The following is a 230,686-nucleotide window of genomic DNA, read 5'->3' on the forward strand; positions in this document are numbered from 1 at the left end:
CAAGAATTAGGATGGAAACCAAAGTATAACTTTGATACTGGTATAGCTATGACTATTCAATGGTATTTAGATAATAAAGCTTGGTGGGAAAATATACTATCAGGTGAATATGCTGATTATTACGAAAAAATGTATTCAAATAAATAATGAGCCTATTAAAGATGATAAGTATTTTATCATCTTTAATATTTTAAGCGTAAAATTCTAAAATTAAAATTGGAGGGGGTATAGAATGAATTTTAGCGTATCATTAAACCCGTATTATTTATACTCGATAAGTTTATCGTTGATTTTAGTATTGTATAACTTAGGATGGTCTAATTTATATCCAAAGCTTTCAACAGTATCAATGATATTCTTTATAAGTACAATTATTATATCTATAGTATTAGGGTATTTTTATGATAAAAAATTTGTACAAAAAAAGGTTGATAAAAGAAATCCTTTAAATATAGGGATTTTAAGTATTTTAATATTATTAGGTAATGTACTAGAATTTATATATGAAGGAGCAATTCCATTTGTAGAAATTGCTATATTAAAAAATGACTATGTATATATACATTATGCTGGAATTCCAACATTCCATGTTATTTTATTTACATTTAATGCATTTTTAGCAGTATATACATTCCATAGATTACTTGTAGAAAAGAAAAAAATATATATAGTATATTTCTTAATTAACTTACTTCCAAGTTTACTTACATACAACAGAGGTATGTTAATGATGATTGTAATAAGTTGTGTAAGTGTATTTGTATTAGAAATGTGGAAGGGGCTTTTAAGCTTAAAGAATATAGCATTTTTATCTATATTTGCAATAGTATTTTTATATATATTTGGAATAATGGGTAATGTAAGGTCTAACTATAATCATGATACTAAAGGAAATGTAAATGATAGTACTTATATAATGGCAGTAGGAGAAGCAAGTGATAGCTTTAGAAACTCAATAGTTCCTAAGCCTATGTTCTGGGGATATATATATATGACATCTCCATTAGCTAACTTTGAAGAAAATGTAAGATACTATAATAATGTGCCATTAAATTTAGAAAATACATCAAAGTTTTTAAAGACATCTATATTACCTGATTTTATAGGAAAAAGAATTGAGAGTATATCACCACAAGAATATGATGAAGTGAAACAAGTGAGTCCTCATCTTACTGTCTCTTCAATGTTCTCAAGTGCATTTGTAAACTCGGGCTGGGGTGGAGTTATACTTATATATGTATATTTTGCATTACTTGTTTTAGTATATAGATATTTATTAGGTAATGATAGTCAGTTCCTTATAACAGGAATGGCAATTATGAATACTATTACTATGCTAAACTTCTTCTCAAATATGTTCACATTCTCAGGATTAAGTTTCCAATTAGTATATCCTTTATTATTTAGCTTACTATTTAGTAAAAGATGCTTTGATAAAGTAGTAGTATTATTAAGAAAAATTAAAATAGTAAATTAGGAGTGTTAATGATGATAGATATTTTGATGGCAACTTACAATGGAGAAAAGTATGTCTCAGAACAAATCGAATCAATTATAAATCAAACATATTCTGATTGGAAGTTATTTATAAGAGATGATGGTTCTAAAGATAATACGCTAAGCGTAATAAAGGAATACGCAAATAAGTATCCAGAAAAAATAGTTGTAATAGAAGACGGAAAAAGAGGATTAGGAGCAAAGCTTAACTTTGCAGAGTTAATGAAATATTCGAAAAATGATTATTGTATGTTTGCAGACCAAGATGATTTTTGGATTAATGAAAAAATACAATTAACTTTTGATGAGATGAAAAGACTAGAAGAAAAGTATTCTAAAAATACTCCAATATTAGTGCATACAGATTTAAAAGTTGTTGATTCTAACTTAAATATTTTAAATGAATCTTTCTGGGAGTACCAAAAACTTGATGCAAATAAAAGAGCATTAAATAATTTATTAGTACAAAACAACATTACTGGATGTACTATGATGATGAACAGGAAATTAATGGAAATGAGTATTAATATACCACAAGGATGTATAATGCACGATTGGTGGATAGGATTAGTAGCAAGTTGTTTTGGGCAAATAGGTATTGTAAATAAGCAGACTATGTTATATAGACAACATGGTGGAAATGAAGTTGGAGCACATAATTATAAGAGTTTAAAATATTATACAAGTAAGTTAAGTAATGTAAATAAGATAACGAAGAGTATAAATGACACTCTTGTTCAAGCTAAAAGCTTCTATGATGTATATAAAAATGATTTAACTAAAGAGCAAAAAAATACACTAATTGAATTTTATAGCTTAAAAGATAAAGGTTTAATTGGTAGAAAAGCATCTGTAGTTAAAAATAAGTTTTATAAAAATGGATTAGCAAGAAATATAGGATATTTTATATTTATTTAATTTTAATTTGTTTGTAGAATAAAGCCATTATTGTCTTTAGAAAAAGACTCTGATGGCTTTATTTATTGTCTAAATTATATGAATATTTGATAGGTGACTTCTTTTTTCGATATTTTATTATAATATAAGTGCAATTATGATAATATTATATAGAGGTAATATTTACATAAGGAGGAGAAATATTGAATATAAAAGTGACGTCAAAAATTATTACAGCTATATATGTAGCAAACTTAATAGCAACTGATTATTCATTTGCACTTGAAAATAATGCAGATATGACTACAGATGAAACTTCAATTGTGAATCAAAGTGTAGTTAAGTCAAGTAATATAATGTGTATCGACACACAATCAAGTGTAGTAAACAATGAAGACGTAGAAGTAAAGGGATGGTCATTGAATACAAGTGGGGTATTACAAGTAAAAGTATACGTAGATGGAAGGTATCATGGGAATGCAAATATAGGTGGGAGTAGAGCAGACGTAAATGCAGTATATCCAGGATATCCAGGAGGAGAAAATAGTGGATACTCATATACAATAGACAAGAACACTATTAGTAAAGGGGAACATATAATAAAAGTGGAGTCTATTGGTGTGGATGGAAGTGTCGACTATAGAGAAATCTCTATATACATGGAAAAGCCAGAAAATTTAATGTGCATAGATACTCAGTCTAGTGTAGTAAATAATGAGAACATAGAAGTAAGAGGATGGTCATTAAATATAAGTGGAGTATCACAAGTAAAGATATATGTAGATGGAAAATACTACGCAGATGCGAATACAGGTATAAGTCGATTAGATGTGAATGAAGTATATCCAGGATACCCAGGAGGAGAAAACAGTGGATACTCATATATCTTAGATAAAGATAGACTAACTAAAGGTGAGCATATTATAAAAGTAGAATCTATAGGAAATGATGGAAGCATAGATTATAGAGAGATATCTATATACATGGAAAAACCAGAAAATAGAATGTGCATAGATACTCAATCAAGTGTAATAAATAATGAGAATATAGAAGTAAGAGGATGGTCACTAAATACAAGTGGAGTATCACAAGTAAAGATATATGTAGATGGAAACTATTATGCTAATGCAAATATAGGTGGAAGTAGACCAGATGTAGATGCTGCATACCCAGGATATCCTGGAGGGAAAAATAGCGGATACTCATATATTATAGATAAAAATACACTAACTAAAGGTAATCATATAATAAAAGTTGAGTCTATAGGAACAGATGGGAGCGTAGATTCTAGAGAGATATCTATTAACCTGGAAAAGCCAGACCCAATAACGTGTATAGATAGTCCAAATGGAAATTATATTGTAAATAATAATGACTTAACTCTTAGAGGTTGGGCAGTTAATGCAAGTGGTGTAAACCATATAAAGGTATATGTAGATGGAGAATACTGTGGAAATGCAAATATAGGTGGAAGTAGATTAGATGTAAATTCAATTTATCCTCAGTATCCAAATTCAGCAAATAGTGGATTTAGTTATTCGATTGATTATAAAAAGCTTTCGTCAGGAAGCCATACTATAAAAGTTGAAGTTTACGGAAATGATGGAAGTGTAAGTGTAGCAACTACACAGTTAAATGAACTAAAAGTTATTGAAAGCAATATTTTAGATTTTACTTTTGATAAACATGTACAAAAGCAGATTGAAAAGGGAAGTAATAAAATATGGTCAACCAATTCATCAGGAAATTCAGTTTATGTAAATGCAACTGATGAAGAAGTAAGATGGTATATGGATTATAACAGTTTTAAAGATAGTAATAAAGATATGTTCCAATTTTTAAAAATAAATACATTTAGAAATCTTAAGTCGGCAAAAGAGCTTAATGACTTTTTAGATACTGTATTAAAAAATCCTAATACAAATAGCTTATCTGGACAGGGAGAAGCTTTTATAAATGCTGCCCAAAAATATAATATAGACCCATTATATTTAGTAGCACATGCGTTATGGGAAACAGGTTATGGATCTTCAACTTTATCTAAAGGAGTAACTTTAACGACAGACCATAAAGGAAATGTATTAGAAACACCTGTGACTGTATATAATTTCTTTGGAATAGCAGCAGTAGATAATAACGTAATATCAGGTGGAGCATCAAAGGCATACCAAGAAGGTTGGACAACACCACAAAAGGCAATAGAAGGTGGAGCTAAGTGGATATCTGAAAATTATATACATAGAGCTAAGTTTAATCAAAATACATTGTATAAAATGAGATGGTATTATGATACAACAAATGGAAACTGGCATCAGTATGCGACGGATATTAACTGGTCAAGAGGAATTGCAGGGTTAATGTATAGAATGTCAAGTATATATGATATAAATAGCGTACAAATGACTTATGAAGTTCCCAATTATAGTCAAAATTATTTTGTAAAAACAATAAATAAAATATTACAAATCATAGGGGGAGAATAATGCAATTAGTAGCAAAATTATTATCTAGCATTATTATTATAAACACATTATTCGTTAACTATTCATTTGGGGAAGAAAATATTACTACTAATAGTAATGATATAACTCCACCTATAGCTTATGAAGAGCAAATAGGAGAAGATGTTTTAGAAGAAAATATACATATAATAGAAGAAAGTGATACTAGTAATTTAAAGTCTAGCTCTATAATGTGCATAGATAGTCCATCAGGCATAATAAATGATGAGAATATAGAAGTAAGAGGATGGTCATTAAACTCAAGTGGAGTATCTCAAGTTAAAATATATGTAGATGGAGTATACTTTGGAAATGCTAACATAGGTGGATTTAGACCAGATGTAAATGATGCGCATCCAGGATACTTAGGTGGAGAAAATAGTGGATACTCATATACTATAGATAAAAATAAAATATCACCAGGTAATCATAAAATAAGAGTAGAATCTATAGGTACAGATGGAAGTATAGATACTAGAGAAACTATAATTGAAATGAAAAAAGGTACTGGATTAGTCTGTATAGATAGTCCATCAGGAACAATAAATAATGAAGATATAGAAGTAATAGGTTGGTCATTAAATCCAAGTGGAGTATCACAAGTAAAAGTATATGTAGATGGAATATACTATGGAGATGCAGCAATTGGTGGATCGAGACCAGATGTAAATGCGGCATATCCTGGATATCCAGGAGGAGTAAACAGTGGATACTCATATGCTATAGATAAAAGTAAAGTATCACCAGGAACTCATACAATAAAAGTAGAATCTATTGGTGTAGATAAAAGTAAATATTCAAGTGAAGTATCAATTGAAATGAAAAAAGGTACTGGATTAGTCTGTGTAGATAGTCCATCAGGAACAATAAATAATGAAGATATAGAAGTAAGAGGATGGTCACTAAATCCGAGTGGAGTATCACAAGTAAAAGTATATGTAGATGGAGCATACCATGGAAATGCAGCAACTGGTGGATCTAGACCAGACGTAAATGCTGCATATCCAGGATACCCAGGAGGAGCTAACAGTGGATATTCATATATAATAGATAAAAATACAATATCACCAGGAACTCATATTATAAAAGTAGAGTCAATTGGAGTAGATGGAAGTAAATATTTAATTGAAACATCAATTTTAATAAAAAAGCCAAATGCTAAAATACATATAGATACACCAAGCAATAGCTTTAATAAAAAAGAAAGCTCATATATGGAAATAAGAGGATGGGCATTAAATGCAAGTGGTGTTAAAAGTGTAAATATATATATGAATAATAAGTTTATGGGAAGTGCAACAACTGGAGGGAGTAGACCAGATGTAAATGCAGCGTATCCAGGATATACCAATGGAGAAAATAGTGGCTATCAACTAATAGTACCGACTGTAAATTTAATAACTGGGGTATATAACATAAAAGTTGTTGTAACAGGTAATGATGGAAGTGTTAGTTCCATAGAGCAAGTGTGTAGAGTTAATAATGGCGTTATAGTAATTGATCCAGGCCATGGAGGAAAAGACTCTGGAGCAGTTGGTTCAGGATTTAAAGAAAAGGATTTAAATATAGAAATATCACTTGCAACAGCAAATTATTTAGTTGTAAATGGATATGATGTAGTTATGACAAGAACATCAGAAATACCTTCAAATACAAAATTAGAATTAGCTGAGAGATCATCATTATCAAATACTTTAGATGCAAGTCTATTTGTAAGCATACATAATGATACATCTGAAGGAAATGGAAATGGTGCTCATGCAATTTATTCTATAAAAGATAAAAATGGAGGGCCAAGTAAGACCTTAGCTCAAAATATATTAAATAGTATAGCAAGTAATACAGTACAAAATATAGCTACTAGAGGAGCTTGGACAAGAACACTAGATGATGGAAGAGATTACTATCATGTAATTAGAGAAGTAAAAGCAACATCTGTTATAATAGAGTGTTCATATATGAATTTAACAGACATACAAGCAGTAAATACTCCTGCTAAAAGAATTAAAATGGGAGAAGCAATAGCAAAAGGGATAATAAAAACTATAGGATAAAAAAACACCTCTAAATGAGGTGTTTTTTATTTGAAAATTATCCATTATACTCTATATTGTTAAATATAAAATCATGTAATATATCTAATGAATCTTTTTCATATTGAAGAACCCAACCTTTACCATCAACTATACCACCAGTTGAGTTGACATTATCATCAATTGGGAATTCCATTTGTGTTATTCCATTACCTATTAACCCTAAAATATTAGTACCAAGTGATAATATTTTTCCCGCTTTCATATTTGTTTTAATATATGGAAGTATTGTATCTAGTAAAGCAGGATATTTAGATACAGGTAGTTCTTTTAGACTTGTAGCAAGACCTTCTATAAGTTGTCTTTGTCTTTTATCTCTTTCAAATGCAGTATCGTTATATCTTATACGAGCATAAGCAAGAGCTTGATAACCATTTAATTTATGTACTCCAGCAGATTTTATATACTCTATACTTCCTTTATTGCTATTAGTGTTTAAATTATAACAATCACCGATATACCTATTGAACTCTTTGATTACAGAACTATCTACATCAACAGATACTCCACCAACAGTATCAACTATATCCATAAATGAAAAGAAATCAACAACAGCATAATTTTGTATATCTAATTCAAAGTTTTTTTCGATAGTTTCAACTAATAAGTTAATACCACCATAAGCGTAAGCATGAGTTAGCTTCTCTTTACTATGACCTGGAATATCAACATAACTATCACGAGCTAATGATGTAAGCTTTAAGCTTTTATTTTTGTTATCAACTGTAAGTATCATCATAGAATCAGATCTAGTACCATTATCATTAGTACTTCTACCATCTGTACCTACTAATAAAATATTAGTAATTGATTTATCTGATTTATAATCTTCACTATTAAGTATAGATTCATCAGCTGTACTATCGTGCATACTATTAAGTTTATAATATACATATCCAAAAGCTGTAGCCGGTATAGCTATAATTAAAATAACTAATCCAATTACAATTTTCTTTAATTTTGACAAAATAATCCCTTCTTTCGCATATTTTTTAAGTATAACTAATTATATTCCATTGAGGAAATATATTCAATAGTATAAAAATTCAAAAACGAATATAAAGTATATTTTTTCCAAAATATATTTTTGTTCTTTTGTATATTACTTATAATTAGCAGTTATAGCACATTAAATTCAAGTTATAAGAGTTATTAAATTTGAAAAAAATTACAATATAAAATATAATAGCTTTATATATATGAATAAATATAATATATACAAGGAGATTGGATTATGAAAAAGGCTATATGCATTGTATTACTAATATTAGCTATGGGAAGTATGTATTATTTCTCAAGCCAAGAAGGGTATACATCATTTCAACAATCACATAAAGCAGTAGAATTAATAGATAAGGTTAGGGATAAAGTAACCTTAACAGATGAAAGGTTAATAAGTATAAAAGATAAAATATATAATGAGTTAAGAGGTTATGACAAAGAATATATAGTAAGAAAAGCAGCACACTTTTCAATTTATGCATGTATAGGAGCATTTATGTTATTAGTATTATACCTATTTACTAAGAAGGTAATGTTCTCATCTGTATTTAGTTTTATACTAACAGCCATGTATGCAATATACGATGAAAAAAGACAATTACAAGTAAGTGGAAGAGTAAGCAGTATAACTGACGTGTTTATAGACTCTAGTGGAGCGCTTTTAGCAATAATATTTTTATCAATATTACTTGCAACTGGAAAAGGAATAGGATTTATATTAAATTGGAAACGAAAATAATAAAATTAAAAGTTGTATAAAGATGAGTAGTATAATTCATTTTTATACAACTTTTTTATTTTATAAAAGTAGTACCGGTTTGAGTACTATATTATTAATACAAAAGTAGTAGTTTGTTATAAAAAAGTGGAACTATAGTGTAATTTACTCAATATACTACCAATTGATAAAATTATTATAAATAATATATGAAAGAATATAATCTTTAAGGGGGAGAGAGTAATTATATTTGATATACTTTAGCAAGTATAAGTAAAAATAATTGGGTAAAAGTAGGTAATTGGAGAATGAGTAGTTTTTATAAAAAGATAAAGCGTATTATAGATATTACGCTATCCTTAGTAGGACTTATAGTTTTATTTCCGATATTTTTAGTTTTAATAATAGCAATAAAAGTAGACTCCAAAGGACCTATTTTATTTAAGCAGAAAAGAATTGGAATAAATAAATCTGAATTCTATATTTTAAAATTTAGAACTATGAGAATTGATACTCCTAAAGATATGCCAACACACTTATTAGAAAATCCAGATGTGTATATAACAAAAGTAGGTAGATTTTTAAGAATGACGAGTCTAGATGAACTACCCCAAATTATAAATATTTTAAAAGGTGATATGAGTATAGTAGGTCCTAGACCAGCTCTTTGGAATCAATATGATCTTATACAAGAGCGAGATAAATATGGAGCTAATAATGTAACTCCAGGACTAACAGGATGGGCTCAAATAAATGGAAGAGACGAGTTACTTATATCTGTAAAGGCGAAATATGATGGAGAATATGTGCAAAACATGTCTTTATATTTTGATATGAAATGTTTTTTTATGACTTTTATAAAAGTTTTAAAAAGGGATGGAGTAGTAGAAGGAAAGAAAGATAAAGCTATTAATTAGTTATTGGGGTAGGTAAGTACTATGAATAAAAAAGTTTTAATTTTATCAAATCACTTTGTAACAATACATAAGTTTAGGCAAGAATTAGTCATGAATCTGGTTGAAAGAGGTCATGATGTAGTAGTATCTCTGCCTTACTCTAATGAAACCGAGAGAATAGAAGATTTAGGCGTAAGAACTATAAATACTTATGTAGATAGAAAAAGTATAAATCCAATAAAAGATATAAAGTTATTTATAGAATATATAAATCTTATAAGACTAGAAAAACCAGATATAGTTGTTTCTTATACTATAAAGCCAAACGCTTATGGAGGGATAGCATCTAAGCTTTGTAAGTGTGAGTTTATAGCTAATGTTACAGGGTTAGGAAGTGCATATTATAAAGGTGGATTTGTAAAAAAAATAGTAAGTGCATTGTATAAAATGGGATTTAAATCGGCAAAATCGGTGATATTTGAGAATGAAGGAAACGCGCAAGTTTTAATTGATGATAAAACTATAAAACAAGATCAAGCTGTAGTAATGAATGGTGCAGGTGTAAATCTTGATAAATTTAGTTTCTGTCCAATGCCTTCTGGAAATGTTATAAGGTTTTTATTCGTTGGAAGAATTATGGCTGAAAAGGGTATAGAGGAGTTATTTGAAGTAATAAAAAGAATAAGATCAGAGTATAACAATGTAGAGTTTAGCTTTATAGGTTGGTTTGAAGATGATTATAGTGAGATAATTAAGGAGTTTGAGGAGAAAAACTTTATTAAATATTATGGTTATCAAGATGATGTAATTCCTTTTATAAGGAATTCTCACTGTATAGTTCTTCCTTCATATCATGAGGGGATGGCTAATGTTTTACTTGAAGGAGCGGCTATGGGACGAGCTCTTATAGCTAGTGATATTCCTGGGTGTAGAGAAGCAATTGTCGAAGGTAAAAATGGATGGACTTGTAAGGTTAAAGATGTAGATGACCTTTATGGTAAGATTAAGAGGTTTATTGACCTTTCTTATAATGAGAAAGTTAAAATGGGTAAGTTTGGAAGGTGTCATATGGAAGAAATTTTTGATAAGAAAAAGGTTGTTAAGTTGACTGTTGAGGAGATAGAGAGATGATAGAACCTATAAGAATACTTCATATTGTTACATATATGGGGCGTGGTGGTCTTGAAACTATGATAATGAATTATTATAGAAATATTGATAGATCTAAGGTTCAATTTGACTTTCTTGTGCATAGAGAAGATAAAGCTGATTATGATGATGAGATAGAGTCTTTAGGGGGGAGAATATACAGGATTCCAAAATTAAATCCTTTCAGTATTTCATATTTAAAGTCTTTAGATAGTTTTTTTAGAGAACATAATGAGTATAGGATTGTTCATTGTCATCAGGATTGTCTTAGTTCTATACCTCTTAAGTATGCAAAAAAACATGGTGTGACTTTTACTATAGCCCATTCACATAATGTAAATCAAGATAGAAATTTTAAATATTTAATAAAAATGATAGCTAAGAAAAGTATTACAAAATATGCAGATTATTTATTTGCATGCGGAAATGATGCAGGAAAGTGGATGTTTAATACTGAAGATTTTAAGATTTTAAATAATGCGATAGATACAAATTTATATACTTATAATGAAGAAATAGCTAAACAGATAAGAGAAGAGTTAGGAATAAGAGATAAGTTTGTTGTGGGTCATGTTGGAAGATTTAATCCTCAAAAAAATCATAAATTCATAATTGATGTATTTAAGGAAATAAAGAGAATAGAAAATGATAGTGTATTACTTTTAGTCGGTGATGGAGAGCTTAGGCAAGATATAGAATTAATGGTGTCAAATATGAATTTGAGAGATGATATTAAATTTCTTGGTATTAGAGAGGATGTAAATGATTTAATGCAGGCTATGGATGTATTTTTATTTCCATCATTATATGAGGGTTTAGGTATTGCTTTAATAGAGGCTCAATCATCTGGCTTAAAGTGTATAATATCGGATACTATACCTAAAGATGGTATTCTTACCGATAATGTAGAATATTTAAACTTAAATGATGATCCGAAATATTGGGCAAAAAAAGTTTTAGATTTTTCAATTGGATATGAAAGATTTGAATTAAAAGATGAGATAGAGAAAGCTGGATTTGATATAAAATCTAATACAAAATGGTTAGAAGAATTTTATATGAAAAGGTGGAGTGTATAGATGGTAACATTAACAGTTTTTACACCAACTTATAATAGGGGGTATATTCTTCATAGGTGCTATGAGAGTTTAAAAAAACAAACGTGTAAAGATTTTAAGTGGTTGATAGTAGATGATGGATCTATTGATAATACTAAAGAATTAGTTGATAGTTGGATAAAAAATGATAATGGATTCGAGATAAATTATGTATATAAAGAAAATGGTGGCATGCACACGGCACATAACAAGGCATATGAGTTAATTGATACAGAATTAAACGTATGTATAGACTCAGATGATTTTATGCCAGATGATTCGGTAGAAATTATCACTAGTTTTTGGAAGAGGAATGGAAGTAATAAGTACTCTGGAATAGCATCTCTAGATAATTATAAAAATGGTGATATTGTAGGAGATAAATTTCCAAATAAAAAATCGATGAGATTGTGTGATTTTTATATTAATGGTGGGACAGGAGATAAAAATCTTATTTATAGAACAGATATAATGAAAAAGTATCCTCCATATCCGGAGTTTGAAGGTGAAAAATTTGTGCCTTTAGATTATAAATATTTATTAGCTGACCAGGAATATGAGTTGCTTATATTAAATAAGCCAACTTGTACTGTTGAGTATTTAGAAGATGGATCTAGCAGGAATATCTTTAAACAATATTATAAAAATCCTAAAGGGTTTGCATTTATGAGGAAGGTGCATATGAAATATGATAAAAAAATAAAGCATAGGTTCAAGTCATCTATACATTATGTATCTTCAAGTATAATTATGAAAAACAAGGATGCTTTAAATGAATCACCACAAAAAATACTGACAATATTAGCATACCCTTTTGGGGTGTTACTGTATTGGTTAATAAGAATAAAAAATAGAGAGGTAGCTAAATAAATGGAAGTGTATATATTCATGCTGTGCTGGGTTATTGTTTTTGGAATAATGTCACAGATGACTTCTAAATATATTGCTGTTGGAAATGAAGTATATGAAAGTAGAGTAAATATATTTATGGCGTTTGTAACATTTTCAGTAATAATATTCTTTTCAGGACTTAGAAGTGGTATAGCAGATACTTGGACATATATAGATATGTTTAAAGAGTATCCACTACTTTCAAGTGCTAAAGATGTTATTTTTGATAGTGAAGCTAGAGAACCTGGATTTAGATTGTTTTCTATTTTAATAAAAACGTATATATCTGATGATTTTCATATATGGTTGTTTATCATAGCATCAATAACAGGTATATGTATAGTTTATACGTTATATAAATATTCTAGTAATTATGGACTAAGTGTCCTTCTATTTATGTTATCTTGTCAGTTTACATGGATGTTAAATGGAATGAGACAATTCTTAGTAGCAGCTATTATGTTTGCGTGTACAGGTCTCATATTAAATAGGAAATTTTTACTTTATGTAATTATAGTATTATTACTTTCTACATTTCATTTATCTGTACTTATTATGATACCAGCATATTTTATAATTGTTGATGAACCTTGGAGTAAAAGATCAATGATATTCATAGCAGTGATAGTTTTTGCATTAATATTTACTGATAAATTTACAAGTTTACTTGAAGTTGTAATAGAAAATTCTGATTATGCATCTTCAATGAATGAGTTTAAAGATACTGATGATGGAACTAATGTAATAAGAATTTTAGTTGAGTCAGTACCAGTAATATTAGCATTTATATATAGAGATATATTAAAAGATAAGTTAACACCTATAATAAAGATTAGTATAAATATGTCATTGATATCTAGTGGGGTTTATATAATATCTAAGATCGCAAGAAGTGGTATTATGTTAGGCCGATTACCTATTTACTTTTCTTTATACAACTTAATACTACTACCATGGTTAATAAAAAATATATTTGCAAGAGAAGAAAAACGGTTAGTAAACTACTCTATGATTGTGCTATATGGAATATTTTTTTATTACCAAATGGTAGTCGCATGGAACGGTGTAGGTTATTACAGTGATATATTAAATATATTTTTAAGTAGTTAGATAATTAAAAAGTGAGGGATTATGAGAAAAATATTGATATTACCTTATTTTGGAGAGTTTAATGATTATTTTAATCTTTGGATAGAGTCGTGTAAATATAATAGTGATATTGATTGGCTTATTATTACAGATAATAATATAAAATTTGATTTACCAAAGAATATAAAGGTGGTTAATCAGACGTTTGACCAATTAAAGCTATTTTTTCAATCTAAATTTGATTTTAAAATAAATCTTAAAAATCCATATAAACTTTGTGATTATAAATCATATTATGGATATATTTTTGAAGATTATATAAAAGATTATGATTTTTGGGGATATTGTGATTGTGATTTAATATTTGGAGAGATAAATAAGTTTTTGGATGATAGTTTATTTGAGAAATATGATAAATTGCTTAGAACGGGGCATTTATCATTTATACGAAATACTAAGGAAATTAATACAAACTTTATGAAATATGATACATATAAAATGGTGTTAAAGTCTTCAGCAATATATGGATATGATGAATCTATTGATGGATATCATAAAGGATTTGCAGGAGAGTTAATAGATTCTGGGTATAATTTTTTTGATAATAGTGAGTATATAGCTGATATAGATTTTAGGCATCATCCATTTAGGATTATAAATAATAGTCAATATACTAATATATTCACTTTTGAAGAAGGAAAAACATATAGAATTTATAGTGAAAATAATAAGATAAAAAAAGAAGAAGTGATGTATATACATTTTCAAAAGAGAAATATGATAAATAATGTAAGTGAGATATATAATAAGTATCTAGTATATCCAAATAAATTTGATAAGTATGATGATATATTAGTCAATGACTTGTACTTTCATCAAAGTCATGGAATTGAAATAGAAAATTATTTTAATCATAAAAAAGAAAAAATTCAATCATTAAAACGTGACTTTATAAGATTTATATATGAACCTAAGAAAGTAGATTCTATAAAGTATAGATTGAAATTAAATGTGTAACAGTGTTAATTAAATGGGAGATAAAAATGAAAGATATATTGATAGTAGCAAATAATTTAGAAATAGGTGGGGCTGAAAGAGCACTTATAAGCTTATTAAATACTATGGATACGAATAAATTTAATGTAGATTTATTTTTATTAAGACATGATGGTGAGTTTATGAATATGATACCTAAGAACGTAAATGTTCTTCCAGAAAAAAAAGAGTTTACGGCTTTAGGGATACCTATAATTGAAGCTTTGAAAAAGGGATTATTTGTTCAAGTATTTGGGCGTTTAATAGGAAAAACAAAGTCAGCAATATATAAACGAAAAAATAATATAAGTGGACCTACGTCAATAGATATAGAATATAGCTATAAGTACACTAAATCATATATGCCTATGATATCTGATAAAAAATATGACTTAGCAATAGGTTTTTCTACTCCATATTATTTTGTAGATGAAAAAACAATCGCAACTAAAAAATTAGGATGGTTGCACACTGACTATTCTCATTTATTAGGGGATACAGAGTCAGAATTAAAGTTATGGTCTATTTATGATAATATAATTTCTATTTCTGATAAAGTTACTGAATCTTTTATCAAAAAATACCCATCATTAGAATCAAAAATTCTTTTAATTGAAAATATAATATCACCAGATATTGTAAAGATGGAATCAGAAAAAGAAAATGTTTCAAAAGAGATGATAAGTGAGGGCGATGAAATAAAAATACTTTCTATAGGACGATTTGCAGAAGCTAAAAATTTCAAATCAGTTCCTAAAATATGTAAATATATGTGTGATATGGGAGTTAAAGTAAGGTGGTATTTAATAGGGTATGGTAAAGAAGAAAGCGCCATTAGAGAAGAGATTCAAAGATATAATATGCAGAATAACGTAATTATACTAGGTAAAAAACAGAACCCATATCCATATATTAAAGCTTGTGATATTTATGTACAACCTTCTTTATTCGAAGGCAAGTCTGTTGCAGTAATTGAAGCACAGATATTAAATAAACCAGTAGTTATAACTAATTTTACAACAGCTAAAAGTCAACTAAAAGATGGTATTGATGGAGTTATAGTTCCAATGGATAGCTATGGATGTGCAAATGGTATTGCTACATTGATTAAAGATAAGGAATTACAACAAAGATTAATAGACAATACTAAGAAGTCAATTTACAGTAATGAAAGTGAAGTAGAGAAAATATATGCACTTATGGGGGTGTAATATGAAGGATAAATCTATACCGAAGATAATACACTATTGCTGGTTTGGGGGTAATGAGAAACCAAAAAAAATGCAAGAATGTATAAAGAGCTGGCATAAATATTTAGATGATTATGAATTTATTGAATGGAACGAAAATAATTTCAATATAAATTGTAATGATTATGTAAGGCAAGCTTATGAAGAAAAGAAATTTGCATATGTTAGTGACTATGCTAGAATAACTGCATTATATAGATATGGTGGTATATATATGGATACTGATGTAGAGGTATTTAAATCTTTTAATGATTTACTTGGTAATAAATGTATATTAGGATTTGAGCAAGAAGAGTATATTGCTACAAGTTTTATGGCTTCAATTTCTGGACATGAGCTCATAAAAGAATTTATCAATGGGTATGAAAATATAAGTTTCTATAATAAAGATAAGAGTATAGATCTGACAACTAATGTTCAAAAATTGACAGAAATATTGGTAAGTAGAGGCCTAAAAAGAGATGGTAAGTATCAAGAAATAGGAGATATAAGTATTTATCCTAAGGAATACTTTTCACCATATGATTATGGAAATTGTATAAGAGGAAATACCGAAAATACTTATTGCGAGCATCATTTCTTAGTTACTTGGTTACCATGGTCTGTAAAAGTAAAAAAGATAATAAAAAGAATAGCGGTAGTATTATTTGGTAAATCATTTTTGTGTAGGATGAGAGGTATTATTAATGGCAAAAGTTAGTGTTATAATTCCTATATATAATGTTGAAAAATATTTAAATAGATGTATAGATAGTGTGATAAATCAATCATTAAAAGATATCGAGATAATACTAGTAAATGATGGTTCTCCTGATAATTGTCCAAAGATATGTGATGAATATGCTAATAAAGATAGTAGGATAAAAGTAATACATAAGAGTAATGGTGGATTAAGTTCGGCAAGAAATGCAGGCATGAAAATAGCTACAGGCGACTATATAGGATTTGTTGATTCTGATGATTATATTGAAATCAATATGTATGAACAAATGTATAAAGTGGCTTATGAAAACAATGTTGATTTTGTAATGTCTGATTATTATAAGGTTTATAATGATAGTAAAAAGGAAGTTACATTAGATATTGATAGCAGTTTATATTTAAAAGAAGATATTTATAATAAAATATATCCAAGTCTTATTATGAAAGAGAATATAGATTATGGACCATTATTAGCTGTTTGGCATTGTTTATATAAAACAAGTTTTATAAAAGAAAATGATTTATATTTTGATGAACAAGTAAAGTACTCAGAAGATAATCTATTTAGTTCGTTAGTTGGATATAAGTCAAATAGTTTTTATTATATGAAAGGATATTACTTATATAACTATAGATATAATCCGAATTCTATATCTACTACATATAAGTCTGATTCATGGGATGTATATGTAGATATGAATAATAGACTTTATGAATATTTTCATAAAAATAGAGACTTTAATTTCAAAAGACAAATAGATTTACATATGATTTATTATATATTTAATTATACTAACCAACTTGGAAGCTCTAATAAATCTTTTTATCACAAATATAAAGAGATAAAAAAGGTACTAACTTATAAAGAATCAAGAAGAGCTTTAGATAAATTAAAGCTACCAAATGTAAATATTAAATTAAAAATATGCACTTTAATGCTGAAGTACAAGTTAATAATTCCATATATGTTAGTAAGAAAAATAGCTTAAATACCTTTATATATAAGGAGGATAAAATGATAAAAATTAGTGTTATAATGCCTGTATATAATAAAGAAAGGTATTTACATAAAACAATAGAATCAATATTATCTCAAACATATAAGAATTTTGAACTTATAATAATTAATGATGGATCTAATGATAAAAGTGAAGAAATATGTAGAGAATATGAAATAAAAGATAATCGTGTAAAGTTATATACAATAAAGAATAGTGGTGTGTCTAACGCGAGAAATATTGGTATTAGCTATGCTAGTGGAGAATATATTCAATTTATAGATGGTGATGATGTTATAAACACTGGAACTTTTAGTGAATATATATCTATACTTAATATAAAAAAATACGATGTATTATTTTCTAGTTACAATAAAGTGAATCATGATGATGAGATATTAAATTTGGTTGATTTAGGATATAGAAATGATGTAGTTAAGCAAGATATAGTTGATAATTTTGCAAAAGATCAATTTGGAACAGGATACTATGGATGGATTTCAAATAAGTTAATAAAAAGAAGTATTATAGCTGATAATAGAATTAAATTTAATACTAATATAGTACTTGCTGAAGATTTAGACTTTTTTATAGATATATATAAATATTCAAATGATTTTTACTTTACAAACTATATATCATTTAATTATTTACAAGAAGCTGATAATTGTTCTTTATCAAAGAAGGATGAAGATATAGACTACTATGTTCAGCTTAATATAATATTAAAAATAAAGAGATTTATAGCAGAAAATAAAGGATATCATGGGAAAAATAAAGAAATAATAGATGATAGAATTTTTAATTATGTATTTTTTGTAGTATTTTATAGTAAATTAGAAAAAAGTAATATTAAGAACTTAGTAAAAAAAATTATTGATGATGAACATATAATAAATAATTTACATATAAATTTAAAACCAACATTTAGAAATATAATTGTTACTTGTACAATATATGGAAAATTTTATTATGTATATTTACTTTTAAAGATAAGAAGTTCAATGAAAAATATAGCAAAAAGATTAATTAGGGGATAAGAGTATTATGAAAAAGATAGTTTTATATTCGCATAGTGGCAGTAAAAATCATGGATGTGAAGCAATTGTTAGAGGGACCTCAAAGATATTAGATGGAATATGTGAAATGAAATTACTTTCACATGCAGAAGATGAAGATATTAAATATAAAGTTAATGAAATCATAGATGTAAAAGCGGGTAAAAATCCAATTAATAAAAAATCTATGAGCTTTTTTAATGCATATTTATCATTAAAAATAAAAAATGATACTGCTAAAATGGATGTACTTCAATTTACAGATGGAAAAAAATATATAGATGAAAATACAATAGCATTTGCTATAGGTGGGGATACGTATTGTTATTCCGACGTGCAAAATCATGTAGAGCTACATAAGATGTATGGAGAAAAAGCATATAAAACAGTTTTGTGGGGCTGTTCGGTTGAGCCAAAGTTAATGGAAGAACCTAAAATAGCAAAAGATATAGAATCATATTCACTAATAGTTACTAGAGAAAGTATATCTTACGGAGCTTTAAATAAGGTTAATAAAAATACTAAGTTGTATCCAGATCCCGCATTTAATTTAGATAAGTTAGAGTTAGACCTACCATGTGGGTTCAAGGAAAATGATACAATTGGAATTAATTTAAGTCCTTTAATTATAAGAAAAGAAACATACGAAGGTATAACAATGAAAAACTATGAAAATCTAATAAGTTATATTTTAAAAAATACGACTTCAAATATCGCATTAATACCACATGTTATATGGGAGTCGAATGATGATAGAGAACCACTTAGAGCATTATATGATAAATTCAAAAAAACTGATAGAGTTATTATGATAGATGATTGTAATTGTATGGAGTTAAAGGGCTATATAAGTCGCTGTAAATTATTTATTGGAGCGAGAACTCATGCTACAATAGCAGCTTACTCTACATGTGTACCTACATTGGTGATAGGATATTCAGTTAAAGCAAGAGGAATAGCAAAAGATATATTTGGGACATATGAAAACTATGTACTTCCAGTACAAAGTTTAAAAAAAGATAATGATTTAGTAGAGTCATTTAAATGGATTTATGATAGAAAAGATAATATAAGAGATCACTTAAATAAGTTCATGCCAGATTACAAAAAAAGAGGACTTTTAGCAAGAAATGAAATTGAGCAAATAATGAGATAGCTTAGGGGTGATAAAGTTTGAGTAATAAATTAGTTAGTATTATAACTCCATGTTATAACGGAGAAAAAGTAGTATCTCGTTATTTAGATTCGGTATTAAATCAAACTTATAAAAATATAGAGTTGATATTTGTAAATGATGGATCAATAGATAATACAGAAGGTATAGTACTTTCATATGAATATAAGTTTAAAAATGAAGGTATGAAATTAATATATATATATCAAGAAAATAAAGGATTAGGTGGAGCTATAGATACAGGTCTTAAGCATTTTAAAGGTGACTTTCTATGTTGGGCTGATGCAGATGATTTCTTTCATCCTCAATCAGTCGAAAAAAAAGTTGAATTTCTTGAAAAATATAAAGAATATGGATGCGTTACAACTAATGCTAATGTATATAATGAAGATGATTTAAGCACAGTTATATACAAGATAACAGATAAATTTAAACACCATGAAGATGAATATCAGTTTGAGCATCACCTTAAGTCAGAATCTATATTTTGCTGCGGATGCCATATGGTAAGATCAGAAGTTTTTTTAGATGTAAATCCAAAACGAGAGATATATCCAGCAAGACGAGGTCAAAATTGGCAGATGTTACTACCAGTTTACTATAAGTATAAAAGAGGTTTTTTAGATGAACCTTTATATAATTATATTATTTATAAAAATAGTATGTCTACAGGAGATGACAGTAAAGAGAAGAAAATAAAAAGATGTAATGAACATTTAGACATAGTAAAAAATACTTTAGATAGTATTTCTATGACTGATAAAGATAGAAAAATGTACTTTAATATGTTTTATAAAAAATATATAGTTGATAGGTTTGATATATCCATGCAGTATAAAGATATAAAATCAGGTATAAGGCAATATATGCTAATGAGAAAATATAATGTTTTGAGAAAGTATGATACAAAATCCTTGATTAAAGTAGCTATTAATAGAGTTATAAAAATATAAGAAATTGTATAGATGGGAGAAGTTATGAGTAAGACAAAAGTAAGCATTATAGTTCCTATATACAATGCTGAAAGGGATTTGAAGTGCTGTATAGATTCTATATTATCTCAAACCTTTGAAGATATAGAGGTGATACTAGTAAATGATGGCTCAACCGATAAAAGTAGAGAAATATGTGATGAATATGCAATTAAAGATAAAAGGATAATACTTATACATAAGAAAAATCAAGGAGTATCTTCTGCTAGAAATTTAGGAATTAAAGAATCTACAGGAGATTATATAATGTTTTGTGACAGCGACGATTGGATTGAAAGTGATTGTATTGAAAAATTATATAGTAAGATAAAAGATAGTAATGCTGATATTATTTACTCTGGAGTATACAGAGAGGAATATACTAATGGGAAAAAGATACAAGATAAAGTAAGTGGAGTATCTGAAGAGATTTTTATTAAAAAAGAAGATTTTGATAAGTATCTAGATTATATTATAGAGTCTATAAAAAGTCCATTTTTATCTCCTTGCGCAAAGCTATATAACGCTTCAATAATTAGAAATAATAATTTGAAATTCGATATAGATATGGTATGCTTTGAAGATTTTTGCTTTAATTTGAAATTCTTACAGAATACTAAATCTATGTATTTATCTAAAGATATAAAGTATCACTATAGAGGAGAAAGAGGTAAGGGTGGAATACAAAAAAGAAATAAAAATGACTTAGTATATGAGGTATCATCTTCTCATTATGAGATGAACAAGTTACTTCGACTAATAAAATATAATGAAGAACTTAAAGATTATATAGAAATATGGTTTTTAGAACATTATAAAATAGTTTTTGAAAAAATTATATTTGAAGAAAATAATATGAGTAAAATTGAGAGAAATAATATATTAAAGCATCTATGTAGTGACAAAGAATTTTGTGATTTTATTGAATATAATAAAGATAAAATTAGACTTTATAAATATATAAAAATATTGGTTGATAGAAGGTTATACTCATTGGCTTATTTGCTTATAAAAAATCGTATTAAATAAAATTCTAAATATTAAGACAGAGGGTATGGGGATATGAGGATACAAAATTCTATAAAAAATATGTATGTAAGTATAATTACACAAATAGTGATTATTATACTAGGTTTCTTATCTAGGATGGTATTTATTAATAGTTTAGGTACCGAATATTTAGGAGTTAATGGATTACTAACTAGTATATTATCTATGCTAAGTTTAGTAGAGGGAGGAATTGGAACAAGTATAGTATACAATTTATATAAACCGTTAGCTGAAAATGATACCAATAAAGTAATTGCTCTAGTTCAATTATATAAAAAACTATATGGCATTTTAGCAATAGTTATATTTATATTAAGTACTGTAATGTACGTAGCATTGGGTAGATTTATAAAAGGTGGAACTACAGTTCCATTTATAGGAGTTGTATATTTTATATTTGTTGTTAAAAATGTTATTTCATATTTAAATGCACATAAATGGTCATTGATAAATGCAGATCAAAAAGGATATATAATAGCGAAATATAATCTTATATTTAATATAATTACAACACTTACGAAGATAGTAATATTAAAATTAACTAAAAATTATATCTTATACTTACTAATAGATTTAGGCATATTTATGCTTCAAAATATATATAATGGAAAAATTGTAAGTGATAGATATGAATATATTAATACAAAAGATAATTATCATGTAGATGAAGATACTAAGAAAAACTTAGTAACGAATGTAAAGGCTATATTTTTACATAATATAGGAGGATACTGTGTATTTGGAACAGATAATCTATTGATATCTACATTTATTAATATAAACACAGTAGGATTATATTCAAATTATACAATGGTTATATCTCAATTAGCATCGCTATTAACACCATTATTAAATGGTATGGGAAATAGTATAGGTAATTTAATAGCTACTGAATGTAAAGAAAAAATTTATGAAATTTTTAATGTAATGTATTTAATAAATTTTTGGATATATTCATTTTGTGCAATATCTCTATATAATTTATTAGAGCCATTTATAGATTGGTGTTTTGGAAGAGGATTGCTTCTTGATAAATTAACATTAATAGTAATATTGATTAACTTTTATATATCAGGTCTTAGAAATTCTATAGGAACATTTAAACAGAAAGCAGGTATTTATGATAAAGATAAGTATCAACCTCTTATAGAATCAGCAATAAATCTAGTAGCGTCTATAATACTTGTTAAATATTGGGGACTTTCAGGAATATTTATGGGAACTACTATTAGTAGTATACTAATACCTTTAAGAATTCAACCTAAAATAGTTTTTAAAGATGTTTTTAACAAGCCAGTTAAAGCATATTTTAAAAAGTATGTTTATTATATATTTTTGACTATAATTGCGGGGATAGTCACAACTAATATTTGTAACTTAATAGATATAGCTAATGATTTTATGTCTTTAGTTGTAAAGGGAATAGTATGTGTTAGCATTCCTAATATAATATATTTAATTATATTTTATAGATCAAGTGAATTTAAATATATACTTAGTATAATACTAAAAATAGCAAAAGTTACTAAGCCAAAGAGTGTAACATTATAAGTTATTTATATTGATTAAGATATATTATGGAGGAGATGAATGAATCCAATAGTAAGTATTATAATCCCAATGTATAATGTTGAATTATATATTAAAGAATGTTTAGAATCATGTATAAAACAAACCTATAAAAATTTTGAAATTATTATAATTGATGATAACAGTGAAGATAATAGTTTAAGTATTGCTAAAGATATATTAAAAAAATCAAAATGTAATTATAAAATAATTACTAAAAATAAGAGAAAAGGTGTATCAAATAGTAGAAATTTAGGTATTGAATTATCAAAAGGAAAGTACATATATTTCTTAGATTCTGATGATATGATAAAGTCAAATTCTCTTGAAATACTAGTAGATATTGCAGAGCGTAATAATTACAAAATAGTATATGGAGGATATGAAAGAAAAAAGAACTAGTTTTATCAGGAGATAAAGCATGTGATTATACAGTTTATGATATATCATATGATAGCTTGAATAGTTTATTATACTCAGGAACAATATGGGGTGGAATTATAGATTCTGAGATAATTAAAAAAAATAATATCAAGTTCGATGAATCTTTGCAATATGGAGAAGATACCATATTTAAGTTTAATATACTAAGATATATAGGTAAGTTAGTGGTTACATATGAAAAATTATACTACTGGAGAATTGTAAGTGGCTCATTATCATATAAAGCGAGTGATTATGATTTATTACAAAAAGAACTTAAGATGGTAAAATCAATGTATTCAAATATTGATAAATATAAGAATAAAAATTATATCTCTATAGTAATTAAATTTATAAGGGTGAAAAAAATAGCATGTATAGAATTATATTTGATAGTGAGAAAGATATCCAAAATTATAAAATATTAGATAGTATTAGAATACCTTTTAAATATATCTTAAAATCTAATATGAAATACAAAGATAAATTAATAGAAAGTTTATACTCTTTACTTTACTTCATGGATAGATATTATATATGGAAAGTATTGTTTAGAGTTAAAATTTTTATAAATAATGCAATTTAGTTATGATTAACCGATTCGTAGTAATATCCAACTATTATGAATCGGTTTTTTATTATCTTTTATTTTTAAATATAATACTAAAGTAGTATATTTAAAAATAAAAAAGTACAACCTTAGCATAATTTACTTTGGATACATTAGACTGATAAAATTAATCATAGAATTATATAATAAAGGGAAAAAATATAGGGGGATAAAATGCAAGAAAGTATAAATATTAGAGAATATTTGGAAATATTTAAAAGAAGAAAAATAGCAGTAATAATAATCTTACTACTTTGTATAGGAAGAGGAGCATATTTAACATACCAAAGAGATAAATCTTACGTACCAGTATTTAAGTCAACAGTATCAGTAAGAATAAACAACATGAAAGCGTATAAAGAAACTGAAGGCGAAGAATCAAATAATCAGTCAATATTTATGAATTCAATATCAAATTCAAACTTAAATCAAAATATAGCGACATCATATTCTAGCTTAGCAACATCAAAAAGAGCATTGCTTGAAATTATACAAAATCTTGACTTAAACATGACACCTGAATCATTATCAAGAAATATAAGTGTGGTACCACAAGAAAAAATACCTGAATTTATAGACATAACGGTAACTAACACAGATTTTCAAATAGCTCAAAAAGTAGCAAATGCAATACCAGAAGCTTTTAATAATGAATTACAAAGAGTAATAGGCTTAGACTGTGTAGAATTATTATTTGAAGCAACAGAGCCAACTTTAGTAAGTAAAGGACTTGATACAACTTTACCTAAATATACATTAGCAGGTCTTGTAATTGCAATATTTGTAGCTTTACTTATGGAAGTATTAGATAATAAAGTCGTAACTCCTGATGATGTAGAAAAATATTGGGGAGTGCCTATGATAGGAATGATACCTTATGATAGCGGAAAATCAAAAGGTAAAGTAAAATCATCATCTTCGAAAATAAGAACGGCTGAAGAAGTATAAATAAAGAGGGGATTATTATGTTTAATAAAAAGAAAAATGATGTATCTAGATACGATAACGTAGCAAAATATAATGACGGAAACTATGAAATAAATGAAGCTTATAGGGGAATAAGAACATTTTTAACAGTAGATGAAAATATAAAGACAATCTTAATTACAAGTTCAGAGATGAATGAAGGAAAAACTACAACAGTAGCAAATATAGCTAGGTGTTTCTCTGAATTAGACAATAAAAAAACTATAGTAATAGATTGTGACTTTAGAAAACAAAGTATAAACAAGTATTTTAGATTAAGTAAAAATACTAAAGGTCTATCAGATATAATCTATGAGAATAAAGAACTTGAAATATGTGTACAAAAAGATGGTGATTTAGATATATTATGTAGCGGAACTTTTAAAGCCAATCCAGCAGTATTATTACAGTCATCAAAAATGAAAAAATTAATAGAGTACTTAAAAGAAAAATATGACTATATATTAATAGATTCTCCACCTGTAGGTAGAGTAAATGATGCATGTATAATAGCGCAATACGTAGATGGAACTGTTGTTGTTGCAGCATCTAAAGAAACTGAAAAATCACAAGTAAAAGTTACTAAGGATAGGCTTGAAAAAGTTAATGCAAATATAATTGGTGTGGTATTAAATAAATTTAAAACAAATGAGTATAAGAGTTATAGTTATTATGGATATTACGACTATGAAGATGATAGAAAATTTAGGTTATTTAAAAATAAAAGAAGAGCTTAAATAAAGTTGGAATAGTTTGGAGTTGATTAATTTGGAGTTTAAGTTAAAAAATGAAGAGACACATATCCATAATCGTTTAGATATATATAAGGCTAGACAAGTATTATTAGTTATTGTAGATATAATAATTACAATAATTGTATTTTTTTTATCTCAAAGAATAACTAAATCATATGATTATGGGAATTCAATAGTTCCTGTAGTTGTATATATAGTTGCGAATATTTTATCTCTTTTTCAAAGGGGTTGTTATAGCAGCCTTTGGAACTGTGGAGGAGAAAAAGAAATATCTAATATACTAATATCAGGTTTACTTTGCGTGGTATATGTTTCAATAGGAAATATAATATTAGGTTACAACTTTAATTCACTATTTTATACAGTAAATAGCTTAATGTTAGTTGTTATGACAGTGAGCTCAAGAGTTAGCTATAGAGGAATCAGGAGAATGTCTTCTTATATGAGTATGAATAAGTCTCATACGTATACGAGAGTTTTAATTGTCGGAGCTGGAAGCGCAGGAAGATTAATTATTCAAGAACTTTATGAGAATCTAAATTTAAAAAAGTTACCTGTATGCATAGTTGATGATGATGTAAAAAAGATAGGTAAAAATATTTACAATGTTCCTATATTAGGGACATGCCATCAAATAAAAGAGATTGTAGAGAAACATAATATAGAAGAAATAATATTTAGTATAGCGAATATACCAAAACAAGAAAAAGTAAGAATAATCGAATACTGTAAAGATACTAAGTGTAAGATAAAAACAATACCAGGTATTTATGAGATTATAGATGGAAAAGTAGATATAAAGAAAATAAGAGATGTAGATATAGAGGATTTACTTGGTAGAGATCCTGTAAAAATTAATTTAGAAGAAATAAGTGGATATTTAGAGGGAAATACAGTTATGGTGACTGGTGGAGGTGGATCTATAGGATCAGAACTATGTAGGCAAATTTCTAAATTTTCACCTAAAAAGTTAGTAATATTAGATATATATGAAAATAATGCATATGAAATTCAGCAAGAACTTATAACAAAGTATGGTAATAGTTTAAGCTTAGATGTAATTATAGCATCTGTAAGAGATGAGAATAGAATCGATGGAATAATGAGGAATTATAATCCTCAAGTTGTATTTCACGCAGCTGCTCATAAGCATGTTCCTTTAATGGAAAATAGTCCTTGTGAAGCTGTAAAAAATAATATATTTGGAACACTTAATGTTGCGTTAAAATCAAGTAAGTATAATGTAGAAAAATTTGTACTTATATCAACTGATAAGGCTGTTAATCCAACTAACATAATGGGTGCAACTAAAAGATGTTGTGAGATGATAATTCAAAGTTTGAATAAAATAAGTAGTACTGACTTTGTTGCAGTTAGGTTTGGAAATGTACTCGGTAGTAATGGGAGCGTAATACCATTATTTAAAAAGCAAATAGAAGAAGGTGGTCCAGTTAAGGTAACTCATCCAGATATAACGAGATTTTTTATGACAATACCAGAAGCAGTTTCACTAGTTATGCAAGCAGGTGCAATGGCTAAAGGTGGAGAGATTTTTGTACTTGATATGGGTGAACCTGTAAAGATTTTAGATTTAGCTAAGAATCTTATTACTTTAAGTGGGTTTGAACCAGGAATTGATATAAATATTGAATTTACAGGCCTTAGACCGGGCGAAAAACTTTATGAAGAGTTATTAATGGAAGAGGAAGGGCTTAGGAGTACAGATAATAAAAAAATTTATATAGGAAATCCAATTGATATAAATTATAGCATACTAAGTAAAGAATTAAAAAAACTTAAAGTATGTACAGATATTGGAAATGATAAAGAAATATACACAATAATGAGTAAATTAGTAGATACATATAAAATAAGTGAAAATTTAGCAAAGATAATATGAAATAAAAATATATGATAACTAAAATTATGAAAATTTATAATTTAAATAATACTTTGATGTTACTTAAAAGTAGTATATATTACACTCATTATGTATTGAGAAGGGATTATTAAGTTAATATAATAAAAAAATAAATAATTATAAAATATGAGTAAAAGTGGTGGTATAAATTTTATCAAATTTAAACTCGAAGCATATATTTAAAGGAAAAGATATTGTACCAATTATAGAAGCGATTATAGATAATGGAGGAGAATGTATTCTTAGAGTGAGCGGATATAGCATGAATCCATTTTTAAAAAATAATCGTGACTCTGTTATTTTAGAATCTCCCAGAGGATACAAATTAAGAAGAGGGGATATAGTCTTTATTAAGAGAAAATCGGATGAATATGTATTGCATAGAATTTTTAAGATAATAAATGATAAGGCATTTATTATGAATGGTGATGCGCAGGTAAGCCTAGAGCTTGTAGAGTTTACACAGGTTATAGCTGTAGTAAAGAAGTCAATTATAAAAGGAAAAGAAGTTGATAGAAATAATTTAATAAATAGATGTTTAGTATACATATGGACATTATTAAGGCCATTTAGATTTTATATATTTAAATTATATACATCTATAAAGAGATTAAGTGGGAAATTTAGAGTGAGATAATTTAATTTCAAAATACGGAAATTAAATATCTATAAAGAAAAACAAAAGAAGGGGGATTTTATGAGTAAGTACAAAAAAATATTTAGTTTAATGACATCGTTATGCTTGATAAGTACATTTATATTTATTAATCCGGTACAAGCAGATGCATTAAGTCTTGGGGGAGCAATTTCAAAACTAACTAATAAGTTAACATCAAGTAAAAAAAACACATCAAGTAAAAGTAACTCAACTAACGAAACTCAAGTGTTAGAAACAGATTCTAAAGCAAGTGAGTTATCTTATTTCCCAGTAACTATGTATAGGTATGGGACTTCTAATTCTAATGGAACTAGCTATGATAGTAGTGCATTTAATCAGGCTACTAAAAATTTGGAAACTAATAATTTACAAGGTATTTATTTTAATACTGGAAGTAGCACGACATGGATATCAGGTACTAGCATAACGAATAAGTATTGGAATCGTTGGAGTGCGAATGCTAATTCAAACAGTAGTAATCTAAGAGTAAGTGCCATTACAGGTTTAGTTAAAAATGAATTAGATTCATCAACAGGAAAAATACAATTTAATTATCCAGAAGCAGGTATATTTGATCCAGATAATAACACTGCTAAGAGTACATATACAAACGTAAAAATGCCATTTAGATATGATTCCTCAACAGGATATTATGAATTTGATAGCTCAAAAGAGAATGTTTATTTTGCGAATGGAAAAGGAGCTAGCAATACAACTCTAAATTATAATGGAAATGGATTTTCAGTTAGTGGATTTGGAAAAGGATTCTATCCATTTAACACAGGAAATTCAGGCACTGGAAACTATCACTTTGGTATGAATATGTCAGTAAACTTTTTTATGACAGAAGATGGAAAAATAAATGGAACAGATGATATTAAATTTGAATTCTCTGGTGATGATGATGTATGGGTGTTTATAGATGGTAAATTAGTTCTTGATATAGGTGGTATACATGATGCAACATCTGGTTCAATAAACTTTGCAACTGGTGAAGTAATAAATCCAAGAACATTATCAGGAATCAATAGTGATAAAACACAAGGAACACAATCTAGTGCATCAACTAAGACAAATCTATATGAAATATTAGGTGTAGGTTCTTTAGATAAATTTGATAAAACTAAAGCTCATACATTACAAGTATTTTATTTAGAGCGTGGAAGAGCCGCTTCAAATTGTAAGATTAAGTTTAATTTACCACAACAAAATACATTAGAAGTAAGCAAGAAATTTGATGATACAATAAGTGATTTAACTCAAGAGGAAATTGCAGCTGTTAAATCTGAAGTATTTGATTTTACAATAACAAAAGACGGAAGTGCTTTAGCAAATGCAACTTACCAATTATATGAAGGTAATACAGAAATAGATGCAGATAAACAATTAGCTACTGATGCAAATGGTAAATTTACATTAAAAGCTGGACAAACAGTCAGATTCTATAATCCAAGTCAAGGTAAATATGTTGTAACAGAGAATAATGATGACTATGAAAAGAACTGGACGGTAGGGCAAGTAGGTGGAAATACTACAACTGGTAGCAATAATTCAAGTCCAGAATTAAATATAAATACATCAAATCAAGGATATACATATACATTTACTTGTGAAAATGTATTACAACCAGTATTAAATGATGATGCAGTAGTTCTTGATTTTGGTAAGCCAATAGACATAAATGTAACAAACAATGATTTCTTAAGAGGTGGAACATTAGATAGTGTATCAATGTTAGATGATATAACTAACTATGGAACTATTTCTAAAAAAGATAATAACAATGTAACATATACACTTAATAAATTTATGAATGGAATAGATAGAGCTACATATTCTGTAAAATACAATGATGATAAGAATTCAAAAACAGGTAATATTACTATGATACCTGCAACTAGTGTTTATTATGAAGATGATTTTACTAACTCTAATGGAATAGATGGAATTCAATATTCATCAAATTGGAAAGTAACCGGTACAAGTAGTAATGGTAGCCAAGACGATGGAACTATAGGCAAGGATTATCCATATGGATATGATAGCTCATATAGTGAAAATACTACAGATAGTAACGGGTCATCACATTATATTGAGGCTACAACAAATTCTGAAACTGCAACATTTACATTTAAAGGAACTGGGTGTGAAATATACAGTAGAACTTCAAATAAAACAGGAAGAGTTAGAGCTCAAGTATATAAAGGTACAGAATTAATTTCAGCTAATAGGCTGACAAATTCAGTAATTGATACTTTATATAAGGAAGAAGGAAAAGAACTTTACAATATACCTATATTTAATATAACCGATTTAGAATACGGAGAATATACAGTAGTTTTAACTGCCGTTAAGGGCACAAATGCTATACCAAGAAATATTTTCTATTTAGATGGAGTAAGAATATATAATCCATTAGATGAAACACAAAGTGAAGAAGCTAACAATGCTTATCAAACAGATAATGAAGCTAATGCAAAGGTAGTGGAATTAAGAGACAAGTTAATAGTAGATGGAGTAGGATCATCAGATGAAAGTATAAATGGTGTTGTATTTATAGATACAAATGGAGGAGAAACAACATCAGATACTACTAAGTATACAAATGAAGGTCCTAAAAATGAAATATATTTAAAACAAGGTCAAAAAATAACATTTAAACTAAATGAATTACCAGAGGGAGCTAAAGTTCAAATTGGAGCTAAGTCTACAGAAGGTAAAGAATTAAATTTAGATATTAATAGTAGTAAATTATCACTTAAATCAACAGTTGATATGTATTACGATATAACAAGCTCAATTAATTCTGATGGAAGTATAACTATTACTAACAATAGTGAAGGAATGTTGTCACTTACGAAATTAAAGGTAACTAGTATATCAAATGAATATGAAATATTTAATAGTTTTAAATTAGAGGATTATTCTACAATAGTGTCGAATTAATGTCTATTGAGAAGGATTATGAACTGCATGTAGTATAACAAAGGGTGGTGACGATTATGAAAGAAAAATATGAAAAACCAGTTGTAGAGATTGAAGAATTTAGTATGGCAGAGCATATAGCAAAGTGTGAACAGTCTACAAATTTATTTTACTTAGGTTCTTGTCAATCAGATAAACCTATATATGATGAAAATTTAGGGTATGAAATTTTCACATCAAATAATGATGATTGCTTTGCTACACCAGAAGATGAATACTGCTATAACTCAACAGATAGTTCTTTAGCTGCATTTGGATCATAAAATAAAAAGGTTGGCTATTATTTTAGTCAGCCTTTTAGATTACATTAAAATAAAAGGACATTAGATATGATAAAGAAAATATTTAGTATATGTGGTGTAAATTTTAGAGTAGAAACACCGTTTGAATATAACTTAGGAGATAATTTTATAGATTTTGTTATTGATAATAATGAAAATTATGATGTTGTATATAAATTTGAAAAAAAAGATGAATTCTTAAAATATCACACAAATAAAGTATTTACTGAAGAGCAAAATTCTGTGTTTATTGAAAATAATAAAATTTATAAAGAATTTAGAGAATTTAGAAGAGAAAAGCCTCATGGACTAATAGTGCAAGATACAGATAAATTAAATGAGAGCACTTGTTATTATTATATTAATGAAGATAATTATTTTACTAAAGCCATACATGTATTTAAATTTATTCAATTAGAGCAATCACTAAGTTTATTTAATACATTTATATTGCACTCTTCACAGATAAAATACAAAGACAAATGTATTATATTTACTGCACCATCAGGTACTGGAAAATCAACTCAAGCAAGATTATGGGAGAAGTATGAAGATGCTGAAATAATCAATGGAGATCGCTCGGGAATTAGAAATATTGAAAATAAGTGGTTTTCATATGGATTGCCATTTTCGGGGGAAGATAATATATTTAAAAATAATTCTACGGAAATAGGTGCTATTGTAGTTATAAGACAAGGAAATGAAAATAAGGTTAAAAAGTTAAGTTCAAGAGATGCATTTAAATACATTTATAGTGAAACTACTTTAAGTTTTTGGTATGAAAAATTTACTACTCCAGTGGTAGATACTATTTTAAAATTAGTGCAAGAAATACCTGTATATATGCTTGAATGTACACCAGATGAGAATGCAGTTTATACGCTTAAGAATATGTTAGAATGGGGGATGTTAAATGCTAGCGAATAGGAAAGAGATAAATATTAATAATAGATTATTTTATAAGGCATCGAGAGAAAGAACTCCGCTTAATGGTACATTTGAATTAACTCCGTTATGTAATTTAGATTGTAAGATGTGTTATATAAAGATGACTAAGTCAGAGATGGATAATGTAGGTAATCTTAGAAGTAATAATGAATGGCTAGAAATAGCTAAACAAGCAAAAGAAGAAGGTTTACTATATTTATTATTAACTGGTGGAGAAGTATTTTCTATACCTAATTTTAAGGACTTATATTTAGAACTTAAAAATATAGGATTCATTATATCTATAAATTCTAATGGGACACTAATTAATGATTCTACTATAGAATGGCTTTCAAAAAGTCCTCCAAGTAGAATAAATATAACATTATATGGTGCTTCAAATGAGACTTATGAGAAATTATGTGGTGATTCAAGGGGATTTGATAAAGTATCTAAAGCAATAGATATGTTATTAGAAATAGGTGTAGAGATTAAATTAAACTGCAGTTTAACACCGTTTAATATACATGATTTAGAAGAAATACATAAGTTTGCAAATGAAAAAAAATTAGTTTTACAAGTAAGTTCGTATATGTATCCACCTGTAAGACGAGACAATGATTCTATAGGTAGCAATTTAGGTAGATTCACAGCAAAAGAAGCTGGTATAAATTTTGTGAAAAATGACATACTTAGCCTTGGAGTAGACGATTTTAAAGCAAAAGCTAATAGATGTAAAAATGGAGTAGAGTTTTTTGAAAGTAGACATGGATGTACAAATATAAATGGGAATACTATGGCATGTAGGGCTGGAAAAAGTTCATTTTGGATTTCTTGGGATGGGAAGATGCAGTGTTGTGGAATGATGAATTATCCAGCATCATATCCATTTAAAAATATGAATTTTAAAGATGCATGGAAGCAAATTGTAAAAGAAGTAGATTCAATTAGAACATCAATTAAATGCTTAAATTGTTCTAAGAAATTTATGTGTATATCTTGTCCAGCTATGGCTGTAACAGAAACTGGAAAATTAGATGGAACGCCGAATTATGTATGTGAAATGATGAATGAAGTTCTAAAAGAAATGGAAAGAAAAGTTGAAGTAATATAAATTATTTAGGGAGAAGGAGTTTGACATGATAAATAAAAATGAATTTATTACTAGGGATATTTTAGGGGAAACTATATTAGTTCCAGTAGGGAATACTGTAAACAATTTTAATGGATTAATAACTATTAATAAAGTAGGTAGATTTATATGGGATCATGCTGATAAAGTAAAGGATGAAGATGAACTTATAAATTTAATTACAGAAAAATATGATATAGACTATGAAACTGCAAGTAAGGATTGTAGTGAGTTTTTAGATAAACTGAGAAGTTCTAATATAATTAAATAATTTAAGGGGTTATAGAATGAGTAAAAAATACTTTGTGTGTGTTATTTCAGCTATATGTGTTTTATCAGTAGTAATTATAGGCGGAAAGGTATATACCAGTACAAGTAAAAATAAGAACAATCAATTAAACATAAGTAGTTCAAAGTCTAATGAAATAAATATAAATAGTTCTAAATCAAGTAATGAAGAATTAAGTGACACAGAGGAGATTGTAAGTAATATAGATAATATTAGCAATAACGAAGTTGAAATAAAAAGTATGGAATTAGATACAAGTGAAGGTAATAAAATCAAAAGTGATAGTGTAAGTAGTTTCCCATATAAAGTACCTAATGCTAATTTAAGTATAGAAAAGATTATAAAATATGATGGAGACTTTTTAGAGGATGGAAGTGAAAATACATCTAAAAATGTTATAGGTATTATAGTTAAAAATACATCTGATGGATTTATACAATATGGAAATTTAAAGCTTAAGGATAGTAACAATGAAGAATTAGAATTTGAATTTTCATCAGTTCCTTCAAATAGTTCAATTATTGTATTAGAAAAAAGTAATAAGTTATTTAATGAAAATAACTCATATACTTATAGTGATAATATAGTTGCTGAAAGAGAAAGTATATCTTTAATGGAAGATCAAGTAAAGATAGATTCTACAGATGGAATAATAGAATTACAAAACATATCTGGTAAAAATATATCTGTAGCATATGTATACTATAAGCAAAGGATATTTACACAAGATTTACCAGGAGGCATAACTTATAGGATAAGACTAGAAAATATAAAATCAGGTGAATCAGCAGGAGGTATTGCGAATCATTACTCTATTGATGATAGCGACATTATAATGGTTGATTTACAATATTAGTAAAAATGTCAGGATTAATTATTCTGACTTTTTTTGGTAAAAATAATATATATCCTATAGTTTTTTTATAATTTAAGGAGAAAAAGAAGGAAAATAGAGGATAAATGATAAATTATTATAAATAATATAGAAAATTATAGAGATTAAGGGCGAAATAATGTTTAAAAAGTTTAGATATAAAGATAGTAATCATATAATAAATGAAATTCAATTGGAATTAAAATGGATGTATGTATACATTAAAAAGTATAAATTAGATATAGGTATATATATAATACTAGGGATAGTAGCAACGCTAATGAGTTTATCATCAAACGTAGGATCAAAATATCTAATAGATGCGGTAACAGAACAAGATTCTAGTAAAATAGGCATAATAATATTGATAATAATATTAATGGCAATAGGAAATATAATAATAACGGCAATATCAAATAGGATATCAGCAAAAATAAATATAAAGGTAGGAAATGAAATAAAGCAGGATATTTACGATAAGATAATAAACATAGATTGGGAAAGTATGAACACATACCATAGCGGAGACTTATTAAATAGGTTAACAAATGATACAAATACAGTAGCAACAAGTGTACTAGGATGGATACCAAACCTAATAACAAAATCGATTCAATTTATATCAACATTATGTGTAATACTATACTATGACACAACTATGGCAGTAATAGCAATGCTAAGTGCACCAGTATCAATAATAATATCTAAAATATTAATGAAAAAAATGAGAAAATTTAATCAAGAAATTAGACAAGCAAGCAGTGAAGTTATGTCATTTAATGAAGAAACTTTTCAAAATTTACAATCAATAAAAGCATTTAATTTAATAGATATATTCTCGGATAAATTAAGATGTGTTCAAAAGAATTATGCTGATGTAAGTTTGGGATACAATAAATTTTCAATATATACATCATCATTTATGTCATTTATAGGAACATTTGTATCATATGCATGCTTTGGATGGGGTGTATATAGGTTATGGAGTGGTCATATAACATACGGTACAATGACTTTATTTTTACAGCTATCTGGAAAACTTTCTAGTTCATTCTCATCATTAATAAACTTAGTACCATCAGCAATAGGGGCAACAACATCAGCTGGTAGAATAATGGAAGTATCTGAACTACCAAGAGAAATTATAAAAGATGAAAAATTAGTAGACGAATTATATAAAACAATTAATGAAAGTGGATTAGACATAGAAATTAAAAATGTAAACTTTAGTTACTCCAATAAAAACGTATTAGTACTAGAAAATGCAAATATAAGTGCAAATTCAGGTGAAATAGTAGCTTTAGTAGGACCATCAGGTGAAGGAAAAACCACTATGATGAGAATATTATTAGGTCTATTAAATATAAATGATGGAGAAGCAATTATAAAAGATAAAAGTAATAGAAGTTGTAATATATCAGCAAGTACAAGAAAGCTTATGGCATATGTACCACAAGAAAAAACAATGTTTAGTGGAACTATAGCAGAAAATATGAGAATGGTAAAACCAGAAGCTACAGATTTAGAAATAATAGAAGCTCTGAAAATATCATGTGCATACGATTTTATAAAAAAACTTCCAAATGGAATAAATAGTAGAATTGGAGAACGTGGTAATGGTTTTTCAGAAGGTCAAAATCAAAGACTATCTATAGCAAGAGCGTTACTTAGAAATTCTCCTATATTGTTGTTAGATGAGGCAACATCAGCATTAGATGTAGCAACTGAAAGAAAAGTATTAAAAAATATTATGGAAATGAATAATAACAGAACATGTATAGTAACAACACATAGGCCAAGTGTACTTACAATGTGTGATAAAGTATATAAAATATCTCAATGTAAAGTAACTGAAGTAACTTCAAAAGAAGTAGAGAAAATGGTGGTGGATTTTTAATGATTAATAATGATTATAAATACTTATTAGAAGTTTTAAATATAGCAATACATAATGAAAAATATGGTTTGAATAAGTATGATATAAAAGAATTAAGTATAGAGAAAATATATAAATTATCAAAAACTCATAATATACTACCACTAATTTATGAAGGTATAAATTTAATTGATAGTATAGATAAGTCTATTAATGAAATTCAACTATGGAAAAGACAAGCCATGGCTCAAGAAATAAATCAAATACAAAGAAGTGAAAGGTTTTTAGATATATACAAAACTTTTTTAGATAATAATATAAAACCTATAGTAGTAAAAGGTATAACTTGTAGAAATATATACCCTTTTCCAGATAGTAGAATCTCTTCTGATGAAGATATTTTAGTAAAGAAAGAAGATTTTGAACTATGCCATAAAATATTAACTGAAAATAATATGAAGATTATAGATGGTGTTGATATTGAAAATAAAGATGTAGTTGCATATATTTGTACAAGCTCAAGACTTATGATAGAAGTTCATAAAACACTATTTAATGAAAATGAAGAAGAACATGTTAATATATTTAATGCTTTTTATAAAGATTGCTTTAATAAGAGCATACATGTTAATGTACAAGGTAGAGTAGTATATACATTTCCAGAAACAATGAATTTAATGTATTTAATAAATCATACTACCAAACATTTTTTACATGGAGGAGTAGGTATAAGGCAAGTTTGTGACATTGTAAAGTTTATAGAGTGCAATAGCAAAGAAATTGACTGGGATTATCTATGGAAAAACCTAAAAAAGATTAAGTATGATTACTTTGTTTTTAATTTACTTAATATAGGAGAATTATATTTGGGATTAGATAAAATGTTAATACAATATCCAGATTGGTATGATTATAATAATGTTGATTCAAGAGCACTTCTTGAAGACATATTAGATGCTGGGATATTTGGATCTAGTTCTATGGAGAGAAAACAAAGTAGTTTAATAACCTTAGATGCAGTTAATAACAGAGAAATTAAAACTCATAAATCTACATTTAAAGCAGCCTTATTTCCAAGTGTATTGAATTTGAAAGGAAGGTATACATACCTAAATAAGAAACCGTACTTACTTCCAATAGCATGGACACAAAGGGTAATATCTTATATTAATGAAAAAGGGATAGCTCAAAATATAGGTAAATCTGCATATGGTAGTATAAGCATAGGAAGGCAAAGAGTAGAACTATTAAAACAATATAAAATAATATAAATACAATGTATAAATTTAAAGTTAAGAGGATATAATTATAAATGCTGAGAGGTACTTAATACTTAGTCGTTACTTTTGTATAGCCTAGCTAATTCGGAAATCGCTAGGCTTTTTTTATGATTAAGGAAATTATATTGTATAAAATTCTGTGGATAAACTCTATGATGCAGGTGTATCAACATAACTGGTATTGAGCATAAAAAACATTTTGAGCAACGGACAAAGTCGTTGGCGATATGAACGAAGCGAATTTTTTATGCAAATTTTTAACATAAACTAGGAAACTTTGTCAGTAAATCCTTCTATAATATATGTAGGAGGTGAAAAAATGGATAAATTAATAATTATAGATAGTGGTCATAATGAATATGTATCAGGAAAACAATCACCAGATGGTACATTCAAAGAGTGGGGCTTTAATAATCAAATGCAATATAAACTTAAAAAAAGATGCGAAGATCATAATATAAGCGTATACCTAACAAATCCATCACCACAAGGTAAAGATGAAATAGGACTTACAAAAAGAGCAACTCTAGCAAACACATACTGGGCAAATCAAAACAAACCAAAAGCTTTATTCTTATCAATACATGCAAATGCATATCTATCATACTTTAACAGCGCAAGAGGAACAGAAACCTACACAGCAAGTAATGCAAGTACAAATTCAAAGAATGCAGCAAAATACGTTCAAGAAAACTTAGTAGATGCAATAAAGGCAATTGATAGTACTGCGAAAGATAGAGGTTTAAAAACTGCAGATTTTACAGTAATATATAAAGCCAATATGCCATCTATACTAGTAGAATATGCTTTTTATACAAATAAAGAAGATTTAGCAATATTGAATAATAATAAAGATGAAATGATAGAAGGAACTATGAAAGGTTTATGTAAATATTTTGGTATAACCTATAAAGCACCATCTGACTCAAATATAAATGATAACACAGATGATAATAATACTGATAATGGTACAATTTACTATAGGGTAGTTGTAGGAAGTTATACTAATAAAGAAAACGCAGAAGCTATGGTAGCAGAATTGAAGTCAAAAGGATACGATCCGTTTATAGTAGCTTATAAAAAAGAATAGTAAATTGAAAGTAGTCTATGAATTTAGGCTACTTTTAATTTACTTATGATATAATAAAAGTAGATAAATAGTAATTTATGGGAGTGTTACAAGAAAATAGGGGGGTATAATATGAGACATTTTAAGAAAATTGTCATTGGCTTATTAATATTACTATTAGCCATACCAACAATAGGATTTGGAACATTATATTTTAAGTTAAATTCTATATATGACAAAGAAGAAGCTGGTAAAATAGAAGTTGCAGAAGTTAAAGAAGGAATAACAAATATACTTTTAGTAGGAGTAGATGGAGACAATATAGATAGAGGGAATAGATCAGATGCTATGATAATACTTACTATAGATAGTAATAATAATGATATAAGACTTACATCACTAGCAAGAGATACATATGTAAATATTCCAGGGCATAGTACAGAGAAATTAACTCATGCATATGCATATGATGGTCCTAGTTTATTAATTCAAACTATTAAGGAAAATTTTGGTATAAGTATAGATAAATACGCTGCTGTTAATTTTAATTCATTTATAAATATAATTAATGAGTTAGGTGGAGTACAAATAGATATAAGTGAAGCTGAAGTAAGTCAAATAGATGGCATAAATGAAGCTGGAACACAAGCACTTACAGGAGAACAAGCATTAGCTTATAGTAGAATAAGATATATAGATAGTGCTTATCAAAGAGATAATAGACAAAGAACAGTATTACAAGCACTTTATAATAAGTTAACGAATGTAAGTAACGATGAGCTATTAGATATAGCGAATACTTTATTTAGATATACTAAAACAAATATGACTCCAATGGAAATTATAAGTGTTGGTACTCAGGCTATTAAAATTAAAGATACTGATTTTGATCAGTTGGAGTTTCCGCTTGAAGGTCATAGAAATGATACTATGATTAATAATGAAAAAGGATGGGTAATTGAATGGGAAGAAGAGTACAATAAAAAAGCTCTAAATGACTTTATATTTAATTACATTACATATATAAAAGAATACTAAAAATTATGCAGGCTTATTTGAATAGGTCTGCTTTTTAATTGTCGAATTAAACTTGTAATAAAATGGAATTAGATATAGAATAATTATTTATTTTGTAGAAAAAATAAGAATTTTTTATAAAAAAGTATTTTTTTGAAAAACGAAAGTAAGATATTATACCAATTATTTATTGAAAATTATACTAAATATGTATAACATAAACATATAAGTAGTAAAAACTTTAATATTTGAAATGGTGATATATATCCTGTAATTTGGGCATCTCGGATATATGGAGTTAGTGATGCAACCGGCTATATTTGACAAAAACTAGTTTTTGTTAGTATAGCTTTTTTTATTATAAAAAATAATACTAAAGTATAACGGATATATAGTAACAAGTATATGAATTATAAAAAAGTGTAATCAATAACTAAACAAAAGATTTATAGTATATGGTAAATTTGAGTGATTTAATATGTAAAAAATAAGACATATAATTAATACATAGTGAATAAAAGGGACTTTACGGAGGGTGTAATATATGAAGGGGATAATAATTTCAGAATCGTTAGTTATAAGAAAAGGAGTAGCAGAGATACTATCAAGTGAAAGTTGTATAGATATATTAGATGAAGGATATATGTGTACTGATATAAATAAAGATGCATACGATTTAGTTATATTTGACTTAAATAGAAATACTAAACAGTATATAGATTGTATAAAAGATATAAAAGAAAATGGAAATTCAAAAATAATGGTATTAGATTTTTATGAAGATACAAGATTATTCGCAAAGTGTATGAAAATTGGTGTAGATAGCTACATATTAGCAAATATAGAAGGTGAAGGAATAAAATATGCAGTAAGATTATTATCAAAAGGAAAAAAATACTTTGATTCAGACCTCGTAGAAAATTATATGAGAAAAGATAACTTAGAAGAAATAAAAGAGCTTACAAAAAGAGAAAAAGAAATTTTAATATGTATATCAAAAGGTAAAACTAATCATGAGATTGCTAATGAGCTATGTATAACAGAACATACAGTTAAAAAGCATACAAGCAATATTTTTGAAAAATTAAACTTAAGAGATAGAACTCATGCAGCGCTTTATGTGCATGAAAAAGGAATAATATAAAAAATTTAACTTTTGACACGATAAAAAAAATATGATAATATAGTGAAAGTCAATTAAATTAAGTAAGCCAGATGATCGCGGGTAGCATTAGCTACGTGAGGAAAGTCGGAGCTCCATAGAGCAAGGGTGCTAGATAACGTCTAGTGGGAGTGATCCTAAGGAAAGTGCAACAGAAAATAACCGCCAACTAGTTTGGTAAGGATGAAAAGGTGAGGTAAGAGCTCACCGTTGGCTAGGTGACTAGCCAAGCCGTGTAAACCCCACCCGGAGCAAGTCCAAGTTAGGGTAAATAGGGTGCTGCTCGTACCCTCCGGTAGGTAGGACGCTTGAGCCTATTGGTGACAATAGGCCTAGAAAGATGATCATCAAATACAGAACTCCGCTTATAGACTTGCTCAATTTAATGACATACACTAGCATAAGCTGGTGTTTTTTTTTACATAAATTTAAGTAATTAAATTAAAAGGGGAATTGGGGAAAATGAATATATTAGTAACAGGTGGGGCTGGATACATAGGTAGTCATACTGTAGTAGAGCTATTAAACTATAATTATGATGTAGTAGTTGTAGATAATTTTAGTAATAGTAGTCCAATTGTATTAGATAGAATTAGGGAAATATCTAAAAAGGATTTTAAATTTTATGAGGTGGATTTAACTAATAAAGAAGATTTAGAAATTGTATTTAAAGAAAATGAAATAGATGCTATAATACATTTTGCAGCATTAAAAGCTGTTGGAGAATCTGTAAAAAAACCATTAGATTATTACTATAACAATATTTTAAGTACTCTGTATTTATTCGATTTAATGAGAAAATATAGTGTATGTAAATTTGTGTTTAGTTCATCAGCAACTGTATATGGCCAACCTAAAAAGTGTCCTATAGTAGAAGATTTTCCGTTATCAGTAACAAACCCATATGGAAGAAGTAAGCTAATTATAGAAGATATACTTAGAGATATGTGTTTTGCATATTCCTCATTAGATGTAGCTATTCTAAGATATTTTAACCCTATTGGAGCTCATAAAAGTGGTCTAATTGGAGAAGAACCAGATGGAATACCAAATAATATAATGCCATATATAACTAAGGTTGCTGTTGGTAAGCTACCTGTATTAAATATATTTGGAGATGATTATGATACTTTAGATGGAACAGGTATAAGAGATTATATACATGTACTAGACTTAGCAAGAGGACATGTTAAAGCATTAAAAAAACTCGAAGAAAACCCAGGTCTTGTAACTTATAATTTAGGAACGGGTCATGGATATAGTGTACTTCAACTTGTAAATGCATTTTCAAGAGCTAGTGGTAAAAAAATACCTTATACGATTACTGATAGAAGAGCTGGAGATGTAGCAGTATGCTATGCAGATCCAAGTAAAGCAGAAAAAGAACTTGGATGGAAAGCTAATTATGGTATAGATGAAATGTGCCAAGATTCATGGAGATGGCAAAGTAAAAATCCAGATGGATACAGAGAAACTGCAAAAGGTTAATAATGAATATACAAAGATATAACAATTATGATAAAATGTTATATCTTTATTTTTTGAAGGAGGACTAACTTGGGATACTTACATATAATGATTTTATCAATGATACCAGTAACTGAATTAAGAGGAGCAATACCACTTGGTATAGCAATGGATTTAAATCCTATAGGTGTATATTTAGCTAGTGTAGCTGGATCTACTATAGTATCAATACCACTGGTTTTATGTTTTAGAAATATAATGCACTACTTAAGAACAAAGAAAATATTTTTAGGACTAATAAAAAAAGTAGATAATAAAATAGAATCTGGTATGAAAAAGATGAAAAAAGCTTCAATATTAGGAATAATCCTATTTGTAGGTGTGCCTCTTCCGACAACTGGGACATGGACAGCATCAGCAATAGCATCAATATTAAAAATGAGAATGAAAGAAGCTTTAGCTGGAGTATTAATAGGAAATATGATGGCAGGAGTAATAGTTACAATGCTATCACTTCATATAATATAGCAATTTATGACAATAAAACCTTAATATTAAAAGTAAAATATGGAAAATATGGTATAAATATGATACTATATATACTGAATACTTTTAATAAGGGAGATATTTCAAATGAGTTTAAATAACCATACTTTATGTAAAGTAGTAGCTGGAAGTGCTGTTTTAGCAGCGGCTACTTTAGTAGGAGACATAACTATAGCAAATGCAGGCAACAATAGTGGTGTTGTTAATGTTTCTGTATTAAACGTAAGAAGTGGAGCAGGAACAAATAACAGCATAATAGCAAAAATATATAAAAACAATACAGTATCAATACTTGAAAGTAGCAATGGATGGTATAAGATAAAGCTATCAAATGGAACTGTAGGATGGTCAGCATCTGAATATATTACTATTTCAGGGGGAACATCAAGTTCAAGTAAATTAGGAACTGTAACTACATCAGTACTAAATGTAAGAAGTGGAATTGGAACACATTATTCAAAGATAGGTAAATTATCTAAAGGAACACAAGTTAACATTCATGATACTCAAGATGGATGGCATAAGGTTAACTTAGCTAACGGTAGTACAGGTTGGGTTCATGGAGACTATGTATCAGTTTCTGGAGAATCATCAACTCCATCTACAGGTGGAACACAAGAATCTATAAGTAATAAATATGGAACTGTAAATACTTCATCATTAAATGTAAGAAGTGGAGCAGGAACTAATTATTCAAGAATAGGTAGTGTAAAACTTGGACAACAATACAACATTGTAGGAAGTTTAAATGGATGGTATCAAATTGATTTAAAAAATGGTAGTACTGGATGGGTATCAGGCCAATACTTAAATGTAAGTGATGGAACTGTTAGCAATGAAAGTAATTCTAATAATTCAAGTACAACTATAAGCAGTGCAGCAGAAAGAGCTGTTGCTTTAGCAAGACAACAATTAGGTAAGCCATATGGATGGGGAGCAGAAGGTCCTAATTCATTTGACTGTTCAGGACTTACTTACTATGTGTATAAGCAACAAGGTATAACTTTACCAAGATCTTCAAAGTCTCAAGCTACATATGGTACAACTGTAAGCAAGAGTGAGCTTATGCCAGGAGACTTAGTATTCTTTAACACTAATGGAAGTGGAATAAGTCACGTTGGAATATACATAGGTGATGGAAATATGATAAATGCAACAAAACCAGGTGATGTTGTTAAAATATCTAATATAAATTCTAGTTATCATGCAAGTAGATTTGTAACTGCAAAGAGAGTTTATTAATTTGTAGAAAAAGACAATTTCTTAATTTAAAGAAATTGTCTTTTTTTTATATTTTACTTAACAAAAATTTTTTATAGACATATTAATTATTATATAAATAAAAAGAGGAGAATGCATATGTTTATAATTGAAGATAGGTTGTTAGATAAAAGTGAAGACCAAGTAAAATGCCTATTAAACTATCCAGTAATTAAATTAATAAATAATGAAAACGGTTTCGTAGAATATATAAACCGAAAAATTTATGAAGATGTGCTATGTTTTAAAGATGTAGTAGAGCAAATTCTAAAAGAAGAAGATATAAACAGTGTAGTAAACCTAATGACAGAATACACAATATCATTTAACAAAAATAATATAATAAGTATACCAATAGAATTTAGTCAATTTATAGAACTATACAACATAAATTATATAAACTCTTACAACTATGATTTTAATGAAGAAAAAGAAATTAAACTAAGGGACATCTTTGATGAATTAATAGATTATAAAACATTTATAGGAAACATGGTAAAAATTCAATTAGCTATGATGCTAGATAACAATGAAGAAATAGGCATAAATAATTATGACTTAATAAACATGATTTACAACATAGAAATATACGAAGATCAAGCATTTTATCTAGAAGAAGATGGATTAGTAATTTGCTTATCATCATATGAAATGGGAAGCAACATAAGAAAAATTTTAGAATTTAAAATAATGTATGAAGATGCAAAGTATTATTTTAGTGATTATTTTTTAAGGGGGGTTATTAGTGAAAGTACTACAACCTTATAATCGAGAGGCAGCAGCAGCTTATGCTAAAAAATGGGCTTTAGGAAGAAATAAAGAATATAAAGATTATGAAGATTGGGGAGGCGATTGCACTAATTTTATTTCTCAGTGTTTAAAAGCTGGAGATATTCCTTTTGATAATTCTGGAAATAGTGTTCTTAAACAATGGTATTGGTATAGTGATAGTAGTAGAACTCCTACTTGGACTGCGGCAGAACCATTTTATAAGTATATTACTGGAAATAATAATGAAAGCAGTAGTAACTTTGGTATATATGCTAGGGAAGCTGAGTATAATGAGTTGGAACTTGGTGATATTGTTCAATTAGTTTATGAGGGTAGAGCCTATCATAATATGATTGTTACTGAGGTTATTCTTGAAGGTGACTTTTTAATTGATTATTTGATTTGTCAGCATACCTATGATTTGTTGAATTATCCACTAAGTCTAAAAGAAGGAGAGAGAAGATATTTGAAGATATTGGGGTATTATGAGTGGTAGTTTTATAATGTTCGTGAAAGGCCTTGGGTGGGGTGGTGATGTGTAATTTGACACACATGCATCTGGAAAATGATGACAATGGATGTCAAATTACACCTTCACCTTCTACAAAAGGCTGCGAACTTAAAACTTCCACTTATGCCCCAATATTTTATTTTGTTGGGGTAGTTTTGGGGAAGAATTTGTCTTGATTTAGGGTTTGGATGTTACATATTGTTAGTACTTCTTTTATGTTTGGGTTATTTTTTATATAGTCTTCTAAGTTTGATGTGTAATAGCGTGGGTCTATTACGTGTATTTTTTTGTATTCATTTGCTAGTAGTGGTATAAAGTTGTGGGCGAAGGAGTCTTTTAGAATTAGTATTTCTTCTTCTTTGTTTTTGTTTCCTTCTATTAGTGCATGTGCTGGATCTCCGTGAAGGAAGTATTGGTATTTGTTTTTTCCTTCTAATTTTTCGTTATCATATAATGTGTTGTAATTTTTATCAAAGTCTATTTCTATTTTGTGATTGTTGTAGTTTTTATAGGAGTATATGCTGTCTCCTTTTATTGTTGGGAGTATTGCTTTTGAGTAGTAACTCCCTAAAAAGTTGTTTGTTACTTTTTTGTAGTTTGAGTAAAGCTCATCTTCTGTACTTAAGTCTTTGTTGTATAGTTCACTATATGCTAGCATTGCTCCTAATTGAGTCCAGTGATGGTCTGTGTTGAAGTATATATATTTATCTTTATTTTCCTTTAGTATGTTGTATGGTGTATAAAAGTTTTCTGTGGTTTCCTTTATATAGTTTAGTACATCTTGTTGATTATCTGTTATTGCATATGAAGGTAGTTCTTCTTCATAAAATGCTATTGATGTAGGGATAACTATCAGTTTTGATTTTATTTTGTATTCTTTATATAGTTTTTCTGTTAAATTGTTTGCCTGGGAAATATTTTGATACATAATTTCCTTATTAAAAATAAATTTCTCTAGAAGTCTGTTGTTTTTTGTTATATATATATTTCTAAATTCTCTATTTCCTAACATGTAACTTATACTATTTTTAAAAGATATAAATTCTTCTCTATATGGAAATTGGTCTTCTGTGTATTTATCAAAGTTCTCCATAAAATAACCATTTTTAATTTTATCTATTGATAGCTTAGGCAATTGTGTTAGTATTTTATTTTCTAATGTACTTACTGTTTTATCTGGAGTAAGTATATTTATAATTGGAAATATAAATATAAAAATTAAAAATATAGATACTGTTAAAAATTTTAGTATATTATTTTTGCTCATATAATCACCTACTTTTAGAATCTAAAATATAAAAATGGATTGAATGTTGAGTCTACTAAAAATGCAGTAGATATTATTAATCCTAAGATTAAAGCTATAAATTTTATTATAGTATATTTTGAAAGTATGTTTTTAAATATTGGTGTTGATGCTAGTATTCCTATAATTAAAATTGATATGTTAGGTACTAAGTAATATAAAAATGTTTTATCAATTAATACATTATTAAAGTTAAACATTGCTTTATAATATTTAAATACATCGTTAAAGCTTGTTATATCAAATAATACGAAACTAATTAAAATTAAAATTATTACATATAGATGACTAACTATATTAGGTAAGGATTTTAGTTTTTCTAGTAAAAATAGTTTTTCTAAAATTAAAATAAATCCAAAGTAAAGTCCCCATAATATAAAGTTAAAACTAGCTCCATGCCAAAGTCCTGTTAAAAACCATACGACCATAATATTAAATAGCCATCTTGATTTAGCGCATCTATTTCCTCCTAGAGGGATATAAACATAATCTCTAAACCATATTCCTAGTGACATATGCCATCTTCTCCAAAATTCAGTTATAGATTTAGATATATAAGGATAGTTAAAGTTTTCTAAAAAGCTAAATCCAAACATCTTACCTAGTCCAATTGCCATATCAGAGTATCCTGAAAAGTCGAAGTATATTTGTAGTGTAAAGCAGATTATACCAAGCCATGCAGTTGATATAGATAAGTTATTATAATTAGAACTTTTTATATTAAACCAGATTATCCCTAGGTTATTAGCAAGTATTACTTTTTTAGAAAGTCCTATTATAAACCTACAAACACCATCGTAAAGTTTATCAAAATTATGTGTACGATTGTTTAAGTCATTTGCAATGTCAGAGTATCTAACTATAGGTCCAGCAACTAATTGTGGAAATAAAGTTATGTAAGATGCAAGAGAAATTATATTTTTTTGAACTGGGGCTTCATTTCTATAAACATCTATTGAATAAGACATTGTTTGAAAAGTATAAAAGCTAATTCCTATAGGTAAGACAATATTTAATAAAGGAATATTATTATTAGAAATATTGTTATATATTGATATTAAAAAATCACTATATTTAAAAAATGCTAATAGTGACAAGTTTATAATTATGGATGATATTAAAGCTATTTTAGATTTTATATTTCCTCTATTTTTATCTATAATTATTGCATGTATATAATCCGAAAATATAGAGAATATCATTATAAATATATATAAAGGCTCTCCCCAGGCGTAAAAGAATAAGCTGAAGATAAATAAAACTAGATTCCTAAGCCTATAGGGAGATAAGTAATAACAGATTAATACTAAAGGTAAAAAATAAAAAATAAATGCTATGCTACTGAAAACATTCATTTTATATCATCTCCTTATTTTGTGATTGTATCTATTATAAGTTGGTTTATCTTTTCTACATTGTCAGCAGATATAAGATATACATAATTTCCTTTTTTCTCGATTACTGTGTTTGCAGCTCTTGTTGCATTTTCTTCTTTTCCGTATCCATCACCAAAAGGTCTCATGATCATGCCTTCTTTGTAACTTTCTAATGCTTCAAAAGCTTTATTAGCATCATCTTCACTTGAAGTTTTTATAAATAAAATATCTTCAAGTGCAATATTAATAGCAGCTCTTATCATAAATCCTTCTTCAATAGAATCTTTTATATCATTGAAATAGTCAAAATCAGTTATGTTGTAATTCATAGACTGCTCAACTAGTAAACCAGATGATGTAATTGCTTTTTCAACTGTAGATGCAGAAACGTTTTTATATTCGCTACCTTTTGAGCATCCAACTAATCCTAGTGTTAAAACTAGAGATAATATTAAAATTAGTTTTTTCATGTAGTACCTCCAAAATTTGTATTTTTTTGTCGTTATATTTTATAGTTTACTATACTTTTTAACAAAAAAGGTAATAAAATTATTACAGTTTGATTACATTTTAATTACATTTTGAAAACATTTTTAATATTATTATTTACAAAAATATTGAAGGTTATATATTGGAATGATAAAATAAAATTTAAGTAGTATGGTATTTATATACTAAGAAGTAAAAGGATGGGAAACTATGTCATATAAACGTGGTAGAAGTAAAAATAATGTTACGTATTTACATAAAAAAAACAAGAAAAGTGTAAAAAATGTAAAAAGAAAAAAGAATGTAAAAAAAAGAAAAGTTAACTTAAAGAATTTATCTATATTAGTTGTAGGGATTTTAATTTTAAGCTTTGGATTATTTAAAGCTGGACAAGGTGTAACAACTTTAGTAAAAAATATAGCTAGTAAAACTACACAAACTAGTGAAGCTGAAACTATTGAACTTGAAAAGCAATTTGACATGAGCGAAGAGCAAGGTTTATCTACAAAAAAATATACTATCTTTATAGATCCAGGTCATGGTGGTGAGGATAATGGTATGCAAAACAAGGAAACTGAAGTATATGAAAAGGATATAACTTTAGCTATAGGAAAGAAACTTGCTTCAAAGTTATCTAAACATACTGATGTTGATGTAGTAATGTCTAGGAGTGATAGTAGTAAAAATTTAACTACAACTGAGAGAATTGAAGAAGCTAGCAAAGCTAAAGCCGATGTTATGATTTCATTACATATGAATGCTGAATATGGTGGAAATACTGCAAGTGGTGTAGAAGTATATTATAAAAAAGATGATATAAATAAGACTAATGAATTAGCTAGCTTAATACAAGATTCTATAAAGTCTTATGTTGAGATAAGAGACAGAGGTGTTGGAGTAGGTAGATTTGATATATTAGATGAATCTACTGTTTCAGCTATTATGATAAAATGTGGATTTATTACTAACACAGAGGACGTTAAGAACTTAACTGATGATAAATATTTAGATGAGTTTACTGAAGGTATAGCACAAGGAATACTTTCATATATAGATGCTAATAAGTAATTAATGGTCGAAAACGGGCAAAAGTTAATATAAAATCCAAGTCATGCAGCTTAAGGGATGCTGCTAATGGCTTGGATTTTATATTTAACTTCTGCCTTTTTGTTTTGCTACGTTATTAATTATTTTGGGGGTGGGGGAACAATTGGTGTTAAAAAAGATATATTAGAGTAGTAGCATATATTTTTTAGGAGTGAGATGTATGGGTGATTCTACTTTTAATATTGTTAATTTTGATGGTGGTGGTCTTAGAGGGCTTTTGAGTATTAGTTTGTTTGAGAGAATTCAAAGGGAGTTTCCTGATACTTTAAAGAGGACGGATATGATTGGTGGTACATCTACAGGAAGTTTGATTGCTTTAGGGTTGGCTTATGGATTAAGCCCTAGAGAAGTTAGAAATATGTATTCTGATGAGAATGTTAAGTATATATTTGATAAGTCTTATTCTGAAATGTTAAGACCTAAGTATGATAATAAACATCTTAGAGATGTTTTACGTAAAGTTTTTCCTGAAAAGTTAAAGTTGAAAGATCTTAAGAAGTTAGTTGTTATACCTTCTTTATATATTGGGAATGAGACTAGTGAGTGGAAGCCTATATTTTATAATAATTTACCAGATTCTCCAACTGAGAATGCTAGGGTTATAGATGTCGCTATGTGTAGTAGTGCTGCACCTGTATTTTTTCCTACTTATGATTGTCATATAGATGGAGGTATTGTTGCAAGTGATCCTAGTTTAGCGACTATAGTTTATGCCCTAGACCAAAAGTTAGGGAAAAAACCTGAGAATATTAGACTTTTATCTATAGGAACGGGATATCTTTATAATAGTATAAAACATGATACTACAGGTTGGGGTGCTATTGATTGGGTTATAAGTAAAGAGCCTTATTTTCCTATTATATCTGTTACCTTAGAAGGTAATAGTCAAACTAGTCAATTATTTTCAAGTATGCTTTTAGATGAAAATTATCATAGATTAAATCCTAGAATGAATAAAGATATTGGTATGGATGATGTAGAGTCCTTGGATTATTTGAAAAATTTAGGTAAAGACTATAATATAGATGAAACAATTAAGTGGATGAGTACTAAGTGGAATAGACTAGGTTAATATTGTGCTATAATAAATAAAGGAGAAGTTAATATCATATTTTGGAGGAAAATATGAAGCACAATTTAGGGGAAATGGAAATAGAGATAGATAATTTTTATAGTTCAAAAAATTATGAACAAAGCTTGGAAATAGAGTTTAGAAAATCTAAGGGGATTTACTATACTCCAAAAGTTATAGTAAATTATATTATGGAAAAAACACTAAAAAATCATGATATAGTTAATAACCCATGTCCGAGAGTGTTAGATATGTCTTGCGGATGTGGGAATTTTTTATTACAAGCATATGATATTTTATATGATTTACTTGAAGAAAATATTTTTGACTTAAAAGAAAAGTATAAAAGTGATTATTGGTGTTTAGAGAATATCCATAAACATATAGTAGAAAATTGTATTTTTGGAATTGATATAGATAGTAATGCTATAAAAATTTTAAAACAAAGTTTATGGGACAAAGATACAAATATTAATAATATAGTTAATGAAGATTATAATTACAATATTTATAATGATGATGGGTTAAAAAAAGAATGGGAATTTAAGTTTGACTATATAGTTGGCAATCCACCATATGTAGGTCATAAGTCATTAGATAAAGAATATAAAAAATACCTTATAAAAGAATTTAATCAAGTTTATAAAGATAAGTCTGATTTATATTTTTGCTTTTATAAAAGAGCTATAGATTTACTTAATGATAATGGTGTTATGTCTATGATTACACCAAGATATTTTTTAGAAAGTCCATCAGGTAATTCTTTAAGACTTTTTATCAAAGACAATGCCTCTATTAAAGAGATAGTGGACTTTTTAGGAGCTAAAGTTTTTAAAAATGTAGGCATTGCAAGTTGTATAATTACAATGAGTAAAATTTTAAACTCAAATAATTACATAGATGTTTATAAGGCAAAAAATGAAGATATAAAAATTAATGAATTAGAAGATTTAAATAGTTTATTAAATAGTTTTGAATTTGATAAATTTAGCTTAAATCAAAAATTACTAGATAAAAATTGGATTATAACGAATAGTAAAGACAGAGAGTTTTACAATAATATAGAATCAATATGTGAATATTCTTTAGGAGATATTGTAAATAGTTTTCAAGGTGTTATTACAGGTTGTGATAAAGCATTTATTATAGATGGTAACAATAAAAAAGATGTTCCAGATAATATTTTAAAAGTATGGGTAAAAAATAAAAATATTAAAAAATATGTAATAGAAAAAAGTAATTATAATTTAATATACTCTAATGATATAGATAATCAGGATAATTATAAAGAAGTAATAGATAAATTTATAATGCCATATAAGTCAAAATTAGAAAATAGACGTGAATGTAAAAGGAATGTAAGAAAGTGGTATGAGTTACAATGGGGAAGGGAAAAATCATTATTTGAAAGAATAAAAATAATGTATCCATATAAATCTAAATGCAATAGATTTGCTATAGATTATAGTAATTTATATTGTAGTGCAGATGTATATTCTTTTTATATAAAAGATGAGTATATAAATGAATTTTCTAATGAGTATTTAGTTGCTATACTAAATTCTAATATATATGATAGATATTTTAAAATAAATGCTAAAAATATGGGAAAAGAAATTTACGATTATTATCCTAATAAAGTTATGGAAATTAAAATATTTAAGGATGATAATTATGAAGAAATAGAAAGTAAATGCAAACAAATATTGAAAATTTTGTATAATAAAAATTTATATGAAGAATATGAATTTTATCATGAAGAAGTTTGTAAACTAGAATATGAAATAAATGATTTAATAAAAAGTTCTTTGAAATTATAGAGTATATTCACTAATACATAGCTCGTTTCATATAATCTAAAGAATATCTTAATTTAAGGGGGCAAAGAAATGATTATATCTAGGGTGTCAGAAGGCGAAAAAAGAGTATATGTGGATGTTAGTGGGTATATAACAAAGAAAGATGCTAGAGAATTTTTAAATAAATATAAAAGTATGAGTAGAGGAATGAATTTTTCACAATATAACTTGGTAGTTAAACCAGGTGTATTTAAATGTGAAGATAATAGCGATATAAGAACTACTTGTATGACATTTTTAAAGTCAGGATATAGAAAAATTTATATAATTGATGAAGATAATCAGTTTACAAGAACTTTAAACCTTAAACCTATGGAGAAAAAATTGTTTTTTAAGTCCGTAAAGGTTATTCCTGATGAAAGTTTGATTAAATAAATTTATTATGTAAAATTTTCAAATAATATATAAAAATTATGAAAGATATATACTTTTGAATAAAGTTTATGGTAAAATATAATTAAATTTTTAGAAAAGTATATATCTTTCTAAGAATAGATACAGGTGGTAATATGAAGGGTTTAGTTTTAGAAGGTGGAGGCACTAAAGGTGCATACCAAATAGGCGCTTATAAAGCCCTAAAAGAGCTTGGAGTTGAATTTCAAGGCGTATCAGGTACATCTATAGGAGCTTTAAATGGTGCTTTTATAATTCAAAATGATATTGAAATAATGGAAGATATCTGGAGAAATTATGATTATACTAGTTTTATGAATATAGATGAAGAAACATATGAAAAATATAAAGACTTGGATTTTACTGCAAAAAACTTTAATGTTGTAATAGAATTAATAAATAAAGCAAGAAAAAATCAAGGTATAGACATAACACCTTTAAGAGAAATGCTTGAAAAGAATATTAATGAGGAAGCTATTAGAAATTCTAATAAAGATCTTGGTATCGTTACCGTACATTGGGATAAAAAGTTTAAACCTCATCAGCTTTTTCTTGAAGATATACCAGAAGGTAGACTGGTAGACTACTTAATTGCAAGTTCAAGTCTTCCAATATTTAATTTGGAAAAGATGGATGACAAGCTTTATTTAGATGGGATGTTCTCAGATAATATACCAGTAAAGCTTTTAGTTGATCGAGGCTATGATGATATAGTTGTTATTAGATTAGTGGATGATTTTCTTGGCAAAATGAACTTAAATAAGTTTAATGATAAAGATATAAACATAAAAATAATAGTTCCATCAGAACCTTTAGGCGGATCTTTAAATAAAGATAAAGAAATAGTTGAAAAAAATATACTTTTAGGTTATCTTGATACTATGAAGGCTTATGATAGATATGAAGGAGTTAAATATTACTTCAATCTAGATTATAGATATGATGAAGACTATTGTTTCGAAAAATTTAAAAACTTAAAAAAAGAAACTATAGAAGATTTGTGTAAAACACTTGGAATAAAAAGAGAAGCATCTCGTAGAACATTATTTGAAAATGTTATACCAAAAATAGGTGAAGTATTAAATCTTCCCAAAGAATTTTCATATAAGCAATTATTTTATTCAGTGTATGAGCAAAAGCTTCAAGAAAACGGTATTAATCGTGTAAACCTGTATGATTTTTCCAAATTATTAGGTACAGTTCATAAAAACTATAAATCTAATAGTAATAGTGAAGAAATTAACGAAAATAAAGCGATTATACCTGTATCAAAAAGTAAATTACCTAAGGTTGTAACCTATCAAATTATAGGTGACTTTAAAAGCCAAGGATAATTATATAAAGCTAATAAAGTAAATAAATACTTTAATTATAAATATTTTGGAGGTTCAAAAGATGGAAAAGATAGTAAGTATAAAAAATGCAAGTGGGTTACATGCTAGACCAGCAGGAATGTTTGTTAAGAAAGCTGCTGAATTCAAAGCTACAGTAGAAGTTATAGCTAAAGGAAAAACTGTAAATGCTAAATCTATAATGGGAATAATGAGCTTAGGATTAGGTAAAGGTGATGAATTAACAATATCTGCTAAAGGTGAAGATGAAGAAGCTGCTGTTAATACTTTAGTTGAATTAATAGAAGGTGGATTTGGAGAGTAATAATTAGTCTCTTAAAATTAGAGAGTTATATGCTTATTGACAAGTGGGTGACATATAAAATATCGCACATGCAGCTGAAAAGATGCTGCGAATGTACGATATTTTATATGTTCACCCTTTGCTAGTAAATTTATAGCTCTGATAATTTTAATAGATTAAGTTATTACTTTTGTATTTATAGTGAGGAATAACGAAAAGGAATTTATATATAACAACAGGTTATTTTTTAGGAGGAATATTACTATGTTTAGAGGAACAGGGGCGTCTCCAGGGATTGCTATAGGAAAAGTATTAGTTGTAGAACACAGTGAGTTAGAAATAGAAAAAAAGTCTATTACTAATGTTGATGAAGAAGTTGCTAAGCTTGATAAAGCTGTTGAAATATCAAAAGAAGAGTTAACTAAGGTTAAGGAAAAGGCTTTAGTTGAACTTGGAGAACATGAAGCTCAAATATTCGAATCTCATTTATTAGTTTTAGAAGATCCAGAATTAATAGATACTGCTAAAGCTAAGATACAAGATGAGTTAGTTAATGCTGATTTTGCATTAAAAGAAATAAGAGATATGTTCGTAGGTATGTTCGAATCTATGGATAATGAATATATGAGAGAAAGAGCAGCAGATATAAAAGACGTTACTAATAGAATAATAAGACATTTAGTAGGGGCTAAAATAGTTGATTTAGCAGCTTTAGAAGAAGAAGTTATTTTAGTTGCTCATGACTTAACACCATCAGATACAGCTACTATGAATAAATCTAAGGTGTTAGGATTCTTAACTGATATAGGTGGAAGAACTTCTCATACTGCAATAATGGCAAGAACTTTAGAAATAGCTGCAGTAGTAGGTCTTACAGATATGACTACTAAAGCTAAAGATGGAGACTTTATAGTATTTAATGGAGATACAGGGGAAGTAATATTAAATCCTGACGAAGAAACTATAGCTAAATATACTCAATTAAAAAATGAGTTTGAAGAATATAGAAAATCATTAGAATTATTAAAAGGGAAATCTTCAGTAACTTTAGATGGTAGACATGTAGAGTTAGCTGGAAATATAGGAAGTCCAAAGGATGTTGAAGGTCTTATAAAGAATGATGCTGAAGGTGTTGGTCTTTATAGAACAGAGTTCTTATATATGGATAAAGAAGATGCATTCCCAACTGAAGAAGAGCAATACGAAGCTTATAAAGCAGTTTTAGATGGAATGAATAATAAGCCTATAGTAATAAGAACATTAGATATAGGTGGGGATAAAGAATTACCATACTTTGAAATGGAAGAAGAAATGAATCCATTCTTAGGATACAGAGCTATAAGAATATGTTTAGATAGAAAAGATATATTCAAAACTCAATTAAGAGCTTTATATAGAGCTAGTGTACATGGTACTTTAAGAATAATGTTCCCAATGATATCATCTTTAGAAGAACTTTTAGCTGCTAAAGAAGTAGTTGAAGAAGTTAAAGGTGAATTAAAAGCTGAAGGAATAGCTTTTGCTGATAATGTAGAAGTAGGTATGATGATAGAAATACCATCTGCTGCTGTTATATCTGATATATTAGCAAAACACGTTGATTTCTTCTCAATAGGAACTAACGATTTAATACAATACACTTGTGCAGTTGATAGAATGAACCAAAAGATAAGTTATCTTTACAACCAATTCAACCCAGCTGTACTTAGACTTATAAAAACAGTTATAGATAATGCTCATAAAGAAGGTAAATGGGTAGGAATGTGTGGAGAATCTGCAGGAGATCAAAGAATGATACCAATACTTCTTGGATTTGGTCTTGATGAGTTTTCTATGTCACCAATATCTATACTTCCAGCTAGAAAGTTCATAACTTCTGTAAATTATGAAGATATGAAGAAGTTTGCTGATGAAGTATTATCTATGGGGAAAGCTGAAGAAATAAAAGCTCACGTAGAGAAAACTTTTAATATGTAATAGATTCCCTCAACGGCCGGGGGCAAAATCAAAAAATCCTAGACTAGCAGCTGGAAAAATGCTGCGAAAGTCTAGGATTTTTTTGATTTTGCTCCCTTTGCCTAATGTTTGCGAATATATTACTGATATAAATCTCCTGCTAGTTTTTCTAGTTTTTTTATGTTTAGGATTGTTATGTCTTTTCCGTCTTTTTTTATTATTTTTTCACTGCAGAATTTATCTAGTACTCTCAGTAGGTGTCTGTAGCTTGTGCCTAGTTGTTCTGATATTTGGGTTAGGGTATCAGAACTGTTGTCATATCCTTCTTCTGTTGAGTATGTTGCTAGGATGTAACTTGCTAGTCTGTTTTCTAGTGGATATAGCATGTTTATTGAACTTGATAGTGACGCACTTGATAGTTTGAACGCTAGCTGTCTACATGTATATGATAAAAATTTTGCATCGTTTAAAGCTACTTTTTCTATTATTTCCCTTGGTATCGCTAAGCATAGGCAGTCTTTTATTGCTTGTATGTTGCAGTCTATTGTTGTGTTGTTTAGTATTTCTGTATCACCTATTATTTGTATTGGTGAGTAGAATCTAATTAGTAAGGATTTTCCGTTTGGTGCGCTTATATAAACTTTTGCTCTTCCTTTTAAAAAGAAATATAGGTGATTTAACTCTTCACCTGACGAACAAATATGTTCTCCTTTTTTAAAGTGATATAATTCCATGTACTTAGTCATATCTGTATTGAACATTTCATTTATATTGCATTTATTTATATAGTAATTTAATTTAGATTCATTATCTATTTTAAACATTTTTTAATTCTCCTAAAAAAATATTCGATAATATGACAAATGTCATATTATGTCGCTGTCACTATCTGATATTATAACAAAGCGGGATAAATGTAAATAGTATTTACTAGGAGGAATAGTACGTGAAGAAAATATTATGCTTATGTACAACTTTAATGCTAGCTATGTTAGCTTTAGTAGGTTGCTCAAGCTCAAATGAAAGTAATGATGATAAAATAAAAGTAATCATGGTAACAAGTGTTGGTGGAGTAAATGACCAAAGTTTTAACCAATCATCTTGGGAAGGTTTACAACAAATAAAAAAAGATTTCGATAATATAGAAGTAAGTTATATAGAATCAAAGCAAGAAGCTGAATATGCAGCTAATTTAGAAACAGCTGTTGATGATGGTGCTGATTTAATATTAGCAACAGGTTTCCCATTACAAGATGCAGTATTAAAAGCAGCTAAAGATTATCCAGAGCAAAAGTTTGCTATAGTTGATGTTGATTATGGTGATGAGACTCCTGATAATGTTGCTTGTATATCATTTGCAGAAGAACAAGCAGGATATGTTGTTGGTTTAGTAGCAGGTAAGGAAACTAAAACTAATAAAGTTGGATTTATTGGTGGAATGGATAATGTAGTTATAGAGAGGTTTGAAGCTGGATACAAGGCTGGAGTAGCTGAAGCTAACCCAGATTGTGAAGTTAAAGTTCAATATGCAAATACTTATTCAGATCAAGCTAAAGGAAAATCAATAGCTCAACAAATGTATTCTAATGGAATAGATATAATATTCTCTGCAGCAGGTGATACTGGTGTTGGTGCAATAGAAGCAGCTAAAGAGCAAAATTTATTTGCAATAGGTGTTGATAGAGACCAAAGTAGTTTAGCTCCAGAAAACATACTAACTTCAGCAATGAAGAAAGTTAATGAAGGTGTTTACAATGCAGTTAAATTATTAGCTGAAGATAAATTTACAGGTGGAACAACTTTAAGATATGGATTAGAAGATAACAGTATAGGATTAGCTCCAACTACTGATAACTTATCTGAAGAAACATTAAACTATGTAAATGGAAAAATAGAAGAAATAGTAAATGGAAAAATAATAGTTCCAAATAAATAGGAAATTATTTTATATATGTAATAATAATTAAAAAAAGTATATCTGCAAATGCAGGTATACTTTTTTATTTTAATATGGACAATCTGGACATCCGTGCCCACAACACATGCTAAGTTCCATATTTTTAGGTGTAATATGAATGTTATTATTTTCATCTAAGTCTATTTTAATATCACCATATTGCATATATTCATATTGACTTAATAAAAATGTAAGATCATCTATTTTATAAACTAAATCATCATCTTTTGGAGAATCTAAAGTCATATTAAAATTAGGACCTTCAAATCCAACGCCAGAAAAATAAATTCTTATGTTATTTCCAACGCCATTAAGTTCTTTTATCTTATTTTTTATATTAAAAAGAGATTTATCATCTATTGCAATCATTAAATAATCCTTTCTTAATGTCCGCAGCCAGAGCAACCTCCACCGCAACCATCATCGTTAGAATTTTCAGGAGATACTTTAAATCCATAACCAGTGTCTTTTATCATCATATCTCCATATTGCATATAATCAGATTTACTCATTATAAAATGAATATTATCTACAGTATATGTTTCATCATCACTTCTTTGCTCATCCAGAGCAAGGCCAAAAGATGGCCCACCTCAACCAATGCCTGCAAAATAAACTCTTATTTTTGCATCAGGATTTTTATCTTTTAAAACATCTTTTAAAGCTAGAGTAGCTTTTTCATCTAAAGTTACCTTCATTTATTTCATTCCTTTCTAAAAATATATTTATAAGTATTATTCCTAAATCTGCTTATAGATATTTAATAATTTTTGTTTATTTTTATATCCCCACATCCACATTTTACTTTTAATATATTTTTAGGATTTTTACCAATACTATTAGACTTGAAGTCTGTATCAACTTCACCTATATCACAAGAAGTATCTAGTAAAAGTTTATTTTCCTTTTGTATATTAACAGTAATATCACCTATACTTGATGATAATTCTGTATTTCCAGTTAAATTAGAGATACCACATTTTATATCACCAGTAGTAATATTTATATACCCTTGACCTAGTAAAGTTGAAACATCTACAGAACCAGTATTTAATCCTATACCATAACTATTTGCAGATAAGTAGTTTATATTCATATCTCCTGTACTACTTTCAGCTATAAATGATTTACAATTTACATTTTTATCTATATTAACATCTCCAGTAGATAAATAAATTTCAAGATTTTCTAAGTTTAAATCAGATGTAAAATTAATATCACCAATAGAAAGAGTAACATTTAAGTTTTTATTATAAGAAGAAGGTAAGTAAATTAAAAGTTCTCTTTTAAATGACTTAGCAACTGAATTTATATCTAGTTTTGAATTTCTGTAAATATTTATTGAATTATCGCCTTCTTCTATTTTTAATTGCTCCTTTTCAGATAACTCTCTATTGCATTTTTCAACTATTTTAATTTTATCTTCTGTATTTTCAAGGAATGTAACATCATCAACATCTAGGTCTAAATTTATGTCATTTATATTTTTTAAGCTTAATTTACTTTCAGATACAACGTTTAAATCTTTACTATAATTAATATAATTAGATTTTATAGCACTAAAAACTTCTTGCTGGGAATCTTTTGAATTTGTGAAAACACAAACTAAACCAAGTGTTATTGCAGAACAAAAAATCATTTTAAAAATATTAAATCTTCTTCTCATATTCTTTCTCCTCTTTAGTAATAAAAGTAAGCCTTCATAACTTATCCTATTAAGGCTTCTATTAAAAAAATAATCTATGAGTATGACTATATAATTTATAAACAAGTAAAGCACAACAATAGAAATATATATAAATTAAGATATACATTTTCTTATTTTGTATTATTTACTATATTCATATTTATAGTCATATAAATTGTGATGAAAATATTTATTTTTATTGTCTGAAATATAAAGCATAACTGAAATGATGTATTTATTTTTAAGATTTATTTTAGATAAGATTAGAATTTATTAGGTCATTAAAAATTTTTTGAGATTTAAGCTTGTCTATAATAGAATAGTATTTTAATATTAGCTAAATGTCAATTTATTACAGAAACAAATGTAATAAATTTTACTATTTCTTTTATTTATAATAGGAAGTATAACTATATTATATATATTAGGTAAAATATACATGTTGAATAAAACATAATAATAGAAATGATAATTATTTACAATACAATTTTATTATGATATTATATTAAACGTTAGAGTGCTAATGATTAGCCATCTAATTAATTTTAGAAATGGAGTAAAACAAATGAAAAAAAATCATATAAGACCAAATACATTACATTCTACTTTAATGAAATTACATAGAGCTCATAAAAAAAGAGCTAGTCACATGTTTAAAGAAGTAAACTTAACAGAAGGTAAACCAAGGCTTTTAGATTTCTTAGTTAATAATTCAGGTTGTAGTCAAAGAGAATTAGCAAAGTATTGCAAGATAGAACCAGCTACAGCTACAAGTATATTAGCAGGAATGGAAAAAGAAGGACTTATATATAGAGAGAGAAATGCTAATGACAAGCGCATCTTAAATGTATTTCTAACAGAAAAGGGTATAGATGCACAAAAAAAAGTTGAAAAAGTATTTTTAGAGTTAGATGATATTTGCTTTGAAGGTTTTAGTGAAGAAGAAAAGTTAGAAACTATAAAAATATTAAATAAATTACATGACAATTTAATTAAGCACAAAGAGTAAATTTTAATAAGTAAGGAGAGATTGAATTGATAAAATTACTGAAATATCTAAAAGGTTCAGCAGTAGTATGTGCAATTTTAGCACCTTTAGCAATGTGCTTAGAAGTTGCAATGGACTTACTACAACCAACGCTTTTGTCAAATATAATAGATATTGGTGTTGCTAATGGTGATTTAAATTACGTATTAGTAGTAGGTATAAAGATGGTAATTGTTGCAGTAATAGGATTATTTGCAGGAGCAGCATGTTCTTATTTAGCAGCAGTAGCATCGATGAAATTAGGAGAAGGTGTAAGAGAAGGTCTATTTAATAAGATACAAACTTTATCATTCTTAGAATTAGATAAATTAAAAACATCCTCATTAATAACAAGACTTACAAATGATGTAACTCAGCTTCAAATGATGATGAATATGTCACTTAGAATGATGGTAAGAGCGCCACTTACAGCAATAGGTGGTTTAGTTATGGCTATAATTTTAAGTAAACAATTAGCAAGTATTTTCATAGTAGCATTACCAATAATACTTGTTTCAATTTTATTTATAATAAAAAAATCATTGCCACTATTTACATCAGTACAGCAAAGAATAGATAACATAAACACAGTAATGCGTGAGAGTATACTTGGTGTTAAGGTTATAAAAGCATTTGCTATAGAAAAAACACAAGGTGAAAGATTTAATGAAGCTAATGACAACTTAACTAATGAAAGTATAGCTTCACAAAATATGAACTTAATACTTTGGCCAATCGCTACATTAATAATGAACTTAACAGTAGTAGCAGTACTTTGGTTTGGTGGAAATATGGTTAATAATGGAGACCTTGAAATTGGTAAGATAATGGCATTTATAAATTACTTACTTCAAATAATGGGTTCTGTAGTTATGGTAATAAATATAATGCTTACATTTTCAAGAGCAAGTGCATCAGCTACTAGAATAAATGAAGTTTTTGAAACTGAAAGTAGTATAAAAGATAAAGAAGATAATGTTGATGTAGAAAACTTTGATATAGAGTTTAAAAATGTTTACTTTAGATACAATGAGCACAGTGAAAATGTATTAGAAGATATATCATTTAAAGCTAAACAAGGAGAAACTATAGGAATTATAGGTTCAACTGGTTGTGGAAAGAGTTCATTTGTAAACTTAATTCCAAGACTTTATGATGCAACAGAAGGTGAAATCTTAATAGGTGGAACTAATATTAAAAATATAAAATTAAATCATCTTAGAGATAACATAGGTATAGTTCTTCAAGAAAGTATATTATTTGGAGGAACTATAGAAAGTAACTTAAGATTTGGAAAAAATGATGCAAACAACTTAGACATGGAAAGTAGCGCCAAAGATGCTCAAGCTTATGAGTTTATAATGAACAAAGAAAATACTTATAAAAGTGAAGTAGAACAAAGGGGGAAAAACTTATCTGGAGGACAAAAGCAACGTTTATCAATTGCTAGAACTTTAATAAGAGACCCTAAAATATTTATAATGGATGATTCATCAAGTGCATTAGATATGGCAACAGAAGCTAAACTTCAAAATTCTATAAAAAATAGAATGAAAGACTCTACAGTACTTGTAATAGCTCAAAGAATATCTGGAGTTATGGATGCAGATAAGATTATAGTTATGGATGATGGAAGAATTTCAGATATAGGAACACATGATGAATTACTAAGAAGAAATGACATATACAGAAGTATAGCTGTTTCACAATTAGGTGAGGAGGTGCTAAAAGTTGTCTAGTAAAGGAATTTCTTTAGATAGACCTGGAAGAGGTCCAGGAATGCACATGGTAAAAAGTAATGAAAAATTAAATAACCCAAAAGAAGCAATAAACAGGTTATTAAAGTATATAGGAGGTAAAAAAGGTTCTTTAGTATTAATATTTGTATTCTGTGTAATAACAACAATCGTTAGTATATTAGGAACTAAATTAAATGGAGATATAGTAGATAAGTATATAGCAGTAGGAGATATAAGTGGTTTATATAGAATTTGTATTGTGCTTATAGGAATGTATGTTGTAGCAACCGTATCTACATTTATTCAAAATAGATTAATGGTTAGTATAGCTCAAAAAACCTCTGCAGATATAAGAAAAGATTTATATTCAAAAATGCAACACTTACCATTAAGCTACTATGATACTCACTCAAGTGGAGATTTAATGAGTAGACTTACAAATGATATAGACAATATAAATATGACTTTATCTCAAAGTATAACTCAGTTAATATCAGGAGTTATAAATATAGTTGGTATGCTTATAGCAATGCTTATGTTAAGTCCCAGTTTAACAATAATAGGACTACTAACTGTTCCTATAACAATATTTGGAACAAGAAGCATAATGAAATATACTCAACCTTTATTTATAAAAAAGCAAAGAGACTTAGGTAAACTAAATGGATATATAGAAGAAATGGTATCTGGTCAAAAAGCAGTACTTTTATTTGGTCAAGAAGAAAATGTTAAAGAAGAATTTAATAACATAAATCAAAGTATAACTAAAAGTGCAATACTTGCAGATGCACTTTCAGGTTGTATGGGACCATTAAATAACTTTATAAACAACTTAACATACTTAGTACTTGCAGTATGTGGTGGTGTATTTATATTAAAAGGAATGAATATAACAGTTGGTGTAGTATTTTCAATAATACTTTATATGAGAAACTTCAATCAACCAATAAATCAAATTCTTAATATATCAAACTCACTTCAAGGAGCTTTAGCTGGTGCTGAAAGAGTATTTGAAGTTATGGATGAAAATCCAGAAAAAGATAAAGAAGATGCAATACATGTAAATGACTTACAAGGTGAAGTCAAATTAAAAGATGTAGAGTTCTCTTATAATAAAGATAAAAAGATATTAAATAAAATTAGTTTAGATGCTAATAAAGGTCAAACTATAGCAATAGTAGGTCCAACTGGTTCTGGTAAAACTACTGTTATAAACTTATTAAATAAATTCTATAACATTGATAGTGGTACTATAACTATAGATGGAAAAAACATAGATGATTTTAGCATGGAAAGTTTAAGAAAATCAGTAGCAGTTGTATTACAAGATACTTATCTTTTCTCTGTTAGTGTTCGTGAAAACTTAAGATATGGAAACTTAAATGCAAGTGATGAAGAAATAATTAAGGCTGCTAAACTTGCCAATGCACATCATTTTATAATGCAACTTGAAGATGGATATGATACAGTACTTTCTGATAATGGAAGTAACTTATCTCAAGGTCAAAGACAGTTACTTGCAATAGCAAGAGCGATACTTTCAAAATCATCAATACTTATACTTGATGAAGCAACTTCGTCAATAGATACAAGAACTGAAGTTGAAATACAAGAAGCTATGGTTAACTTAATGAAAGGAAAAACTACTTTCATAATTGCTCATAGATTAAGTACTATAAGAAATGCAGATAAGATTCTTGCTCTAAAAGATGGAGAGATAATAGAAGAAGGAAATCATGATAAGTTACTTGAGTCTAATGGATTCTATGCTAACTTATATAATAGTCAATTTAGAAGTGGATTAAGTATATAATTTTATAAAAATAGGTGTAATTAATATTACGCCTATTTTTATTTTTAAAATATTATTTTTTATAATTTAGGAAACTCAAACTTTTTTGAATTTTTATAATTTTGATTAACCATAAATTTCTTTTTTTGATATAATAGAAAATAGTCGTTAAATGTATAATAAAGGGATAAATAAAAATGGAAAAGATAAAAGGTGAAATAATAAAGGTATTATTAGTGTATTTATTTGTATTTCTAAGCAGCACAGATGCTAGTGCAGAAAATAGGCAAAAAGTTTTATATATAAGTTCAGGATCTCCTACATATACAGGTACTCAAAGTCAAATGCATGGGTTTGATGATTTTTTAAGAGATGATTATGAAATATACTATGAGTATATGAATACATTTAAATATCCAAAATTAGAGCGAGAAGAATCATTTTACTCCTTATTAAAATATAAACTTGAGGTGTATCCGGATTTTGATGCAGTTGTATTTGTTGATGATATTGCTAGTTCATTTGGGTTAAAACATAAAGAATTATTTGGGGAAAGTAAGTTATTTTTATCCAGTGTATTAGATGAAAGAATAGTTGAATATTCAAAGAATAATGGGATTGAATGTGTAATTAAAGAGTTTAAGCCTATTGTAGATAATGTAAATCTTATAGGTCAAATATATAGAAATACTAGAAGTATGAAAACTTTGACCTTAATTACAGGACCTGAAGATATATATAAAGAAGAAATTGATGAATTTTATTCATTAAAGGAAAAATTTCCAAGGTTGAAGTTTGAAAATAAAACGCTAGGATTTAAGAGTGAAGAAGAACTACAGGATGCTTTATCAGAATACTCAAAAGGAAAAGACATTATATTATTTTATATGCCAAATAGTTCAGCTTCATCACAGGATGTAAAAAATACAGAAACAAAACTATGGTCAGCTAATCAAATTTTGAATTGTATAAAAAATGTAACCAATGCACCAATATTTACAACTATTCGTGAAGGTATAGAATATGGAATGTTAGGTGGATATACTACAGACTTTTACAAGATGGGTAAGGTTACAGGAGAGGTAGTAAAGGATTCTCTAGAATCTACTGGTAAATATAACAGTTTAGTAGAAGGTAAGGAAACTAGTACTTTAATATTTAATCAAAAACAAATGACTAAAAACTTTATAAGTAAGTTACAATTACCTGACGATGCTGAATATATATATGAAGCAGAAGAATTTATAGACGCTTATACAGAAGAGCTTATTACAGCTATTATTACATTTCTTATACTTTGTTTAATAATAGCATTTTTAATTAATCAACAAAAAATAAATAAAGATATAAATAAAAAGTTACAGGAATCTAAAGAAATAGCTGAAAAGGCCAATGAAGCTAAAAGTAATTTTATAACTAATATAAGTCATGAATTAAGAACACCCGTTAATGTAATATCATCATCATCACAACTTATAAAGAGAAATCTTGAAATTAAAGGAGAAATAAACAAAGAAAGTTTAATTTCTAATATTAATATGATACAACAAAACTCTTCAAGATTAATAAGACTTATAAATAATATTATAGATGTTACAAAATCAGATAAGGGTTCTAGCTGTATAAACCTTCAAAATACAGAAATCATAAGTCTTATAGAAGATACTGTTCTTTCAGTAGTTCCATTTGCTGAAAATAAAAACTTAAACTTAATTTTAGATACTGATGTAGAAGAGCTTATTATGGCAGTAGATATAGATAAGATAGAAAGAATTATACTTAACTTACTTTCAAATGCAATAAAATTTTCTTATGATAAAGGAACAATCTTAACTCATATAGGAATAGAAGAAGATAATTTAATTTTTAGCGTAGAAGACGAAGGTATAGGAATAAAAGAAGAAAGTTTATCGAAAATATTTGAAAAATTTGTACAAATAGATGATAGCCTTACAAGACTAAATGAAGGTAGTGGTATAGGATTAGCTATAGTAAAATCATTTGTAGATTTACATAATGGATCTATAGATGTAAAATCAGAATATCAAAAAGGAAGCAAATTTACTATTAAGTTACCTATAAAGAAAATTGAATCATCAAAAATAATATATAGTTCAAATATAGAAACTAAAAATACAATAGCTGAACTTTCAGATATATATTTTTAATTAGTTAAATTTAATAAGAATGGCATACATAAAATTTATGTATGCCATTCTTATTAGTTTTTTATTTAGCAATTCTTTTGTTGATATAGGCAATTAAATTTGTAATAGTAAAACCTATAAATAGTAAAAATAAAATTAATAAACAAGATATACTTAAAAATAAATTCATTGTCCCAAATACAATATACCATTCAGTGCAGGACAGTTTAAATGTAAAAAACTCTATAAGTGTAGATATAATACTAGAGATAATTATGACTAAGCTTATAATCATAATATATTTACTATAACTTAATCTTATATTTTTAAATTTACCCGTATCTCTACTTGTGTTTAATTTAGATAACACTCTACTAAATAAAAAACCAAGCACTCCAAATAAAAATATTAGAAAATAAATTTCATACATAAATATCCCCCTAAAGTACTGTAGATATACAGTATACAATAGATTGGGGAAATATAGAATATATAATTTAAAATGATAAGTAAAATCTATTGAAAATAAATATCAAAAAATACTTGACGTAGAGAAGATAAATAGCTATTATAAAATTAAGATGATAATGATTATCATTAATAAAAAGGAGGGCAAGATATGAGTAATAGAGTAAATATAATATACTGGAGTGGAACAGGTAATACAGAATTAATGGCTAAGTCAATTTACGATGGAAGTAAGGGTAGCGAAAATGTTAAGCTACTTTCAGTTGAAAATGCTAGTTTAGATGATGTAAAGGAAGCAGATATATTATTTTTAGGATGCCCATCTATGGGAAATGAAGAGTTAGAAGAAACAGAAATGGAACCATTTATGGAAAGTATATCAAATGATATAAGCGGTAAAAAGATTATATTATTTGGTTCATACGGATGGGGCGATGGTGAATGGATGCAAGATTGGGAAGAAAGAGTTAAAAAGTGTGGAGGAATCTTAGTTGAGCAAAGCATAATCTGTAATGAAGGTCCATCAAGTGAAGATATAGAAAACTTTACCAGCTTAGGTAAAAAATATACTTTATCAGTAGAAGCAAAGCAAGTTAATTAAATATAGAGTAGACATATAAATATCCATACTTATAAAATTAATTAATTTTATAAGTATGGATATTTCATTTACACAATAATTAAACTAAGTACTCATTAGAAAGTTATAAAAATTAGTATAATCATTAGTAAATATAGACTCTTTTAAAAAGATAAAATTAAATTCATGAGATAAAGACATATTATTTATATCTAATATTATTAATTCATTTCTTTCAATTTCTTTTTTTGCGGCTTTTTCATACATTATGGAAATGCCTAGGTTGTCTTTAACTAATTCTTTAATTACACTTATATTTCCAATTTCAATAACATGATTAAAGTTTCTATAAGAATAGTTGTTTTCATAAAGATACATTGTAAAAATTTCTCTACTTCCAGAACCTTTTTCTCTTAAAATTAATGTCTCGTTACATAAGTCTTCAAATGTAATTGATTTTTTATAAGATAATTTATTTAAAGGAGAAGCAACTACAACTAAATTCTCCTTACTAATAGGGTAAGTATTATAATCAGATTTATTAAAATGACCTTCAATTATTGCAAAATCTATACTACCTTTATTCAAGCTGTGAAGTAAATACTTTGTATTGTTTACAATCATAGAAATATTATTATTTGGATATAACTTAAGATATTTCTTTAAATAGGGAGTTAAATAAAACTCTCCAATAGTTCGAGTTGCACCAAAAACTAAGGACTTGCTTTTACTTTGATAATCTTTCAAATGGTGTTCTATATTAGTAGACATTGTTTGGAGTTTTTGAATAGAGCATAAAAAATCATATCCTTCTTCTGTTAAACTAAGTTTCTTACTAATATAGTTAAAAAGTTTTAAATTATATTTTTCCTCTAAATACTTTATATGTTGACTAACTGCTGGTTGAGTTATAGACAAGTTTTTAGCTGTTTTTGTATAGCTTTTAGTATCACATAAATCTATAAATGTTTTTAATCTAAAATCAATCATACCACTTCCCCCTATAAGAAAATTGTATATAAGAAGAATTTATAAATCAATAAATATTTATAATTTTACATTATATAAAAACCTAACTACAATTAAAGTAAATAATGATTAAAAAAATCTAAAAGGGTGATAAAAATGGATATTTTAGTTATAGGTGGTGTTGCAGCTGGTACTAAAACTGCTGCAAAATTAAAAAGAGAAAATAGAGATTTTAATGTAACTATTATTACAAACGGAAAAGATATATCATATGCAGGATGTGGCCTTCCATATTATGTAGGTGGAGTAATAGAAAATAAAGAAAGTCTTATAGTTAATACTCCGCAAACTTTCGAAAAACTTACCCAAGTAAAGGTTATTACAAATACACAAGCTCTAAAAATAAATAGAGATAAAAAAACTGTTAATACAAAAAATATTATAACAAATGAAGAAAAGGAATTTTCATATGACAAATTAGTTATAGCAACTGGAGCAAGTCCAATAAAGCCTAATTTGGAGGGGATAGATTTAGAAGGAATTTATTATGTAAGAACTCCAGAAGATGCAATTAACTTAAGAAGTATTATAGAAAAAGAAGATATAAAAAGAGCAGTAGTCGTTGGTGGTGGATTTATAGGTCTTGAAATAGCAGAAAACCTTTTTGAAAATAATATTAAAACTACTATAATAGATGCCAATGAAAACATACCTCCAGGTTTTGATAAAGAGGTATCATCATACATACAAGAAAGATTAATAGATGAAGGAATTATGGTACTTACAGATGAAAAAGTAACTTCTATAATAGGAGAAAAAAGAGTAAGTAAAATTAAAACAGATAAAAGAGTTATGAAAGCTGATTTAGTAGTAATGAGTGTAGGGATAAGACCTAATTCAAAAATAGCTAAAGATTGTGGATTAAGCTTAGAAAAAAATAAAACTATAAGTGTAAACTATAACATGCAAACAGATGATGAGGATATATTTGCAGTAGGTGATTGTGCATGTGTAAAAAATATAATAACTAATGAAAGTACTTGGTCACCAATGGGATCATCAGCTAATAAAGAAGGTAGATGCGTAGCAAGGACTATAGCAGGAAAAGAAAGTAGATTTAAAGGAGTACTTGGAACTTCAATTGTTAAAATATTAGATATAAGTGCAGCAAGAACTGGCCTTACTGAAAAAGATGCAATAGCTTTAGGTCATAATGTTGAAAGTGTAATAGTTCCACTAGATGATAAAGCTCACTATTATCCAGGTGCAGGATTATTATTTATAAAATTAATAGCTGATAAAAATACTGAACAGGTACTTGGAGCTCAAGTATTTGGAAAAGGTAGTGTAGATAAGCAAATAGATACAATTGCAACAGCTATTCACTTTAAAGCTAAGGTAAGTGATTTACAAGATTTAGACTTAGCATACGCACCACCATTCTCAACAGCAATATCTCCAGTAGGTCATGTTGCTAATGTTTTATTAAACAAGATTTATGAAAGTGTAAATATAATAAAATTTGAAGATTTTATAGAAAATCAAGATAGTTATAAAGTTGTTGATGTAAACAAAGCTCCAAGTATAGAAGATGCTATGTATGTAAATTTAACTGATATAGATGGTAAGGTAGATGGACTTGAATATGATGACAAAATATTATTAGTATGCCAAAGAGGGAAAAGAGCATATTTAACTTACAACAGAATGGAATATTACGGATATAAAAACTTAAGTATATTAGAAGGTGGATTATCACTAAACAAAGAAATGGGGGATTTATAAAATGGCAATTAAACCAAAAATAAGTGCAGAACAAAGAAAAGCAGTAAAGAGCCAGGGATTTTTATCAAACAATGATGGAGTACATTTTTCTTGTAGAGTAGTAACTGAAAATGGAGCTTTAAATGTAGACCAATTACAAAATGTATGTGATGTAGCAAGAAAATATGGAAATGGAAATGTATCACTTACGACTAGATTAACATTAGAAGTACCTGGCATAGAATTTGAAAATATAGAAAATGTAAAAGAGCATTTGGCAAAAGATGGTCTTAAATCAGGGGGAACAGGATCAAGAGTAAGACCAGTAGTACCATGCAAAGGTACTGTCTGTACATTTGGACTTTATGATACACAAAAGTTAGGAACAGAATTACATGAACAATTTTATAATAGGTATTATGATGTAAAACTACCACATAAATTTAAAATAGGAATAGGTGGATGTCCAAATAACTGTATAAAACCAAGTTTAAATGATTTTGGACTGATAGGTCAACATGTACCTAAGTACGATGAAGACATGTGCTCAGGATGCAAAAAATGTGCAGTAGAAGCTTCTTGTAAAATAGGAGCTGCGAAAGTAGTCGATGGAAAACTAATTATAGACAAAGATAAATGTAACAACTGCGGTTTATGCATAGATAAATGTCATTTTGATGCAATAGAAGGTGGAAAAGAAGGTTTAAAAGTAATACTGGGAGGAAAATGGGGGAAACTTTCAAGACCAGGAACTCCAATAAAAGGAATATATTCAATAGAAGAAGTAAAAGAAATCCTAGAAAAAACCATATTACTATACAGAGAACAAGGTAAAACAGGTGAAAGATTTGGAGATATGATAGACAGAATAGGATTTGAAAAAATAGAAGATGAAATACTAAACGGAAACATACTAGAAAGAAAAGAAGAAATATTAAACGCAGACCTTCATTTAGTAGGAGGAGCAACATGCTAATAATATTCGGATAGACGGATGAATTAGCTTGGAGGTATATGATTTTAAGTCATGCAGTTGAAAAGATACTGCAAATGACTTAAAATTCATATATCCTCCTGCACTAATTCATCCTGAACAATCCGAATATTAATTAACCTTTTTATATATGATAGGATCTTCGAAGCCGAAGGTCTTTTTGTTGTTTTTATAGAAAATCTCGCTTACGTATAAAGTGTTGTTTTCTATTTTTTCTTTTAATATAAATTTTGTTACTGGTGAAAACATACTAGTACTTTCTCCAGTAAATACTCCATTATCTTCGTTATATATCATTGGATTAAACTTTTCTGATTTTACAAGCTCATTATAGTCCATTATTAGATTTTCATTGTCATTTCTAAAATCTTCTTTTGATACATTGTTAGGCAATTCATAGGATTCTAGTACAACTTTATTATCTTCATTTAATGTGAATAAGAATAAATGAGGAAGTATGTTTTGTCTACCACCTTGATCATAATAACTTTCTTCTATTACGAAGTAGCCATTAAAATCTTTTGGTAAGTTTTTTATTTTGCTATTACAAACCCCATTGATATGTTTTGCTTTTGGATGTGTTATATTTCCGTTTTCTTCTTGATTTCTTATTTGTTCATCATTATTAAAGTTACCACATAAATTTTCTACAAAAACTTCTAATACGTTCATAGTTATATATCCTCCGATAATCTTTAAAACTTATTATATTTATAAATAATTTAAACAAAATAAGTATCCAATATACTGATAGCTAAATTATTTATTAAATAATGTACTCCTAATTATTGATATTGTCAACTTTATTTTTATCTAATACTTTTTTCATTAAAATAGGATAATTTGTAAATATACCATCTACATTGAGTTTAATCATTTTCTTCATTAAACAAGGAAAATTTATTGTATACACAAAGACTTTTAAATTATTTTTATGTGCTAATTCAACTATTTCTTTTGAAGCTAGTTTTCTACTTATGTGAATGCTATAAACATTTAACTTTTTTGCATGATCAGCTACGTTATTTTCTGGATAATAGTCTTTCTTGTTTAAATAAAGAGCTCCATATTTTATTTTAGAGTTAAGATTTTGAAAATCTTTTATACATTTATGATTAAAACTTGAGATTAAAACTCTATTTTCTAGATTATATTCTTGAATTAATTTAAGTACATCTTCTTCTAAATGATAGTTAAACACATTAGTTTTTGCTTCTATATTTAAAATACAATTAGTGTTTTTTATAAGTTCGAAAACTTCTTCTAAGGTAGGGACTTTGCAAAGTTCATTATTTCTATATTTAAGCTGTTTACATTTGAAGCTTTTTAAATCTTCTAAATTATAATCTTTAATTAAGCCTTTACCTTTAAAAGTACGCTTAACGTCTTCATCGTGAATAACTACTAATTTACCATCTTTAGATTTATGAACATCTAATTCAATTCCATAAATAGATAGTTTTAAAGCTTCTTGAAAGGATAAAATTGTATTTTCAGGATAGCGACCTCTATAACCTCGATGAGCAAAGATTATCATAAAACCTCCTACAATAAAAATATTATAAATTTTATTTCTATTATATAAATTATATACTAATAAATTAAAAAATTACAATTTAATATATATATAAATGGGTATGTAATATTATCACAAGAAAAAAATGATTTCTATAATTTGTAAAAAGTTGACTTAAATTACTTATGAATGTATAATTATATATACTTTAAATTTATTAAATATTTTGAAAATTAAAAAGGGGAGGTTAAGTATATGAAAAAAAGCGTAGACACGCTAGTAGTAGGATTTGCCCTATTCTCTATGTTTTTCGGAGCAGGAAATTTATTATTCCCTCCATATTTAGGGCTTGTATCAGGTGAAAGTTGGCTAACTTCACTTGGTGGATTTGTGCTAGCTGATGTAGGATTAGCTTTACTAGTATTGCTAGCTGTAGTAAAAGGAACTGGAAAATTAGAAAGTGTATTAAACAGAGGTGGCAAGGGACTAGCTGCTATAATAGGTGCATCAGCAGTTTTATGTATAGGTCCACTTTTAGCTATACCAAGAACAGCAGCAACTACATATGAAATGGGTATACAACCAATGTTAAATTCATCAGGAAATATAGCACCAATAATAGCTTCTATAGCATTCTTTGGTTTAACATTATTACTTACAATAAGACCATCTAAGGTTGTTGATATAGTAGGAAAAGTTTTAACGCCATTATTAATATTATCTCTTATAACTTTAATAGTACTTGGAATAATAAATCCTATTGGAGAAATAAGCCCAGATGTTATGATAAGTAATAACTTATTTGCAGAGGGAGTTTCTCAAGGTTATTTAACAATGGATGCATTAGCAGCAGGAGTTTTTGCAGGAGTAATAATAAATGCAATAACAAGCAAAGGATATAATAGAGCAGATGAAAAAGTAAAATTAACTATAAAGTCAGGATTAGTTGCGGCAGTAGCACTAGCAGTTATATATGGTGGACTTACTTATTTAGGTGCAACACTATCGACTAAGCTTGATGTAGAAACACCACAAGCACTATTAATGGTTGAAATAACTTCAGCTTTACTTGGTAACCCAGGAAAAATATTATTATGTGTAATAGTATCTTTAGCTTGTTTAACAACATCTATAGGTTTAACTTCAGCTACTGGAGAGTATTTCTCAAATGTTACAAAAGGAAAATTAAAATATGAAACTATAGTTATTGCAGTCTGTGTATTTAGTGCAATTGTATCAAACTTTGGAGTTGGAACAATAATAAAATTCTCAGCACCAATACTTGAAATAGTTTATCCAGTGCTTATGGCATTAGTATTATTATCATTATCATTTTCAAGAGTTAGAAATGATAATATATTTAAATTTGCAGCGTATACTACATTAGTAGTTAGTTTATTAAGTGTAGCAAATGGATTATGGGGCATAGCTCCATTTATGACAAAACTACCACTAGCTTCACTAGGATTTAACTGGATACTTCCAGCAATAGGAGGAGCAATAGTTGGCTCTTTAGTAAAAGATAAGAAATCATCAAGTTTATTAAATGATATTGGATAGTATTTATATAAGATACTTTATAATGTATAATAAAAGTTAAATTATATATTATAGGAGTAGAAAATGGAAAAATTAGCATATATATTAAATTTATTGCTAGATAAATTAAAAAAGATTTTAGTAAGATTTAAAAATTCTAAATTTGGATTACTTTTTATAGTTAATATTTTTAAAATACCAGATTTTATGACTGATAATAGAGTTAGTATAATTAGCAAACTTAAGGTTGTTTTTTCTATTGCTGTGACGGTTTTATACTTTGTATCAGCGATTGACTTTATTCCAGAGGTATTTTTAGGGGCATTTGGACTTGCTGATGACGCACTTGTTTTACTTTGGAGTCTTGGAATTATTAGTGAAGAAATAGAAAAATATAAATCTATGATAAAAGGAACTAAAGATCCAAATATAATAGAAAATGTTGATTTTGAAATAAAAGATGATGAGTAAAAGATAAATTAAGATAAAATTAAAAAATGTATCAACTACTTTTATAGTTGATACATTTTTATTATGCATTAAAAACTTCTTTAATAGATTTAAGTAAAAGTTTATTTTCATCAGGTTTTAAAATACACACCCTAAAGAAATACTCATCTAACCCATCAAAAGAAGCACAATCTCTAATTATAATTTTCTTAGAGATAAGTTTTTCTCTTAAAATTTTAGCAGTAATAGATTTTGATTTTATTTTACATAAAATAAAGTTACCATTACTTTCATATACATGCAAATCAATTATCTTACTTAATTCATTAATTAAAAAATCTCTTTCTCTAAGAATAATATCACTACAATGGTCTATAAAGTTTTTATCTTTAAACATAATTTCACCCATAGAAGAAGCCACTATATTTACATTCCATAAATCTAAGTGTGAATTTATACTGTTTTTAACATCTTCATTACCAATAAGTCCATAACCAAGTCTTAAACCTGGAGTAGAAAAGAATTTAGATGTACCTCTTATTACAAATAAGTTTTTATATGTATCTACTAACTTAGTACAAGAAAATACACTAGTATCTGTAAACTCTACATAAGTTTCATCAATCATTACAAAAGATGATGTAGAACTTAAAATTTGCTTAATCTCATCACAAGAGAAAGTAAATCCAGTAGGATTGTTAGGATTACATACTATCACTAAATCGTAGTTATTTTCTTTTATATTATCAATTAACTCAAAAACATTTATTTTAAAGTCTTTTTCATATCTAGCAAAGTACTTCGTAATATCACAGTTTATTTTAGATAGTTCATTTTCATATTCTGAATAAGCTGGTGATAATAATAATGCACTTTTAGGATTTATAGTTTTTATAAATGAAGATATAAGCTCTGTAGCACCACTTCCTAAAACTATATTGTTTTGTAGACAATTACAATAACTAGAAATAGATTTTTTTAAATTTTTATAATTTGGATCTGGGTACATTGATATTATATCAATATTATTTATAATAAATTCTTTAGCAAGAGTTGATGTACCAAAAGGATTTATATTAGAGCTAAAGTCCATAAATTCTTCTTTTGAAAAACCGTATTTGCTAGATAAATCATATAAGTTTGCTCCATGATTTACACTCATTAAATTTCCTCCTAAATAGTCATAAGTGGACATAATATATATAATTATTATGTGTATACATAGAGTATAATACAAATAAAAAATTTAAGCCAAGATTTTAAGGCAATCTTTAATAAATAAAATAAAAATACGAATTATAAAATAAAAATGAATAAAAATATTCAAAAAAATACAGTTTTATGATATACTGATAAAGTAAAACATACGGAAATAATCAGGAGGGCAATATGTTCAAAGTTACTGGAGTAATGTTATCTGAAGAAGAAATAAAAGCGAAAGTATATGAAATAGCAAAGAAAATAGAAAAAGATTTTCAAGGTGAAGATCTATTAGTAGTAGGAATACTTAAGGGTGCTAGCGTTTTTGTAGCGGACCTAATTAGAAATATAGATTTAGATGTAAATATGGATTTTATGAGTGTATCAAGTTATGGTAACTCAACTGAATCTTCTGGAACAGTTAAGATATTAAAAGACTTAGATGTTGATATAGAAGGAAGAAATGTACTAATTGTTGAAGATATAATAGATTCAGGATTAACTTTAAGCAACTTAGTTGCAGCTTTAAAAACAAGAAATCCAAAATCTTTAAAGTTATGTACTTTATTAGATAAACCACAAAGAAGAAAAGCTAATATACATGTTGACTATGTTGGATTTGTTATAGAAGATAAATTCATAGTTGGATATGGTATAGATTATGCTGAAAAATATAGAAACTTACCATATATAGGTATAGTAGAAGATGTTGAAGAATAAGGTTATTATATAAATTTTATCTAGGAAAAGTCATTTAAGATATTTATCTTAAGTGGCTTTTTTTATTATAATAAGTTTATATTAAGTTAAAACCGAGAAAATAAATTTGAATATAAAAAGCTGATATAGTCAGATGTCAGTTAAAGTGATCTATTTATAGATCATTTTTTTATGTAATTAAAACTTTTAGTACTTTATTTACGAATATATAACTAGAAGAAAATAGATGAGGGTGGAAAATGGATAAGGATTTAAGACTTATTAAGAAGATAAGAAAACGAAATAGCAGGAAGGCTGCAGATGAACTAATTTCTAATTATTATAAAGAAATTTATATTTATGTCTACAAACAGACAAGTGATAAAGAATTATCTATGGATTTAACACAAGAAATTTTTATAAGTATGCTTAAGAGTTTGCATAGTTTTGATGAAAATAAAGCATCTTTTAGGACATGGATTTATAGGATTGCTACTAATAAGGTAGTTGATTATTTTAGGTCAAAAAATTATAAGTATTCAACTATGTTGGACGATATAGATGAAAAAGAAGTAGAAGATAAGAGTAATTTTACAATTAATTTAGAGCATAAAGAAGATTTAAAAAAGATACAAAATATAGTAAATAAGTTAAGTGGTGAGCATCAAGAAATTTTTAGATTGAAGATTTTTATGGAATTTACTTTTTTAGAAATATCAAAAATATTAGATGTGAGTGAATCAACTGTTAAGACTAAATACTATTCAATTATAAAAAAGATTAAGAACGAATTTAATGAAGTTTAGGAGGTTAGTATGGATAAGTTTGATATAGATATGCCAAATAACTTAGAAATAAGAAAAGAAATTAGCTTTATTTTAGATGAGGGATTAGAGAAAAAAGAATCTTTTTATTCATATGTAAAAAATATGTATCAAAAAATAGGATTTAAAAATTTATTTCATGATTTTACAGAGTTAACTTTTATAGGAATATTATTAGTTTCAATTTTAGCTTATGGAGTAGTGTCTATTAGACACAATTACTTTATATCACAAGAGCGTATTTATACTTTTATATTTATAATTTCGCCACTTTATTATTTATTAACAAATATATTTTCATTTGTTAATGTAATAGAAAATAACACTTTTGATATTGAGATGATTTGTAAATATAATATACACCAAGTATCAGCACTTAGAATGATAGTTTTTAGTGTAATATCAATGCTTTTAAGTAGTGTATTTATTTTAGGTTTGTATAATCAAATAAATTTATTAAAAGGAATGATGATTGGTATAACATCAATATTTTTATTCTCAGCTATTCTTTTATATTCAATAGTGAAAGTGAAAAATGTACTAGTTAAATATATAGTTGTAATAAGCTGGATAATATCTAATGCTACTTTACTTATATTAAGTGAAGATATATATTTTGTGTTTTTAGAAACTATACCAAGTGTAGTTTATTTACTGGTAACTATAGTATCAATGTGGGTTTATATAAAAAATATAAAAATTTTATCAAGATACAACAAGACATATGACAGTAATACGATATAGAAAAATAAAAATAAATTTATAAAAATAAAACTATTTTAAAACTTAATACGAATAAATATATGATACAAATTTAATTGCAATTAAATATATACTTAATAAACTATGGAGGAAACTCATGTTAACAATAAAAAATGTAACGAAGAGATATAAAGATTTTACAGCTCTAGATAATATAAATATGGAATTTGAAAATGGAGTATATGGACTTCTTGCACCAAATGGAGCAGGAAAGACTACTTTAATAAAAATGATAGCAACTTTAATTTTCCCAAGTGAAGGTGAAATTCTTTATAAAGGAGAGAATATAGTAGCTATGGATGAAAGATATAGAGATATATTAGGATATTTACCTCAAGATTTTGGTTATTACAAAAATTACTCACCAAATAAATTCTTGATGTATTTAGCAGCATTAAAAGGAATAGAAAAATCAGTTGCTAAGGAAAAAATAAAACAATTATTAAAGTTAGTAGCTCTTGAAGATGTGGCAGATAAAAAAATGAAGAAATTTTCAGGTGGTATGATACAAAGAGTAGGTATAGCTCAAGCTCTTTTAAATGATCCTAAAATATTAATTTTAGATGAACCAACAGCAGGACTAGACCCAAAAGAACGAGCAAGATTTAGAAATTTACTTAGTGAATTATCAAGAAATAGAATAATAATAGTATCTACTCATATAGTTTCAGATATTGAATTTATATCAAATGAAATAGTAATGATTAAAGATAAAGAATTACTTTATAAAGATACTATAGATAATATTTGTGAAAAACTAAATGGAAAAGTATTTGAAACAGAAATAGAAAATAAAGATATAAATGATTTTAGAAGAAAATATTTATTACTATCAGAAAAACAAGAACATAAAAAAGTTAAAGTAAGATTTATATGTGAAGAGTCTTGTAATAAAAATTGGGATTTAGTTTATCCAAATTTAGAAGATGTATTTTTATATGAATATAAAGATGATGTTGTGGGAGTATAGCTTATGGATATAAAGATACATGAATTTAAAAAGATAATATCCTCACCCGTGATTATTGGTTTAACTATAGTTTTTCTTTTGTTTAATATAGTTAATATATTGAGTTCATCATATTTCAAAGAAGATATAAAAATAATTAATAAAATTATTTTAGAACTTGGACCTGAGATAAATGATGAAATGATAAGTAATATGAAAAATAAATATAAAGAGAGCTTAAAAGAAGTTAACAAAATAACAAAAGAAAAAGTAAATAAGAATTATAACAGCATAAGCGAATTTATTATAAGTGAAGAATACTATACAAATAATTATGATGGTGGAGTATTTACTAGTGAAGAGTTGGAATTTTTTAATGAAGTTAGCTTATTAGAAATATACTCAAATGCTAGTATTGATTTAATTAAGTCTTATGAAGAGTTAAATATAAAAGAAATAGGTGAATCAGAAATACAAGGGTATGGACTTAGTGGACAAGCAGCTACTATGGCAAGAAAAAACTATCAGAATCTATCAGATAGATTTGAAGAAATAAAGTCAACTAATGAACATAAACATCTATTTTTCTTAGGAAGTACATATAAAATGCATAGTTTATTATTTAGAGAAACTTTATCGAAATGTATATATGAAATAATGATTTTGGTAGTACTTATAACAGCTTATTTAGTAAATTTTGAATTTGATAGTAAAACCAATTTATTAGCTTATTCAACCAAAAGAGGTAGAAAAAATATTAAAGACAAGTTAGTTGTTTGTATGATTTTCTCATTATTAGTAAGTTGCATTATCTTAGGAGGAACTTTACTATCTTATTTTACTACATTTGATTATAGTCAAATTTGGAATATACCTATAAGTACAGCATTTAATTGGGAATATAAACTACCATATATAAGTTTATTAAATCATACTTTCATAGAACGATTAGTTTTAAGTTGTTTAATAATACTTATTTGTGCACTTATATTCTGTACAATTGCTTTTATAATTTGTACCCTAATAAAAAATAGTTATTTAGTGATTTTTATATTTTTTATATTATTTGGAATAAGCTTAATAATACCTCAAATATTAAGCAAGAGTTCTATAATTTTTATATATTCTCAATATAATATATTTCAATTAATATTAAATCCTCATATGTGGTTTATGTATATGGGACCACTTACAATGAAAAATTATGAAGTGATTACATTAATAACTAATATTTTATTAATAGTTATAGGGTCAATATTTACTATTAAAAGATTTAAAAAAGAAGACATAAGCTAAAGGGAGAGATTATGAATTTAATTAACAATGAAATAAAAAAAATTTTTAGACCTATAAATATAGTTATTATATCCTTAATCACAGCTATAATATGGATATTATTTATAAGTTTTAATATAGAGTATTTTCCAAATGGATCAGATAAATATATTTATGATATTAGTGTATATATGTTAAATAAATATGGAATATCAATGGATGAAGAAGAATTTAAAGATTTAAAAAATTATAGAGAAAAAAGAGTAGAGAAAGCAACACAATACTTATTAACTAAAGATGAATTTATAAATTCAGGACTTTCTACTTATGATGAATATTTAAATAGAGAAGAAAATAAGACTCTTGATTCTAATGCTAGAAAAAATTTGGATAAATTACAAGAAGATTTATTTTTTGAAGAAAATAATTATTTATTTTGGGAGTTACAAGAATTAGATTATGTAATTGAAAGATATGATGATAAAGATTTTTGGGTAGGTCTAGGAGGTATGGATGAAAGTTCATCACAAAAACAAAGACATGAAGAGCTTATTAATAGTGATACATCTTATTCTCCTTTAAACTTTAGAATACTTGGTAATTATCATAGTTTAATATTTGGTATAACATTACTTATATTAATTTGTGTGCCTATTATGATAATTTCAATTTTCATAAATGATAATAAAAATAAAGTTAATTATCTTCAATATAGTTCAAATATAGGACGAAAACTTTTTAAAAAGAAAATAATAGCAAGTATAATATCATCATTTATAATAGCAACAGTACAGCTAGGTATATTATTTATAGTTTATAAATCAAATAATACATATATGTTCTGGGATTGTAGTATAAACTCAGCTATAAGTGATATGGCATCTTGGTATGATATGACTTTTGGACAATATATAATTTTATCAGTAATTTTAAATTATATTATTGCATTTATAACATGTATGATAGCTATTTTGGTATCATCGAAAGTAAATACATATATAAGTGCCATAGGTATTCAAATACCACTTTTATTTGTACTTGGAACATGGTTAAATAATATGGGGATGAAATATTTAACTTCTACTTATTATTACAAGTATAGTTTACATCTAATATACGTTATATTAGTTGGAATATTAGGACTTATGATTGTAAAAAGAATTAAAAAAGAGAAAATTTTAGAGATATAAATTAAAAGCTATATAGTTGATATGAGTATATCAATATATATAGCTTTTTTTATTATAAGGAATTATATTTTTATCTTTTTTATATAATTTAATAATAAAAGCTTAAAATAAGATTATGCAATTAAATAAAGATGTATTTATTTGATGAAATTATGTATAATTGCAATAAGTAGAAATTATTAGGAGGAAAGCAAATATGGGCATTCAGTTAGAAATATTAATGTACTTACAAAGTATAAGGTCACCACTTTTAAATGCTTTATTTTTAATTCTTACAATTAGTACAGAGGTACCTATTATAGTATTATTTTCGGCACTAATGTATTGGTGTATAAATAAGAAGTTTGGACAAAGGATATTATTTTCTTTAATTGGAAACTTTGTTGTAAATACTGGAATAAAAGAATATGTAAGAGCTCCTAGACCAATAGGGACAGACGGACTAGAATCTTTGAGAGTATCAACTGCTACAGGATATTCTTTCCCAAGTGGTCATACACAAACAGCTACTAGTTTTTGGACTAGTTTTATGATTTTGGCAAAAAATAATTGGATGTATATACTTGGAATCATTATGATTTTAGCTGTAGGGATATCTAGATTGTATTTAGCTGTTCATTGGCCTATAGATGTAGCTTTTGGATGGATATTTGGAATATTTTTTAGTATAGTTTTAATAAAGATATTTGATTACGTAGATGAAAATAAAAAATACTGGATACTACTATTACTTTTAGTTATGCTTTCAGTAGTAGGATATTTTTTAAACAGTGAGTCGTACATAGAGTATTTTGGAATTTTAACAGGCTTTGTACTTGGTTACATAGTAGAAGATATATTTATAAACTTTAGTACAGACAGAAAAAGTAAAGGATATATAAACTTTAGTAAAAATAGAAAAAATGAAAGTTCATTAATTATAAATATAAAGAAATTTTTAGTTGGTATAATTTCTTTAGGTATAGTTTATATAATATTAAAGTATACAGTAGGTATTATACCTAATTATTTTGATGTTTCAAATATAGATAGTTTTGATATGGTAACAAATTATATTAGATACTCAATAGTTGTATTTTATGCAGTAGCAGGAGTTCCTGCTTTGTTTAAGGTTTTAAATTTAGATAACTAAAAGAAAATTAAGACAGAAAGATATAGAAGGTGATTTTTTGAAAAAAGTAGTAGTTATAGGAGCAGGAGCAGCTGGTATGATGGCAGCTGCTACAGCAGCGGATAGAGGAATGGATGTTATTTTGCTTGAAAAGCAACATAGAGTTGGAAGAAAATTATTAATAACAGGAAAAGGAAGATGTAATATAACAAATGCAGCTGATATTGAAGAGTTAATAGAAAATGTGCCTACAAATGGTAAGTTTTTATATAGTGCGTTTTATACATATACTAATGATGATGTAATAGATATGTTTAATAGGCTAGGTGTTAGTACTAGAGTAGAAAGAGGAAAAAGGGTTTTTCCAGAAAGTGATAAAGCTCGAGATGTTGTAGATGCTTTAGAAAAGCAATTAAATAATAAAAAAGTAAAATTAGAGCTAAATGCTCAGGTTAGTAAGATTTTAGTTAAAGATAATAAAGTAGAAGGTGTTGTTTTAAGCAATAAAAAAGAAATAAAGTGTGATTCTATAATAATAGCAACTGGTGGACTTAGTTATCCATTAACAGGATCTACGGGAGATGGATATAAATTTGCAAAATCTGTAGGTCATACAATAATAGATACAAAACCATCCCTAATAGGTATGGAGGTTCAAGAAAAGTTCGTTCAAGATTTAGATAAACTATCACTTAGAAATGTTTCTATAACTGTTTTAAATAGCAAGAATAAGAAGATATATGATGATTTTGGAGAAATGGAATTCACTAAATATGGAATAGATGGACCTATAATAAAATCTGCAAGTTGTAGGATGAAAGATACAACAAAGGATAACTATAAGATTGTAGTTGATTTAAAACCTGCATTAGATGAAGATAAACTTGATAAAAGAGTTCAAAAGGATTTTCAAAAGTACACAAATAAAAGATTTGAAAATTCTTTAAATGATTTACTTCCAAAGAAGTTAATACCAATAATAATTGAACAAAGTGGAATACCAAAAGATACAATAGTACATCAAGTTTCAAGAGAACAAAGAAAAAAATTAGTTAATTTATTGAAGAATTTTACATTAACAGTAAAAAGATATAGACCTATTGAAGAAGCTATTGTTACTTCTGGAGGAATAAAGGTAAGCGAAATAAATTCAAGCACAATGGAATCTAAATTAGTTCAAGGTTTATTCTTTGCTGGAGAAGTTATAGATGTAGATGCTTATACAGGTGGATTTAATCTTCAAATAGCTTTCTCGACAGGATATTTAGCTGGTATTAATTGTTAGAATATGTCATAATTTACCTGCATTAAAAAATGTAAGCTCCATATAATACTACCAAGCAACAAAATTATTAAGGAAAGAGGTAATCAACAATGGCAAGCAACAATAATAATAACAAAACAGTAGTACCAGGAGCTAAAGCAGCTTTAAATCAAATGAAATTAGAAATAGCTAACGAACTTGGAATGGCTAACTACCAACAAGTTGACAAAGGAAACCTTACAGCTAGAGAAAATGGTTATGTAGGTGGATACATGACTAAAAAATTAGTTGAAATGGCAGAAAAACAAATGTCAGGACAACAACAATAATAAAATAAAAAATAAATATAATAGAAGCCCTATAATTTCATAGGGCTTATTTTATTTATTAATAAAGGTATGTAATAAAAATAATATCAATGGACAAAATAAAAAAAGATATAAATTTACATAAGGAGTAGTGTTATTATGAGTACAGTAAACTTTGAAGAAATAAAAACTAATTTTATTAATGCTGATGTAGATGGGAAAATAAAAATCTATACTACAACAGAAGGGTTATCAGTAGAACAATTTAGAGAGTTATTAAAGTACTACCCAATACAACATCTTTCAAAATTAGAAAAAGCTTTAGGATAAGAAATACAATTTATAAACATAAAAAAAGAATTGTGTAAATTAATTTTTATAATTTATACAATTCTTTTTTATGTTAATGAGTATTACTTGTATTAACATAGTTATAAATTTTTTCGTTACCTAAGTCAATAGAACCAGTTTGTATGTATTTTATTATATTGTCTAAGTCATTAGAATTTAAATATTCCATTGGTATGGTTAAAGTAAATCCAGTAGATTCTAATAAATTTTTAAGTTTTATCTTTTGTGGTATATTAGGTTTTGTCTTAGGTTCATTTTTATATTTTTTCTTCTTACCTTTAGAGATGTTATCATTTTGTATTGTTATAAGTGTATTTATATAGTCTATGTATGAGTCCTTAAATTCTGGCTCGTGAGTATACTTCTCATCTAATATGTCATTTATTGATCCATCTGATAAAATATTTTCTGCAAATTTATCTGCAGTTAACTTACCTGTTATAATACCTTTTTGATATTTTCTTAATACTTTTTTAGTATAGCTATAAATTTTGCTTCTAGTTTCTAGGTCTAAGTTTACAATTTCCATGATGGAAACACTCCTTTTTTAGAAATATAAATAAAATCCTTCTTTTTTATTATTGACAAGTATAAAAAATATTATAATTGTAAAAATATATAGGTAATAGTAGAGAAAGAAGGTAAAATTTATGATAAATGGAATTATAAAGTTATTTTATTCAGAAGTCGTAAAAACAAAGATAAAAAATCTACCATCATCAGAGTATCAATTAAGAGATGAATGTAAGGATATTCAAAATATAACATTAAAAATAGATAGCATATTTTTTAAAGGATTAAAATTTATATTTGGATTATTTATTTTAATATTTGCTTTTAATATAAAAATTATTTTAGGAATAGAAGTTTTATTATTAGAACTTGCTTATATAGTTTATAAGAGAAACTTAGAAATACAAGTGAAAGAACAAATTGAAAATATAAAAAATAGTATAGAAGTAACATCTGTAAATTTACTTGATGAGAGAGGAAAATCAGGTATAAATGTGCTTATAAGTTTACTAATAGTGGGAGTTTTAAGTGGTTTTAACTATATACTTGTCCTTAGCTTTTTGGCGGTTTTTCTATTTACTATAAAACACATATGTAGTAATATTAAATAGAATAAATACTTGTATGGGGAGGACGAGGATGAGTAAAGACATCAATAAAATGAGAAACTTGGTTCAGATTTCATCTATGGTAGCTGAATCATCAGATTTCTTTAGTATAAAAGATAAAATAATAGAAAAAATGTTAGAAGTAGTTCATCCAGCTAAAGCATGTGTTAATTTATTTTATAAAAATAATTATAAGCATGCTTATTTAGTATGTTCACAAACCTTAGAAAAGATACCGGGGTTCTTTCCTATTGGTGAACCTATAGGAGTTAAGATTGAATTCTCAACATATCCTAAGTATATACATGAATCGGTAAAAGAGAAAAAAGTAATATATATAGAAAATGTATTTGAAGATGAAAGAGCTGAAGATGAAAGAGAGATGGCAAGGGTTGAAGGATATGTTGGTAGAATCATATTTCCACTTATAGTAAATGATATAGTAGTAGGATTCATGACATGTTTCTTAAATGAAGAAGACACTATATCTGACTATGATATAGATTTTATATCTTCTGTAGCATCTCTTATGGCTTTATCTATTGAAATAACAACTAAGAATAACAATATTCAAAGATTGGTTAATAAGTTAAGAAGTGCAATAAGTTCTATAAATGAAGCAACTAAAAATTTTTATCATAACAAAGATATAAATAAGTTCTTAGATCACTTAAGCGAGCAAGCTTGTGATATTACTAATAGTAAGGAAGCGCTAATTATTATAGATGAAGATAGTTATAATAATAAGATTTTTAGTTCATATAATATGGAAAAAAGAAGAAAGACTACAATAGAGGTGTATTCTTCTATAGGAGAAATTCTAGCTAAGGAAAATCGTGGAGGATACTGCAATAATGCAAGTTGTTGTATTGTAAATAATGTAAATATAGATAATTATATTTACTATAAATTATTTGATAAGAATAAGCAAATAGGTTGTATAGTTTGTGCAAATGGAGATGGATATACGGATGATGATTTAAATATACTTAGTATATTAGCAAATCAAGTGGCGGTTGGAATGAAACTATATGAGTACAACCTTGTTGATGTTAAGCATAAATTATTAGCTAACGAGCTTAATATTTTAAATAAACAGCAAAAACTTATAATGGATAAAAGTATGATGGAGTGTAATGATGAAAAAGAATTATATTACTATCATAGACCAGCAAGAGTTGTAGGAGGAGACTTTTACTACGCAACTAAGGTTGATGATGAGAATATAGTTTATATAGTAGCAGATGTTATGGGTCATGGTATAGTATCTAACTATGTAGTTGCTATGATAAAAGGTGCATTTAAAGTCCTTTGTAATCAGTATAAAACACCTGGAGAAATAATGACTAATTTAAATAAAATGTTATATGATGAGTTTGACAAAATGGGTGTATTTACAACTTGCTTAATAAGTGTATTTAATACTAAAAATAATAAAATAGCTATATCAAATGCAGGTCATTATAGTCCTATAATGGTAAATAATGATGGAAGTATTAAAAGCAACTTAAATTGCATAAAAGGGATACCGCTTGGAATACTAGAAGATTCAGAATATGAAACTAATATTTTTGATGCAAATAATTCTCCGATGATTTGCATGTATACTGATGGTGTTTTAGAAATAAAAAATAAAGAAAAAGAAGAGTACGGGATAGGAAGATTAGAAAAGTTTTTACAAGAAAATTATAATCTAGATCAGCAAAAGATGATTGAAAACCTTAAACATGATCTAAGAGAATTTGCATCTACAGATAGCTTTGACGATGATATAATGATTGTAATGCTTAAAAATAGATAGGGGATAGGATATTGGAGAATGTAGAGATTTTAATAATAAATGCAAGTCCAAGAAAAAATAAGAATTGTTATTTTATTTCAAAAAAAATAGAAAGTAAATTAATAGAAAACAATATAAGTTATAAAACATTTAACATATACGATATGGAAATAGAATATTGTAATGCATGTGGGTTCTGTGAAAAAACAGGTTATTGCAGAATAAAAGATGAAATGACTCCGATGTATGAAATGTTTAATAAAAGTAAAGGAACTATTGTTATAAGCCCAGTTTACTTTGATAGTGTAAGTGCTAAATTAAAAACATTAGTAGATAGAACACAAGCGCTTTATGCAAGTAAATACATACTAAAAAAGCCATCTATAGATAGATATAAAAAACGTGTGGGTATGTATATTGCAGTAGGAGGAGCCTCTGGGTATGATACACAGTTTAAGGGTGGACAGATAATTATGGACTTTTTCTTTAAATGTATAAACACAAAACTTACTCAAAATATATATGTAAATGAAACTGATGAATGTAAAATTGAAGAAAATTTAGAATTTACAAAAAACTTAGATATAAATTTAGAAAAATACGTGAAAGAAATAAGATAAAGGACTATAATTTATAGTATTAAAATAAAATGATAGAAGGGGTTATCCCAAAATAAATATTTATTTTGAGATAAGCCCTTTTGCTACATATATAGAAAGGAATGATATTATGTTAAGATACCTAACTAGTGGAGAGTCACATGGTCAAAGTTTAATATCTATACTAGATGGAGTTCCATCAAATATAGAATTAAATATAGATGAAATTAATAAGGAATTAAAGAAGCGACAATCAGGATATGGTCGTGGTGGTAGAATGTTAATTGAACAAGATAAAATAAATATATTGGGGGGAGTAAGAGGTAAAAAAACTCTTGGAGGTCCTATATCTATTGAAGTTAAAAATAAGGATTATGAAAACTGGGTTAAGTATATGAATCCTATGGATGATGTAGATTTAGAAAGTAAAAAGGTTAATAACGTAAGACCTGGACATGCTGATTTAGCTGGAGCATTAAAGTATGACTTTGATGATGCTAGGAACGTACTTGAAAGATCTAGTGCTAGAGAAACGGCAAGTAGAGTTGCAGTAGGAGCAATATGTAAGCAAATACTAAAAAACTTTGATATAGATTTTATATCTCATGTAGTTCAAATAGGAAGCGTAAGAGATAACAATATATATGAGTTTGATTATATAAAAGAAAATGTAGATAAAAGCCAAGTTAGATGTGTAAATAGTGAAATTGAAAAGAAGATGATAGATGAAATAGAAAAAGTAAAGTTAAATGGTGACACTATTGGTGGTGTAGTAGAAGTAAGAGTTAAAAACTTAATACCAGGTCTTGGTTCTTATACTCATTTTGATAAAAAAATAGATGGTGAATTAGCTATGCACCTAATGGGAACACAGGCAATTAAGGGTGTCGAAATTGGTATTGGATTTGACGTGGCAAATAGCTATGGATCACAAGTTATGGATGAAATAAAATACAATAAAGAAGATGGTATAAAGAGAAGTACTAATAGATTAGGTGGAATAGAAGGTGGAATGACAACAGGAGAAGAGGTCGTTATAAGATGTGCAATGAAGCCCATACCAACTTTATATAAACCACTTAACTCTATAAATATGAATACACTAGAAAGTTATAAAGCTAGTATAGAAAGATCTGATAATTGTGCAGTTCCAGCATGTAGTGTTGTTTGTGAAAATGTAGTAGCTTTTGTAATTTGTAAATACTTCTTAGATAAAATTGGAGGAGACAACTTACAAGATTTAAGAGCAAATTATGATTCATATATAAAAAGGTTAGGTGATAGAGGATGGAAAAGATAGATAATAAAGTTTGTAATATAATAATCGATAACAGTTATAAAAATTTTGAAGAAAATTTAAAAAAACAAGGTAATTATGACTTAGTTTTAATAATAAGTGATAGTAATGTATATAATTCTCAAGGCCATGAATTTATAAAACATATTAATGCAAGAATTGTATATGAATATATAGTATCACCAGGAGAAGATTCTAAATCTCTTGATACATATGAAAAAATAATAGAGTATTGTGTAAGAATAAATTTATCTAGAAAGTCAGTAATTATTGCTTTAGGTGGAGGTGTTGTAGGCGATTTAGCAGGTTATGTAGCATCAACTTATATGAGGGGTATTGATGTTATCCAAGTACCAACAAGCTTACTAGCTCAAGTAGATTCATCTATAGGTGGAAAAACTGGGATAAATATAGGGAATTTTAAAAATATAGTTGGTACTTTTTATCAACCCAAATTTACATATATAAATGTTGATTCATTAAAAACCTTATCTGAAGATGAGTTCTTAAGTGGAATGAGCGAAGTTATAAAATATAGCATTATATATGACTATGAATTTATAGATTATTTAATAGAAAATAGTGAATCTATAATAAATAGAGAAAGTGATAAATTATATTACATAGTAAAAAAATGTGCTTCTATAAAAGCAAAGGTTGTTGAGGCAGATGAAAAAGAAGGCGGATTTAGAAAAATATTAAACTTTGGTCATACCTTTGGTCATGGAGTTGAAAAGTTATGTCATATAAGTCATGGAGAAGCTGTAAGTATAGGTATGAATATGGCATTTAAAATGGCTTTAAGAGAAGGTTTCATAAAAGAAGAATACTGTAATAAATTCTTAGAAGTATGCGAAAAATACTCTTTACCAATGAATTTTGAAAACGCAGATGAAGAAGAAGTACTTAATATAATGAAGAGTGATAAGAAAAATAGTTTTTCAAAAATAAATTTAGTTTTACCAGTAGGTTTAGGTGAGGTAGAAGTAATAAACACTATATCAGAAGAAAAAATACTAGATATAATAAAGGAGTCAAAGAATGCTTAGAGGAAGTTTTGAACTTATAGGGGATAAGTCAATATCACATAGAGCAATAATGTTTTCATCTATATCAAAAGGGAATAATAAAATTAGTAACTTCTTAATGGGGCAAGATTGTTTAAGTACCATTTCATGTTTTAGAAAAATGGGTGTAGATATTGATATACAAGGAAAAGACGTTTTTGTAAAAGGTAATGGTTTAAAAGATTTAAAAAAGCCTAATGATATTTTAGATGTTGGAAACTCTGGAACAACTATAAGGCTTATGATGGGAATTTTAGCAGGAAATAATTTTGAATCAACTTTAATTGGTGATGAATCAATAGGCAAAAGACCTATGAAAAGAGTTACAGACCCTCTTAAACAGATGGGATGTACAATTCAAGGAAAAGATGATGCAAATTATACTCCAATAACTATACATGGAGGAAATTTAAAAGCAATAGATTATCATATGCCAGTAGCATCAGCTCAAGTAAAATCTGCTTTAATACTTGCTAGTCTTTATGCTGATGGAGAGAGTATAATACATGAAAAAGTGAAATCTAGAAACCACACAGAAATAATGCTTAAATCTTTTGGAGCAAATATAAGTGTTGATGATTTGAAAATAAAAATAAATCCAGTAGATGAATTATTTAACCAAGATATATATGTTCCTGGAGATATTTCTTCAGCGGCATTTATAATAGTTGGAGCTTTAATTAGTGAAGGTTCAGAAGTTCTTATAAAAAATGTTGGATTAAATGAGACTAGAACTGGAATACTAGATGTAGTAAAAAAAATGAATGGTAATATAGAAATTCTAAATAAAAGATTTGTTGGTGGAGAAGTTGTTGGAGATTTACTTGTAAAATACACTAAAGAACTTCAAGCAACAACTATTGATAGAGAAATTATACCAAGGCTTATAGATGAGATACCAGTAATTGCAGTTCTTGCAACTCAATGTGAAGGAACAACAATAATAAAAGATGCTCATGAATTAAAAGTAAAAGAAAGTAACAGAATAAAAGCAATGGTAGATAATTTAAAAAATATGGGTGCAGATATAGAAGAATTAGAAGATGGAATGATAATCAAGGGAAAATCAAAGTTAAAAGGCGCTCATATTGAAACATTTAAAGATCATAGAATAGCTATGGCTTTCTCTATAGCAAACTTAATAAGTGATGGAAATGTTAAATTAGATAACGAATTATGCATAAATATATCTTTCCCTGGTTATTTTGATTTACTTAAAGAGTTGTCAAAATAATTTATATACTGTTTGATTTTAGGATTATTTTTATGTATAATTAGAGTGAATATTTTATAAAATTTGTAGGAGGATACAAAATGAAATTACCAATAGCTTTATCAAACAGACATATACATTTAAGTCAAGCAGACATAGATGCTTTATTCGGAGAAGGACATCAATTAACTGAATTAAAGCCATTATCTCAACCAGGACAATTTGCCTGTGAAGAAAAAGTTGACTTAGTAGGACCAAAAGGAACTATAAAAGGAGTTAGAGTTTTAGGACCAGCTAGACCAGCTACTCAAGTTGAAATATCTTTAACTGATGGATTTGCTTTAGGAGTAAAAGCTCCAATAAAAGAATCAGGAGATATAGCAGGAACTCCAGGATTAAAATTAGTAGGACCTAAAGGTGAAGTTGAAATGCCAGAAGGAACTATAGTTGCAGCTAGACACATACATATGAGCTTAGAAGATGCTGAAAAATTCGGTGTTAAAGATAAGGATATAGTAAGTGTTAGAACTTTTGGACCAAGAGCTGTAGTGTTCGAAAATGTATTAGTTAGAGCTAGTGAAAAATTCGCTTTAGAAATGCACGTTGACATGGAAGAAGGAAACGCTGCTGGTGTAAGAAATGGAGACTTAGTAGAGTTAGTAAAATAATCTACTTTAAATAACTTTATAAAAAATCCTAGTCATGCAACTAAAATATGTTGTAAATGACTAGGATTTTTGTTTATACACTTTATAGTTAGGATTAAAAATTTTATAGATTAAGCTATAAATGAAATTATTTTAACTAGATTGATTTTGATATAGAGAAGTGCTTATTCGTTAGTAGAATCATTAACATTAGAAGATTTTAAGTAGTCAATTCCGTATGCATACATGTTTTCTAATAAGGGAATCATTTTTTCACCCATTTCGCTTAAGCTGTACTCTACTTTTGGTGGTATTACAGCATAAACTTTTCTAGTTATAAGTTTATCATTTTCTAAACTTCTTAATTGATTTGTTAACATTTTCTGTGTAACTTCTGGCAATTTTTTCTTTAATTCGCTAAATCTTAAACAACCGTCACTTAAATACCAAAGTATTAGAAGTTTCCATTTCCCTGAAACTAATTTATGAAATAAAAACATTGGACAAGTATTATATTTAGCACAGCTATTATTTTTGTGACATTTGCTGTGAAATGAAACTTCTGAACTCATTATATAACACCTCTTAAATTAATAGTTATTTTGTAAAGTTGATATTTTATATTATACCATAAAAGGTGATATCTAAAAATATAGGAGGTATACTTTTGTATACTATATACAAAAAAAGTGCCTACTTTAAAAAAAGTACTCAAAGGTATATTATTAATTCAGGTAAAATTTATATTACTAAATTTTATAATAATTAATTCTATTATGGAAAATATATTTTATATAAATTATTAATAAACTTAATACAATTTATTAATAAACATAATTTTAAAAGGTATCCAAAATGTGGTAATATATAGTATGTACTAAATTACTGATTAAAGAAGGAGACTTAATATGACTAATAAAATAGAAAACATGATAGATCATACAGTTTTAAAAGCTACGACTACAAAAGAAGATGTTATAAAAGTTTGTAACGAAGCAAAAGAACATAATTTCTTTTCTGTATGTATAAATCCTACTCACGTAGAGTTAGCAAAAAAAGAGTTAGAAGGATCTAATGTTAAAGTATGTACAGTAATAGGCTTCCCTTTAGGTGCTAACACACCAGAAGTTAAAGCATTTGAAACAAAGGATGCAATAGCTAAAGGTGCAGATGAAGTAGATATGGTTATAAACATAGGTGCTTTAAAAGATAAAAATTATGACTTAGTTGAAAAAGATATAAAAGCAGTTGTAGATGCTGCAAATAAAAATGCTTTAGTAAAAGTAATAATAGAAACTTGCTACTTAACTGATGAAGAAAAGAAGATAGCTTGTGAACTAGCTGTAAAAGCTGGAACTGACTATGTAAAAACTTCTACAGGATTTGGAACAGGTGGTTCAACTCCAGAGGACATCAAGTTAATGAGAGATACAGTAGGTCCACACATTGGAGTAAAAGCATCAGGTGGAGTTAGATGTAAAAAAGACGCAGATGCTGTTATAAATGCTGGAGCTAGTAGAATAGGTGCAAGTGCATCTATAGCTATAGTAAGTGGAGATGAAGTATCTGACGGTGGATATTAAAAATATTTTTTATTAATTAAGAATACAAATAAATTTTTGAAAAAGGTTTAAAATAAAACATATATGGGTATATGATATTATGATTATTTGATTAATAGAAGAAGATATCTTAAATTTCTTAATAACTGAGAAGTTTAAAAAGAATAGAAGGATTTTATCCCATTATGTAGAATTGGTTTAATCAGTGAGATAATTGTGTGCAAAATACATAGAACAAATATTTACCTCACAAAGATTACATTTGTAGTAATATATTAAGGAGGATTACGTAGTATGGCAAAATTCATGAAAACAGTTGATGGTAATACAGCTGCTGCTCACGTTGCATATGCATTTACAGAAGTAGCTGCTATATTCCCAATCACTCCATCTTCAACAATGGCAGAAGTTGTAGATGAATGGTCAGCTCAAGGTAGAAAAAATATCTTCGGGCAAAAAGTAAGTGTTGTAGAGATGCAATCTGAAGCAGGTGCTGCTGGAACATTCCATGGTTCATTACAAGCAGGTGCTTTAACAACTACATTCACAGCTTCACAAGGTTTATTATTAATGATACCAAATATGTATAAAACAGCTGGAGAGCTTTTACCGGGGGTATTCCATGTTAGTGCTCGTGCATTAGCTGCTCAAGCTTTATCTATATTCGGTGATCACCAAGACGTTATGGCTGCAAGACAAACTGGATGTGTTATGTTAGCATCAGGTTCTGTTCAAGAGGTAGCTGATATATCTCCAGTTGCTCACTTAGCAGCAATCGAAGGTAGATTACCATTTATAAACTTCTTTGATGGATTCAGAACTTCTCACGAAATCCAAAAAGTTGAATTATTAGAAAATGAAGATTACGCAAGTTTATTAAATAGAGAAGCTTTACAAGCTTTCAGAGATAGAGCTTTATCTCCAAATCATCCTGTAACTCGTGGTACAGCTCAAAACCCAGATGTATACTTCCAAACTAGAGAAAGTTCAAATAGATACTATGAAGATATAGTTGGAATAGTTGAAAAATACATGAACAAAATGAGCGACTTAACAGGAAGAAAATACGGATTATTCAATTATTATGGAGCAGAAGATGCTACTAACATAATAATAGCTATGGGTTCTGTAACAGAAACTATAGAAGAAACTGTTGATGCATTAAATGCACAAGGTCAAAAAGTAGGTTTAGTAAAAGTTCACTTATACAGACCATTCTCAATAGAACATTTAATGGATGCTATACCAAGCACAGTTGAAAGAATATGTGTATTAGACAGAACTAAGGAACCAGGTGCTCCAGGAGAACCATTATACTTAGACGTACGTTCTGCATACTACAATAAAGAAAATGCTCCTATGATAATAGGTGGAATATATGGATTAGGATCAAAAGATACTACTCCAACAGAAATAAAAACTGTATTTGATAACTTAGCTTCAGAAAATCCAAAAAATAACTTCACAGTAGGTATAGACGATGACGTTACTTTCAGATCATTAGAATTATCAGAACCATTAAAAGTTGCGGTTCCAGGAACTGTAAGATGTAAGTTCTGGGGATTAGGATCTGACGGTACAGTTGGAGCTAATAAACAAGCTATAAAAATAATAGGTGATAATACTAAGAAATATGTACAAGCATACTTCGATTATGACTCTAAAAAATCTGGTGGGGTAACAATGTCTCACTTAAGATTCGGTGATGAGCCAATAAGATCAACTTACCTAATAGACGAAGCTGATTACATAGCATGTCATACTCAAGCTTATGTATATCAATATGATGGATTATTAGAAGGTCTTAAAAAAGGTGGAACATTTGTATTAAATACAATATGGGATCAAGCTGGTCTTGAAGAACATTTACCAGCTCACTTAAAGCAATTTATAGCTCAAAATAACATAGAGTTCTACACTGTAAATGCTACTAAGATAGCTCAAGAAATAGGGCTTGGAAATAGAATAAACATGATAATGCAATCTGCATTCTTCAAGTTAGCAAACATAATACCAGTAGAACAAGCAGTAGAATACTTAAAAGATTCTATAGCTAAAGCTTACGGTAAAAAAGGTGAAAAAGTTGTTAACATGAACTACGAAGCTGTTGAAAGAGGTATAAACTCTTTAGTTAAAGTTGAAGTTCCAGCTGAGTGGGCTAATGCAAATGATGAAAAGGTTGAAAAAGTTGAAGAACCATACTTCATCAAAAATATATTAAGACCTATAACTGCACAACAAGGTAACAAATTACCTGTATCTGCATTTAATGAAGGTTTAGAAGATGGTACTATGCCACATGGTACAGCTGCTTACGAAAAACGTGGTATAGCTGTTAATGTTCCTGAATGGATATTAGAAAACTGTATCCAATGTAACCAATGTTCATTCATATGTCCTCATTCATGTATAAGACCAGTTCTTGTAAATGAAGAAGAATTACAAAATGCTCCAGAATCATTTAATGCTAAAAAAGCTATAGGTAAAGGATTCGAAGGATTACAATATAGAATACAATTAAGTCCAATGGACTGTACAGGATGTGGAAACTGTGCTGACATATGTCCAGCTAAAGATAAAGCTTTAGTTATGAAGCCTCTTGAAAGTCAATTACAAGAAGTTGATAACTGGGCATTCGCAGCTGATCATAAAAAAGTTGCTCCAAAAGGTGACATAATGGCACCAACAACTGTAAAAGGAAGTCAGTTCAGACAACCATTACATGAGTTCTCAGGAGCTTGTGCTGGATGTGGTGAAACTGCATACATCAAAAACGTAACTCAATTATTTGGAGATAGAATGATGATAGCTAATGCTACTGGATGTTCTTCAATTTGGGGTGGTTCATACCCATCATCTCCATATACAATTAACCATGAAGGTAAAGGTCCTGCTTGGGCAAACTCATTATTCGAAGACAATGCTGAATTCGGATATGGTATGTATTTAGCAGTTAAACATATAAGAGCTAAAATAGCTGAAAATATGGAAAGCTTATTAGCTATGGATATATGTGATGAAGCAAGAGAAGCATTTACTGCTTGGTTAGATGCTAAAGAAGATGGAGAAGCTTCTAAGGCTGCAAGTGCTAAAGTAAGTGCAGTATTAGCAAACTCTCACAATATAGAAAATGCTGAAGTTAAAGCTTTAGTTGAAGAAATAAAAGAAAGAGAAGATTACTTAATTAAGAGATCTCAATGGATCCTTGGTGGAGACGGTTGGGCATATGATATCGGTTACGGTGGTGTAGACCATGTTCTTGCATCAGGTGAAAATGTAAATGTTCTTGTATTCGATACAGAAATTTACTCAAATACAGGAGGACAATCTTCTAAGTCAACTCCAGTTGCTGCAATGGCTAAGTTCGCTGCTGCTGGAAAGAGAACTAGAAAGAAAGACCTTGGTATGATGGCAATGTCTTATGGAAATGTATACGTAGCACAAGTAGCTATGGGTGCAGATAAGAACCAATTCATGAAAGCTATAGTAGAAGCTGAAAAATATGATGGACCATCATTAATAATCTGCTACGCTCCATGTATATCTCACGGATTAAAAGAAGGTATGGGACGTAGTGTAGAAAACGAAAATAAAGCTGTTAAAGCTGGATACTGGCATTTATACAGATTCAACCCAGAATTACAAGCATCTGGTAAGAATCCATTCAGCTTAGACTCTAAAGAGCCAACTGAAAGCTTCAGAGAATTCTTATTAAATCAAGTAAGATACTCTGCTGTTGCAAAACAATTCCCAGATGTAGCTGAAGAATTATTTGCTCAAGCTGAACAAAGTGCTAAAGAAAGATTAGAAAGTTATAAGAGATTAGCTAGCTACGAGTTAGTTCACTAAAATCTTAATATATAAAAAAGAGTTATCTCATTAAGAGATAGCTCTTTTTTTGCTTTTATGTAAAATAAGTAACAAATCTGCAACAATTTGTATATTATATAGGGGATAATTATATCTAAATTAATCCAAATTAAAGTAATTATACTTAAAGGAGAATAATTATGGTTGAAAAATCCGATGACTGTGTATTAAAAAATAAAGCACAAGTTGTTTATTCATATAATAATTCAGACCAGATAATTACTAAGATCACAGAAAGCAATACAGAATCAATTCAAATTCATAGATGTAATTATTATCAAATTGAATGTATTAAAGGTTGTGTAGATCTTAGTGAACTTTGCTTAAATAAACAACAAATATATAATCTTTCTATAAAAGGTAATGCAGAATTACATGATTATTATATAGAACACAATAATAAATGCTTGATTATAAGATTTAGATTAAAATTACGTATCTATTATAATAAACAAGGTCATAGTCACTATTATGATTATTATAAAAACTATGAATATAGTGTACCATTTGATAAAAATAGAGTAAGTGAAATAAATATCACTGTATTAAGTACAAACTATAAAATATTAAATAATAACTTGATTGAAGTAAGTTCAGTTACAAAATTTGAATATTAAAATCATAAAAACATAAATTATGACATGAATTTTAAAAATAGTAACGTTTATCGACATAATTTTATATATTATATTAAGTAGTAATTACTACTAATACAATATTAAGAGGTGAAAGTACTGTGGAAGATAGTACTATGAAAAAATTACAAACATCATGTCCAGAAACTTGTGATGATGGATGTGAAATAAGAAATGTAGCATTTGTAAATTATCAATATAGACCAGTTGAAGATGGAATTGAAGCGGAGGCAGAAGAAGCTTCTGTTATTAGTAATCCAGTTAGAACATGTATAGTAAATGGAATAAATCCTGACTTTAGAATTATTAAATCAGCTTCTAAAGAAGCTACAGAACCTGAAGATATAATTCTTTATACAGTTACAGTAATTAATACAGGAGATACAGTATTAACTGGAGTACAAATCTCAGATGACTTAGATAACATATCAACATATGTACCTAACAGTGCAAAAGTAGTTCTTCATGTTCCAAATGGTACTGATCAAGATGTTGATTTTACTGTTGGAACTACAGATCCATTAATAATAACTGCAAATGAAGGATTAGATCCAAATGACATGTTTATATTCTCTTATAAAGTTCAAGTTAACTCTGATGTAGGTGCATCTCAATCTGTTGATAATACAGTTACAGTTACAGTTAATGAAGTTGAAGATCCTCAATTAGATAGTCAAAATATTCCTATTAGATATGCTAGAGTAGAAGTACTTAAGGCAATTAGAGGAAATGTTAGATGTGTTGAATGTGGTGATGATTTAACTTATACAATAAGACTTATAAATACAGGAACTATAGATGCTACAAATGTAGTAGTTACAGACTTATTTGATTCAAGATTCTGCTTTGATGAAGGTGATGTAGTAGTTAGAGATGCAAATGGTGATGATTTAGATCCACAACCAAATATTAGTGTTGTTAATGGATTGCTTACTGTTACAATTGCTACTTTACAACCAGGTGAAGTTAATCAAAGAAGAATAATTATATCTGGACAAATATGTTGCTGTGACGAATAAAGTAATAAAAATTCAACTAATTAAATCAGCTAAATAATAAGTTATAAAGTGAAACGAGTTATCTCAAAGGAGATAACTCATTTTTTATATATCAAAAATAAATATTAATTGACAATGATTACCAATAGGACTACAATTGAATTGATGATAATGATTTTCAAAATTATTTACAAGAGGGAGATGTTAAAATGGCATTAAGTATGATAGGCATTGGAGAACAGAGAAAAATAGTAGAAGTAAGGGCTAAAGATTCTGTAAAAAGGCATTTACAAAGCTTAGGATTTATAGTTGGCGAAAAAGTAGAAATAGTAGCTGAAAATCCAAGTGGGCTTATTTTATTAGTAAAAGGATCTAAAGTAGCTTTAAATAAAGGAATTGCAAATAAAATAATAGTTTCTTAAGGAGGGATAAAGATGACATTAAAGGATTTAAATCCTGGTCAGTCAGGAATAGTAAAAAGTATAGGTGAAAAAGGGCCTATAAGAAGGCGATTAATGGATATGGGAGTAACACCAGGTGTAAAAGTTGAAGTTATTAAGGTAGCACCATTAGGTGATCCAATAGAAATAAATATAAGAGGATATGAATTAAGCCTTAGAAAAGATGAGGCACAAAATATAGTATTAAAGTAATCGAGGGGAAATGTTATGGGATATACAATAGCGTTAGCAGGAAATCCAAACTGTGGTAAAACTACAGTATTTAATGAAATAACAGGCTCAAAACAACATGTTGGTAACTGGCCAGGTGTAACTGTAGAGAAAAAAGAAGGTAAGTATAAGAAAAATAAAGATATAAATATAGTAGATTTGCCAGGAATTTATTCTTTATCTCCATATTCTCAAGAGGAGATAGTAGCTAGGAATTATATTATTGATGAAAAACCAGATGTACTTATAAATATAATAGATGCAACAAACATAGAAAGAAATATGTATCTTACATTACAAATTTTTGAAACGAAGATTCCTACAGTTATAGCTCTTAATATGATGGATGAGGTTGAAGCTAGAGGAACTAAAATAAATATAGAAAAACTTCAAAAATACTTAGGTGTAAAAGTTGTTCCAGTCATAGCTAGAAGTGGAAAAGGTATGAAAGAACTAATGGATACAGCTATAGAAGTTGCTAAGATGTATAACCATGATTCTATAAAAGACATAGAAGATGTACATATATCTGTAGATGGAACTGAAGCGCTTAGTTTAGATTTAGGTATTGATGTATTTTCTGAGAAAATAGAAGAGTATGTTCAAAAAATACATTCAAAATTAAGTGATAAAAGTGATATAAATACATGGAAAGCATTAAAAATCTTAGAGGAAGATGCTATAGTAAATGAATCATTAAGTGTATCAGAAAAAATTGATATCCAAGATATTTTATCAAAAGCAAATGAAGAATTTGATGGTGATATTGAGTCAGAGATAGCAGATCAAAGATATAAATTTATTTCAAAGATAGTAAATAAGACGGTTTCTAAATCAAAACCTAAGAATGGAAAAAGAGAAGAAACAACTTCAGATAAAATAGATAAAATTTTAACTAATAGAATTTTAGCTATACCTATATTTTTAGCTGTAATGTATTTACTTTTCTCTATTACTTTTGGAGAAAGTATAATAGGAATTGGTGTTTATTTACAGACTATAGTTTGTGATTTTTGGGATGGACCATTAACTGAAACTATACTAAGTTCGTTAGAATATTTAGGAGCTGCTGAGTGGGCAATATCTCTTGTAGGAGATGGAATACTTGCTGGTGTAGGTGGAGTTGTATCATTTTTACCACAAATACTAGTTTTATTCTTACTTATGTCAGTACTTGAAGATAGTGGATATATGGCTAGAGTTGCTTTTGTTATGGATAAGATTTTTAGAAAATTTGGTTTATCAGGAAAATCATTTATTCCATTATTAATGGGATTTGGTTGTTCTGTTCCAGCGCTTATGGCATCTAGAACTTTAGAAAATGAAAAAGATCGTAAGATAACTATGATGATAACTCCGTTTATGTCTTGTGGAGCAAAGCTTCCAATATATTTAATGTTTGCAGCAACTTTATTTGCAACTAGTAATCAAACTAACATAGTGTATACAATATATATGTTAGGTCTAGTTGTTGCAGTAGTATCTGCACTAATATTAAGTAAGTTTGTATTAAAAGGAGAAGCATCAAACTTTATAATGGAGCTTCCTCAATATAGAATACCTACATTAAAAAGTGTTTTAATACATGCATGGGAAAAAGTAAAAGGTTTTGCAATAAAAGCAGGAACGATAATTTTAGCATCAACAATATTGATATGGGTTTTATCAAGCTTTAATTTATCTGGAATGTGTGAAATGGAAGATAGTATATTAGCTTCTATTGGTAGAAGTATTCAATGGATATTTGCTCCTTTAGGATTTGGTGACTGGAGAGCTTCAGTTGGTGTAGTTACAGGATGGATTGCAAAAGAAAATATAGTATCCACTTTCGGAGTTTTATTTGGAGCATCTGATGCTATAACTGAAGCTGCAATGGAAGGTAGTGCGGCAATACCACAAGTAGCAGCAGTATTTACTCAAGCATCAGCATTTTCATATATGATATTTAATTTATTATGTATGCCATGCTTTGCAGCTGTAGGAGCTATAAAAAGAGAAATGGGTTCTTGGAAATGGACTGGTATTACAGTTGGTTTCCAAATGATAGTTGCATGGATAGTTGCATTCTTAACTTATATAATATGCCAGATGATATTTTAAATAATAAGGAAGTGAATTAAATTAATGATTAATTATATTATTGGAATAGGCGCTTTCTTAATAGTATTTTATGTTATAAAAAATGGAATTAAATCTTACAAAAGTGGAAAAAGTACCTGTGGATGTAGTTGTAAAAACTGTCCATCAGATAGTGCTTGCAAAACAAATAAAAAATAAATAAAATAAAATCTTGGTATATATAAATATGTATTTATATTACCAAGATTTTTTTTGAAATAAATAGTATAGCATATAAAAAAAGATATACATAAATATGTTATAATAATTAAGTAGAAAAAGATAAGTTGGAGGAAAAATAATGAGAGAATTATCAACTGTGTCAGATGATTATTTAAATAATAATATTAAATATTTAAGATTACTATCGAAACAGTACCCTAGCATATCTAAGGCTAGTGAAGAAATTATAAATTTAGAAGCAATACTTAATCTTCCTAAGGGAACAGAACATTTTTTAACTGATATACATGGTGAGTATGAACCATTTGTACATGTATTAAAAAATGGATCAGGAGTTATAAAAAGAAAGATAGAAGAGCTTTTTTCTAATAGCATAAGAGAATCGGAAAAGAAGATGTTAGCGACTCTTGTTTATTATCCAGAACAAAAATTAGATTTAATATCTAAGGAAGAAACTGACATAGAAGATTTTTATAGAATAAACATGTATAGACTTATAGAACTTTGTAGGTATACATCAAGCAAATACACAAGATCTAAGGTTAGAAAATTCTTACCAGAAGAATTTAGATATATAATGGAGGAATTATTACATCCAGATAATAGTAGCGACCATAAGCATGAATACTACCATAGTATAGTTGAGACTATTATTGAAATAGACAGAGCTAAAGAGTTTATAATAGCAATATCTAAAGTAATACAAAAATTAGTAGTTGATAGGTTACATATAATAGGAGATATATATGATAGAGGTCCAAGACCTGATATTATTATGGATATGCTAATGCAGCATCATAGTGTAGATATACAGTGGGGGAACCATGATATATTATGGATGGGCGCAGCTGCTGGACAACCTGTTAATATAGCTAATGCACTTAGAATTTGTGCAAGATATGCAAATTTAGATATAGCGGAAGATTTTTATGGAATTAACTTATTGCCACTTGCTACCTTTGCAATGGATGCTTACAAAGATGACCCTTGTAAGGAGTTTTTACCTAAAGTAGGAGAACAAAACGTATCAAATAGTGAAAAAGGTCTTATTGCAAAAATGCATAAAGCTATAAGTATAATACAATTCAAACTAGAGGGAGAAGTAATAAATAGAAGACCTGAATTTGATATGAATCATAGATTATTACTAGATAAGATAAACTATGAAGAAGGAACGATTAATTTAAAAGGAAAAGTATATAAATTAAAAGATAATTACTTCCCAACAATAGACCCTAAAAATCCATATAAGCTAACTAAAGCAGAAGAAATCTTAGTAGAAAAATTAATATCTTCTTTTAAAGGAAGTGAAAAACTTCAAAAACATGTTTCATTCTTATTTTCAAAGGGTAGCATTTATTTAAAAGCAAATTCAAATTTATTATTCCATGGATGTATACCATTAAATGAAGACGGAAGCTTTATGCCTATGAATATAAAAAATAAAGAATATAAAGGTAGAGCCTTAATGGACAAAATGGAAGCTTTAGCTAGAGAAGGTTATTTCTTTGCTGAAAATACATTACAAAAACAATATGGAATGGATATTATGTGGTATTTATGGACTGGAAAATGCTCATCTTTATTTGGAAAAGATGATATGACAACTTTTGAAAGATACTTTATATCAGAAAAAGAAGCTCATAAAGAAAATAAAAATCCATATTATTTCTTAAGAGAAGATGAGACAATATGTAAAAGAATTTTCGATGAATTTGAGTTGGATTTTGAAGAATCTCATATAATAAATGGACATGTTCCTGTAGAAAGTAAAAATGGAGAAAGCCCAATAAAAGCTAATGGAAGAATTTTAGTTATAGACGGAGGATTCTCAAAAGCATATCAAAAGAAAACTGGTATTGCTGGGTATACTTTAATATACAATTCTTATAGCTTACAGTTAGTATCTCACGAACCTTTTAGCTCAGCAGAAGAAGCTATAGCGAATGAAAGTGATATATTATCAACTACTGTTGTTGTAGAACATAAGGTAAAAAGAAGAAGAGTTAAAGATACTGAAGCTGGAGAAAAAATACAAGATGAAATAAAGGATTTAAAATTACTTTTATTAGCGTATAGAAAAGGTTTAATAAAGGAAATGTAATATAAAAATATTATATATTTTAAATAGAAAAAACTTGACACTAAATATGTATTATACTAGAATTAAATTATAATAAATATAAAACTAATTCAATTAACTATTATTGGATTGTTACTGATAATGCAGGCAATACCTAGGTTAAGTTTTACAGCATTGCTGTATCTTAATTTAGGTATTTTTAATTTTATACATATTTATAGTCAGTTAGAGGGGGTACAAGTAAGGATGATTATTGAAAGAGTTTATAACAACAATGTGGTATTGGTAAAAGATGAAAACAATAAACAGCTAATACTTACAGGTTGTGGTATAGGATTTCAAAAAAAATTAGGCCAATTAGCTGACGAGAGTAAAATAGAAAAAAAGTTTGTAGCTGAAGATGAAGGTTTCAAAAATAAGATAAGCAAACTAGCCCTTGAGGTTGATGAAGATGTATTTAAAGCTAGTTCGGCTATAGTTGAATATGCTGAAACAAAGCTAAAAGCTGAATTATATGACTATATATATGTGGCACTTACAGATCATATAGCATTTGCACTTAAAAGACATAAAGAAAATATAGAAATAAAAAATGAATTACTTTATGAAATAAGAAGAATTCATAAAAGAGAATTTGAAATTGGTATTTGGGCAATCGGTTACTTAAATAAAGAATTTGATGTTAACCTACCAGAAGATGAAGCAGCTTTTATAGCCATGCATATAGTAAATGCCAATTATAATGAAAATACATCTGAATCATTTTTAATGACAAAGATAGTTAAAGAAATACTTAATATTATAAGGTATTATTACTCCGTTGAGTTTAATCAAAATGAAATGAACTATGAAAGATTATTAACTCATTTAAAGTTTTTTGCAAAAAGATTAATAAAAAATGAAAGCAAAGAAAATAAACAAAATGAACTTTTAGGAATTATAAAAGAAAAATATGAAGATTCATATAAATGTGCAAGTAAAATAAAAACATTTATAGAAGAACACTATGAATATGTTGTCAGTGAAGATGAGCTTTTATACTTAATACTTCATATTAATAGGGTAATAGAAGTTATAAAAATAGAAGAAAAATCAATCATAAATTAAACCGTATTAAGGTTGTTACTGTTTGGCAGGCAAGACTTAGGTTTATAAGAATATATGATTATTGTTTTAGTAGGTTTAGGTTATACGCATACTTTTAGGGTAGGCTTAGATACTTATATCTATTAAAGATAATTGTATATTTCTATAAGCTTAAGTCTTTTTTTATAGCAATAATCAAATAAATTTTAACAATTATAAAATAAGAAAGGGAGATTAAAAGCAATGTTTAAGAAATTATTCGGTGTTTTACAAAAAGTTGGTAAGTCGCTAATGCTACCAGTTGCTATACTTCCAGCAGCAGGTATACTTTTAGGATTAGGTAATGCATTAGTAAATGAAAATGTTATATCATATATGCCATTCTTAGCAAATGGTACAGTTGCTTTAATAGCAAGTATGATGGAAGGTTGTGGTCAAATAATATTTGATAACTTACCTTTAATATTTGCAGTAGGTGTTGCAGTTGGTTTAACTGATGGTGAGGGTGTTGCAGCTCTTGCAGCAATCGTTGGTATGTTAGTAATGAATAAGGCTATGAGTGTTACAGCTGGAATAACAGCTGATATGACTGGCCCTATGTATGCTAATGTTTTAGGTATACCTACAATACAAACAGGTGTATTTGGTGGTATCATCATAGGTATTCTTGCATCAAGTATGTATAAGAAATTCTATAAAATTGAATTACCTCAATATTTAGGTTTCTTTGCAGGGAAAAGATTCGTTCCTATTATAACATCAGTATTAGCATTATTAATAGGTGTAGCATTAACATTCGTATGGCCTCCAATACAAATGGGGTTAATGTCATTCTCTCAAACAGTTATAGATGCTAACAGAACTTTAGCAGCATTCTTATTTGGAGTTATAGAAAGAGCGTTAATACCATTTGGATTACATCATGCATTTTATAATCCATTCTGGTATCAATTTGGTGAGTATGTAAACAGTGCAGGAGATCTTGTAATGGGAGATCAAAGTATATGGTTTGCACAACTTAAAGATGGTGTAGAATTTACAGCTGGTACATTCATGACTGGTAAATTCCCATTCATGATGTTTGGACTTCCAGCAGCAGCTTTAGCTATGGTACATGAAGCAAAACCTGAAAAGAAAAAATACGTTGCTGGTATAATGGCATCAGCAGCATTAACTTCATTCTTAACTGGTATAACTGAGCCAATAGAATTTGCATTCTTATTCGTAGCTCCAGTATTATTTGCAGTACACTGTGTATTTGCAGGTTTATCATTTATGTTAATGCAAATATTAAATGTTAAAATAGGTATGACATTCTCAGGTGGTCTTATAGACTTTACTTTATTTGGTATAATACCAAATAGAACACCTTGGTATTTTGTTTTAGTAGTAGGTGCAGGACTTGCAGTAATATACTACTTCGGATTTAGATTTATGATAAGAAAGTTTGACTTAAAGACTCCAGGTAGAGAAGATGAAACAGAAGAAGTAAGTTCTTCATCTAGCTTAGGAAAAGGTGAATTAGCAAACGAAATATTAATAGCTTTAGGAAATAAAGAAAACTTAAAGAGTTTAGATGCTTGTATAACTAGACTTAGAGTACAAGTTGAAGATATAGAAAAAGTAGATAAAGATAAATTAAAAGAGCTTGGTGCAGCTGGTGTTATGGTTGTAGGAAACAATGTACAAGCTATATTCGGTACAAAATCAGATACTTTAAAATCAGAAATAAACGAAATAATATCAGGTAAATTAATTGTTAATAAATCTGAAAATAAAGAAGTTAAAAAAGAAGTTACTAAAATTGAAGAAAATTCAAGTACAGAGTTAGCAATATCTTGTTCTGAAGAGGTAATGTCTTTAACTAATGGACAAATTTTAGAATTATCAGATGTTCCAGATGAAGTTTTCTCAAGTAAGTTAATGGGAGATGGATTTGCAATAAAATCAAGTGATGGAGTAATATGTTCTCCAGTTGATGGTAGTGTGGAAGTTATATTCCCAACTAAGCATGCAGTAATAATAAAATCTGATGCAGGAAGAGAAATACTTATACACATGGGAATAGAAACAGTTAAACTAGAAGGTAAAGGATTTGATTTAGCTGTAAATGTAGGAGATAAAGTTAAAGCTGGTGATAAACTTGCTAAAATGGATTTAAAATATATAGAAGAAAATGCAACTTCTAGTATAACTCCAGTTATATTTACGAACTTAGAATCAAATGAAAAAATCACAGTAAAAACTGGTAAATGTAATTTAAAAGAAAGTAATAGAGTTACTATAACAAAATAAATAATATAAAAAAAGGTTGAACATTATTATGTTCAACCTTTTTGTTTAGATAGTTAACTAGTTTATAGATAATGAATCTATTAAAGTTTTGAATAGATTCATAGTAGATTCATTTAGTTCTGGGAAGAATTCTTGTATAGAGTCAATTAACTTATTGTAATTAGGAAGCGATTGTGTATTAAACATATCATTACTAGGGTATTTAAGGTTATATTTCCAAACTTCTAAGCCTTGGAATGGATTAGCAGTTCCTAGATATAAGTCATTTAAAGAATCTACATATAAAATTCTACCTCCATAATTATATCTATTACCTAAACCATTTAAAAATACTGGTAAGAAGTGTACACCATCTAAGGATTTATATAAATTAAATCCAAAAGGATAGTTAAATTCATTTAAAAGTCTTACTATAATTCTATACATTTTAATTAAGGTATCAACTAACTCTGAAGATAAAGCATCATCAGATCTATAAGAAGATAATATTTCTAATATAAGTTGCATAAATAAAGCACTATCAAAAGTACTTATATATAAAGCACCATTATATTCTTGTATTTGCCATCCATAAACATTAAATGGATTGTTAAAACCAGAATTAATACCAGATATACTATTAGGACCTACAATCATTTCAACCTTATCATCTTTATCTAATCTTATTAGATCAAATCCTTGAGGTATTATCCAAGACAATGGCAACTCTTTTGTTCCACTTAAATAAAGATGATTTTTAAATACACCCATAGCTAAAGTTACAGTATTAGATGGATTACCAAAACCATCAACTACAAGTGTCCATTTATTAAGTTCAGTTTTATTAGTATCTGTTCTCCAAACTCTTATCTTATTATTTATAGATGTTGCTAAATATAAACGATTATTAAAAACAGCCATATTTACTATTGCACCGGAAGGATTTTTATTTGGATCAAAATTTGGAGTTGAGCTAGGATAAGTTTCTAGTTCCCAAGAGAAAAATTCTGGGTCTATATTACTATATAATAGAGGATAAGTTACTTGACCACCCTCATCAATATTAGCTACATATAGTTTATTATCAAATATAACCATAGCTCTTGAAGAGTTTCCTTCTAGTGTTCCTCGATTATAAACCGTAGATTTTGTTTCCATCCAGTCTATACCATTTACTGATTTGTATATTTTTAGTTTGTTAGGTGGCAAACATGTGCCAGCTGCATATAGAGCTGGATTACCATTATAAGCTCTATAGTTAACCATATATCTAAATCCATAGATATTACTATTATAAGGAGCTTTAAGCACCTTCTCCCAAGTAGAATTACCATCTTTTCTTAGTCTCCAAATCTCAGCTCTATCATCCTGTACTGTTGGAGTTAAAGATAGTGGGAATCTTAAGTTTTGTATATATAAGCTAGAGTATAGAGGTATTATATTTCTACCAGTACCAACATATATATAATCGCCTAAATCACTAATTGACCAGGCATAGTTATTTTGTCTTGCATTTATTAAATTGTTAAAATCTAAACCATTAAGTGGTGTTAGACTTTCAAAACTTGACATATAATCAACACCTTTATTATATATATACAGGCATTAAAATTTACCTGTCTGTATATAATATGAGTTTGTAAAAAAATGGTGAAAGACCAAGGATATTGTATTTATATATATTTTTTCTAGTTTAATACATTAAATATAGATTAAAACAGTAGTATTTTGACATAAGTATTAAAATACAGTATACTTATTTAGTACGTTGAATTTAAAATGTAAGAGGTGGAAAAACGTGGAAAATATAACAATTCAACCAGTCTTAGTTGGAGGAGATATAAACTGCTATAGTGTAGCAAGAGCATATCATGAAGCTTATGGAGTTAAGTCAATAGCATTTGGAAGATATGCATTAGGTGCAACTAAGGATAGTAAAATAATAGATTTTAGAATAGACCCAAGAATAACTGAAGAAGAAGAATTTATAAAAGTATTATTAGACACTGCAGATGAACTTGCAGCACCTAATAAAAAATTAATTATACATGGATGTACTGATGAATATGCAGAGTTAATAATAGATCATAGAGATATATTATCAGAAAAATATATAGTTCCTTATATAGGGAAAGAGTTAAAAGAAAAGCTTATAGAAAAAGAATTATTCTATCAAATGTGTGAAGAAAAGGGATTAGATTACCCTAAAACATTCATATACTCAAAAGGTGATGAAATAACAGACTTTGGATTTAAGTATCCAGTTATAATAAAGCCTTCAGATAGTGTATTATTCTGGCAACATCCATTTGAAGGAATGAAAAAAGCTTATCTTGCTAACAACGAAGAAGAGTTTAAAGAAATAACGACTTCAATATATAATGGAAAATATGATAAGAGCTTAATAATACAAGACTTTATACCAGGTGATGACTCACATATGAGAGTTTTAACTTGTTATTCAGACCAAAATGGTAAAGTTAAGATGATGTGTTTAGGACATGTATTATTAGAAGAGCATACACCAAAAGGAATAGGAAATCATGCTGCTATAATAACAGAGTATGATGGTCCTTTAATGGAGAAATTTAAGAACTTCTTAGAAAGTATAAACTACACAGGTTTTTCTAACTTTGATATAAAATATGATAGTAGAGATAACACATATAAAGTATTTGAAATTAACTTAAGACAAGGTAGAAGTAACTTCTATGTAACATCTTCAGGTAATAATATAGCTAAGTATGTAGTTGAAGATAGAGTTTACAATAAAGAATTAGATTTAAAAATACAAAAAGAACCTTTCTTCTGGCGTGTAATACCTAAGAATGTAGTTTATAAATTCGTTAAAAATCAAGAATTAGTAAATCTTGCTAAGAAATTAGATTCAGAAGGTAAGAGTGCAACATCATTTGGATATGATGCTGACTTAAAAGGAAACTTTAAGAGAAGTTGGTATGTATTCTTATACAATATAAACCAAGTAAGAAAGTTTAATAAATACTGCAAATAAAGTGGTGATATAAAATGGAAAATAATAAAACAGTTGGTGTTATTGGTGGACTTGGACCTATGGCTACAGTATATTTTTATGATATGGTAGTAAGGATGACTGATGCAAAAACTGACCAAGATCATATAGATATGGTTATAGCTAATAGAGCAACAACACCAGATAGAACTGATTATATAATTGGAAAAAGCAAAAACAGTCCAGTAGATATACTAAAAAAAGATGCAAAGAGATTAGAAAACTTTGGAAGTGACTTTTTAGTTATAACTTGCAACACAGCTCATTATTTCTATGATGAAATACAGAAAAGTGTAAATATTCCTGTTTTAAATATAATCGAAGAAACTGTAAAACATGCAAAAGAACAAGGTCATAAAAAGTTAGGAATATTAGCAACAACAGGAAATATAAGTACAAACTTATATCAAAATATGTGTAAGAAATATGATATAGATTATTTAGTATTAGATGAAAATAGACAAGCTAATATAATGTCTATAATATATGATGATATAAAAAGTGGAAACCCTGCTAATATGAACAAATTTAATGACATAGTCAATAATTTAAAAGAAAATAACTGTGATGGTGCAATTTTAGGATGTACAGAATTATCAATTTTAAAAAATGATAATAACTTAGATGATGAGTTTTATATAGATTCATTAGGTGTTTTAGCTGTTAAAACTATAGAAAATTGCAATAAAAGAGTTAAATAATAAAATATAAAAAAATAGAGTAGTTAAAGCTACTCTATTTTTAGGATTTAAATCTTAGAATGATATTCCAATTTTAACATAGATTTTCTAAGTAAAATTTAAAAATAATATGATATACTACAGTTTATGAATATACCAAGGATAAGGAGGGCTTAGTAATGAAATTATTTAAAGTTATGGAAGATGTTGAATTTACTTGTGATAAGCCTTGGGACGAAATAAAAGAAATCGAAATAAAAGATATTGCATATAATTCTTCAAAATGTGAAGATGGATATATATTTGTTGCTATAAAAGGTGAAACTGTTGATGGTCATAAATACTGCATGGATGCTTATAAAAGAGGATGTAGAGTATTTATACTAAATGATGATATAGAATTAGGAAATGATGCTATAAAACTATTTGTAAAAGACAGTAGAATAGCTTTATCAAAAATGTCAGCAAACTATTTTGGTAATCCATCAAAAGAGCTAAAAATTATAGGTGTAACGGGTACAAAAGGTAAGACTACAATAACTAACTATGTAAGTGAAGTTCTAAATTCTTCAGGACTTAATACAGGAGTTATAGGAACTAATGGTACTTTTTACAATGGTATAAGTGAAAAAACAGTTAACACAACTCCAGAAAGTTATGAACTTCATAGAATATTTAGAACAATGCTAGATAATGGAGTAAAGTGTGTATCTATGGAAGTTTCATCAGGTGGAGTTATGATGAATAGAGTTGAGGATGTAGATTTTGATATTGCAATATTCTCAAACTTATCACCAGATCATATAGGTCCAAAGGAACATCCAACTTTTGAACATTATTTAGAATGTAAAGCTAGACTATTTACACTAGCTAAACATGGAATAATAAATATAGATGACGAGCATGCTAAAGAAATAATGAATAAAGCAACTTGTGATATAGAAACATTTTCTATATCAAATAATTCAAATTTAGTAGCTAAAAATATAGAGTACTCAAAATCTATAGACTCATTAGGGGTAAGTTTCACTTGTCATGTAGGAGAAGAAGATTTCCCTTGTTATATATGTTCTCCAGGAGAATTTAGTATATATAATGCATTAGCAGTAATAGCTGTCTGTAGATATTTAGATGTAGAACAAGAAGTTATGTTAAACTCTTTAAGACAAGCTAAGGTAAATGGAAGAGTAGAAGTTTTACCAATACTTCCTTATGCAACAGTTATAGTTGATTATGCTCATAATGGAGTAAGCTTAGAGAATATACTTCAAACACTTAAAAAATACGATCATAATAGATTAATATGTTTATTTGGATCAGTAGGTGGAAGAACAGAGTTAAGAAGAAAAGAGTTAGGAGATGTTGCAGCTAAAGAATGTGACTTATGTATACTAACTTCGGATAACCCTGATTTTGAAGATCCAATGAATATAATAAGTGATATAGCAAAATCTTTTGAAAATAGTAATTGTGAATATATAGTAGAGCCAGATAGAAAGTTAGCTATAGAAATGGCTATAGAAATAGCTAAAGAAGGCGATATGATAGTATTTGCTGGAAAAGGTCATGAGACTTATCAAATAATAAAAGGTGATAGAGTACCTTTTAGTGAAAAAGAAATAGCTATGAATGCAGCTAAGAGCGTTTTAGCTGAAAAGAATTACTTAACACTTGCATAATGAAAAGCTAGATGGGATTGTAACTAATAATATGTTATTATCCTTTCTAGCTTTTATAATTTATTTAATTTTTATAATTCTTAAGAGCTTGATTCCAATCAAGTACATTGAACCAGTTATCTATGTACTTAGAACGATCGTTTTTATAGTCAAGATAATAAGCATGCTCCCAAAGGTCTATACCTATTATTGGTTTTAATCCACAACATATTGGGTTATCTTGATTAGGTGTATTTACTATGCATAGATTGTTATTTTTATCTAATACAAGCCATGTCCAACCTGAACCAAATACATCTAGTGCACTTTTCTTAAACTCTGATTTGAAGTTTTCATAAGAACCAAATGTACTTTCTATGCCTTCTTTTAATTTTCCTGTTGGAACAGGATTATTTTTGTTAGACATTATATTAAAGAATAATTCATGATTGTAAACACCGCCACCATTATTTCTTACTATGTTTCTAACATCTTGTGGTAAAGAGTCTAAATTACTTAATAATTCATATAAAGTAAGATTTTGTAAATCAGGATATTTATCTAGGGCTGCATTTAAATTTTTTACATAATTAGCATAGTGTTTATCATGATGAAGAGTCATAGTCTCCTTGCTTATATAAGGTTCTAAAGCATCGTAAGAGTAAGGTAGTGGTTTTACCTCAAACTTATATGTTTCTTTAGAATAAGATAAAGCAGTTAATCCTTGAGTAAGAATAATTGATAAAACTATGCTTAAAGTTAATAATGCTTTTTTCATTTAATCACCTCATAAATATTATGCTTAAAAAGGATAATATTATTTAAAAGGCCTAAAGGTATATTTATACATACATATTAAATATATTTTGAATCTCACTATTTTTAATCAAGTTAATATGTTTTATTGGTTTTGGAGGTATATTAAAATCTATAATATTTTTCTCCATCCAAATAATATCCCACCATTTATTAAATTTAAAGCCGGCATGACTAAAACATCCTACAAGATTAAATCCATGTTTTTTATGGAATTTCTCACTTTTTATATTTGGAACAGTAATACAAGCATAAACATTATAAAATCCTTGAAGTTTTAAAATATCTAAAATGCAAGAATATAGAGTAGAGGCTATATTTTTATTGTGATAAGATTCATTAGCATAGATAGACAATTCAACATCCCAATTATAAGCATCTCTTTCTTTATATTTAGATGCATAAGCATATCCAATTATTTTATTATCAATAAGAGCAACTATATAAGGATAATCTTTAGATATAGTTTTAACTCTATTTTCAAATTCCTCTAAACTAGGAATCTTATATTCAAATGTAATTGCAGTATTTTCAATATAATATTTATAAATATTTAAAATCTCTCTTGCATCGTTTAAGTTGGCTAATCTTAATTCCATATGATATCCCCCCTAATTAATTATTTTTAGATTATTGACTAATTATATCATAATAAAAAAAGCTATATTTGGTTTTAATCCCAAATATAGCTTTTATTTTATTAAACGTTAAATCTGAATAATATTACATCTCCATCTTTAACTATATATTCTTTACCCTCAAGTCTAACTAATCCTTTTTCTTTAGCAGCAGTCATAGTACCAACATGAACTAAGTCATCAAAAGCAATAGTTTCCGCTCTTATGAATCCTCTTTCTATATCAGAGTGGATTTTTCCACCTGCAGCAGGAGCTTTAGTTCCAAGTTTTATAGTCCAAGCTCTAACCTCTTGAGGTCCAGCTGTTAAGTAAGATATAAGTCCTAATAAAGCATAAGAAGATTTTATTAATTTATCTAATCCTGATTGCTCAAGACCTAAAGTTTCTAAGAATTCTTTCTTTTCTTCTTCAGTATCAAGTTCAGCTATTTCTGCTTCTATTTGAGCACAAACAACTACAACTTCAGCATCCTCAGTAGCAGCGAATTCTCTAACTTTGTTTACATAATCATTGTTAGCAGCTTCATCAGCTAAATCATCTTCACATACATTAGTAGCATATATTACTGGTTTAGAAGTTAATAAGTTTAATGAATTAACAAATGTTTGTTGATCTTCAGTAAAGCTCATTGTTCTAACACATTTATTATCTTCTAAAGTAGCTAGTATTTCTTTTAAGAATTCAACTTCGGCAGCTACAGACTTATCAGCTTTAGCAGCTTTAGCACTTTTTTGTATTCTTCTTTCTAATATTTCTATATCAGAGAATATTAATTCTAAGTTTATAGTTTCTATATCTCTAAGTGGATCAACACTTCCATCAACGTGAACAACGTTAGGATCTTCGAAGCATCTAACAACGTGAACTATAGCGTCAACCTCTCTTATGTGAGATAAGAATTTATTTCCAAGACCTTCACCTTTTGAAGCTCCTCTAACAAGACCAGCTATATCGCAGAATTCGATAGCTGTTGGAACTATTTTCTTTGAATCATATAGTTCTTTTAATTTATTTAATCTTTCATCTGGAACAGCAACCACACCTACGTTTGGTTCTATTGTACAGAAAGGGTAGTTTGCAGATTCTGCACCTGCTTGAGTTATAGCGTTGAAAAGCGTACTTTTACCTACGTTTGGTAAACCTACTATACCTAATTTCATAATTGTATCTTCCTTTCTTTATGTTAATTTGATATTGAAATTTATATATAAATTTATACAACCTTCTAAGTCGTGAACACAACTAATAAAGCTGATTTTTACAAATTTACAAACTTCATTATAGACATACATACTGATTATACATCATATATATAACAGATGTAAACTATACATTATTATGGAGTTGGTTTTATGCTAAGTTCAATACTTTTATTTGTATGTATATTTTTAGGTTTTATATTTACAGGTTATATGGAAAATATATTTATAGTTTTAGCCACACTTCTTTTTTATAAGCAGATAATTATAGATAAAAATTATAAATATATAGCATATGGACTTATTATTGCTTTTATTGGAATAAATATTATAACTATATCAATATTTAGAAATAAAATAGCTATAAAAGATGTGAGTCCACTAGAAGACCAACCAGAAACAGTAGTGTTGTTGGTTTCTGGAGGTGAAAGTTCAAACTATGATTTAAAAGAAAGGGCAAGTGAAGTTTACTTTGAAAAGGGATTTAAATCATACTTAACTGGAATAAAAGATTTATATACATTTAAAATGTACTATGAAAAATTTGGGTCAAGTGATTTTAAAGAAGATGCAGAATATATAGCATCAAATTTGAGAGAAAAGTTAGGCAATAGTTATAAAGTAGTAAATTCTTATCTTTATTCATCACCTTATTTTGAAAATAGTATAGAAGATATTATTTCAAAAGGATATAAAAATATAATTATTTGTCCTATGTTTATGACAGAAGGTGAAGATTTTGATGTTTTCACTAAAAGATATGAAAGTTTAAATTTAAGTAAATACAATTTAAATAAGGTAGAAATAATGGAAACTTTCTACAAATCAAATAACTTAGCAACATTATATAAAAATGAAATATTAAAAACTATATCAAGTAAAAATAAAGATATAGGAGTGTTATTAATTGGTTTTCAAAATGAAAACAATGTAGAACAAGATATATTATTTAGAGAAAAAATAAGAGATTACATATTGCAAGACGAAAAAAATAGTAACATTCAAATAAAATTACCTCTTTTAGAAAATAATAAAAAGGATATAATTAAATGTGGTGAGGAATTACTAGAATATGGAATTGATGGTCTATATATAGTGTTACCAACAAGTATAATTGATAGTATTTATACTAAAAACTTAGTGGATAGCATACTTAGTAATTTAGACATGGGAAATACAAAGCTTTATTATATAGATGCTGATAAAAAATACGACTTAATAGTAAATGAGATATTTGACAGAATATCATTACTAAGCGCAATAGGAGGGTAAAATGGACGGAATAAAAAATATATCTTTAGGAGAACAAATTAACTTAACGTTAATTCATTCTAAGAAATTTAAATCTAATCTTGTAAGTATATATATACAAAGATTACTAGATAAAGATGAAGCTACAAAAAATGCTTTAATACCAGAGATTGTAACTAGTGGTAGTATGAAATATCCTAGTGCAAGAGAAATATCAAATGAGTTAGATAACTTATATGGATCTTCAATGGGAGCAGATATTACTAAAAGAGGAGAGCGCCAAGTACTTAGTTTTAAAATAATAAGTACAAATGAAAAATATTTAGATGAAAATATATTTAAAGATGTAATTGAATTCTTTAATGATATAGTAAACAATCCATTAGTAATAGATGGTGGATTTAAAGAAGAGTTTTTAAATATAGAAAAGCAAAATTTAAAGGATAGAATACAAGCTAAAATTAATGATAAAGGAAGATATGCACTTGAAAGAGCCTTTGAAGAAATGTGCCAAGGTGAAAGATACAGCATAAGTGAATATGGATATGAAGAAGATATAGACAAAATAACTCCTAAAGAGTTATATGAACACTATAAAGAAATCTTAAGAACATCACCAATAGATATAGTAGTTGAAGGTGATTTTGATGAAGATGAAGTTATAAAAGTAATAACTGATAACTTTAAATTTGAAAGAGGAAATATAATAGATATACCTAGAGATGAATTTATAAAAGAAATAAAAGAAGTTAAAACTGTAAATGAAAAAATGGAAATAACTCAAGGAAAACTTATAATGGGTTATAGAAGTAATATAGATTACTTAGAAGAAGAAAAATACTTTGCCTTAGTAGTAGGGTCAAATATATTAGGTGGAGGACCAGACTCTAAATTATTCTTAAATGTAAGAGAAAAAGAAAGTCTATGTTACTATGTATATTCTTCAATAGAAAAATATAAAGGAATATTATTTATATCAGCAGGAATAGAAGCCAATAATTATGAAAAAACAATAAATTTAATAAATGAGCAATTAGGTAAATTGAAAAATGGAGAAATATCTGATAAAGAGTTAAATAACAGTAAAAGTGCTTTAATAAGTTCTATGAGAACAATAGCAGATAATATAGGTGGAAGAAGTGATTTTTACTTTGCTCAAGCAATGGGAAAAACTAATTCTACTATAGAATCAATAATAGATAAATTAGATAAAATAAGTGTAGAAGATATAGTTGAAGTTGTAAAAGATATAAAATTAGATACTGTATATTTCTTAAGCAACTAAGGAGGCATAAATATGAAAGAAATTACTAATGAAGTTTTAAAAGAAAAGATATATTATGAAAAATTAGAAAATGGATTAGATGTTTACTTTATGCCTAAAGAGGGATTTACAAAAAAATATGCAGTTCTTGCAACTAATTATGGTTCAAATGAATTAGAATTTGTGCCAATAGGCGAGAATAAGCCAATAAGAGTAAACGAAGGAATTGCTCATTTTCTAGAACATAAGATGTTTGAACAACCAAATGGAAAAAATGCATTTGACGAATTTTCTAAGTATGGAGCAAGTGCAAATGCATTTACTAATTTTACAATGACGGCTTACTTATTTTCTTGTACTGAGTATTTTTATGAATGCTTAGCTCATTTGATAGATTACGTTCAGACTCCTTATTTTACAGATGAAAATGTAGAAAAGGAAAAGGGAATAATAGAACAAGAAATAAAAATGTACAATGATGATCCTGATTGGAATGTATATTTTAACGCTTTAAAAGCAATGTATGTAAACTATCCAGTAAGAGTTGATATAGCAGGTAGCGTTGATAGTATATATAAAATAACAAAAGAAGAATTATATAAGTGTTACAATACATTTTATAATCCAGGAAATATGACTTTATTTGTAGTTGGAGATTTGGATGTAAATAAAGTTATGGATACGGTAAAAAAATATAATCATAATGATGTAGAAAAATTAGAACATAAAATAGAAACATTTTATCCAGATGAACCTAATCATGTAAATGAAAAGGAAGTAATTGAAAAGTTTCCAATATCAATACCTATGTTTAATATAGCATTTAAAGATAATAATGTAGGTATGTCTGGTAAAGAGCTTATGAAAAAGGAAATAATTACAGAAATATTAATAGATATGATTTTTAAAAGAGGGACAGCTCTTTACGAAGACTTATACATGCAAGGATTAATAAATGAAAACTTTGGATCAGGATTTTCATCTCAAGTAAATTATGGGTTTACTATAATAGGTGGAGATTCTAAAAATCCCAAGGAAGTAAAAAGAATAATTCTTGAATATATAGAAAAATATAAAAAAGAAGGTTTAGATAAAGTCGCTTTTGAAAGAACTAAGAAAAAGAAAATTGGACATTTCTTAAAATATTTTGACTCTGTTAACTTTATTGCAAATAACTTTATAGCATATAACTTTAAGGGTATGAATGTACTAGATTATTTAGATGTTATAAAAGAAGTTAAGTTTGAAGAAATAGAAGAAAGACTTAAAGAGCATTTAAAAGAGGAGTATTGTGTAATATCTATAGTTGAGCCTAAATAATAAAAAAAGAATTCACTATTTAGTGAATTCTTTTTTTAATTTCTAGCAAAGTCTTTTAATTTAAAGCTACCACATGTCATAAAGACTAATCCCATTAACAATAAAGCAAATATAGATATATATATATTACCTCCATTAGCTACTTCAAATATCCAATAAAATGGAGATATCATAGATAATTTATTAAATAATTGACTATTAATATTTAATGAAGGTAGTAAATCACCTAAGCATAAAATGATACTAATTAAACAATAAAATGAAGTTGTAAGAAATACATAAGATTCTTTTTTAAATAACCTACATATGAAAATTACTAAACCAGTAGAAACAAATGAGTTAGCACAAATTAATAATATAGTAGGTATACTTATATTATCTCCATGAATTATATTTGCTAAGATTAAAGCTAAAGAAGAAAAGAATGCTTGAACTAAAAATAATGAGAAACATAAACTAAAAATAATATGGAAATCTTTATTTTTAGTAGATAACATTCTTCTTAATACATTTGATTTTCTAAGTGATAATAAATCCATACAAAATACACCACTACATAAGTATAAAAAATAAGAAATCATAAAAACAGATAATACGTCGCTTCCTAATAGAGAAGATTCTTTTTTTATTATATTAGAAGTTATTATACTTGTATTTATATTACCGTCTTCCTTATATTTTAACGATTTACTTATAAATTTATTTATATTTGATTCAGTTAATAAACTTCCTCCACCATTAGATGTTTTAAATGATGTAACTTTAGGACTAACTGAATTATCAATATCAACAGAAAAATTATTATTTAATACTATAACAGAAGAAATATCATTATTTTTTAGTAAATCTATAGCTTTTTCTTTATCCTTAATATCAAATAAAGTCATATTATCTCTTAGTTCATCTATAAGTTTGCTTTCATATTTTCCATCTTTGTTACATACCAAGGCAATTTGTTGCTCAAATAAAGATCCATTTGAGTTATTTACTGATGAGCTTACAAAAAATATCATAACTAATGGTACAAATATCATTGGTAATATTAAATGAGGTGATTTTAAATACCTCTTTATATTTGCTAAAGTTAAATTAATTATATTCATTTATATTTCCCTCCAATGATATTTTTCTTTTATTGCTGATAAAATAAATAATATTGATGATATTAATAGTATTAAAATACATGAAGTTGATATAGAGCTAAAATTATCGTATACACTATAATTAGTAAATAAATTATTTATAATATGTGTAGGTGATAGAGTATAAAATTTAGATAAATCCTCATAAAAAGGAACAAATGTACCACCTAAAATTAACTCAGCAAAGCTTAAAATACATGTAATGATAACACCATATTTTTTAGGAATAAATGAACTTATGAACTTTGATATTGAAGCTATAAATATGGATGTAATTAAACATATAATAATTAATAAAAATATATTTCCAGTAAATGCAGTTCCTAAAAATCTATTAATAAACACATATAAAATTAAAAAAATTAAAGAATATATAAATAAATTTACAAAGCTTAAAATTAACTTACTTACTCTAGATATAGGCATAGAGTATATTCGTTTATTTAATCCAGAGTATTCTCCTATATAAGAATTACTTACTTCACCCTCATAACCAGATGCAGTATTATTAAATATCATTGATATAATTAAAAAACCTAATAGTGATATAGCAAAATACTCAGATGAAGACTTAGATATATTTGAATCTACAAATTTACTTTCTATAAATGAAGTACCAACATCACTAAAATATAATTCTTCATGATAATTATCTATAATATTTTTAGCAATGCTTGAGAAGTTTGAGCTTTTTTTATGAAGTTCTTTTATATTTATGGAATTTTTATTATTATTTTCTAAACTAACTTCATATCCTTTAGGAATTGTTATTTCTAAATTAAGATCCTTATTTTTATCTTCTATACTAAATAATTCACTATAATTATTTTTAATATAACTAATAAGATGATTTGATGAAGTAGTATTATCATTATCTACAAAGTTTATATTTATAATTTGAGTAACATTAGGGCTTTCAAATGTTGACTTACTTATACTTCCTAAAAAGAAAACCATAAAAATTGGTAAAAGTATAAAGTTACATATATTCATAAATAAATTACTTTTAAGTGATTTAAAGAAAAACTTAATACTATAGTATAATCTCATAATATCCTCCTAATATCTTAGATTCTTTCCTGTAAGATTTAAAAACACATCTTCAAGACTAGAATTATTATAAGAAATATTAGAGAAACAAGCATGGTTACTTTCTAATATACTTAAAGCTTTTGATATAGAAAAATCTTTTTCTGTACTAAGTAAAAGTAAACCGTCTTCTTCTTTTACAGATATAACTCCCTTGAGATTTTTTAGTTCAAATATAATATTTCCATTTAAATTATTTACACATATGGATATATTAGTGTTACTTGAAACTAAGTTCCTTAAATAATCTTGAGTACCAAAAGCAATTTCTTTTCCTTCATCCATAATAAATATCTTAGAACAAAGACTTTCTACCTCTTCCATATAATGAGATGTATATATTATAGTTGTATTTCTTTCTTTTGATAGATTTTTTAAGACTGTAAAAATATGATTTCTTGATTGAGGGTCAACTCCAACTGTTGGTTCATCAAGTATTAATATTTTAGGATGATTAATTAAAGCCACTGCTATATTAAGTCTTCTTTTCATACCACCAGATAATTTACTTACTTTTTTCTTTTTAACATCTATAAGACCTGATATTTCTAAACACTCGCTTATTCTTTCTTTTAATAATTTACCTTTAAGTCCATATAATGAACCAAAATACTCTAAGTTATCATAAGGTGTTAAAGTTTCTATTATTGCAAGTTCTTGTGGAACTAATCCTATTAAAGATTTTACTTTTATGGAGTCTTTGTCCATAGTCATATTATTTATTTGAATAGTACCGCTATTAGGTGAAGTAAGTCCTGATACAATATTTATTAATGTTGACTTACCAGCACCATTTGGACCTATAAGTCCAAATATTTCACCTTCACTGATATTAAAGCTAATATTATCTAAAGCTATTTTATCGTTAAATCTTTTTGTTATATTTTCTATTTTTATAAAGCTCATAAAAACCTCCCGTAATTTTCTAATACTATAATAAAAAATTACGGGAGGTTTTTCTATAACTTAAAGTAACTAAAAATAGTGACTTAAGTCACTATTTTATTTTTAAAAGCAAATATAGCAATTTGAGTTCTATCTCTAAGGTTAAGTTTTGATAATATATTACTTATATTATTTTTTATAGTTCCTTCAGATAGAAATAATTCATTACTTATTTCTTTATTAGTAAGACCATTTGCTATAAGCTTTATTATATCAATTTCCTTAGATGATAAATTGTGTGTGTTTATAATTTCATTTGTATTATTAGTTTCATTATTAATGACCTTTGATGCAACACTTTTATCTAAAACTATATTTCCATAAAAGCTAGAGCGGATTCCTTCATATATAACATCATTAGAGCTATCTTTTAAAAGGTATCCAGATGCACCTAGGTTCATAGCATCTTTTATATATTTGTCGTCATTAAAAGTAGTAAGTATAAGTATTTTTATAGATTCATCATATTCTTTAATTAATCTAGTTCCTAAAACACCATCGCATATATTCATTCTTATATCCATAAGAACTAAATCTACACTATTATTTTTACAAAAATCTAAAGCTTCATATCCGTTTGCTACATCACCAATAACATTTATATCATCATAAGATTTTAGTATTATTTTAAGACCTGTTCTTATAAGTTTTTCATCATCGACAATTAAAACATTTATTTTACTCAATAAATTCACCTCTTGTATTTTTAGGAAAAGAAGCATGTATTAAAAAACCATCATTAGAAGAATTAAATCTAGCTAAGCCATTAAGTTCATTCATTCTTTCAGTAATACTTTTTAGTCCGTTTCCTTTGATTATATTTTTGCATGTAGTTCCATTATCTTTTATATTTATAACTAAATTATCATTATTAAAATTTAAAAATATTTGAATTTTAGTTGCATTAGAATGTTTTATACAGTTTGATAAAGCTTCTTGAATAACTCTATATAAAGAAGTTAATTGTATACTAGAAAGCTTCCATGTATTTTTAGATACAGTCATTTTAACATCTATATTAGTCATCTTTGAAAAATTATTTATTAATTCTTTTATTTTAAAAAGATTTTCATATTTTTCATATTCTTTAGGTTTTAAAGTATTTATAGCATTTCGTACTTCTTTTAAACTCATTTTTACAAACTCTCTAAGCTCACATACTAATTCTTTTAAATCTTTATCATAAGAAACTAACTTTTCTATTGCACTAAGTTGAATTATTGTTGTAGAAAGAGCATGTCCTACGCTATCATGAATTTCTCTTGATATTCTATTTCTTTCTTTAAGTATAGTAAGTTCTTCTAATGAATCTATATAAATTTCTAAATCAGAATTTGCTTTTTTTAACTTATCTTCAGATATCCTAAGTTGATTATATATTTTTTGAGAGTTTAATTTAGATAAACTTTCATTATGTATATAGATACAAAGTATAGATATAACTAATAAGAAAAATGAATATTCAAATGCACTTAATAATGAATAATCAATATTTATTATTAATGAAAAAATTATAGCTATTATTAAGTAAATATATTTGTTATAGATTTTTTTAGAATTTGTAATATCCAAAATCATTGGGATAAAGAAAAATACATTAATTTTATCAATATAATTAGAAAGTATATAAATTAAAATAAATTCTATTATAAGTGATATATGAATAAATATTTTTTTGTCGTACAAATTAAAATACCTAATTTGATTATTTATTATAAATATCAGTATTAAGAAAAATGAGTAACTTGATGATAAGTTTATATTAATAAAATAATCTATAAATATCATAAATAAAGATAAATATCTAGATATTGTAATTAATTTATAATTATTCATAAGACCTCCGCTTATTATATATTTTATTTTAGGATAATCTATTTTTATCAATTATTCAAATATGTGATATTAGTAAATTAGACATTTATAATAATATTATTATAAATTTAGTCAAAATACTTTTTTATAAATTTAAAACTGTTATAATATTAAAATAAACTTTTATAATTAAATCAGTATTATAGTAAGGGGAAAATATTATGATAGATATACATTGTCACATACTGCCAGGAGTTGATGATGGAGCAGTTGATTTAGAAGAAGCATTAGAAATGGCAAGAATAGCAGAAAAAGAAGGTATAAAAAAAATAATAAATACATCCCATTTTCATCCTGAATTTAAGTATATAATGGGAGAAGAACTTGTAGATATAGTAGATAGATTCAATATAACTTTAAAGGCAAATAAGATTAACTTAGAAGTATTGTTAGGAAATGAAATATATTATACAGATGAGATAATTGAAAATCTAGATACTTTAAGCTTTTATACATTAAATAAAAGTAAGTATGTACTAATAGAATTTTCACCTATGAATATTCCTAAAAATTTAGCCGATGTAGTTTATGAAGTTAAGTTAAAAGGATATACACCTGTATTAGCTCATGTTGAAAGATATAATAATATTATAGAAAATCCGAATATAATATATGATTGTATTAAAGAAGGAGCTATAATACAAGTAAATGCTTCTAGTATATTAGGAAAGCATGGCAAAGAAATAAAAAGAACAAGTGATATTTTATTAGATAATAATATGGTACATATAATAGCAAGTGACGCTCATGGAAGCGAAAGAAGAAGACCTCAATTAAAAGAAGCATATAACTTTGTAGAAAATAAATATTCAAAAGAAGTTGCAGATAATTTATTTAATAACAATCAGAGTTTAATTATAAAAAATGAGGATATAATTATACCTAAGGCAATCAGATATGAAGAAAAAAAGGGACTTTTTAGTAAATTATTTAAAAGATAAGGAGCAATAATAATGGATAGAGTAGCATTTACTATATTTGGTATAGATGTAATGTGGTATGGAGTGTTAATGGCTACAGGAATGATTTTAGGTACGCTTTTAGCATTAAGAGAAGCTAAAAGAGTAGGAATAAGTGAAGATGATGTTTTGAACCTAGCAATATGTGCAATACCATCAGGTGTAATAGGTGCAAGACTTTATTATGTTATTTTTAATTGGAGTTACTATTCTCAAAATCCATCTCAAATATTAAATTTTAGAGGTGGAGGAATGGCTATACATGGTGCCTTAATAGGAGGTATATTAGCTGGATTTATTTATACAAAAATAAAGAAAATTAATTTCTTCAAAATGGCAGATGTAGCATTAATAGGTATGCCTCTAGCACAAGCAATAGGAAGATGGGGAAATTATATAAATGGAGAAGCTCATGGAGGACCTACAAACTTACCATGGGGAATAATAGTTGACGGTGTTAAAGTTCATCCAACTTTCCTTTATGAATCTATATGGGATTTTGGTTTATTCATATTTCTATGGATGTTTAGAAAGAAAAAGAAATATGAAGGACAACTTGCCATTTACTACATAATATTTTACTCGCTAGGTCGATTCTTTATAGAAGGACTTAGAACTGATAGCTTAATGATAGGTCCACTTAGAATGGCTCAAGTTATAAGTTTAGTAGGAGTAATAGGTGGAATAATAGCGCATATTTATTTATCAAAGAAAAATAATAATACAAATGAAGAAGAATCAAAATAAGTAGTACTAAGGAGATATAATATGGAATTTCATCATGTGTCGGTACTTTTAAATGAGTGCATTGATAATTTAAATATAAAACCAGACGGTGTTTATGTTGACTGTACAATGGGTGGAGCTGGTCACTCAAAAGAAATAGTAAAAAGATTATCTGATAAAGGTCTTTTTATAGGATTTGACCAAGATAAAAATGCAATAGCAACAGCAAAAGAAAGATTAAGTGAATACTCAGATAGAGTAAGATTTGTTCATAGTAACTTTGAAAATATAAAAGAAGAGTTAGCTAAGATTGGTGTTCATAAAATAGATGGAGTTTTAGCAGACTTAGGAGTTTCATCTCATCAATTAGATGAAGCTGATAGAGGATTTTCTTATATGCAAGATGCACCTCTTGATATGAGAATGGACGTTAGATGTACTTTTTCAGCATATGATGTTGTAAATACTTATAGTGAAGAAGAACTTGCTAAAATAATAAAAGATTATGGTGAAGATAATTGGGCTAAAAGAATAGCTAAGTTCATAGTTGAAGGAAGAAGTGAAAAGCCAATTGAAACTACTGGAGAGTTAGTTGAAATAATTAAAAAGGCAATACCTAAAAAGGCAAGAATAGATGGACCGCATCCAGCAAAAAGAACTTTCCAAGCAATAAGAATAGAAGTTAACAACGAGCTTGGAGTAATAACTAAGATGATAAATGATGCAGTATCTATAATGAATGAAGGTGGAAGAGTGTGTATAATAACATTCCACTCATTAGAAGATAGAATAGTAAAAAATGCATTTAGAGATTTATCAGTGGACTGTATATGTCCACCAGAGCTTCCTATTTGTCAATGTGATAAAGAAGCTGAAGTAAAGGTTATAACAAGAAAGCCAATACTACCAAGCAAGGAAGAAGTAGAATTTAATCCAAGAAGTAGAAGTGCAAAGCTTAGAGTAGCACAGAAAATATAAGGTTTATTGTTAATAAAGCTTGTAATGTAAATATAATCTTACATTGCAAGCTTTATTTTAATAATAAATCTTTTTTATTATATTTACTTGTTAAAAATAGATTTTGATTTACCTTATAGTATTACTATATAATGTTATTTAAATTAAACATAATAAAGGGGGCAAAAAGTGAAAAATATTTTAATAATATCATTTGGAGAACATACAGGATTAAGTATAAAAAATCAATTAAAATATATCTTGAAAGATAAAGTTAATATAAATAATTTAATTTTAAATAGTAGTTGTGACTATAAATTAGATGGTGACTTAGTTATATTTTCTAGCCAAGAAGTTAAGGATATATGCCTTCCTAAAATAGATAAAAATTTAGATTATGTAATTTTAAAAAGGGTAATAAGGCATGAATGTATTGATGAGATTTTAAAAATAAGAAAATATGAAGATATACTTGTTGTAAATGATACTAAAGAAAGTTGTGACGAAGTTATTAATCAACTTAATAATCAAGGAATAGATCATGTAAATTATTATTCTTATTATCCGGGTATTATTAATTATAAAAACGCTAGTATAGCTATTACACCAGGAGAACCTCATTTGGTTCCTAATGGGATAAAAAGGGTTATAGATATAAAGCCTAGGAGGATGGATGTAATAAGTTTAATAGAAATACTAATGAAACTAAATTATATGAAAGAGTATGAAAGTTTAATTTCATCTTACTTTTATAAAGATATTATAGATATTTCTAAGAAATATATAAGTATGTATCAAGAAAGTAATAAAGTAAAAGAAGTTCTAACAAGTATAGTAGATAACCAAAGAAATGGCATTATCTATACGGACACTGAAGATAATGTAATAACATTAAATGAAGAAGCAGTTAAGTTATTAAATACGTCTAAAGAAAATATTATAGGTGAAAATATTTATAAGCATTTTAAAGATTTAAAAGAAGACATTATTAGTATTAGTGATAAAGAGGTTTTAATATCTAAAGAAAATATAAGAAATAATGATATTTATAGTGGCAATATGATTGTACTTAATGAGGTTAAGCATATACATAAAATTGATGATGAATTAAGACGAAAAGAAAAGTCTAAAGATAGTTATTCTAAGTATACTTTTGATGATATAGTAGGTAGTTGTAAATCTTTAATAAAAAATATAAACTTGGCTAAGAAAATTGCTAAAACAAATTCAACTGTTTTAATTCAAGGTGAAACTGGAACTGGAAAAGAAGTTTTAGCTCAAGCCATACATAATGAATCTGAAAGAAGAGATTATCCATTTGTAGCTATTAACTTTGCAGCAATACCAGAGAACTTAATAGAAAGTGAGCTTTTTGGATATGAAGAAGGCGCTTTTACAGGTGCAAAAAAGGGCGGTAAAGTCGGTTTATTTAAAAAGGCACACAAGGGAACCATATTTTTAGATGAAATAGGTGATGCATCCTTATATTTACAGTCTAGATTACTTAGAGTTCTTCAGGAAAGGGAGATAACTCCAGTAGGTAGTACAGAGGCAATTCCTATAGATATAAGAGTTATAGCAGCTACTAATAGAGAATTATTTGAAGAAGTTAAGTTAAAAAACTTTAGAGAAGATTTATATTATAGATTAAATGTAATGCCTGTATACTCTATACCACTTCGTAATAGAAAAGAGGATATAAAGTTATTACTAGAATATTACTTATTTAAATTTGTTAAAATAGATAATTTAGAGTTATTTTTTACAAATGATGCTATAAAATTACTTGAAGAATATCATTGGCCAGGTAATATAAGGGAATTAGTAAATATTGTAGAATACGTATGTACAATAAAAGATATTGATTCAAAAGTGGAGGTAAATGACTTTCCAAAGTATATAATTGAATCCGTTAAATATGAAAAAGAAGATAGTTTAAGTAATCAATCATTAATAAAAGAAGATTTAGATGAAAAAGAGTTATGGGTATTAAAAAAGATTTATAAATATGAAGGAATAGGTAGACGAACATTATCCATTGTATCTTATGAAGAAGGTTATGGTATTGGCGAAGGAAAAGTAAGAAGTATAATGAAAAAATTAAGAAATGATGGATATATAGATATTAATAAAGGATTAAAAGGGACGAAAATATCAGAGAAAGGGATAAAAAGGGTTAAATCTTAATTGATTAACCCTTTTCATTATTTTCTCCTAAAATTATAGCTTATATAATGAAGATGAATCTTGTATTATGCCTTAAATAAAAATAGACTCCAATGATTTATGTTTTAAGTTTTAAAAAATAAGCGATAAATATAAAAGTTGGCATAGAAATTGCTTAATAAATAATGTAGAAAAATAAATAAACGGAGGAATTTAAATGAATACATCAAAAAAGAAACCAACATTATTACAAGCATTAATACCTATAGTTTTTATGATTGTCGCTTTAGCCATAGGATATGGTTTTTTAAACATAAAAGCAGAGCCTATAATGATAGCTTCAGCTTTCATAGCAGGGATAATAGCTTTAAAACTAGGTTATACATGGGATGAGATGCAAAAATCTATAGTAGATAAGATAGCAAATGCACTTCCTGCAACATTAATTTTATGGAGTGTAGGGCTTTTAATAGGTTCACTTATGTTCTCAGGGGCTGTACCAATGATAATATATTATGGGGTTCAAATGATAAATCCTAAATTTATACTAGTAACTGCATTTTTATTATCGGCATTACTTGCAATAGTTACAGGAACATCATGGGGAGCTGCAGGAACGATTGGTGTAGCAATGATGGGTATAGCAGGAGGATTAGGAGTATCTCTTCCAGCAACAGCAGGGGCTGTAGTTTCAGGAGCATTTTTAGGAGATAAATTATCTCCACTTTCAGATACTACAAATCTGGCTCCTATGGCAGCGGGAAGTGATATATATGATCATATAAAGCACATGCTTTACACAACTGTGCCAGCAGCTATAGTATCAGCGGTAGTTTATTTAATAGTAGGATTTAACTCTTCAGGAGAGTTAGTAACTCCAGAATCAGTTAATTTAATTATGGAACAATTAGATTCTATGTTTAACTTTAATATAATCTTATTAATACCATTAGCGATTATAGTGTTAGGGTCTGTAAAAAGATGGCCAACTATACCAACTATGTTAGGTACAAGTTTATTTAGTGTATTTTTAGGTTCAGCTGTCCAAGGATTTAGTTTAGTTGATGGATTTACATCTTTAATATCAGGTTTTGATTTAACTATGACAGGTTTTCAAGGTGAGGCTACAGCTGAAGTAATAAAACTTATAAATAGAGGTGGAGTGGCGTCTGTTACAAGTACAACAGTACTTATATTCTGCGCTATGGGATTTGCAGGAATTGCAAGTTCTTCGGGAATGCTTGATGTAGTACTTGATTTATTAATGTCAAAAGTAAAATCTACAACTGGAATAATAATATCAACTATAGTATCTTGCTTTACTGTTGCATTTGTTACAGGAAGTTCATATTTATCAATACTTGTACCAGGTGAGTTATTTAAAGAGGTATATCCTAAGAGAAACTTACATCCTAAAAATCTATCAAGAACTTTAGAAGATTCTGGTACAGTTATAGTTCCATTAATACCATGGTCAGCAGCAGGAGCATATATGACAGCGACATTAGGTGTTCCTACTTTAGAATACCTACCATGGGCTATATTAAACTATACAGGAATAATATTTGCTATAATATTAGCTATTACTGGATTTGGAATAGCTAAATTAGACAATAAAGAAAATTTAACTAAGGGAGCGTAGTATATATGATACTTATAAAAAATGTAGAGGTATATTCTCCAGAATATAAGGGAGTAAAAGATGTTTTTATAAGTGGAGGAAAAATATCTTTAATTGAAAATGAAATAAATTTTAATAATGATAAAATAAAGATTATAGATGGTAGTAAAAAAAAGCTTACTCCAGGTTTTATTGATCAACATGTTCATATAACTGGAGGTGGAGGAGAAGGTAGTTTTAAAACTAGAGCTCCAGAGATAACCCTAAGTAAACTTACACAAGGTGGAATAACTACAGTAGTTGGACTTTTAGGGACTGATGGAACTACTAGAAGTGTAGAAAATTTAGTTTCTAAAGCAAAAGCATTGAAGGAAGAAGGAATAACAGTTTTTGCTCATACAGGTTCATATGAATATCCTACTATAACTATAACAGGATCTATAAAAAGAGATATAGTTTTTATAGATGAGATTATAGGAGTAAAGTTAGCTCTATCAGACCATAGAGCTCCTAATGTAAGTAATTTAGAGTTACAAAGAGTAGCATCAGATGCAAGAGTAGCAGGTATGATAAGTGGAAAAGCAGGAATAGTAGTTCTTCATATGGGAGATGGCAAAAAAGGTCTTTCTCAAGTAAATGAGATATTAAAAGAAACTGAAATTCCTATGAAAACAATAAGACCTACTCATGTAAATAGAAAAAAAGAACTTTTAATGGAGGCTTTTGATTATGCAAAAAGAGGAGGAATAATAGATTTAACTTGTGGGATGAAAGATGATTTAACTCCAGGTAAAAGTATAAAAAAAGCTATACATGAAAATGTACCTAAAGAAAACATAACTATAAGCTCTGATGGATATGGAAGTTGGTCAAAATATGATGAAGCTGGTAACTTAATTAAGATGGGGGTATCAAGTGTATCTAGCTTACATAATGAATTTAAATTTATGGTAAATGAATTGGATTTTAGTATAGAGGATGCATTGACTTATATAACATCTAATGTTGCAAAAGGTCTAGAAGTATACCCAAGAAAGGGATGTATAAATGAAGGTTCTGATGCAGATATTTTACTAATTGATGAAAATTTAGATATTGATACAGTAATAGCTAATGGTAAAATTATGATAGAAAATAAAAAAGTATTAGTAAGTGGTACATATGAAGATATAAATATTTAAAAATTAAACTGATTCCTTTTTAATATAGGAATCAGTTTTTTTATTTTAAAATAATAAGTTGTAAATCAATGATTTTAAGAAATATAACATAAATAGACATACTTATCCTTATGTACGATATATATAATTCATTTTTCATAATAAGGACTCTTTTTTTATTGTTTTATGTATAAATTTATATATAAGTAGTTAAAGGAAGTTTGTTATAGTAAGGAAAAATAATAATAGAGGGATTAAATATAAGTTATGCTTAGGTCTTATGGCTATTTTAACTATAGGAGTGGTTGGTATGAAAAAGTCTAAGGAAAAAGATAAGAAAAATAATAAAATTAAGGACATAAATGAATATAAGAAAAAGAAACAGAATAAACATAAAAATAGGAGTAGAAAAACTGCTTTTAAAAAATCACGTGTAATTCTTACGTTTGCTTTTGTGTCAAGTATAATGATAGTTAATCTATGCGGTTATGCTAAAATTTCAGAGCTAAGGTATGATATATATTATTTGGAAAAAGATTTAAGATCTAAAGAAATAATTATAGAACAGCTAAATTCAAATATATATAGTAATACTAGCATAGAGGAAATTGAGAATATGGCAAAAGAAAAATTAAATATGGACTATCCAAATGACAATCAGATTGAATATATAACTGTTGAGGATTAGGGGTGAAAGCTTATGAAGAGAATAAGAGGAAACAGTAAAAAGAGGTTAGTATTAGTTCTTATATTAGCATGTACTTTATTTTTTTGTTTAATATTAAGAACAGGTTATCTTCAATTAATTAAGGGGGAATGGTTAAGTTCTAAGGCATCAGAACAACAAACTAGAGAGATACCAGTAGAGGCTAAAAGAGGGACAATATATGATACAAATATGAAGGAGTTAGCTGTAAGTGTTACAAAGTACACTGTTTGGTGTAAGCCAGTGGAAGTTGAAGATAAAAAAGATGTTGCAAGTAAGTTGGCTGAAATACTAGATAAAAAAGAGGATGATGTTTATAAACTAGTTAACAAAAAAAATACTGCTCTTGTTAGAGTTCAACGATGGATAGATGATGAAACTGCAACTAAAATAAGAGAGTTAAGTTTATCTGGTATTTGGGTAGCAGAAGACAATCAAAGATATTATCCATATGGAAATTTTGCATCATATGTACTAGGTCATACTGCATCAGATTCAACTGGGATTACTGGTATAGAAATGCAATACAACAGCAAACTTGAAGGAAGTGATGGAAAATTAATTGTAAGCACAGATGCTTCTGGTAGAGAAATACCACAAGGTTCAGAAATTTACTATGAGCCAGAACAAGGGAATGGATTAGTATTAACTATCGATGAAGTAATACAACACTATGCTGAAAAAGCAGTAGAAAAAGCATACGAAACAACGGGAGCTAAAAGGGTAAGTGTAGTAGCTATGGATCCTAAAACAGGAGACATATTAGCTATGACATCAAAACCAGATTATGACCCTAATGACTCTAGAACAGCTATATATCCATATTACCAAGAATTATTAGATAGTTATAGTGATAAAGATATAATAAATGGATATTATGCAATGTGGAGAAACTCAGTAATAAATGATACATATGAGCCTGGGTCAACATTCAAACTTATAACATCATCAGCAGCATTAGAAGAAGGACTAGTAAAGGAAAGTGATAAGTTTGTATGTAATGGTACTGTAAATGTAGCAGGAACTACAATAAAATGTTGGAGACATTATAGACCTCATGGAGAGCAAACTTTCGCTCAAGGTGTTCAGAATTCATGTAACCCAGTTTTCGTTGAGTTAGGAAGTAGATTAGGAGTAAGCAAGTTTTATGATTACATAGAAGCCTTTGGATTTACTTCAAAAACAGGTATAGATTTACCTGGTGAAGCAAAAGGAATAGTTTATAATGAAAAAAATGTTGGACCAGTAGAACTAGCAACTATGTCATTTGGTCAATCAATATCAGTTACACCTCTACAATTAATAACTGCTGTATCATCTATAGCTAATGATGGTAAGCTTATGCAACCTAGACTTGTAAAAGCATACACTGACAACAAAGGAAATGTAGTAGAAGAAGTGAAATCTAAGGTAGTAAGAACTGTATTATCAGAAGAAACATCAAAAAAAATGATGGAAATAGCACAGTCAGTTGTAACAGATGGTGGAGGTAAAACAGCTTATATTCCAGGATACAGAATTGGTGGTAAAACAGGTACTGCACAAAAAGTTGTTGATGGAACTTATGCACAAGGAAAATATATATGCTCATTTATAGGGATTGCTCCTACTGATGATCCTCAAATTGTAGTATTAGCAATAGTGGATGAGCCTACTAAAGGAAGTTTATTTGGTAGTACAGCTGCAGGACCTATAATTAAAGAAATAATGAGTGAGGCATTACCTTATTTAGGAGTTGAACCACAATATACAGAGGAAGAGAAAGCCGATAATGAAAAAGTAAAAGTTGAAGTTCCAGATGTAAGAGATTTAAGTATAGAAGAAGCAACAAAAGCACTAGAGGATGCTAAATTAACTGTAAACTTAGATCCTGATGTAGAAATAAAAGATGGGTCTAAAGTAATTGATATGTTCCCAAAACCAGGTGTCAAAGTATCAGAAGGATCAAGTATATCTATATACTTTGATAATTAAATTTGTAAATAATTTGTAATTAAAGATAATTATAAATAACTTCAAAAAAACTACAATCTGTTATATAATTATAAAGTTAAAATTTATTTGGGGGCAATGTATATATATACATTGCCTTTTATTAAGATGAGTTGTAAAATAATAAGGCATATAGAAAAATTAAGGAGGAGTGGTATGGAAAATCTAACAGTTAAAGAGTTAGTAATTGCGACTCAGGGTAAATTAGTTTTAGGAAATGAAGATAACATAGTAAATGATGTTGTTATAGATAGTAGAAAAGCAAATAAAAATAATGTATTCGTAGCTATCATTGGAGAAAACCTAGACGGACATAACTTTATGCAAAGTGCATATGATAACGGATGTAGAACTTTTATAAAGAATAAAGAATCGAAAGTTGAAATTAACCACTCAGATATTAATCTTATAGAAGTTAAAGATACAGAAATAGCTTTAGGAAATGTTGCAAATTATTACAAATCAAAATTCAATATACCATTTATAGGTATAACTGGTAGTGTTGGAAAAACAACTACAAGAGATATGGTATATGCAGCTGTATCATCTAAATTTAATTCATTAAAAAATGAAGGAAATCTTAATAATCAATTAGGTGTACCTCTTACGTTATTTGAATTAAATAAAATGCATGAATGTGCAGTTATTGAAATGGGAATGTCAGGTTTTAATGAGATAGAGCATTTAGCAAATATCGTAAATCCTAAAATTGGAGTTATATCAAATATAGGTTTATCTCATATAGAAAGACTTGGTTCACAAGAAGGAATATTAAAAGCAAAGATGGAGATAACAACAAATTTTGATTCATCAAATACTTTAATTGTAAATGGAGATGACAAGTTTTTATCAACATTAAAAGATAAAGATCATGTTTATACATTAAAAACATTTGGATTTAATAAAGACAATGATATATATTGTGAAGATTTCAACATGGGAGAAGATAATATAACTTTTACATGTGTAATAAATGGAAATAAAGAAGAAATATATGTACCAGCGGTAGGTGAACATAATATATATAATGCTATGGCAGCTATACTTTGTGGTATGACCTTAGAAATTCCTTTAGAAAATATAAAGGAAGGTTTAAAAAACTATAAAGCGACAAAAATGAGATTAGACATAGTTAAAACTGATAACTTAACTATAATAAATGATACTTATAATGCTAGCCCAGATTCTATGAATGCTGGACTGAAAATTTTAGGTAGATATAAAGAAAGAAAAGTTGCTATACTTGGAGATATGTTTGAAATGGGAGAACATGCAGAGTATGGGCATAGACTTGTTGGTAAATCGGCAATAGGAAATACTGATGTATTAATAACAATAGGAGAAGACTCTAAGTTTATAGGAGAAGAAGCCCAAAGTTTAGGATTTGATTCAAATAATATACATCACTTTGAAACTAAAGAAGATGCAATAAATAAACTTGATAATTTAATACAAAAAGGAGATGTAATATTAGTAAAAGCATCTAGAGGTATGAAATTAGAAAAAATAGTAGAATATTTAAATAAGTAAACAACGAAAAGAGAACAATGACAGGGAGAGGAGTTATATTATGTTAGGAATAAAGGAACTTACTTATACAGCAATGATTTCATTTCTAATAGTAATTATATTAGGACCAATATTTATACCGATGTTAACTAGATTTAAATTTGGGCAAACAGTTAGAGATGATGGACCAAAAACACATTTACAAAAAAATGGAACACCTACAATGGGAGGCGTTCTTATAATAATAGCTATACTTATAACAGGACTTACAAGAAGTAATATTAGCTCAGATATGGTAATAGGGCTTTTATGTGTAGTAGGATTTGGATTTGTAGGGTTTGTAGATGACTTTATAATAATTAAAATGAAAAGATCATTAGGATTAAAGCCATGGCAAAAAATAGTTATGCAATTTGCACTAGCTTTATATGTTTCTTACTACCAATACAGTTCATCACCAAGTGCGACACAACTTATAATACCTTTTACAGATGCTGTAATAAACTTAGGTCCATTATACATACCAATAATGACATTTATGATAGTTGGTATAGTAAATGCAGTTAACTTAACTGATGGTTTAGATGGATTAGCATCAGGTGTAACAGTAATAGTTGCAGGATTCTTTATGATATTTGCAGCTTCAATATCAAATACAGATGTAGCAGTTCTTGCTGCAGCAACAGTAGGTGCTTGTATAGGGTTCTTAGGATTTAATGCATATCCTGCAAAAATATTTATGGGAGATACAGGCTCTATGGCATTAGGTGGTGCAGTTACTGCTTTTGCTATTTTAACAAATTCTATGCTTGTATTTGTTTTAGTTGGAGGTATATATTTTGCAGAAGCTTTATCTGTTATGCTTCAAGTTGGATATTACAAATTAACTAAAAAGAGAATATTTAAAATGGCTCCAATACATCATCACTTTGAACAATGTGGATGGCCAGAAACAAAGGTTGTATTCACATTCTGGATAGTTACTATAGTTCTAGCTTGGATAGGAGTAGTAGCAGTATTCTAATTTTGGAGGGAAATAAAGTGGAACTTAAAAATAAAAAAGTTTTACTAGTAGGTTTAGCGAAAACTGGAGTATCTACAATAAAATATTTAGATAAACTAGGAGCTAAAACGATTGTAAATGACATAAAAGAAAAAGCACAATTAGAAGAAATATTAGCACAATTAAAAGATATAAAAAATGTTGAATATATATTAGGGTATCATCCAGAAAATGTTGATGATATAGATATGGCTATAGTGTCTCCAGGAGTTCCCCTAGATTTACCTTTTATATGTAAACTTAAAAATAATAATATAAAGATAATTGGTGAGGTAGAACTAGCATACAGATTATCTAAAAATAATCCTACATTTATAGGTATAACAGGAACGAATGGTAAAACTACAACAACTAGTATAGTAGGAAAAATATTTAAAACGGCTAACAAAGATACTTATATAGTTGGTAATATAGGTAATCCTGTAATAGATACAGTAGATTCAACTAATGAAGATTCAATCTTAGTAACTGAATTAAGTAGTTTCCAATTAGAGAGTATTGATGAGTTTAGACCAAAGGTAAGTGCATTTTTAAATGTTACTGAAGATCATATGAATAGACACCATACTATGGAAAATTATATAGCTGCAAAATCTAGAATTTTTGAAAATCAAAAAGAAGAAGATTTTACAATTTTAAATTATGACGATACTATAGTTAGAGATTTATCACAAAAATGTAACTCTAAGGTTATTTTTTTCTCTAGAAAAGAAAAATTAAATAAAGGAATATATCTAGATGAAAATAATAATATAATTATAGATATAGACAAAAAAATAGTACTTATGAATGCTGACGAATTAAGTTTGCCAGGTGAACATAACCTTGAGAACTGTATGGCAGCAATAGGAATAACTTATGTTAGCAATATAGATTTAAGTATTATAAAAGATGTATTAAAAAACTTTAAATCTGTAGAGCATAGACAAGAGTTTGTAAGAGAATTAAACGACATAATATTTGTAAACGACTCAAAAGGAACGAATCCTGACTCCACTATAAAAGCGATTAAATCTTATAAAAAAAATATAGTTTTAATTGCCGGAGGTAAAGACAAAGGAAGTAGTTTTGATGAACTACTTGAAGCTGCAAAGAGTAATGTTGTTGCATTAGTTCTTTTAGGAGAAACAGCTCCTAAGATAGAAATATGTGCAAAAGAAAAAGGATTTGAAAAAATATATAATGTAAAAAATATGAAAGAAGCTGTAGAAAAATCTTATGATATTGCTCAAAGTGGTGATGTAGTTTTACTTTCACCAGCTTGTGCAAGTTGGGATATGTACAGTAATTTTGAAGTAAGAGGAAAAGACTTCAAGGATAATGTAAACAATTTAAAATAGCCTCTTAACGCCACACAAATGCAAAGGGAGGTAAGTCTTAAATGCCTAAAGAAGGTTTGAAGCCTAAAGAATCAGGTTTAAAAAAACAAATCAAAAAAGGAATGAAGACTGAATTTGATCCAGTAGTATTTTATACTACTATGACATTAGTATTTATAGGCATAGTAATGGTGTTTAGTGCTAGCTATATTCAAGCTGCATTTAAACACCAGGATGCCTTTTATTTTTTAAAAAGAAATGTAATATACGCTGTCTTAGGTTTTATAGGAATGATGATAACATCAAGGATAGAGTATACATTTTGGAAGAAGAATGCTACTAAAATAGGTATATTAGCAGTAGTTTTATTAGTATTAGTTTTAACACCTTTAGGTATAGAAGCAAACGGAGCAAAAAGATGGTTAGGTGTAGGTGGAGCAACTATACAACCAGCAGAGATTGCTAAGTTTGCCAGTATATTAATAACTGCAAAATTAATTGAAAAAAAATATGACAATATAAAATCTTTGACAAAAGGTGTTTTACCACTTCTTATAGTTCCAGGTACTTTCTTTATACTTATAATGGGTCAACCCAATATGTCAACAGCAGGTACTATAATATTAGTTACATTTGTAATGTTATTTGTAGCAGGAATGAATATGAAATTTGTATATACTATGATAGCACTAGGAATAGCTGCATTTGCAGGATTAGTACTCTCAGCTCCGTATAGATTAAAACGTGTATTATCATTCCTAGATCCATTCCAAGACCCACTAGGATCAGGGTATCAAGTAATCCAAAGTTTATATGCCATTGGTTCTGGAGGTTTATTTGGACTTGGACTTGGTAAAAGTAAGCAAAAATATTTTTACATACCAGAACCACAAAATGACTTTATATTTGCTATAATAGGTGAAGAATTAGGCCTTGTAGGATGTATAGTAGTGATGATGTTATTTGTAATATTAGTATATAGATGTATAAGAATAGCATTAAAATGTCCAGATATATTTTCTTCTATGGTTGTTATAGGAATAGGAGCTCAAATAGGAATACAAGCAGCTTTAAATATAGCTGTTGCCACATCATCTATGCCAGCCACAGGAGTAGCATTACCTTTTATAAGCATGGGAGGAACATCATTAACCATACTTATGGGGGCTGTAGGTATAGTGTTAAACATCTCAAAGCATGTCAAAATTAACTAACAGGAGATGATTCAATGAAAATTTTATTATCAGGCGGAGGTACTGGAGGACACGTATATCCAGCAATCGCTATTGCCAACAGAATAAAAGAGGCACACCCTGAAGCAGAAATTTTATTTGTTGGTACAGAAAAAGGAATAGAATCAGAAATAGTTCCTAAATATGGGTATGAATTAAAAACAGTAACAGTACAAGGTTTTAAAAGAAAAATAGATTTTGATAACGTAAAAAGAGTATTTAAATTATTTAAGGGATTAGAGCAATCTAGAAAAATTGTTAAACAATTTAAACCAGATGTTGTAATTGGTACGGGAGGATATGTTAGTGGTCCAGTACTATTTAATGCGGCCTTAAAGAAGGTTCCAACAGTAGTTCACGAACAAAACTCTTTCCCTGGAGTTACTAATAAAATACTTTCAAAAGTTGTAACAACTGTTTTAACTAGTTTTGAAGATTCTCATCAAAGATTCCCTGAAGCTAGTAGAGATAAATTAGTTCTTACAGGAAACCCAGTAAGAAAAGAAATATTAGTTGCAAGAAAAAATATAGCAAGAAAAAATATTGGTATAAGTGAAGAGAAAAAGATGGTACTTTGCTACGGGGGTAGTGGAGGATCAGAAGAAATAAATGAAGCAATGAAGTTTGTAATAGAAAATATGGTTAAAGAAGATATAGCATTTATATTTGCAACTGGTAAGTATTATTATGAAGATTTTGCAAAGAGTATAGAAAACTTAGACCTTAAGCCATATCAAAAAGTTGTTCCATATTTAGAAGATATGGCAAATGCATTAGCTGCCAGTGATTTAGTCATAGGTAGTGCAGGGGCTATATCATTAGCTGAAATAACAGCTTTAGGAAAGCCTTCTATAATAATACCAAAGGCATATACTGCAGAAAACCACCAAGAGTATAATGCAAAGAGTATAGAGTCAAAAGGTGCAGGAATCGCTATACTAGAAAAGAATTTAACTCCAAAAAGTTTAAACAGTGCAGTATTTAAACTATTAGGTGATAGAGAACTTTTAATAGATATGGCAAATGCAAGTAAAGAAATAGGCAAGCCAGAAGCTATAGATTTAATTTACGATGAGATTATGAAGATTTATAATAAAGGAAATAAATCTAAAGTTTCTAAAGAAGAAAAAATAGAAAAAAATGAAGAAGCAAAGGAATCAAAGGAAGAAAATAAAACTAGCGATGATTCAAAATCTGAGCACAAAGTAATAGGAATAAAGAAAAAGTAACATATAACCCCTCTAGTACATAGACTTTAAATATAGGCATTTTATTTAAATCTACTGCTAGGGGGGTTAACTTTGTCTAGGTATATAATAAATGGAGGCAATAAAATAGAAGGAACTCTAAAAATTAGGGGAGCAAAAAATGCTATATTACCTATAATGGCAGCATCAATACTAAATGAAAATGTTAGCATTATTCATAATGTACCTTTTATAGCTGATGTGCTTGTTATGATAAAAATACTAGAAAGTATAGGATGCAAGATTGAATATAGTGAAGACACCTTAATTATAGATAGTTCAAATATAAATTTCCATAAAATTAATGAAGAATATGTAAGAAAAATGAGGTCATCAATAATTATTATGGGTGCTATGATAGGAAGACTTGAACATATAGAAATAAGTCATCCAGGAGGTTGTGCAATCGGTCAAAGACCAATAGACTTACATTTAAAGGCATTAAGGGCTCTTAATGTTAATATAGAAGAAAGTAATGGAGTTATTAGTTGCTATAGAGAATGCCTAAAAGGAAATATAATTAATTTTGAAAAAAGAAGTGTAGGAGCAACTGAAAATGCCATGCTAGCAGCAGCAAGAGCTACTGGTACAACTAAAATATACAATCCGGCTAAAGAACCTGAGATAGAAGACCTACAGAATTTTTTAAACGCTATGGGAGCTAAAGTTAGTGGTGCGGGAACTGACTATATTGAAATTGAAGGCGTAAAAAATTTAGGTAGAGTAGAATATAGTGTAATACCCGACAGAATAGCTATAGGAACATATATGGTTGCTAGTGCTATAACGGGTGGTAGATTAGAGGTTGAAAATGCTATAAAAGCGCATATGGAGCCTATAAGTAACGTATTAAGGGGTGCGGGTTGTGAAATAGAATATACAAAAAGTGGACTAATTATGGTTGCACCAAAAGTTATAAAAGCTGTAGACTTAATAAAAACATCACCTCATCCAGGTTTTCCAACAGATATGCAGTCTCAAATGATGGCTTTGATGACATTATCTGATGGTATTACGGTATTTTTTGAAACTATATTTGAGAATAGATTTATGCATTGTAGCGAACTTAAAAAAATGGGAGCAGATATAACTTTAGTAAATGCTAATATATGTAAGGTAAGAGGTGTAAATCAACTTTATGGAAACAAAGTTAAGTCTACAGATTTAAGAGGTGGAGCAAGTCTTATTATTGCGGCATTAGCAGCTAATGGCGAAAGTGAAATAGATAATATATACCATATAGAACGTGGTTATGAAAATATAGAAAAAGTACTTAGAGATCTAGGTGCAGATATTAGGAAAATATAAAGGCTCGAAATAGAGCCTTTTAATATATAATAGAATAAAAAGTAGTTTAAAATAGGACAATCTTATTTATTGTAAAAATAAGATTGAAATTGCTTTCGAAAGTATAGTTTATTATGTAGGGAAATATGATAATAAGGTTGTATTTTATAATATGCTACTTTTTTATAGGAGGTGAAGATTTGAAGAAGCAAAAAAGAAAAATAAGAACAGATAGAGTGATGATTATTTTACTATGTGTTTTTATGTTTTCTATAGGATTAGTAACCTTATTAAAAAGCGATTTATTTAATTTGACTAAAGTTGAAATAGTAGGCAATAGCGTATTAAAAAAAGATGAGGTAATAAATGAAGAAAAATTAATCACTAAAAAAAATATATTTAGTTACAAATTAAAAGATATAAAAAAAGAGATACAATCAAATCCTTATGTAGATGATGTAGAGGTTAAGCGTAAACTTCCAAACAAAATAGTAATAACAATAAAAGAAAAAGAAGTTATAGCACTATTATCAAATGGAACAGATTTTTGTTATATAGATAATAGTGGAAACTTAATTGAAAAAATTGATAATTTATATGAAAATAATGATAAAATAGTATTTAATGTGAAGTATACTTTAAATAATGGGACTGTTAAATTTGAAAATGATAAAGTTAAAAAAAGCGTTTTAAATTTAATAGCATTATTAAAAGAAGAGCATTTAGAAAATGAAATATCAGAAATTGAATACACAGGTTCTAATGTAAATATTATAGCAAATATTGGACCTAAATTTTTAATAATAAATGATGATAACTTAGATTATAATATATCTAGAACTAGCAAAATACTTGTAGATTTACAAAGTAAAAATATAAAAAGTGGTATTGTAGATTTAACTTATAGCAATTACGCAGTATATAAACCTAGTTAATAAGCAGCAATGAGGAGTGATTAATTTGCACAAAAAAATACCTTATAAAAGTTTAATTATAGTCACTACTATATTAGGAATTTTTATAAGTTTACAATTAAGAAGCATAAATATAGAAAATAATGGAATGACAACCCTCAAAAAAGGAGAACAATTAGCTCAAGAATTAAAATCATTAAAAAAAGAAGAAGCTGATTTACAAGAAGAAATATATGAAATACAAAATAGCATAGATAGCTATAAAAGTGATGAAGATGGTAGTAATGATGATAGTATAAAATCAGAAATTAAAAAATATGAAGAGTTAGCAGGATACACTGATGTAAAAGGGGAAGGAATTAAGGTAACTATTAAATCTACAAATAATAATTTAAATGATAATTCTTCAAATAATATATCTTATAATTATGACATATTATTATCTCTTATAAATAAATTAAATTCTGCTCAAGCAAATGCTATATCAATGAATAATCAACGAATAGTGCATGATTCGTATATACATTTAAAGGAAGATAAACTATACTTAAATGATAGTATTATAAAAGAGCCATTTATAATAAAAGCAATAGGAAATTCAGACACATTAGCATCAGCCCTTCAAATTAAATATGGTATTGTCTGGGAAATAGAAAAATATTATAATGCTAAAGTTACTGTAGAAAAAAGTGAAGATCTAAAAATAGAAGCATCATCAGAAAGAAAATATTTGGAAGATAATAGCGAGTTAATTGAAGACGATGAAAATTAATAAGTATAAACTACAAACAAAAAAGATGCTAATAATATTAATTGCTTTTATGATAGGGATATTTATTTCTACTTACATAAAGTCTATGAATTCAAACAATGTATATATAACATTGAAACAAAAAAGGGAAATTGAAGAGGAAATAAATGATATTAAGCTTGAAATTGAAAATTTAAAAGAAAAAAAAGATAAGTATGAACAAAGCCTAAAAGTATATGAGCATGTTGATGAGGATGAAAATAAATCAGTAGAAGAATTGATGAATGATGAACTAAAATATTTAAAAGAAATAAGTGGATATTCAGATGTTAAAGGAAATGGAATAATTATTACTATGAAGGACAGCGAAAGAGAGTTATCTAGTGGTGAAAACCCAAATGACTTACTTATTCATGATATAGATATATTGAGAGTTATAAATGACCTAAGAAAAGCAGGGGCAAAAGGGATATCTATAAATGATGAAAGAGTTCTACCAACAAGTAAAATAAAATGTTCAGGTGCAACAATTACAGTAAATGAAACAACATATGGACAACCATTTATAATAAAAGCTGTAGGAGATATAGATTCCTTAAAGGCAAGTATAAATTCTCCAGAGTCATATGCAAGTTTACTGAAGGAAGTATATGGGATTTATATAAATGTAGAGGAAAAAGATTATTTAGTAGTAAATTTTTACGAAAAAAACAAATAAAAGTATAAAAAGCTTGAAAAAAAGAACTATTTCAAAGTAAAATAAAGAAGGTGAGTATTTATGTTATGGATACTAGGAGGACTAGCACTAGGAGTAGTTATTGGTTATTATATTCCATTTACTTATCCTATGGATTACTCCCTTTATATGTCGGTGGCAATACTTGCAACGCTAGATTCAATCTTTGGTGCAGTAAAGTCAACTTTTGAAGGTAAATATGATAATATTATATTTATAACAGGTTTTATTGGAAATTCATTATTAGCTATATTTTTAACTTATATAGGTGATAGACTGGGGATACCAATTTACTATGTTGCAATATTAGTATTTGGTTCGAGATTATTCGACAATTTATCTATAATAAGAAGACATGTTATATTAAGGTTAAGTAATAAAAAAAGAGGAAAATAAGTATTTTTATGGAATAAGTTAGTGAAATGTTAACAAATTTTGTAGATTAAATGATATAATTATTACATAGATTTACTTTGAATCGTAAAATAAGGAGGTTTATAAATGCTAAACTTTGACGTAGAATCAGATAATTTTGCGCAGATTAAGGTAATAGGTGTAGGTGGCGGCGGAAATAACGCAGTCAATCGAATGGTAGAAGCACAACTTAAAGGTGTTGAGTTCATAGCAATTAATACTGATAAGCAAGCTTTATATACATCTAAAGCTGAATATAAAGTTCAAATAGGAGATAAGCTTACTAGAGGGCTTGGAGCAGGGGCAAACCCTGAAATTGGGAAAAAAGCAGCAGAAGAGAGTAAAGATGAAATTGTAAAACTACTTGAAGGTGCGGATATGGTATTTGTTACTGCCGGTATGGGTGGTGGAACAGGTACAGGAGCAGCTCCATTAGTTGCTCAATTAGCTAAGGAAATGGGGATACTTACAGTAGGTGTTGTTACAAAGCCTTTCGTATTTGAAGGCAAAATAAGAATGAAGAACGCTGAAAGAGGTATAGAGGATTTAAAAGCTAACGTAGATACATTAATAACTATACCAAATGATAAGTTATTACAATTAGTACAAAAGAATACTTCTATGCTAGAAGCATTCTCTATAGCTGATAATGTATTAAAGCAAGGTATACAATCTATTTCAGATCTTATAGCAGTGCCAGGTTTAATAAACTTAGACTTTGCCGATGTTACTTCTATAATGAAAGAACAAGGTCTAGCTCATATGGGTATGGGTAGAGCAGTAGGAGAAAATAGAGCTGTTGAAGCTGCTAGAGAAGCAATACAATCACCATTATTAGAAACTTCTATAAAGGGTGCTAAAGGAGTACTACTTAACATAACTGGTGGTTCTAACTTAGGTTTATTTGAAATAAATGAAGCATCTACATTAGTTCAAGAATCATGTGATCCAGAAGCTAACATTATATTTGGGGCATCTATAAGAGAAGACTTAGGAGATGAAATAAGTATAACTGTTATAGCAACAGGTTTTGAAAGTAATCAGCTTCAAGATATGAGAATAAATGATACTATAAGTAAGTTTACTACTAAGCCAGTTGAACCTGAAGTAAAAAAAGTAGAAGTTCAACAAGTTCAAGCTGAACCAGTTAAGGAAGTAGTTACAGTTAAAGAAGAGCCTAAAAAAGTTGAAGAAGATGATGATATGATAATCCCAACTTTTTTAAGAAGAAGAAGATAATTTAATCTATAAAAGTATGAGATGACTTAAGTCATCTCTTTTTTATGCAAATAAAAGGTAAAATGATACTTAATAATAATAAAATTTATTTTATTAGAACAAAAATAATAAGTATTTTATAACTATTTTATACTAATATATAAATTATTCTACAGGTTTATTCTACCTATAAAGACTATTGATACTGTATACATAGAAAAATAAATAGTAATGGGGTGAGTTATGAATGATTTTATATATTTTAAGAGTTTACTTCGACTGTTAAAACTGACAGAAATTTCTAAATGAGTGAAGTATAATGAACTAAAGGTTTATATAGAGGAGGAGCATGTAATGTATATTGATTCTTATATTATAGAAAACCTACTAATAAATTATATTATTATAAGTTGTACTTCTATTCTAACAAAAAATTTAAATAGTAGAATTCAAAAAATTTTAGGTTCAAGTTTAGGTGCTATATACTCAGTTGCTTATGTTCTACCATCGTTAAAAGTTTTATTCACTATACCATGTAAGTTTATATTTATTTTAATAATTACATTGATATCATTTAAATTTAACAACAAACATGAATATATAAGAATTCTTATTACATTTTATATAGTAAATATATTTATCTCAGGAAGTACTTATTTTTTGATTTACTTTACAGGAATTAGTCATGTGAAAATATCTTTCTTAATAGCATGTGCATATTTTAGCTGTAAGCTTCTTCAATACATATATATAGATATAAAAACGCTTAAGCATATAAAAGAATTTAACAAAACGATAAAAATAAGTTTACTAGGTTGTAAATGTGAATGTGAAGCTTTATTAGATAGTGGAAACTTTTTAAAAGATCCAATAAGTAAAAGCGATGTAGTTATAGTTAAGTCTAAAGTTCTAAAATCCTTATTACCAGATAAGGATCTTGATTATGATTATGAGGATATTAATGTAATGAAAGTTGATGAAATTATTAATGACTTAGATGATGATCTATCTGCTAGAGTAAGATTAATTCCTTATAAACATGCTGGTAGTAGTCAAGCTAATATGATTTTAGGATTTAAGGCAGACTACTTAGAAATAGATGAAAAAAAAATTGGCAATGTAATTATTGGAGTATCAAATTTTAAGGATGATGAATATAGTGCAATATTGAATCCAAGTATTTTATCATAGTCAAAATAAACTTAATATACTAAAGGGGGAAGAGACCAATGAAGTCTTTATTAGTAAAATTTAGGGCAAAGTTTAGAGGTATAATTTTAAATGTAGGTATAAAATTAGGAATCATAAAATCAGATAGTGTATATTACATGGGTGGAGTTAATGTTTTACCACCACCACTTAAACCAGAAGAAGAAAATGAACTATTACAAAAACTAGAAAAAGATGAAAGTGTAAAAACAACACTTATTGAAAGAAACTTAAGACTAGTTGTATACATATCTAGAAAGTTTGAAAATACAGGTATAGATGTTGAGGATTTAATATCAATAGGAACAATAGGACTTATAAAAGCAGTTAATACTTTTAAACTCAATAAAAACATTAAGCTTGCAACATATGCTTCTAGATGTATAGAAAATGAGATATTAATGTATTTAAGAAAGAACAATAAGAAGAAGGTAGAGGTATCTTTTGATGAGCCACTTAATGTAGATTTAGATGGAAATGAACTTTTACTTTCTGATGTATTAGGAACAGAAAATGATGAGATATATAAAATTATTGAAGAAGAAATTGATAAAGATTTATTGATTATGGCATTAGATAGGCTTTCAGATAGAGAAAAGCAAATTATGGAATTAAGATTTGGTTTAACTAATAAGGGTGATGAAAGAACTCAAAAGGAAGTAGCTGGAATGCTTGGAATATCTCAATCCTATATATCTAGATTAGAAAAGAAGATAATATCAAGGTTAAAAAAAGAAATGAAAAAATTTGTATAAGTCAAATAATTTCTGCTTAAAAGTATAAAAATAATACATGTGTAAATAATTTCATATATAACAAACTTTTAAGAGAGGACTGAAAATTATGCAAATTAATAAAGTTGAAATCTGTGGTGTTAATACATCTGAACTTCCAGTTCTTAAGAATAATCAAATGACAGAGCTTCTTGTTAAAATAAAAAATGGAGATGAAGAAGCTAGACAACAATTTGTGAGAGGAAATTTAAGATTAGTTTTAAGTGTCATACAAAAGTTCAATAACAGAGGGGAAAATATAGACGATTTATTTCAGATAGGATGTATAGGACTTATAAAAGCTATTGACAACTTTGACTTAAGTCAAAATGTAAGATTTTCAACTTATGCAGTCCCTATGATTATAGGTGAAATAAGAAGATATTTAAGGGACAATAATCCAATAAGAGTAAGTAGGTCATTAAAAGATATTGCATATAAGGCATTACAAGTTAGAGAGAGACTAGTTAGATCAAATGCAAAAGAACCTACAGTGTCAGAAATAGCAAAAGAGCTAGGATTAGAAGTTGAATCAGTAGTAATGGCTTTAGATGCAATACAAGATCCAATATCACTATTTGACCCAGTATATCAAGACAACGGAGATGCCATCTTTGTTATGGATCAAGTTCAGGACAAGAAAGATACAGACGAAAATTGGCTACAAGAAATAGCCTTAAAAGAAGCTATTAAAAAGCTAAACAGTAGAGAAAAATTAGTATTGGACCTAAGATTTTATAAAGGGAGAACACAAATTGAAGTAGCAGATGAGATAGGAATATCTCAAGCACAAGTATCAAGAATAGAGAAAAACGCACTTAAAAACATGAGAAAATATATATAAAAAAATTTAAAGAGCATGTCTAAGGCTTAATTCACATAGCATATTAATATAAGGAAGTACATATTAAGTGAATTAAATACTTTGACAATGCTCTTTTTTTTAACTAAATATTTATTTTTTATGGGAGGGAGATTATAATATGATGAGAGTATCTGATATAATGGACAAAGAGGTTATTAATATTAAAAATGGAAAGAAAATGGGGTTTATAACAGATATAGACCTAGACATTAATGAAGGTAAGGTAGTATCATTTAGTATATTAGGAGATTCAAGAAACTTCTTTTCAAGAGGAAGTGAAGAAGAAGTTGTATTCTTTAGTGATATATTAAAAGTTGGTTGTGATACAATAATAGTAAATTTAGGATCAGATATTAATTTAGATGAGTTTAATATAGACAAGATATAAGGCAATAATAGGCTTAAAAACTAAGGAGGAATAATATGCAGTGTCCATATTGCAATTATAAGGAATCAAAAGTTGTAGATTCAAGACATACAGATAGTAAATCAATTAGAAGAAGAAGAGAATGTGAATCTTGCAAAAGTAGATTTACAACTTATGAAAAAATAGAAACAACACCGATAATGGTTATAAAAAAAGATAATACAAGAGAATACTTTAGTGGTGAAAAAATAAAGCATGGAATACTAAAAGCATGTGAAAAAAGACCTGTGTCTATTGAACAAATAGATGAAATTGTATTTTTTATAGAAAATGAAGTTAATAAAAATTTTTCAAGCGAAGTTGATGCCAAAGCAATTGGTGAAATGGTAATGGAAAAATTAAAAGATGTAGATGAAGTATCTTATGTTAGATTTGCATCGGTATATAGACAATTTAAAGATATAAATACTTTTGTTAATGAATTGAAAAATATACTAATCGAGAAGGAAGACTAAAATGGAAAATTACATAGAAGTAAAAAAAATTAAAGATGAAATTGATTTTGTTAACCTAGCAATTACTACTAAAAATATTGATTCGAAAAGTAAGAATGATTTAATAAATACATTTACTAAAGAACAATTTAATTTAGATAACTTAACAAGTAATATACAAATTCATTCTGATATAGTAAATATTGTTGATGAGAATAATATTGGTTGTAAAAATGAAGGGGATGCATTAATAACAAACTTAAAAAACGTTCCTCTTCTTGTATTTACTGCAGACTGTGTTCCTATAGCAATAATAGATAAAAAAAATAAGGCTATAGGAGCTGTTCATGCAGGATGGAGAGGTACTTACTCTCAAATAGCTAAAAACACAATAGAACTTATGAAAAAACAATATAATACAAATACGAAAGATTTAATTTGCGTTATAGGTCCATCTATTGGATCTTGCTGTTATGAGGTGTCAGAAGAATTAATCGGAAAATTTAACACAATTCTTACAAACTGCACTGAAAAATTCTATATAATAAAGGAAGACAAGTACTATTTAGACTTATGGAAAGTTAATGAATATATTTTAAAATCTGCTGGAGTTAAGGGAGAAAATATTATTAACTTAGGAATATGTACTAGCTGTAATAGCGATAAATTCCATTCTTATAGGATTCATGATAAGACAAACAAAAGAATTGGATTAATTATGCAGATAAAATAGAGAGGAGAATAATTCTTATGAATACTAAAATTCTTGTTATAGATGATGAAATGCATATAGTAGAGCTACTAAAGTTCAATTTAGAAACAGCAAACTATGAGGTTCACTGTTCATATGATGGTTTTGATGGTTTTATAAAAGCAAAGGAAGTTAAACCAGATTTAATTCTTTTAGACTGGATGCTTCCAAATATAAGTGGTATAGATGTTCTGAAAAAGATTAGGTCAGATAAGGATTTACAAAGTATACCAGTAATAATGTTGACAGCTAAAAATATGGAAGGTGATAAGGTAGAAGGACTAGAAGTAGGTGCAGATGACTATATAACAAAGCCCTTTGGTATTAAAGAATTATTAGCTAGAATTGTATCGGTATTAAGAAGATATAATATAAATTCAAAAACTGAAAATGATATATTAACGCATAAGGATATTAAAGTGGACCTATCAAAGCATGAGGTTTGTATAGGTAATCAAAAGATAGATCTTACATTAAAAGAATTTGAGTTATTAAGATTGTTACTTCAAAATAAAGGAAAAGTTTTATCAAGGAACTATCTTTTAGATAAAATTTGGGGATATGAGTACTATGGAGAAACTAGAACTGTAGATGTTCATATAAGATATTTAAGAAAAAAAATAGAAGATAATAATGAAAAATATATAGAAACTATAAGAGGTGTAGGATATAAAATAGATTAAGCTTTATATCCTTTAGGAGAATAAATATGAATCAAATAGAGAATATATATTTTTTTGTAATGTTAGTTTCTGTAATAATTACTATAATATCTCTTAGATATGCAATAACTATAAAAAGATACCTAGAAAGATTTACCCTTGTTTCTAAAAAAGTAAGTAATAAAGAGCTTCATGCTAGGTTGAATATTTCTGCAAAAGGTGAACTTGGAGAGTTAACAAATAATTTTAACTCTATGATTGAGAATATGAGTGATACAATTGAGGAAGTAGAATATAAACATCTTCAATTAAAGTCTATATTAAAAAGTATATCTCATGGAATTTTAGCGATAGATATAAATGGAAATATACTATTAATAAATGATGAAGCTAAGAAAATAATTAAATCAGACTCAAATCAAATTGTAGAAGGTAAAAATATTGCTTATGCTATAAAAGAAGAAAAAATATTAAAAGTAATATCTAAATTTAGAGGATCTAATACAAATGAAACTACTAAAATCATTATGGACGATGAAACTGTGTATAAGATAAAAGTTGATCCTGTTTATCTTCAAAATACAGTTAACGTTATAATTGGATCTATTATAAATATAGAGGATATCACTGAAAAAGTTAAACTTGAGAATATGAGAAGTGATTTTGTAGCAAACGTAACTCATGAGTTAAAAACCCCTTTAACATCTATAAGTGGATTTGTAGAAACCTTAAAATTGAACGAAAACATAGATCCAAGTACAAGAAGTAGATTTTTAGGAATAATAGAAAGTGAATCTGATAGACTAAAAAGGTTAATAGATGATATATTACTTTTATCATCTATAGAAAATACAGAAAGTAGAGTTTTAGAAAAAATAAATCTATATAATACATTTAATGAAGTAAAAGAGATGCTTAGTTTTATTGCAAAAAGTAAGGATATAGAATTTAAATATGAATTTGAAGATGAGTCATTATGTGTAGAGTCAAATAGGGATTACATAAAACAGGTTTTCTTAAATTTAACAGAAAATGCAATAAAATATACACCGGACCATGGAGAAGTAAAAGTTATTGTATCTTCTAATGATGAGGATATATTTATAAATGTAATAGATAATGGTATTGGAATACCTAAAGATGATATACAAAGAATTTTTGAAAGATTTTATAGAGTAGATAAAGCTAGAAGTAGAGATGTAGGGGGGACTGGTTTAGGTCTTGCTATAACTAAACATATAATTAAATCTTTACATGGTAAAATTGAAGTTAAAAGTGAACTAAATAAAGGTAGTGAATTTATAGTAACTATACCTAAAAAAATTTCCTAGATAAATAGGAAATTTTTTTTTGTTTTTGTACAAACTAATCTTATGATATTTTAATGAAAAATTAGTTAGGAGGATGGTGTATGAAAGACAGTTTAATAAATGATGATCTATTTAGACATGCATTTATAATTGCTTTAATAATCGGTACTTTGTGTAGAGGGTTTGTTTTAAGAGTAACAGATAAGCAATATCCAACAAGACCACTTGATTATATAGAACAAATAATAGTTGCAGGTCTTGCAGCATCTCTTGGAGCCATAGCACTACCAGCTCTTATAGATAAAGAGTTTTCAGCATTAACATTTTTTGCAGTAGGAATACAACAATTTCAAGGATTGGCACAGCAAGAGAGAATAACCCTTGAAAACCTAGATGACGATGAAATTGTGCAAAAAGGTGGATCTTATGTAGAAGAAATTGCATCAACTTATGAAACGAGAAGTTATATAAGTTTATTTTCAGCATTAGTAGCATCAACAGTATATATTTATTTAGCTAGAAGATATAAATTTGGAATGTTGATATGTACAATAGGTGCTCTAATTGGTGGAATTATAGTAGCACTTATATTTAGAGCATCTCTAAGAAGAAATAGTATAGGTGACGTAGCTGATGTAGTACCTGCAAAGATAAATTTTAAAGATGCTGATTTATTTGTTAATGATGTACACATAACAAATATAGGATTACAAAGCAGTAGAGATAGATATATAAATAAAGGCATGGCAGTAGAAATAATACCTAAAAGTATTGGTGATTTTGGAATAATAAATGACTTAGGTCAAAGACAAGCAATACTACATAATATATATATTCATATGGGAATTGATAAAGATGTTGATGAAGTAGATATACTTGCGATATCTAAAAGTAATTTAGAGAAAATGACAGTTGTAATACCATATATTCCGATTTTACAAAATCAAGATGTACTAATACAAGTAATTAAAAGTACACCAATTATAGGTACATCTAAAGGAAAACAAAGTGCATATAAAAATAAATAATTTTAAGTAAGGGGTGATTATATGGATAGAGTTTTTTTTACGGGCTTAGCAATAGGTATAATAAGTAGACTTATAATGCTAAACTTAGATCAAAGACAATACCCAACACAACCTAATATGTTAGTTTCACAATTAGTGTTAGCTTTCGTAGCATCTTCTTTAGGAGCACTATTAGTTCCTGCTTTAATAGATCGTTCATATACTTCTATAACATTTTTATCACTAGCAGCTGAGCAGTTTAGACAAGTAAGAGAGAATAGAAGAAACACACTTCAAAATTTAGAAGATTCACAGCTAATAAAAAGGGGTAATTCTTTTATAGAAGAGATAGCTAGAACTTATGAAGTTAGAAATTACATGTGTATAATAACTTCCTTTTTTACTGTTGGCTTTTATTATGTAATTATATCAGAATTTAATACTAACAAAGATATAACACTTATTATAAGTAGTGTATTAGGTTTAATGCTAGCATTTTTATTAAAGAAAATATCAAGAAGAAAGAGTATAGGTGACGTTGCAGATGTATCTATAGTCAAAATACAATTTGTGGATGATGTAATTATGCAAATTGGAGATCTAAAAGGAATAACAAATGTAGGTTTAGAAAAAGATAGAGAAAGATTTTTGTCTAGAGGAATAGGTATAGAAATTAAACCAAAAGATAATAGTTATACTAACGCAGCTATAATTTATGACTTAGGACAAAGACAAGCTATAGCTTACAATCTTTATTCTAGACTCGGAGTTTATAGAGAAAACAATGAGCCTGCTTTTGTCCCATTACCAAGAAGAAATCCAAATAATGAAAGTATATTAATGGCTTATATACCTATGGAAAAAAATGAAGATAAAGTAATAGAAGCAGTAAAATCTTGTCCTATTCTCTCTTCATCAAAAGGGAAGTACTTAGGACTTAGAAATTATAAAACAGATAAGAAAGGAAGTGCATAAGAATGGGAGATAATGTAGGATTAAATGAATTTACCCTAGCTGTTATAACAACAGATAAAAATATGAATCCAGTTGGAGGATGCCCTATATTTTATGCAGATGATGATAAGGATTTACAGAATAAGGCAATGTTAATGGCTAAATGTGTATCAGGTATGGTTCACCAAATAGCAAAAGGAACATTAATAATAGTTAAACATTAAGCTTAAAGGTACCTTAGGTACCTTTTTTTGTCAAACATTATAAACCTATATTTGGTATGTTATGTATATAGCGAAAATTGTATTTTATTGACTATTTAAATTAACATATGGTAATATAAAATGATATATTTATAAAGAAGAGTGGTGATTACGAGATGGAAGTAAACGTAAAAAAAAGTAATAATGTTATAAGTAAAGTATACAAAGGAAGTATAGCTGAAGAAATAGGCATAGAAGTGGGAGATTTACTTATAAGTATTAATGAACAAGAAATCCATGATATAATAGAATATAAATTTTTAATGAGTGATGAATACATAGAATTAGAAATACAAAAGATCAATGGTCAAATTTATGTATATGAAATAGAAAAAGAGTATGATGATGATTTAGGAATTGAATTTACAAATCCAATAATAGATAAAGCAAAGAGCTGTAGAAATAAATGTGTATTTTGCTTTATAGATCAGCTTCCAAAGGGAATGAGAGAAACTCTTTATTTTAAAGATGATGATTCAAGACTTTCTTTCTTACAAGGTAACTTTGTAACTCTTACTAATATGAGTGAAGAAGATATAAATAATATAATTAGATACAGAATAAGTCCTATAAATATTTCTGTACATACTACTAACCCAGAGTTAAGGCGTACTATGATAAAGAATAAATTTGCAGGAAAGCTGTATGGAATAATGCAAAGGTTAGCTGAAGCTGGAATACAAATGAATTGCCAAATAGTTTTATGTCCAGGATATAATGATAAAGAAGAATTAACTAGAACTATATCTGATCTATCAAATTTATATCCATATGTAAATAGCGCAGCAATAGTTCCAGTAGGTATAACTAAGCATAGAAGTCATCTTCCAAACTTAGAGATATTTAATGAAAAAACAGCAGGAGATACTATTGACCAAATAAATGAATTACAAAAGATGTATTTGGAAAAACTAGGAACTAGATTTGCATTTTTATCAGATGAGTTTTATATAATTGCCAATAGAGAATTATTAAAATACGATGAATATGAAGGATTTATACAATTTGAAAATGGTGTAGGAATGATAAGTAAGTTAGAAAGAGAAATTCAAGATTACTTAGAAACTTTACCATTAGATAAAATAACTAGAACTAAAAAAGTATCTATAGCAACAGGACACTCTGCTTATGCGTTTATAAAAGATATGGCAGATTTAATAATGAAGAAGTTTAATAATGTAGAAATAAATGTCTATAAAATAATAAACAACTTCTTTGGAGACACTATAACAGTTTCAGGTCTTATAACTGCAACTGATATAATGGATCAATTAAAAGATATAGATTTAGGAGAAACACTTTATATACCTAGAGCTATGTTAAAAGCTGATGAAGAAATATTTTTAGATAATATAACTTTAGAAGAAATACAAAAAATGATGAATATCGAAGTAGTTCCGTGTGAAAATCAAGGAATAGACTTTGTAGATAAGATTTTAAAATAGGAAGGAGAATATAATGGATAATAGACCGATAGTTGCAGTTGTTGGTAGACCAAATGTTGGTAAATCTACACTGTTCAATAAATTAGCAGGAAAAAGAATATCTATAGTTGAAGATACTCCAGGAGTAACAAGAGATAGAATATTCACAGAGGTAGAATGGTTAGGAACATACTTTACATTAATTGATACAGGAGGTATAGAACCAGATAACGGAGATGTAATATTATCTCAAATGAGAAATCAAGCTATGCTTGCTATGGATATGGCTCACGTTATACTTTTTGTAGTTGATGGAAAGTCAGGAATAACAGCTGCTGATAAAGAAGTAGCTACTATGCTTAGAAAAACTAAGAAGCCAGTAATATTAGTTGTAAATAAAATAGACAGTCAAAAGCAATTTGATAATGTGTATGATTTCTATGAATTAGGACTTGGAAACTTACATGCAATATCAAGTGCAAATGGAATGGGACTTGGTGACTTATTAGATGAAGTTGTTGAGAATTTCCCTAAAGGATTAAATACTGAGTATAGCGAAGATATAATAAGAGTAGCTATAACTGGTAAACCAAATGCAGGTAAGAGTTCAATACTTAATAAAATATTAGGTGAAGATAGAGTTATAGTAAGTCCAATTGCAGGTACTACTAGAGATGCAGTAGATACATATCTTGAAAGAGATGGACAAGAATTCCTTCTTATAGATACAGCAGGTATTAGAAGAAAAAGCAAAGTATACGAAACAGTAGAAAAATACAGTGTATTAAGATCTATGAGTGCTGTAGAAAGAGCTGATGTAGTTTTAATAGTAATAGATGCACAAGAAGGTATAACAGAACAAGATACAAAAGTTGCAGGTATAGCTCATGATGAAGGAAGAGCTTGTATATTCGTAGTTAATAAGTGGGATTTAATAGAAAAAGACAATAAAACATTAGGAAATTACACTAAAGAAATAAAAGAAAAATTCCCATTCATGATGTATGCACCGGTATTATTTGTTTCTGCAAAAACTAATCAAAGAATGAACAAAATTTTAGAAACAGTACAATATGTAGCAAGTGAACATGCTAAGAGAATATCAACATCAGCGTTAAATGATGTTATAGGTGAAGCAGTAATGTTAAATCAACCACCATCAGACAAAGGTAAGAGATTAAAAATTTACTACGCTTCTCAAACAGATGTAAAACCACCTAAATTTACATTATTTATAAATGACAAAGAACTTACTCACTTCTCATACCAAAGATATCTTGAAAATAAGATAAGAGAAAACTTTGGATTTGAAGGAACTTCTGTTAGATTTGAATATAGAGAGAAGAACAGAGGATAATAATTTTGCCAGGGGGTAAATATGATTAGCTATATTATTTTAATTATAATTGCTTATCTTTTAGGTAATATATCAACATCGACTATAATAGCAAGAAAAATGTTTAATGTTGATATAAGAACTCAAGGTTCTGGAAATCCAGGATCTACAAATGTGCTAAGAACGCTTGGAAAAAAAGCTGGTGCAATGACTTTTGCGGGAGATTTATTAAAAGGCTTAGTAGCTGTATTAATAGCAAGAGTAATAGCAAGGTTTACAGGATGCGATGAAGTTACATCTGCATACCTTGCAGTTGTGGCAGTTGTAGCAGGTCATAACTGGCCAGTGTTCTTAAAATTCAAAGGTGGAAAAGGTGTTGCAACATCTTTAGGAGCTATGATAGGAATGAATCCAGTTATAGCATTGAGTTGCTTTGGAATATTTCTAATAGTAGTAGCAATAACTAAATATGTATCATTAGGTTCAATAATTGGTATAGCAGCATCCCCTTTATTTATGATAGCTACTAATAATAAAAAAGGAATATTTGTTACTTTATTCTTAACAGCATCTGTAATATATACTCATAGAGCAAATATACAGAGATTAGTAAGTGGTACTGAAAGAAAAATTGGTGCAAAAAAATAATAAAAAGTTTGTCATAGGTGGTGTTTTATGGAAAAGTTAACTGTATTAGGAGCTGGAAGCTGGGGAAGTGCATTAGCATTAGGTCTTGCTAAAAAAGGTTACAATGTAACTATGTGGACTTTAAACCAAGAACAAGCAGATAAGATAAATAAAACAAAAGAAAATATAGATTATTTACCAGGTGTGTTATTTCCAAATAACATAACATTAACTACAAATATAGAACAAGCAGTGGAAGGTAGTAAATTAATAGTTTTAGCAGTACCATCTCAAGCTATTAGAAGTGTTTGCAAACAAATAAAACCATTTGTAAACAAAGATCAAATACTAGTAGATGTGGCAAAAGGATTAGAAAAAGGGACTGGACTTAGATTGTCACAAGTATGTGAAGAAGAGTTACCAGGAAATCCTTACGTAGCTTTATCTGGTCCATCACATGCAGAAGAAGTTGCGAAAGATATACCTACAACACTTGTTGTTGCATCAGAAAACTTAGAAATAGCTCAAGAAGTACAAGATATATTTATGAGTCCTAAGCTTAGAGTTTATACAAATCCTGATATAATAGGAGTTGAACTTGGAGGAGCATTAAAAAATATAATAGCTTTTGGAGCAGGTATTTGTGATGGATTAGGTTATGGTGATAATACTAAGGCTGCTCTTATGACTAGAGGAATAAGAGAAATAGCAAGGCTTGGTATAGCATTAGGAGCCGATACAAGTACATTTTCAGGTCTTTCTGGTATAGGGGATTTAATTGTTACATGTACAAGCATGCACAGTAGAAATAGAAGAGCAGGTATATTAATTGGACAAGGTAAAAGCTTAGAAGAAACTTTAAAAGAAGTAAAAATGGTAGTTGAAGGAATAACAGCTACAGAAGTTGCTTATGAAGTTTCTAAAAAGATGAATATAGATATGCCTATAACAAGTGCTATATACTCTGTTTTATATGAAAATAAAAATGCAAATGAAGTTGTAGTTAACTTAATGATGAGAAGTAAAAAACACGAAATGGAAGAAATAGTTGATGATAAGCTAGGATTTTAGTCCTAGCTTCTTTTATGTTTAATTTAATTTTTTATTTTGGTATATTAGCATCATCCTAAAAATATAATTAATTAAGAAATTATATGCAGGAGGGGAATTTGATGAATAACATATACGAAGACATAGCTAAGAGAACTCAAGGTGACATTTATATAGGTGTAGTAGGTCCTGTTAGAACAGGTAAGTCTACATTTATAAGAAAATTTATGGAGAAGCTTGTGTTACCTAATATAGAAAATGAGTTTAAGAGAGAGAGAACACAAGATGAGATACCACAAAGTGGTTCTGGTAAAACAATAATGACAGTAGAACCAAAATTTGTTCCAGCTGATGGGGTTGAAATAAAAATAAAAGACAATGTTACTTTAAAAGTAAGAATGGTTGACTGTGTAGGTTACATAGTTGATGGTGCATTAGGCCATGAAGAAGATGGAAAACAAAGATTAGTATCTACGCCATGGTCACAAGAAGCCATGACATTTGAAAAAGCAGCGGAGTTAGGTACTAAAAAGGTTATAAGAGATCACTCAACAATAGGTATAGTAGTCATAACTGATGGTTCTGTAACTGGTATAGATAGAAGCAGCTATATTGAACCTGAAGAAAGAGTAATAAATGAATTAAAAGCACTTAATAAGCCATTTGCAGTTGTTTTAAATACTATAGATCCAACTAGTGATGAAACAGAGTTACTAAGAAGTGAATTAGAAGAAAAATATGGAGTGCCTGTAGTACCTTTAAATGTTGTTGCTATGGATGAAAATGATATAGAAGATGTTATGGAGACTGTGCTTTATGACTTCCCATTAACTGAAATCAGAATTAATTTACCTCAATGGGTTGAAGGATTAGAGATGAATCACTGGATTAAAAATAATATAATATTTGCATTAAAAGAAAGTATAGCTGATATAGGAAAGCTTAGAGATGTGGATAAAATAGTACAAGGATTTTCAGAATTAGAATTCTTAAAAGACACAGAGGTTGATAATGTTGAACTTGGAGAAGGAGTTATAACAATAGATTTAACTACAAAACCAGAATTATTCTATAACATATTAGAAGAAAAAAGTGGATTTAAAATTGAAGGAGATTATCAATTATTAAACCTTATAACTAGATTATCTAAAGTAAAAAATGAATATGATAAAGTAGAAAGTGCTCTTATTGATGCTAAGACTAAAGGCTATGGAGTAGTAGCCCCATCATTAGACGAGCTAAGTTTAGAGGAACCTGAAATAATTAAGCAAGGAAAACAATATGGAGTAAAATTAAGAGCCAATGCACCGTCTCTTCATATAATAAAAGCAGATATATCTACAGAAGTGTCTCCTATAGTTGGAAATCAAAATCAAGGTGAAGAAATGGTTAAATACTTATTAGATGAATTTGAACAAAATCCAAGTGAAATTTGGGAATCTAATATGTTTGGAAAATCATTAAATGATTTAGTAAAAGAACAATTACAAAGCAAACTATATACAATGCCAGAAGAAATAAGAGTTAAGATACAAAAAACTCTTCAAAAAATTATTAATGAAGGCAGTATGAATATAATAACTATATTATTATAGTCTTAATAGAAATAGCTTTTGACTTTTTCAAGAGCTATTTCTATTTTTATATAATAATAAATCTTTTAAGGTGACTAGAATGGGTCAATTAGTTGGATATGGAAGCTTCTAAGAGTTTAGGTGTACCATTTGGAATAGTAGATTTATCATTAGCACCTACACCATCTGTAGGTGACTCAGTGGCAAGTATATTAGAGGATATGGACTTGAAGTAGTAGGAACTCATGGAATTACTGCTGCTTTAGCTTTATTAAATGATGTTGTTAAAAAAGGTGGGGTTATGGATTGTTCAAGAGTTGGAGGATTAAGTGGTGCATTTATACCAGTATCTGAAGACTTAGGAATGATTAAAGCTGTATCAAAAGGAGCATTAAATATAGAAAAATTAGAAGCTATGACAGCTGTATGCTCTGTTGGATTAGATATGATAGTAGTAAAAGGAGATACAAGTGCAGAGACTATAAGTGCTATGATAGTTGATGAAGCAGCTATAGGTATGATAAATAATAAAACAACGGAAGTAAGAGTAATATCTGCACAAGGGTGCGATGTAGGTTATATAGTTGAATTTGATGGATTATTAGGACTAGGGGCAGTTATAGAAACAAATAAATATTCGTCTAAGTTATTTATAAAAAGAGGTGTTAAGATACCAGCTCCAATACATTTTTTCAAAAATTAACAAAAAGCTCCTAATAAGGAGTTTTTTTAAAATTGAAAGAAAAATATTATAAATAACAAATTTTAAAATATTAAATTTATACAAGAAATTTATACATAAATAAAAGGAAATTATATAAGTGTAGAGAAGTAATATAACAGGTTTCCTTATATATAGGAGGTGAAATCTTGAAGAAAATAAAATACTCAAATTTTTTCTTACTAGGTATATTTATCTACATAATATTTCATATAATATCATTTATAGCAAGTAAGACTATACAAACTCAGGTTTTAGAAAATGAAGATAACAAGATGAAAATAAGTAGAAAATGTATTATTGTAAGAGATGAGTATTTATTAAAATCAGATATCAATGGAACTTTAAATTTATTAGTGGATGAAGGATCAAGAGTAAGTAAGTCTCAGGAAGTTGCTAGTATATATAACAATGTAGACAGTGATATTGATGAAAAAATAAATGCTTTAGATGAAGAAATAGATAAAATTAAAGCTGGAGAAATTAATATATCTAAAAATGAGATAAATAACTTTAATGAAAATATAGAGTTAATAGTAAGCAAGATACAAAATGATTTACTAGAAGAAGATTATAGTAATATTAAAGAGTATAAAGAAACCTTAAGTAATTATGTAAATGACAAAAATAAATTATTAAATAATGGAATAGACACTGCTAAATTATCTGCTAAGGAAGATGAAAAAGAAATTTTAGAAAATCAAAAAAACAACAATGTATTTACATGTCTATCAAGTATAGCAGGAATAGTATCATATAAATATGATGGAAATGAAGAAAAATATACCTTCACTAATTTAGATAGTATAACAAAATCTGATATTCAAAAAGAAGTAGATAACTATAAGGAGATAAAAACTAACTCTAAAGAAGTAAAAAGTGGAGATATAATAGCAAGAGTTATAAATAATTATGACGCATATGTGGCAACTTATATAGATGAAAATGAAGTAAGTTATTTTGAGGAAAATCAGTCAATCGTATTATGTAATAATGATGAAGAGATAGATGCAAAAGTTTATAAAATTAATAAAGAAAATGATAATTATATAGCAATATTCAAAATAAATAATCAAAATATGGGAATTTATGATACAAGAGTAAAAGAATTTGATATAATATATAAGCAAATAGAAGGTTTAAAAATACCTAAAAGTGCTATAAAGACAGTAGATAATAAAGAAGGCGTCTATGTTATAAATGAAGAAGATAAGACACCTAACTTTATTGAACTAAAAGGTATTATATATGAAGATGATGACTACAAATATGTTGATTACTATAAAAATAAAATAGATGGAGTAAGTACTGTAGACTTGTATGATAAAATTATTTTGAAACCTAATATTATAAATATAAATATGAAAATAGAGTAGGTGATATGATGGAGCATATTAAAGAAAATATACAAGCTATTAATGATAAAATAGAAGATTCGGCTAAAAGAAGCAAAAGAAATAAAGATGAAATTACTTTATTGGGTGTTACTAAAACAGTAGATACAAATGCTATACTAGAAGCTATAAACTGTGGAATAACAGATGTTGGTGAAAATAAACCTCAAGAATTAGCAAGAAAATATGATATTATAGGTGATAAAGTAAGATGGCATTTAATTGGTACATTGCAGACTAATAAAGTAAAGTATATAATAGATAAAGTGTATATGATACATTCATTAGATAGAGAAGCTTTATGCGAAGAAATTCAAAAACGTGCTGAAAAAATAGGTAGAACTATAGATTGTTTAGTTCAAGTTAATATTTCAAAAGAAGAAAGTAAACATGGATTAAATAAAGAAAATGTTATTGAATTTATTAAAAATACGTCACAAAAATATAAAAATATAAAAATAAAAGGTCTTATGACAATGGCTCCTTTTACATCTGATGATAATGAAATAAGATCTGTATTTAAGGAACTTAAAGAATTATCTTTAGAAATAAAAAGCCTTAATATACAAGATGTTTCTATGGATAAATTATCTATGGGGATGAGTAATGACTTTGAAATAGCAATAGAAGAAGGCTCTACAATAGTAAGAGTAGGAACATCTATATTTGGAAAAAGAAATTATAATTAATTGAAATAAACTTAGGAGGAAATTGAAAATGGGTGATGGAATATTTTCAAAAATCAAAGATTGGGTTACTAGTCCTGATGAAGAATATGCAGATGAATACATGGAAGATGAAGTAGATGATTTAGATGGAGACATGGATGATGATGACGATATAACATCAGGATTTGATTCTATAAATGCATCTAAAAATAATAAAATAGTAAGTTTACATACAGTTAGTCAAATGAAAGTTGTAATATTAGAACCTAAAAGATATGAAGATGTTACAACTATTGCAGATCATTTAAAGCAAAGAAGAGCACTAGTAGTTAACTTAGATAGCGTAGAAAAAAATGAGGATAAAAAAGCTATATTTAACTTTATGAATGGTGCAGTATATGTATTAGAAGGTAATATACAAAAAATAACTAAATCAATATTTATACTAGCTCCAAGCAATGTAGATATTGACTCTACAGTAAAAAAGGAATTAGAGAGTAAAACAGCATTTCCTTGGCAAAAATAAAAAATAAAGGAGTTTTAGGAAAATGGGTACAATAGGATATGCACTATATAGGCTATTAGATTTATTATTATTTATAATATTTGTACAATGTATAATGACATGGATTCCTGGAGCGACACAAACAAAACTATATGATATACTTTCAACTATAACAGATCCAATACAAGACCCAATAAGATCTGTTGTGTATAGATATTTAAATTCACCATTAGATATTACACCAATAGTAGCGTTCTTTTTAATAAGAATTGTACAAAGAGTTGTATTAATGGTTTTCTGGTAAAATGGACAAGTTAAAACTTACAAATCATATAAAAGATATAGACCTAAAAAATAAGATGTTTAAAATAATAGATAAAGCTAACAGTTGTATGAAAAACTATGATGTAAAGTATAGTGATTTTCTCAACCCATATGAAGTTAAAAATGCTATAGATATATTAAACTCAAATAATGATATAAAATATACTGTAGATGGAGGGTATGATAACGCAGAAAGAAGCGTAGTATTTATGTATCCTTTTTATATGGAATATGAAGATATAGATAATACTCTTAGATTTATTCAAATTGAAGGTAATTTTAAGTTTAAAACTATATCACATAAAGATTATCTAGGATCTATTATGAATTTAGGTATAAAAAGAGAAAAAGTTGGAGATATAATTATACATGAGAATTTCTGCCAGGTGATAGTAAGTGCAGATATATGTGACTTTATAATTATGAATCTTGAGAAAGTATCTAGAAATAATGTTAAGGTTAGAGAAATTTCAAAGGAAGAGATTATTTATAATCCACCTAATTATAAAGATATATCTTTTACTGTAACTTCAATTAGACTAGATTGTGTTATAAGTGGACTATATAACATATCTAGACAAGAAAGTATGAAGTTTATTAATGGAGAAAAAGTTCAAGTTAATTATGAAAAAATAACATCTCCATCTAGAGAAATAAAAGATGAATCTTTAATTTCTGTGAGAGGAAAAGGACGAGCTAAAGTTATAAATATTGGTGAATTAACTAAGAAGGGTAAAGTTAAGATACAAGCAAAGATAATAGTATAGGAGGGGAATGTATGCTAACTCCAATTGATATAGAAAATAAAGACTTTAAAAAAGCTTTAAGAGGATATAATCCAGATGATGTAGATGAATTTCTAGATATAGTTAAAGAAGATTTTGAAACATTATATAGAGAGAATATAGACCTTAAAGAAAAATTAAACTTATATCAGGAACAAGTAAGCAGATATAAAAGTATAGAAGAAACTTTAAACAAGACATTAATAACAGCTGAAAGTACAGCTGCAGATACATGTGCAGCTGCAAATAAAAAAGCTAAAATAATAGTTGAACAAGCAGAGTTAGATGCTAGAGCAATAATAGAAAAAGGAAATAGTAGAGTTATAGAAATTAGACAAGAATATGATTCACTAGTAAAAGAATTTAAATTATTTAGAAATAAATTTAAATCTTTATTAGAAGATGAAATAAGAAGTGTTGATGGAATATTCTCTGATATAGATGAAAAGTGTAAAGAACCTTTTATGAATACAACTACTTATGATGGAGAATTACTTCATAATGAAAAAGAGGTTGCAACGACTATAGATTAAGTGTCGAATGAAATAATCAGAATATAAAAATATTGACTATTTGGTGTACTTAATATATAATTTCATATTATAAAATCAAATTAAAAAAAGTTAATATTTATCTAAAAGCAATGATAGAGAGAGTAAATTTTTTGAAGTTTTACAGAGAGTTGGGATAGGTGAGAACCAATGAATGAAAAAAAATTGAAAATCACTCTTAAGCTGCAGGCTGAACAATTTTAAATTAATTAAGCTGTGCCGGTAAGTGCCGTTAAACTTTTTCAGAGTGCTATATATAAACATTTTATTTTATATATAGAATTAGGGTGGTAACGCGATATCAACTCGTCCCTTTTATAGGGGATGGGTTTTTTTATTTTTAATTGAATTTGTTTGATAGTATAGTTTTTAGATAACAATGTTAAATAATATAATCATTTTTAGAAAGGGTGATGATATGTCAAAGTTTAAGTCATTAGTAGACAGTTCTGTAAAAGATGCAGAAGCTAAAGTATCTGAGTATTGGAAAGATATAAATATACTTGAGAGAACATTAGAAAAAGGTGAAAATGATCCAAGTTTCGTATTCTATGAAGGTCCTCCAACTGCAAATGGAAATCCAGGAATACACCATGTTGTAGCTAGAACATTAAAAGACTGGGTATGTAGATATAAAACAATGAGTGGATACCAAGTTAAAAGAAAGGCTGGTTGGGATACTCATGGTTTACCAGTTGAAATACAAGTAGAGAAAGAATTAGGTCTTTCTGATAAGCAAGAAATAGAGAATTATGGTATAGCTAATTTCAACCAAAAATGTAGAGAGTCAGTTTTTACATATGAAAAACAATGGAGAAACATGACTGAAAGAATGGCTTATGAAACAGATTTAGATAATCCATATATAACTTTAGATAATAACTATATAGAGTCAGTATGGTGGATATTAGATAAGTTTAATAAAGAAAACTATATATATGAAGGTCATAAAATACTTCCTTACTGCCCAAGATGTGGAACTGGACTTGCTTCACACGAAGTAGCACAAGGATATAAAGAAATAAAAAATAATACTGTAATAGCTAAGTTTAAGAGAAAAGATGCAAATGAGTATTTCTTAGCATGGACAACTACTCCTTGGACATTACCATCAAACGTTGCATTAACAGTAGGACCAGAAGTGGACTATGTAAAAGTTAAGCAAAATGATGAAGTGTACTATGTAGCTAAAGCTTTAGCAAATAAAGTATTAAGTGAAGACTATGAAGTATTAGAAGAAATGAAAGGTAAAGATTTAGAATATATAGAATATGAACAATTAATGCCTTTCGTTGAAACTGATCAAAAAGCATTCTTCGTTACATTAGGAGATTATGTAACAACTGAAGATGGTACAGGTATAGTTCATACAGCACCTGCATTTGGTGAAGATGACTATAACTTAGGTAGAAAATATAACTTACCAGTTCTTCAACCAGTTGATGAAACAGGTAAATTTACAACAACTCCATGGGAAGGTAAATTCGTAATGGAGGAAGGTGTAGACGTTGAGATAATAAAATGGTTAGCTCATGAAAATAAATTATTTGGAAAAGAAAAAGTAGCTCATAACTATCCACACTGTTGGAGATGTCAAACTCCACTTTTATACTATGCTAAGCCAAGCTGGTATATAGAAATGACTAGACTTAAAGATCAATTAATAGAAAACAACAATTCTGTTGATTGGTATCCAAAATTCGTTGGTGAAGGTAGATTTGGTAACTGGTTAGAAAACTTAAATGACTGGGCTATATCAAGAAGTAGATACTGGGGTACTCCACTTAATATATGGAAATGTGAATGTGGACACAAGCAGTCTGTAGGTTCAAGAGCTGAGCTTGCAGAGAAGGCTATAGAAGATGTAAATCCAGAAACAGTAGAACTTCATAGACCATATGTTGATGATATACATTTAAAATGTGATTGTTGTGGAAAGCCTATGACAAGAGTAACTGATGTTATAGACTGTTGGTTTGATAGTGGATCTATGCCATTTGCTCAACATCACTATCCATTTGAAAATAAAGAAAACTTTGATCAATTATTCCCAGCAGATTACATCTGTGAAGGTATAGATCAAACTAGAGGATGGTTCTACTCATTACTTGCTATATCTACATTTGTAACAGGTAAAGCACCATACAAAAAAGTTCTAGTTAACGATCTAGTTCTTGATAAAGATGGAAAGAAAATGAGTAAATCAAGAGGAAACACTGTAAATCCATTTGAATTATTTGATAAGTATGGAGCAGATGCACTAAGATGGTACTTACTATACGTATCTCCACCATGGACTCCAATAAGATTCGATGAAGATGGATTAAAAGAAGTTCAAAGTAAGTTCTTAGGAACTATGAAAAATGTATATAACTTCTTTACATTATATGCAAATACAGATGATATAAATCCAACTGACTTCTTTGTTGAGTACAAAGACAGACCAGAATTAGATAGATGGATATTATCTAAGTTCAATAACTTAAAGAAAGAAACTGAAGAAAACTTAGAAATATTCGAAGTAAACAAAACTATAAGAAGAATACAAGCATTCATAAATGATGATTTATCTAACTGGTATATAAGACGTTCTAGAAGAAGATTCTGGGCAACTGAATTAACAGAAGATAAAAAAGCTGTATATAACACAACTTATGAAATATTAACAGAGCTTTGTAGATTAATAGCTCCATTTGCTCCATATATGTCTGAAGAAATGTATAGAAACTTAACTAATGAAGAATCTGTACATTTAGCAAGCTACCCAAGAGCAAATGAAAGTTTATTAGATTCTAAATTAGAAGAAAAAATGGACTTAGCTAAAAACTTAGTTACATTAGGTAGAGCATCAAGAGAAGCTGCAAGAATAAAAGTACGTCAACCAATACAAGAAGTATATGTAGATGGAAAATATGAAGCTATACTTAGCGATATAGTAGACTTAATAAAAGAAGAGCTTAACGTTAAGCAAGTTGTTTTCGCTAAAGATTTAGGTGAATTCATGAACTTTAGCTTAAAGCCAAACTTTAAAGTATTAGGTCCAATACTAGGAGCTAAGATGAAGTTCTTTGCTGGAGCATTAAATAAATTAAATGCAGGTGAAGTAGTTCCTAAGTTAGAAGCTGGAGAAAGCTTAACTGTAGATATAGATGGTGAAGAGTTTGAATTTAATAAAGATCATGTTTTAATAAACATATCTGCTAAAGAAGGATTCAACGTAGTTATGGAAAATAACTTATTCGTTATACTTGATACTACATTAACTAAAGAGTTAATAGAAGAAGGATATGCAAGAGAATTTATATCTAAAGTGCAACAATTAAGAAAATCTAGTAACTTTGATGTATTAGATAACATAGTTATAGAGTACTGTTCAGATGATGAAATAGCAGCTGCAGTTAATAGATTTGAAGACTACATCAAATCAGAAACTTTAGCTCTTGAAATAGAAAGAGTTGAAGATAAAACATTAGAACAATGCAACTTAAATGATCATATGACTGGAATAAAAGTTATAAGAAAATAATTTAAATAAAGGATTGGTTTTTCATTTTATAAGAACCAATCCTTTTTTATATTAAAAAATATATTTTATTATTTATATTAAATTGTTGAAAGAATAAAATGCGAGTGATACCATTTTAATATCTTATTAAAAATATAAGGGGTGATTTATATGAGTGAGAAAAAACTAAATATTGAAGAAAAAAATATTAAAGCACTCAATGGTTTAATGGGAATTATTATATGCGTGGGGCTTATAATATTAGGATCATTAATAATCACAACTGCATGTAAGTTTAATGGAATAATACTTGGAATTGGAATTAGTTTAGGTATAATAACTATAATTATAGGGCTAATTAGCTTTGCAGGACTTAAGGTTATAAATCCTAATGAAGCTTTAGTATTAACCTTATTCGGTAATTATTATGGAACATTAAGTGAATCTGGATTCTTCTGGGTAAATCCTTTTGTAACTGCAATAAATCCAACTTATGATCCAATTACAACTAGAACTAGGATAGGAAAAACAAAAGATAATTTAGAAGAAGAATCTATTTCAATTGGAAGTAAAAAAGTATCTTTAAAAACTATGACGTTAAATAATAATCATCAAAAAGTAAATGATGAACTTGGAAATCCTATTATAGTAGGAGCAGTTGTAATTTGGAGAGTAGTAAATCCAACAAAGGCGGTATTTAATGTAGATAACTTTAAAACATTTTTATCAATACAATGCGACTCAACAATAAGAAATATAGTAAGATTATACCCTTATGATATAGCTGATGGAGATGAAAAAGCAGAAAAGTCTCTTAGAGGAAGTTCAATGGAAGTAGCAAATAGATGTAGAGAAGAACTTCAATCTAGAGTAGAATGCGCAGGTATTGAAGTTGAAGAAGTTAGAATAACACACCTAGCATATGCACCAGAAATTGCAGCTGCTATGTTACAACGTCAACAAGCAGAAGCTATAATTGCAGCACGTAAAAAGATAGTTGAAGGTGCAGTAGGAATGGTTGAAATGGCACTTAATACATTAGAAGAAGGTCAATTAGTAGAGCTTAATGATGAAAAAAAGGCTGCTATGGTTAGTAACTTACTAGTTGTATTATGTGGAAATAAAGATGCTCAGCCTATAGTAAATAGCGGTGAATTATATTAAGCATAATAAATAATTAAGTATAATCAAATAACCTCTTTTTGCAAATAATATAATATATAATTTTGCAAGGAGAGGTTATTTTGATTAAATATACTAATGAAGAACTTACAAATAATATTATAAAGATGCTAAAAAATAAATTAAAAAAAGATTACTCTAAAGGTAATTTTAAACGTGATGCACATGCTAAATGTATAGGTTTATTAAAGGCTAAGTTTGTAGTAGATAGTGATATTTGTGAAAAATATCAAGTAGGTATTTTTGAACCTAAAAAAGAATACCCTGCTTTTATAAGAATATCTAATTCTAATCCTAAAATATTAAGTGATAAGTTTAAGGATTTTAGAGGTTTTTCTATTAAATTATTAGGCATTGAAGGCGAAAAGTGTATGGATGATGAAAAATATACTCAAGACTTTTTGCTAATAAGTAATGAAATTATGCCTATTGGTACTTGGAGATTATTTCATGATGCTATTTATTATAATAGTAAATCAATGCCATTTATATTTATATTTAAATTATTAATGCAACATAAAATGAGTCCAATAATAATGTCCTTAAAAAATATGAAAAATGATACAAGTCCTTTAGATATTAAGTATTTTAGTACAACGCCTTATAGATTTGGAGATGAAGTTGTAAAATACTGCATAGTTCCAAAATCTAAGTATAAAAGTAAATTACCTAAAAAATTAACTCATAGATATTTGACTAAAAATATGCAAGTGCACCTTAATAATTTTGAAGCTGTATTTGATTTTATGGTTCAATTTAGAACAGATAAGTCAAGTATGCCAATAAATGATGCATCAGTAAAATGGGATGAAAATAAATCTCCTTTTATAAAATTAGGTGAAATAAGGATACCTAAGCAAAAGTTTGAAACAAAACAGAGATTTGAAATGTCAGAGATAATGTCTTTTTCTCCTGGACACTCATTATTAGCACATAGACCAATAGGAGATATAAATGAAGGTAGAATGAAAATTTATAAAGAAATGTCTAAGTTTAGAAATAAAATGAATAATAAACATGTTTTTGAGCCAAATGAAGAATATTTTAACAAAATAAAATAATAAAAAAGATGTCTAAAATAAATTTTAGACATCTTTTTTATATCCACTTATTTACTAAAAAACTAGCAACTTTTTCAAATGGAATTTCTTCTGTTTTTAATATACTTTGAACAACTAATCCATCTATTATTGAAATTAATAAAAATGAAAAAGCTTCAGAGTCATCAATATTTTCATGTAAATACTTATTTATATCTTCTTGTAAAGTTGTTCTCCACTGTATATATTTTAGTTTTATTCGTTCTCTTAATGGTTCATTTCCAGTTATAGCTTCACAAAGTAAATACATATGAATTCTTCCGGTAGAACCTATTGTTGATATTTTTCCCATAACAATATTAATAAGATCATCTTTAGAAGATTTATTTTCTATACTATATACACAATCTAATACAGCATCAGTAATTATCTTTAAATGATTATCAGCTATATCAAAGATTAAGTCATCTTTAGAAGCATAATGATAATACAATGTACCTTTACTTATACCTGCTGTTTTTGCAATATCAGATAAACTAGTATTTTTTATTCCGTTTTTAGTAATTAGATTTATAGCAATATTTAAGATATTTTCTTTCATATTTATATTAGATTTCATAAAATCAACCTTTCTTTATGGTTAAGCCTTAAGTAATTTATATTATAGATACGTATTATTTTAAAGTCAATAAACTAAAAACTTCAAAGTTTAAAGGGATTGACAATTAACCACAGGGGATATACAATAATAATAAGTAATCGGTCGACCGACCGACTGATTATTTACTATTAATATTAACACAAATAAAGAAAATAATCACTATAGTTTAAATAAATAATTAAGAGAGGTAAGTAAAATGAGTAAAATAAAAATACTAGTTGATGGTGGGTGCGATTTGCCTCAAGAAATTTTAAAAAAGTATGATATAAATGTAGTAGGTTTAAATGTATCTTTTGGTAATGATGAAAGTTTTATTGCAGGGGAAGAAATAGATAATGAAACTTTTTACAAGAGAATGGGTGAAATGAAGGAATTACCTAAAACATCTTGCCCATCACCAGATAGATTTTTAGAAGCATACAAAGGTGAAGGAGATATATTATTATTATCTGTAAGTTCTAAATTATCAGGAACATATAGTAGTGCTAAATTAGCAAAAGATATGTATGACAGTGATTTTGCCGATAAGAAGATAGAAATTATAGACACACTAAATGGATCTATAGGTCAAGGTTTATTAGCAATAAAAGCAGCAGAATTAGTTTTACAAGGAAAATCACTAGAAGAAATAGTAGAAGAAATTGAAAAAATAAAAGATGATGTTATATTTTATGGAACATTAGAAACTTTAGAAAATGCTATAAAAGGTGGAAGAATTAATCCTCTTGCAGGTAAAATAATAAACACATTAAATCTTAAAGCAATAGTGCAAATAACTGAAGGTGTTGTAAAGCCTATAGATAAAGCTAGAGGTTTAAATAATAGTTTAAAGAAGGTTCTTGAATATATAGATAAAAACTTAGAAAATGTAGAAGATAAAACTATAATTATAGGGCATGCGCATTGTAGTGATAAAGCTATTAAAATAAAAGAAGTTTTAGCAAATAAATATAATGCAAAAAAAATAATTATAAGTGAAGTGGGTCCTGTTATGGGAACATATGCTTCACAAGGAGCTATATTAGTAAGTTACTTGTAATTTTTAAATCACAGTCTTGACAATTCTTCCAGGAAATCATATTATAAAAATAAATATAATATGAAAATCCAAAGAAAAGAATTAGTAGCTAAATAAAGCTTCAATACAGAGAGTAGAGAAACGGTGAGATCTTTACATGAAAAGTTTAGTGAATGGATCTTAGAGGAATTAAGTTAAATATAATAAATTTATTATAGAGTAGCTGATATCGTGACTGCACGTTATAGCAGGTTTAAGAGATACATAATAGTATTTAGATTATGTATAAATTAGGTGGTACCGCGGAAATAAATCCGTCCTATTAAATTTAATAGGACGGATTTTTTATTATGAAATTTAGAAGTTATCTAAATAAGCAGAAAATTTTAGGAGGATTAAGATGAACATAATAGGTATAATAGGTGCAATGGATGAAGAAGTAAGTATATTAGTAGAACTTATGGACATAGAAAAAGTAGTTGAAAAAGCAAGTTTAAAATTCCATAAGGGAACATTAGAAGGAAAAAATATAGTATTAGTTAAATGTGGTATAGGAAAAGTAAATGCCGCTTTATGTACTCAAATACTAATAAGTGAATTTAATGTTGATGTAGTAGTTAATACAGGAGTTGCAGGAGCACTTCATAGTGAATTAGACGTTCAAGATATAGTAATATCAACAGATGCTATACAACATGATATGGATACTACTGCATTTGGAGATAAAAAAGGTGTAATACCAAGAATGGAAAGCTCAACATTTATAGCTGATCAAATGCTTATAGATGCAGCATATGAATCATCAATTAAGGAATCTAAAGGAAATAAGGTTTTAAAAGGAAGAGTAGTATCAGGTGATATATTTGTAAGCTCTAAAGAATTAAAAGATGAGTTAATAAGTGAATTTGACGCTTATTGTGCAGAAATGGAAGGTGCAGCAATTGCTCATGTTTGTACTTTAAATGCTACTCCATTTGTAATAATAAGAGCTATGTCTGATAAGGCAGATGGAAGTGCAGATGTTACGTATGATGAATTTGTAGTAGAAGCTGCTCATAGATCTAAAGATATAGTATTAAATATGTTAAAGTCATTATAATTGGAGGATAAATATGAGTGAAAAAAAAGTAATATTTAGTGGTATACAACCATCAGGAAAGCTAACACTTGGAAATTATTTAGGTGCATTAAGAAACTTTCCAAAGTTTCAAGATGACTACGATTGCTATTACAGTATAGTTGATTTACATGCTATAACAGTTCCTCAAGAAGCTAAGGATTTAAGAGCAAATACATTAGAAATATTAGCTCAATATTTAGCTTGTGGACTTGATCCAGAAAAAAATACTATATTCATACAATCACATGTAAGTGCACATACTGAACTTATGTGGATATTAAATACAATGACTTATATGGGTGAGTTAAGTAGAATGACTCAATTTAAAGATAAGTCTCAAAAAAGTGAAGCAAACTTAAACGCTGGTTTATTTACATATCCAGTACTAATGGCTGCAGATATACTTTTATATCAAACAGAGTTAGTTCCAGTTGGAGAAGATCAAAAACAACATCTAGAACTTGCTCGTGATTTAGCATCTAGATTTAATAATAGATATTCGCCAACATTTAAAATACCAGAAGGTTATATACCTAAAGAAGTTGGTAGAGTAATGAGCTTACAAGAACCTAATAGGAAAATGAGTAAGTCAGACTCTAATGAAAATGCATATATATTATTATGTGATGATCCAGATACTATAAGAAGAAAGATAAAAAGAAGTGTTACAGATTCAGAAGGTGTTGTAAGATACTGTGATGAACAACCAGGAATAAAAAATCTTATAGATATATATACTCAATTAGGCAATAAAACTGTTGATGAAATTGTAGCTATGTATGAAGGAAAAGGATATGGAGAATTTAAAGCTGATTTAGCAGAAGTTGTAGTAGATGCTTTAAATCCAATAAGAGAAAGATACTTAGAACTTCTTAAAGATAAAGCATACTTAGAAGAAGTATATGCTAAAGGTGCAGCAAAAGCTGAAAGACAAGCTAGAAAAACTTTAAGAAAGGTATATAAAAAAGTAGGATTAATAGAAAGAAAATTTATATAAATTCATAAAAAAATAGTCACTATTTAAGTGGCTATTTTTTGTTGTGTATTTTTATTAATGATTTATCACATAATAAATTTGAATTATATGTTTCATAAAAGGATGTGAAAGTATGAGGCATAAAAAGTATGAAACTGAAAAAAATCATAATGAAGAAAATCCAACATACATAAGTATGAAAAAACTTGATGAAATAATTAATGAAATGTATATATCTGATAATCCAAAAGAAGATTTAGGTCTTATAAAAAGATACTTAGAAAGACTTATGTTAATTATTGAAAGAAGCAGAATTAGAGAATACATGATGCTTACTGATAGTAAAAGAAGATTATTTCTTATAAATTTTATTGCAGGCTTAGGGAAAGGTTTTGGTCAAGCTATAGGATTTTCAGTTCTTGCAGCTTTATTATTTTATTTACTAGCTAGTTGGATAGATTTACCTATAATAGGAGCATATATAGCTAAATTATTAAATGTAGTTGATAATTATAGAAATAAATAGAGGTGAAAAGTATGGATATGAATAAATATAAAGAACAATTGTTAAAAGAAAAAAATAATTTGACTAAATTAATAACAGATATGCAAGATAATACTTTATTTGGAAACACAGAAAAACATACTAGTGAAAGATATAGTTCAGGAGAATTATCAGCTTATGATAATCATCCAGCAGACTTTGCAACAGAAGTATTTATGAATGATATGCAAAATAGTTTAACAATACATGAACAAGGTAGATTATATCAAGTAAATAAAGCTTTAGATAAAATAGAAAATGGAACTTATGGGGTATGTGAGATTTGTAATCAGAAAATTGATTCTGATAGATTAGATTTACTACCAGATACATCTTTATGTTCTGAGTGTGCAAAAACTCATGATAATCTACCTCCAGACACAAAACATGTAGATTTAAACTTTGTAAATAAAGGATGCGATTTTTATTCAGAGGATTTAAAAGATTTAACTGATTTAAATAAAAATGGATTATATCACGACAAGGAGTATTAAGTTTATCAGAAAAGAGGTTTAAAAAATGAAACAAAAGACAGGTATACTACTAATTGGATTATTATTAATATTTATAGGATATTATGTAAAGTCAGATTCTTTAAATTCAAAAGAAGTTTTAAATTTAAATGAGGAAAATTATGAAACAACGGATGATATAACAAGAGACTATAAAGATATTATTATAAAAAAAGGGAATGATGAAGAAAAAGTAGTTGCATTGACTTTTGATGATGGGCCAGATGAAGTTTATACACCTCAAATATTAGATATATTGAAAAAAAATGATGTAAAAGCAACCTTCTTCTTAGTCGGTGAAAATGCAAAATTACTACCAGACTTAGTAAAAAGAGAGTTTGATGAAGGTCATGAAATAGGAAATCATACTTTTACTCATATTGACGTAGCTAAGATGAGTTATGATACTGTTTATAATGAAATTAATAAAACTCAAGAAATGATAAAAGAAATAACAGGTGTTGAACCCAAATTATTTAGACCGCCATATAGAGCTATAAGTAGAAATATGTGTGATATAATAAAAAATAAAAATATGAATATAGTATTATGGTCAAATTTAGATCCAAGAGATTGGTCTAATCCAGGTGTTTATAGTATAGTAAATACTATTGAAACTAAAGTTAAAAATGGAAATATAATATTACTACATGATTATAATGGAGTAAGAAGAGCAAAATCTCAAACAGTACAAGCGTTAGAAATTGTTGTACCATATCTTAAAGAAAAAGGATATAAATTTGTTACTGTATCAGAATTAATAGATCATTTAAATAAAAAAGAACCAGAAACTCAAAACTAGGCTTCCATTTAGGAAGTCTTTTTATGTATAATTATACTTATAATACTTTTAGGAGGACAATAATATTGATTTATGAAATAATAATAGCTATATTAATAGGTTTAGATCAACTTTCTAAATATTTTGCTCTAAACTATTTAAAAGATATGGGTAGTATTCCAATTATACAAAGTATATTTCACCTTACTTATGTAGAAAATAGAGGTGCAGCATTTGGAATGTTCCAAAATAATCAAATTATATTTATAATAGTAGCAAGTATAGCCTCAATATTTGGACTATATTATCTACATAAAAAGAATATGCATATAGTAGGTAAAGTTGGTATTTTACTTATAATTTCTGGTGCAATTGGGAATCTAATAGATAGAGTAAGATTAGGATTTGTAGTAGATTATTTTGATTTTAGAATAATATGGGAATATGTATTTAATGTAGCAGACGTATTTGTAGTAGTAGGTACAGTATTGTTATGTATATATATATTATTTTTTGAAGATAAAGAGATGGTGAAGTAATGGAAGAAATAAGACAGTTTTTAGTAGGCGAAGAAGAAGAAGGAGATAGACTAGATGTATATCTATCTGAACAATTAGGTGATATGTCTAGAAGCTATATTCAAAAGATAATTAAAGATAAAAAAGTTGAAGTAAATGGAAAAGTAGAGAAGGCCAAATATTTAGTTAAAGAAGAGGATAGTATAAAGATAGAAATACCAGCACCTAAATTATTAGAAGTTATTCCCCAGGACATACCTATAGATATTGTTTATGAAGATGATGATGTATTAATAGTAAATAAGCCTCAGGATATGGTTGTTCATCCAGCACCTGGAAATTATGATAATACATTAGTAAATGCAATATTATATCATTGCAAAGATAAATTATCATCTATAAATGGTGTTATAAGACCAGGTATAGTTCATAGAATAGATAAGGATACTTCAGGACTTTTAATGATAGCTAAAAATAATAATGCTCATAATAGTTTAGCTGAGCAATTAAAGGATCATTCAATAACAAGAGAATATGAATTTATATGTCATGGTGTAGTAAAAGAAGATAAAATAACTGTTGATAAACCTTTAGGAAGAAATCCTAAGGATAGATTAAAAATGGCAGTTGTAAAAGATGGAAAACGAGCAGTGACACATTTTGAAGTAGTAGAAAGATTTGAAAACTTTACTCATATGAGAGCAAGGCTTGAAACTGGGAGAACTCACCAAATAAGAGTTCATGCACTTTCTATAAATCACCCACTTTTAGGAGACCCAATATATGGACCTAAAAATACTAAGTTTAAGTTAAATGGTCAAACTTTACATGCTAAAAAGTTAGGATTTATACATCCTAAAAGTAATGAGTATATAGAGTTTAACTCTGAACTTCCAGAATACTTTAAAGATATAATTAAAAAACTAAAGTAACTTTATGTGCACATGAATGAAACTATAAAAAACTTGCAAATAATTAAAATGCAATTTATAATGGATAGTAACAAGTTTAAATATGAAATACCTTTAATTGATACAGAGATATCATAAGGCAACTATTAAGTATGTATTACTTAGTTTACTTTGTAATATACCGCTTCTTGTCTTATGATAGGAAGCTTTTTTTATGATTTATACTAAGTGATTAGCCTAGGAGGATAAGAAATGAAAGAAAAAGCAACACTAATGGATGAAAAAGCTATAGGTAGAGCTATAACAAGAATAAGCCATGAAATAATTGAAAAAAACAAAGGTATAGAAGATGTTGTATTGGTAGGTATAAAAACTAGAGGTGTACCAATAGCTAACAGAATTTCTAAAAAGATAGAACAAATAGAAGGTAAATCAGTTAACACAGGTGAAGTAGATATAACTTTATATAGAGATGATTTAAAAAAAGTTGATATAGACCCTATAGTTAATGGTTCAAATATAAATTTTGATATAAATGATAAAATAGTAATATTAGTAGATGATGTACTTTATACAGGAAGAACTGTAAGATCAGCATTAGATGCTATTATGGATGTAGGAAGACCTAAATCAATTCAGCTTGCAGTATTAGTAGATAGAGGTCATAGAGAATTGCCTGTAAGAGCAGATTATGTTGGGAAAAATGTACCAACATCAAAGTCAGAAGTTATATCTGTAAAGTTAGTAGAAACTGATGAAGAAGATTCAGTAACTATTAAAGGATAATAACATAATATAAAAATAAAATTAAAGAAGGTTTTATATTGCCTTTTAATTCAGTACAGAGAGACTGAAAAAGGGAGAATAGTTCTCCCTAAAAAAATTTGGGAGGTTTTTATGAAGAAATTAATCATGTCATTTCAACACTTATTAGCAATGTTTGGAGCTACAGTTTTAGTTCCATTATTAACTGGTTTTGACCCATCAGTAGCAGTATTTTGTGCAGGTTTAGGAACTTTAATTTTCCACTTCTGTACAGAACGTAAGGTTCCAGTATTTTTAGGATCAAGTTTTGCATTTATACCAGTCATAATAGCTGCTAAAGATGCTAACGGAGGAGATTTAGCATATGCACAAGGTGGTATAATGGTAGCCGGATTAGTATATGTATTACTTTCACTATTAGTTAGATATGTAGGTGCAGAAAAGATTAAAAAATATTTTCCACCTCAAGTTACAGGAGCAATGATAGCAGTAATCGGATTAAATTTAATACCAAGTGCATATAACATGGCTGTAACAAATATAATGATAGCTACATTAACTTTAGGTATAGCTATATGTATAAACGTATTCGGTAAAGGATTTATAAAGCAAATAGGAATATTAATTGCTGTAGTTGTAGGATATTTAGTATGTTACTTTACAGGATTAGTTGATACATCAACAATAACAAGTGCAGGTTTATTCCAAGTTCCAAACTTTACATTACCAAAGTTTAGTTTAGAAGCAATAGTTATAATAGCACCAGTAGTATTAGCGGTATTTATGGAGCATATAGGAGATATGACTACTAATGGAGCAGTTGTAGGTAAAAACTTTTTAGAAAATCCAGGTCTACACAAAACATTACTTGGAGATGGTTTAGCTACTATAGTAGCAGGATTCTTAGGTGGGCCAGCAAATACAACTTATGGAGAAAATACAGCAGTACTTGCAATAACTAAAAACTATGACCCAGCAAACTTAAGACGTACAGCAGTAATAGCTATACTTCTTGCTTGTGTAGGAAAATTTGGAGGTTTCCTTCAAAGTATACCTCAGGCAGTAATGGGAGGAATAAGTTTAATGTTATTCTCTATGATAACTTTTGTAGGATTAAAAACTATAAAGGATAGTAAATGCTCAGAGAATAAGAATAATATAATAATAATTGCAACTATACTAGTAATAGGTCTAGGAACTACTTACTTAGATGGTAAAGGAATATCAATCGGTATACCTATAACTCAAAGTGTTAAAATAACAGGATTAAGTCTAGCAGCAATAATAGGTATAATCTTAAATAGATTATTAAATAATGACCAATTTAAAACTGAAAAAACAAAAGTTAGCATGAAAGTTTCTAGTGCTAATAACTAAAATAGAAAACGCAAAATTTAGAATTTAAAGTCTAGATTTTGCGTTTTTATTTATATATATATATAATTTAATTATTAAGAAAATGTAACAAATTGTAAAAATAAGGGAAAATATGATATACTATAGCTTTGCAAACAGAATATTATATAACAAAAACTTAAACATAGAGGGGGAGATATGTATGTGTGGATTTGTTGGATTTGTTAGCAAATCAAATAATAAGGAATATATATTAAAGGGTATGTTAGATGCTATAATACATAGAGGTCCAGATCAAACTGGTGAATTTATAAATGAGGATGTAGCATTAGGCTTTAGAAGACTTAGCATAATAGATGTAGCTCATGGAGCTCAACCTTTATTTAATGAAGATAAAAGTATAGCATTAGTATTTAATGGTGAAATATACAATTATCAAGAGCTAAGAGATGAATTAATACAAAGAGGGCATATATTTAAAACTAATACAGATAGTGAGGTTCTAGTACATTCTTATGAAGAATATAAAGAAGATATGGTACATAAGCTTAGGGGAATGTTTGCTTTTGTAATTTTCGATATTAAAAATAAGAAATTATTTGGTGCAAGAGATCATTTTGGTATAAAACCTTTTTATTACACTACTTTGGTAGGAAAAGGTGAAAAATCATTCTTATTTGGATCAGAGATAAAAAGTTTTTTAAAACATCCAGATTTCGTAAAAGAAGTAAATAAAGATGCTTTAAAACCCTATCTAACGTTCCAATATTCAGTTTTAAATGAAACTTTCTTTAAAGGAGTATTTAAACTTCCACCAGCTCATTACTTTACTTATGAAAATGAAAAGATGGAAATAAAAAGATACTGGGATATCAATTTTGATGAAAAAGAAAATACATTAGAAAATTATATAAATGAAGTTAAGCATATAGTTAATCAATCTGTAGAAGTTCATAAAAATAGTGAAGTTCCTTTAGGTTCATTTTTATCTGGTGGAGTAGATTCTAGTTATATAACTAGTGTTTTAATGCCACAAAAAACTTTTTCAGTTGGATTTGAGCAAGATAAGTTTAATGAATCTAATTTAGCAAAAGACTTATCTAATATGCTTGAAATAGAAAATTTAAGTAAAATTATAAGTGCTGACGAGTGTTTTGATAAACTGGATTGTATTCAATATCATATGGATGAGCCACAAGCAAATCCATCATCAATTCCATTATACTTCTTATCTGAGTTAGCAAGGAAACACGTTACAGTGGTTTTATCAGGAGAAGGTGCAGATGAACTATTTGGTGGTTATGAATGGTATGATGAAACTCCAGTCATGAAAAAATATAAGAAAGTTCCTAAACCTTTAAGAAAATCACTAGCTAAGCTGGTTAAGAATAAACCGTATTTTAAAGGTAAAATGTTAATGGTTAAAGGAGGAAGTAATGTTGAAGATTACTTTATAGGACAAGCTTTTATTTTTGAAGAAGATGAAGCAAAAGATATACTAAGCAAAGAATATTCTCAATCACCGTCAATAAAAGATATAACTAAACCTATATATGAAAAGGTAAAAGATAAAGATGATTTAACTAAGAAACAATATTTAGATTTAAATCTTTGGTTACCGGGGGATATATTATTAAAAGCAGATAAGATGAGTATGGCACATTCTTTAGAATTAAGAGTTCCTTTTTTAGATAAAGAGGTTATGAATGTTGCTGAAGATATACCTAGAGACTATCGAGTTAATGATGAAAATACTAAATATGTTTTAAGAAAAGCAGCTAATGAAGTACTTCCAGATGAATGGGCCAAAAGAGAGAAAAAAGGATTCCCTGTTCCAATAAGAGAGTGGCTAAAAGAAGAAAAATATCATAGAATAGTAAAAGAATCTTTTGAGAGTGATTATGCTAGAGAATTTTTCGATACTACCAAGATAGTAAAATTACTAGAAAATCATTATAATGGAAATGAGAATAATGCAAGGAAGATTTGGGTAATATATACATTTTTAGTATGGTATAAAAGATTTTTTATAGATAAAGATAAATAAATAGCATTATAAATTAAAGCTATAAACAGTAGATAAAAGGTTAAAATGTACTTAGATAAGGTCATATTTTAAAAAATCTATTGTTTATAGCTTTTTAATTTTAATAAAAATAAATAATAAATTATATATAAAACATAGATATTAAAGCTATTTGAATAAGAAGTATAAAAGTAAATCCAATCGTAAATTTAGTATGTTTTGTCTTATGTCTGAATAAGTACATTCCCAACAAAGAACCAACACTACCACCTATATAAGCAATAGTGAATAAAGTGGATTCACGAATTCGCCATTGATTTTTTATAGCTCTCATCTTATCTATATACATTAAAATAAATCCTATTATATTAATTGTAAAAATATAGTATAAAAATAAATTATTCATATAATCTCCTCAAAAAAGTTAATAATTAGCATATATTATGATTATAATTTAAAGTAGTGGTATTTAATAGAAATTTATATATATATAAAATGAAATTTTGCATACAAAGGATATATTTATTCTATTTGATAAACATTAGCAAAGCAAAAGGAGGTATGTATTGTGAAAAACTTAGTTGTCTATTTTTCATTAGAAGGAAATACAAAATTAATAGCAGAAATAATTGCAAAAGAGTTAAATGCAGATATTATGGAATTAAGAACAAAAAAAGAATTTCCTAAAAAAGGCTTAAAAAAATACTTTTGGGCAAGTAAAAGTGTAATTTTCAGAGAAAATCCAATACTTATAAATAAATATATAGATTTAAATCAATATGATAATATATTTTTAGGTTCACCCATATGGGTTGGAACTTATGCATCACCATTTAATACATTTATTAGAGATTATAAAATATATAATAGAAATATAGGATTATTTGCTTGTAGTGGTGGGGGTAGCACTAAAAAATGTTTTGATGAATTTAAAAAAATGCTTAAATGGAATAACTTTGTTGGAGAAATAGAATTTGTGGGGCCACTAAAAGTTGATAAAGAAAAGAACATTAAAAGTATAAAACAATGGATAAAAGGTCTTAATATATAAATTTATTAAAATAAAAAATAACTGCATGAAAATTTACATGCAGTTATTTTTATTTATTTATTATTATGCAATAGCAGTAAATAAGCACCTCCAGCTAAACTAGCATTATCTCCATCAATTCTTCCAACTAAGGACTGCTTAGAAACACCACTATATACATATCCATTTTCATCAACTTTACCAATAGGTGAATTTTTTGTTATATGGTTATGTACTATTCCGTTTTCATCAACTCTACCAATAGGAAAGTTATTTTTATTATATATAATATTGCTACAGACTTTGCCTACAGGACATTCATGATATAGATGATTATGAACTATACCACAAGAATCTAATCTTGCTACCCCACTGTAATTATAAGGAAAATTTACTATTGTACTTACCATAATATTTACACCAACCTTTTAAATAATATAAATTAAATTTATTTTTAGAAAACGTATTCTTTACTTATTTATATTAAAAATTAGACGACTTAATGTTAATACCTTTGCAAAAAGTATAAGAATATTGAATACATCAAAATACAAAATACATAAAACAATACACTTGACAAAGTATGGATTACAAGCGTAAGATTAAATAGACTTACAAATGTAATCCAATGGAGGTGTTAAAAATGAAAAATATGATACAAATATCAGAAAGTGAACTAGAAGTGATGAAAGTACTTTGGAATATAAAAAGTGGAACAAGCTCTCAAATAATAGAAAAATTAAGTACTATCACAGATTGGAAGCCCAAAACTATACAAACTTTAATTACAAGACTGGTAACAAAGGGAGCTTTAAAAGTAGATAAGAGCAATAAAAAGTCTTATATATATTATCCTAATATAGGTGAGGATGAATATAAAAATTTAGCAAGTAGTTCATTTTTAGAAAAGCTTTATAATGGATCTATAAATATGATGGTAGCTAGTTTTATAAAGAATAAAAAAATGTCTAAAGATGATATAGAAGAACTTAAAAATCTATTAGATGAAGATTAGATATGTATAGGGGTGTAAGATGAGTAAATTATGGAGTATTGTTCTAGAAGCATCTATACATGCAAGTATAGTAGGTATAGTAATTCTTTTAGTAAAGTGTATATTAAGAGATAAGATAAGTGGTAAATGGAGTTATTTACTATGGATGTTGCTTGTAATAAAATTAATAATTCCATTTGGTCCGCAAAGTAGCTTAAGTGTGTTTAATAAATTACCTATAAATATAAGTCAAATCAATAGCTATGATGAAAGTTTAGATATTTCTAAAAATGAATACACTGAAGGTTATGATATAGATGATATGACTTACAGTAGTAATACTGAAAATAATGTAATAATTAATGAAGAATCAACATTTACTACTAAGAAAGAGTTTAGAAATTCTAAAAGTGTAGTTTTTGATATTTTACCTTTAATATGGTTAGGAGGATTTATTACATCACTATTTGTAGCTGTATTTATGAATTTTGTATTAAATTATAACCTTAAAAAAGACAATAAAAATATAGATGAAAGATTAGAATTACTTTTAATAAAATGTAAAAATAATATGGGAATAAGGACTAATATAGATATAAGTATAAATGAAGATATTAGAACTCCTGGACTTTGCAAAATAATAAAACCTAAAATCATATTTCCATATTCTATGATAGACCTAAATGATGATGAAGTAGAACATATATTATTGCATGAGTTATCTCATTATAAAAGATGTGATATTTTAGTTAATTATTTATTAATATTACTCCAATGTGTTCATTGGTTTAATCCATTGATATGGTATTTATTTAAAAAAATAAGAGAAGATATGGAATTAGCAACTGACGAAATGGTAGTAAAAGTATTAGATGAAAGTGAACATAAAAATTATGCTATGACTATTATAACTTTAATTGAAAGAGTAAATATAATTCCTAAAAATATAGGAATACTTGGAATGGCAGATAACAAAAAAATTCTTAAAAAAAGGATTAACATGATAAAAAAAGCTAAAATATTTAAAAATAGAAAAGTATTGATAAGTGTTATGGGTGTTAGTTGTATGTTGGTTTTAGGAACTATACTTTTAACAAGTAAAAGTGATTCAAAAGATGATATAGTAAAAGGAAATTTAGAAGGATTATTAGAATATAAAAATGCTTATGTTGGAAATGCAAGTAATATCAATAATTTGCTACAAAATTTAACTTTTGGCTGGGAGAAAGAAAGTATTGAGCTTAAAACAGATAAAGAACCATATGGAATAAGAGTATATTATAAATTAAAAGATATAAATAAATCAGAGCTAGAATATAAACTGTTTGTAAACTCAACAATAATATTTTCGTTAATAGATAACTTAGAAAATATAGAATATTACATATTAGATAAAAGTAGCCATAAAGAATCAGAATTAAAATATGAACTTAACTTTAATAAAAATGATGTAGAAAATGCTTTAGGAATTGATAGTATAAATAAATTTAATAAAAGTGAAGAAAGTTTTAATTTATTAATAGAAAAATTAAGTATATATAGACAAGTAGGAACTACTTTAGATGAAGCCATATCCAATACCATAAAAAAGTTTATGTATGATAATGATTTTGGAGGAGAGCTAGATTCAGAAGGTTATAAGATATTAGGAAGTAAAGAAAATAAAAATATAATTGAAACATATGTAGTATTTAATTATGGTAGTTTTGAATTTGAAAATGATGTTTTTTCTATTCTGACAAGGGCATATTGTGAAACTGTAGCAATAAAATTTAAAATAGGTGAAGATAATAAATATTACTTAATTGATTATAAAATACCTCTGGATGGTTCTTATTACTTAAGTTCTAGACAAGAGATATTCCCAGTTTATTTATGGTATAAAGTGATCAATACAGAAAAATATTTTAATGAATTATCTAAGCAACAAGAAAATCAGGCTAAAGAATACCTAAAAAGCATAAATAGAGAAGCTGATATTAATGTAGATGAAAATAGGATAGATGGAAAATATTCTAAAGAGTATCCAAGTATAAATGTAGAAGCACAAGATAAAATATATATGGTAGAAGAGTTATATACATACCCATCGTGGATAGGAACTAGAGAAGCAGTTATAGATGGGAAAAGATATAAATATGAAATGACTACCAAGAAAGATACTGATGGATACCATGTGATGATTTATAAAAAATATGATGAATATAAAAATTTGATAGAAGAACATAATTATAAGATTTATGATAATGATATAAAGGAAATAAAGCATATTATAAAGTGAATATAAAAAGCTGACAAAGATTAGCTATAGTTTAAAATGACCTATTTATAGGTCATTTTTTATTAAAAGTTAAAAATATTAAAAAAATGTTGACATTAACGTTACGTAAAAGTTTATCTTAATAGTAAGGAGGTAAGTTAATATGGAATATACAATAAATAATCTTTCAAAATTAGCAGGAGTAAGTACAAGAACTCTTAGATATTATGATGAAATAGGACTTTTAAAGCCTAAAAGAATAAGCTCATATGGATATAGGATATATGGAGAAGAAGAGGTTAATTTACTTCAGCAAATACTATTTTATAAAGAACTTGATTTACCTTTAGAAAAAATAAAATCTGTAATACATAGTGAAGAGTTTGATTGTGTAGAAGCACTACATGAGCATAAAAAAAATTTACTAGAAAGACAAAAGCAGATTGAAAAATTATTAAATAATATAGACCGAACGTTATTGTCGTTAAAAGGAGAAGAAGAAATGTCTAATAAAGAAAAATTTGAAGGTTTTAAAAAAGATATTATAAAGAAAAATGAAGAAAAGTATGGGAAAGAAATAAGAGAAAAATATGGAGATAAGAGAGTAAATAAAAGTAATAAAAAATTTGCAGGCTTAAGTGAAGAAGAATATAATGAAAGTGAAAGAATAAGAATTGAAATTAATGAAAAATTATTAGAAGCTATGAAGATAAATGATCCTTCAAATGAATTAGCTATGGAAGTTGTAAGGCTTCATAAGAAATGGTTAGAATACTTTGGAACTTATCCACCTCAAGCTCATTTAAATCTAGGGCAAATATATGTTGATGATCCAAGGTTCACAAAGTATTACGATGAAAATGTAAAACAAGGAGCTGCTAAATTCTTAAGCATGTCTATAGGAGCATTCTATAATGCAATATTTAATGAGAATACTTGGCAATGGGTAATTCAAGATAAATAAACTATAAAAAGTGTAAATCTTTAAATAAGATTTACACTTTTTATTATTAAATTTCTTTATTTTTTAATGATGCAACCATCTCTTCATTAGGATCTACATACATTGTATTATTAGTTTCATAAATTACCATACCAGGCTTAGAACCACTAGGTTTTTTAACATGTTTTTTCTTAGTATAATCAACTGGAACTTTACTAGAAGATTTAGCTTTACTAAAGTAAGCTGCTAGCATAGCACCTTCATATATAGTTTGTTCAGATATATCTTTACCAGCACATTTTATAATAACATGAGAACCAGGAATATTCTTAGTATGCATCCATATATCTTCTGGATCTGCGATTCTAAGTGTAAGGTGGTCATTTTGTTTATTATTTTTACCAACAAGTATTCTAATTCCTTCAGACGAAATAAATTCATGTGGTGAAGTAATTAGCTTTGCTATTTCTTTTTTAGATTTAAGCTTACCAGAAGCTTTAGAATATCCAAGTGAAACAAGTTCATCTTTTATATCTTGAAGTTCAGCTAAGTTTTCACAGTTTTCTATATTTAAAAGTATATTTTCCAAGTAATCTATTTCTTCTTTGTTTATAGCCATTTGAGAAGTTATTTCCTTTTTAGCTGTTTTTAATTTATTATACTTTTTGAAATATCTTTGTGAATTTTCAGAAGGTGTTAAATTTTTTCTAAGAGGAATAGTAACACTTTCATAATTAGGGTCATAGAAGTTTTGAACATCTATACTTTCCATTCCTTTTTGAATCATATAAATATAAGCAGTAAGGAGCTCACCCTTTATTTTGTAACTTTCTGCATTGTTAGCTTCTTCTAATTCTTCTGATTGTTTTTCCTGTTTATGGTAAAGTCTTTCAAGTTTTATTGAAATACTCTTCTTTAAATCAGAAGCACGTTGATGAATTCTATCTTTTATATCTTTATTTTTATAATAGTCTTCTAATACTGTAGACATACTTTTCTTATTAATAAATTTAAATTCATTATAAAGACTTAAATTTATACAACTAAAGTCAAGCACTCTATCTATTTTTTCGTTTAATACTATGCAAGGAGAAAATTTATTGTTTCTTATATCATTAAATAAGCTATTAAACTCATTAAATAAAGAGATTAATTCTTCATTAGATAAGTCGCTTATGTTGATTTTTTCATTTAATTTAGCTCTATAGCAAATCTCCTTAGAAATAACTGGACTTATACCTAAAAACTTAGAGTAAATACTCTTGAAAACAGGGCCATCATATGACTTTAATGCTTCAATAAACTCATCTTTAGAAATACTATTAAGGGGATTTAACTTATCTTGTGCAGGTGGTAATTCATAAGTAAGCCCAGGTAGTATTTGACGAACTCTACTTATACTAGTAGGAATTCTTTTTGCTGAATCTATAATTTTATTGTCCTCATTATGAGTAAGTATAATATTACTATGTCTACCCATAATCTCAATATAAATATCTTTTGTAGTTTTTTCCTTTAATTCATCTAAAGAATCAACGCTTATTTTTATGATTCTCTCAAATCCAACTTGAGAAATATCAACTATATTTCCACTTTGTATGTATTTTCTAAAAAGCATGCAAAACATAGGTGCTTTTTTCGGATTTTCTTTTTTATAATCATTAGCAATATAAACTCTAGGATTAGAAGAACTACAACTTAAAATAAGTTTATAATTTTCTTTATTATTTCTTATATATAAAACAATCTCATCATCTTCAGGTTGATGAACTTTATCAACCTTACCGCCAATAAGCTTGGAAGAAAGCTCATCAACTAGTGAGTGTATAACCAAACCATCTAAAGCCATAAAAACACTTCCCTTCATATTAATATTAATAAATTAATTATTACACATAATAACCACATTGTGAATAGTAACTAAGAATAATAACTAATATAAAAATCTTATATATTTTTTATTCTTTCTAAAAACTAATCTACTTATTTATTTTGATGTAGGAATGTTGTATAATATTTAGTTAGTAACTTATATAAAAGGGGAGATTTTATGGAATTTTGGAAGTTACATGGAATAGGTAATGATTTTATAGCAATAGATGGTCGATTTGATAATATAGATTGTAATAATTATGGTGATTTGGCAAAGAAAGTATGTCATAGAAGATTCTCTGTAGGGGCAGATGGACTATTAGTAGTAAAAGCTTCTAAAGTGGCTGATGTTGAAATGGTATATTATAATTCAGATGGATCTAGAGCTGCCATGTGTGGAAATGGATTGAGATGTTTTGTAAAGTTTGTTTATGATAATAATATAGTTAGAAAAGAAGATTTTAATGTTGATACTTTAGATGGAATAAAGAAAGTAAGTATAAATTTGAAAGAAAATAAGATAGATTCAATAAAAGTTAATATGGGAAAGGGAAGTTTTTTATCAAAAGATATACCTATAAATACTAGTCAGGATAAATTTATTAATCAAAAAATAAAGGTATTAGATAAAGAATTTATATTAAGCTCTATGTTAATGGGAGTTCCACATACTGTAGTTTTAGTAGATAAATTGAACTTAGATGAAGTATATAAGTATGGTAAGGAAATTGAAAAAAATAATATTTTTCCTAAAGGAACAAATGTAAACTTTGTAAAGGTTGAAGATGAGAATAATATATCTGTAAATACTTGGGAGAGAGGATGCGGATACACTTTAGGATGTGGAACTGGAATGACTGCATCTGCCATTATATGCAATTATCTAAAAAAAGTAGGCAAAAGTGTAAATGTTACATCTCAAGGTGGAACAGTAAAAATAGATATAGAAGATTTTGTTTATATGACAGGACCTTCAGTAAAAATATGTGAAGGAAATTTGGAGGTATAATATGGCTATAAGTATGACTGGCTTTGGAAGAGGAGAATATAAAGATGACAACTACTATTTTTTAGTAGAATGTAAAACAATAAACCATAAATATTGTGATATAAATATACGTCTTCCAAGAAAAATATCTTTTTTAGAAGATAAGGCTAGAAATTTTATTAAAAACTACATAAAAAGAGGTAGAGTTGATATTTACATAAAGCTTGACTTGTTAGGTAGTGAAGATGTAAACTTAAAGTTCGATGAAACACTAGCAAATCAATATGTAAATATCTTAAGAGATATAAGAGATAAATTTGATTTAGTTGATGATATAAGTGTTATGAACGTAGCAAAATTCCCTGATATAATTAAAACAGAGGAAAAAGAAGAAGATGAAGAGTTATTATGGTCTATGTTAAGCAAAGCATTAGAAGAAACTTTAGTTAAATTAACTGAGATGAGAAGTGAAGAAGGACAAAGATTAGCTAAAGATGTATTAGATAGATGCGATATTCTTGAAAGTACAATTGAAGAGATTGAAAAGTATTCTTATAATGTTGTTATTGACTATAAAGAAAAGTTAAATAATAGAATAAGTGAAATATTAGAAAATCCAAGTATAATAGATGAAAATAGATTAGCTCAAGAGGTTGCTATATATGCAGATAAAAGTAGTATAACAGAAGAAATAGTAAGATTTAAAAGTCATATAAAGCAATTAAGAAGTACGATAGTTAAAGATGAATCAATTGGAAGAAAAATAGACTTCTTAATCCAAGAAATGAATAGAGAAACAAATACTATAGGTTCTAAGTCATCGGATTTAAATATAACTAATTTAGTTGTTGAAATAAAAAGTGAATTAGAAAAGATAAGAGAGCAAATTCAAAATATAGAATAGTATAAATAGATAAATGGAAAGGAAGAAGCGTAATGGTTAAAAGAAAAGGCCTATTACTAGTTGTATCAGGACCATCAGGAGCAGGTAAGGGTACAATTTGTAAAGCGATATTAGACCAAAATGACCAAATTAAGCTTTCTGTATCAGCTACAACAAGAAAGCCTAGAAATGGAGAAGTTCATGGAGTTAACTACTTCTTTATAGAAAAAGAAGAGTTTACATCTATGGTAGAAAAAGGTGAATTTTTAGAGTATGCTCAAATTTATGACAATTTCTATGGAACACCAAAAGCAGCAATAATTGAGACTTTAGAAAAAGGTCAAGATGTTATCTTAGAAATAGAAATGCAAGGAGCAAGGCAAGTTAAAGAAGTATATCCAGAGGGGATATTCGTATTTGTACTTCCACCATCTTTAAAGGAATTAAAAAATAGAATCGTTGGAAGAGGCACAGAAAGTGTAGAAGAAATAGAAAAAAGATTTAGTTGTGCATTTGAAGAAATAAAACAAATAGATGACTATGATTATTTTATAGTTAATCAAGATGTAGAAAAATCAGTTAAAGAACTAGAAGCTATAATATCTTCAGAGAAGAATAAGGTTACTAGATATAAGAATAATATAATAGATAAGTTCAAGGAGGAGTTATAAAATGATAAAACCATCAATCAATGAAGTATTAAACAAAATAGACAACAGATATTACTTAGTAGGTACTGTTGCAAAAAGAGCGAGAGAAATAATAGATGGATCAGCTCCATATGTTGAAAACAAGCAAAAAGAAACTAAGCCAGTATGTATAGCTACTCAAGAAGTTGCAGAAGGTGAAATAACATATAGAATATTAACTCAATCAGAAATAGAACAAGCTGAGTTAGAAGAAAAGCAAGAACAAGAAGCAGCGAAAAAAGAAATAGAGGAATAAGATATGCTGAAAAATAAAACTGTTGTAATTGGCGTAAGTGGTGGAATTGCCGTATACAAAGTTTGTGATGTAGTAAGTAGGTTAAAAAAGTTAGGTGCAAATGTTCATGTGATAATGACTAAGAGTGCAACAGAATTTGTTGCTCCTCTAACCTTTCAATCCTTAAGTCAAAACTATGTAGTAAGTGATATGTTTGAAGAACCTAAAACATGGGATGTAGAACATATATCATTAGCTAAAAAAGCAGATTTATTCTTAGTAGCACCAGCTACTGCGAATATAATCGGTAAAATGGCTTGTGGTATAAGTGATGATATGCTTTCAACTACAGTTATGGCTACTAAAGCTAAAGTTTTAATAGCTCCAGCAATGAATACTAATATGTACGAAAACCCAATTGTACAAAGAAATATAAGTACATTAAAATCGTTAAATTATGAATTTATAGAGCCTGAAAGTGGAAGACTTGCTTGTGGGGATACTGGTAAGGGTAAACTAGCTACTCCAGAAAATATAGTTCAAGCTATTATTAATGCTCTTATAAAAGAACAAGATTTAAAGGGAAAAAGAATAATAATTACAGCAGGACCTACTGTAGAATCTATTGATCCAGTTAGATATATAACTAATCGTTCTACTGGAAAGATGGGTTATGCAATAGCAAAAGAAGCGATAGATAGAGGTGCTGAAGTAACTTTAGTTTCTGGACCTACTAAATTAGAACCACCAACAAACTTAAAAAAACTTATAAGAACAGAATCTGCAAAAGATATGTATGAAGCTGTAATGGATAATTTAAACGAAAATGATGTTATTATAAAAAGTGCAGCTGTAGCAGATTATAAACCTAAGGATTATTGTGATAAAAAAATAAAGAAAAACGATGATGACTTAGTTATAAGATTAGATAGAAATAAAGATATAGCTTATGAAATTGGAAAAGTTAAGAAAGATAAAATATTAGTTGGCTTTGCGGCTGAGACTAATGATCTTATTGAGAATGCTAAAAATAAAGTAAAGAAGAAAAACTTAGATTTTATAGTAGCAAATGACTTAACTAAAGAAGGTGCTGGATTTGGTGTTGATACTAATATAGTTAAAATCATAGACAAAGAAGGTAATATAAGTGAATATCCTATAATGAAGAAAAATGAAGTAGCAAATGTTATTTTAGATAAAGTTAAAGATTTATTAGAAAAATAAAGGGGCTGTCTCAAGGTAGATTAAATTATTTTACTTTGAGATTGCCCTTAAATTTTAGATAATAATAGAGGTTAAAATATGAAAAAATATGCAAAAGTTATAGTAAGGAACAATAGCATATACACCGACAATTTATTTACATATGAAATACCAAACTTTTTAGAAAATGAATTAGAGTTAGGCCATAGAGTATTAGTTCCTTTTGGAAGAGGCAATAAACCAACTGAGGCTTTTGTATTTGAAATCACAGATATTATTGAAGATGGAATAAAAACCAAAGAAGTTGTTGATTTATTAGATGAAAAACCAATATTTAAAGTTGAAGATTTGGAATTAGTTAAATGGATGAAAAATAGATACTTATGCACTTATATAGATTGTATAAATTTAATTTATCCAAAAGGATATAAGTTAAATAACTATAAGGTTGTTATTTTAAATTCGAATATAAAAGAGTTTGACTTATATGAAGAAAACTTAAACTTAAATCAAAATGAAAAGCTTATAATAGAAAAGCTTTTAAATAGTAAAGGTAAGATTAAAGTAGATAAACTAAAAAAAATTAAAAATATAAATAATATTTTAGATAGAATGAAAAATAAAAACCTTATTGATTTAAAATGGGAGTACAAAGATCATAAAAATGAAAAGAAAATATGTTATGTATCATTAAGTATGGATATAGAATATATAGATGATTATGTAATTTCAAATAAAATTAATTTAGGTAATAAGCAAAAGGAAATTATAGAGTTTTTAAAGCATAATAGTAGTGTAGAGATAAATGACTTATTAGAAATACTTAATGCATCTAAGCAAAGTATAACTTCTCTTGCAGGAAAAAATTTAATTTCTTTGGAAATAAAAGATTATTATAGAAGTCCAGAAAGTATTTATCAATCTGACAATAAAAAAATATACCTAAATGAAGAACAAACCTATGCTATTAATAAAATAAACTCTGAGATGTTTAATGATATCAAAAAGCCTTATATGATACATGGAGTAACAGGTAGTGGAAAAACTGAAGTTTATATGGGAATTATAGATTATGCTTTAAACCAAGGTTTAGACAGTATAGTTTTAGTTCCAGAAATATCATTAACTCCACAAACTATATCTAGGTTTAAGAATAGATTTGGAGATATAGTAGGTGTTTTTCATAGTCAACTTTCAGAAGGTGAAAAACATGATGTTTATAAGGCTATAAAATTAGGTAAAATAAGAATATTAATAGGAGCTAGATCAGCTTTATTTGCACCTTTTAGTAGTCTTGGTGTAGTTATTATAGATGAGTTTCATGAGGGTGCATATAAGTCAGAAAAAAATCCGAAATTTAATGCAATAGAAGTTGCAAGATATTTAGTTATGAAAAAAAATATTTCTTTAGTTTTGGGTTCAGCAACACCTTCTATAGAAGAGTACTATAAAGCAATTAATGGAGATTATGAGCTTATAACTATAAAAAATAGAGCTAATAAAAATCCATTGCCTAAAATAGAAGTAATTGATATGAAAAGTGAATTATCAAATGGAAACAAAAGTATACTTAGTAATAAGCTACACTTAGAAATAGAAAAGGCTATTAAAAACGGAAATCAAACAATTTTATTTTTAAATAGAAGAGGATATGCAAATTTTGTTTCATGTAGAGAATGTGGATATGTATTTGAATGTGAAAACTGCGATATATCTCTTACATATCATAAGGGTAAAAATGTAGGGCGTTGTCATTATTGTGGATATGAAAAGGAAATACCAAAGGAATGTCCAGAGTGTGGTAGCCATTATGTTAAACCATTTGGAACTGGGACTCAAAAGATAGAAGAAGAAATAAGGAAGATATTTGAAGGTGTAAGAGTTTTAAGAATGGATAAGGATACAACTTCAAAAAAAGGATCATTAGAAGAAATTCTAAATAAGTTTAGGAATAAAGAAGCAGATATTTTAATAGGAACTCAAATGTTATCTAAGGGATTAGATTTTGAAAATGTAACATTAGTAGGCATTTTATCTGCAGATATGATATTAAATTTTCCAGATTTTAAAAGTGCTGAAATTACTTTCCAACTTGTAACTCAAGTTGCAGGAAGAGCAGGTAGATCAGATAAAGAAGGAAAAGTAATACTTCAAACGTATGACACTGATCATTATGCAATTAGAAGATCTGTAAATTATGATTTTGAAGGATTTTATGAAGATGAAATAAAAATAAGAAAAGCATTTGGATATGCTCCTTTTAATAATATGTTAAGTGTTGTAATTAGTGGTAGTAATGAAAAGTTAGTAGAACAAAATGCAAGAGCAATGTATGACTCTATTATTTATTTACTTGAGAATAGAGGTATAAAAGAATTTGATTTTATTTTAGGACCTAATCCTTGTTCTATTTCAAAAATAAATCATAATTACAGATGGCAGATATTATTTAAAGACGATAATATTGAAATTAATTTATTAAAGGGTATAATAAAATATATATGTATAACTAAAAGAGAAGTTGTATTTAATAAGGATATCAATATATCTATAGATATTAATCCAAATAGTGTATTATAATTTTTTAGGAGGAAAATAAAAATGGCATTAAGACAAATAGTTCAAATAGGTGAACCAGTACTTAGAAAAACTTCAAAAAGGGTAGAAAAAATTGATGATAAAATAATTCAATTATTAGATGATATGGCAGATACAATGTATGAGGCTGATGGTGTAGGACTTGCAGCACCTCAAGTTGGGATATTAAAAAGAGTTGTAGTAATAGATATCGGAGATGGATTATTAGAGCTTATAAACCCAGAAATAATAGAAGTATCTGGAGAACAAATAGATGATGAAGGATGCTTAAGTGTAAGTGGTCAACAAGGACCTGTAAAAAGACCATATACAGTAAAGGTGAGAGCTTACAATAGAGAAGGACAATTATTTGAAATAGTAGGAGAAGAGCTTTTAGCAAGAGCATTCTGTCATGAAATAGATCACTTAGATGGTGTATTATTCGTTGACAAAATAGAAAAGTAATTAGGAGCTGATTAGATGAAAATAGTTTTTATGGGAACACCAGATATAGCAGTAGGGTGTTTACAAAAAATAATAGATGAAAAGCATGATATATTAGGCGTTGTTACTCAACCGGATAAACCAGTAGGTAGAGGTAAGAAAATGGGAATGCCTCCTGTTAAAGAACTTGCATTAAAATATGATATACCTGTATATCAGCCAATAAAAGTAAGAGATGAGGAATTTGTTAAAATACTTAAAGACTTAAATCCAGACTTAATAGTAGTAGTTGCGTTTGGACAGATACTTCCAAAGGCAATACTAGATATACCTAAATTTGGATGTGTAAATGTACATGTTTCTTTACTTCCAAAATATAGAGGAGCAGCACCAATAAATTGGGTAATAATAAATGGTGAAGAGAAAACTGGTGTAACTACAATGTACATGGATGAAGGTTTAGATACTGGTGATATGATATTAACTTCAGAATTTGAACTTAACGATGAAATGACGGCTGGAGAACTTCATGATGTAATGAAGGAAGAAGGAGCAAAAGTATTAAAAGAAACTATAGATTTAATAGCTAAAGGAGAAGCTCCTAGAATACCTCAAAATCATGAAGAATTTACTTATGCTCCTATGATGAATAAAACTTTAGGGCAAATAGACTTTTCAAAACCAGCAAAAGAAATACATAACTTAGTAAGAGGAGTAAATCCATGGCCAAGTGCTTACACAACTTATAAAGACCAAACTATGAAGGTATGGAAAACTAAAGTACTAGATGAAACTAGTGGAACAAATCCAGGTACTATATTAAAGGTCGATAAAGAAGGTATTAGAGTAAGTACAAAGGATAATGTACTTTTAATAAAAGAAATACAAATGCCAGGAAAGAAAAGAGTTTTAGTTGAAGAATATATAAAAGGAAATAGTATAGAAACTAATGAAGTGTTAGGCTAGGTGTCAAAATGATCGATGCAAAAAAATATATAAATACTATAATTATTTTACTAGTTGTACTTATGATTGGAGCATCAATAATAAATATACTTTTATTAAACTTAACAAATATATTTGAGTTTTTAGTAAATATTATAGTTACACTTACAATAGTTGCTATAATACTTTCAACTATAATTACGTATAATATAATTTCAGATAAAGAAATAAAACCAAGATTAATGAGTATCAATTTTAAAATTGTAAACTTGATATTTCCTTTAATTATAAAAATTGCATCTTTAGTAGGAATACCAAAAGATGACATAAGAAAAGTATATATAAAGCTTAATAATAGATATATATATAGTCAAAAATATAATTTGAAAAGTGAAGATATACTAATTCTTATACCACATTGTGTTCAAAAAAATAGTTGTAAGTTAAAAGTTACAACAGATATAGCCACTTGTAAGCAATGTGGACTATGTAATATAGGTGATTTAGTAAGATTAAAGGAAGAAAAAAATGTAGATATATTTGTAGCTACAGGAGGAACTTTAGCTAGAAAAATTATTTTAGAGAATAAACCTAAAGCAGTTATAGCTGTTGCATGTGAAAGAGATTTAACTGCTGGAGTTCAAGATGTAAGTAAGATTCCGGTTTTAGGTGTATTTAATAAAAGACCAAATGGTCCTTGTGTAGATACTTGTATAGATGTTGAAGAAGTTGAAAATGCAATAAACTTCTTTAGCGTATAGTTAAAATAGGAGAGTGTTATAAATTATGTATGGATATGGTGGTTATTACGGTGGTTTTTACTATGATAGAACGATGCTTATACTAATACCAGCTATATTATTTACTATGTATGCACAGTATAAAGTAAGCACTACTACTAATAAGTATTTAAGAATAAATGCTCATAGAGGTTACACTGGAGAGCAAGTAGCAAGAACAATACTAAACAATAATGGTTTATATGATGTAAATATCGAGATGGTAAGAGGACATTTAAGTGATCATTATGATCCAAGAAGAAAAGTTGTAAGATTATCTCAGGATGTATATTATGGTACATCTATAACTTCAGTATCTGTAGCAGCTCACGAATGTGGTCATGCAATGCAACATGCTAAAGGATATGCACCTCTTAGTATAAGAAGTAGTTTGGTTCCTGTAGTAAACTTTGCGTCAAATATATCATGGCTATTAATAGCACTTGGATTATTTATGAGTAGAGGTGTTTTCTTACAGATAGGAATACTTTTATTCTCAGCATCTGTATTATTCCAATTAATCACTTTACCAGTTGAATTTAATGCATCTAGTAGAGCATTAGTTCAACTTAATAATCTTGGTATAGTTGAAAATAAAGAATTAAGAGGAAGTAAACAGGTACTTACAGCAGCTGCATTAACTTATGTTGCAGCAGCACTTACATCAGTACTTCAATTACTTAGATTAATAGCAATAGCAGATAGAAATAATGATTAAAATGGGGCTGTCTTAGGGGGCGTGTATCTAATTTAGATACTATACCATAAGACAACTCCTTTTTTATAGAGAAGGAAAATAAGGAGACAGTTTATGAAATCAAGAGAGTTAGCACTAAAGGTGCTTTTAGATATAGAGGAAAATAATAATTATTCTAATATAGCTATTAATAAGCATTTTAAGAACATAAATATGAATAACCAAGATAGAGGATTAGCTACTGAGTTAATTTATGGTGTAGTTGAAAATAAATATTATTTAGACTATATAATAGATAAACTTTCTAAGATAAAATGTAAAAAGATGAATATTTATGTTAAAATATTGCTTAGAATGGGTATTTATCAAATTTTACTTTTAGATAGTATTTCAGATTATGCAGCAGTAAATGAAACTGTAAGTTTAGTTAAAAAATACGATAAAAGGTCTTCTGGATTTGTTAATGCAATTTTAAGAAACGTTATTAGGCAAAAAGATACTATAGGTGAAGTAGATATAAAAGATGATACAATAATGTATTTATCTACAAGATATTCTTATAAGCCTTGGATGATAAAAAATTGGATAAATAACTTTTCTAAAGAATTTACAGAAGATTTATTAGAAGCAAATAATGAGAAACCAAGTGTATATTTAAGAACTAATACTCTAAAAATTACTAGAGATGAGCTTATTGAAAAATTAATAAATGAAGGTGTAGTTTGTAGTAAAGTTCCTATGGTTGAAGAAGCTATAAAGGTAGAAAACTTAAAAAATATTGAAAATAATCAATTATTTAAAGACGGATTATTTACAATACAAGATATAAGTTCTATGATTGTTGGAAAAGTAATGAATCCTAAAGAAAATTCATTGGTTTTAGATGTATGTAGTGCTCCAGGAGGAAAAACCACTCATTTAGCTACATTAATGAATAATACAGGACAAGTTATATCTAGAGATATATTTGAGCATAAATTAAAACTTATACAATCAACAGTAGATAGGTTAGGGCTTACAAATGTTGATGTACAGTCTTTTGATGCGTCAATATTAGATGAAAGTAGTGTAGATAAGTTTGATTATGTATTATCAGATGTTCCTTGTTCTGGTCTTGGTATAATAAGAAGAAAGCCTGAGATAAAATATAAGGAAAAAGCAGAACTTAAGGGATTACCTGATATACAAAAGACAATACTTAATAATGCATCTAAATATGTTAAAATAGGTGGGACTTTAGTATATAGTACATGTACTATACAAGATAATGAAAATATAGATATAATTAATGATTTCTTAGCTAATAATAGTAATTTTACTTTAGTGCCTATAGGTGAAGTTAAAGTAGATTTAGATAATCAAGAAAATGGATATTTAAAAATATATCCAAATATTCATGATATAGACGGGTTCTTTATAGCAAAATTAAAAAGAGTAAGGTAGTGATAAATATGAAGCAAAACAAAGTAGCATTAAAGAATATGACAGAAGAAGAATTAAAAGAATTTTTAGTAAGTATTGGAGAAAAAGCATTTAGAGGTTCACAAATTTTTTCTTGGATATATAAAGGTGCTAAAACTTTTGATGATATGAATAATATACCTAAAAGTTTAAGAGAAAAATTAGAAGAAGTATCTTATATAGGCAATATAAAGAAAGAGTTAAGATTGGAATCTAAAGTAGATAAAACAAAAAAATACTTATTCTTATTAAATGATGGTAATATAATTGAAACTGTAATGATGGATTATGAAGATAGGGTAACAGTTTGTATTTCAAACCAAGTAGGATGTAGAATGGGATGTAACTTCTGCGCATCTACATTAGAAGGATTAATAAGAAACCTAGAACCTTGGGAAATTTTAGATCAAATAATGAAAATTCAAGAGGATACAGGTAAAAGAGTATCGAATCTTGTATTAATGGGCAGTGGAGAGCCTCTAGATAATTATGAGAACACTATAAAATTCTTAAAGTTAGTTAATGAGAAAAATGGTCTTAATATAGGATATAGACATATAACTCTATCAACTTGTGGGCTAGTTCCTAGAATGTACGATCTTGCTGATTTAGGATTACCTATAAATCTAGCATTATCACTACACTCTCCTTTTGATGAAAAAAGACAAGAGATTATGCCTGTAGCTAAAGCATATAAAGTTAATCAATTAATAGATGCTTGTAAGTACTATATAAAGAAAACAAATAGAAGAGTTACATTTGAATATTCTTTGATAAAAGGTGTTAATGACTCAGAAAAAGAGGCTAAAGAGATAGTGAAGCTCTTAAAGGGTATGCTATGTCATGTAAATTTAATACCTATAAATAAAGTTGAAGAGAGAGAATATGAAAGACCAGATAAATCTTATATATATAAGTTTAGAGATTATTTAGAAAAAAATAATATACCAGCTACAGTTAGAATTTCTATGGGCTCTGATATAGGAGGAGCTTGTGGACAATTAAGAAGAAAACATAAGTAGCTTAAGGGGGAAATCTTATGATTTATAGTTGTGACTCCCACATTGGAAAAATAAGAAAGAATAATGAAGATTACTGTATGGGGGAAGTTATACAGACTAAAAATGAACAAGCTATAGGAATATTTGCCCTAGCAGATGGCATGGGTGGTCATAATAAGGGTGAAGTTGCAAGTAAATTAGCTGTAGATAATATATTAAAATTCTTAAAAGAGAATTTATTACAAAGCAGTAGCATAAAAATAGATTATATTGATGATATAATTAAGCAAGCATATAATAATGTTAATTCAATTATTTATAAAAAATCGGTAGAAGAAGAAGAATGCTTTGGAATGGGAACTACATTAGTTACGGCTATATTATATAAGGACAACTTATATGTTGCTAATGTAGGTGATAGTAGGTGCTACTTATTGAGTGATGATATATTAACTCAAGTTAGTATAGACCATTCTGTTGTTGAAGAACTTTTAAGAGCTAACGTAATAACTGAGGAAGAAGCTAGAAATCATCCTCGAAGAAACCATATAACTAGGGCTATGGGTACAGAAGATATGGTTATAGTTGATATATTTAAGTATAAATTAAAAGAAAATGATTTAGTTCTTCTTGCGACTGATGGATTAACAGGTTGCGCTAGTAAAGAAGATATAATAAGTGTATTATCAAAAAAAGAAGATATACCAGATATGAGTAAGAATTTAATTGATATGGCTAATGAAATTTCTGGAAGAGACAATGTCTCTGTTATATTAATAAAAGTGTAATTAGGACGGTGATATAGTGGGAGATACAATTTTAGGAAATAGATACCAAATCATCAGAAAAATTGGTGATGGAGGTATGGCATTTGTTTATGAAGCAAAAGATAAGTTGCTAAATAGAACAGTAGCAGTTAAAGTTCTTAGACCGGAGTTTGTAGATGATGAAGATTTCTTAAAAAAATTTAAGAGAGAAGCTGAAGCAGTTGCAAGTTTATCTCATCCGAATATTGTTAATGTATATGATGTAGGAGAAGATGGTAAAGTTCATTATATTGTTATGGAGTATATAGATGGACAAAACCTAAAAGATATAATCAAAAATGAGGGTACTTTAGATGAGTACACAGCTCTTGATATAACTAAACAAATAGCTATGGCCCTTAGCGCTGCACATAGAAAGGGTATAGTACATAGAGACATAAAACCTCATAATATACTAATATCGAATGAAGGTAGGATTGTTAAAGTTGCAGATTTTGGTATTGCAAAGGCTGTATCCAATTCAACTATGACTAATGTAGGAAATATAATAGGATCAGTTCATTATTTTTCTCCAGAGCAAGCAAAGGGACAAAGTGTAAATGCAACTGCAGACTTATATGCTCTAGGAATTGTTTTATATGAAATGATAATAGGGAGGGTTCCATTTAGAGGTGATAGCCCTATATCTATAGCCTTACAACATATAAACGATGATGTAGAATTCACATCAGAAGAAAAAGTTAGTATACCTCAAAGTGTAAGAACTTTAATAAAGAAACTTACAGAGAAATCTAGTGAAGCTAGATATCAAAGTGCTGAAGAGTTAATAGATGATATCGATTATATAGAAAAAAATATAGATTTAGATTTTATAAAAGAATATGATAACTTTGCTACTAAGCATATTGATATAGAAAAAATTGAGCAGAGTGCAGATATAGAAGATGAAGATGAAAAGCTAATAGAAGATGCACCAAAAGTAATTTCTAAACCTAAAAAGGAAAATATAAAAAAGAAAAAAAATAAAGTGCAAAAAGAAGACAGTCCAAAGGTAAAGAAGCGATTAAAGATAGTTGCTATAGTATTAGGTATAATTTTACTTGTTCAAGTATTTTTTGTATCTAAATTTGTAATAAGTATGTTATCAGGAAGTAGTACTGAAAAGCAGGTAGTGTCATTACCTGATTTTAGTAATCAAGATTTAGATACAGTAAAGAAACAGCTTGAAGAATTAGGTTTATATATTACTATAAAACGTGATTATAGCGATACTGTAGAAGTAGATCATGTTATATCTCAAAGTCCATTTTCTGGAACAGAAGTTAGTAAAGGAGATACTATAACTATTGTTTTAAGTCAAGGTCAAAAACAAAGTGAGGTACCTAGTATAGTTGGGCTTACACTTACAGAAGCAGAACAAATATTAGGTCAAAATAATATGAAACTAGGTAATATAAAGCGTGAATATAATAGTAGTTATGAAGAAGGTATAGTAATAAAACAAAATCCAACTTCAGGATCAGGTGTATCTAGTGTAGATGTAGTAGTAAGTAAAGGCCCAGAACCTGTAAAAGAAGAAACTAATACAATACCAGATACACCTACAGTAGACGAAGAAATAACTAATGGAGGATCAACTAATGGAGGATCAACTAATGGAGGATCAACTAATGGAGGATCAACTAATGGAGGATCAACTAATGAAGGATCAACTAATGAAGGATCAACTGAAGAAAATCCTGTAGTAAATGATGGGCTTTTATCACCGAGAGAATAATAATTACATAAAATAAGACTAGTATCTTAAAATAAAGATATTAGTCTTATTTTATGTAATTAAAAAGATTAAAAGATTTCTTTTTTATATGAAATATGTATAAAATATAGTAAGATAATAAATTAGGAGTATAATTAATTATAAAGTTATTATGCTATTATATATAGATATACGTAAATTATATAGACACACTCAATTTTAAAGGAGGAATTTAATGTTACAAGGAAAGATTATAAAAGGAATAGGGGGATTTTATTACGTAGATACAGAAAAGGGAATTTATGAATGTAGAGCTAGGGGAATTTTTAGAAAGCAAAAAGTAACTCCTCTAGTAGGGGATAGAGTAGAAATAAGTATAGTAGATGAAGAAACTAAAAAAGGTGTAGTAGAAGAAATATATAAAAGGGATACGGAATTAATTAGACCACCAATTGCTAATGTAGATAAAGCATTAATAGTATTTGCAGTAAAAAATCCAAAACCACATTTATCTTTATTAGATAGATTTATAGTTTTAGCTGAAAAGGAAGGTTTAGAAATAGTAATAGTACTTACTAAAGCTGACTTAGATGATGATAATACTTTGGAAAAGATAACTAATATATATGAACTAAGTGGATATAAAGTAATACCTGTAAGTAATAAAACTAAATTAAATATTGATAAAATAAAAGATGAACTAAGTGGAAATGTTGTTGTATTTGCTGGTCCATCTGGAGTTGGAAAATCAAGCTTACTAAATGAAATAGATAGTAATTTTATGTTACAAACAGGAGAAGTAAGTGATAAAATAAAAAGAGGTAAACATACTACAAGACATGCAGAGTTATTAAAATTAGATTGTGGAGGTATGGTTGCAGACACTCCAGGGTTTAGTTCATTAACTTTAGATGATATAGAAGAAAATGAACTTAAAGATTATTTTATAGAATTTGATAACTTTGATGATTGTAAATTTGGATCTAGGTGTATTCATGAAAATGAACCTGGATGTGGGGTTAAAGAAGCTGTAGAAAATGAAGAAATATCTAAAGAAAGATATGATAGCTATATACAGCTTTTAAATGAAATTAGACAAAGTAAACAAGGAAAAAGGAGATATTAAAATGATCAAATTAGCACCATCGATACTATCAGCAGATTTTGCAAGATTATTAGAAGATGTAAAGAAAGTAGAAAATGCAGGTTGTGAATACTTACACATAGATGTAATGGACGGTCACTTTGTTCCTAATATAACTTTAGGTCCTGGGATTGTAAAGTCTTTGAGAAAAGATGTTAAAATGGTATTTGATGCACATCTTATGATAGAAAATCCAGATAACTACATAAAAGAGTTTGTAAATGCTGGATGTGATATGATAGTTGTACACCAAGAAGCGTGTAAACATCTTCATAGAACTATACAAAATATAAAATCTTATAATATAAAAGCAGGAGTTGCTTTAAATCCAGCTACTCCAATAGAAAGTATTAAGCATGTATTAGACGATGTTGATATGGTTTTAATAATGACTGTTAATCCTGGATTTGGAGGTCAATCTTTTATAGAAGGTATGATACCTAAAATAAAAGAATTAAAAGAAATTATAGACTCTAGAAACTTAAGTGTAGATATTCAAGTCGATGGTGGAATAAAGCCAGAAAATGTTCATAAAGTAGTAGATGCAGGTGCTAATGTTATAGTAGCAGGATCGGCTATATTTAATAGTGATAATATAGAAGAAACTGTAAAATTATTTAGAAAAAATGCATCTATATAGGTGGCAAAATGAAAGTATGTATCGTTCTTAATGGAGAAATTAAAGATTATAATAAAACTAAATTTATAATAGAAAATGAGAAATATGATTTTATTATTTGTGCAGATGGAGGAGCAAATCATTTATATAATATGGGGGTTATACCTGATTATATCATTGGTGATTTAGATTCTGCAAAATCAGATATTGTAGATTATTATAGGAAAAAGAACGTTTCTTTTAAAAAATTTCCAGCAAAAAAAGATGAGACTGACTCTGAGATTTGTATATTTTTAGCTCAAAATCTTAATGCAAAAGAAATTGACTTTATAGGAGCTTTAGGTGGAAGAATAGATCATACAATAGCTAATATTAACTTACTTTACTATATTAAAGAAAAAGGTATTAAGCCTAGAATACTATCAGAAGATGAAGAGATAAATATACTTATTAATGAGCAGGTAATTATTAATGGAAATAAAGGGGATTTAATATCTGTAATACCAATTAATGGAGATGCTAATGGAGTTACTCTTGAAAATTTAGAATATCCGTTAGTAAATCATAATATGAAGTATTCAGTGCCATTAGGAATTTCAAATGTTATGTTAGATAATAATTGTAAGGTAAGTGTAAATCAAGGTACATTACTTATAATAAAGAATATAAAAAAATAAATAAAAAAAGCATGCCTAATAGTATGCTTTTTTTATGTTATAAAAATAAGGGCAGGTCTAAATATATTTTAAGTTGCATAAATTAAATTATAAATAAGAATGGTAATGAGTAAGGAGGTGTGTTATGAAAAATCAATCCAAAGGATTATTAGGTATAATATGTATGGCAACGGGTGCAGCAGTAATAATATCCATGATATTACCTAATTGGATTTTCACCATACTTACAGCAGTTGTTCTTATAGTTTGTGGAGTCTTATTATTTTTATATTAAGTAAAATATTAAATATATATTTAGTATTATGTGAATAAATATAATATATAGAAATTATATAATAGTTTATAAAATGGAGGGATAGAATATGAAAATGGTAACAATAAAATTACCGAAGTGGCTATCTAATATAGTATTAAAATTTATGAGAAAAGAGAAAAAATAAGCATATAGAATAAAAAAATAAAAGCCTACTTATATCAGTAGGCTTTTTTTAATAATAAATTATTAAGCTCTTTCAACTTTACCAGAACGTAAACATCTAGTACAAACTTTAACTCTCTTAGGAGTTCCATCTATTACAGCTCTAACGCTTCTTAAGTTAGCAGACCAAGTTCTTCTGCTGTGTCTATTTGAGTGTGATACTTGGTTTCCAGAAACCTTCCCTTTACCACATACGCTACATACTTTCGCCATTATCGTACACCTCCTTAAAATGATAACTATTTAAAGACTAAAAACATATTTATATTAACACAAATATTTAATTTCTGCAATAGAAATATATATTTGTCTTATATATTATTATTGAACAATTTGCAACTATAATATAAAATTATATATATAATTCATTATAAAGTAAATACAAAAAATAAAAAACTAAGCTAGAATATATTGCTATGTGCCTATTTAATTAATTTTTAATATTAAAAAGAACTAAGTAGGTTTAAAATATACTATATTTATAGTATTATAGTAATTAGAATTAATATTACCTAAAGCGATATTTTTAAATGATTTTTGTGCAAAATAAAAATAAAAATTAATTTAAGGGGGTCAAGCCATGAGTGCAAGATTAACTAATGAATATGGATACGTAGAAATAGATAAGCAAGTAATAGCTCAAATAGTATATAGAGCTGCAATGGAAAGTTACGGTTTAGTAGGTTTAGGATATAAATCTAAGGGTATAGTAGAATTATTAAAAGGTGAAAATGCTACTAAAGGTGTTAAGGTAGAAGAGTTAGAAGACAATACCATAGCGATAGAACTTTATGTTATAATACAGTACGGAACAAATATATCTACAGTTGCAAACAACATAATAGATAGAGTAAAATATACAGTTGAAAAGATGACGGCTTTAAAAGTAAGTAAGATAGACATTAATGTTCAAGGAATTCGAGTTAAGTAATTTAGGAGGAAAAAAATGATCCAAAATATAGACGGAAAAAAATTAAGAGATATGTTTGTATCAGGTGCAAACAATCTTCAAAATCATAAAGAATTAGTTGATAAGTTGAATGTATTCCCAGTTCCAGATGGTGATACAGGAACAAACATGTCATTAACTATTTCTTATGCAATGAAAGAATTATCTAAAGTAGACAATAATGAAATAACTAATATAGGTAAGGCTTTATCTAAAGGTTCTCTTATGGGAGCAAGAGGTAACTCAGGAGTTATATTATCTCAAATAATAAGAGGTATAGCAAAGTCTATAGAAGGAAAAGAAGAATTAACTACAATGGATTTTGCAAATGCTCTAAAATCAGGGTCAGATACTGCCTATAAAGCGGTAATAAAGCCTATAGAAGGAACTATACTAACAGTAGTGAGAGAAAGTAGTGAAGCTGCAATAAAAATAGCTAAGAGTGAAGATGACTTTGTTAAGTTCCTAGAATTAGTTATAGTAGAAGCTAATAACTCATTAAATAGAACACCAGAATTATTAAAAGCTTTAAAAGAAGCTGGCGTTGTAGACTCAGGTGGTAAAGGATTAGTTCTTGTATATGAAGGTATGCTAAGTGAATTAAACGGAAATCATATAGATATACAAGATGCAGGTTCAACAGAAATAAAAGAAGTTAAATCAGCACAAGGAAATATATCTACAGAAGATATAAAATTCCAATACTGTACAGAGTTTATATTAGAAAGTGATAAAGTAGATGATACTCAAATAAGAGATATAATGCTTAAATATGGAGATAGCTTAGCTGTAGTTGGAGATGAAGGTGTAATTAAAGTTCATGTTCATACTAATGATCCAGGACTTGCTTTACAAGAAGCATTAGCATATGGACAATTATTAACTATCAAAATAGAAAATATGAAGCTTCAACATGAGAATACTTTAATAGAGTCAAACTATGAAAGTGCGTCTACAGTTGAAGAAGAAAAAGAGTTTGGATTTATAGCAACTTCTATGGGAGATGGTTTAGCTAAAATATTTAAAGATTTTGGTGTTGATCATATAATTGAGGGTGGTCAAACTATGAACCCAAGTACAGAAGATTTTATGAATGCAATAGATACAATAAATGCAAAAAATATATTTATATTCCCAAATAACTCAAACATAATAATGGCTGCAAACCAAGCAAAAGAACTAAGTGATAAAAATATAGTAGTTATACCTACTAAAAATACTCCGCAAGGATTTACAGCTTTAGTAAGCTTTAATGGAGAAGCTAGCGTTGAAGAGAATGAAGCTGCAATGATGGATGCTTTAGGATTAGTTAAATCTGGTCAAGTAACTTATGCTGTTAGGGATACAGTTATGAATGATGTTGAAGTTAAAGAAGGAAATATAATTGCTATAGCAGAAGGAAAATTACAAGCTGCAGGTGAAGGTGTAGATGAAATAACTACAAAACTTGTAGAAAACTTAGTTGATGAAGATAGCGCAATAATAACTTTATTCTATGGAGAAGATGTAAGTGAAGAACAAGCTAACAATCTTCGTGACGAATTAGAAGAGAAGTTTGAAGATATAGATGTAGAGTTATACTATGGAGGACAACCTCTTTATTATTACTTAATTTCAGTTGAATAATGATTTTAAAGTCCTGTATAATCTTACTACCGTTTAGTTGGTTATACAGGACTTTTGCGTAATAGGTGATAACTATGAGTGATTTAAAAAAAGATATACAATATGTAAAAGGAATAGGTCCTAAAAAAGCATATAAGCTAAATAAATTAGGAATTTTTACTTTGAAGGATTTATTATATTACTTTCCTAGACAATATGAAGATAGAAATAATTTAAAGAAGATATCTCAGTTAAAAAATGAAGATAAAGCTACTATAAAAGCAGTTATTGTAGGAATTACTACTAGTACTCCACGAAAAGGAATGACTTTAACTAAGGTTGATGTAAAAGATGAAACTGGATATGCAAAATTAGTTTTTTTTAACCAACCATATGTAAGCAATACATTTAGAAGTGGAGATACTATTTTAGTTTTTGGAAAAGTAAAAAAAGAATTTAAAAGTATAGAGTTAAGTTCTTGTGAGATTGAGCATCTTAGTAATGCTCCTAAAAATACATGTAAAATTATGCCTATATATCCTCTTACATTTGGTGTTACAAATAAGGAGATCATTAGTATAATTAAATCTGTATTATCAAATAAAGAATTAGTTATAAAAGAATATTTACCTAAAAATATAATAGATAAATACAAATTATGTAGTATAGATTATGCAATTAGAAATATTCATTCACCAAGTAACAAAGAAAGTTTTAAAATTGCACTATATAGGATAATTTTTGAAGAGTTTTTAATACTTCAATTAGGTTTATTTATGTTTAAAAATGGAGTAACTGAAATTGAAGGAATAAAATTTGAGAAAAATGAAAATTTAAAAGATATAATAAACTCATTACCATTTAAGCTAACTAATGCACAAAGTAGAGCTTTAAATGAAATTATTGAGGATATGGAATCTACTAAAGTAATGAATAGATTAGTACAAGGAGATGTTGGATCTGGAAAAACGGTAGTTGCATTATTAGCATTAGCAAACTGTGTTTTAAATGGATATCAAGGTGCACTAATGGCTCCTACAGAAATATTAGCAGAGCAACATTATATATCCTTAAGTGAAACTCTCAAAGAATTTGGAATGAATGTAGAACTTTTAGTTGGAAGCCTTACTAAAAAACAAAAAGAAAAGGTACTTGAAAGAGTAAAAAATAAAGAAATAGATATATTAATAGGAACACATGCTTTAATTGAAGATAAAGTAGAGTTTAATAACTTAGGTATAGTAATAACAGATGAGCAACATAGATTTGGTGTTAGACAAAGAGGAAAACTTTCTGATAAAGGTAATAACCCAGATGTATTAGTTATGACAGCAACACCTATACCAAGAACTTTAGCACTTATATTATATGGAGATTTGGATATATCTATTATTGATGAACTACCTCCAGGAAGGCAACCAATAGATACTATTGCTGTAAGTAAAGACAAAAGAGATAGAGCTTATAATAATTTAGTAAGAGATGAGGTAGAAAAAGGTAGACAAGTATATATTGTTTGCCCTTTAGTTGAAGAAAGTGAATCTATAGAAGCTAAAGCAGCTGTAGAATTGGTAGAAGAATTAAAGCAAGAGTATTTTTCGGATTTAAGAGTAGGGCTTTTACATGGTAAAATGAAAGCTAGTGAAAAAGAAAGTATTATGAAAAGTTTTAAAAATAAAGATTTAGACATACTAGTATCAACCACTGTTATAGAAGTTGGAGTTAATGTTCCAAATGCAACGTTAATGATAATTGAGAATGCAGAAAGATTTGGCCTTGCACAATTGCATCAGCTGAGAGGACGTGTAGGGAGAGGAAAACATAAATCTTATTGTATACTAATATATGCATCTAAATCAGACGTTTGTAAGCAAAGAATGTCGATAATGGAAGAGACTAACGATGGATTTAAAATATCTGAAAAAGATTTAGAAATAAGAGGGCCAGGAGAATTTTTTGGTACAAGACAGCATGGACTTCCAGAGTTAAAAATAGCTAATATATTTAAACATATGAAGATATTAAAAATAGCTCAACAAGAAGCTCGTTATATAATAGGGGAAGACATGAAATTACAAAAAAATGAAAATAAATTGCTGAAAAATGAGATAATTGATAAATTTGAGCATTTAGCAAGAGAAATTTCGCTAAATTAAATAAAATTTATGTTAAAATATATTGAGAGGAGATATGACATTGAGAGTTATATCAGGAAAAGTAAGAGGATTAAAATTAGACACTCCTAAAAATCAAGATGTAAGGCCTACAACTGATAGGGTTAAAGAATCATTGTTTAATATGATAAATCCATACATAAGAGAGAGTAATGTTTTAGACTTATTTGCAGGAACAGGTTCTTTAGGTATAGAGTGTTTATCAAGAGGCGCAAAGAATTGTGTTTTTGTAGATAAGAGTAGAGATAGTATAAATATAGTAAAGTCAAACGTAAAAAAAGCTAGAGTTGAAAATGAAAGTACTATTTTAAATATTGATTTTAAAGATGCAGTAAAAAGATTATCAACTCAAAATCAAAAATTTGATGTTATATTTATGGATCCGCCATATTATGAAAACATGTTTATAGATTGTTTAAAAAGTATAGACGAATTAAATCTACTACATGAGGATGGAATAATAGTTGTAGAACACGATACAAAAGATGTATTTGAAGAAAGAATAGGAAGATTAATTAAGACTAGAGATAAGAAGTATGGAAATACAACAATGACATTTTATAAGTGGGAGGAACAAAATGAGCAAGAAGATTAGGAAAGCAATGTTTGCTGGTAGTTTTGATCCAATTACTAATGGACATTTAGATATAATTTGTAGAGCGTCTAAACTATTTGATGAATTACAAATAGGTGTACTTTTTAATCCAAATAAAAAAGGTTTATTTACTTTTGAAGAAAGAGTTGACTTAATTAAGTCATGCACTGGGCATTTAGAAAATGTTAAAATTGTAAGTTTTGATGGTTTGTTAGTTAATTATTGTGAAGAAAATGGAATTGATACACTAGTTAGAGGTGTAAGAAGTGGATCAGATGTAGAATATGAGTTACAAATGGCCCATATGAATAGAGAGTTGAACCCTAATATAGAAACAATCATACTACCGACAACAACAAAATATTCTTTTATAAGTTCATCATTAATAAAAGAAGTTTTAACTTTTGATGCAGATGTAAAAAATTTAGTGCCAAAAGTAGTTTTAGAAGAGCTAAAGAGAAAGACTAATAGGGGGAAGTAAGCAATGAAAATAGATTTAGAGATGATTGAGCTGTTTGATCAATTAGAAGATAAAATAAGAAATGCACAGACTGCTCGTTTTTCACAAAAATCAGTTATAGACAAAGAAGAGCTTTTAAGTATGATAAAAGAAATCAGAGCTTTAATGCCAGATGAAGTTACTCAAGCTGTGTGGATAAACAAAGAAAGAAATAGAATACTAAATGAAGCTAAAAGAGATGCAAATGAGTTAAAGGCTCAAGCTGAAAGAGATGCAGAAAAAATAAAAGAAGAGTATGAAAGAACTTTAGAAGAATTAAAGAAAAATTCAGAAGAGACTTTACAAGATTATATAGAATCAAGTGATATAGTTGGACAAGCTGAGCAAAGAGCAAAAGAAATATCAGAAAGAGCAGAAAATATAGCTAGAGAAATAAGACAAGGGTCTATTGATTATGCTACTGATGTACTTTCTGCAGTAGAGCATAACTTAAAATCAATACTAGAAGAAATAGTTAGAGATAAAGCTGAATTAAGATAGAAATGAGTATGGATTAATCCATACTCATTTTCATTTTAAATACTATCATTATCAGGCATTACAAATTTAAATACTAAATAAATAAGCAATATAAAAGCTAGTACTAAATTTGTATTATTCAAATAATAAATCCATAATTGATTATTAAATAAAGTATTATATGTAGGTGTAAAATTAGATGCGAGTGCAGTAGATTCAGACAGTGGATAAAGCAACAATGTAAATGTTGCGGCAAATAATCCATGTAAAAACTTATTAAAAATGTATAAATTAGTATTAATATCAGTTTTAGCTAAGAAGTTGCAACATTGAGCTAATATAGACAGTCCGCTAAATCCAATTAAAAAGCTAGATAGTGTAGCTTTTAATATTAAAGGGGCTGATGTTACTTTAGCAATATTATTGCAACCGATTGTTATTTCAAATAAACCACTTATAAAAGCATAACATAAGTCTTTAGTAACACCCAAAACTGAAAGTGGAATATAAAGTATATTGGATAAAAGTGATATTATATTGAATAAAGAAAGTATTTTAAATACTACTGAAAATACTATAACAAAGCCACCTACTGCAAGTAAAGTATTTACTCCATTTACAACTGCATTTCCAAACATTACAAAAAATCCAATATTACTTGAGTATCTAGTGTTAATAACATTTTTTATATTTGCCTTTACATTATAGTTAGGTTTAGGTAATTTCTCTTTGCCATAAGATCTAAATAATATGCCTACAGTTATAGACCCTAGATAATGACATAGTATCATTAAATATCCTAAAGAAGAATTATTAAGCATTCCCACAGCAACTGCACCAATTATAAATAGTGGACCAGATGTAGAGCAAAATGATACTAGTCGTTGTGCTTCAGAAGATGATATTTGATTTGTATCTCTAAGATCATATGCAAGTTTAGCTCCAACAGGATATCCAGAAACTGTTGAAATAGCAAATACTAAGGCACTTTTGCCAGAAACATTAAAAATAAATTTAGTTATAGGGTTTATAATTATACCTATTAAGTCAACTATTTTTAAATCTACAACTAAATTAGCTCCTATTATAAATGGAAGTAATGATGGAATTAATACATTTGCCCATATATTAAATCCATCTTTTGCAGACTTTATAGCTTCTTGAGGGAATATAATAATTCCAAATATTAAGAATAGTACTATGATAATTGGTAAAAAGAAAGATATTGTTTTATTTTTTTTCATAAACACCACCTTGAGTAAATAATATATTTTATTATATTAAATTAATGAGGCTTGTATGAATATAAAACCACTTCCACATTTTTTTAACAATAGAGTATAATATAATTAAAAATTTATTTAAACGCAATTGGTTTGTAGGGGGAAATATGTTCAATAATATAGTTAATAAAAAAGTATATGAGAAAGTTATAGAACAAATTCAAGAGAGTATATTTAGGGGAGAATTTAAAAAAGGTGATAAACTTCCGTCAGAAAGAGAGTTATCTGAACAAATGGGAGTAAGCAGAACATCTATAAGAGAAGCAATTAGAGTAATGGAGACTATGGGTATAATAGAAAGTAAACAAGGTGAGGGTAACTTTATATGTTCAAATATAAATAAATCATTAATTGAACCATTATCACTTTTATTTAAGCTTAACAATGGAAGTTGGCATGAAGTAATAGAACTAAGGCAAGCACTAGAATTAGAAGCAGTTAAGTTTGCTAGTGAAAGAATAACAAATCGTGAGGTTATGGAACTAGAAAATATAATTAAAGAAATGAAAGAAGAAATAGATGGAAAAAATAGAAATGAAGTATTAGTAATATTAGATCAAAAATTTCACAATAAAATATCTTCTATAAGTAAAAATTATTTAATTGAATGTCTTTTTTTAACATCATCAAAATTATTTGAAGCTTTCATAAAAGATGCAAGAGAGAAGATCATTAATAGATATTCAGATGAAAGAATACTATTAAATCAACATATAGACATATATAATGCTATAGTAAATAAAGATCCCAACTTAGCATATAAAAAGATGGAAGAGCATATGAGACTTATAAAAGAAAATTATATAAAATAATAAGATTGTTAATATAAAGATAAATATTGATATTATAAATAAAAGGTAATACTATTTAAGTGTGAAGTGGTAATACCACTGACCATCATTCAAGTATCTGACAAATTAATAAAATTTTAAGGGGGATCCTTGATGAATGAGTATATTTTATTTATTCTAGCTATAATTCCTATTATTTGGCTTATAGTATCTTTAGGAGTAATGAAATTACCAGCACACAAAACATGTTTTTTCACAGTTATTCTTACAATAGTCATAGCACTTGTATTTTGGAAAATGCCAGTATTAAATGTAGCCACAGCCACATTAGAGGGAATGGCAGTAGCTTTATGGCCAATTTTATTAGTTATAGTTGCAGCACTATTTACTTATAACTTAGCTGTTGAAACTAAAACTATGGACACTATGAAAAATATGTTATCTAGTATTACCACAGATAAGAGAATACAAGTTCTTATACTAGCATGGGGATTTGGTGGATTTTTAGAAGCTGTTGCAGGATATGGAACAGCAGTAGCAATACCAGCTAGTATATTAGCATCTCTAGGTTTTAATCCCATATTTGCAGCAATAATATGTCTTATCGCAAACACTGTTCCAACAGCATTCGGAGCTATAGGAATACCAGTATCAACACTAGCATCAGTCACAGGATTAGATGTTCTTCAATTAAGTTATGTAACTTCACTTCAATTATCAGGATTTATTGTATTAATTCCTTTTGCATTAGTTATCTTAACTCAAAAAAGTTTTAAGGCCATTAAAGGGGTATTTTTTATAACTTTAATATCTGGGATAACGTTTGCTATACCTCAGGTTTTCGTAGCGAAATACTTAGGAGCAGAATTACCTGCACTAATAGGAAGCTTATGCAGTATGTTATGTACCATACTTATGGCTAAGGCTATGAATAAAAAATCTAATAAAAATATAAACTCACAAGACACAAATGGATCTACAATTTCTAAATATGTATCAGTAGTATCTACTAGAGAAGGGATACTTGCATGGTTGCCATACATACTTTTATGTATATTAATATTAATTGCCAGCCCATTGTGTAAAGGAATAAATACACTATTGGCTAGATTTAGCAGTACAATACAAATTTATAGTGGAGAAGGAGCATCACCTACATCATTTGTATGGATAAATACACCAGGTATGATAATAATAATTTCAACATTCATTGCAGGATTAATACAAAAAGTAAAAATAGGGAAAATGATAGATGTTTTTATAAGAACTGTAAAGCAACTTTCTAAATCATTTGTAACTATTATGTCAATAGTTGCAATTTCAAAAGTTATGTCTCACAGTGGAATGACTAGCTCAATATCATTTGGTCTATGTGCAATAACTGGAAATATGTATCCATTAATATCACCATTACTAGGAGCTATAGGAACATTTGTAACAGGAAGTGATACATCTGCAAATATATTATTCGGTGGACTTCAGGTAGAAGCTGCTAAATCTTTATCTATAGATCCATACTGGATAGCAGCAGCGAATACAGCAGGTGCTACTGCTGGTAAGATGATATCACCTCAGAGTATAGCAATTGCAACTTCAGCAACTGGATTAATAGGTAGTGAAGGGAAGATATTTGGTTCAACACTAAAATTTTGTTTAGGATATGTATTGATACTTGGTATTTTAGTTTATATAGGAAGTTTTTTACCATTTATATAAGATAAAAATTATTATAAGGAGGAATGTATGTCGATTTTAAGAGTACCTTATTCAAAGGTGGGAATGGAGTTAAATATTCCAGATGAAAACTTATTAGCGGTATTAAAATCAAAGGCTCACAACTATGTAGTTGATAAAACTCAAGAAGAGATAGTGGAAGAATCTATGAATAATCCAATAGGTTCAGTGAGATTAGAAGAATTAGCTAAAGGTAAAAAGAGTGTAGTAATAATAACTAGTGACCATACTAGACCTGTTCCCAGTAAAGTTACTATGCCTATAATTTTAAGAAGATTAAGAGACGGTAATCCAGATATAAATATAAAGATAATAGTTGCAACTGGATTTCATAGACCAAGCACTAAAGAAGAATTAATTTACAAGATGGGTGAAGAAATAGTAAATAATGAAGAGATTATAATGCATGTGTCTACAGATGATAGTGCAATGGTTAAAGCTGGAGTACTTCCATCTGGAGGAGACTTCTATTTAAATAAGGTAGCTTTTGAAGCAGATTTATTAATAGCAGAAGGATTTATAGAACCACATTTCTTTGCTGGATTTTCAGGAGGAAGAAAAAGTATACTTCCAGGAATTGCATCAGCTAAAACTATTATGTATAACCACTGTAGTGAATTTATAGATAGTAAGAATGCAAGAACAGGGATACTTAAAAATAATCCTATTCATGAAGATATGGTTTATGCGGCAAAAACTGCTAAGCTAGCATTTATAGTCAATGTAGTTATAGATAAAGATAAAAAAGTAATAGCATCATTTGCAGGTGATGTAGATAAAGCTCATAAGGCAGGATGTGAATTTGTAACTAATTTATCTAAAATAGATGCTCAAATGGCAGATATAGTAGTAAGTACAAATGGAGGATACCCATTAGATCAGAATATATATCAATCTGTAAAAGGTATGACTGCAGCTGAGGCAACATGTATAGAAGGTGGAGTCATAATTATGGTATCAGCTTGTAATGATGGTCATGGAGGGCAATCTTTTTATGATAACATAGCAAATGCAAAATCACCAAGTGAAATATTAGAAAATGTAAGAAAAGTTAAAAAGAGTGATACAGTACCGGATCAATGGGAATTTCAAATATTAGCTAGAATACTAGAAAAATATACTGTAATAATGGTGACAGATAAGTGTAGCCCTAATATGATAAAAAGTATGCATATGAAACATGCATATACATTTAAAGAAGCTTTAGAGATGGCATTTGAAATAAAAGGAAATGATGCAAAAGTAGCAGTTATTCCAGATGGCGTATCTGTAATAGTAAAGTCAAAGGAAAATATTAATGTAGATTCTAATAAAGAGGAAACTGTATCAATTAAATAAAAGTATTGGAGGAGTAATAATGGAGATTTTAACATGTATAAAACAAGTTCCAGGTACAACAGAGGTGGAAGTTGACGAAGCTACAGGTGTTTTAAAAAGGGATGGTGTAGATTCAAAAATGAACCCTTATGACTTATTTGCACTTGAAACTGCACTTAGAATAAAAAAAGAACATAATGCAACATTAAAGGTAATAACAATGGGGCCACCTCAAGCTAAACAAATCATAGAAGAAAGCTTTATGATGGGGGCAGATGAAGGAGCTATAATAAGTGATAGGAAGTTTGCAGGAGCAGATGTTTTAGCAACATCTTATACAATATCTCAAGGTATAAAGAAAATGGGTAATCCAGATATTATAATTTGTGGTAAGCAAACTACAGATGGTGATACTGCTCAAGTAGGTCCTGAAGTAGCTGAATTTTTAAATATACCTCATGTTACAAATGTAACTAAAATAATAGAAGTAAAAGAAGATAGCATAATAGTTGAAATTGATATGCCAAATACATTAGAAGTATGTGAAATAAAATATCCATGTTTGATGACAGTAGAAAAAGATATATTCCAACCAAGACTTCCTTCATTTAAATTAAAAATAGAAACAAAAAACAGAGAAATACCGATATACTCATTAAATGACTTTGAAGATAAAAATGAAATGAATTATGGTTTGAATGGATCTCCAACTCAAGTTTTAAAAATATTCCCTCCAACACCAAATACAGATAAGGATATATTAAGAGGAAGTGCTGATGATCTAAGTGAAGCACTATCAAATAAATTAAAGGATTTAAAATTAATTTAAGGGGGATTTAAAATGGCAAGAATAGTTGTAAATATGGAAAAAATTCAAGATATAAAAAGTGTTTTAGAAGTATGTCCTTTTGGCGCAATGGAGGAGAAAAATGGTCAAATAGAAATTGGTGCAGGGTGTAAAATGTGTAAGTTATGCGTAAAAAATGGACCAAAGGGAGCTTTTGAATTTATAGAAGAAAAAAGAGAAAGCATAAATAAAGATGAATGGAGAGGAATAACAGTATATGTAGATCATCATGAAGGAGAAATACATCCAGTAACATATGAACTTATAGGTAAAGCTCGTGAAATGGCTACAAAAATAAATCATCCAGTATACTGTGTATTTGTAGGTCAGAATATAAAAGATAAATGTGATGATTTACTAGCGTATGGTGTAGATGAAGTATTTGTATATGATGATGAAGAATTTAAAGAGTTTAGAATAGAACCATACACAGCTGCAGTAGAAGATTATATTCATAATATTAAGCCTACAATAATGTTAGTTGGTGGAACTACATTAGGAAGATCTTTAGCTCCAAGACTTGCTGCTAGATTTAAAACAGGTCTTACAGCTGATTGTACGATACTTGATATACAAGAAAATACTGATTTAGATCAAATAAGACCAGCCTTTGGTGGTAATATAATGGCTCATATTCACACTCCTAATCATAGACCACAATTTGCAACAGTAAGATATAAAATATTCTCAGCGCCAGAGAAAATAGAATCACCAACAGGAAAGGTAACATTATGTAGTATAAATAAAGAAAAATTAATATCTAAAATAAATGTTTTAGATGTTAAACCTAAAACCAAAGAAGTTGGGCTTGAAGATGCAGAAGTTATAGTAGTTGCAAGTAGAGCAATAAAAAAAGAGGAAGATATGCAAATGATATATAAGTTAGCAGATAAACTAGGAGCACAAGTAGGTGGAACTAGACCTATGGTAGAAGCTGGATGGTTAGATCCTAGAAAGCAAATAGGTCTTAGTGGTAGAACTGTAAAACCTAAGTTAATAATAACTTGTGGAGTTTCTGGAGCTGTTCAATTTGTAGCAGGTATGAGCGGATCTGATTATATAATCGCTATAAATAAAGATGAAAAAGCACCTATATTTGATGTAGCAAATATGGCTTTAATAGGTGATATTTATGAAATAATACCTAAATTAATAGAAAAAATAGATGAAAAAAGTTTACAAATAGCTGCAACAGCTGAAGAATAGTAAGGGGGGATTATTATGTATAAGACTATTGATAAAAATGATATAGATTTTTTACTTAGTATTTGTGATAAGGAGGATGTAATTGTTGGTGATGAAATAAGTGAAGATTTTTCTCATGATGAATTAGGTGGAGTTGAGAAATATCCAGAAGTTCTTATAACTGCGCGTAGTACAGAACAGGTATCTAAAATAATGAAATATGCTTATGAAAATAATATACCTGTAACACCAAGAGGGCAAGGAACAGGTCTTGTAGGAGCATCAGTAGCAATACATGGTGGTATAATGATTAACTTAAGCAAAATGGATAAAATATTAGAATTAGATGAGGAAAATTTAACATTAACAGTTGAACCAGGAGTTCTTCTTATGACTATAGGTCAATATGTACAAGAAAAAGATTTATTTTACCCACCAGACCCAGGAGAAAAAAGTGCTACTATAGCAGGAAATATAAATACTAATGCAGGTGGAATGAGAGCTGTTAAATACGGTGTAACTAGAGACTATGTAAGAGGACTTGAAGTTGTGCTTCCTAATGGTGAAGTAATAAATGTAGGAGGGAAGGTAGTTAAAAATAGTTCGGGATATGCAATAAAAGATTTAATTGTTGGTTCTGAAGGTACTTTAGGCATAGTAACTAAGGCTACATTAAAGTTATTACCACTTCCTAAAAAAGCTATAAGTTTATTGATACCATTTCCAAATTTAGAGATGGCAATAAATACTGTGCCTAAAATAATAAAATCAAAGTCAATCCCAACAGCTGTAGAATTTATGGAAAGAGATGTTATTCTTGCAGCAGAAGATTTTCTAGGTAAAAAATTCCCAGATAATACATCTGATGCATACTTATTATTAACATTTGATGGAAATACAAAAGAAGAAATTGAAAAAGAATATGAAAAAGTTGCTAAACTTTGTTTAGAGTGTGGGGCATATGATGTATTTATATCTGATACACAAGAAAGAAATGATTCTATCTGGTCTGCTAGAGGCGCATTTTTAGAAGCTATAAAAGCATCTACAACTGAGATGGATGAATGTGATGTTGTAGTTCCTAGAGATAAAGTTGCTGAATTTATAAAATATACTCATGACTTACAAGAAGAGTTAAATGTTAGAATAAAAAGTTTTGGTCATGCAGGTGATGGAAATTTACATGTATATGTACTTAGAGATGATATGAGTGAAGACGAGTGGAATGCAAAATTAAGTGAAACTTTTAATCATATGTATGGCAAGGCTAGGGTATTAAGAGGTCAAGTTTCAGGCGAACATGGTATAGGATATGCTAAAAAAGAATACTTACACGAATCTCAAAGTGAAGTGTATATGGATATAATAAAAAATATAAAATCTGCTTTTGATCCTAAAAATTTATTGAATCCAGGAAAAATATATTAAATAAAAATAAAGCTACCACCAAAATTTAAAATTGGTGGTAGCTTGTAATTTTAATTTTTTATTTAACATAGATTGGTGATTGATAGAAGTCCATAGGTCCTTTTAGTAAATTCATATTATTTTTATAATAAATCATATTATACATATTACTTGCTTTTATATCATAGTCGATTAAAGTTTTAAATTTAATATCATCTAAAGCAAAAGTAATTTTTGAAAATTTATTTATAATATTAACATCAGAATTTATTTTTATAGTTTTTAAAATTTCTCGACCCTTATCATTAAAAGCTAAAACTCTTATATAAGGTATATAGTTCATATCTTTAACAAGATTGATATCATCTTTAGTTATACCAAGTAAGATGTTGTTAAGTATACGTTTAATTTTAGTTAAAGTATATCTTTTCGATTTTACTAAGGAATGTAAATCATTTAAGGATTTAGAATTAAATATACTTTGGTAAATTTTATTTTCTATTCCTTCATTAACATCAAAATAAGAATCTAGATTATTACTATCTCTAAGTATTATTGATGATAGAATATCAAAAAACATTTCATCAAAGATAGGATTAAAATTATTAGATATTTTATCTTTTATTATATTAAAAGTTGGTACAGGAACTACATTTGATGCAAATGAAATATCATCAGATTCTTTTAATGCTGCCCTTATTGCTGTGGCAGAGCAAATAGAACTACTTATTTCTTCTGAGTTATATTCAGAACTCATCCTTGTAATAGTAAAAGGTGTTATAGTACTTTTTAATTTTAGTATACTCTTTATATACTCTATACCTAAAATATTATTAGATGAATTAAGTATATCCAAAAGTTCATCTTTAGATATAGTAACTAAATTATTTTCATTTATATAATCAAATAAAGCATTACTTCTTGCTGTAGGGAAAAGTATGCCATCATCTAAATATTTTCTTAAATATAACTTAAATGAATCAGGTTCATCAACTAATATTTTTGAAATTGCATAAAGTATATCTATTTCACCAACCTCACTACCAAAACAAATAGAATTTATACAATTTAAAGAATTTAATGTAGTTATTGCACCATGAGAAAAAATTTCTGCACTTTGGCAAGCAAATAAAGTAGGTAATTCAATAACTAAATCAACGCCATTTTCTACAGCTGCCTTGGCTCTAGTATATTTATCAAATAAAGCAGGTTCTCCTCTTTGAAGAAAATTACCACTCATAATAGCAACTGTGTGTGTAGCCTTAGTTATTTCTTTAGATTTTGTTAGATGATATAAGTGCCCATTATGAAATGGATTATATTCTACAACTAGTCCAAGTATATTCATAAAATTTCTCCTTTGTTTAATCATTAAAGTATGTTACAAATAAAAATTATATATAATTTTCAAATTAAAATAAATATAAAAAATAGAGGTATGTAAGATCTAATCTAGAAACTTATCAGTAATGTATAAGTTAAATAAGTTTAAAATAATTAATATTCATATAATAATATTAGGTTAAATAGAGAAAAATAATACCTAGGAAAAGTATTTTGAAATATACATTAAATATTCTGTAAATACTATGTACTTTTAATATAAAAAGTGATATATTAATTATGATAAATGTTTACTGTATACAAAATTTCATTTAGAAATCGTACAAAAATTGTTAAATTTAAAGTCTTAATAGACTTGTTAAAAGATATTGATAAAATTTAAGGAGGTATACTAATGAAAGTATTAGTATTAAACTGTGGTAGTTCTTCATTAAAATATCAATTAATAGATATGTCAAATGAAGCTGTTTTATGTGTAGGTTTAGTTGAAAGAATAGGTATAGAAGGTTCTATACTTAAGCAAGAAAAAGATGGTGTAGAAGGTAAGTACATAGTTGAACAACCAATGAAAAACCATGAAGATGCTATAAAATTAGTATTAGACGCTGTTCTTGATCCAACTTACGGTGGAGTAAAAGAAATGAGCGAAATAGAAGCTGTTGGACACAGAGTTGTACACGGTGGTGAAAAGTTCGCTTCATCAGTAGTAATAACTGAAGAAGTTGAAAATACAATAAAAGAATGTATAGATTTAGCTCCACTTCACAACCCAGCAAACATAATGGGAATAGATGCTTGTAAAGCTATACTTCCAGGAGTACCAATGGTAGCTGTATTTGATACTGCTTTCCATCAAACAATGCCTAAAAAATCTTACTTATATGGTTTACCTCATGAGTTATACTCTAAGTACGGTGTAAGAAGATACGGATTCCACGGAACTTCTCACAAGTATGTATCTCAAAGAGCTGCTGCTATGCTAGGTAAAAACATAGAAGATGTTAAAATAATAACTTGCCACTTAGGAAATGGAGCTTCTATAGCTGCTGTTGATGGTGGAAAATGTGTAGATACTTCTATGGGATTCACTCCATTAGAAGGATTAATAATGGGAACTAGATGTGGAGATATAGATCCAGCTATAATACCATTCTTAATGAGAAAAGAAAACTTAGATGCAGATGGAATAGATAACGTAATGAACAAGCAATCTGGAGTATACGGTATGACTGGTATATCAAGTGACTTCAGAGATATAGAAGATGCTGCTTCTAAAGGTGATGAAAAAGCTCAAGTTGCTTTAGATGCTTATGCTCAAAGAGTTAAGAAATATATAGGATCTTATGCTGCTGAAATGAACGGTGTTGATGCTGTTGTATTTACTGCTGGTGTAGGTGAAAATGGAATAGACATGAGAGAAGCTATAGCTTCAAATATGGAATTCTTAGGAATGAAGTTAGATAAAGAAGCTAACAAAGTTAGAGGTAAAGAAAGAGTAATATCTACAGAAGATTCTGCAGTTAAAATATTATTAATACCAACTAACGAAGAATTAATGATAGCTAGAGATACTGTAGCTTTAGTTAAATAATTAAAAATACTTTAATTGGATATAATAAAGTTAAGGTAGGTTAATCACCTACCTTAACTTATTTTCATATTATTTACAAATTTATCTATCAAGTAAAAATACTTGACAAACAATGAGGAGATTTGTATAATAAATTTGGCAATATTATTGAGGTGAAAAGATGATTATTAGTCTAGATAAATTAAACAGAAGAGAAACTGATAAATTAGACTTGAATTTTTCTCAAAAAATTGATACTATTAATTATTGTGATAGCACATATAAGCTAACTTCACCTATTAATGTAGAGGGTAAAATATCAAACACTAACAAAGGTTTATATATCGATGTTAATGTTAATTTTACACTTATGGACAACTGTTCAAGATGCTTAGATGAAGTGGAAGTACCTGTTAACTATGACATACAAGGATTCTTAGTAAAAGAAGACTTTGATGAAGATAGTTTTGAGTATGATGATGCTTTCATATATGATGGACAAGAAGTAAATCTTCTTGATATAATAGAACAGACTATAGATTTTAATTTAACTTCACAAGTACTTTGTGATGAAGATTGTCAAGGTCTTTGCCCAGGGTGCGGAGCTAACTTAAATAAAGAAGAATGTTCTTGTGATGAAACTGCGAACGACGAGGAGATTATAGATCCCCGTTTTGCTAAATTAAAAGATTTGTTTAAAAATGACTAAGGAGGTGGCGTAAATGGCAGTACCAAAGCGTAAAACGTCTAAATCAAAAACTAAAATGAGAAGAGCGGCTAACTCACAAATGACTGCAACTGGATTTGTAAGTTGTCCTCAATGTCATGAGCCAAAATTACCACATAGAGTGTGTCCTGATTGCGGATATTATAAAGGTAAAGAAGTTGTTTCTAAATAATAACTTCTAGAAAACATGTAGATTACTCTACATGTTTTTTTTTACTTGTATTTAATAATATATTAGTGCTCATTTAGAGTTAAATTTATAAATTTGATTTATAATATAAGGTAAGTGATTTTATAATACAAATTTAGGAGGGAAGATTATTATGAAGATTGTAGTGGATGGAATGGGTGGCGATAATGCACCTAAATCCAACGTAGAAGGCGTTGTAAGTGCAATTAAAGAATATAATGTAGATATAATAATAACTGGAGATAAAGATATATTAGAAAAGGAATTTTCTAATTATGAGTTTGATAAAAGTAAACTAGAGATAATACATACGACAGAGATAATTGAAAATGAAGATAAGCCTGTTAAAGCAATAAGAAGTAAAAAAGACTCATCTATGGTAGTTGCTTTACAATTAGTAAAAGAAGGTAAGGCTGATGCCATAGTATCTGCAGGAAGCACAGGAGCTTTACTTGCAGGAGGGTTATTTGTAGTAGGTAGAATAAAGGGAATAGATAGACCTTGTCTTTGTCCAGCAATACCAAACGTAAAAAGAGGAATGACTTTAATTGCAGATGGTGGAGCTAACGCTGATTGCAAGGTTAGAAATTTAGTAGAATTTGCAGCTATGACAAATATATATTCGAAAAAAGTTTTAGGTATAGAAAATCCAAAAATATCATTAGCAAACATAGGATCAGAAGAAGGTAAAGGAAATGAGCTAGTAAAGCAGTCTTATGAAGAAATTAAAGGTATGGATTTAAACTTTATAGGTAATTTAGAAGCTAGAGATGTTATAAATGCTAAAGCAGATGTAATAGTATGTGATGGATTTACAGGTAATATACTATTAAAATCAGCAGAAGGTGTAGCAATGTCAGTTATGAAACTTTTAAAAGAAACATTTTTATCTAGTACAAAAGGAAAGCTAGGTGCAATGTTATTAAAAAATGATTTAAAAGAATTAAAAGATTTTATGGATTACTCTGAATATGGAGGAGCTCCGTTATTAGGGGTAAATGGAGGCGTTATAAAAGCTCATGGAAGTTCAAATTCTAAAGCTATAAAAAATGCTATAAACCAAGGTATAAAATTTGCTAAAGGTAATGTTTTAAAAGACATAGAGAATTTTGTACAAGAATCTAAAGAGAAAGAAGAAGCTAAAAAAATAAAAAATGAAGAGAAATAAAAAATAAAGCTACCTAATATTAGGTAGCTTTATTTTTTATTTTTAAGACTTGTAATAATTTATAGGACAAGTAAATATACATATATAAACGAGAAAGGAGGACAAGATATGAAAATTATATCTGATGAAATTATAAACTCTCTTTCGTTAAACTTAAGAGAAAAAATAAAAAAACTACCTAAAAGTAATCTTAATATAGAAGAAATTAGATTAAGGTCAGGAAAACCACTTATTTTAAATTCTAATAATAAAGATTATTTTTATAATGAAAAAGAAAATGAATTAGACCTAAATATGAATACGCCATATATAGTTACAAGAGAAGATATAGAACAAACCTTTCAAATAATATGTAAATATTCTATTCATACATTTATGGACGATATAACAAAAGGATTTATAACATTAAGAGGTGGGCATAGAGTTGGAATAGTTGGTAAGGTAATACTTGAAAATGGACAAGTAAAAAATATTAAGCATATATCATCTTTAAATATAAGGATTTCAAGAGAAATAATAGGGTGTTCTGATAAAGTGTTAGAACATATTGTCAAAGGAGAAAATCAAGTAAATAATACTTTGATTATATCACCACCTCAGTGTGGAAAGACAACATTGCTTAGAGATATAGTAAGAAATTTAAGTAATGGTAATAAAAAGTATGGATTTAAAGGAATGAAGGTTGCATTAATCGATGAACGTAATGAAATTGGAGGAGCATATTTAGGTGTTCCACAGATGGATGTAGGTATAAGAACAGATATTATAGAAACCTGCCCTAAGGATATAGGAATAATGATGCTTTTAAGGTCTATGTCACCTAATATAATAGTAACTGATGAAATAGGTAATGAAAAAGAAATAAAGGCATTATATACAGCTTTAAATGGCGGTGTAAGCCTAATTACTACGGTACATGGTAATTCTATCGATGATATACAAGGAAGAAAGGAATTAAGTCGCTTATTAGACAAAGAACTATTTAAGAAGGTTATAATTTTATCTGCACGAAAAGGCCCAGGAACGGTAGAAAAAATTTATGATTTAGAAGAAAAGAGATGGTATTTTGCAAATTAAAGTTATTATTATAGGAATTCTAGTAGGTTGTAGCTATCTAATAGGTGATTTTATACATAAGTCTTATATAAAGAGGCATAAAGAGATTAATGATCTCATAAGAATATTAGAGATAATAAGGATAGATTTATCCTTTGGGTTATATACATTAGAAGAAATATTTAGTCGAATAGGAGAGAAAAAAGAATATTGTTTTTACAAGTTCTTTAAAGCTTTAGCAAATGATTTAAATAGTAATAAGGAGAAAGTTTTAGATGAAATAGTAGAGGATAATTTATTTATTTTAACTAATGAAACATATTTACAAAACAAGGAGGTGGACGAGTTAAAAACGCTGATACTTACTTTAGGTAAAAGTGATGTTACATCTCAAGAAAGAATGATAAACCTTAGTGTAGAAAATTTAAAGAATTTAACTACAGATAGTAAAGAAGATATAAGCAAAAAAGGAAATTTGTACAAGCAACTTATTATGTTTTTAGGAATAGGGATAGGAATAATTTTAATATAGG

The 230,686-nt window shown here is 27.7% G+C and carries 217 protein-coding genes, 1 other RNA gene, 1 pseudogene, 1 riboswitch and 2 other annotated features; of the genes and pseudogenes, 189 read left to right on the top strand and 30 right to left on the bottom strand.

Annotation, left to right across the window (positions count from 1 at the left end):
* Nucleotides 1–232: 232 nt before the first annotated feature.
* The 4 genes from I2A66_RS00010 (at nt 233) to I2A66_RS00025 (ending at nt 6,949) form a co-directional block, all read left to right on the top strand.
* Nucleotides 233–1,477, top strand: a complete 1,245-nt coding sequence (locus tag I2A66_RS00010; RefSeq protein WP_147515663.1) for a hypothetical protein — start codon at nt 233–235, stop codon at nt 1,475–1,477.
* An 11-nt stretch (nt 1,478–1,488) separates the two neighbouring features.
* Nucleotides 1,489–2,415: a glycosyltransferase family 2 protein gene (locus I2A66_RS00015; RefSeq protein WP_195250723.1), complete on the top strand. Its 927-nt coding sequence runs from the start codon at nt 1,489–1,491 to the stop codon at nt 2,413–2,415.
* Between the two features lie 182 nt (nt 2,416–2,597).
* Nucleotides 2,598–4,877, top strand: coding sequence for an N-acetylglucosaminidase (locus I2A66_RS00020; RefSeq protein WP_195250725.1), 2,280 nt, complete (start codon nt 2,598–2,600; stop codon nt 4,875–4,877).
* Complete coding sequence (locus I2A66_RS00025; protein ID WP_147515661.1) at nt 4,877–6,949, top strand: N-acetylmuramoyl-L-alanine amidase; 2,073 nt, start codon at nt 4,877–4,879, stop codon at nt 6,947–6,949. Before I2A66_RS00020 ends, I2A66_RS00025 begins: the two co-directional genes overlap by 1 nt.
* Before the next feature lie 37 nt (nt 6,950–6,986).
* Here I2A66_RS00025 and I2A66_RS00030 read toward each other — a convergent pair whose 3' ends face one another.
* Nucleotides 6,987–7,955 carry an LCP family protein gene (locus tag I2A66_RS00030; RefSeq protein WP_147515660.1) on the bottom strand — a complete coding sequence of 323 codons (969 nt, stop codon included), beginning with the start codon at nt 7,953–7,955 and terminating at the stop codon, nt 6,987–6,989.
* A gap of 267 nt (nt 7,956–8,222) precedes the next feature.
* Here I2A66_RS00030 and I2A66_RS00035 point away from each other — a divergent pair, with 267 nt between their 5' ends.
* The 38 genes from I2A66_RS00035 to I2A66_RS00220 all read left to right on the top strand — a co-directional run bounded on the left by I2A66_RS00035 (nt 8,223) and on the right by I2A66_RS00220 (nt 46,402).
* The gene (locus tag I2A66_RS00035; RefSeq protein ID WP_122638508.1) at nt 8,223–8,729 is read left to right on the top strand and encodes a VanZ family protein; all 507 of its coding nucleotides are present in this window, start codon (nt 8,223–8,225) and stop codon (nt 8,727–8,729) included.
* Nucleotides 8,730–9,016: 287 nt separating this feature from the next.
* A complete protein-coding gene (locus I2A66_RS00040) occupies nt 9,017–9,625 on the top strand; it encodes a sugar transferase (RefSeq protein ID WP_122638507.1) in 609 nt (202 codons plus the stop codon).
* A gap of 21 nt (nt 9,626–9,646) precedes the next feature.
* Nucleotides 9,647–10,735: a glycosyltransferase family 4 protein gene (locus I2A66_RS00045; protein WP_195250727.1), complete on the top strand. Its 1,089-nt coding sequence runs from the start codon at nt 9,647–9,649 to the stop codon at nt 10,733–10,735.
* Nucleotides 10,732–11,832 (top strand): glycosyltransferase family 1 protein, encoded by a 1,101-nt coding sequence (locus I2A66_RS00050; protein WP_195250729.1) that lies wholly within the window; start codon nt 10,732–10,734, stop codon nt 11,830–11,832. Before I2A66_RS00045 ends, I2A66_RS00050 begins: the two co-directional genes overlap by 4 nt.
* A complete protein-coding gene (locus I2A66_RS00055) occupies nt 11,833–12,720 on the top strand; it encodes a glycosyltransferase family 2 protein (RefSeq protein ID WP_122638505.1) in 888 nt (295 codons plus the stop codon).
* Complete coding sequence (locus I2A66_RS00060; protein ID WP_122638504.1) at nt 12,721–13,851, top strand: EpsG family protein; 1,131 nt, start codon at nt 12,721–12,723, stop codon at nt 13,849–13,851.
* Nucleotides 13,852–13,872: 21 nt separating this feature from the next.
* Nucleotides 13,873–14,847 (top strand): DUF6625 family protein, encoded by a 975-nt coding sequence (locus I2A66_RS00065; protein ID WP_147515658.1) that lies wholly within the window; start codon nt 13,873–13,875, stop codon nt 14,845–14,847.
* A 26-nt stretch (nt 14,848–14,873) separates the two neighbouring features.
* Complete coding sequence (locus I2A66_RS00070; RefSeq protein ID WP_147515657.1) at nt 14,874–16,076, top strand: glycosyltransferase; 1,203 nt, start codon at nt 14,874–14,876, stop codon at nt 16,074–16,076.
* Nucleotide 16,077: 1 nt separating this feature from the next.
* Entirely contained in the window at nt 16,078–16,815 is a 738-nt protein-coding gene (locus I2A66_RS00075) for a glycosyltransferase family 32 protein (protein ID WP_122638500.1), read from the top strand.
* On the top strand, nt 16,802–17,806 hold the full coding sequence (locus I2A66_RS00080; protein WP_147515656.1) for a glycosyltransferase family 2 protein: 1,005 nt from the start codon (nt 16,802–16,804) through the stop codon (nt 17,804–17,806). Before I2A66_RS00075 ends, I2A66_RS00080 begins: the two co-directional genes overlap by 14 nt.
* Nucleotides 17,807–17,832: 26 nt before the next feature.
* A complete protein-coding gene (locus I2A66_RS00085; RefSeq protein WP_164488947.1) occupies nt 17,833–18,855 on the top strand; it encodes a glycosyltransferase family 2 protein in 1,023 nt (340 codons plus the stop codon).
* 7 nt (nt 18,856–18,862) lie between these two features.
* Nucleotides 18,863–20,029 (top strand): polysaccharide pyruvyl transferase family protein, encoded by a 1,167-nt coding sequence (locus I2A66_RS00090; protein WP_195250731.1) that lies wholly within the window; start codon nt 18,863–18,865, stop codon nt 20,027–20,029.
* Between the two features lie 17 nt (nt 20,030–20,046).
* On the top strand, nt 20,047–21,000 hold the full coding sequence (locus I2A66_RS00095; RefSeq protein WP_122638497.1) for a glycosyltransferase family A protein: 954 nt from the start codon (nt 20,047–20,049) through the stop codon (nt 20,998–21,000).
* A gap of 24 nt (nt 21,001–21,024) precedes the next feature.
* Complete coding sequence (locus I2A66_RS00100; protein WP_195250733.1) at nt 21,025–22,047, top strand: glycosyltransferase family 2 protein; 1,023 nt, start codon at nt 21,025–21,027, stop codon at nt 22,045–22,047.
* Nucleotides 22,048–22,080: 33 nt separating this feature from the next.
* The gene (locus I2A66_RS00105) at nt 22,081–23,619 is read left to right on the top strand and encodes a lipopolysaccharide biosynthesis protein (protein ID WP_147515653.1); all 1,539 of its coding nucleotides are present in this window, start codon (nt 22,081–22,083) and stop codon (nt 23,617–23,619) included.
* A 39-nt stretch (nt 23,620–23,658) separates the two neighbouring features.
* Entirely contained in the window at nt 23,659–24,039 is a 381-nt protein-coding gene (locus I2A66_RS00110; protein WP_147515652.1) for a glycosyltransferase family 2 protein, read from the top strand.
* Nucleotides 24,040–24,095: 56 nt separating this feature from the next.
* Nucleotides 24,096–24,488 carry a hypothetical protein gene (locus I2A66_RS00115; RefSeq protein WP_147515651.1) on the top strand — a complete coding sequence of 131 codons (393 nt, stop codon included), beginning with the start codon at nt 24,096–24,098 and terminating at the stop codon, nt 24,486–24,488.
* Between the two features lie 356 nt (nt 24,489–24,844).
* The gene (locus I2A66_RS00120; protein WP_122638492.1) at nt 24,845–25,618 is read left to right on the top strand and encodes a YveK family protein; all 774 of its coding nucleotides are present in this window, start codon (nt 24,845–24,847) and stop codon (nt 25,616–25,618) included.
* A gap of 17 nt (nt 25,619–25,635) precedes the next feature.
* Nucleotides 25,636–26,373, top strand: coding sequence for a CpsD/CapB family tyrosine-protein kinase (locus I2A66_RS00125; protein WP_122638491.1), 738 nt, complete (start codon nt 25,636–25,638; stop codon nt 26,371–26,373).
* 31 nt (nt 26,374–26,404) lie between these two features.
* Nucleotides 26,405–28,291 carry a polysaccharide biosynthesis protein gene (locus I2A66_RS00130; protein ID WP_195250735.1) on the top strand — a complete coding sequence of 629 codons (1,887 nt, stop codon included), beginning with the start codon at nt 26,405–26,407 and terminating at the stop codon, nt 28,289–28,291.
* A gap of 283 nt (nt 28,292–28,574) precedes the next feature.
* Entirely contained in the window at nt 28,575–28,949 is a 375-nt protein-coding gene (locus I2A66_RS00135) for a S24/S26 family peptidase (RefSeq protein WP_207734702.1), read from the top strand.
* Between the two features lie 60 nt (nt 28,950–29,009).
* The gene (locus I2A66_RS00140) at nt 29,010–31,916 is read left to right on the top strand and encodes a fibro-slime domain-containing protein (RefSeq protein ID WP_195250737.1); all 2,907 of its coding nucleotides are present in this window, start codon (nt 29,010–29,012) and stop codon (nt 31,914–31,916) included.
* Between the two features lie 56 nt (nt 31,917–31,972).
* Nucleotides 31,973–32,218 carry a hypothetical protein gene (locus I2A66_RS00145; protein WP_122638487.1) on the top strand — a complete coding sequence of 82 codons (246 nt, stop codon included), beginning with the start codon at nt 31,973–31,975 and terminating at the stop codon, nt 32,216–32,218.
* A 66-nt stretch (nt 32,219–32,284) separates the two neighbouring features.
* On the top strand, nt 32,285–33,163 hold the full coding sequence (locus I2A66_RS00150) for a hypothetical protein (RefSeq protein WP_122638486.1): 879 nt from the start codon (nt 32,285–32,287) through the stop codon (nt 33,161–33,163).
* Complete coding sequence (locus I2A66_RS00155) at nt 33,150–34,277, top strand: radical SAM protein (protein ID WP_147515648.1); 1,128 nt, start codon at nt 33,150–33,152, stop codon at nt 34,275–34,277. The genes I2A66_RS00150 and I2A66_RS00155 overlap by 14 nt, the downstream gene beginning before the upstream one ends.
* Nucleotides 34,278–34,302: 25 nt before the next feature.
* Nucleotides 34,303–34,566, top strand: a complete 264-nt coding sequence (locus I2A66_RS00160) for a PqqD family protein (RefSeq protein WP_122638484.1) — start codon at nt 34,303–34,305, stop codon at nt 34,564–34,566.
* A gap of 16 nt (nt 34,567–34,582) precedes the next feature.
* The gene (locus I2A66_RS00165) at nt 34,583–35,440 is read left to right on the top strand and encodes a hypothetical protein (protein ID WP_195250739.1); all 858 of its coding nucleotides are present in this window, start codon (nt 34,583–34,585) and stop codon (nt 35,438–35,440) included.
* A 157-nt stretch (nt 35,441–35,597) separates the two neighbouring features.
* Nucleotides 35,598–37,355 carry an ABC transporter ATP-binding protein gene (locus I2A66_RS00170; protein WP_147515646.1) on the top strand — a complete coding sequence of 586 codons (1,758 nt, stop codon included), beginning with the start codon at nt 35,598–35,600 and terminating at the stop codon, nt 37,353–37,355.
* Entirely contained in the window at nt 37,355–38,605 is a 1,251-nt protein-coding gene (locus I2A66_RS00175) for a nucleotidyltransferase domain-containing protein (RefSeq protein ID WP_195250741.1), read from the top strand. The genes I2A66_RS00170 and I2A66_RS00175 overlap by 1 nt, the downstream gene beginning before the upstream one ends.
* Before the next feature lie 328 nt (nt 38,606–38,933).
* The gene (locus I2A66_RS00180) at nt 38,934–39,704 is read left to right on the top strand and encodes an N-acetylmuramoyl-L-alanine amidase (protein WP_195250743.1); all 771 of its coding nucleotides are present in this window, start codon (nt 38,934–38,936) and stop codon (nt 39,702–39,704) included.
* Between the two features lie 111 nt (nt 39,705–39,815).
* Entirely contained in the window at nt 39,816–40,721 is a 906-nt protein-coding gene (locus tag I2A66_RS00185) for an LCP family protein (protein WP_147515643.1), read from the top strand.
* A 219-nt stretch (nt 40,722–40,940) separates the two neighbouring features.
* Nucleotides 40,941–41,024: riboswitch (cyclic di-GMP riboswitch) on the top strand.
* 220 nt (nt 41,025–41,244) lie between these two features.
* Complete coding sequence (locus I2A66_RS00190) at nt 41,245–41,844, top strand: response regulator transcription factor (protein ID WP_122638479.1); 600 nt, start codon at nt 41,245–41,247, stop codon at nt 41,842–41,844.
* A gap of 59 nt (nt 41,845–41,903) precedes the next feature.
* An RNA gene (gene rnpB, locus I2A66_RS00195) (RNase P RNA component class A) lies at nt 41,904–42,246 on the top strand.
* A gap of 78 nt (nt 42,247–42,324) precedes the next feature.
* Complete coding sequence (gene galE / locus I2A66_RS00200) at nt 42,325–43,350, top strand: UDP-glucose 4-epimerase GalE (protein ID WP_195250745.1); 1,026 nt, start codon at nt 42,325–42,327, stop codon at nt 43,348–43,350.
* Nucleotides 43,351–43,419: 69 nt separating this feature from the next.
* Nucleotides 43,420–43,857 (top strand): COG2426 family protein, encoded by a 438-nt coding sequence (locus I2A66_RS00205; protein ID WP_164488944.1) that lies wholly within the window; start codon nt 43,420–43,422, stop codon nt 43,855–43,857.
* A gap of 105 nt (nt 43,858–43,962) precedes the next feature.
* Nucleotides 43,963–45,117 carry a C40 family peptidase gene (locus tag I2A66_RS00210; RefSeq protein ID WP_147515641.1) on the top strand — a complete coding sequence of 385 codons (1,155 nt, stop codon included), beginning with the start codon at nt 43,963–43,965 and terminating at the stop codon, nt 45,115–45,117.
* Between the two features lie 117 nt (nt 45,118–45,234).
* A complete protein-coding gene (locus I2A66_RS00215) occupies nt 45,235–45,903 on the top strand; it encodes a DUF3298 and DUF4163 domain-containing protein (protein ID WP_195250747.1) in 669 nt (222 codons plus the stop codon).
* A complete protein-coding gene (locus I2A66_RS00220; RefSeq protein WP_195250749.1) occupies nt 45,881–46,402 on the top strand; it encodes an amidase domain-containing protein in 522 nt (173 codons plus the stop codon). The genes I2A66_RS00215 and I2A66_RS00220 overlap by 23 nt, the downstream gene beginning before the upstream one ends.
* 151 nt (nt 46,403–46,553) lie before the next feature.
* Here the strand turns inward: I2A66_RS00220 and I2A66_RS00225 are convergent, their stop codons facing one another.
* The 3 genes from I2A66_RS00225 to I2A66_RS00235 all read right to left on the bottom strand — a co-directional run bounded on the left by I2A66_RS00225 (nt 46,554) and on the right by I2A66_RS00235 (nt 49,569).
* The gene (locus I2A66_RS00225; RefSeq protein WP_195250751.1) at nt 46,554–47,684 is read right to left on the bottom strand and encodes a DHHW family protein; all 1,131 of its coding nucleotides are present in this window, start codon (nt 47,682–47,684) and stop codon (nt 46,554–46,556) included.
* Between the two features lie 14 nt (nt 47,685–47,698).
* On the bottom strand, nt 47,699–48,925 hold the full coding sequence (locus I2A66_RS00230) for an MBOAT family O-acyltransferase (RefSeq protein ID WP_330615433.1): 1,227 nt from the start codon (nt 48,923–48,925) through the stop codon (nt 47,699–47,701).
* A gap of 167 nt (nt 48,926–49,092) precedes the next feature.
* Nucleotides 49,093–49,569 carry a DUF4358 domain-containing protein gene (locus I2A66_RS00235; RefSeq protein WP_122638472.1) on the bottom strand — a complete coding sequence of 159 codons (477 nt, stop codon included), beginning with the start codon at nt 49,567–49,569 and terminating at the stop codon, nt 49,093–49,095.
* Nucleotides 49,570–49,798: 229 nt separating this feature from the next.
* On the opposite strand from I2A66_RS00235, the gene I2A66_RS00240 reads away from it, so the two are divergent.
* The 7 genes from I2A66_RS00240 (at nt 49,799) to ptsP (ending at nt 57,631) form a co-directional block, all read left to right on the top strand.
* Complete coding sequence (locus I2A66_RS00240; RefSeq protein ID WP_195250753.1) at nt 49,799–50,656, top strand: N-acetylmuramoyl-L-alanine amidase; 858 nt, start codon at nt 49,799–49,801, stop codon at nt 50,654–50,656.
* 199 nt (nt 50,657–50,855) lie between these two features.
* A complete protein-coding gene (locus I2A66_RS00245; RefSeq protein ID WP_122638470.1) occupies nt 50,856–51,767 on the top strand; it encodes a patatin-like phospholipase family protein in 912 nt (303 codons plus the stop codon).
* A gap of 53 nt (nt 51,768–51,820) precedes the next feature.
* Nucleotides 51,821–53,587: an Eco57I restriction-modification methylase domain-containing protein gene (locus I2A66_RS00250; protein WP_243238624.1), complete on the top strand. Its 1,767-nt coding sequence runs from the start codon at nt 51,821–51,823 to the stop codon at nt 53,585–53,587.
* Nucleotides 53,588–53,656: 69 nt separating this feature from the next.
* Nucleotides 53,657–54,001, top strand: a complete 345-nt coding sequence (locus tag I2A66_RS00255) for a hypothetical protein (RefSeq protein WP_122638469.1) — start codon at nt 53,657–53,659, stop codon at nt 53,999–54,001.
* 134 nt (nt 54,002–54,135) lie between these two features.
* Nucleotides 54,136–55,353 carry a patatin-like phospholipase family protein gene (locus I2A66_RS00260; protein ID WP_122638468.1) on the top strand — a complete coding sequence of 406 codons (1,218 nt, stop codon included), beginning with the start codon at nt 54,136–54,138 and terminating at the stop codon, nt 55,351–55,353.
* A gap of 61 nt (nt 55,354–55,414) precedes the next feature.
* Nucleotides 55,415–55,675, top strand: a complete 261-nt coding sequence (locus tag I2A66_RS00265) for an HPr family phosphocarrier protein (RefSeq protein ID WP_122638467.1) — start codon at nt 55,415–55,417, stop codon at nt 55,673–55,675.
* Between the two features lie 243 nt (nt 55,676–55,918).
* Nucleotides 55,919–57,631 (top strand): phosphoenolpyruvate--protein phosphotransferase, encoded by a 1,713-nt coding sequence (ptsP, locus tag I2A66_RS00270; protein ID WP_122638466.1) that lies wholly within the window; start codon nt 55,919–55,921, stop codon nt 57,629–57,631.
* Nucleotides 57,632–57,750: 119 nt separating this feature from the next.
* Here the strand turns inward: ptsP and yeiL are convergent, their stop codons facing one another.
* Complete coding sequence (gene yeiL / locus I2A66_RS00275; protein ID WP_122638465.1) at nt 57,751–58,434, bottom strand: transcriptional regulator YeiL; 684 nt, start codon at nt 58,432–58,434, stop codon at nt 57,751–57,753.
* A 122-nt stretch (nt 58,435–58,556) separates the two neighbouring features.
* On the opposite strand from yeiL, the gene I2A66_RS00280 reads away from it, so the two are divergent.
* A complete protein-coding gene (locus I2A66_RS00280; protein WP_330615434.1) occupies nt 58,557–59,546 on the top strand; it encodes a BMP family lipoprotein in 990 nt (329 codons plus the stop codon).
* Between the two features lie 69 nt (nt 59,547–59,615).
* Here the strand turns inward: I2A66_RS00280 and I2A66_RS00285 are convergent, their stop codons facing one another.
* From I2A66_RS00285 to I2A66_RS00295, 3 genes are all read right to left on the bottom strand, one after another.
* Nucleotides 59,616–59,936 carry a hypothetical protein gene (locus I2A66_RS00285; protein WP_122638464.1) on the bottom strand — a complete coding sequence of 107 codons (321 nt, stop codon included), beginning with the start codon at nt 59,934–59,936 and terminating at the stop codon, nt 59,616–59,618.
* Nucleotides 59,937–59,950: 14 nt separating this feature from the next.
* Nucleotides 59,951–60,079 carry a hypothetical protein gene (locus I2A66_RS17345; RefSeq protein WP_279309959.1) on the bottom strand — a complete coding sequence of 43 codons (129 nt, stop codon included), beginning with the start codon at nt 60,077–60,079 and terminating at the stop codon, nt 59,951–59,953.
* Nucleotides 60,080–60,327: 248 nt separating this feature from the next.
* A complete protein-coding gene (locus I2A66_RS00295; protein WP_147515634.1) occupies nt 60,328–61,233 on the bottom strand; it encodes a DUF4097 family beta strand repeat-containing protein in 906 nt (301 codons plus the stop codon).
* A 586-nt stretch (nt 61,234–61,819) separates the two neighbouring features.
* Between I2A66_RS00295 and I2A66_RS00300 the strand changes: the two genes are divergently transcribed.
* The 5 genes from I2A66_RS00300 to I2A66_RS00320 all read left to right on the top strand — a co-directional run bounded on the left by I2A66_RS00300 (nt 61,820) and on the right by I2A66_RS00320 (nt 69,028).
* On the top strand, nt 61,820–62,263 hold the full coding sequence (locus I2A66_RS00300) for a MarR family winged helix-turn-helix transcriptional regulator (RefSeq protein ID WP_122638461.1): 444 nt from the start codon (nt 61,820–61,822) through the stop codon (nt 62,261–62,263).
* 26 nt (nt 62,264–62,289) lie between these two features.
* Nucleotides 62,290–64,020, top strand: coding sequence for an ABC transporter ATP-binding protein (locus tag I2A66_RS00305; RefSeq protein WP_147515633.1), 1,731 nt, complete (start codon nt 62,290–62,292; stop codon nt 64,018–64,020).
* Nucleotides 64,013–65,833, top strand: coding sequence for an ABC transporter ATP-binding protein (locus I2A66_RS00310; RefSeq protein WP_207734703.1), 1,821 nt, complete (start codon nt 64,013–64,015; stop codon nt 65,831–65,833). The genes I2A66_RS00305 and I2A66_RS00310 overlap by 8 nt, the downstream gene beginning before the upstream one ends.
* Before the next feature lie 176 nt (nt 65,834–66,009).
* On the top strand, nt 66,010–67,980 hold the full coding sequence (locus tag I2A66_RS00315) for a sensor histidine kinase (RefSeq protein ID WP_195250755.1): 1,971 nt from the start codon (nt 66,010–66,012) through the stop codon (nt 67,978–67,980).
* Nucleotides 67,981–68,578: 598 nt separating this feature from the next.
* Entirely contained in the window at nt 68,579–69,028 is a 450-nt protein-coding gene (locus tag I2A66_RS00320) for a flavodoxin (protein WP_195250757.1), read from the top strand.
* Between the two features lie 84 nt (nt 69,029–69,112).
* Here I2A66_RS00320 and I2A66_RS00325 read toward each other — a convergent pair whose 3' ends face one another.
* Nucleotides 69,113–69,997: a LysR family transcriptional regulator gene (locus I2A66_RS00325; protein WP_147515630.1), complete on the bottom strand. Its 885-nt coding sequence runs from the start codon at nt 69,995–69,997 to the stop codon at nt 69,113–69,115.
* A gap of 135 nt (nt 69,998–70,132) precedes the next feature.
* Between I2A66_RS00325 and I2A66_RS00330 the strand changes: the two genes are divergently transcribed.
* Together I2A66_RS00330 and I2A66_RS00335 are read left to right on the top strand one after the other, a co-directional pair.
* Nucleotides 70,133–71,761, top strand: coding sequence for an FAD-dependent oxidoreductase (locus I2A66_RS00330; RefSeq protein WP_147515629.1), 1,629 nt, complete (start codon nt 70,133–70,135; stop codon nt 71,759–71,761).
* A 1-nt stretch (nt 71,762) separates the two neighbouring features.
* On the top strand, nt 71,763–72,716 hold the full coding sequence (locus tag I2A66_RS00335) for a 4Fe-4S binding protein (RefSeq protein ID WP_195250759.1): 954 nt from the start codon (nt 71,763–71,765) through the stop codon (nt 72,714–72,716).
* 129 nt (nt 72,717–72,845) lie between these two features.
* Here the strand turns inward: I2A66_RS00335 and I2A66_RS00340 are convergent, their stop codons facing one another.
* Both I2A66_RS00340 and I2A66_RS00345 read right to left on the bottom strand, forming a co-directional pair.
* The gene (locus I2A66_RS00340; RefSeq protein WP_147515627.1) at nt 72,846–73,406 is read right to left on the bottom strand and encodes a hypothetical protein; all 561 of its coding nucleotides are present in this window, start codon (nt 73,404–73,406) and stop codon (nt 72,846–72,848) included.
* A gap of 109 nt (nt 73,407–73,515) precedes the next feature.
* Nucleotides 73,516–74,271 carry a glycerophosphodiester phosphodiesterase gene (locus I2A66_RS00345; protein WP_195250760.1) on the bottom strand — a complete coding sequence of 252 codons (756 nt, stop codon included), beginning with the start codon at nt 74,269–74,271 and terminating at the stop codon, nt 73,516–73,518.
* A gap of 234 nt (nt 74,272–74,505) precedes the next feature.
* On the opposite strand from I2A66_RS00345, the gene brnQ reads away from it, so the two are divergent.
* Nucleotides 74,506–75,810 (top strand): branched-chain amino acid transport system II carrier protein, encoded by a 1,305-nt coding sequence (gene brnQ / locus I2A66_RS00350; RefSeq protein WP_195250762.1) that lies wholly within the window; start codon nt 74,506–74,508, stop codon nt 75,808–75,810.
* A gap of 63 nt (nt 75,811–75,873) precedes the next feature.
* Entirely contained in the window at nt 75,874–76,260 is a 387-nt protein-coding gene (locus I2A66_RS00355) for a YkvA family protein (RefSeq protein ID WP_147515624.1), read from the top strand.
* 61 nt (nt 76,261–76,321) lie between these two features.
* On the opposite strand, the gene I2A66_RS00360 is transcribed toward I2A66_RS00355, so the two are convergent.
* Entirely contained in the window at nt 76,322–77,401 is a 1,080-nt protein-coding gene (locus tag I2A66_RS00360; RefSeq protein ID WP_195250764.1) for a pyridoxal phosphate-dependent aminotransferase, read from the bottom strand.
* A gap of 227 nt (nt 77,402–77,628) precedes the next feature.
* Between I2A66_RS00360 and hpt the strand changes: the two genes are divergently transcribed.
* The 10 genes from hpt (at nt 77,629) to I2A66_RS00410 (ending at nt 86,151) form a co-directional block, all read left to right on the top strand.
* A complete protein-coding gene (gene hpt / locus I2A66_RS00365) occupies nt 77,629–78,159 on the top strand; it encodes a hypoxanthine phosphoribosyltransferase (RefSeq protein WP_122638448.1) in 531 nt (176 codons plus the stop codon).
* 239 nt (nt 78,160–78,398) lie between these two features.
* Entirely contained in the window at nt 78,399–78,944 is a 546-nt protein-coding gene (locus tag I2A66_RS00370) for an RNA polymerase sigma factor (protein WP_122638447.1), read from the top strand.
* Nucleotides 78,945–78,953: 9 nt separating this feature from the next.
* Nucleotides 78,954–79,706, top strand: a complete 753-nt coding sequence (locus tag I2A66_RS00375) for a hypothetical protein (protein WP_147515623.1) — start codon at nt 78,954–78,956, stop codon at nt 79,704–79,706.
* 115 nt (nt 79,707–79,821) lie between these two features.
* A complete protein-coding gene (locus I2A66_RS00380; RefSeq protein ID WP_195250767.1) occupies nt 79,822–80,694 on the top strand; it encodes an ABC transporter ATP-binding protein in 873 nt (290 codons plus the stop codon).
* 3 nt (nt 80,695–80,697) lie between these two features.
* Entirely contained in the window at nt 80,698–81,969 is a 1,272-nt protein-coding gene (locus tag I2A66_RS00385; RefSeq protein ID WP_195250769.1) for an ABC transporter permease subunit, read from the top strand.
* Nucleotides 81,970–81,980: 11 nt separating this feature from the next.
* Nucleotides 81,981–83,138 (top strand): hypothetical protein, encoded by a 1,158-nt coding sequence (locus I2A66_RS00390; protein WP_122638442.1) that lies wholly within the window; start codon nt 81,981–81,983, stop codon nt 83,136–83,138.
* A 196-nt stretch (nt 83,139–83,334) separates the two neighbouring features.
* Entirely contained in the window at nt 83,335–84,270 is a 936-nt protein-coding gene (locus I2A66_RS00395) for a phosphatase PAP2 family protein (protein ID WP_195250771.1), read from the top strand.
* 37 nt (nt 84,271–84,307) lie between these two features.
* Entirely contained in the window at nt 84,308–85,534 is a 1,227-nt protein-coding gene (locus tag I2A66_RS00400; protein WP_122638440.1) for an NAD(P)/FAD-dependent oxidoreductase, read from the top strand.
* Nucleotides 85,535–85,623: 89 nt separating this feature from the next.
* Nucleotides 85,624–85,842 carry an alpha/beta-type small acid-soluble spore protein gene (locus tag I2A66_RS00405; RefSeq protein WP_147515617.1) on the top strand — a complete coding sequence of 73 codons (219 nt, stop codon included), beginning with the start codon at nt 85,624–85,626 and terminating at the stop codon, nt 85,840–85,842.
* 138 nt (nt 85,843–85,980) lie between these two features.
* Entirely contained in the window at nt 85,981–86,151 is a 171-nt protein-coding gene (locus I2A66_RS00410) for a hypothetical protein (RefSeq protein WP_122638438.1), read from the top strand.
* Nucleotides 86,152–86,224: 73 nt separating this feature from the next.
* Here the strand turns inward: I2A66_RS00410 and I2A66_RS00415 are convergent, their stop codons facing one another.
* Nucleotides 86,225–86,701, bottom strand: a complete 477-nt coding sequence (locus tag I2A66_RS00415; protein ID WP_122638437.1) for a hypothetical protein — start codon at nt 86,699–86,701, stop codon at nt 86,225–86,227.
* 121 nt (nt 86,702–86,822) lie between these two features.
* Between I2A66_RS00415 and I2A66_RS00420 the strand changes: the two genes are divergently transcribed.
* The 7 genes from I2A66_RS00420 to pduL all read left to right on the top strand — a co-directional run bounded on the left by I2A66_RS00420 (nt 86,823) and on the right by pduL (nt 93,917).
* On the top strand, nt 86,823–87,296 hold the full coding sequence (locus tag I2A66_RS00420) for a hypothetical protein (protein ID WP_195250773.1): 474 nt from the start codon (nt 86,823–86,825) through the stop codon (nt 87,294–87,296).
* A 28-nt stretch (nt 87,297–87,324) separates the two neighbouring features.
* Nucleotides 87,325–89,094 (top strand): GAF domain-containing SpoIIE family protein phosphatase, encoded by a 1,770-nt coding sequence (locus I2A66_RS00425; protein WP_195250774.1) that lies wholly within the window; start codon nt 87,325–87,327, stop codon nt 89,092–89,094.
* Nucleotides 89,095–89,105: 11 nt separating this feature from the next.
* On the top strand, nt 89,106–89,693 hold the full coding sequence (locus I2A66_RS00430) for a flavodoxin family protein (protein ID WP_207734704.1): 588 nt from the start codon (nt 89,106–89,108) through the stop codon (nt 89,691–89,693).
* Nucleotides 89,694–89,802: 109 nt separating this feature from the next.
* Nucleotides 89,803–90,972, top strand: coding sequence for a chorismate synthase (aroC, locus tag I2A66_RS00435; protein WP_122638433.1), 1,170 nt, complete (start codon nt 89,803–89,805; stop codon nt 90,970–90,972).
* A complete protein-coding gene (gene aroB / locus I2A66_RS00440; RefSeq protein WP_195250776.1) occupies nt 90,960–92,018 on the top strand; it encodes a 3-dehydroquinate synthase in 1,059 nt (352 codons plus the stop codon). The genes aroC and aroB overlap by 13 nt, the downstream gene beginning before the upstream one ends.
* On the top strand, nt 92,011–93,270 hold the full coding sequence (aroA, locus tag I2A66_RS00445) for a 3-phosphoshikimate 1-carboxyvinyltransferase (protein WP_122638431.1): 1,260 nt from the start codon (nt 92,011–92,013) through the stop codon (nt 93,268–93,270). The genes aroB and aroA overlap by 8 nt, the downstream gene beginning before the upstream one ends.
* Before the next feature lie 80 nt (nt 93,271–93,350).
* The gene (gene pduL, locus I2A66_RS00450; protein ID WP_122638430.1) at nt 93,351–93,917 is read left to right on the top strand and encodes a phosphate propanoyltransferase; all 567 of its coding nucleotides are present in this window, start codon (nt 93,351–93,353) and stop codon (nt 93,915–93,917) included.
* A 164-nt stretch (nt 93,918–94,081) separates the two neighbouring features.
* Here the strand turns inward: pduL and I2A66_RS00455 are convergent, their stop codons facing one another.
* Nucleotides 94,082–94,468 carry a winged helix-turn-helix transcriptional regulator gene (locus I2A66_RS00455; protein ID WP_122638429.1) on the bottom strand — a complete coding sequence of 129 codons (387 nt, stop codon included), beginning with the start codon at nt 94,466–94,468 and terminating at the stop codon, nt 94,082–94,084.
* Between the two features lie 336 nt (nt 94,469–94,804).
* On the opposite strand from I2A66_RS00455, the gene deoC reads away from it, so the two are divergent.
* The 11 genes from deoC to ptsG all read left to right on the top strand — a co-directional run bounded on the left by deoC (nt 94,805) and on the right by ptsG (nt 109,397).
* Nucleotides 94,805–95,479, top strand: a complete 675-nt coding sequence (gene deoC / locus I2A66_RS00460; RefSeq protein ID WP_195250777.1) for a deoxyribose-phosphate aldolase — start codon at nt 94,805–94,807, stop codon at nt 95,477–95,479.
* Between the two features lie 273 nt (nt 95,480–95,752).
* Nucleotides 95,753–99,307, top strand: coding sequence for a pyruvate:ferredoxin (flavodoxin) oxidoreductase (nifJ, locus tag I2A66_RS00465; RefSeq protein WP_122638427.1), 3,555 nt, complete (start codon nt 95,753–95,755; stop codon nt 99,305–99,307).
* A 161-nt stretch (nt 99,308–99,468) separates the two neighbouring features.
* Entirely contained in the window at nt 99,469–99,945 is a 477-nt protein-coding gene (locus tag I2A66_RS00470; protein ID WP_122638426.1) for a hypothetical protein, read from the top strand.
* A 119-nt stretch (nt 99,946–100,064) separates the two neighbouring features.
* Entirely contained in the window at nt 100,065–100,982 is a 918-nt protein-coding gene (locus I2A66_RS00475) for a DUF7507 domain-containing protein (RefSeq protein ID WP_147515614.1), read from the top strand.
* A gap of 188 nt (nt 100,983–101,170) precedes the next feature.
* Complete coding sequence (locus I2A66_RS00480; RefSeq protein ID WP_147515613.1) at nt 101,171–101,383, top strand: FeoA family protein; 213 nt, start codon at nt 101,171–101,173, stop codon at nt 101,381–101,383.
* Between the two features lie 12 nt (nt 101,384–101,395).
* Nucleotides 101,396–101,614, top strand: a complete 219-nt coding sequence (locus tag I2A66_RS00485; protein WP_122638423.1) for a FeoA family protein — start codon at nt 101,396–101,398, stop codon at nt 101,612–101,614.
* Nucleotides 101,615–101,629: 15 nt separating this feature from the next.
* On the top strand, nt 101,630–103,732 hold the full coding sequence (feoB, locus tag I2A66_RS00490) for a ferrous iron transport protein B (protein WP_122638422.1): 2,103 nt from the start codon (nt 101,630–101,632) through the stop codon (nt 103,730–103,732).
* A gap of 24 nt (nt 103,733–103,756) precedes the next feature.
* Nucleotides 103,757–103,909, top strand: coding sequence for a FeoB-associated Cys-rich membrane protein (locus tag I2A66_RS00495; RefSeq protein ID WP_122638421.1), 153 nt, complete (start codon nt 103,757–103,759; stop codon nt 103,907–103,909).
* A 142-nt stretch (nt 103,910–104,051) separates the two neighbouring features.
* A complete protein-coding gene (locus tag I2A66_RS00500; RefSeq protein ID WP_122638420.1) occupies nt 104,052–106,037 on the top strand; it encodes a fructose-1,6-bisphosphatase in 1,986 nt (661 codons plus the stop codon).
* Between the two features lie 225 nt (nt 106,038–106,262).
* On the top strand, nt 106,263–107,123 hold the full coding sequence (gene licT / locus I2A66_RS00505; RefSeq protein ID WP_122638419.1) for a BglG family transcription antiterminator LicT: 861 nt from the start codon (nt 106,263–106,265) through the stop codon (nt 107,121–107,123).
* A gap of 222 nt (nt 107,124–107,345) precedes the next feature.
* Entirely contained in the window at nt 107,346–109,397 is a 2,052-nt protein-coding gene (gene ptsG / locus I2A66_RS00510) for a glucose-specific PTS transporter subunit IIBC (RefSeq protein ID WP_122638418.1), read from the top strand.
* A 57-nt stretch (nt 109,398–109,454) separates the two neighbouring features.
* On the opposite strand, the gene I2A66_RS00515 is transcribed toward ptsG, so the two are convergent.
* Nucleotides 109,455–110,948: a hypothetical protein gene (locus I2A66_RS00515; RefSeq protein WP_147515611.1), complete on the bottom strand. Its 1,494-nt coding sequence runs from the start codon at nt 110,946–110,948 to the stop codon at nt 109,455–109,457.
* Nucleotides 110,949–111,174: 226 nt separating this feature from the next.
* On the opposite strand from I2A66_RS00515, the gene I2A66_RS00520 reads away from it, so the two are divergent.
* The 3 genes from I2A66_RS00520 to I2A66_RS00530 all read left to right on the top strand — a co-directional run bounded on the left by I2A66_RS00520 (nt 111,175) and on the right by I2A66_RS00530 (nt 114,766).
* On the top strand, nt 111,175–112,389 hold the full coding sequence (locus I2A66_RS00520) for a carboxylate--amine ligase (RefSeq protein ID WP_122638416.1): 1,215 nt from the start codon (nt 111,175–111,177) through the stop codon (nt 112,387–112,389).
* A 14-nt stretch (nt 112,390–112,403) separates the two neighbouring features.
* Complete coding sequence (locus tag I2A66_RS00525; protein WP_122638415.1) at nt 112,404–113,108, top strand: aspartate/glutamate racemase family protein; 705 nt, start codon at nt 112,404–112,406, stop codon at nt 113,106–113,108.
* Nucleotides 113,109–113,266: 158 nt separating this feature from the next.
* Nucleotides 113,267–114,766 carry a UDP-N-acetylmuramoyl-L-alanyl-D-glutamate--2,6-diaminopimelate ligase gene (locus I2A66_RS00530; RefSeq protein WP_122638414.1) on the top strand — a complete coding sequence of 500 codons (1,500 nt, stop codon included), beginning with the start codon at nt 113,267–113,269 and terminating at the stop codon, nt 114,764–114,766.
* 64 nt (nt 114,767–114,830) lie between these two features.
* On the opposite strand, the gene I2A66_RS00535 is transcribed toward I2A66_RS00530, so the two are convergent.
* The 3 genes from I2A66_RS00535 to ychF all read right to left on the bottom strand — a co-directional run bounded on the left by I2A66_RS00535 (nt 114,831) and on the right by ychF (nt 117,359).
* A complete protein-coding gene (locus I2A66_RS00535) occupies nt 114,831–115,523 on the bottom strand; it encodes a superoxide dismutase (RefSeq protein ID WP_195250778.1) in 693 nt (230 codons plus the stop codon).
* Nucleotides 115,524–115,587: 64 nt separating this feature from the next.
* Nucleotides 115,588–116,160, bottom strand: a complete 573-nt coding sequence (locus I2A66_RS00540; protein WP_122638412.1) for a GNAT family N-acetyltransferase — start codon at nt 116,158–116,160, stop codon at nt 115,588–115,590.
* Between the two features lie 101 nt (nt 116,161–116,261).
* Complete coding sequence (gene ychF / locus I2A66_RS00545; protein WP_122638411.1) at nt 116,262–117,359, bottom strand: redox-regulated ATPase YchF; 1,098 nt, start codon at nt 117,357–117,359, stop codon at nt 116,262–116,264.
* A gap of 192 nt (nt 117,360–117,551) precedes the next feature.
* On the opposite strand from ychF, the gene I2A66_RS00550 reads away from it, so the two are divergent.
* From I2A66_RS00550 to yfmH, 3 genes are read left to right on the top strand one after another with little or no spacing between them, the layout of a single operon-like run.
* Complete coding sequence (locus tag I2A66_RS00550; protein WP_122638410.1) at nt 117,552–118,670, top strand: CbiX/SirB N-terminal domain-containing protein; 1,119 nt, start codon at nt 117,552–117,554, stop codon at nt 118,668–118,670.
* A 1-nt stretch (nt 118,671) separates the two neighbouring features.
* Nucleotides 118,672–119,934, top strand: coding sequence for an EF-P 5-aminopentanol modification-associated protein YfmF (yfmF, locus tag I2A66_RS00555; protein ID WP_122638409.1), 1,263 nt, complete (start codon nt 118,672–118,674; stop codon nt 119,932–119,934).
* Nucleotides 119,935–119,946: 12 nt separating this feature from the next.
* Nucleotides 119,947–121,233: an EF-P 5-aminopentanol modification-associated protein YfmH gene (yfmH, locus tag I2A66_RS00560; RefSeq protein WP_147515608.1), complete on the top strand. Its 1,287-nt coding sequence runs from the start codon at nt 119,947–119,949 to the stop codon at nt 121,231–121,233.
* 35 nt (nt 121,234–121,268) lie between these two features.
* Here yfmH and I2A66_RS00565 read toward each other — a convergent pair whose 3' ends face one another.
* The 5 genes from I2A66_RS00565 to I2A66_RS00585 form a co-directional block, all read right to left on the bottom strand.
* Nucleotides 121,269–122,336, bottom strand: a complete 1,068-nt coding sequence (locus tag I2A66_RS00565; protein WP_195250779.1) for an ABC transporter permease — start codon at nt 122,334–122,336, stop codon at nt 121,269–121,271.
* Nucleotides 122,337–123,425, bottom strand: coding sequence for an ABC transporter permease (locus I2A66_RS00570; protein ID WP_147515606.1), 1,089 nt, complete (start codon nt 123,423–123,425; stop codon nt 122,337–122,339).
* A 9-nt stretch (nt 123,426–123,434) separates the two neighbouring features.
* Nucleotides 123,435–124,370, bottom strand: coding sequence for an ABC transporter ATP-binding protein (locus I2A66_RS00575; RefSeq protein WP_195250780.1), 936 nt, complete (start codon nt 124,368–124,370; stop codon nt 123,435–123,437).
* 83 nt (nt 124,371–124,453) lie between these two features.
* Nucleotides 124,454–125,095, bottom strand: a complete 642-nt coding sequence (locus I2A66_RS00580) for a response regulator transcription factor (protein ID WP_122638403.1) — start codon at nt 125,093–125,095, stop codon at nt 124,454–124,456.
* On the bottom strand, nt 125,088–126,245 hold the full coding sequence (locus I2A66_RS00585) for a sensor histidine kinase (protein ID WP_147515604.1): 1,158 nt from the start codon (nt 126,243–126,245) through the stop codon (nt 125,088–125,090). Before I2A66_RS00585 ends, I2A66_RS00580 begins: the two co-directional genes overlap by 8 nt.
* A 200-nt stretch (nt 126,246–126,445) precedes the next feature.
* On the opposite strand from I2A66_RS00585, the gene I2A66_RS00590 reads away from it, so the two are divergent.
* From I2A66_RS00590 to I2A66_RS00810, 45 genes and pseudogenes are all read left to right on the top strand, one after another.
* Nucleotides 126,446–127,225 (top strand): tyrosine-protein phosphatase, encoded by a 780-nt coding sequence (locus I2A66_RS00590; RefSeq protein ID WP_147515603.1) that lies wholly within the window; start codon nt 126,446–126,448, stop codon nt 127,223–127,225.
* 12 nt (nt 127,226–127,237) lie between these two features.
* Nucleotides 127,238–127,990 carry a prolipoprotein diacylglyceryl transferase gene (lgt, locus tag I2A66_RS00595; RefSeq protein WP_122638401.1) on the top strand — a complete coding sequence of 251 codons (753 nt, stop codon included), beginning with the start codon at nt 127,238–127,240 and terminating at the stop codon, nt 127,988–127,990.
* Nucleotides 127,991–128,011: 21 nt separating this feature from the next.
* A complete protein-coding gene (gene rsmH / locus I2A66_RS00600) occupies nt 128,012–128,947 on the top strand; it encodes a 16S rRNA (cytosine(1402)-N(4))-methyltransferase RsmH (RefSeq protein ID WP_195250781.1) in 936 nt (311 codons plus the stop codon).
* 168 nt (nt 128,948–129,115) lie between these two features.
* The gene (locus I2A66_RS17530; protein WP_122638399.1) at nt 129,116–131,113 is read left to right on the top strand and encodes a sigma-54 interaction domain-containing protein; all 1,998 of its coding nucleotides are present in this window, start codon (nt 129,116–129,118) and stop codon (nt 131,111–131,113) included.
* A gap of 196 nt (nt 131,114–131,309) precedes the next feature.
* A complete protein-coding gene (gene nhaC / locus I2A66_RS00610) occupies nt 131,310–132,734 on the top strand; it encodes a Na+/H+ antiporter NhaC (protein WP_122638398.1) in 1,425 nt (474 codons plus the stop codon).
* A gap of 5 nt (nt 132,735–132,739) precedes the next feature.
* Nucleotides 132,740–133,894 (top strand): beta-aspartyl-peptidase, encoded by a 1,155-nt coding sequence (gene iadA / locus I2A66_RS00615; RefSeq protein ID WP_122638397.1) that lies wholly within the window; start codon nt 132,740–132,742, stop codon nt 133,892–133,894.
* A 289-nt stretch (nt 133,895–134,183) separates the two neighbouring features.
* Complete coding sequence (locus I2A66_RS00620) at nt 134,184–134,561, top strand: hypothetical protein (protein ID WP_122638396.1); 378 nt, start codon at nt 134,184–134,186, stop codon at nt 134,559–134,561.
* A 12-nt stretch (nt 134,562–134,573) separates the two neighbouring features.
* Nucleotides 134,574–136,553 (top strand): stage V sporulation protein D, encoded by a 1,980-nt coding sequence (locus I2A66_RS00625; protein ID WP_122638395.1) that lies wholly within the window; start codon nt 134,574–134,576, stop codon nt 136,551–136,553.
* A 174-nt stretch (nt 136,554–136,727) separates the two neighbouring features.
* Nucleotides 136,728–138,101 carry a UDP-N-acetylmuramoyl-tripeptide--D-alanyl-D-alanine ligase gene (locus I2A66_RS00630; RefSeq protein ID WP_122638394.1) on the top strand — a complete coding sequence of 458 codons (1,374 nt, stop codon included), beginning with the start codon at nt 136,728–136,730 and terminating at the stop codon, nt 138,099–138,101.
* A 37-nt stretch (nt 138,102–138,138) separates the two neighbouring features.
* Complete coding sequence (gene mraY, locus I2A66_RS00635; protein WP_122638393.1) at nt 138,139–139,104, top strand: phospho-N-acetylmuramoyl-pentapeptide-transferase; 966 nt, start codon at nt 138,139–138,141, stop codon at nt 139,102–139,104.
* A 17-nt stretch (nt 139,105–139,121) separates the two neighbouring features.
* Nucleotides 139,122–140,483 carry a UDP-N-acetylmuramoyl-L-alanine--D-glutamate ligase gene (murD, locus tag I2A66_RS00640; RefSeq protein WP_147515601.1) on the top strand — a complete coding sequence of 454 codons (1,362 nt, stop codon included), beginning with the start codon at nt 139,122–139,124 and terminating at the stop codon, nt 140,481–140,483.
* A 41-nt stretch (nt 140,484–140,524) separates the two neighbouring features.
* Entirely contained in the window at nt 140,525–141,676 is a 1,152-nt protein-coding gene (gene spoVE, locus I2A66_RS00645) for a stage V sporulation protein E (protein WP_122638391.1), read from the top strand.
* Between the two features lie 14 nt (nt 141,677–141,690).
* A complete protein-coding gene (murG, locus tag I2A66_RS00650) occupies nt 141,691–142,923 on the top strand; it encodes an undecaprenyldiphospho-muramoylpentapeptide beta-N-acetylglucosaminyltransferase (RefSeq protein ID WP_122638390.1) in 1,233 nt (410 codons plus the stop codon).
* A gap of 72 nt (nt 142,924–142,995) precedes the next feature.
* On the top strand, nt 142,996–144,249 hold the full coding sequence (murA, locus tag I2A66_RS00655) for a UDP-N-acetylglucosamine 1-carboxyvinyltransferase (protein ID WP_122638389.1): 1,254 nt from the start codon (nt 142,996–142,998) through the stop codon (nt 144,247–144,249).
* Between the two features lie 179 nt (nt 144,250–144,428).
* Nucleotides 144,429–145,163 (top strand): cell division protein FtsQ/DivIB, encoded by a 735-nt coding sequence (locus I2A66_RS00660; protein ID WP_195250782.1) that lies wholly within the window; start codon nt 144,429–144,431, stop codon nt 145,161–145,163.
* Between the two features lie 25 nt (nt 145,164–145,188).
* Nucleotides 145,189–145,914, top strand: a complete 726-nt coding sequence (locus I2A66_RS00665) for a DUF881 domain-containing protein (protein ID WP_243113289.1) — start codon at nt 145,189–145,191, stop codon at nt 145,912–145,914.
* The gene (locus I2A66_RS00670; RefSeq protein WP_122638387.1) at nt 145,904–146,611 is read left to right on the top strand and encodes a DUF881 domain-containing protein; all 708 of its coding nucleotides are present in this window, start codon (nt 145,904–145,906) and stop codon (nt 146,609–146,611) included. The genes I2A66_RS00665 and I2A66_RS00670 overlap by 11 nt, the downstream gene beginning before the upstream one ends.
* 60 nt (nt 146,612–146,671) lie before the next feature.
* Complete coding sequence (locus I2A66_RS00675) at nt 146,672–147,025, top strand: small basic family protein (protein WP_147515599.1); 354 nt, start codon at nt 146,672–146,674, stop codon at nt 147,023–147,025.
* A gap of 105 nt (nt 147,026–147,130) precedes the next feature.
* The gene (gene ftsZ / locus I2A66_RS00680) at nt 147,131–148,282 is read left to right on the top strand and encodes a cell division protein FtsZ (RefSeq protein ID WP_122638385.1); all 1,152 of its coding nucleotides are present in this window, start codon (nt 147,131–147,133) and stop codon (nt 148,280–148,282) included.
* Nucleotides 148,283–148,615: 333 nt separating this feature from the next.
* Complete coding sequence (locus tag I2A66_RS00685; protein WP_122638384.1) at nt 148,616–149,452, top strand: sigma-E processing peptidase SpoIIGA; 837 nt, start codon at nt 148,616–148,618, stop codon at nt 149,450–149,452.
* A gap of 38 nt (nt 149,453–149,490) precedes the next feature.
* Complete coding sequence (sigE, locus tag I2A66_RS00690) at nt 149,491–150,225, top strand: RNA polymerase sporulation sigma factor SigE (protein ID WP_122638383.1); 735 nt, start codon at nt 149,491–149,493, stop codon at nt 150,223–150,225.
* 88 nt (nt 150,226–150,313) lie between these two features.
* Nucleotides 150,314–151,087: an RNA polymerase sporulation sigma factor SigG gene (gene sigG, locus I2A66_RS00695; RefSeq protein ID WP_122638382.1), complete on the top strand. Its 774-nt coding sequence runs from the start codon at nt 150,314–150,316 to the stop codon at nt 151,085–151,087.
* A 139-nt stretch (nt 151,088–151,226) separates the two neighbouring features.
* A complete protein-coding gene (locus tag I2A66_RS00700) occupies nt 151,227–151,496 on the top strand; it encodes a YlmC/YmxH family sporulation protein (protein ID WP_122638381.1) in 270 nt (89 codons plus the stop codon).
* Between the two features lie 35 nt (nt 151,497–151,531).
* The gene (gene nrdR / locus I2A66_RS00705; protein ID WP_122638380.1) at nt 151,532–151,990 is read left to right on the top strand and encodes a transcriptional regulator NrdR; all 459 of its coding nucleotides are present in this window, start codon (nt 151,532–151,534) and stop codon (nt 151,988–151,990) included.
* A gap of 1 nt (nt 151,991) precedes the next feature.
* A complete protein-coding gene (gene pgeF, locus I2A66_RS00710) occupies nt 151,992–152,702 on the top strand; it encodes a peptidoglycan editing factor PgeF (protein ID WP_195250783.1) in 711 nt (236 codons plus the stop codon).
* 17 nt (nt 152,703–152,719) lie between these two features.
* Nucleotides 152,720–153,403, top strand: coding sequence for a winged helix-turn-helix domain-containing protein (locus I2A66_RS00715; protein WP_122638378.1), 684 nt, complete (start codon nt 152,720–152,722; stop codon nt 153,401–153,403).
* Nucleotides 153,404–153,429: 26 nt separating this feature from the next.
* On the top strand, nt 153,430–154,713 hold the full coding sequence (locus I2A66_RS00720) for a HAMP domain-containing sensor histidine kinase (protein WP_147515597.1): 1,284 nt from the start codon (nt 153,430–153,432) through the stop codon (nt 154,711–154,713).
* Nucleotides 154,714–154,793: 80 nt separating this feature from the next.
* On the top strand, nt 154,794–155,720 hold the full coding sequence (locus I2A66_RS00725; protein WP_122638376.1) for a YIEGIA domain-containing protein: 927 nt from the start codon (nt 154,794–154,796) through the stop codon (nt 155,718–155,720).
* Nucleotides 155,721–155,741: 21 nt separating this feature from the next.
* On the top strand, nt 155,742–156,674 hold the full coding sequence (locus I2A66_RS00730; RefSeq protein ID WP_122638375.1) for a YIEGIA family protein: 933 nt from the start codon (nt 155,742–155,744) through the stop codon (nt 156,672–156,674).
* A 2-nt stretch (nt 156,675–156,676) separates the two neighbouring features.
* Entirely contained in the window at nt 156,677–156,877 is a 201-nt protein-coding gene (locus I2A66_RS00735; RefSeq protein WP_122638374.1) for a capping complex subunit for YIEGIA, read from the top strand.
* A gap of 155 nt (nt 156,878–157,032) precedes the next feature.
* The gene (locus I2A66_RS00740; protein WP_122638373.1) at nt 157,033–158,361 is read left to right on the top strand and encodes a DUF512 domain-containing protein; all 1,329 of its coding nucleotides are present in this window, start codon (nt 157,033–157,035) and stop codon (nt 158,359–158,361) included.
* A gap of 13 nt (nt 158,362–158,374) precedes the next feature.
* Nucleotides 158,375–159,697 carry a ribosome biogenesis GTPase Der gene (gene der, locus I2A66_RS00745; RefSeq protein WP_164488939.1) on the top strand — a complete coding sequence of 441 codons (1,323 nt, stop codon included), beginning with the start codon at nt 158,375–158,377 and terminating at the stop codon, nt 159,695–159,697.
* A 21-nt stretch (nt 159,698–159,718) separates the two neighbouring features.
* Nucleotides 159,719–160,324, top strand: coding sequence for a glycerol-3-phosphate 1-O-acyltransferase PlsY (plsY, locus tag I2A66_RS00750; protein WP_122638371.1), 606 nt, complete (start codon nt 159,719–159,721; stop codon nt 160,322–160,324).
* Between the two features lie 27 nt (nt 160,325–160,351).
* Nucleotides 160,352–161,374 (top strand): NAD(P)H-dependent glycerol-3-phosphate dehydrogenase, encoded by a 1,023-nt coding sequence (locus I2A66_RS00755; protein ID WP_122638370.1) that lies wholly within the window; start codon nt 160,352–160,354, stop codon nt 161,372–161,374.
* A gap of 98 nt (nt 161,375–161,472) precedes the next feature.
* Nucleotides 161,473–162,948: a stage IV sporulation protein A gene (spoIVA, locus tag I2A66_RS00760; protein ID WP_122638369.1), complete on the top strand. Its 1,476-nt coding sequence runs from the start codon at nt 161,473–161,475 to the stop codon at nt 162,946–162,948.
* A gap of 61 nt (nt 162,949–163,009) precedes the next feature.
* A pseudogene (locus tag I2A66_RS00765) lies at nt 163,010–163,630 on the top strand (DUF711 family protein); the annotation flags it as partial.
* A gap of 167 nt (nt 163,631–163,797) precedes the next feature.
* Nucleotides 163,798–165,024 carry an HlyD family efflux transporter periplasmic adaptor subunit gene (locus I2A66_RS00770; RefSeq protein WP_147515595.1) on the top strand — a complete coding sequence of 409 codons (1,227 nt, stop codon included), beginning with the start codon at nt 163,798–163,800 and terminating at the stop codon, nt 165,022–165,024.
* A gap of 8 nt (nt 165,025–165,032) precedes the next feature.
* Complete coding sequence (locus tag I2A66_RS00775) at nt 165,033–165,731, top strand: YggS family pyridoxal phosphate-dependent enzyme (protein ID WP_122638367.1); 699 nt, start codon at nt 165,033–165,035, stop codon at nt 165,729–165,731.
* Nucleotides 165,732–165,759: 28 nt separating this feature from the next.
* Nucleotides 165,760–166,236, top strand: a complete 477-nt coding sequence (locus I2A66_RS00780; protein ID WP_122638366.1) for a cell division protein SepF — start codon at nt 165,760–165,762, stop codon at nt 166,234–166,236.
* 22 nt (nt 166,237–166,258) lie between these two features.
* Nucleotides 166,259–166,519: a YggT family protein gene (locus tag I2A66_RS00785; RefSeq protein ID WP_147515594.1), complete on the top strand. Its 261-nt coding sequence runs from the start codon at nt 166,259–166,261 to the stop codon at nt 166,517–166,519.
* Between the two features lies 1 nt (nt 166,520).
* Complete coding sequence (locus I2A66_RS00790) at nt 166,521–167,306, top strand: YlmH family RNA-binding protein (RefSeq protein WP_122638364.1); 786 nt, start codon at nt 166,521–166,523, stop codon at nt 167,304–167,306.
* Nucleotides 167,307–167,317: 11 nt separating this feature from the next.
* Nucleotides 167,318–167,857, top strand: a complete 540-nt coding sequence (locus tag I2A66_RS00795; protein ID WP_122638363.1) for a DivIVA domain-containing protein — start codon at nt 167,318–167,320, stop codon at nt 167,855–167,857.
* A gap of 101 nt (nt 167,858–167,958) precedes the next feature.
* Nucleotides 167,959–168,192 (top strand) — a binding site (T-box leader).
* 101 nt (nt 168,193–168,293) lie between these two features.
* The gene (gene ileS / locus I2A66_RS00800) at nt 168,294–171,401 is read left to right on the top strand and encodes an isoleucine--tRNA ligase (RefSeq protein WP_195250785.1); all 3,108 of its coding nucleotides are present in this window, start codon (nt 168,294–168,296) and stop codon (nt 171,399–171,401) included.
* Nucleotides 171,402–171,551: 150 nt separating this feature from the next.
* The gene (locus I2A66_RS00805) at nt 171,552–172,544 is read left to right on the top strand and encodes an SPFH domain-containing protein (protein ID WP_122638361.1); all 993 of its coding nucleotides are present in this window, start codon (nt 171,552–171,554) and stop codon (nt 172,542–172,544) included.
* Nucleotides 172,545–172,624: 80 nt separating this feature from the next.
* Nucleotides 172,625–173,623 (top strand): hypothetical protein, encoded by a 999-nt coding sequence (locus tag I2A66_RS00810; RefSeq protein WP_195250787.1) that lies wholly within the window; start codon nt 172,625–172,627, stop codon nt 173,621–173,623.
* A gap of 37 nt (nt 173,624–173,660) precedes the next feature.
* Here the strand turns inward: I2A66_RS00810 and I2A66_RS00815 are convergent, their stop codons facing one another.
* Complete coding sequence (locus I2A66_RS00815; protein ID WP_122638359.1) at nt 173,661–174,221, bottom strand: TetR/AcrR family transcriptional regulator; 561 nt, start codon at nt 174,219–174,221, stop codon at nt 173,661–173,663.
* A 238-nt stretch (nt 174,222–174,459) separates the two neighbouring features.
* On the opposite strand from I2A66_RS00815, the gene I2A66_RS00820 reads away from it, so the two are divergent.
* The 11 genes from I2A66_RS00820 (at nt 174,460) to asnB (ending at nt 184,811) form a co-directional block, all read left to right on the top strand.
* Nucleotides 174,460–175,302 (top strand): DegV family protein, encoded by an 843-nt coding sequence (locus I2A66_RS00820; protein WP_122638358.1) that lies wholly within the window; start codon nt 174,460–174,462, stop codon nt 175,300–175,302.
* A gap of 62 nt (nt 175,303–175,364) precedes the next feature.
* Nucleotides 175,365–175,606 (top strand) — a binding site (T-box leader).
* A 75-nt stretch (nt 175,607–175,681) separates the two neighbouring features.
* Complete coding sequence (locus tag I2A66_RS00825; RefSeq protein ID WP_147515592.1) at nt 175,682–176,380, top strand: 5'-methylthioadenosine/adenosylhomocysteine nucleosidase; 699 nt, start codon at nt 175,682–175,684, stop codon at nt 176,378–176,380.
* A 13-nt stretch (nt 176,381–176,393) separates the two neighbouring features.
* Nucleotides 176,394–177,398: a tryptophan--tRNA ligase gene (gene trpS, locus I2A66_RS00830; RefSeq protein WP_122638356.1), complete on the top strand. Its 1,005-nt coding sequence runs from the start codon at nt 176,394–176,396 to the stop codon at nt 177,396–177,398.
* 112 nt (nt 177,399–177,510) lie between these two features.
* Nucleotides 177,511–177,903, top strand: coding sequence for a DUF5665 domain-containing protein (locus I2A66_RS00835; protein WP_122638355.1), 393 nt, complete (start codon nt 177,511–177,513; stop codon nt 177,901–177,903).
* A gap of 11 nt (nt 177,904–177,914) precedes the next feature.
* Nucleotides 177,915–178,415 carry a TraR/DksA C4-type zinc finger protein gene (locus I2A66_RS00840; protein ID WP_122638354.1) on the top strand — a complete coding sequence of 167 codons (501 nt, stop codon included), beginning with the start codon at nt 177,915–177,917 and terminating at the stop codon, nt 178,413–178,415.
* A gap of 25 nt (nt 178,416–178,440) precedes the next feature.
* Entirely contained in the window at nt 178,441–179,235 is a 795-nt protein-coding gene (locus I2A66_RS00845) for a polysaccharide deacetylase family protein (protein WP_122638353.1), read from the top strand.
* A gap of 65 nt (nt 179,236–179,300) precedes the next feature.
* Nucleotides 179,301–179,753 (top strand): signal peptidase II, encoded by a 453-nt coding sequence (gene lspA / locus I2A66_RS00850; protein WP_147515590.1) that lies wholly within the window; start codon nt 179,301–179,303, stop codon nt 179,751–179,753.
* Nucleotides 179,753–180,664 carry an RluA family pseudouridine synthase gene (locus I2A66_RS00855; RefSeq protein WP_122638351.1) on the top strand — a complete coding sequence of 304 codons (912 nt, stop codon included), beginning with the start codon at nt 179,753–179,755 and terminating at the stop codon, nt 180,662–180,664. The genes lspA and I2A66_RS00855 overlap by 1 nt, the downstream gene beginning before the upstream one ends.
* A gap of 231 nt (nt 180,665–180,895) precedes the next feature.
* Nucleotides 180,896–181,429 (top strand): bifunctional pyr operon transcriptional regulator/uracil phosphoribosyltransferase PyrR, encoded by a 534-nt coding sequence (gene pyrR / locus I2A66_RS00860; protein WP_122638350.1) that lies wholly within the window; start codon nt 180,896–180,898, stop codon nt 181,427–181,429.
* A gap of 111 nt (nt 181,430–181,540) precedes the next feature.
* Complete coding sequence (locus I2A66_RS00865) at nt 181,541–182,785, top strand: uracil-xanthine permease family protein (RefSeq protein WP_122638349.1); 1,245 nt, start codon at nt 181,541–181,543, stop codon at nt 182,783–182,785.
* 181 nt (nt 182,786–182,966) lie between these two features.
* Entirely contained in the window at nt 182,967–184,811 is a 1,845-nt protein-coding gene (gene asnB / locus I2A66_RS00870; protein ID WP_195250788.1) for an asparagine synthase (glutamine-hydrolyzing), read from the top strand.
* A 121-nt stretch (nt 184,812–184,932) separates the two neighbouring features.
* Here asnB and I2A66_RS00875 read toward each other — a convergent pair whose 3' ends face one another.
* Nucleotides 184,933–185,196 carry a DUF1294 domain-containing protein gene (locus I2A66_RS00875; RefSeq protein ID WP_122638347.1) on the bottom strand — a complete coding sequence of 88 codons (264 nt, stop codon included), beginning with the start codon at nt 185,194–185,196 and terminating at the stop codon, nt 184,933–184,935.
* 162 nt (nt 185,197–185,358) lie between these two features.
* Between I2A66_RS00875 and I2A66_RS00880 the strand changes: the two genes are divergently transcribed.
* Nucleotides 185,359–185,841 carry a flavodoxin family protein gene (locus I2A66_RS00880; RefSeq protein ID WP_147515589.1) on the top strand — a complete coding sequence of 161 codons (483 nt, stop codon included), beginning with the start codon at nt 185,359–185,361 and terminating at the stop codon, nt 185,839–185,841.
* Nucleotides 185,842–185,894: 53 nt separating this feature from the next.
* Here the strand turns inward: I2A66_RS00880 and I2A66_RS00885 are convergent, their stop codons facing one another.
* The gene (locus I2A66_RS00885) at nt 185,895–186,230 is read right to left on the bottom strand and encodes a hypothetical protein (protein ID WP_147515588.1); all 336 of its coding nucleotides are present in this window, start codon (nt 186,228–186,230) and stop codon (nt 185,895–185,897) included.
* A 233-nt stretch (nt 186,231–186,463) separates the two neighbouring features.
* Here I2A66_RS00885 and I2A66_RS00890 point away from each other — a divergent pair, with 233 nt between their 5' ends.
* From I2A66_RS00890 to I2A66_RS00900, 3 genes are all read left to right on the top strand, one after another.
* Nucleotides 186,464–186,835 carry a BlaI/MecI/CopY family transcriptional regulator gene (locus I2A66_RS00890; RefSeq protein WP_122638344.1) on the top strand — a complete coding sequence of 124 codons (372 nt, stop codon included), beginning with the start codon at nt 186,464–186,466 and terminating at the stop codon, nt 186,833–186,835.
* A 19-nt stretch (nt 186,836–186,854) separates the two neighbouring features.
* Nucleotides 186,855–189,095, top strand: a complete 2,241-nt coding sequence (locus tag I2A66_RS00895) for a M56 family metallopeptidase (RefSeq protein WP_195250789.1) — start codon at nt 186,855–186,857, stop codon at nt 189,093–189,095.
* Between the two features lie 142 nt (nt 189,096–189,237).
* Complete coding sequence (locus tag I2A66_RS00900) at nt 189,238–190,038, top strand: MerR family transcriptional regulator (RefSeq protein ID WP_195250790.1); 801 nt, start codon at nt 189,238–189,240, stop codon at nt 190,036–190,038.
* Between the two features lie 46 nt (nt 190,039–190,084).
* Here I2A66_RS00900 and I2A66_RS00905 read toward each other — a convergent pair whose 3' ends face one another.
* Nucleotides 190,085–191,866: an Rqc2 family fibronectin-binding protein gene (locus I2A66_RS00905; protein ID WP_195250791.1), complete on the bottom strand. Its 1,782-nt coding sequence runs from the start codon at nt 191,864–191,866 to the stop codon at nt 190,085–190,087.
* A 201-nt stretch (nt 191,867–192,067) separates the two neighbouring features.
* On the opposite strand from I2A66_RS00905, the gene dapF reads away from it, so the two are divergent.
* The 18 genes from dapF to I2A66_RS00995 all read left to right on the top strand — a co-directional run bounded on the left by dapF (nt 192,068) and on the right by I2A66_RS00995 (nt 209,028).
* Complete coding sequence (gene dapF, locus I2A66_RS00910; protein WP_147515584.1) at nt 192,068–192,898, top strand: diaminopimelate epimerase; 831 nt, start codon at nt 192,068–192,070, stop codon at nt 192,896–192,898.
* Nucleotide 192,899: 1 nt separating this feature from the next.
* On the top strand, nt 192,900–193,781 hold the full coding sequence (locus I2A66_RS00915; RefSeq protein ID WP_147515583.1) for a YicC/YloC family endoribonuclease: 882 nt from the start codon (nt 192,900–192,902) through the stop codon (nt 193,779–193,781).
* 32 nt (nt 193,782–193,813) lie between these two features.
* Nucleotides 193,814–194,431 carry a guanylate kinase gene (gene gmk, locus I2A66_RS00920; RefSeq protein ID WP_122638339.1) on the top strand — a complete coding sequence of 206 codons (618 nt, stop codon included), beginning with the start codon at nt 193,814–193,816 and terminating at the stop codon, nt 194,429–194,431.
* 1 nt (nt 194,432) lies between these two features.
* On the top strand, nt 194,433–194,705 hold the full coding sequence (gene rpoZ, locus I2A66_RS00925; protein ID WP_122638338.1) for a DNA-directed RNA polymerase subunit omega: 273 nt from the start codon (nt 194,433–194,435) through the stop codon (nt 194,703–194,705).
* 3 nt (nt 194,706–194,708) lie between these two features.
* Nucleotides 194,709–195,908 (top strand): bifunctional phosphopantothenoylcysteine decarboxylase/phosphopantothenate--cysteine ligase CoaBC, encoded by a 1,200-nt coding sequence (gene coaBC / locus I2A66_RS00930; RefSeq protein ID WP_122638337.1) that lies wholly within the window; start codon nt 194,709–194,711, stop codon nt 195,906–195,908.
* Between the two features lie 78 nt (nt 195,909–195,986).
* A complete protein-coding gene (priA, locus tag I2A66_RS00935; protein WP_122638336.1) occupies nt 195,987–198,467 on the top strand; it encodes a primosomal protein N' in 2,481 nt (826 codons plus the stop codon).
* A gap of 21 nt (nt 198,468–198,488) precedes the next feature.
* Complete coding sequence (def, locus tag I2A66_RS00940; RefSeq protein ID WP_122638335.1) at nt 198,489–198,929, top strand: peptide deformylase; 441 nt, start codon at nt 198,489–198,491, stop codon at nt 198,927–198,929.
* A 15-nt stretch (nt 198,930–198,944) separates the two neighbouring features.
* Nucleotides 198,945–199,874, top strand: coding sequence for a methionyl-tRNA formyltransferase (gene fmt, locus I2A66_RS00945; protein WP_195250793.1), 930 nt, complete (start codon nt 198,945–198,947; stop codon nt 199,872–199,874).
* 8 nt (nt 199,875–199,882) lie between these two features.
* On the top strand, nt 199,883–200,614 hold the full coding sequence (locus I2A66_RS00950) for a DUF116 domain-containing protein (RefSeq protein ID WP_122638333.1): 732 nt from the start codon (nt 199,883–199,885) through the stop codon (nt 200,612–200,614).
* Nucleotides 200,615–200,639: 25 nt separating this feature from the next.
* On the top strand, nt 200,640–201,350 hold the full coding sequence (locus I2A66_RS00955; protein ID WP_122638332.1) for a zinc metallopeptidase: 711 nt from the start codon (nt 200,640–200,642) through the stop codon (nt 201,348–201,350).
* A gap of 93 nt (nt 201,351–201,443) precedes the next feature.
* Entirely contained in the window at nt 201,444–202,772 is a 1,329-nt protein-coding gene (gene rsmB / locus I2A66_RS00960) for a 16S rRNA (cytosine(967)-C(5))-methyltransferase RsmB (protein ID WP_147515580.1), read from the top strand.
* Nucleotides 202,773–202,780: 8 nt separating this feature from the next.
* The gene (rlmN, locus tag I2A66_RS00965) at nt 202,781–203,812 is read left to right on the top strand and encodes a 23S rRNA (adenine(2503)-C(2))-methyltransferase RlmN (protein WP_122638330.1); all 1,032 of its coding nucleotides are present in this window, start codon (nt 202,781–202,783) and stop codon (nt 203,810–203,812) included.
* Nucleotides 203,813–203,829: 17 nt separating this feature from the next.
* Nucleotides 203,830–204,579, top strand: a complete 750-nt coding sequence (locus I2A66_RS00970) for a Stp1/IreP family PP2C-type Ser/Thr phosphatase (protein WP_122638329.1) — start codon at nt 203,830–203,832, stop codon at nt 204,577–204,579.
* Nucleotides 204,580–204,595: 16 nt separating this feature from the next.
* Nucleotides 204,596–206,335 (top strand): Stk1 family PASTA domain-containing Ser/Thr kinase, encoded by a 1,740-nt coding sequence (gene pknB, locus I2A66_RS00975; RefSeq protein ID WP_195250795.1) that lies wholly within the window; start codon nt 204,596–204,598, stop codon nt 206,333–206,335.
* Between the two features lie 214 nt (nt 206,336–206,549).
* Nucleotides 206,550–207,440, top strand: a complete 891-nt coding sequence (rsgA, locus tag I2A66_RS00980; protein ID WP_195250797.1) for a ribosome small subunit-dependent GTPase A — start codon at nt 206,550–206,552, stop codon at nt 207,438–207,440.
* Between the two features lies 1 nt (nt 207,441).
* Entirely contained in the window at nt 207,442–208,098 is a 657-nt protein-coding gene (gene rpe / locus I2A66_RS00985; RefSeq protein WP_122638326.1) for a ribulose-phosphate 3-epimerase, read from the top strand.
* 8 nt (nt 208,099–208,106) lie between these two features.
* Nucleotides 208,107–208,754: a thiamine diphosphokinase gene (locus tag I2A66_RS00990; protein ID WP_195250799.1), complete on the top strand. Its 648-nt coding sequence runs from the start codon at nt 208,107–208,109 to the stop codon at nt 208,752–208,754.
* A gap of 124 nt (nt 208,755–208,878) precedes the next feature.
* The gene (locus tag I2A66_RS00995; protein WP_122638324.1) at nt 208,879–209,028 is read left to right on the top strand and encodes a 2-oxoglutarate translocator; all 150 of its coding nucleotides are present in this window, start codon (nt 208,879–208,881) and stop codon (nt 209,026–209,028) included.
* Between the two features lie 228 nt (nt 209,029–209,256).
* Here I2A66_RS00995 and rpmB read toward each other — a convergent pair whose 3' ends face one another.
* Nucleotides 209,257–209,445: a 50S ribosomal protein L28 gene (rpmB, locus tag I2A66_RS01000; RefSeq protein ID WP_122638323.1), complete on the bottom strand. Its 189-nt coding sequence runs from the start codon at nt 209,443–209,445 to the stop codon at nt 209,257–209,259.
* A gap of 367 nt (nt 209,446–209,812) precedes the next feature.
* On the opposite strand from rpmB, the gene I2A66_RS01005 reads away from it, so the two are divergent.
* The 6 genes from I2A66_RS01005 to I2A66_RS01030 all read left to right on the top strand — a co-directional run bounded on the left by I2A66_RS01005 (nt 209,813) and on the right by I2A66_RS01030 (nt 215,555).
* Entirely contained in the window at nt 209,813–210,163 is a 351-nt protein-coding gene (locus I2A66_RS01005) for an Asp23/Gls24 family envelope stress response protein (protein WP_122638322.1), read from the top strand.
* Nucleotides 210,164–210,178: 15 nt separating this feature from the next.
* On the top strand, nt 210,179–211,807 hold the full coding sequence (locus I2A66_RS01010; RefSeq protein ID WP_122638321.1) for a DAK2 domain-containing protein: 1,629 nt from the start codon (nt 210,179–210,181) through the stop codon (nt 211,805–211,807).
* Between the two features lie 74 nt (nt 211,808–211,881).
* On the top strand, nt 211,882–213,942 hold the full coding sequence (gene recG, locus I2A66_RS01015) for an ATP-dependent DNA helicase RecG (protein ID WP_147515578.1): 2,061 nt from the start codon (nt 211,882–211,884) through the stop codon (nt 213,940–213,942).
* A 40-nt stretch (nt 213,943–213,982) separates the two neighbouring features.
* Complete coding sequence (gene rsmD / locus I2A66_RS01020) at nt 213,983–214,555, top strand: 16S rRNA (guanine(966)-N(2))-methyltransferase RsmD (RefSeq protein ID WP_122638319.1); 573 nt, start codon at nt 213,983–213,985, stop codon at nt 214,553–214,555.
* Nucleotides 214,539–215,036, top strand: a complete 498-nt coding sequence (coaD, locus tag I2A66_RS01025; RefSeq protein ID WP_122638318.1) for a pantetheine-phosphate adenylyltransferase — start codon at nt 214,539–214,541, stop codon at nt 215,034–215,036. The genes rsmD and coaD overlap by 17 nt, the downstream gene beginning before the upstream one ends.
* A gap of 3 nt (nt 215,037–215,039) precedes the next feature.
* The gene (locus I2A66_RS01030; RefSeq protein WP_122638317.1) at nt 215,040–215,555 is read left to right on the top strand and encodes a hypothetical protein; all 516 of its coding nucleotides are present in this window, start codon (nt 215,040–215,042) and stop codon (nt 215,553–215,555) included.
* 35 nt (nt 215,556–215,590) lie between these two features.
* On the opposite strand, the gene ylbJ is transcribed toward I2A66_RS01030, so the two are convergent.
* Complete coding sequence (gene ylbJ, locus I2A66_RS01035) at nt 215,591–216,778, bottom strand: sporulation integral membrane protein YlbJ (RefSeq protein WP_147515577.1); 1,188 nt, start codon at nt 216,776–216,778, stop codon at nt 215,591–215,593.
* A 146-nt stretch (nt 216,779–216,924) separates the two neighbouring features.
* Here ylbJ and I2A66_RS01040 point away from each other — a divergent pair, with 146 nt between their 5' ends.
* From I2A66_RS01040 to I2A66_RS01065, 6 genes are all read left to right on the top strand, one after another.
* Complete coding sequence (locus I2A66_RS01040) at nt 216,925–217,629, top strand: FadR/GntR family transcriptional regulator (protein WP_147515576.1); 705 nt, start codon at nt 216,925–216,927, stop codon at nt 217,627–217,629.
* A gap of 132 nt (nt 217,630–217,761) precedes the next feature.
* Nucleotides 217,762–219,324: an L-lactate permease gene (locus tag I2A66_RS01045; protein WP_195250801.1), complete on the top strand. Its 1,563-nt coding sequence runs from the start codon at nt 217,762–217,764 to the stop codon at nt 219,322–219,324.
* Nucleotides 219,325–219,351: 27 nt separating this feature from the next.
* Nucleotides 219,352–220,680 carry a nickel-dependent lactate racemase gene (larA, locus tag I2A66_RS01050; protein ID WP_195250803.1) on the top strand — a complete coding sequence of 443 codons (1,329 nt, stop codon included), beginning with the start codon at nt 219,352–219,354 and terminating at the stop codon, nt 220,678–220,680.
* Between the two features lie 19 nt (nt 220,681–220,699).
* A complete protein-coding gene (locus I2A66_RS01055; protein ID WP_147515573.1) occupies nt 220,700–221,488 on the top strand; it encodes an electron transfer flavoprotein subunit beta/FixA family protein in 789 nt (262 codons plus the stop codon).
* Between the two features lie 12 nt (nt 221,489–221,500).
* Complete coding sequence (locus tag I2A66_RS01060; protein ID WP_122638311.1) at nt 221,501–222,712, top strand: electron transfer flavoprotein subunit alpha/FixB family protein; 1,212 nt, start codon at nt 221,501–221,503, stop codon at nt 222,710–222,712.
* 15 nt (nt 222,713–222,727) lie between these two features.
* Complete coding sequence (locus I2A66_RS01065; protein WP_122638310.1) at nt 222,728–224,119, top strand: FAD-binding oxidoreductase; 1,392 nt, start codon at nt 222,728–222,730, stop codon at nt 224,117–224,119.
* Nucleotides 224,120–224,177: 58 nt separating this feature from the next.
* Here I2A66_RS01065 and I2A66_RS01070 read toward each other — a convergent pair whose 3' ends face one another.
* Complete coding sequence (locus I2A66_RS01070) at nt 224,178–225,446, bottom strand: nucleotidyltransferase (protein WP_122638309.1); 1,269 nt, start codon at nt 225,444–225,446, stop codon at nt 224,178–224,180.
* 390 nt (nt 225,447–225,836) lie between these two features.
* On the opposite strand from I2A66_RS01070, the gene I2A66_RS01075 reads away from it, so the two are divergent.
* The 6 genes from I2A66_RS01075 to I2A66_RS01100 all read left to right on the top strand — a co-directional run bounded on the left by I2A66_RS01075 (nt 225,837) and on the right by I2A66_RS01100 (nt 230,685).
* Nucleotides 225,837–227,033, top strand: a complete 1,197-nt coding sequence (locus I2A66_RS01075; RefSeq protein WP_122638308.1) for an acetate kinase — start codon at nt 225,837–225,839, stop codon at nt 227,031–227,033.
* Between the two features lie 160 nt (nt 227,034–227,193).
* Complete coding sequence (locus tag I2A66_RS01080; protein ID WP_195250805.1) at nt 227,194–227,721, top strand: YceD family protein; 528 nt, start codon at nt 227,194–227,196, stop codon at nt 227,719–227,721.
* A 13-nt stretch (nt 227,722–227,734) separates the two neighbouring features.
* Nucleotides 227,735–227,911: a 50S ribosomal protein L32 gene (rpmF, locus tag I2A66_RS01085; protein WP_122638306.1), complete on the top strand. Its 177-nt coding sequence runs from the start codon at nt 227,735–227,737 to the stop codon at nt 227,909–227,911.
* Nucleotides 227,912–228,062: 151 nt separating this feature from the next.
* Nucleotides 228,063–229,097, top strand: coding sequence for a phosphate acyltransferase PlsX (plsX, locus tag I2A66_RS01090; protein WP_195250807.1), 1,035 nt, complete (start codon nt 228,063–228,065; stop codon nt 229,095–229,097).
* Between the two features lie 108 nt (nt 229,098–229,205).
* Nucleotides 229,206–230,174 (top strand): stage III sporulation protein AA, encoded by a 969-nt coding sequence (gene spoIIIAA, locus I2A66_RS01095; RefSeq protein WP_122638304.1) that lies wholly within the window; start codon nt 229,206–229,208, stop codon nt 230,172–230,174.
* On the top strand, nt 230,164–230,685 hold the full coding sequence (locus tag I2A66_RS01100) for a stage III sporulation protein AB (protein WP_147515571.1): 522 nt from the start codon (nt 230,164–230,166) through the stop codon (nt 230,683–230,685). Before spoIIIAA ends, I2A66_RS01100 begins: the two co-directional genes overlap by 11 nt.
* Nucleotide 230,686: the final 1 nt, after the last annotated feature.

The organism is Romboutsia sp. 1001713B170207_170306_H8 (genome assembly GCF_015550495.1).
GTDB lineage: Bacteria > Bacillota > Clostridia > Peptostreptococcales > Peptostreptococcaceae > Romboutsia_E.

Coding starts and splice junctions, on each gene's coding strand:
- I2A66_RS00235 (WP_122638472.1), bottom strand. CDS start 49,569: ATGAAAAAACTAATTTTAATATTATCTCTAGTTTTAACACTAGGATTA.
- I2A66_RS00755 (WP_122638370.1), top strand. CDS start 160,352: ATGGAAAAGTTAACTGTATTAGGAGCTGGAAGCTGGGGAAGTGCATTA.
- I2A66_RS00035 (WP_122638508.1), top strand. CDS start 8,223: ATGAAAAAGGCTATATGCATTGTATTACTAATATTAGCTATGGGAAGT.
- I2A66_RS00340 (WP_147515627.1), bottom strand. CDS start 73,406: ATGAACGTATTAGAAGTTTTTGTAGAAAATTTATGTGGTAACTTTAAT.
- I2A66_RS00730 (WP_122638375.1), top strand. CDS start 155,742: ATGGATAGAGTTTTTTTTACGGGCTTAGCAATAGGTATAATAAGTAGA.
- der (WP_164488939.1), top strand. CDS start 158,375: ATGGATAATAGACCGATAGTTGCAGTTGTTGGTAGACCAAATGTTGGT.
- ptsG (WP_122638418.1), top strand. CDS start 107,346: ATGTTTAAGAAATTATTCGGTGTTTTACAAAAAGTTGGTAAGTCGCTA.
- hpt (WP_122638448.1), top strand. CDS start 77,629: ATGTTCAAAGTTACTGGAGTAATGTTATCTGAAGAAGAAATAAAAGCG.
- I2A66_RS00085 (WP_164488947.1), top strand. CDS start 17,833: ATGATAAAAATTAGTGTTATAATGCCTGTATATAATAAAGAAAGGTAT.
- coaBC (WP_122638337.1), top strand. CDS start 194,709: ATGCTGAAAAATAAAACTGTTGTAATTGGCGTAAGTGGTGGAATTGCC.
- I2A66_RS17345 (WP_279309959.1), bottom strand. CDS start 60,079: ATGAGTAAATCTGATTATATGCAATATGGAGATATGATGATAAAAGAC.
- I2A66_RS00170 (WP_147515646.1), top strand. CDS start 35,598: ATGTTTAAAAAGTTTAGATATAAAGATAGTAATCATATAATAAATGAA.
- ileS (WP_195250785.1), top strand. CDS start 168,294: ATGTCAAAGTTTAAGTCATTAGTAGACAGTTCTGTAAAAGATGCAGAA.
- iadA (WP_122638397.1), top strand. CDS start 132,740: ATGATACTTATAAAAAATGTAGAGGTATATTCTCCAGAATATAAGGGA.
- I2A66_RS00380 (WP_195250767.1), top strand. CDS start 79,822: ATGTTAACAATAAAAAATGTAACGAAGAGATATAAAGATTTTACAGCT.
- rpe (WP_122638326.1), top strand. CDS start 207,442: ATGATCAAATTAGCACCATCGATACTATCAGCAGATTTTGCAAGATTA.
- lgt (WP_122638401.1), top strand. CDS start 127,238: ATGGATAGAGTAGCATTTACTATATTTGGTATAGATGTAATGTGGTAT.
- I2A66_RS00725 (WP_122638376.1), top strand. CDS start 154,794: ATGAAAGACAGTTTAATAAATGATGATCTATTTAGACATGCATTTATA.
- I2A66_RS00090 (WP_195250731.1), top strand. CDS start 18,863: ATGAAAAAGATAGTTTTATATTCGCATAGTGGCAGTAAAAATCATGGA.
- I2A66_RS00795 (WP_122638363.1), top strand. CDS start 167,318: ATGCTAACTCCAATTGATATAGAAAATAAAGACTTTAAAAAAGCTTTA.
- I2A66_RS00525 (WP_122638415.1), top strand. CDS start 112,404: ATGGAAAATAATAAAACAGTTGGTGTTATTGGTGGACTTGGACCTATG.
- I2A66_RS00185 (WP_147515643.1), top strand. CDS start 39,816: ATGAGACATTTTAAGAAAATTGTCATTGGCTTATTAATATTACTATTA.
- I2A66_RS00500 (WP_122638420.1), top strand. CDS start 104,052: ATGAGAGAATTATCAACTGTGTCAGATGATTATTTAAATAATAATATT.
- yfmH (WP_147515608.1), top strand. CDS start 119,947: ATGAAAGAAATTACTAATGAAGTTTTAAAAGAAAAGATATATTATGAA.
- I2A66_RS00585 (WP_147515604.1), bottom strand. CDS start 126,245: ATGAATAATTATAAATTAATTACAATATCTAGATATTTATCTTTATTT.
- I2A66_RS01080 (WP_195250805.1), top strand. CDS start 227,194: ATGATTATTAGTCTAGATAAATTAAACAGAAGAGAAACTGATAAATTA.
- I2A66_RS00145 (WP_122638487.1), top strand. CDS start 31,973: ATGAAAGAAAAATATGAAAAACCAGTTGTAGAGATTGAAGAATTTAGT.
- I2A66_RS00825 (WP_147515592.1), top strand. CDS start 175,682: ATGAACATAATAGGTATAATAGGTGCAATGGATGAAGAAGTAAGTATA.
- I2A66_RS00895 (WP_195250789.1), top strand. CDS start 186,855: ATGAGTAAATTATGGAGTATTGTTCTAGAAGCATCTATACATGCAAGT.
- I2A66_RS00165 (WP_195250739.1), top strand. CDS start 34,583: ATGAGTAAAAAATACTTTGTGTGTGTTATTTCAGCTATATGTGTTTTA.
- I2A66_RS00905 (WP_195250791.1), bottom strand. CDS start 191,866: ATGGCTTTAGATGGTTTGGTTATACACTCACTAGTTGATGAGCTTTCT.
- I2A66_RS00685 (WP_122638384.1), top strand. CDS start 148,616: ATGTATATTGATTCTTATATTATAGAAAACCTACTAATAAATTATATT.
- nifJ (WP_122638427.1), top strand. CDS start 95,753: ATGGCAAAATTCATGAAAACAGTTGATGGTAATACAGCTGCTGCTCAC.
- I2A66_RS00335 (WP_195250759.1), top strand. CDS start 71,763: ATGGCAATTAAACCAAAAATAAGTGCAGAACAAAGAAAAGCAGTAAAG.
- I2A66_RS00515 (WP_147515611.1), bottom strand. CDS start 110,948: ATGTCAAGTTTTGAAAGTCTAACACCACTTAATGGTTTAGATTTTAAC.
- I2A66_RS00345 (WP_195250760.1), bottom strand. CDS start 74,271: ATGATAATCTTTGCTCATCGAGGTTATAGAGGTCGCTATCCTGAAAAT.
- I2A66_RS00575 (WP_195250780.1), bottom strand. CDS start 124,370: ATGAGCTTTATAAAAATAGAAAATATAACAAAAAGATTTAACGATAAA.
- trpS (WP_122638356.1), top strand. CDS start 176,394: ATGAGTGAAAAAAAAGTAATATTTAGTGGTATACAACCATCAGGAAAG.
- I2A66_RS00375 (WP_147515623.1), top strand. CDS start 78,954: ATGGATAAGTTTGATATAGATATGCCAAATAACTTAGAAATAAGAAAA.
- rsmH (WP_195250781.1), top strand. CDS start 128,012: ATGGAATTTCATCATGTGTCGGTACTTTTAAATGAGTGCATTGATAAT.
- I2A66_RS00550 (WP_122638410.1), top strand. CDS start 117,552: ATGCTAAGTTCAATACTTTTATTTGTATGTATATTTTTAGGTTTTATA.
- aroB (WP_195250776.1), top strand. CDS start 90,960: ATGGAAAAGATAGATAATAAAGTTTGTAATATAATAATCGATAACAGT.
- I2A66_RS00820 (WP_122638358.1), top strand. CDS start 174,460: ATGAGTAAAATAAAAATACTAGTTGATGGTGGGTGCGATTTGCCTCAA.
- def (WP_122638335.1), top strand. CDS start 198,489: ATGGCATTAAGACAAATAGTTCAAATAGGTGAACCAGTACTTAGAAAA.
- rlmN (WP_122638330.1), top strand. CDS start 202,781: ATGAAGCAAAACAAAGTAGCATTAAAGAATATGACAGAAGAAGAATTA.
- I2A66_RS00775 (WP_122638367.1), top strand. CDS start 165,033: ATGGAGCATATTAAAGAAAATATACAAGCTATTAATGATAAAATAGAA.
- I2A66_RS00700 (WP_122638381.1), top strand. CDS start 151,227: ATGATGAGAGTATCTGATATAATGGACAAAGAGGTTATTAATATTAAA.
- I2A66_RS00150 (WP_122638486.1), top strand. CDS start 32,285: ATGATAAAGAAAATATTTAGTATATGTGGTGTAAATTTTAGAGTAGAA.
- I2A66_RS00015 (WP_195250723.1), top strand. CDS start 1,489: ATGATAGATATTTTGATGGCAACTTACAATGGAGAAAAGTATGTCTCA.
- I2A66_RS00845 (WP_122638353.1), top strand. CDS start 178,441: ATGAAACAAAAGACAGGTATACTACTAATTGGATTATTATTAATATTT.
- I2A66_RS00630 (WP_122638394.1), top strand. CDS start 136,728: ATGGAAAATCTAACAGTTAAAGAGTTAGTAATTGCGACTCAGGGTAAA.
- galE (WP_195250745.1), top strand. CDS start 42,325: ATGAATATATTAGTAACAGGTGGGGCTGGATACATAGGTAGTCATACT.
- I2A66_RS00950 (WP_122638333.1), top strand. CDS start 199,883: ATGATCGATGCAAAAAAATATATAAATACTATAATTATTTTACTAGTT.
- I2A66_RS00045 (WP_195250727.1), top strand. CDS start 9,647: ATGAATAAAAAAGTTTTAATTTTATCAAATCACTTTGTAACAATACAT.
- I2A66_RS00955 (WP_122638332.1), top strand. CDS start 200,640: ATGTATGGATATGGTGGTTATTACGGTGGTTTTTACTATGATAGAACG.
- I2A66_RS00420 (WP_195250773.1), top strand. CDS start 86,823: ATGATAAATGGAATTATAAAGTTATTTTATTCAGAAGTCGTAAAAACA.
- I2A66_RS00065 (WP_147515658.1), top strand. CDS start 13,873: ATGAGAAAAATATTGATATTACCTTATTTTGGAGAGTTTAATGATTAT.
- I2A66_RS00330 (WP_147515629.1), top strand. CDS start 70,133: ATGGATATTTTAGTTATAGGTGGTGTTGCAGCTGGTACTAAAACTGCT.
- ylbJ (WP_147515577.1), bottom strand. CDS start 216,778: ATGAAAAAAAATAAAACAATATCTTTCTTTTTACCAATTATCATAGTA.
- I2A66_RS00485 (WP_122638423.1), top strand. CDS start 101,396: ATGACATTAAAGGATTTAAATCCTGGTCAGTCAGGAATAGTAAAAAGT.
- I2A66_RS00715 (WP_122638378.1), top strand. CDS start 152,720: ATGAATACTAAAATTCTTGTTATAGATGATGAAATGCATATAGTAGAG.
- fmt (WP_195250793.1), top strand. CDS start 198,945: ATGAAAATAGTTTTTATGGGAACACCAGATATAGCAGTAGGGTGTTTA.
- I2A66_RS00390 (WP_122638442.1), top strand. CDS start 81,981: ATGAATTTAATTAACAATGAAATAAAAAAAATTTTTAGACCTATAAAT.
- I2A66_RS00855 (WP_122638351.1), top strand. CDS start 179,753: ATGGAAGAAATAAGACAGTTTTTAGTAGGCGAAGAAGAAGAAGGAGAT.
- I2A66_RS00790 (WP_122638364.1), top strand. CDS start 166,521: ATGGACAAGTTAAAACTTACAAATCATATAAAAGATATAGACCTAAAA.
- I2A66_RS00840 (WP_122638354.1), top strand. CDS start 177,915: ATGGATATGAATAAATATAAAGAACAATTGTTAAAAGAAAAAAATAAT.
- I2A66_RS00285 (WP_122638464.1), bottom strand. CDS start 59,936: ATGATTGCAATAGATGATAAATCTCTTTTTAATATAAAAAATAAGATA.
- yeiL (WP_122638465.1), bottom strand. CDS start 58,434: ATGTTTAAAATAGATAATGAATCTAAATTAAATTACTATATAAATAAA.
- rsmB (WP_147515580.1), top strand. CDS start 201,444: ATGAAATCAAGAGAGTTAGCACTAAAGGTGCTTTTAGATATAGAGGAA.
- I2A66_RS00010 (WP_147515663.1), top strand. CDS start 233: ATGAATTTTAGCGTATCATTAAACCCGTATTATTTATACTCGATAAGT.
- asnB (WP_195250788.1), top strand. CDS start 182,967: ATGTGTGGATTTGTTGGATTTGTTAGCAAATCAAATAATAAGGAATAT.
- I2A66_RS00785 (WP_147515594.1), top strand. CDS start 166,259: ATGGGTACAATAGGATATGCACTATATAGGCTATTAGATTTATTATTA.
- I2A66_RS00395 (WP_195250771.1), top strand. CDS start 83,335: ATGGGCATTCAGTTAGAAATATTAATGTACTTACAAAGTATAAGGTCA.
- I2A66_RS00180 (WP_195250743.1), top strand. CDS start 38,934: ATGGATAAATTAATAATTATAGATAGTGGTCATAATGAATATGTATCA.
- I2A66_RS00740 (WP_122638373.1), top strand. CDS start 157,033: ATGGAAGTAAACGTAAAAAAAAGTAATAATGTTATAAGTAAAGTATAC.
- I2A66_RS00265 (WP_122638467.1), top strand. CDS start 55,415: ATGGAAAAGATAGTAAGTATAAAAAATGCAAGTGGGTTACATGCTAGA.
- I2A66_RS00160 (WP_122638484.1), top strand. CDS start 34,303: ATGATAAATAAAAATGAATTTATTACTAGGGATATTTTAGGGGAAACT.
- I2A66_RS00410 (WP_122638438.1), top strand. CDS start 85,981: ATGAGTACAGTAAACTTTGAAGAAATAAAAACTAATTTTATTAATGCT.
- I2A66_RS00210 (WP_147515641.1), top strand. CDS start 43,963: ATGAGTTTAAATAACCATACTTTATGTAAAGTAGTAGCTGGAAGTGCT.
- I2A66_RS00970 (WP_122638329.1), top strand. CDS start 203,830: ATGATTTATAGTTGTGACTCCCACATTGGAAAAATAAGAAAGAATAAT.
- I2A66_RS00025 (WP_147515661.1), top strand. CDS start 4,877: ATGCAATTAGTAGCAAAATTATTATCTAGCATTATTATTATAAACACA.
- I2A66_RS00735 (WP_122638374.1), top strand. CDS start 156,677: ATGGGAGATAATGTAGGATTAAATGAATTTACCCTAGCTGTTATAACA.
- I2A66_RS01040 (WP_147515576.1), top strand. CDS start 216,925: ATGTTCAATAATATAGTTAATAAAAAAGTATATGAGAAAGTTATAGAA.
- I2A66_RS00215 (WP_195250747.1), top strand. CDS start 45,235: ATGTTTATAATTGAAGATAGGTTGTTAGATAAAAGTGAAGACCAAGTA.
- I2A66_RS01070 (WP_122638309.1), bottom strand. CDS start 225,446: ATGAATATACTTGGACTAGTTGTAGAATATAATCCATTTCATAATGGG.
- I2A66_RS00105 (WP_147515653.1), top strand. CDS start 22,081: ATGAGGATACAAAATTCTATAAAAAATATGTATGTAAGTATAATTACA.
- I2A66_RS01005 (WP_122638322.1), top strand. CDS start 209,813: ATGAGTGCAAGATTAACTAATGAATATGGATACGTAGAAATAGATAAG.
- I2A66_RS00060 (WP_122638504.1), top strand. CDS start 12,721: ATGGAAGTGTATATATTCATGCTGTGCTGGGTTATTGTTTTTGGAATA.
- dapF (WP_147515584.1), top strand. CDS start 192,068: ATGGAATTTTGGAAGTTACATGGAATAGGTAATGATTTTATAGCAATA.
- I2A66_RS00360 (WP_195250764.1), bottom strand. CDS start 77,401: ATGAGTGTAAATCATGGAGCAAACTTATATGATTTATCTAGCAAATAC.
- I2A66_RS00480 (WP_147515613.1), top strand. CDS start 101,171: ATGGCATTAAGTATGATAGGCATTGGAGAACAGAGAAAAATAGTAGAA.
- I2A66_RS00780 (WP_122638366.1), top strand. CDS start 165,760: ATGGGTGATGGAATATTTTCAAAAATCAAAGATTGGGTTACTAGTCCT.
- I2A66_RS00995 (WP_122638324.1), top strand. CDS start 208,879: ATGAAAAATCAATCCAAAGGATTATTAGGTATAATATGTATGGCAACG.
- I2A66_RS00495 (WP_122638421.1), top strand. CDS start 103,757: ATGATTAATTATATTATTGGAATAGGCGCTTTCTTAATAGTATTTTAT.
- plsY (WP_122638371.1), top strand. CDS start 159,719: ATGATTAGCTATATTATTTTAATTATAATTGCTTATCTTTTAGGTAAT.
- I2A66_RS00530 (WP_122638414.1), top strand. CDS start 113,267: ATGAAATTATTTAAAGTTATGGAAGATGTTGAATTTACTTGTGATAAG.
- I2A66_RS00070 (WP_147515657.1), top strand. CDS start 14,874: ATGAAAGATATATTGATAGTAGCAAATAATTTAGAAATAGGTGGGGCT.
- I2A66_RS00455 (WP_122638429.1), bottom strand. CDS start 94,468: ATGAGTTCAGAAGTTTCATTTCACAGCAAATGTCACAAAAATAATAGC.
- I2A66_RS00100 (WP_195250733.1), top strand. CDS start 21,025: ATGAGTAAGACAAAAGTAAGCATTATAGTTCCTATATACAATGCTGAA.
- I2A66_RS00120 (WP_122638492.1), top strand. CDS start 24,845: ATGCAAGAAAGTATAAATATTAGAGAATATTTGGAAATATTTAAAAGA.
- I2A66_RS00255 (WP_122638469.1), top strand. CDS start 53,657: ATGATTATATCTAGGGTGTCAGAAGGCGAAAAAAGAGTATATGTGGAT.
- I2A66_RS01045 (WP_195250801.1), top strand. CDS start 217,762: ATGAATGAGTATATTTTATTTATTCTAGCTATAATTCCTATTATTTGG.
- I2A66_RS00415 (WP_122638437.1), bottom strand. CDS start 86,701: ATGGAAATTGTAAACTTAGACCTAGAAACTAGAAGCAAAATTTATAGC.
- priA (WP_122638336.1), top strand. CDS start 195,987: ATGAAAAAATATGCAAAAGTTATAGTAAGGAACAATAGCATATACACC.
- I2A66_RS01065 (WP_122638310.1), top strand. CDS start 222,728: ATGTATAAGACTATTGATAAAAATGATATAGATTTTTTACTTAGTATT.
- I2A66_RS01055 (WP_147515573.1), top strand. CDS start 220,700: ATGGAGATTTTAACATGTATAAAACAAGTTCCAGGTACAACAGAGGTG.
- I2A66_RS00625 (WP_122638395.1), top strand. CDS start 134,574: ATGAAGAGAATAAGAGGAAACAGTAAAAAGAGGTTAGTATTAGTTCTT.
- I2A66_RS01010 (WP_122638321.1), top strand. CDS start 210,179: ATGATCCAAAATATAGACGGAAAAAAATTAAGAGATATGTTTGTATCA.
- I2A66_RS00670 (WP_122638387.1), top strand. CDS start 145,904: ATGAAAATTAATAAGTATAAACTACAAACAAAAAAGATGCTAATAATA.
- I2A66_RS00320 (WP_195250757.1), top strand. CDS start 68,579: ATGAGTAATAGAGTAAATATAATATACTGGAGTGGAACAGGTAATACA.
- I2A66_RS00565 (WP_195250779.1), bottom strand. CDS start 122,336: ATGAATATAATTAATTTAACTTTAGCAAATATAAAGAGGTATTTAAAA.
- rpmF (WP_122638306.1), top strand. CDS start 227,735: ATGGCAGTACCAAAGCGTAAAACGTCTAAATCAAAAACTAAAATGAGA.
- I2A66_RS00245 (WP_122638470.1), top strand. CDS start 50,856: ATGGGTGATTCTACTTTTAATATTGTTAATTTTGATGGTGGTGGTCTT.
- rpoZ (WP_122638338.1), top strand. CDS start 194,433: ATGATAAAACCATCAATCAATGAAGTATTAAACAAAATAGACAACAGA.
- rpmB (WP_122638323.1), bottom strand. CDS start 209,445: ATGGCGAAAGTATGTAGCGTATGTGGTAAAGGGAAGGTTTCTGGAAAC.
- I2A66_RS00385 (WP_195250769.1), top strand. CDS start 80,698: ATGGATATAAAGATACATGAATTTAAAAAGATAATATCCTCACCCGTG.
- I2A66_RS00355 (WP_147515624.1), top strand. CDS start 75,874: ATGGAAAAATTAGCATATATATTAAATTTATTGCTAGATAAATTAAAA.
- nrdR (WP_122638380.1), top strand. CDS start 151,532: ATGCAGTGTCCATATTGCAATTATAAGGAATCAAAAGTTGTAGATTCA.
- feoB (WP_122638422.1), top strand. CDS start 101,630: ATGGGATATACAATAGCGTTAGCAGGAAATCCAAACTGTGGTAAAACT.
- I2A66_RS00815 (WP_122638359.1), bottom strand. CDS start 174,221: ATGAAATCTAATATAAATATGAAAGAAAATATCTTAAATATTGCTATA.
- murG (WP_122638390.1), top strand. CDS start 141,691: ATGAAAATTTTATTATCAGGCGGAGGTACTGGAGGACACGTATATCCA.
- I2A66_RS00570 (WP_147515606.1), bottom strand. CDS start 123,425: ATGAGATTATACTATAGTATTAAGTTTTTCTTTAAATCACTTAAAAGT.
- I2A66_RS01060 (WP_122638311.1), top strand. CDS start 221,501: ATGGCAAGAATAGTTGTAAATATGGAAAAAATTCAAGATATAAAAAGT.
- I2A66_RS00055 (WP_122638505.1), top strand. CDS start 11,833: ATGGTAACATTAACAGTTTTTACACCAACTTATAATAGGGGGTATATT.
- plsX (WP_195250807.1), top strand. CDS start 228,063: ATGAAGATTGTAGTGGATGGAATGGGTGGCGATAATGCACCTAAATCC.
- yfmF (WP_122638409.1), top strand. CDS start 118,672: ATGGACGGAATAAAAAATATATCTTTAGGAGAACAAATTAACTTAACG.
- I2A66_RS00675 (WP_147515599.1), top strand. CDS start 146,672: ATGTTATGGATACTAGGAGGACTAGCACTAGGAGTAGTTATTGGTTAT.
- I2A66_RS00050 (WP_195250729.1), top strand. CDS start 10,732: ATGATAGAACCTATAAGAATACTTCATATTGTTACATATATGGGGCGT.
- I2A66_RS00040 (WP_122638507.1), top strand. CDS start 9,017: ATGAGTAGTTTTTATAAAAAGATAAAGCGTATTATAGATATTACGCTA.
- I2A66_RS00885 (WP_147515588.1), bottom strand. CDS start 186,230: ATGGTAAGTACAATAGTAAATTTTCCTTATAATTACAGTGGGGTAGCA.
- spoVE (WP_122638391.1), top strand. CDS start 140,525: ATGCCTAAAGAAGGTTTGAAGCCTAAAGAATCAGGTTTAAAAAAACAA.
- I2A66_RS00140 (WP_195250737.1), top strand. CDS start 29,010: ATGAGTAAGTACAAAAAAATATTTAGTTTAATGACATCGTTATGCTTG.
- recG (WP_147515578.1), top strand. CDS start 211,882: ATGAGTGATTTAAAAAAAGATATACAATATGTAAAAGGAATAGGTCCT.
- I2A66_RS00835 (WP_122638355.1), top strand. CDS start 177,511: ATGAGGCATAAAAAGTATGAAACTGAAAAAAATCATAATGAAGAAAAT.
- I2A66_RS00590 (WP_147515603.1), top strand. CDS start 126,446: ATGATAGATATACATTGTCACATACTGCCAGGAGTTGATGATGGAGCA.
- I2A66_RS00295 (WP_147515634.1), bottom strand. CDS start 61,233: ATGAGAAGAAGATTTAATATTTTTAAAATGATTTTTTGTTCTGCAATA.
- I2A66_RS00990 (WP_195250799.1), top strand. CDS start 208,107: ATGAAAGTATGTATCGTTCTTAATGGAGAAATTAAAGATTATAATAAA.
- I2A66_RS00225 (WP_195250751.1), bottom strand. CDS start 47,684: ATGAGCAAAAATAATATACTAAAATTTTTAACAGTATCTATATTTTTA.
- I2A66_RS00535 (WP_195250778.1), bottom strand. CDS start 115,523: ATGAAAAAAGCATTATTAACTTTAAGCATAGTTTTATCAATTATTCTT.
- pgeF (WP_195250783.1), top strand. CDS start 151,992: ATGGAAAATTACATAGAAGTAAAAAAAATTAAAGATGAAATTGATTTT.
- I2A66_RS00190 (WP_122638479.1), top strand. CDS start 41,245: ATGAAGGGGATAATAATTTCAGAATCGTTAGTTATAAGAAAAGGAGTA.
- I2A66_RS00135 (WP_207734702.1), top strand. CDS start 28,575: ATGAATCCATTTTTAAAAAATAATCGTGACTCTGTTATTTTAGAATCT.
- I2A66_RS00230 (WP_330615433.1), bottom strand. CDS start 48,925: ATGATATTCTCTATATTTTCGGATTATATACATGCAATAATTATAGAT.
- I2A66_RS00125 (WP_122638491.1), top strand. CDS start 25,636: ATGTTTAATAAAAAGAAAAATGATGTATCTAGATACGATAACGTAGCA.
- I2A66_RS00080 (WP_147515656.1), top strand. CDS start 16,802: ATGGCAAAAGTTAGTGTTATAATTCCTATATATAATGTTGAAAAATAT.
- sigG (WP_122638382.1), top strand. CDS start 150,314: ATGCAAATTAATAAAGTTGAAATCTGTGGTGTTAATACATCTGAACTT.
- I2A66_RS00300 (WP_122638461.1), top strand. CDS start 61,820: ATGAAAAAAAATCATATAAGACCAAATACATTACATTCTACTTTAATG.
- I2A66_RS00720 (WP_147515597.1), top strand. CDS start 153,430: ATGAATCAAATAGAGAATATATATTTTTTTGTAATGTTAGTTTCTGTA.
- brnQ (WP_195250762.1), top strand. CDS start 74,506: ATGAAAAAAAGCGTAGACACGCTAGTAGTAGGATTTGCCCTATTCTCT.
- I2A66_RS00805 (WP_122638361.1), top strand. CDS start 171,552: ATGAGTGAGAAAAAACTAAATATTGAAGAAAAAAATATTAAAGCACTC.
- aroC (WP_122638433.1), top strand. CDS start 89,803: ATGTTAAGATACCTAACTAGTGGAGAGTCACATGGTCAAAGTTTAATA.
- pyrR (WP_122638350.1), top strand. CDS start 180,896: ATGAAAGAAAAAGCAACACTAATGGATGAAAAAGCTATAGGTAGAGCT.
- I2A66_RS00110 (WP_147515652.1), top strand. CDS start 23,659: ATGAATCCAATAGTAAGTATTATAATCCCAATGTATAATGTTGAATTA.
- I2A66_RS00865 (WP_122638349.1), top strand. CDS start 181,541: ATGAAGAAATTAATCATGTCATTTCAACACTTATTAGCAATGTTTGGA.
- spoIIIAA (WP_122638304.1), top strand. CDS start 229,206: ATGAAAATTATATCTGATGAAATTATAAACTCTCTTTCGTTAAACTTA.
- I2A66_RS00075 (WP_122638500.1), top strand. CDS start 16,078: ATGAAGGATAAATCTATACCGAAGATAATACACTATTGCTGGTTTGGG.
- nhaC (WP_122638398.1), top strand. CDS start 131,310: ATGAATACATCAAAAAAGAAACCAACATTATTACAAGCATTAATACCT.
- I2A66_RS00425 (WP_195250774.1), top strand. CDS start 87,325: ATGAGTAAAGACATCAATAAAATGAGAAACTTGGTTCAGATTTCATCT.
- I2A66_RS00370 (WP_122638447.1), top strand. CDS start 78,399: ATGGATAAGGATTTAAGACTTATTAAGAAGATAAGAAAACGAAATAGC.
- licT (WP_122638419.1), top strand. CDS start 106,263: ATGATTATTGAAAGAGTTTATAACAACAATGTGGTATTGGTAAAAGAT.
- I2A66_RS00890 (WP_122638344.1), top strand. CDS start 186,464: ATGAAAAATATGATACAAATATCAGAAAGTGAACTAGAAGTGATGAAA.
- ftsZ (WP_122638385.1), top strand. CDS start 147,131: ATGCTAAACTTTGACGTAGAATCAGATAATTTTGCGCAGATTAAGGTA.
- I2A66_RS01030 (WP_122638317.1), top strand. CDS start 215,040: ATGAAAATAGATTTAGAGATGATTGAGCTGTTTGATCAATTAGAAGAT.
- I2A66_RS00260 (WP_122638468.1), top strand. CDS start 54,136: ATGAAGGGTTTAGTTTTAGAAGGTGGAGGCACTAAAGGTGCATACCAA.
- larA (WP_195250803.1), top strand. CDS start 219,352: ATGTCGATTTTAAGAGTACCTTATTCAAAGGTGGGAATGGAGTTAAAT.
- I2A66_RS00405 (WP_147515617.1), top strand. CDS start 85,624: ATGGCAAGCAACAATAATAATAACAAAACAGTAGTACCAGGAGCTAAA.
- I2A66_RS01075 (WP_122638308.1), top strand. CDS start 225,837: ATGAAAGTATTAGTATTAAACTGTGGTAGTTCTTCATTAAAATATCAA.
- ychF (WP_122638411.1), bottom strand. CDS start 117,359: ATGAAATTAGGTATAGTAGGTTTACCAAACGTAGGTAAAAGTACGCTT.
- pduL (WP_122638430.1), top strand. CDS start 93,351: ATGAAATTACCAATAGCTTTATCAAACAGACATATACATTTAAGTCAA.
- I2A66_RS00315 (WP_195250755.1), top strand. CDS start 66,010: ATGGAAAAGATAAAAGGTGAAATAATAAAGGTATTATTAGTGTATTTA.
- ptsP (WP_122638466.1), top strand. CDS start 55,919: ATGTTTAGAGGAACAGGGGCGTCTCCAGGGATTGCTATAGGAAAAGTA.
- gmk (WP_122638339.1), top strand. CDS start 193,814: ATGGTTAAAAGAAAAGGCCTATTACTAGTTGTATCAGGACCATCAGGA.
- aroA (WP_122638431.1), top strand. CDS start 92,011: ATGCTTAGAGGAAGTTTTGAACTTATAGGGGATAAGTCAATATCACAT.
- I2A66_RS00540 (WP_122638412.1), bottom strand. CDS start 116,160: ATGGAATTAAGATTAGCCAACTTAAACGATGCAAGAGAGATTTTAAAT.
- rsgA (WP_195250797.1), top strand. CDS start 206,550: ATGTTACAAGGAAAGATTATAAAAGGAATAGGGGGATTTTATTACGTA.
- I2A66_RS00620 (WP_122638396.1), top strand. CDS start 134,184: ATGAAAAAGTCTAAGGAAAAAGATAAGAAAAATAATAAAATTAAGGAC.
- I2A66_RS00915 (WP_147515583.1), top strand. CDS start 192,900: ATGGCTATAAGTATGACTGGCTTTGGAAGAGGAGAATATAAAGATGAC.
- I2A66_RS00875 (WP_122638347.1), bottom strand. CDS start 185,196: ATGAATAATTTATTTTTATACTATATTTTTACAATTAATATAATAGGA.
- coaD (WP_122638318.1), top strand. CDS start 214,539: ATGAGCAAGAAGATTAGGAAAGCAATGTTTGCTGGTAGTTTTGATCCA.
- I2A66_RS00175 (WP_195250741.1), top strand. CDS start 37,355: ATGATTAATAATGATTATAAATACTTATTAGAAGTTTTAAATATAGCA.
- I2A66_RS00240 (WP_195250753.1), top strand. CDS start 49,799: ATGTCATATAAACGTGGTAGAAGTAAAAATAATGTTACGTATTTACAT.
- I2A66_RS00250 (WP_243238624.1), top strand. CDS start 51,821: ATGAAGCACAATTTAGGGGAAATGGAAATAGAGATAGATAATTTTTAT.
- I2A66_RS00470 (WP_122638426.1), top strand. CDS start 99,469: ATGGTTGAAAAATCCGATGACTGTGTATTAAAAAATAAAGCACAAGTT.
- sigE (WP_122638383.1), top strand. CDS start 149,491: ATGAAGTCTTTATTAGTAAAATTTAGGGCAAAGTTTAGAGGTATAATT.
- I2A66_RS00900 (WP_195250790.1), top strand. CDS start 189,238: ATGGAATATACAATAAATAATCTTTCAAAATTAGCAGGAGTAAGTACA.
- I2A66_RS00155 (WP_147515648.1), top strand. CDS start 33,150: ATGCTAGCGAATAGGAAAGAGATAAATATTAATAATAGATTATTTTAT.
- deoC (WP_195250777.1), top strand. CDS start 94,805: ATGACTAATAAAATAGAAAACATGATAGATCATACAGTTTTAAAAGCT.
- I2A66_RS00325 (WP_147515630.1), bottom strand. CDS start 69,997: ATGATTGATTTTAGATTAAAAACATTTATAGATTTATGTGATACTAAA.